At 33.8% G+C, this 177,644-nt stretch carries 152 protein-coding genes, 1 tRNA gene, 1 other RNA gene and 1 pseudogene (1 of these 155 cut by a window edge); 100 read left to right on the plus strand and 55 right to left on the minus strand.

Going from position 1 to position 177,644, the window contains the following annotated elements:
- The 17 genes from AC6CH4_RS10465 to AC6CH4_RS10545 form a co-directional block, all read left to right on the plus strand.
- Positions 1-232, plus strand: partial view of a SusC/RagA family TonB-linked outer membrane protein gene (locus tag AC6CH4_RS10465; protein ID WP_498102691.1) — the end only. It extends 2,900 nt beyond the left edge of the window; the window shows 232 of its 3,132 coding nt (coding positions 2,901-3,132); its start codon lies beyond the left edge, outside the window; its stop codon occupies positions 230-232.
- Between the two features lie 16 nt (positions 233-248).
- Entirely contained in the window at positions 249-1,721 is a 1,473-nt protein-coding gene (locus AC6CH4_RS10470; protein ID WP_498102693.1) for a RagB/SusD family nutrient uptake outer membrane protein, read from the plus strand.
- 27 nt (positions 1,722-1,748) lie between these two features.
- Positions 1,749-3,317: an arylsulfatase gene (locus AC6CH4_RS10475; protein ID WP_498102695.1), complete on the plus strand. Its 1,569-nt coding sequence runs from the start codon at positions 1,749-1,751 to the stop codon at positions 3,315-3,317.
- A 63-nt stretch (positions 3,318-3,380) separates the two neighbouring features.
- Positions 3,381-5,282 carry an arylsulfatase gene (locus AC6CH4_RS10480; protein ID WP_498102697.1) on the plus strand — a complete coding sequence of 634 codons (1,902 nt, stop codon included), beginning with the start codon at positions 3,381-3,383 and terminating at the stop codon, positions 5,280-5,282.
- 60 nt (positions 5,283-5,342) lie between these two features.
- On the plus strand, positions 5,343-7,268 hold the full coding sequence (locus AC6CH4_RS10485) for an arylsulfatase (protein WP_498102699.1): 1,926 nt from the start codon (positions 5,343-5,345) through the stop codon (positions 7,266-7,268).
- A gap of 371 nt (positions 7,269-7,639) precedes the next feature.
- Positions 7,640-8,698, plus strand: a complete 1,059-nt coding sequence (locus tag AC6CH4_RS10490) for a sterol desaturase family protein (protein ID WP_498102701.1) — start codon at positions 7,640-7,642, stop codon at positions 8,696-8,698.
- Between the two features lie 72 nt (positions 8,699-8,770).
- On the plus strand, positions 8,771-9,829 hold the full coding sequence (locus AC6CH4_RS10495) for a sterol desaturase family protein (RefSeq protein ID WP_498102703.1): 1,059 nt from the start codon (positions 8,771-8,773) through the stop codon (positions 9,827-9,829).
- 111 nt (positions 9,830-9,940) lie between these two features.
- Complete coding sequence (locus tag AC6CH4_RS10500) at positions 9,941-10,657, plus strand: thioredoxin domain-containing protein (RefSeq protein WP_498102705.1); 717 nt, start codon at positions 9,941-9,943, stop codon at positions 10,655-10,657.
- A 10-nt stretch (positions 10,658-10,667) separates the two neighbouring features.
- The gene (locus AC6CH4_RS10505) at positions 10,668-12,284 is read left to right on the plus strand and encodes a sulfatase-like hydrolase/transferase (RefSeq protein WP_498102707.1); all 1,617 of its coding nucleotides are present in this window, start codon (positions 10,668-10,670) and stop codon (positions 12,282-12,284) included.
- Between the two features lie 114 nt (positions 12,285-12,398).
- The gene (locus AC6CH4_RS10510) at positions 12,399-13,661 is read left to right on the plus strand and encodes a YeiH family protein (RefSeq protein ID WP_498102709.1); all 1,263 of its coding nucleotides are present in this window, start codon (positions 12,399-12,401) and stop codon (positions 13,659-13,661) included.
- A 660-nt stretch (positions 13,662-14,321) separates the two neighbouring features.
- Positions 14,322-15,980, plus strand: a complete 1,659-nt coding sequence (locus AC6CH4_RS10515) for an arylsulfatase (protein WP_498102711.1) — start codon at positions 14,322-14,324, stop codon at positions 15,978-15,980.
- Positions 15,981-16,010: 30 nt separating this feature from the next.
- On the plus strand, positions 16,011-16,835 hold the full coding sequence (gene epsC / locus AC6CH4_RS10520) for a serine O-acetyltransferase EpsC (protein ID WP_498102713.1): 825 nt from the start codon (positions 16,011-16,013) through the stop codon (positions 16,833-16,835).
- A 12-nt stretch (positions 16,836-16,847) separates the two neighbouring features.
- Complete coding sequence (gene cysK / locus AC6CH4_RS10525) at positions 16,848-17,759, plus strand: cysteine synthase A (RefSeq protein ID WP_498102715.1); 912 nt, start codon at positions 16,848-16,850, stop codon at positions 17,757-17,759.
- A 73-nt stretch (positions 17,760-17,832) separates the two neighbouring features.
- Positions 17,833-18,753, plus strand: a complete 921-nt coding sequence (locus AC6CH4_RS10530) for a family 2A encapsulin nanocompartment shell protein (RefSeq protein WP_498102717.1) — start codon at positions 17,833-17,835, stop codon at positions 18,751-18,753.
- Positions 18,737-20,668: a family 2A encapsulin nanocompartment cargo protein cysteine desulfurase gene (locus AC6CH4_RS10535; protein ID WP_498102719.1), complete on the plus strand. Its 1,932-nt coding sequence runs from the start codon at positions 18,737-18,739 to the stop codon at positions 20,666-20,668. The genes AC6CH4_RS10530 and AC6CH4_RS10535 overlap by 17 nt, the downstream gene beginning before the upstream one ends.
- Positions 20,669-21,033: 365 nt before the next feature.
- On the plus strand, positions 21,034-24,018 hold the full coding sequence (locus AC6CH4_RS10540; protein ID WP_498102721.1) for a SusC/RagA family TonB-linked outer membrane protein: 2,985 nt from the start codon (positions 21,034-21,036) through the stop codon (positions 24,016-24,018).
- Between the two features lie 10 nt (positions 24,019-24,028).
- Complete coding sequence (locus AC6CH4_RS10545; RefSeq protein ID WP_498102723.1) at positions 24,029-25,423, plus strand: RagB/SusD family nutrient uptake outer membrane protein; 1,395 nt, start codon at positions 24,029-24,031, stop codon at positions 25,421-25,423.
- 123 nt (positions 25,424-25,546) lie between these two features.
- Here the strand turns inward: AC6CH4_RS10545 and AC6CH4_RS10550 are convergent, their stop codons facing one another.
- On the minus strand, positions 25,547-25,999 hold the full coding sequence (locus tag AC6CH4_RS10550) for a DUF1810 domain-containing protein (RefSeq protein WP_498102725.1): 453 nt from the start codon (positions 25,997-25,999) through the stop codon (positions 25,547-25,549).
- Positions 26,000-26,234: 235 nt separating this feature from the next.
- The gene (gene rocD, locus AC6CH4_RS10555) at positions 26,235-27,488 is read right to left on the minus strand and encodes an ornithine--oxo-acid transaminase (RefSeq protein WP_498102727.1); all 1,254 of its coding nucleotides are present in this window, start codon (positions 27,486-27,488) and stop codon (positions 26,235-26,237) included.
- 219 nt (positions 27,489-27,707) lie between these two features.
- Here rocD and AC6CH4_RS10560 point away from each other — a divergent pair, with 219 nt between their 5' ends.
- The 6 genes from AC6CH4_RS10560 to AC6CH4_RS10585 all read left to right on the plus strand — a co-directional run bounded on the left by AC6CH4_RS10560 (position 27,708) and on the right by AC6CH4_RS10585 (position 34,294).
- A complete protein-coding gene (locus AC6CH4_RS10560; protein ID WP_498102729.1) occupies positions 27,708-28,160 on the plus strand; it encodes an Lrp/AsnC family transcriptional regulator in 453 nt (150 codons plus the stop codon).
- A 27-nt stretch (positions 28,161-28,187) separates the two neighbouring features.
- A complete protein-coding gene (locus AC6CH4_RS10565; protein ID WP_498102731.1) occupies positions 28,188-29,051 on the plus strand; it encodes a cyanophycinase in 864 nt (287 codons plus the stop codon).
- A 2-nt stretch (positions 29,052-29,053) separates the two neighbouring features.
- Entirely contained in the window at positions 29,054-31,252 is a 2,199-nt protein-coding gene (locus AC6CH4_RS10570) for a penicillin acylase family protein (RefSeq protein ID WP_498102733.1), read from the plus strand.
- 101 nt (positions 31,253-31,353) lie between these two features.
- Entirely contained in the window at positions 31,354-32,127 is a 774-nt protein-coding gene (locus AC6CH4_RS10575) for a dienelactone hydrolase family protein (protein WP_498102735.1), read from the plus strand.
- A 125-nt stretch (positions 32,128-32,252) separates the two neighbouring features.
- Positions 32,253-33,269, plus strand: a complete 1,017-nt coding sequence (locus AC6CH4_RS10580) for a DUF3667 domain-containing protein (protein ID WP_498102737.1) — start codon at positions 32,253-32,255, stop codon at positions 33,267-33,269.
- Between the two features lie 8 nt (positions 33,270-33,277).
- Positions 33,278-34,294, plus strand: a complete 1,017-nt coding sequence (locus AC6CH4_RS10585; protein WP_498102739.1) for a M28 family peptidase — start codon at positions 33,278-33,280, stop codon at positions 34,292-34,294.
- Positions 34,295-34,455: 161 nt separating this feature from the next.
- On the opposite strand, the gene rho is transcribed toward AC6CH4_RS10585, so the two are convergent.
- The gene (gene rho, locus AC6CH4_RS10590) at positions 34,456-36,273 is read right to left on the minus strand and encodes a transcription termination factor Rho (protein ID WP_498102741.1); all 1,818 of its coding nucleotides are present in this window, start codon (positions 36,271-36,273) and stop codon (positions 34,456-34,458) included.
- 183 nt (positions 36,274-36,456) lie between these two features.
- On the opposite strand from rho, the gene AC6CH4_RS10595 reads away from it, so the two are divergent.
- From AC6CH4_RS10595 to AC6CH4_RS10605, 3 genes are all read left to right on the plus strand, one after another.
- Positions 36,457-36,873 carry a DUF4293 domain-containing protein gene (locus AC6CH4_RS10595; protein WP_498102743.1) on the plus strand — a complete coding sequence of 139 codons (417 nt, stop codon included), beginning with the start codon at positions 36,457-36,459 and terminating at the stop codon, positions 36,871-36,873.
- A 148-nt stretch (positions 36,874-37,021) separates the two neighbouring features.
- Positions 37,022-37,684, plus strand: coding sequence for a response regulator (locus AC6CH4_RS10600; RefSeq protein ID WP_498102973.1), 663 nt, complete (start codon positions 37,022-37,024; stop codon positions 37,682-37,684).
- 42 nt (positions 37,685-37,726) lie between these two features.
- Positions 37,727-38,650, plus strand: coding sequence for a sensor histidine kinase (locus AC6CH4_RS10605; RefSeq protein ID WP_498102745.1), 924 nt, complete (start codon positions 37,727-37,729; stop codon positions 38,648-38,650).
- A gap of 7 nt (positions 38,651-38,657) precedes the next feature.
- On the opposite strand, the gene AC6CH4_RS10610 is transcribed toward AC6CH4_RS10605, so the two are convergent.
- Together AC6CH4_RS10610 and AC6CH4_RS10615 are read right to left on the minus strand one after the other, a co-directional pair.
- Positions 38,658-39,152, minus strand: coding sequence for a metallophosphoesterase family protein (locus tag AC6CH4_RS10610; protein WP_498102747.1), 495 nt, complete (start codon positions 39,150-39,152; stop codon positions 38,658-38,660).
- 233 nt (positions 39,153-39,385) lie between these two features.
- Positions 39,386-41,299, minus strand: a complete 1,914-nt coding sequence (locus AC6CH4_RS10615; protein ID WP_498102749.1) for an SPFH domain-containing protein — start codon at positions 41,297-41,299, stop codon at positions 39,386-39,388.
- 373 nt (positions 41,300-41,672) lie between these two features.
- Here AC6CH4_RS10615 and truA point away from each other — a divergent pair, with 373 nt between their 5' ends.
- The 11 genes from truA (at position 41,673) to AC6CH4_RS10670 (ending at position 51,354) form a co-directional block, all read left to right on the plus strand.
- Positions 41,673-42,407, plus strand: coding sequence for a tRNA pseudouridine(38-40) synthase TruA (gene truA, locus AC6CH4_RS10620; RefSeq protein WP_498102751.1), 735 nt, complete (start codon positions 41,673-41,675; stop codon positions 42,405-42,407).
- A gap of 88 nt (positions 42,408-42,495) precedes the next feature.
- Complete coding sequence (locus AC6CH4_RS10625) at positions 42,496-44,250, plus strand: ABC transporter ATP-binding protein (RefSeq protein WP_498102753.1); 1,755 nt, start codon at positions 42,496-42,498, stop codon at positions 44,248-44,250.
- A gap of 144 nt (positions 44,251-44,394) precedes the next feature.
- Entirely contained in the window at positions 44,395-44,979 is a 585-nt protein-coding gene (locus tag AC6CH4_RS10630; RefSeq protein ID WP_498102755.1) for an NUMOD4 domain-containing protein, read from the plus strand.
- A 351-nt stretch (positions 44,980-45,330) separates the two neighbouring features.
- Positions 45,331-46,719, plus strand: a complete 1,389-nt coding sequence (gene lpdA / locus AC6CH4_RS10635) for a dihydrolipoyl dehydrogenase (protein ID WP_056193919.1) — start codon at positions 45,331-45,333, stop codon at positions 46,717-46,719.
- A 142-nt stretch (positions 46,720-46,861) separates the two neighbouring features.
- The gene (locus AC6CH4_RS10640) at positions 46,862-47,761 is read left to right on the plus strand and encodes an arginase family protein (protein WP_498102757.1); all 900 of its coding nucleotides are present in this window, start codon (positions 46,862-46,864) and stop codon (positions 47,759-47,761) included.
- Positions 47,762-47,874: 113 nt separating this feature from the next.
- Entirely contained in the window at positions 47,875-48,537 is a 663-nt protein-coding gene (locus AC6CH4_RS10645; RefSeq protein ID WP_498102759.1) for a carbonic anhydrase, read from the plus strand.
- Between the two features lie 273 nt (positions 48,538-48,810).
- Positions 48,811-49,200 carry a DUF1801 domain-containing protein gene (locus tag AC6CH4_RS10650; RefSeq protein WP_498102761.1) on the plus strand — a complete coding sequence of 130 codons (390 nt, stop codon included), beginning with the start codon at positions 48,811-48,813 and terminating at the stop codon, positions 49,198-49,200.
- A 65-nt stretch (positions 49,201-49,265) separates the two neighbouring features.
- A complete protein-coding gene (locus AC6CH4_RS10655; protein WP_498102763.1) occupies positions 49,266-49,910 on the plus strand; it encodes a hypothetical protein in 645 nt (214 codons plus the stop codon).
- A gap of 114 nt (positions 49,911-50,024) precedes the next feature.
- On the plus strand, positions 50,025-50,486 hold the full coding sequence (locus AC6CH4_RS10660; RefSeq protein WP_498102765.1) for a hypothetical protein: 462 nt from the start codon (positions 50,025-50,027) through the stop codon (positions 50,484-50,486).
- A gap of 10 nt (positions 50,487-50,496) precedes the next feature.
- Positions 50,497-50,931: a hypothetical protein gene (locus tag AC6CH4_RS10665; protein ID WP_498102767.1), complete on the plus strand. Its 435-nt coding sequence runs from the start codon at positions 50,497-50,499 to the stop codon at positions 50,929-50,931.
- A gap of 6 nt (positions 50,932-50,937) precedes the next feature.
- Complete coding sequence (locus AC6CH4_RS10670) at positions 50,938-51,354, plus strand: hypothetical protein (protein ID WP_498102769.1); 417 nt, start codon at positions 50,938-50,940, stop codon at positions 51,352-51,354.
- 204 nt (positions 51,355-51,558) lie between these two features.
- Here AC6CH4_RS10670 and AC6CH4_RS10675 read toward each other — a convergent pair whose 3' ends face one another.
- Complete coding sequence (locus tag AC6CH4_RS10675; RefSeq protein WP_498102771.1) at positions 51,559-54,066, minus strand: M14 family zinc carboxypeptidase; 2,508 nt, start codon at positions 54,064-54,066, stop codon at positions 51,559-51,561.
- Between the two features lie 180 nt (positions 54,067-54,246).
- Here AC6CH4_RS10675 and AC6CH4_RS10680 point away from each other — a divergent pair, with 180 nt between their 5' ends.
- From AC6CH4_RS10680 to AC6CH4_RS10775, 20 genes are all read left to right on the plus strand, one after another.
- Entirely contained in the window at positions 54,247-54,741 is a 495-nt protein-coding gene (locus AC6CH4_RS10680; protein WP_498102773.1) for a DinB family protein, read from the plus strand.
- Positions 54,742-54,750: 9 nt separating this feature from the next.
- Positions 54,751-55,347, plus strand: a complete 597-nt coding sequence (locus AC6CH4_RS10685) for an NAD(P)H-dependent oxidoreductase (protein ID WP_498102775.1) — start codon at positions 54,751-54,753, stop codon at positions 55,345-55,347.
- 13 nt (positions 55,348-55,360) lie between these two features.
- Positions 55,361-55,720 carry a DUF4180 domain-containing protein gene (locus AC6CH4_RS10690; protein WP_498102777.1) on the plus strand — a complete coding sequence of 120 codons (360 nt, stop codon included), beginning with the start codon at positions 55,361-55,363 and terminating at the stop codon, positions 55,718-55,720.
- A 72-nt stretch (positions 55,721-55,792) separates the two neighbouring features.
- The gene (locus AC6CH4_RS10695) at positions 55,793-56,134 is read left to right on the plus strand and encodes a nuclear transport factor 2 family protein (RefSeq protein WP_498102779.1); all 342 of its coding nucleotides are present in this window, start codon (positions 55,793-55,795) and stop codon (positions 56,132-56,134) included.
- A gap of 348 nt (positions 56,135-56,482) precedes the next feature.
- Complete coding sequence (locus tag AC6CH4_RS10700; RefSeq protein WP_498102781.1) at positions 56,483-56,968, plus strand: SRPBCC family protein; 486 nt, start codon at positions 56,483-56,485, stop codon at positions 56,966-56,968.
- Positions 56,969-57,062: 94 nt separating this feature from the next.
- Positions 57,063-57,959: an NmrA family NAD(P)-binding protein gene (locus tag AC6CH4_RS10705; RefSeq protein WP_498102783.1), complete on the plus strand. Its 897-nt coding sequence runs from the start codon at positions 57,063-57,065 to the stop codon at positions 57,957-57,959.
- Positions 57,960-57,971: 12 nt separating this feature from the next.
- Positions 57,972-58,886, plus strand: a complete 915-nt coding sequence (locus AC6CH4_RS10710; RefSeq protein ID WP_498102785.1) for a helix-turn-helix domain-containing protein — start codon at positions 57,972-57,974, stop codon at positions 58,884-58,886.
- Positions 58,887-58,959: 73 nt separating this feature from the next.
- Entirely contained in the window at positions 58,960-59,373 is a 414-nt protein-coding gene (locus tag AC6CH4_RS10715; protein WP_498102787.1) for a hypothetical protein, read from the plus strand.
- Positions 59,374-59,400: 27 nt separating this feature from the next.
- The gene (locus AC6CH4_RS10720; RefSeq protein ID WP_498102789.1) at positions 59,401-59,616 is read left to right on the plus strand and encodes an ArsR family transcriptional regulator; all 216 of its coding nucleotides are present in this window, start codon (positions 59,401-59,403) and stop codon (positions 59,614-59,616) included.
- Between the two features lie 83 nt (positions 59,617-59,699).
- Positions 59,700-60,068 (plus strand): nuclear transport factor 2 family protein, encoded by a 369-nt coding sequence (locus AC6CH4_RS10725; RefSeq protein WP_498102791.1) that lies wholly within the window; start codon positions 59,700-59,702, stop codon positions 60,066-60,068.
- A 127-nt stretch (positions 60,069-60,195) separates the two neighbouring features.
- A complete protein-coding gene (locus tag AC6CH4_RS10730) occupies positions 60,196-61,263 on the plus strand; it encodes a serine hydrolase domain-containing protein (RefSeq protein WP_498102793.1) in 1,068 nt (355 codons plus the stop codon).
- Positions 61,250-61,675, plus strand: a complete 426-nt coding sequence (locus AC6CH4_RS10735) for a DUF1801 domain-containing protein (RefSeq protein WP_498102795.1) — start codon at positions 61,250-61,252, stop codon at positions 61,673-61,675. The genes AC6CH4_RS10730 and AC6CH4_RS10735 overlap by 14 nt, the downstream gene beginning before the upstream one ends.
- 288 nt (positions 61,676-61,963) lie before the next feature.
- Positions 61,964-63,061: an MBL fold metallo-hydrolase gene (locus tag AC6CH4_RS10740; RefSeq protein ID WP_498102797.1), complete on the plus strand. Its 1,098-nt coding sequence runs from the start codon at positions 61,964-61,966 to the stop codon at positions 63,059-63,061.
- Positions 63,062-63,103: 42 nt separating this feature from the next.
- Positions 63,104-63,634: a GNAT family N-acetyltransferase gene (locus AC6CH4_RS10745; protein ID WP_498102799.1), complete on the plus strand. Its 531-nt coding sequence runs from the start codon at positions 63,104-63,106 to the stop codon at positions 63,632-63,634.
- 24 nt (positions 63,635-63,658) lie between these two features.
- Positions 63,659-64,783, plus strand: coding sequence for a lactonase family protein (locus AC6CH4_RS10750; protein WP_498102801.1), 1,125 nt, complete (start codon positions 63,659-63,661; stop codon positions 64,781-64,783).
- 206 nt (positions 64,784-64,989) lie between these two features.
- Positions 64,990-65,526 carry a GNAT family N-acetyltransferase gene (locus AC6CH4_RS10755; RefSeq protein ID WP_498102803.1) on the plus strand — a complete coding sequence of 179 codons (537 nt, stop codon included), beginning with the start codon at positions 64,990-64,992 and terminating at the stop codon, positions 65,524-65,526.
- 146 nt (positions 65,527-65,672) lie between these two features.
- Positions 65,673-66,254 carry an LOG family protein gene (locus tag AC6CH4_RS10760; protein ID WP_498102805.1) on the plus strand — a complete coding sequence of 194 codons (582 nt, stop codon included), beginning with the start codon at positions 65,673-65,675 and terminating at the stop codon, positions 66,252-66,254.
- A 115-nt stretch (positions 66,255-66,369) separates the two neighbouring features.
- Positions 66,370-66,837, plus strand: coding sequence for an SRPBCC family protein (locus AC6CH4_RS10765; RefSeq protein ID WP_498102807.1), 468 nt, complete (start codon positions 66,370-66,372; stop codon positions 66,835-66,837).
- Positions 66,838-66,953: 116 nt separating this feature from the next.
- On the plus strand, positions 66,954-67,322 hold the full coding sequence (locus AC6CH4_RS10770) for an iron chaperone (protein ID WP_498102809.1): 369 nt from the start codon (positions 66,954-66,956) through the stop codon (positions 67,320-67,322).
- Positions 67,323-67,328: 6 nt separating this feature from the next.
- Positions 67,329-68,009, plus strand: coding sequence for a 2'-5' RNA ligase family protein (locus AC6CH4_RS10775; protein ID WP_498102811.1), 681 nt, complete (start codon positions 67,329-67,331; stop codon positions 68,007-68,009).
- 146 nt (positions 68,010-68,155) lie between these two features.
- On the opposite strand, the gene AC6CH4_RS10780 is transcribed toward AC6CH4_RS10775, so the two are convergent.
- From AC6CH4_RS10780 to AC6CH4_RS10790, 3 genes are read right to left on the minus strand one after another with little or no spacing between them, the layout of a single operon-like run.
- Positions 68,156-68,515 (minus strand): VOC family protein, encoded by a 360-nt coding sequence (locus AC6CH4_RS10780; protein WP_498102813.1) that lies wholly within the window; start codon positions 68,513-68,515, stop codon positions 68,156-68,158.
- Between the two features lie 38 nt (positions 68,516-68,553).
- The gene (locus tag AC6CH4_RS10785) at positions 68,554-68,982 is read right to left on the minus strand and encodes an SMI1/KNR4 family protein (protein WP_498102815.1); all 429 of its coding nucleotides are present in this window, start codon (positions 68,980-68,982) and stop codon (positions 68,554-68,556) included.
- 36 nt (positions 68,983-69,018) lie between these two features.
- Positions 69,019-71,166, minus strand: coding sequence for a cation:proton antiporter (locus tag AC6CH4_RS10790; protein ID WP_498102817.1), 2,148 nt, complete (start codon positions 71,164-71,166; stop codon positions 69,019-69,021).
- Positions 71,167-71,486: 320 nt separating this feature from the next.
- Between AC6CH4_RS10790 and AC6CH4_RS10795 the strand changes: the two genes are divergently transcribed.
- From AC6CH4_RS10795 to ypfJ, 8 genes are all read left to right on the plus strand, one after another.
- The gene (locus AC6CH4_RS10795; protein WP_498102819.1) at positions 71,487-72,914 is read left to right on the plus strand and encodes an L-serine ammonia-lyase; all 1,428 of its coding nucleotides are present in this window, start codon (positions 71,487-71,489) and stop codon (positions 72,912-72,914) included.
- Between the two features lie 94 nt (positions 72,915-73,008).
- Positions 73,009-73,827, plus strand: a complete 819-nt coding sequence (gene panB, locus AC6CH4_RS10800) for a 3-methyl-2-oxobutanoate hydroxymethyltransferase (protein WP_498102821.1) — start codon at positions 73,009-73,011, stop codon at positions 73,825-73,827.
- Positions 73,828-73,913: 86 nt separating this feature from the next.
- Positions 73,914-74,267 carry a four helix bundle protein gene (locus tag AC6CH4_RS10805; protein WP_498102823.1) on the plus strand — a complete coding sequence of 118 codons (354 nt, stop codon included), beginning with the start codon at positions 73,914-73,916 and terminating at the stop codon, positions 74,265-74,267.
- Positions 74,268-74,297: 30 nt separating this feature from the next.
- Positions 74,298-74,987, plus strand: a complete 690-nt coding sequence (locus AC6CH4_RS10810) for an RluA family pseudouridine synthase (protein WP_498102825.1) — start codon at positions 74,298-74,300, stop codon at positions 74,985-74,987.
- A 74-nt stretch (positions 74,988-75,061) separates the two neighbouring features.
- Positions 75,062-76,390: an aldehyde dehydrogenase gene (locus tag AC6CH4_RS10815; protein WP_498102827.1), complete on the plus strand. Its 1,329-nt coding sequence runs from the start codon at positions 75,062-75,064 to the stop codon at positions 76,388-76,390.
- Positions 76,391-76,513: 123 nt separating this feature from the next.
- Entirely contained in the window at positions 76,514-77,305 is a 792-nt protein-coding gene (locus AC6CH4_RS10820; protein WP_498102829.1) for a hypothetical protein, read from the plus strand.
- A 91-nt stretch (positions 77,306-77,396) separates the two neighbouring features.
- Positions 77,397-81,080, plus strand: a complete 3,684-nt coding sequence (locus AC6CH4_RS10825; protein WP_498102831.1) for a response regulator — start codon at positions 77,397-77,399, stop codon at positions 81,078-81,080.
- A gap of 93 nt (positions 81,081-81,173) precedes the next feature.
- On the plus strand, positions 81,174-82,022 hold the full coding sequence (gene ypfJ, locus AC6CH4_RS10830) for a KPN_02809 family neutral zinc metallopeptidase (RefSeq protein ID WP_498102833.1): 849 nt from the start codon (positions 81,174-81,176) through the stop codon (positions 82,020-82,022).
- A 429-nt stretch (positions 82,023-82,451) separates the two neighbouring features.
- On the opposite strand, the gene AC6CH4_RS10835 is transcribed toward ypfJ, so the two are convergent.
- From AC6CH4_RS10835 to AC6CH4_RS10850, 4 genes are all read right to left on the minus strand, one after another.
- Positions 82,452-82,525 (minus strand) — tRNA-His (locus AC6CH4_RS10835).
- 76 nt (positions 82,526-82,601) lie between these two features.
- On the minus strand, positions 82,602-83,318 hold the full coding sequence (bshB1, locus tag AC6CH4_RS10840) for a bacillithiol biosynthesis deacetylase BshB1 (protein WP_056194525.1): 717 nt from the start codon (positions 83,316-83,318) through the stop codon (positions 82,602-82,604).
- Positions 83,319-83,451: 133 nt separating this feature from the next.
- The gene (locus AC6CH4_RS10845; RefSeq protein WP_498102835.1) at positions 83,452-84,534 is read right to left on the minus strand and encodes a chorismate-binding protein; all 1,083 of its coding nucleotides are present in this window, start codon (positions 84,532-84,534) and stop codon (positions 83,452-83,454) included.
- 4 nt (positions 84,535-84,538) lie between these two features.
- Positions 84,539-84,970 carry a PaaI family thioesterase gene (locus AC6CH4_RS10850; RefSeq protein WP_192187696.1) on the minus strand — a complete coding sequence of 144 codons (432 nt, stop codon included), beginning with the start codon at positions 84,968-84,970 and terminating at the stop codon, positions 84,539-84,541.
- Positions 84,971-85,098: 128 nt separating this feature from the next.
- On the opposite strand from AC6CH4_RS10850, the gene AC6CH4_RS10855 reads away from it, so the two are divergent.
- From AC6CH4_RS10855 to purL, 3 genes are all read left to right on the plus strand, one after another.
- Positions 85,099-86,613 (plus strand): hypothetical protein, encoded by a 1,515-nt coding sequence (locus AC6CH4_RS10855; protein WP_498102837.1) that lies wholly within the window; start codon positions 85,099-85,101, stop codon positions 86,611-86,613.
- A 295-nt stretch (positions 86,614-86,908) separates the two neighbouring features.
- A complete protein-coding gene (locus AC6CH4_RS10860) occupies positions 86,909-88,759 on the plus strand; it encodes an endonuclease (protein WP_498102839.1) in 1,851 nt (616 codons plus the stop codon).
- Between the two features lie 450 nt (positions 88,760-89,209).
- Positions 89,210-92,881, plus strand: coding sequence for a phosphoribosylformylglycinamidine synthase (gene purL / locus AC6CH4_RS10865; protein ID WP_498102841.1), 3,672 nt, complete (start codon positions 89,210-89,212; stop codon positions 92,879-92,881).
- A gap of 215 nt (positions 92,882-93,096) precedes the next feature.
- Here purL and AC6CH4_RS10870 read toward each other — a convergent pair whose 3' ends face one another.
- The gene (locus AC6CH4_RS10870) at positions 93,097-93,381 is read right to left on the minus strand and encodes a hypothetical protein (RefSeq protein WP_498102843.1); all 285 of its coding nucleotides are present in this window, start codon (positions 93,379-93,381) and stop codon (positions 93,097-93,099) included.
- A gap of 241 nt (positions 93,382-93,622) precedes the next feature.
- On the opposite strand from AC6CH4_RS10870, the gene AC6CH4_RS10875 reads away from it, so the two are divergent.
- Both AC6CH4_RS10875 and AC6CH4_RS10880 read left to right on the plus strand, forming a co-directional pair.
- On the plus strand, positions 93,623-94,054 hold the full coding sequence (locus AC6CH4_RS10875) for a hypothetical protein (RefSeq protein ID WP_498102845.1): 432 nt from the start codon (positions 93,623-93,625) through the stop codon (positions 94,052-94,054).
- A gap of 179 nt (positions 94,055-94,233) precedes the next feature.
- Positions 94,234-96,012, plus strand: coding sequence for an AMP-dependent synthetase/ligase (locus AC6CH4_RS10880; protein ID WP_498102847.1), 1,779 nt, complete (start codon positions 94,234-94,236; stop codon positions 96,010-96,012).
- A 53-nt stretch (positions 96,013-96,065) separates the two neighbouring features.
- On the opposite strand, the gene AC6CH4_RS10885 is transcribed toward AC6CH4_RS10880, so the two are convergent.
- Both AC6CH4_RS10885 and AC6CH4_RS10890 read right to left on the minus strand, forming a co-directional pair.
- Positions 96,066-96,611 carry a 3'-5' exonuclease gene (locus AC6CH4_RS10885; RefSeq protein ID WP_498102849.1) on the minus strand — a complete coding sequence of 182 codons (546 nt, stop codon included), beginning with the start codon at positions 96,609-96,611 and terminating at the stop codon, positions 96,066-96,068.
- 34 nt (positions 96,612-96,645) lie between these two features.
- Positions 96,646-97,110 (minus strand): hypothetical protein, encoded by a 465-nt coding sequence (locus AC6CH4_RS10890; RefSeq protein ID WP_498102851.1) that lies wholly within the window; start codon positions 97,108-97,110, stop codon positions 96,646-96,648.
- Between the two features lie 1,026 nt (positions 97,111-98,136).
- Between AC6CH4_RS10890 and AC6CH4_RS10895 the strand changes: the two genes are divergently transcribed.
- Together AC6CH4_RS10895 and AC6CH4_RS10900 are read left to right on the plus strand one after the other, a co-directional pair.
- Positions 98,137-99,057, plus strand: coding sequence for a hypothetical protein (locus AC6CH4_RS10895; RefSeq protein WP_498102853.1), 921 nt, complete (start codon positions 98,137-98,139; stop codon positions 99,055-99,057).
- A 22-nt stretch (positions 99,058-99,079) separates the two neighbouring features.
- Positions 99,080-99,181 (plus strand): annotated as a pseudogene (locus AC6CH4_RS10900) (transcriptional regulator); the annotation flags it as partial.
- Positions 99,182-99,285: 104 nt separating this feature from the next.
- Here the strand turns inward: AC6CH4_RS10900 and AC6CH4_RS10905 are convergent.
- The 4 genes from AC6CH4_RS10905 to AC6CH4_RS10920 form a co-directional block, all read right to left on the minus strand.
- Complete coding sequence (locus tag AC6CH4_RS10905) at positions 99,286-103,131, minus strand: YobI family P-loop NTPase (RefSeq protein WP_498102855.1); 3,846 nt, start codon at positions 103,129-103,131, stop codon at positions 99,286-99,288.
- Between the two features lie 147 nt (positions 103,132-103,278).
- A complete protein-coding gene (locus AC6CH4_RS10910; protein ID WP_498102857.1) occupies positions 103,279-104,091 on the minus strand; it encodes a hypothetical protein in 813 nt (270 codons plus the stop codon).
- Positions 104,092-104,353: 262 nt separating this feature from the next.
- The gene (locus AC6CH4_RS10915; protein ID WP_498102859.1) at positions 104,354-105,775 is read right to left on the minus strand and encodes an RtcB family protein; all 1,422 of its coding nucleotides are present in this window, start codon (positions 105,773-105,775) and stop codon (positions 104,354-104,356) included.
- A gap of 629 nt (positions 105,776-106,404) precedes the next feature.
- Entirely contained in the window at positions 106,405-107,922 is a 1,518-nt protein-coding gene (locus AC6CH4_RS10920; protein WP_498102861.1) for a TROVE domain-containing protein, read from the minus strand.
- A 125-nt stretch (positions 107,923-108,047) separates the two neighbouring features.
- On the opposite strand from AC6CH4_RS10920, the gene AC6CH4_RS10925 reads away from it, so the two are divergent.
- The 7 genes from AC6CH4_RS10925 to AC6CH4_RS10955 all read left to right on the plus strand — a co-directional run bounded on the left by AC6CH4_RS10925 (position 108,048) and on the right by AC6CH4_RS10955 (position 117,763).
- The gene (locus tag AC6CH4_RS10925) at positions 108,048-108,671 is read left to right on the plus strand and encodes an HD domain-containing protein (RefSeq protein ID WP_498102863.1); all 624 of its coding nucleotides are present in this window, start codon (positions 108,048-108,050) and stop codon (positions 108,669-108,671) included.
- Positions 108,672-108,924: 253 nt separating this feature from the next.
- Complete coding sequence (locus tag AC6CH4_RS10930; protein ID WP_498102865.1) at positions 108,925-109,956, plus strand: helix-turn-helix transcriptional regulator; 1,032 nt, start codon at positions 108,925-108,927, stop codon at positions 109,954-109,956.
- A gap of 227 nt (positions 109,957-110,183) precedes the next feature.
- Complete coding sequence (locus AC6CH4_RS10935) at positions 110,184-110,642, plus strand: MarR family winged helix-turn-helix transcriptional regulator (protein ID WP_056193743.1); 459 nt, start codon at positions 110,184-110,186, stop codon at positions 110,640-110,642.
- A gap of 60 nt (positions 110,643-110,702) precedes the next feature.
- The gene (locus AC6CH4_RS10940) at positions 110,703-113,093 is read left to right on the plus strand and encodes a 3-hydroxyacyl-CoA dehydrogenase/enoyl-CoA hydratase family protein (protein ID WP_498102867.1); all 2,391 of its coding nucleotides are present in this window, start codon (positions 110,703-110,705) and stop codon (positions 113,091-113,093) included.
- Positions 113,094-113,195: 102 nt separating this feature from the next.
- A complete protein-coding gene (locus tag AC6CH4_RS10945) occupies positions 113,196-114,377 on the plus strand; it encodes a thiolase family protein (RefSeq protein ID WP_209564528.1) in 1,182 nt (393 codons plus the stop codon).
- Positions 114,378-114,534: 157 nt separating this feature from the next.
- Positions 114,535-116,340 carry an acyl-CoA dehydrogenase FadE gene (locus AC6CH4_RS10950; protein WP_498102869.1) on the plus strand — a complete coding sequence of 602 codons (1,806 nt, stop codon included), beginning with the start codon at positions 114,535-114,537 and terminating at the stop codon, positions 116,338-116,340.
- A 328-nt stretch (positions 116,341-116,668) separates the two neighbouring features.
- On the plus strand, positions 116,669-117,763 hold the full coding sequence (locus AC6CH4_RS10955; RefSeq protein ID WP_498102871.1) for a glycoside hydrolase family 18 protein: 1,095 nt from the start codon (positions 116,669-116,671) through the stop codon (positions 117,761-117,763).
- A 73-nt stretch (positions 117,764-117,836) separates the two neighbouring features.
- Here AC6CH4_RS10955 and AC6CH4_RS10960 read toward each other — a convergent pair whose 3' ends face one another.
- From AC6CH4_RS10960 to AC6CH4_RS10975, 4 genes are all read right to left on the minus strand, one after another.
- Entirely contained in the window at positions 117,837-118,325 is a 489-nt protein-coding gene (locus AC6CH4_RS10960; RefSeq protein ID WP_498102873.1) for a hypothetical protein, read from the minus strand.
- 82 nt (positions 118,326-118,407) lie between these two features.
- On the minus strand, positions 118,408-119,265 hold the full coding sequence (locus AC6CH4_RS10965) for a transporter (RefSeq protein ID WP_498102875.1): 858 nt from the start codon (positions 119,263-119,265) through the stop codon (positions 118,408-118,410).
- 103 nt (positions 119,266-119,368) lie between these two features.
- Positions 119,369-119,890 carry a DUF4251 domain-containing protein gene (locus tag AC6CH4_RS10970; RefSeq protein ID WP_498102877.1) on the minus strand — a complete coding sequence of 174 codons (522 nt, stop codon included), beginning with the start codon at positions 119,888-119,890 and terminating at the stop codon, positions 119,369-119,371.
- Positions 119,891-119,925: 35 nt separating this feature from the next.
- Positions 119,926-120,351 (minus strand): META domain-containing protein, encoded by a 426-nt coding sequence (locus AC6CH4_RS10975; protein WP_498102879.1) that lies wholly within the window; start codon positions 120,349-120,351, stop codon positions 119,926-119,928.
- Between the two features lie 213 nt (positions 120,352-120,564).
- Here AC6CH4_RS10975 and AC6CH4_RS10980 point away from each other — a divergent pair, with 213 nt between their 5' ends.
- Both AC6CH4_RS10980 and AC6CH4_RS10985 read left to right on the plus strand, forming a co-directional pair.
- Positions 120,565-121,092 carry a superoxide dismutase family protein gene (locus tag AC6CH4_RS10980; RefSeq protein ID WP_056193722.1) on the plus strand — a complete coding sequence of 176 codons (528 nt, stop codon included), beginning with the start codon at positions 120,565-120,567 and terminating at the stop codon, positions 121,090-121,092.
- A gap of 104 nt (positions 121,093-121,196) precedes the next feature.
- On the plus strand, positions 121,197-122,399 hold the full coding sequence (locus AC6CH4_RS10985; RefSeq protein ID WP_498102881.1) for an LETM1-related biofilm-associated protein: 1,203 nt from the start codon (positions 121,197-121,199) through the stop codon (positions 122,397-122,399).
- 34 nt (positions 122,400-122,433) lie between these two features.
- Here the strand turns inward: AC6CH4_RS10985 and can are convergent, their stop codons facing one another.
- The 4 genes from can to AC6CH4_RS11005 form a co-directional block, all read right to left on the minus strand.
- Complete coding sequence (gene can, locus AC6CH4_RS10990) at positions 122,434-123,072, minus strand: carbonate dehydratase (RefSeq protein ID WP_498102883.1); 639 nt, start codon at positions 123,070-123,072, stop codon at positions 122,434-122,436.
- A gap of 128 nt (positions 123,073-123,200) precedes the next feature.
- A complete protein-coding gene (locus tag AC6CH4_RS10995) occupies positions 123,201-124,844 on the minus strand; it encodes a SulP family inorganic anion transporter (RefSeq protein WP_498102885.1) in 1,644 nt (547 codons plus the stop codon).
- A gap of 79 nt (positions 124,845-124,923) precedes the next feature.
- Positions 124,924-125,208: a hypothetical protein gene (locus tag AC6CH4_RS11000; RefSeq protein WP_498102887.1), complete on the minus strand. Its 285-nt coding sequence runs from the start codon at positions 125,206-125,208 to the stop codon at positions 124,924-124,926.
- A gap of 134 nt (positions 125,209-125,342) precedes the next feature.
- Positions 125,343-125,822 carry a Dps family protein gene (locus AC6CH4_RS11005; protein WP_056193707.1) on the minus strand — a complete coding sequence of 160 codons (480 nt, stop codon included), beginning with the start codon at positions 125,820-125,822 and terminating at the stop codon, positions 125,343-125,345.
- A 108-nt stretch (positions 125,823-125,930) separates the two neighbouring features.
- On the opposite strand from AC6CH4_RS11005, the gene AC6CH4_RS11010 reads away from it, so the two are divergent.
- Positions 125,931-126,872, plus strand: coding sequence for a LysR substrate-binding domain-containing protein (locus AC6CH4_RS11010; RefSeq protein WP_498102889.1), 942 nt, complete (start codon positions 125,931-125,933; stop codon positions 126,870-126,872).
- Between the two features lie 33 nt (positions 126,873-126,905).
- On the opposite strand, the gene AC6CH4_RS11015 is transcribed toward AC6CH4_RS11010, so the two are convergent.
- Both AC6CH4_RS11015 and mnmC2 read right to left on the minus strand, forming a co-directional pair.
- Entirely contained in the window at positions 126,906-127,103 is a 198-nt protein-coding gene (locus AC6CH4_RS11015; protein ID WP_017496117.1) for a hypothetical protein, read from the minus strand.
- A gap of 166 nt (positions 127,104-127,269) precedes the next feature.
- Positions 127,270-127,935 (minus strand): tRNA (5-methylaminomethyl-2-thiouridine)(34)-methyltransferase MnmC2, encoded by a 666-nt coding sequence (gene mnmC2, locus AC6CH4_RS11020; RefSeq protein ID WP_498102891.1) that lies wholly within the window; start codon positions 127,933-127,935, stop codon positions 127,270-127,272.
- Positions 127,936-128,242: 307 nt separating this feature from the next.
- Between mnmC2 and AC6CH4_RS11025 the strand changes: the two genes are divergently transcribed.
- Complete coding sequence (locus AC6CH4_RS11025; RefSeq protein WP_498102893.1) at positions 128,243-129,313, plus strand: branched-chain amino acid aminotransferase; 1,071 nt, start codon at positions 128,243-128,245, stop codon at positions 129,311-129,313.
- 238 nt (positions 129,314-129,551) lie between these two features.
- Here the strand turns inward: AC6CH4_RS11025 and AC6CH4_RS11030 are convergent, their stop codons facing one another.
- Positions 129,552-129,932 (minus strand): pyrophosphohydrolase domain-containing protein, encoded by a 381-nt coding sequence (locus tag AC6CH4_RS11030; protein ID WP_498102895.1) that lies wholly within the window; start codon positions 129,930-129,932, stop codon positions 129,552-129,554.
- 92 nt (positions 129,933-130,024) lie between these two features.
- On the opposite strand from AC6CH4_RS11030, the gene AC6CH4_RS11035 reads away from it, so the two are divergent.
- The 5 genes from AC6CH4_RS11035 (at position 130,025) to AC6CH4_RS11055 (ending at position 133,117) form a co-directional block, all read left to right on the plus strand.
- Positions 130,025-130,213: a hypothetical protein gene (locus AC6CH4_RS11035; RefSeq protein ID WP_072972699.1), complete on the plus strand. Its 189-nt coding sequence runs from the start codon at positions 130,025-130,027 to the stop codon at positions 130,211-130,213.
- A gap of 195 nt (positions 130,214-130,408) precedes the next feature.
- Positions 130,409-131,548: an SRPBCC family protein gene (locus AC6CH4_RS11040; RefSeq protein WP_498102897.1), complete on the plus strand. Its 1,140-nt coding sequence runs from the start codon at positions 130,409-130,411 to the stop codon at positions 131,546-131,548.
- Between the two features lie 103 nt (positions 131,549-131,651).
- On the plus strand, positions 131,652-132,194 hold the full coding sequence (locus AC6CH4_RS11045) for an RNA polymerase sigma factor (protein ID WP_492966356.1): 543 nt from the start codon (positions 131,652-131,654) through the stop codon (positions 132,192-132,194).
- 33 nt (positions 132,195-132,227) lie between these two features.
- Entirely contained in the window at positions 132,228-132,641 is a 414-nt protein-coding gene (locus tag AC6CH4_RS11050; protein WP_498102899.1) for a hypothetical protein, read from the plus strand.
- Between the two features lie 17 nt (positions 132,642-132,658).
- A complete protein-coding gene (locus AC6CH4_RS11055) occupies positions 132,659-133,117 on the plus strand; it encodes a sensor of ECF-type sigma factor (protein WP_498102901.1) in 459 nt (152 codons plus the stop codon).
- A gap of 87 nt (positions 133,118-133,204) precedes the next feature.
- Here AC6CH4_RS11055 and AC6CH4_RS11060 read toward each other — a convergent pair whose 3' ends face one another.
- The gene (locus AC6CH4_RS11060) at positions 133,205-134,266 is read right to left on the minus strand and encodes a WD40/YVTN/BNR-like repeat-containing protein (RefSeq protein ID WP_498102903.1); all 1,062 of its coding nucleotides are present in this window, start codon (positions 134,264-134,266) and stop codon (positions 133,205-133,207) included.
- 121 nt (positions 134,267-134,387) lie between these two features.
- On the opposite strand from AC6CH4_RS11060, the gene AC6CH4_RS11065 reads away from it, so the two are divergent.
- From AC6CH4_RS11065 to AC6CH4_RS11075, 3 genes are all read left to right on the plus strand, one after another.
- Positions 134,388-135,611 carry a hypothetical protein gene (locus AC6CH4_RS11065; protein ID WP_498102905.1) on the plus strand — a complete coding sequence of 408 codons (1,224 nt, stop codon included), beginning with the start codon at positions 134,388-134,390 and terminating at the stop codon, positions 135,609-135,611.
- 130 nt (positions 135,612-135,741) lie between these two features.
- Positions 135,742-137,715, plus strand: coding sequence for a KUP/HAK/KT family potassium transporter (locus AC6CH4_RS11070; RefSeq protein ID WP_498102907.1), 1,974 nt, complete (start codon positions 135,742-135,744; stop codon positions 137,713-137,715).
- A gap of 145 nt (positions 137,716-137,860) precedes the next feature.
- Positions 137,861-139,075, plus strand: a complete 1,215-nt coding sequence (locus tag AC6CH4_RS11075) for an RsmB/NOP family class I SAM-dependent RNA methyltransferase (protein ID WP_498102909.1) — start codon at positions 137,861-137,863, stop codon at positions 139,073-139,075.
- 87 nt (positions 139,076-139,162) lie between these two features.
- Here the strand turns inward: AC6CH4_RS11075 and AC6CH4_RS11080 are convergent, their stop codons facing one another.
- Positions 139,163-140,206: an AMP-binding protein gene (locus AC6CH4_RS11080; RefSeq protein ID WP_498102911.1), complete on the minus strand. Its 1,044-nt coding sequence runs from the start codon at positions 140,204-140,206 to the stop codon at positions 139,163-139,165.
- Positions 140,207-140,212: 6 nt separating this feature from the next.
- Positions 140,213-141,145 (minus strand): CPBP family intramembrane glutamic endopeptidase, encoded by a 933-nt coding sequence (locus AC6CH4_RS11085; protein ID WP_498102913.1) that lies wholly within the window; start codon positions 141,143-141,145, stop codon positions 140,213-140,215.
- A 111-nt stretch (positions 141,146-141,256) separates the two neighbouring features.
- Between AC6CH4_RS11085 and AC6CH4_RS11090 the strand changes: the two genes are divergently transcribed.
- From AC6CH4_RS11090 to fumC, 3 genes are all read left to right on the plus strand, one after another.
- Positions 141,257-141,601, plus strand: coding sequence for an arsenate reductase family protein (locus tag AC6CH4_RS11090; protein ID WP_498102915.1), 345 nt, complete (start codon positions 141,257-141,259; stop codon positions 141,599-141,601).
- A 95-nt stretch (positions 141,602-141,696) separates the two neighbouring features.
- Positions 141,697-144,138 (plus strand): TonB-dependent receptor domain-containing protein, encoded by a 2,442-nt coding sequence (locus AC6CH4_RS11095; protein ID WP_498102917.1) that lies wholly within the window; start codon positions 141,697-141,699, stop codon positions 144,136-144,138.
- Between the two features lie 661 nt (positions 144,139-144,799).
- Positions 144,800-146,185, plus strand: coding sequence for a class II fumarate hydratase (fumC, locus tag AC6CH4_RS11100; RefSeq protein WP_498102919.1), 1,386 nt, complete (start codon positions 144,800-144,802; stop codon positions 146,183-146,185).
- 128 nt (positions 146,186-146,313) lie between these two features.
- Here fumC and AC6CH4_RS11105 read toward each other — a convergent pair whose 3' ends face one another.
- Positions 146,314-147,516: an NAD(P)-dependent oxidoreductase gene (locus AC6CH4_RS11105; RefSeq protein ID WP_498102921.1), complete on the minus strand. Its 1,203-nt coding sequence runs from the start codon at positions 147,514-147,516 to the stop codon at positions 146,314-146,316.
- A gap of 240 nt (positions 147,517-147,756) precedes the next feature.
- On the opposite strand from AC6CH4_RS11105, the gene AC6CH4_RS11110 reads away from it, so the two are divergent.
- Both AC6CH4_RS11110 and ssrA read left to right on the plus strand, forming a co-directional pair.
- Positions 147,757-148,959, plus strand: a complete 1,203-nt coding sequence (locus tag AC6CH4_RS11110; RefSeq protein ID WP_498102975.1) for a serine hydrolase domain-containing protein — start codon at positions 147,757-147,759, stop codon at positions 148,957-148,959.
- A gap of 66 nt (positions 148,960-149,025) precedes the next feature.
- Positions 149,026-149,421: a transfer-messenger RNA gene (gene ssrA / locus AC6CH4_RS11115) on the plus strand.
- A gap of 476 nt (positions 149,422-149,897) precedes the next feature.
- Here the strand turns inward: ssrA and AC6CH4_RS11120 are convergent.
- The 7 genes from AC6CH4_RS11120 to AC6CH4_RS11150 all read right to left on the minus strand — a co-directional run bounded on the left by AC6CH4_RS11120 (position 149,898) and on the right by AC6CH4_RS11150 (position 162,050).
- The gene (locus tag AC6CH4_RS11120) at positions 149,898-150,878 is read right to left on the minus strand and encodes a PorP/SprF family type IX secretion system membrane protein (RefSeq protein ID WP_498102923.1); all 981 of its coding nucleotides are present in this window, start codon (positions 150,876-150,878) and stop codon (positions 149,898-149,900) included.
- A gap of 35 nt (positions 150,879-150,913) precedes the next feature.
- Complete coding sequence (locus AC6CH4_RS11125) at positions 150,914-155,329, minus strand: T9SS type B sorting domain-containing protein (protein WP_498102925.1); 4,416 nt, start codon at positions 155,327-155,329, stop codon at positions 150,914-150,916.
- Between the two features lie 1,708 nt (positions 155,330-157,037).
- A complete protein-coding gene (locus AC6CH4_RS11130) occupies positions 157,038-157,268 on the minus strand; it encodes an ester cyclase (protein WP_498102977.1) in 231 nt (76 codons plus the stop codon).
- A gap of 20 nt (positions 157,269-157,288) precedes the next feature.
- Positions 157,289-159,739, minus strand: coding sequence for a TonB-dependent receptor (locus AC6CH4_RS11135; protein WP_498102927.1), 2,451 nt, complete (start codon positions 159,737-159,739; stop codon positions 157,289-157,291).
- A 9-nt stretch (positions 159,740-159,748) separates the two neighbouring features.
- A complete protein-coding gene (locus AC6CH4_RS11140) occupies positions 159,749-160,699 on the minus strand; it encodes a FecR family protein (RefSeq protein WP_498102929.1) in 951 nt (316 codons plus the stop codon).
- A 41-nt stretch (positions 160,700-160,740) separates the two neighbouring features.
- Positions 160,741-161,274, minus strand: a complete 534-nt coding sequence (locus AC6CH4_RS11145) for an RNA polymerase sigma-70 factor (RefSeq protein ID WP_498102931.1) — start codon at positions 161,272-161,274, stop codon at positions 160,741-160,743.
- 185 nt (positions 161,275-161,459) lie between these two features.
- Entirely contained in the window at positions 161,460-162,050 is a 591-nt protein-coding gene (locus tag AC6CH4_RS11150; protein WP_498102933.1) for a hypothetical protein, read from the minus strand.
- A 785-nt stretch (positions 162,051-162,835) separates the two neighbouring features.
- Between AC6CH4_RS11150 and AC6CH4_RS11155 the strand changes: the two genes are divergently transcribed.
- Complete coding sequence (locus tag AC6CH4_RS11155) at positions 162,836-163,066, plus strand: hypothetical protein (protein ID WP_498102935.1); 231 nt, start codon at positions 162,836-162,838, stop codon at positions 163,064-163,066.
- A 1,292-nt stretch (positions 163,067-164,358) separates the two neighbouring features.
- Here the strand turns inward: AC6CH4_RS11155 and AC6CH4_RS11160 are convergent.
- Both AC6CH4_RS11160 and AC6CH4_RS11165 read right to left on the minus strand, forming a co-directional pair.
- Positions 164,359-165,099 carry a glycosyltransferase family 2 protein gene (locus AC6CH4_RS11160; protein WP_498102937.1) on the minus strand — a complete coding sequence of 247 codons (741 nt, stop codon included), beginning with the start codon at positions 165,097-165,099 and terminating at the stop codon, positions 164,359-164,361.
- 6 nt (positions 165,100-165,105) lie between these two features.
- Positions 165,106-167,193 carry a glycosyltransferase family 39 protein gene (locus AC6CH4_RS11165; RefSeq protein ID WP_498102939.1) on the minus strand — a complete coding sequence of 696 codons (2,088 nt, stop codon included), beginning with the start codon at positions 167,191-167,193 and terminating at the stop codon, positions 165,106-165,108.
- A 711-nt stretch (positions 167,194-167,904) separates the two neighbouring features.
- On the opposite strand from AC6CH4_RS11165, the gene AC6CH4_RS11170 reads away from it, so the two are divergent.
- Together AC6CH4_RS11170 and AC6CH4_RS11175 are read left to right on the plus strand one after the other, a co-directional pair.
- The gene (locus tag AC6CH4_RS11170; protein WP_498102941.1) at positions 167,905-168,228 is read left to right on the plus strand and encodes a hypothetical protein; all 324 of its coding nucleotides are present in this window, start codon (positions 167,905-167,907) and stop codon (positions 168,226-168,228) included.
- Between the two features lie 1,374 nt (positions 168,229-169,602).
- Complete coding sequence (locus tag AC6CH4_RS11175) at positions 169,603-169,866, plus strand: hypothetical protein (RefSeq protein ID WP_498102943.1); 264 nt, start codon at positions 169,603-169,605, stop codon at positions 169,864-169,866.
- 517 nt (positions 169,867-170,383) lie between these two features.
- Here the strand turns inward: AC6CH4_RS11175 and AC6CH4_RS11180 are convergent.
- The 9 genes from AC6CH4_RS11180 to AC6CH4_RS11220 all read right to left on the minus strand — a co-directional run bounded on the left by AC6CH4_RS11180 (position 170,384) and on the right by AC6CH4_RS11220 (position 175,590).
- On the minus strand, positions 170,384-170,740 hold the full coding sequence (locus AC6CH4_RS11180; protein ID WP_498102945.1) for a hypothetical protein: 357 nt from the start codon (positions 170,738-170,740) through the stop codon (positions 170,384-170,386).
- 2 nt (positions 170,741-170,742) lie between these two features.
- Positions 170,743-171,132: a hypothetical protein gene (locus AC6CH4_RS11185; protein ID WP_498102947.1), complete on the minus strand. Its 390-nt coding sequence runs from the start codon at positions 171,130-171,132 to the stop codon at positions 170,743-170,745.
- Positions 171,107-171,577: a hypothetical protein gene (locus AC6CH4_RS11190; protein ID WP_498102949.1), complete on the minus strand. Its 471-nt coding sequence runs from the start codon at positions 171,575-171,577 to the stop codon at positions 171,107-171,109. Before AC6CH4_RS11190 ends, AC6CH4_RS11185 begins: the two co-directional genes overlap by 26 nt.
- A gap of 7 nt (positions 171,578-171,584) precedes the next feature.
- Positions 171,585-171,773: an RHS repeat-associated core domain-containing protein gene (locus AC6CH4_RS11195; protein WP_498102951.1), complete on the minus strand. Its 189-nt coding sequence runs from the start codon at positions 171,771-171,773 to the stop codon at positions 171,585-171,587.
- Positions 171,774-171,942: 169 nt separating this feature from the next.
- The gene (locus AC6CH4_RS11200) at positions 171,943-172,065 is read right to left on the minus strand and encodes a hypothetical protein (protein WP_498102953.1); all 123 of its coding nucleotides are present in this window, start codon (positions 172,063-172,065) and stop codon (positions 171,943-171,945) included.
- Between the two features lie 91 nt (positions 172,066-172,156).
- On the minus strand, positions 172,157-172,330 hold the full coding sequence (locus AC6CH4_RS11205; RefSeq protein ID WP_498102955.1) for a hypothetical protein: 174 nt from the start codon (positions 172,328-172,330) through the stop codon (positions 172,157-172,159).
- A gap of 1,386 nt (positions 172,331-173,716) precedes the next feature.
- Positions 173,717-174,298, minus strand: coding sequence for an outer membrane beta-barrel protein (locus AC6CH4_RS11210; RefSeq protein ID WP_498102957.1), 582 nt, complete (start codon positions 174,296-174,298; stop codon positions 173,717-173,719).
- A 221-nt stretch (positions 174,299-174,519) separates the two neighbouring features.
- The gene (locus tag AC6CH4_RS11215; RefSeq protein WP_498102959.1) at positions 174,520-174,714 is read right to left on the minus strand and encodes a hypothetical protein; all 195 of its coding nucleotides are present in this window, start codon (positions 174,712-174,714) and stop codon (positions 174,520-174,522) included.
- A gap of 525 nt (positions 174,715-175,239) precedes the next feature.
- The gene (locus AC6CH4_RS11220; protein WP_498102961.1) at positions 175,240-175,590 is read right to left on the minus strand and encodes a hypothetical protein; all 351 of its coding nucleotides are present in this window, start codon (positions 175,588-175,590) and stop codon (positions 175,240-175,242) included.
- Positions 175,591-175,919: 329 nt separating this feature from the next.
- On the opposite strand from AC6CH4_RS11220, the gene AC6CH4_RS11225 reads away from it, so the two are divergent.
- Positions 175,920-176,045 (plus strand): hypothetical protein, encoded by a 126-nt coding sequence (locus AC6CH4_RS11225; protein ID WP_498102963.1) that lies wholly within the window; start codon positions 175,920-175,922, stop codon positions 176,043-176,045.
- Between the two features lie 31 nt (positions 176,046-176,076).
- Here the strand turns inward: AC6CH4_RS11225 and AC6CH4_RS11230 are convergent, their stop codons facing one another.
- Together AC6CH4_RS11230 and AC6CH4_RS11235 are read right to left on the minus strand one after the other, a co-directional pair.
- Positions 176,077-176,667 (minus strand): hypothetical protein, encoded by a 591-nt coding sequence (locus tag AC6CH4_RS11230; protein WP_498102965.1) that lies wholly within the window; start codon positions 176,665-176,667, stop codon positions 176,077-176,079.
- A 10-nt stretch (positions 176,668-176,677) separates the two neighbouring features.
- The coding region (locus tag AC6CH4_RS11235) for a polymorphic toxin type 23 domain-containing protein (RefSeq protein ID WP_498102967.1) at positions 176,678-177,644 on the minus strand (967 nt) is incomplete at its 5' end.

Consider the following 177,644-nt stretch of genomic DNA (forward strand, 5'->3'; position numbering starts at 1 on the left):
ATTAAAGCTAATCACTTTAGGATATACATTACCTAAAAGCGTTTCTAAAAAATTGGGAACCAAGAGCGTAAAATTTTATGTATCTGCTGAAAATCTAATTACATGGACTAAATACACTGGCTATGATCCAGAAGTTAGTTCATACGAACAAAACAACTTATACCCGGGAATTGATTTTGGTTCTTATCCAAACTCTAAAACATTCATTTCCGGACTGAACGTAACTTTTTAAGTAAAAAAAATATAAAATGAAAAAGATTATTATAACATTCCTACTAAGTGCCGGACTATTTGTTTCGTGCGCAGATCTGGAGGTAACACCAACCTCTTTCGTAACCGAAGATAATTACTTTAAAACGCAAGATGATGCTATTGCAAGTGTAACTGCAGTTTACGCTTCTTTAAGTCTTGATCCGGGAGAACAAAGTTTATTCGGAAGAAACCTGTATTTCTTAACTGATATGGCTACAGACTATGCTGCAGCTGGAGTTTCGGCAACCAATCCACAGGTTAGAGCTTTGAGCAGTTTAACTCATGACGCGACTTCAGATCGTGTTCAGGTAGCGTGGCGCCAAATTTACGCGGGAATCAACAGAGCCAATGTTTCAATCGATAATATTCCAAAAGTTACCGGTACAGATGCTGTTAAAAACAGGTTGATTCTGGAAGCAAAATTCATCAGAGGGTTATTGTATTTTCAGGCAGTTCGTCTTTGGGGTGGGGTTCCAATTGTTTTACACGAACCAACTTCTATTCAGTTAGAAAGCTTAAAATCAAAAAGAGCTTCGGTTGAAGAAGTTTACACTCAAATTATTTCAGATTTAAAAGATGCTGAAGGTTTGCCATCAACTTATCCTGCAACTGACGCCGGACGTGCTACTTCTGGTGCTGCAAAAGCGATTTTAGCCAAAGTATATTTGACCAGAAAAGATTGGCCTAATGCGATTGCAAAATCCAGAGAAGTAATTAATGGCGGGTACGGATATGCGCTTTTTGAAAGTTTTGGAGATATTTTCGCGAAAGCAAAAAAGAATGGAAAAGAGCATATTTTCTCTGTTCAGTTCGAACCAAATCAGGCCGGAAACGGATCAAGCGGAAGCACTTTTCAAGCTACTTCATTCACAGGTTTTACAGCAACAGAACCTGCTGATATTATTTCGGATGTAGCTTTGTTTTACGATATTTTTGCTGCAGGAGATTTACGCAGAGATGTTACTTTTGCCAAACAATTGCCAAATCCTGCTACAGGAACATTATATACTTTTCCGAAACCAATTTTTAAAAAGTATCTTGATTTAACCAATTTAGCAACTCCTTCAAACGTGGCAATCAATTTCCCGCTTATTCGTTATGCCGATATTTTATTGTCTTTAGCGGAAGCTATTAACGAACAGGGAGCACCAACGCCGGAAGCTTATGAATTTATTAATCAGGTGAGAAGAAGAGCTTTTGGAAAACCAATTACTACACCTGATGCCACTGTAGATTTATCAGGATTAAATCAGGTAACTTTTAGAGCTGCTATTCAGGAAGAACGCAAAAAAGAATTTATGCAGGAAGGCCAAAGATGGTTCGACTTAGTACGTTGGGGAACTTTGGTAACTGAAATTAAAAAAGTAACGGCTAAAAACTCTGTTTCAGAAAGAAATAATTTATATCCGATTCCGCAAAGTGAGCGTAATATTGATCCTGTTGGATTACCACAAAACCCTGGTTATTAATAAAAGGTTTACATACGAGTAAATAAAATGATCAAAAAACTTCTCATACTTGTCCTATTGGTTGTGGTACAATTTCAGCTATTTGCACAGAAAAAGCAAACTAACATCATCGTCATTTTGGCGGATGATTTAGGTTTCTCAGATATTGGTGCTTTTGGTTCAGAAATTAAAACTCCAAACCTGGATAAACTCGCTAAAAACGGGCTTATTCTAAAGCAGTTTTACAATGCAGGCCGTTGCTGTCCTTCCCGGGCTTCGTTACTCACTGGTTTGTATTCACATCAGGCTGGTGTTGGGGACATGGTGCAGGATAAGGGATTTCCTGCCTATCAGGGATATTTAAACGAGCACTGCATTACGATTGGGCAAGCACTCAAACAGGCAGGATACCACACCATTGTTTCCGGAAAATGGCACGTTGGTTTAATACCATCAGCCTGGGCGGTTAATCGGGGGTTTGATGATTCTTTTACTTTACAAAACAATGGAAGCAGTTATTTCAACTCGGAACCTTTGTATAACGACGGTAGAAAGGTTACTTTTTTGAAAGGAAATAAAGAAATTATTCGCACGGATACTTCTACCTATCTAACTCAGGAGATTACCAATTTTGCTATTAATTCTTTGGAAAAACAGCGAAATCAGCAACAACCTTTTTTTCTGTATGTTGCTTATAATGCTCCGCACTGGCCCATTCAGGCATTGCCGGAAGATATTGCAAAATACAAAGGCAAATATCTGGAAGGCTGGGATAAATTGAGAGCAAAGCGTTTAAAAAAATTAAAAGAACAAGGAATCATTGATAAAAATTGGGACTTATCAAATCGTTTTGAAAAAGTACCGGATTGGGAAAAACTAAGTGCCGAAGAAAAAGATAAATGGGATACCCGGATGGCAATTTATGCAGCGATGATCTACCGGATGGATGCCGGAATTGGAGAAATCCTGCAGAAAGTAAAGTCTTTGGGAGAAGAAAATAATACCCTTGTTCTTTTTCTTTCTGATAATGGTGGAAGTGCCGATGATGTGAAAAATTGGAATTATGTTACACAAAAAAATGGAACAGCAGGTTCGGTTGCGTCGATTGATAGTTACGAAAGTCCATGGGGAAATGTGAGCAACACGCCTTTTCAATTATTCAAAAAGAACACCCACGAAGGCGGTATTGCTTCCCCTTTTATTGCTTATTATCCAAAGCATATTAAGGCAGGTATAGTAAGCAACAGGGTAAGTCATTTGATTGATATTTTTCCAACTTGTCTGGAGTATTCCGGTTCTCAATATCCCGATTTATTTCAGGGAAAAAAACTCATACCCTTAGAAGGTATTAGCTTAAAAAGGGAATTTGAAGGACAACAATCTTATGCACATGAAGCCTTGTTTTGGGAACATGAAGGTAGCAAAGCAATACGAAAAGAGCAGTGGAAAGCGGTAGCGGAAAACAATCAGCCCTGGGAATTATATAATCTAGCCACAGACAGAACAGAAACAAAAAATCTGGCAAAATCAGAACCAAAACTACTCCAAACCCTGATTGAATTACATCAGCAATGGTCAGTAAAAGTAGGTGTCGAAGATTGGAATAAAATAAAATAGCATAGTTAAAATACTGATTACAGAATTCTATTATTAATGGTAATAACGTAACAATAATGTAAAATGGAAAAGTTTAAAAATAACATTATAATCAAAAGTCCTCAAAAAGGGCTTTTGATTACTGCAATACTTCTTGCACAATTTGGTTTTGCACAAACTAAACCAGAAGAATTTAAAGGCGTAATTGGAAAAACCTTAGCCGACTCAAAAGAATACTGGCCGGAACCGGTTACGGCTCCTAAAGGTGCTCCAAATGTAGTTTGGATTGTTTTGGATGATGTTGGATATGGAGCTTCAAGCGCTTTTGGAGGTTTGATCGAAACTCCGGTTTTGGAGAGTTTGGCCAACAACGGATTGCGATATACCAATTTTCATACAACAGCAATTTGTGCTCCTACCCGATCGGCTTTATTAACTGGAAGCAACTCTCATAAAGTTCATGTTGGAGGGTTCTCGCATACGATAATGTCTGCAGGATTTCCAGGTTGGGACGGAAGATTACCTTCGAAAAATGGAACTGTTGCTGAGATTCTGCGTGATAAAGGATACAATACTTTTGGCGTGGGTAAATATGGAGTTACTCCTGATGAAGAAGCTACTGATGCCGGACCTTTCGATCATTGGCCAACAGGCAAAGGATTTGATCATTTTTTTGGTTTTTTAGGTTCAGCAACAGATCAGTATAAACCTGATTTAATTGAAGATCAAGTTCATATTACGCCTGACGGAAGACATCTTAGTGAGCAAATTACGGATAAAGCGATTAGCTACATTCAAAAACAGCAAAAAGCAGCTCCGGGAAAACCTTTCTTTTTGTACTATTCTCCGGCAGCCGTTCATGCACCTCATCAGGTTGCTGCAAAATGGAGCGATCCCTATAAAGGCAAATTTGATGATGGCTGGGATGCTTACCGAGAAAAAACAATTGCGAATCAAAAGAAATTAGGAGTTATTCCGGCTAATGCTGTTTTGCCAGAACGCAACCCACTTATTGCAGACTGGAAAAAATTAACTCCGGACCAAAAGAAAGTATATTCAAAATTCATGGAAGTATATGCGGGATACCTGACGTATACAGATTATGAAATTGGAAGAGTGGTCAATTATTTAAAAGAAAGTAATCAATTGGAAAATACGGTTGTGTTTGTTTTAATTGGCGATAACGGCGCAAGTAAAGAAGGAACATTGCAAGGCGCTGTCAACAGACAAACCTATGTAAATGGAGAAACAGACGAGACCGTATTTCAAAATAATTTAAAACGAATTGGCGAAATTGGAACACCTGAAACCTATGGAAATTATCCTTTAGGATGGGCGCAGGCAACCAATGTTCCTTTTAAAGACTGGAAACAAGATGCTAATTCTGAAGGTGGAACTCACAACCCGCTGATTGTTTATTATCCAAAGGGAATTAAAACCCCTGGAATCAGAACGCAATACAGTCATGTAATTGACATTTTGCCAACAACGCTTGATATTTTAGGAGTGAAAGCACCTGAATCTATCAGAGAAATTAAGCAAGATACTATTCAGGGATATTCGTTTTACAATTCTTTGAATGATGCGAAAGCAGTTTCGAATCACAAAATTCAGCATTACTACATTTTTGGAGCAAGAGCGATTTACAATGATGGATGGAAAGCCGCTGCAGCACATCATCCTAATTCAATTGAAGCTAAAGAAGCATTGAATGATCCAAAAAAAGCAGGTCTTTTAAATGCTGATTTTGGCAAGGATGTTTGGGAATTGTACAACATCAATGAAGATTTCAATGAAAGAAAAGATTTGGCCAAAAAATATCCAGAGAAACTAGCCGAACTTAAGAAACTATTTGACGAACAGGCTAAGAAAAACAACCTGTATCCCTTAATTGACTGGCAAGACGTTTACCAAAGAAAAATACACAAAACGCCTGCTACGGAGGGAAAATCTGCTCAGGAATTATTGACCAAAGCAAACAAGTAAAATTTTAGTTCAAAATCATACTAAATCCATAGAATAAACAAAATATTAAAAAAAGAAATAATGAAAAAATTTAAAATTAACTCAAAAATCAAAAGCTCACAAAGGGGACTTTTGATTACTGCAATTCTTATTGCGCAATTTGGTTTTGCACAAGAAAAACCAGAAGAATTTAAAGGAGTGATCGGAAAAACTTTAGCCGATTCTAAAGAATATTGGCTAGAACCGGTAAAAGCGCCAAAAGGTGCACCGAATGTGATTTGGATTCTATTAGATGATGTTGGATTTGGAGCTTCAACTGCTTTTGGAGGCTTAATTCAGACACCAACTTTCGATCAGTTAGCCAATAATGGTTTGCGTTACACCAACTTTCATACGACTGCTATTTGTGCTCCTACCCGTGCTGCGCTTTTGACTGGAAGAAATTCAGGAAGAGTTCACGTTAGTGGATTTTCTCATACTATTTTATCTGCAGGTTTCCCAGGTTGGGACGGAAGAATTCCTTCTGATAAAGGAACAATTGCTGAGATTTTGCGTGCGAATGGATACAACACTTTTGCCGTTGGTAAATACGGAGTTACTCCAGACGAAGAAGCTTCTGACGCAGGTCCGTTTGACAGATGGCCAACCGGAAAAGGTTTCGATCATTTTTACGGATTCTTAGGTTCTCAAACCGATCAGTACAATCCTGATTTAGTTGAAGACCAGGTTCACGTTACGCCTGACGGACGCCATTTGAATGAATTAATTACAGATAAAGCAATCAGTTATATTAAAACACAGCAAAAAGCCGCACCCGGAAAACCTTTCTTTTTATACTATGCGCCTGGAGCTGCCCACGCACCGCATCAGGTGGCTACAAAATGGAGCGATCCATACAAAGGAAAATTTGATAAAGGCTGGGATGCTTACCGCGAAGAAGTTATTGCGAACCAAAAGAAATTGGGTGTAATTCCCGCAAATGCAGTATTGCCAGAACGTAATCCATTAATTGCTGATTGGAAAAAACTAACTCCGGATCAAAAGAAAGTTTATGCTCGTTTCATGGAAGTTTACGCTGGATTCTTAACGTATACTGATTATGAAATAGGAAGAGTTGTCAATTATTTAAAAGAAACAAATCAATTGGACAATACTGTAATTTTCCTGGCAATTGGAGATAATGGAGCTAGTAAAGAAGGAACTACAGAAGGAACCATCAATCAAAGTTTATTTTCTCAGGGAACATCTGACGAAGAAAATTTGAAGAAAAACTTAGCTAATATTGATGAGATTGGAACTGCTAAAGGTCTAAATACAAACTTTCCTCTAGGATGGGCTCAGGCAACCAATGTACCTTTCAAAAACTGGAAACAAGATGCACAATCTGAAGGAGGAACTCATAATCCACTGATTGTTTATTATCCAAACGGAATTAAACAAAAAGGCGGCATCAGAAATCAATACAGCCACGTAACCGATTTGCTTCCAACAACTTTGGATATTGCCGGAATAAAAGCCCCGGAATATATCAAAAATGTAAAACAGGATATTATTCAGGGGTCTTCTTTTTATGCTTCTTTAGATAATGCTAAAGCAGAATCACTACACAAAGTTCAATACTACTACATTTTTGGAAACAGAGCAATTTACAAAGATGGATGGAAAGCCGGAGCAGCACATTTACCAGATTCATTTGCTGTGAAAAAAACTTTAGGAAAAAGTGACAAACCAGCAGAAAGTAATTTTGACGCAGATGTTTGGGAATTATACAACCTTAACGAGGATTTTAACGAGCGTAATAATTTGGCACAAAAATATCCTGAAAAATTGGCTGAGCTTAAAAAATTATTTGATGAACAAGCCAAAGAAAATAACGTTTATCCATTAATTGACTGGCAAGATGTGTACAACAGAAGAATACATAATTCTGGAGCAGATAAAGGTAAAACGCTTCAGGATTTAATTAAACAAGCGACTAAACCGGGAAGTGCCGGAAGTTCTAACTAATAATATCTTATCCTGCAAGATTCAAAAACTTGCAGGATAAAATTCGATTTGCAAAAATAAAAAGAAAGCAAAAATAAAATTTGGCCGACTTATATAACAAAATCTTACAAAATAATTAAATTAAATTCTACTAAATATATAGAATTAATAGTTTTATTTTTAAATTTACAACTTATTGATATACAACAGAAGTTTGAAAATTTCAAACAAGAAAAAGAGAATATAAGTAATAAAAAAAGGAAATCATGAGAAAAGCAGATTACGAAGTAATAGGGAAAAAAATCATCGTCGGGGCGATTGTTTTTTTGGTTCCGCTTGTCATTTTGGCGGGAGGTTTAGCATTAATTAATCAATTTTTAAAATAAGAAATTATGGCACTAGATCAAACAAAATTAAAAAGAGACTTAGGGATTAGTCTTTTTATTTATAGTTTGCCGGTATTGGCAATATTACTTTATTTTAAACTAAATAATGGACATGTATCAGAATCACATCTTACCTTACCAACTTATTTAGAATTTTTGCAGCCTGCATTTAAAAACATCAGAAGTTGGGGATTAATTGCCTTTTCGATTGTTTTGGGAATTGTTGAATTTGCTGCCGGTCTATATGATGATCACTGGACAGGACGTGAACGCAAAGTAGACATTATCTGTTTTTTGGCTCCAAAATTACTTTTACCTCCCGTAATTACATTTTTTAGCTTAACCGCTTTACCTTATTTACTTCCAAATTTGGCGAATACATTATCATGGGTTCCATTTTGGGGTGGTTTTTTCTTAATTGCAATTGCTGATGATTTAACGCAATATTGGTATCACAGACTTCATCATCAGGTTCCGTTTTTATGGCGTTTTCACAGAACCCATCACTCCGCTCCATATATGGGAATGGCCATGGCTTCGAGACAAAACTTTCTTTACACCGTATTTTTCTCTCAAATTTATTTGACTGCAACACTTACTTATTTAGGATTAGGAATTCCGGCTTTATTTGTTTTGGTTATTAAAAGTATCATCACTTTGGGTGCACACTCAAGTCTTGCCTGGGATAAGCCTTTTTACAAATACAGAGTACTTCATCCGATTGCCTGGGTTTTAGAACGTTTGATTTCGACTCCTGCAACGCATCACGCACACCATGCAGATACTAGCGGTGACGGTGTTGGACATTTTAAAGGCAACTTCGGAAACATGTTTTTCATTTGGGATGTGATCTTCGGAACGGGTTTAATCACACGTAAATTTCCTCAATCCTATGGAACCAAAACCTACAAAAGCGAAGAATGGTACGCTCAGTTTTTATGGCCAATATTCAAATCCAAAATTGAAGGAAGCCCTTTAGCAGATGGAGTTCTTGCACTGCCAACTTCACAAAAAGAGAATACAGTCCAAACAAATCAAAACGTTTACGAGCCAGTTCAGTCGTAAAAAAACAAATAAAATCCAGGCAGAGCTATTAAATCTCCAATTTGATAGCTCTGTTTTTAAAATTAAAAAATCATGGCAATAGTTCAGAAAGAAAAACTAACAAGAGATCTAAGTATAAGTCTTCTACTATACAGTTTGCCAGTATTGGCAATTTACCTTTATTTTAAATTAAGCAACGGCGTTGTAAGCGAATCGCATATTACATTGCCTTCTTTTTTAGAATTTGCAAAACCCGCATTCGAAAACATCAGAACCTGGGGATTTATAGTTTTTATGCTTATTCTGGGCGTTATCGAATTTGCAGCAGGTTTATACGATGATGAATGGACCGGCGAAGAACGTAAAATTGACATTATAAGTTTCCTTGCCCCAAAACTAATTTTACCACCAATCATTGCTTTTTTCAGCTTAACAATTTTACCCAATATAATTCCGAATCTGGAAAACTCACTTTCATGGGTGCCGTTTTGGGGAGGCTTTTTTTTAATTGCCGTAGCCGATGATTTGACACAATATTGGTACCATCGTTTGCACCATCAGGTTCCGTTTTTATGGCGTTTTCACAGAACACATCATTCTGCTCCTTATATGGGAGTAGCGATGTTAAACAGACAAAACTTAATTTATACCATTTTCTTTTCTCAAATTTATTTGACTGCTACTTTAACGTATTTAGGTTTAGGATTACCTGCCCTATTTGTTTTGGTTATCAAAAGCATCATCGTTTTGGGAGCGCACTCGAGTGTTGCCTGGGATAAACCTTTTTACAAATACAAAGTATTACATCCGATTGCCTGGGTTTTAGAACGATTGATTTCGACTCCGGCAACACATCACGCACATCACGCCGATACCAGCGGAGACGGCGTTGGGCATTTTAAAGGCAACTTCGGAAACATGTTTTTCATTTGGGATATCATTTTCGGAACCGGTTTAATTACCAGAAAATTCCCGAAATCTTACGGAATGAAATCCTATAAACAAGAAGAATGGTATGCACAGTTTTTATGGCCCATATTCAAATCTAAAAAAGAAGGAAGTGCTTTGGCCGATGGCGTTTTATCTGTACCATTGAGACCTAAACCAGAAAATGTTACTTCGAGTCCGGTTTACGAACAGGCTCAATCTTAAAAAAATACAACTGAGTTTTATATCAATTTAAATGAAGCAATGCAGTCAAAATTAAATATTGAAGGCATTGCTAATTTATTTCCTTTTAAAGAAATTCAAAATCTAAAAATTATGAAAATTAAAATATTTAAAAATAGCATAACAACCATAATCTTGTTTTTCACAATTATCGGTTTTTCACAAAATAAAAGTGCAAATACAGTTTCATTAGAAGTGTATTACAACAAAATCCAATCTGAAAAAAATCCACAAATAATCGATGCCAGGGGTCCTGAAGAATTTGCTTTAAACCATATCAATGGTGCTGTAAATTTTAATTTGGAATCAAAGGATTATGCCCAACAAATCGCAAAACTGGACAAAACAAGACCCGTTTTCACCTACTCTATTGGCGCTGGAAGAAGTGTTTGGCTGGCAGACGATTTATTAAAAAAAGGTTTCAAAGAAGCTTATAGTTTAGAAGGTGGAATCGCCAACTGGATCGGAAACGGAAAACCTTTTTATGCAAATTCAAAAAGCCAATTAACCTTAGCAGAATACAATAAATTGATTGCTGATAATAAAACGGTTTTAGTCGATATAGGGTCTAAATATTGTGGTGCCTGCAAAAAAGTAAAACCTGTTTTAGAAACTATTAAAGCGCAATATGGCGAGAATTTAAAAATCGTCGAAATTGAGTTAGAAACGAGCCCTCAGGTAATTGCTGATTTAAGAACAGTAAAGGTTTTTCCAACGTTGATCTTATACCAAAATGGAAAAATTGTTTTCAAAAAAGAGGGCTTAGGTGATTTGAAAAACGATGTTGATGTGGCTTTAGCTTCAAAATAAAAATAAAACTATGGCATTAACCAAAACCAAAAAAATCGTTTTCTCGATTATAACCGTATTATTAATCACCGCTGTGTTTTTATTATGGCCCATCAATACAGATGGAACATTGATAAAACCAAATGAAAAATTAGTTGAAGGAAAGGCAGCGTTTTTGGCTCAAAAAGATACTTCAAAAACAGCTGAAAAAAAACCGAATATCATTATATTATTGGCTGATGATCTAGGAAAATATGATATTTCGCTCTACGGCGGAAAATCGACACCAACACCTCAAATTGATTCGCTGGCTGCTTCCGGAGTAACTTTTACAGATGGATATGTTTCATCTTCTATTTGTTCACCTTCACGCGCCGGATTGCTTACAGGTCGCTATCAGGAACGGTTTGGGCACGAATTTCAGCCTGGAGATCGTTATCCAAAAAATAACTTAGAATATTACGCTTTTAAATATTTGATCAACACTAATAATTGGAGATTAAATGATAAAATCGAATATCCAAATGAAGCCTCTATAGCTACACAAGGTTTACCACAATCTGAAATTACGTTTGCCGATTTGGCAAAGAAAGAAGGGTACAGCACTGCTATTATAGGAAAATGGCATTTGGGACACAACAAAGGATTTTTTCCTTTAGACAGAGGTTTCGATTATCATTACGGTTTTTACCAGGCCTTTTCACTGTATACGCCAGAAGATGATAATCCCGATATTATAAACCATCATCATAAAGATTTTACCGATAAAACGATTTGGGGAAATGGCCGTGTAGGCATTGGGCAAATTCGCCGTGACACTACTATTATTCACGATAAGGCATACTTAACTGAAACTTTTGCTGATGAAGCCGAAGCTTTTATAGATAAAAATAAAGCGAAACCGTTTTTGCTGTATGTTCCTTTCAACGCACCGCATACGCCGTTTCAGGTTCGTAAAAAATACTACGACCGTTTTCCGAATGTAAAAGACGAAAACAAACGCGTTTATTTTGCGATGATTAGTGCTTTAGATGATGCCATTGGACGAATTGTGGCCAAAGTAAAAAAAGAAGGTTTGGAGGAAAACACCTTAATTATATTTGCTAGTGACAATGGCGGTGCCGATTATACTTTCGCGACTACAAATGCGCCATTAAAAGGTGGCAAATTTTCTCATTTTGAAGGCGGTGTCAACGTGCCGTTTGCATTGTCATGGAAGGGGAAAATTAAACCACATACTGTATATAAATCTCCGGTAAGTACGTTGGATATTTTCAGTACAATTGCAGCTGTTACACATTCAGGATTGCCAAAAGACAGAGTGTATGATGGTGTAGATTTAATTAGCATTGTAAATGAAAATAAAGTCGCGCACAAAACTTTATATTGGCGTTCAGGCGATGCAAAAGCCATTAGAAGCGGCGATTGGAAATTGATTATCAGTGGAAAAACGCATCAGGAATGGCTTTATAATTTGGCTTCAGATAAATCTGAAACAACGGATCTCGCTCAAAAAAATCCTGCAAAAGTTAAAGAACTCCATATTGCTTTGCAGAATTGGGAGAAAGGTTTGGTTAAGCCTTTATGGCCTAATTTGACGCATTATGAATTTGATTTTGGAGCGCAAAAATACTTTGTTGATTTGTAACCCCCCTACTCCTGCAAGGTTTCCAAAACCTTGTAGGTTTATTATTTAACACTTTTAAAATCTATCCATTAATACCTACAAGGTTTTGGAAACCTTGCAGGAAATAAACATACAATGTCAACTCAACCAAAACAATTTACTATTCACGAAGATTGGACCGTCGTAATTTTAGGCTTTATAATCATCGGAATTTCTCTTTTTATTTTTCTTCCTGAAGTTCCTGTTTTCAAATGGACAAACGGAACCGATTTGATTTCAGATGTTTTTAATTTCGGAAACCTGAAAATCCTCGGAATACAATTTTTGTATCTGATTTCTATTGGTGCTTTCGGTGCTTTTTTAATTGGAAAATCGGTTAAATATTTTTTACTGGTTTTTCCGGCAATTTATATTTTAACGGTTATTGCGCTGATTATTTCAGGAAATACAGAGGTAAAAGCACTCAATTTAGAAGCTGTAATTTTCAGTTTGATTATCGGTTTGGCTATTGGCAATTTTTTTAAACTTCCGGAGTGGTTTCGCTCTGCCCTTTCAACTGAGATCTTCGTGAAAATCGGATTGGTCTTATTGGGAACCAGTGTTATCTTTTCAGATATTTTAAAGGCAGGTTCATTAGGATTAATTCAGGCTTTGGTTGTTGTTTTGTCCGTTTGGTATTTTGCTTTTTGGCTTTGCCGAAAATTAAAAGTAGACGACGAATTGACCATGATGATTTCGAGTGCCGTTTCTATCTGTGGCGTTTCTGCGGCAATTGCAACTTCTGGCGCGATCAAAGGCGATTCAAAAAAACTGTCTTATGTTATTTCGATCGTTTTGGTAACGGCAATCCCGATGATGATTTTCATGCCGATAATTGCAAAATACTTCAATTTCCCGGAAGAAGTAACCGGAGCCTGGCTTGGAGGAAGTATTGATACTTCGGGAGCAGTAGTGGCTTCTGGAACTTTGGTTGGCGAAACGGCTTTAAAAATCAGTACAATTGTTAAGTTTTCTCAAAATGTATTGTTAGGATTAGCGGCTTTTGCAATCTCCGTTTATTGGACATACACGCATAATAATTCGGCGGAAGCCAAAGAATCAAAACCTACTTTAAGTGTTATCTGGGAGCGTTTTCCAAAATTCGTTATTGGATTTATTCTGGCTTCAATCGTATTTTCCTTTTTTCTTACTTCTGAAGTTCGAGACGGAGTAAAAGACAGTTTAAAAAATTTGCAGGGAATCTGGTTTGCATTAGCTTTTACTAGTATTGGTTTAGAAACTAATTTTAAAGATCTACTTCAAAATAATAGCAGAAAACCTTTGTACGCTTTTTTAATTGCACAATTTTTTAATGTAATTGTTACATTGATTATTGCTTATTTATTGTTTAGCAAATAATCAAAGTTTTTTAATACCAACACGTAATGCTCACGCAAAGTCGCAAAGTTTTCTTATCAATTGTATCAAATTTTTTTTCAACTAATAAGTTAAAACCATAAAAGTCTGCAAAAAATGTATTAAAACTACATTTTTTGCAGGCTTTTTAAATTTTATGCAAAACTATCTAAAATTAACATAAACATTTAACTGTCAATTAATTAAATTAGTAAATTAGAATACAAAAATTACCTGTTCTTCAATCTTATTTAAAAAAAGTTAAAGATTAATTTGGATATTATTATATTAAATTTAACTTTGTCTATAGAATTAGTAGAGTTTAAAACATAAAGAGCTACATTTTGAAAACAACAGCGAACAGAGCAAATTATTTTCTTCCTAAAAATTACACATATAACAGCTTTTGTTATATGTGCAGCTGTTGCTAATTCTCCATCAATTTTCGTTTATAATGTTTCTTCCGAATCAAATAGTAAAAAACGAAAACTTATCAGATTACATAAAATTCTTATTGAAATTTCATTATTTATTTGATGTTTTACATCAAATAGATGACTGATGGTATAATAAAAAGCTCCTTTCTGCGGCAACAAAAATGGCAAAGCTTAAAGAATATTTATCGCTTAAAACAAAAAACAACTCACAAAAAATAGTATTAAAATGAATCACAAAGTTAAAAGCATTCTATTTTCATTTCTTCTTTCAGGATTTTTAGGTTCTACTGAATTGAATGCTCAAAATGCAACATCAAAACCAAATATCATTTTGATTATGGTTGATGATATGGGCTATTCTGATTTAGGAAATTATGGTTCCGAAATTAAAACACCAAATCTGGATAAATTAGCCAGCGAAGGTTTACGCTTGCGCGAATTTTACAATAACTCGATTTGTGCGCCAACTCGCGCTTCCCTCTTAACAGGACAATACCAACACAAAGCCGGAGTAGGATTTTTTGATGTCAATTTAGGATTGCCTGCCTATCAGGGATATTTAAACAAAGAATCTCTGACTTTAGGTGAAGTTTTTCGATCAGGTGGTTACAGTACCATTTTATCCGGAAAATGGCATGTAGGTTCCGAAGATCAGGCGCAATGGCCCAATCAAAGAGGTTTTGACAAATTTTATGGCATCTTAAAAGGCGCATCAAATTATTTTGATACCAAAGGTTTGCCTTTCGGGAAAACTCCATATCCGGTAAAATTGATTCGTAATAACGAAGAACTGCACCCGAAAGATGACTCTTATTATTTTACAGATGAAATCGGAAGTAACGCAGTCACTTTCCTGGACGAACAAAACAAAGAAAACAAACCTTTCTTTTTGTATTTAGCTTTTACCGCACCGCACTGGCCGCTACAGGCTAAACCAGTAGACATTGCCAAATACAAAGGAAAATTTGATGAAGGCTGGGATATTTTAAGAGAAAAAAGAATAGAAAAACTAAAAGCAAACGGCATTTTACCGGCTGATCAAACGGTATCACCAAGAGATCCTGAAGTTCCCGAATGGAGCAAATTGACGTATGACGAAAAGCAATTCTGGAAAGCCAAAATGGAAGTTTACGCCGCAATGGTTGACAATATGGATCAGAATGTGGGGAAAGTCTTGGAGAAACTAAAAGCACTTAAAAAAGATAAAAACACGCTGATAATCTTTATTTCAGACAATGGTGCTCAGGGCGGATTCAATACTTACAATCCACTTGGAAGAAGTTTAGTTAGAAATGACGGACCTGTAGGAACTTCAGGATCGTTTGATTATCAGGAACAAAACTGGGCTTATTTATCGAACACTCCACTTCAGCAATATAAAAATAATATGCACGAAGGCGGTTTTAGTTCACCTTTTATTGCCTGGTTTCCATCAAAAATAAAAGCAGGCCGAATCGATAAAGGAACCGGACATATTATTGACCTCGCTCCTACTTTTTATGAATTGGCCGGAATTGAATATCCCAAAACATATAATGGTGTGACGACAAACCCTTTGGTTGGAAGCAGTTTGTTGCCTGTTTTATTTAATAATGTTTCGCAGGTAGATAGAGGCGCACCATTATTTTGGGAAAGAGCCGGAAACAGAGCCGTTCGTGATGGCAAATGGAAATTAGTTTCGACTTATCCTGCTTACGAATGGGAGCTTTACAACATTGAAACTGATCGTGGCGAAACAACCAATATCGCACAACAAAATCCGGGAATTGTAAACAAACTTTCTGCTTCTTATTTTGAATGGGCAGACCGAACAGGAGTTGTAGAATACAGCAAATTCAAATTAAAACCAGAAGTAATGCCAGGTGGCGCTTCTCTCAAAAAATAAAAGAAATTTTCAACAATAAAATAACCAATAATGAGTGCATTTTATCAAGAAATAGCGAAACAGCATCAGGAGCTTTTAATTCTTCCTGAAAAGAAATTAATCCATCAGTTTATTGATGAATTGTTTTCGATATTATTTTCAAATACATCAAAATCATTTGGTTCATTAATGACAATTGAAAACAAGTTTGTAGCATTAGAAAAACAATTTGATGATTTGGTTTTAGATTTTGCACCTAAAAACAAACAGAATAAAGAACAGACAAAAACCTTTTTTGAGGCGATTCCGAATTTACATAAAAAAGCACTGAACGACGCGCAGACAATTTTCGCCAAAGATCCGGCAGCAAAATCATTAGAAGAAGTTTTGTATTCGTATCCTGGATTTTTTGCCATTTCAATCTATCGTTTTTCGCATCAATTGTGGAAACAGGAATTAAAATTGCTGGCCAGAACAATTTCAGAATATGCACATATTAAAACAAGCATTGAAATTCATCCCGGAGCACAAATAGGGACCGATTTTGCCATCGATCACGGAACTGGAATTGTAATTGGTGAAACAGCAGTTATCGGAAATAATGTACAAATTTACCAAGGCGTTACGCTTGGTGCTTTGAGTGTAAAAAAAGAAGAAACTTTTTTAAAAAGACATCCAACCATTGAAGATAACGTAATTATATATGCCAACAGCACCATTCTTGGCGGCCAGACAACTGTAGGAAGAGATTCTATTATTGGAGGAAATGTTTGGCTAACGTATACGGTTCCGTCTAATTCCGTTGTCTATCATAAAAATGAGATCAAGATTAGGGACAACAATCCTTTTCCGGCACCCATTTTTTATTCTATTTAAAATATCAAAACAATGAAATATCAAAACATTCTAGGAACGATTGGAAACACGCCTCACATTAGATTAAACAAGCTTTTTAAATCGCATGAGGTTTGGATTAAGCTTGAAAAATCAAATCCCGGATCCAGTATCAAGGACCGAATTGCACTTGCCATGATTGAAGATGCTGAGCAAAAAGGGCTTATAAATGAAGAAACCATTATTATAGAACCCACTTCAGGAAATACCGGAATTGGACTTTCATTAGTTGCAGCTGTCAAAGGTTACAAAGTTATTGTGGTTATGCCAGAATCTATGAGTGTCGAACGCAGAAGAATTTTGAATGCCTACGGTGCCGAATTCGTTTTGACCCCAAGAGAAAAAGGAACTTCGGGAGCGGTTGAAAGAGCCAAAGAATTAGCAGCAACAATTAAAAATTCATTCTTGCCATCGCAGTTTACCAATAAAGCTAATGTAGAAATTCATGAAAAAACAACTGCTTTAGAAATTCTGGCCGATTTTCCGGATGGAATCGATTATCTGATAACGGGAGTAGGAACTGGTGGACATATTACAGGCGTCTCCAAAATTTTAAAACAGCATTTTCCAAATCTAAAAACCTTTGCCGTTGAACCAGCATTATCACCGGTTTTAAGCGGTGGATTACCGGCACCTCATCCTTTTCAGGGAATTGGTGCAGGATTCATTCCGGAAGTTTTTAATCGCGAATATGTCGATCAAATCATAACGGTTGATAAAAATGAGTCATACAACTTCACAAAAAGAATTGCAAAAGAAGAAGGCATATTCGCCGGAATTTCAACCGGAGCAGCACTTTCTGCAATTGCCAAAAAATTAAAAGATATTCCGGAAAATGCCGTGATTCTGACTTTTAATTATGATACCGGCGAAAGATATCTATCTGTAGATGAGCTATTTGATTAAAAAATTAAATTTTATCGATAACTTTAAGCTACCAAAAAGAATAAATTATTAATTAATAAAAAACAAAAACAAAATGGCAGAATCAAAACAACAACAGACCGCATTAGGCGATGTTGCAGCAAGACAATTAGCAATTGCAACACGTACAGTCCCACAAATCGGAACTATTTCACCACGTTGGTTAACGCATCTATTGCATTGGACACCTGTAGAATCTGGTGTGTTTCGCTTGAATAAAGTAAAAGACGGAAGTCATATTGAAGTCGATTGTTCTGCACGCGACGAAAGAGTTTTACCAAATACTTTTGTTGATTATATCGAAAATCCCAGAGAATATAATTTAGCTGCAGTACAAACTATTGTCGAAGTTCATACCCGTGTTTCAGACTTGTACAGTAAGCCCTATAATCAAATTTCAGAACAGCTTAGATTGGCTATCGAAACAATCAAAGAACGCCAGGAAAGCGAATTAATCAATAATAAAGATTACGGATTATTAAGCAATGTTGTTCCTTCGCAAATTATAAAAACCCGCACTGGCGCACCGACTCCGGACGATTTAGATGAATTATTGACAAAAGTCTGGAAAGAACCAGGATTCTTTTTATTGCATCCACTAGCAATTGCCGCTTTTGGGCGTGAATGCACACGTCGTGGTGTACCGCCTCCTACTACATCTTTATTCGGATCTCAATTTTTGACATGGAGAGGAATTCCACTTATTCCATCAGATAAATTACCAATCAAAAACGGGAAATCAAAAATCATTTTGTTGAGAACAGGAGAAAGCCGTCAAGGTGTTATTGGGTTAATTCAGCCTGGTTTGCAAGGAGAACAATCTCCTGGATTATCAGTTCGTTTTATGGGAATTAATGAAAAAGCAATTGCTTCATATCTAGTTTCACTTTATTGCTCTTTAGCTATTTTGGTTGATGATGCAATCGCCGTTTTAGAAGATGTAGAAATAGAAAAGTATCATGAGTATAAATACTAACGAAAACGGACTGCCAAACATTGACGATCTGCAAAATTTAGCCAATGAGCTGTTCCAAACTTTACCCAATGAATTTCCTAAAGAAATTTCGTTGAGTCCTGATAAAGCAGAACATCCTCGTGCGACGAAGATTGCAGAAACACTTTTGCATGCTGGTGGAGCAAATATTATTGCACCGTTCTCAACGCAAAATCCGTCAAATGTGCAGCCTTTTCCAACTTCATTTAGTGGCTTTGGAGCTTCTCCTTCAATTGCTACTCAAAGTTCGAGCGCCTCGGCATTGTATCCGAATGCAGGTGCAGGTTTTGATCCTCAGTACGGTATTCCTTCATCGGGAGTTCCTGAAAATAATGCATTAAACATCAATAATCCACAAACAGGATTTAATGATATTAATTTGAAAAATGGAGGTTCATCACAAATTAATGAGGAATCTTTTTTTTCTTCATTGCTGTTGAACAATCAGTATCTGCCCTTTCAAACACAAAATTCCTCTTTTGAAGCAGAATTAAAATTAGCATTAGAAACGGTTGATACACAATTCAGAAAACGTGTTGATTTCCCGTCAAGCGGAAGTGAAAGTGCAAACTCATATTATTTTTTAAATCAGAATCCTTTTGCTTTCGATAAAAAAAACACAAATGCAATTGTTGGAAACACTTTTGGACTTAAAGAAATCGGTGGCGTAACAGGTACCAATTTTGATGCCTCCTTAATCAAAAAAGATTTTCCGATTCTAAGTGAAACTGTAAATGGTAAACCTTTAATTTGGTTTGATAATGCAGCTACGACTCAAAAACCACAAACTGTTATTGACCGTATCGCTTATTTTTATGAACACGAAAATTCAAATATTCATCGTGCTGCACATGAATTAGCAGCACGGGCTTCTGACGCTTATGAAGCAGCACGTGAAAAAGTAAAGACTTTTTTAAATGCGAGTTCAGTAAACGAAATTGTATTTGTTAGAGGCGCTACAGAAGGAATCAATCTTGTGGCTCAAAGCTGGGGCGATCATAATTTAGTTGCAGGAGATGAAATCATTGTGAGTAATCTGGAACATCATGCGAATATTGTTCCGTGGAAAAGATTAGCCGACAAAAAAGGTTTGAAATTAAGAGTAATTCCCGTTGACGATGACGGTCAGATTTTGCTTGATGAATATGCAAAACTGCTGAATTCAAAAACCCGTTTGGTTGCTTTTACACAGGTTTCAAACGCATTAGGAACTGTAACTCCGGCCAAAAAAATTGTCGAGATGGCACATTCAGCCGGAGCCAAAGTTTTAATCGATGGCGCGCAATCGGTTTCTCACATGAAAGTTGATGTCCAGGATTTGAATCCGGACTGGCTTGTTTTTTCTGGACACAAATTATTTGGCCCAACCGGAATTGGAGCTTTATACGGCAAAGAAGAATTACTGAACGAAATGCAGCCCTACCAATCTGGCGGCAATATGATTCAGGATGTGACTTTTGAGGAAATAAAATACCACAAAGCACCCAATCGTTTTGAAGCCGGAACAGGAAATATAGCCGATGCAATTGGTCTTGGAGCAGCAATTGATTATGTAACCAAAATTGGGATCGATACCATTGGTCAGTACGAACATTATTTATTGGAATATGCGACTCGATTGTTAAAGGAAATTCCGGGTGTACGATTAATAGGAACGGCTAAAGATAAAGCAAGCGTATTATCTTTCAATTTGCAAGGATATACTAATGATCAGGTTGGGCAAGCTTTAAACAAAGAAGGTGTTGCAGTAAGAACCGGACATCATTGTGCACAGCCTATTTTACGGCGAATGGGAGTCGAAACCACTGTTCGTCCTTCTTTGGCTTTTTACAATACAACTCAGGATATTGATACTTTTATAAAAACGCTATGGGAACTTAAAAAAGTTAGATTTTAGATAAAAAAATAATTACTTTTTTTGATATTTTAGTAATTATGACCAAAAGCGACTGTTTCTGAAAACAGTCGCTTTTTTATATTTAACCCGGAAAAAGAATTGATTTTATCGTTCAGTATTAATACAAAATATAAATATTACTTGTGTAAAATGTTAATTCATAAACACTTAAATCATATTAATCATTTATTGATTTAATATTAAATAATTTATTGGCAATATTTTTAAAAATATACCTTAATATACATTCTATTGTTACAAATAATACAAAAACAAGCAAAAATGTTATATTTAATGTTAATAATCGCATGTTGTTTAACATATATTTAAGACATTTGGGAAAACTAATCCAAAACATTTGAAAAATGAAAATTAAGGCAAAGCATTTTTTATGGCTCATATTGATACTATTCGTACAAATAGTGAGCGCACAGGAAGGATACATTTCTGGTAAGGTTACCGATAAAAAAGGAGTTCCGATTCCTGGAGTCAATATTATTCTAAAAGGTACAAGTGCAAGTACTCAAACTGATTTTGACGGAAACTTTAAAATAGCAGCCAAAAAAGGCGATATTCTAACGGTAAGTTACGTGAGTTTTGCTACTACAAATGTACCCGCCTCAAATGGTATGACAATTGAATTAGTCGAAACGCAAAATGAATTAGAGGCCGTACTTGTTGTGGGTTACGGTACACAATCAAAAAAGAATTTAACGGATAATATTGCCCGCGTTACTGCGAAAGATATTCAACAAATTCCTGTTTCAAATGTGCAAAATGCATTAGTTGGAAAATTGGCAGGGGTTCAAATTACACAAACAAACGGTAAAGTTGAAGGAGGAATGAACATTAGAGTTCGTGGTGCAGCCAGTATAAGTGCCGGAACACAGCCATTATATGTTTTAGACGGAATTCCGCTTATCAATGATAACGAATCCAGTAATGGAGCACCAACCAACCCTTTATTAACTTTAAGTCCAAACGAAATAGAATCTATTGATGTTTTAAAAGATGCGTCTTCCGCAGCTATTTACGGAGCGCGTGGAGCAAATGGGGTTGTCATAATTACAACCAAAAAAGGAAAAGAAGGAAAGGGAAATTTCTCAATCAACTTCTCACAAGGTGTTAGTGAGGCTACACATAAAAAGAAATGGCTTAACGCAAAACAGTACGTCGAATTGTTGCAGGAAGCAGGAAGAAATGTCGACGATTTAGAATCTGTTGAAGACGAATTGGAATATCTGTCTCAGGGAACAGACTGGAGAAACGGGGAAGTTAATACAGACTGGCAAGATATTGCGCTGCGAACTGGTTATACAACCGATGCGGATTTTTCTGTTTCTGGCGGAGATGATAAAACAAAGTACTTCTTTTCAGGAGCCTATAATAACACAACAGGAATTGTTGACAGTAATGATTTAGAAAGAATTACTGCGAGATCAAACGTATCTCACAAAGTTTCTGATCGATTTACTGCTGGAATGAATATTGGTTTTTCAAGATCTGTTATTAACAGGGTTCAGGATGATAACTCCTTCTCCACTCCATTGCAATCTGTAGCTCAGGCGCCAATTTCGCAAGCCAGATTAGAGGACGGAACTCCAAATCCAAATACAGAATATGTCAACTATTTATTAGCCAAAGACAATACTTCATGGAAAACGATCATGCGAAGAGTTACCGGAAAAGTTTTTGGAGAGTTAAAAATAGTAAATGGTTTGAAATTCAATTCTGATTTCTCTTACGATCTTTTAACACAAACAGAAGATTACTGGCAAGGTAAAGATGCACCGTTTATGGCTACTGACGGAGCTGTATACGCTAGTTCTGTAAATACCGAAAGTTATGTTTTTAGTAATTACTTTACTTATGATAAAACATTTGCCGAAAAGCATAATTTAAATGTTGTTGCAGGTATGGAATTCAACAAATACAACAGAAGATATCAGGATGTAAACAGTATTTATTTCCCAAATGATGATTTTCATACTATTGATGGTGGAGCCGAAGTAAATGAAGGACACGGTAGTGAAACTGATTATGCTTTTGTATCTCAATTTGGAAGATTAAATTACTCGTTCGCAGGTAAATATCTTTTCAAGGCAAGTGTCCGTCGTGATGGTTCATCTCGTTTTGGGAAAAATGAAAGATTTGGAGTTTTCCCTGCATTCTCTGCCGGCTGGGTAATGTCTCAGGAAAGTTTCCTAAAAGATAATACAGTTTTAACTTACTTAAAATTAAAAGGAAGCTGGGGTAAATTAGGAAATGCCGAAATTGGAAACTTTGCTTCCCGTCAATTATACAGGCCCAATCCTTATAACTTAAAATCAGGGCTTACTTTTGATCAGGCTGGAAATAATGATTTGACTTGGGAGAAATCAGCTCAGACTGATTTTGGTGTAGAAGTTGGTTTCTTAAACAAAATCACTTTTGAGGCTGATTACTATCAGAAAGATACAGACGGTTTACTTTTTGAAGTGCCTTTGCCTCTAAGTTCTGGCGCCGCTTTTGTGAATAAAAACATCGGAAAAATAAGAAGCAGTGGTTTTGAATTTACCTTAAATACAAAAAATATTGAAACACAAGATTTCAGATGGAATACCAGTTTCAATCTTACTACTAATGAGTCAAAAGTAAAATCACTTCCGAATAATAATACAGATATCATTTCTAATTATACTATTAACAGGACCGGAGAAAACATTTCTTCTTTTTATTTAGTTGAATATGCCGGAGTTGATCCTACTAGCGGAGATGCACTTTTTGTAAAAAACACAACAAATGCGGATGGAAGTATTGATAAAAGTACCACTAACGATTACAGTGAAGCGAAAAGAATTATTGCCGGAAATCCCTTTCCAACTTTAATGTCTGGTCTGACGAATACAATGACATATAAAGGCTTTGATTTTACATTTACCCTCCAGGGAGAATGGGGTGCGAGCATTTATAACTCAGCCGGTATATACCAATCAAGTGCTGCTGATGTTTTTGATAACCAAACACTGGATCAATTAAACCGCTGGCAAAAACCTGGTGATATTACAGATGTACCACAGGCAAGATATGGTGCAGGAAATGGATCACAGGAATCTACACGTTATCTTGATAAATCAGATTTTGTACGTTTAAGAAACCTGACTTTTGGGTATTCATTACCTAAAGAAACTATCAATAAAGCAGGAATGAGTAGCTTGAGAGTGTATGTTACAGCTGTTAACCTGCTTACTTTTACAGGTTATGAAGGTATGGATCCAGAAGCAAGAAGAGATGACTCAGGAATTGGAGAAGACTTTTACTCTGCACCGCCCGCAAAAACAATTGCAATGGGTGTAAATATTAATTTTTAAAAAGAACAAGATGAAAGCACATAAATTAATCTTATTTGTAATTTTCGCAGTCATTTTTGCAAGTTGTGAAAACGAATTAAACATAGAACCTAAACAAAGAGAAGATGCATCAGTTACTTTAAGTACTGAAAGTGGTGTTACAAATGTACTTACCGGTGCTTATGCCCTGGCTGCAAATGGTAATGCCTATGGAGGAAGAATTTTACTTTATGCTGACTTATTAGGTGTAACAGGCACATTAAGTACAACTGATTTAAGATGGAGAGGTTCCTTTGCCGAACTAAGACAAATGTATCTTAAATCGATGTTATCAAACAATGTTATTATTGAAGGATCGTATTCAAGATGTTATGCAATAATTAATGCAGCAAATACGGTTATCGAAAACATTGACAAAGTTAAAGATCCTGATAAAAAAGCCAGAATGATTGGTGAAGCCAACTTTTTAAAATCGCTGGCATATTTTGATTTGGTTCGGTTTTTTGCAAAACCATATGTAAACGGACAGGCAAACAGTCAATTGGGTGTTGTTATTAGACCAAATGCTATTTATGATTTTAATGCTGATCTTTCTAAAGAAAGAAGTACCGTTGACGAGGTTTACAAAGTAATTATTGACGGATTAAATCTGGCTTACACTAATCTTCCTGAAGAAAATAGCTTTTATGCTGATAAGTATGCCGCCAGAGCATTGTTAGCGCGAGTATACCTGCAACAAGGAAATTATGCGTTGGCAAGAGATGCTGCAAACGATGTGATCGAAAATAGCGGACATGAATTATCGCCAACCTATGCCGGAGCTTTTAACCATGAAACGGATAAAGAGGAAGATGTTTTTGCTATTCAAATTACAAAACAAACTGGTGTAAACGATGCCGTGACTTTTTATGCCTCTGAAGATAATGGAGGTCGCGGTGGTGATTTTACCATCAGAGATGCTTATTTAGCAAAATTCAGTGATCCTGATGACAGAGCAACATTCAATTATGTAAATGACGCCAACGGAAGACTTTTAACTTCAAAATTTACAGATCAGTTTGCCAATGTTGGAATTATTCGATTGGCCGAAATGTATTTGATAAGAGCAGAAGCCAATCTAAGAGCCGGAACAACATTAGGAAATACACCTCTTGACGATATTAATATTATTAGATCAAGAGCACATGCTGATGATTTAACGTCGGTAACTATTGATAATGTTTTATTGGAACGTGAATTAGAATTAGGAATGGAAGGATTTTTAATCCACGATATCCGCAGAACAAAACGTTCAATCGATATTAGTACTGATGGAGATGGTTCTGATGTATTACCTTTTGATGCTGATGAATTGGTTTTCCCAATTCCGTTAAGTGAAACAGATGCTAACAAAAAAATCACGCAAAATCCAGGGTACAGTAGTTAAGCTGAAACCTTTGCAAACTTAAAAAACCATCCCGACTAAAGCGGGATGGTTTTTTTATATGATTTTATAAATAAGTTTGAAAATTAATATAAAATCTATTTTATTTCTAGAGAAAGTAAAGTTTTACGATGCCATAGCAATTTCTGCAGGAACTGCAATTATTGATAAAGTTAACGGATCTGCATAGCCGGAGAAAAAAGTATCTAATATCTCCTGAAATACCGGATTAGCATTTTCGACCTGAGAAAAAAGAGTCATTGAAGAACATAGCTTTCGCGAATCCAATTCTCCCAAAATTACTTCAATTGATTTTCTTTTAAATGTCAGCAAAAGTTGTGAAATTTCAACTAAATGTTTTGCCAAAACCGGGTGATTAAGAAATGCTTCTGCCTCGTTAAGATCTGCAAGAGCATAATATTTAGAAATAGTACTTTTTCCTAATCCTTTTATTTGAGGAAAAATAAACCACATCCAGTGTGTTTCTTTTTTTCCTTTTTTAATTTCAGAAAAAGCAGTCAGATAAAGTTTATTCTGTGCATCTAAAAAACGTGTTAAATCAGTATTTGAATAAGCCATTTGTGAAATTGATTTAAGTTTATAATTCAGCTTTTGGTTGTCTCTTTATCTTTCGAAATGAAATAAAAACGATTATGATTAATTCCTTTTCTTTTAAAGATATCCAAAACTACTTATCATACTGATTTAAAAATTATATAATTATTCTATGTTGTTACATAATTTCATACTGTTATAAAAACGAAAAAGCTGCAAGAAGATCTTACAGCTTTTGTTTCTTATAATGCAAATAAATTTAGTCTCTAAAATCGTTCAATGATTTCTCAATAATTTCAAGACATTCCTGAATTTGAGTTTCTGTCATTACCAATGGCGGAGCTAATCTAATTTTATTTCCGTGTGTTGGTTTTGCCAATAATCCGTTGTCTCTGAATCTTAGACAAATTTCCCAAGCTAAATCAGAATCTTCGCCGCAATTAATTACGATGGCATTCAATAAGCCTTTTCCACGAACAAGTGTAATCAGATTATTTCTTTCAGCAATTTCGTTTAATCCTTTTCTTAAAATGATTCCCAAACGTTCTGCATTTTCAGCTAATTTCTCCTCTTTTATAACTTCTAAAGCTGCAATCGCAACAGCTGCTGCAACAGGATTTCCTCCAAAAGTAGATCCGTGTTGTCCCGGTTTAATCACATTCATGATTTCGTCGTTACACAAAACTGCCGAAACCGGATAAACACCACCAGAAATTGCTTTTCCTAAAATTAAAATATCAGGCTGTACATTTTCATGATGAACGGCTAACAATTTTCCGGTACGGGCGATTCCAGTCTGAACTTCATCAGCAATAAACAAAACATTATGTTTCTCACACAAAGCTTTTGCTTTCGCCAAATAACCTTCTGACGGAACATAAACTCCTGCTTCTCCCTGAATTGGTTCAACCAGGAATCCAGCAATATTTTTTGATGATGCTAAAACTTTTTCAAGAGCTTCGAGATTATCGTATTCAATTTTTATAAATCCATCTGTAAACGGACCGAAGTTTTTACGTGCCGTTTCATCGTTAGAAAATGAAATAATAGTCGTAGTTCTTCCGTGGAAATTATTTTCACACACAATAACCTGCGCCTGATTTTCCGGAATTCCTTTTACTTCATAAGCCCATTTTCTACAAACTTTCAATGCCGTTTCAACAGCTTCGGCACCTGTATTCATTGGTAGCACTTTATCAAAACCAAAATACTTCGTTACATATTCTTCGTAATTTCCTAATTTATCATTATAAAAAGCACGTGATGTTAAAGTCAGTTTTTGAGCCTGATCAACCATCGCCTGTACAATTTTCGGGTGACAATGCCCTTGATTTACCGCAGAGTACGCCGATAAAAAATCATAGTATTTTTTTCCGTCAACATCCCAAACGTATACACCTTCACCTCTTTCCAGCACAACCGGAAGCGGATGATAATTATGAGCGCCGTATTTATTTTCTTTTTCAATCAAAATTTCCGATTTTGACGAAAGGGTATTTTCAGTATGAATCATAATGTCTTATTTTTGAAAGACAAAAGTATCAAAAAATATGAAATTGAATGACAAAAATTAAATATTTGACTTTAATTTTTACTAAATAAGTCAAATTACACTTTTTTAAACTTTAAAAGTAAAATATGATTTCGCAGCATCACGATTTATTCCTTTTAATTAAAAAAAATAATTTACTTTTATGGATGTAAAATGCAGTTTTAAACTCAACACAAAAGAATGGAAACATTAGACGAATTTGATATCAATATAATTAAGGAATTGGAAAAAGATGGAAGAATGGCTTTTTCCGCAATTGCTGCTAATTTGAAAATATCAAACACGATGGTGCATCAACGTATCAACAGAATGATAGAACAAGGCGTAATTGGTGGCATAAAACCAATTATACAAGAAAAAAAGATTGGATACGACTGGGCTTCCTTTACCGGAATAACATTGAATAAAGATTCTGATTCTGACCGAATTATTCAAGCCTTAAAAGATATTCCTGAAATCACAGAATGTTATTATGTAACAGGTTCCTTCACACTTTATATCAAAATTATCGCAAAGAATCACGAACATATGCGAAGAATTCTTTACGAAAAAATCGATAGTATTCCCGGCATCGCCAAAACCGATTCGATCATTGAATTGGGTTGTGCTTTTAAACGAAACATCACTTTATAAGAAATGGTATTTAACCCCGGTCAATCCATGAAAAACAAGTTTCTTTTCAGATTTTCTTCGAATCAATTTGTCGCATTTCTGTTTCTTTTCGTTTTTAATTTTCTGCAGGCACAAACTCCAAAAGGAAAATTATTTATTATTGGCGGCGGAGATCGTTCTGATGCTTTAATGAAACAGGTTTTGGCTGTAGCCGAATTGTCTAAAAAAGATTATATCGTGGTTTTACCCATGTCGAGTGAAGAACCGGATAGTTCATTTATTTTTTTTAAAACCCAAATGGTGAAACTCACATCAAATCCAATTGTGATGTTGAATTTTAATGCAGCCACAGCTCAAAATAAAGTTCTTACCGATTCGGTTCAAAAAGCGAAACTGATTTTTATAAGTGGTGGCGATCAGAGCCGTTTTATGAATGTGGTACAAAATACACCAGTCAAAACGGCAATACAAAAGGCATATGAAAACGGAAGCACAATTTCGGGAACAAGCGCCGGAGCGGCTGTAATGTCTGAAAAAATGATTACCGGAAACCAGAAATTACAAAAAGAATATTCTGGTACTTTTGATAATATTCGCTATGATAATTTAGAAACAGCTGAAGGGTTGGGATTATTGAAAACGGCTATTATCGATCAGCATTTTTTAAAGAGAAACCGATACAATCGTCTGCTTTCTGCTTTGGTTGAATTCCCTGCTTTAACCGGAATCGGAATTGACGAAGCAACTGCAATTATTGTTCGAAACAATCAGATTGAAGTCGCTGGAGAAAGCGAAGTTATTGTAATTAAAAACCCAAAGGGAATTTTAAAATCTAAAAATAACAACCTGATTTCAATTGAAAAATTAGAAATGAGTATTTATACCGCCGGACAAAAATTTAATATCAAATAAGCATGTTTACCTCAAAAATAATAAAGTTAACTTTTCTATTCTGCTGCATCAGTTTTCAGATTTCGGCCCAAAAAATTAATTCAAAAGAAGTCAGCCGATTAGAAAAATTAGCACAGCAAACTACTATAATTCGAGACAATTGGGGCATTCCGCATATTTATGGAAAAACGGATGCTGATGCTGTTTTTGGTTTGCTTTATGCGCAATGCGAAGACGATTTCAAAAGAATCGAAATGAACTATATTGAAAAATTGGGACGTCTTTCAGAAATCAAAGGGCAAGCTGTTCTATATAATGATTTAGAAATCAAACTCTTAATCGATGTTAATGAAGCTAAAGCCGATTATAAAAAAGCACCATCATGGCTTAAAAAATTGTTGAATAGTTACGCAGATGCGATCAACTTTTATCTTTACAAACATCCTGAAGTCAAACCAGCACTTTTAACGCATTTTGAACCCTGGTTTCCATTGCTTTGGACAGATGGAAGTATTGGGGCTATTAGCACCGCAGATCTTTCTACAGCAGAATTAAAAGCTTTTTATTCCGGAAATAATGATAAAGTCGCTTACGTAGAAAGAGAAAAATACGTTCAGACCGGCTCCAACGGATTTGCTTTTGCGCCATCAAAAACAGCCGACGGAAATGCAATTTTATACATTAATCCTCACACAACATTTTACTTCAGACCCGAAGTTCAGGTTACAAGCGATGAAGGTTTGAACGTTTATGGGGCAGTAACATGGGGACAATTTTTTATTTATCAGGGATTCAATGAAAATTGCGGTTGGATGCATACCTCATCAAATGTTGATGTTGCGGATATGTATGCCGAGAAAATCACCAATAAAAATGGCAAATTATTTTATGAATTCGACAAAAAGCTTTTACCGGTTATCGGAAAAGAAATCACGATTAATTATATAGAAAACGGAAAATTAATTCCGAAAAAATTCAAAACCTATTCCACTAAGAATGGTCCAATTATGGCCAAACGTGACGGGAAATGGATAAGCTTAAAATCAAATAACAGATCGATGACCAGTTTGATTCAGAGTTGGGTTCGAACAAAATCTAAAAACTTTGACGATTACAAAAAAGCAATGGATTTAAAAGCCAACACTTCCAACAATACTGTTTATGCTGATAGTAAAGGAAATATTGCATATTGGCACGGCAATTTTATTCCAATCAGAGATAAAAACCTGAACTGGTCAAAAGTAATTGACGGTTCTGTTTCATCAACACAATGGAAAGGTTTACATGAAGTAGACGAAACCGTGCATTTATACAATCCCGTAAATGGCTGGCTTCAGAATTGTAATTCAACTCCTTATAGTGTTGCAGGAGAAAACAGTCCGAAAAAAGAAAATTATCTGTCGTACATGGCTCCGGACGGAGAAAATTTCAGAGGAATAAATGCCGTTCGAATTTTCAGCAAAGGCGATAAATATACTTTAGACAAAGTCATTGCGGACGGATATGATTCTAAATTATCGATTTTCGAAATTTTAATTCCGAGTCTGGTGAATGTCTTCGAAAAAGATATTAAGTCTACCTACCCTGATTATAGCGAATTATCAGAAGCAATCTCCATTTTGAAAAACTGGGATTATTATGCTAAAGAAAATTCGGTAGCAACCACATTAGCGGTTGAATGGGGATATAAATTAGACCCAATTATTCTAAAAGCTTATATTGATGAAGGTGAATTGGATCAGGTTGAAAACACTAAAAAATTCGCAAAAAATGCAGGAGCCGATCAATTAATTCCACAATTGCAAACGGTGCTAAAAGAATTAAAATCGAAATGGGGAACCTGGCAGGTTGCCTGGGGAGAAATTAATCGTTTTCAACGTTCAGGCAGCGCTATCGATTTAAAATACGACGATGCTAAACCGAGTTTACCAATAGGTTTTGGCCCGGGTTCCTGGGGAAGTTTGCCTTCTTTTAAAAGCAGCTATCAAAACGGTTCTAAAAAACGTTACGGTTATAACGGAAACAGTTTTATCTGTGCTGTTGAATTTGGTCCAAAAGTAAAAGCAAAATCATTATTGGCCGGAGGAAACAGCGGTGATGAAAACTCAAAACATTTTACCGATCAGGCCGAAATGTATCGTAAAGGAAAATTTAAAGACGTCTTGTTTTATAAAGAAGATGTTCAAAAAAATGCTGAAAAAACGTATCATCCGGGCGAATAATTTCAATCTTAAATCGTACATACTATAAACCTCGTAAGAAATAGCTTTCGAGGTTTTTTTGTAACATAATATTTCTGATATTTGTTTAAAATTGTAAAACGATGAAAAATTCAGCCCTAATTATTTTTGCTACTATACTGTTTTCTAACACTATAAACGCACAATTAAAACCAGTAAAATACGCTGACGGTGATCAGAAATTAAATGGTTTATCTATTAAACCTGCTAAAAAAAGCGGTAATAATCCAGGAATTTTACTTTTGCCGGCATGGCTCGGAATTGATAATGCCTCAAAAGGAATTGCAGAGAATTTATCAAAGCTAGGCTATACTGTTTTTATCGCTGATGTTTATGGAGAAGGAAACTATCCAAAAAATACTTCAGAAGCAGGAAAACAAGCCGGTTTCTATAAAACGAATTATGAGGCTTACCAAAAACGAATCAATCTTGCTTTACAGGAATTAATCAAATCCGGAGCAAATGCCGATAATATTGTCGTTATCGGATATTGTTTTGGAGGAACAGGCGTTCTGGAAGCTGCGCGCGGTCATTTGAACGTAAAAGGAGTTGCTTCGTTTCACGGAGGTTTAGGAAAAGATGCTGCACGACCTGCTACACCAATTACAGCAAAAGTTTTAATTTGTCACGGAGCAGATGATCCCTTTGTTTCTAAAGAAGAAGTTACTGCTTTTCAGCAGGAAATGCGCGATTCAAAAGCAGACTGGCAAATGATTTATTACGCAGATTCTGTTCACTCTTTCACCAATCCGGAAGCAGGAAGTGATAATTCTAAAGGAGCGGCTTATAATCCTGTTGCTGCCAAAAGATCATTTGAGCATTTAAAGCTTTTTCTTGATGAAGTACTGAAAAAATAATTGCCAGCGGATTAAACGGATTTGAACGGGTTATCACGGATTTTATAAAATTAAAATTTGTGTTAATCGGTTCATCCAATCCAAACCTATAACCAACAACCAAATCACAATCAATAAATTAACCAATGTCACACAGTCCTATTAGAAAAGACAAAACCTGTTTGAATTGCAGACACGTCGTTGAACAAAAATTTTGTCCAAATTGCGGACAGGAAAACACAGACAGCCGAAAGACCTTCCATCATTTATTTATTCATTTCTTTGAAGATTTAACGCATTATGAAAATGCATTTTGGAAAACGATCAAAAATCTCCTTTTTAAACCTGCCACTTTAACTAAAGAATATTTATCCGGGAAAAGATTATCCTATCTGGCACCCGTTCGTCTTTATATCTTTATCAGTTTTATTACTTTCTTATTGATTGCCATGTTTCCGAATAAGGTAAGCGAAAACTTAAGCAAAAGTGAAAAAGAAATCACTTCAAGCCTGGTAAAACAAGAGAAAGATGGTAAAGTCAACGATTTAAACGGGGATAAAAACTACGCTGAATCAAAAACGATGAAACAAGTCAATAAAAATTACTTTCACTTTAAAACAATGAAAGAAATTGACTCTATTCAAAAGTATGGAAAAGAGAGCGAAAAACTTTCTGACTTTTCATATTGGATTTACGAAAAAGCGGTGCATGTTACCGAACATAATACCAAAAAGCAAATTATCGAAAAATTTATCGAGTCTTTTATTCATAACATCCCAAAAATTCTGTTCATTATAATGCCTTTCTTTGCCTTCTTTTTATGGATTTTCCATAACAAAAAGAAATGGTACTATTTTGATCACGGTATTTTCACCTTACATTATTTCTCCTTTTTACTTTTAATATTTCTCCTTTTATTTATTACCACCAGAATAATTGGCTTATTTGGAGAAAACGGTCCACTTACTCTCATAGGTAATCTTATTAATTTCGTTGGGATTGTCTGGATGTGTTATTATTTTTATCCGGCACATCACCGTTTTTACGGCGAAAGCAGAATAGTTTCATTTGTTAAAAGTTTTATCTTATTTTTTATAAACTTCTTTTTTATCCTATTTTTACTTACTTTTTATGTGTTATATATATTTATCAACTTACACTAAACTTATCAATGAAAAAAATTGTAATTCTATTACTAATTGCTTCAGCATTTTCATGTAAAAATGCACAGTCTGTTGCTTCGAAAGACAACTCAGATCCAACCAAATACATGAATACCATTACAGCAAAAGACTTAAAAAAAATGCTTTATGTTGTTGCTTCTGACGAAATGGAAGGCCGAGAAACGGGTTCGAAAGGACAGAAAAAAGCAGGGCTTTATATGATTGAGCAATACAAAAAAAATAAAATTTCGTTCCCAAAAGGAGCAACAGATTATTACCAACACATTCCGGCAGCATTTTTGAATGCAAAACGTAATGAAAATTTACCCGATTCAGAAAATATATGGGCCTATATTGAAGGTTCTGAAAAACCTGATGAAGTTTTAGTAATTTCCGCGCATTACGATCACGTTGGAATTAAAAACGGAGAAATCTATAACGGAGCTGATGATGATGGTTCGGGAACTGTTGCCGTTATGGAAATTGCAAAAGCATTCGCAAAAGCAAAAAAAGACGGACACGGACCAAAACGTTCTATCTTATTTTTACATGTAACCGGTGAAGAACATGGCCTGCATGGATCGCGTTATTATTCTGAAAACCCATTGTTTCCAATTGCAAACACTATTAGTGACATCAACATCGATATGATCGGACGTCGTGATGTTGAACATGCTAAAACCAACAATTATGTTTATGTAATCGGTGCTGACAGACTCTCATCAGACCTACACAATGCTGTCGTAGCTCAAAACAACAAATACACAAAATTAGATTTAGATTTTAAATTTAACGATCCTAAAGATCCAAATCATTTCTACGAGCGTTCTGACCATTATAACTTTGCGAAATTTGGTATTCCTGCCGTTTTCTTCTTCAATGGAGTTCACGAAGATTATCATGAAAAAGGCGACGAACCAGAAAAAATCGAATACGATGCTTTAGCAAAAAGAGCACAATTAGCATTTGTCGTAGCCTGGGATTTGGCTAATAGAGAGAATAGACCGGTAGTGGATAAGAAATAAGTTACTGAGATCCTAAGTTGCTAAGGTTCTGAGAAACTTAGCTTCTACTTAAGAAAAACAAAAAAGGGATGAGTTTTAAAACTCATCCCTTTTTTTATATCATTTAGTTTAATCTCAAAAAAAACTTAGAAGCTTAGCAACTTAGTACTTTAGCATCTTTTTTAGTCATTCATAGAAATCAAAAACTCTTCATTATTTCTGGTTTTCTTGAAACGTTCGTTTACAAAATCCATAGATTCTACCGGGTTCATATCCGATAGATATTTACGCATAATCCACATTCTTTGTAGTGTTTTCTCGTCTAATAATAAATCATCACGACGTGTACTTGAAGATGTAAGATCGATTGCAGGGAAAATACGTTTGTTCGCAATTTTACGATCCAATTGAAGTTCCATGTTACCGGTTCCTTTAAATTCTTCGAAGATAACCTCATCCATTTTAGAACCAGTCTCAGTCAATGCTGTTGCGATGATACTTAATGATCCACCGTTTTCAACATTTCTGGCTGCTCCAAAGAAACGTTTTGGTTTTTGTAATGCATTAGCATCAACACCTCCACTTAATACTTTACCGGAAGCTGGTTGTACAGTATTGTAAGCTCTTGCCAAACGTGTAATTGAGTCTAGTAAGATTACGACATCATGTCCGCATTCTACTAAACGTTTTGCTTTTTCTAAAACAATATTTGCAATTTTCACGTGTTCTTGTGGTTCTCTGTCGAAAGTTGAAGCGATAACTTCTCCACGAACACTTCTTTGCATATCTGTAACTTCTTCAGGACGTTCATCAATTAAAAGAACGATTAAATAAACTTCAGGATGATTGGCTGCAATCGCGTTGGCAATGTCTTTTAGCAACATTGTTTTACCGGTTTTCGGTTGTGCGACTATCATACCACGTTGTCCTTTTCCTATTGGAGAAAATAAATCGATAATACGGGTTGAAACAGAACTTCCTTTCTCTGCTAATTTGAATTTTTCAGAAGGAAAAACCGGAGTCAGGTGTTCGAAAGAAACTCTGTCGCGAACTACCTGCGGATCGTGACCATTAATTTTTAGTACACGAACTAAAGGGAAAAATTTCTCGCCTTCTTTCGGAGGACGAACCACTCCTTTTACAGTATCTCCGGTTTTAAGACCGAATAACCTGATTTGTGACGTTGATAAATAAATATCATCCGGAGAGGCTAAGTAATTATAATCTGATGAACGTAAGAAACCGTATCCGTCAGGCATCATTTCAAGAACACCTTCACTTTCAATAATTCCATCAAATTCAAAGTCTGAATCTCTGAAATTATTCTTTTTATTTTTATGATTTGGATTTTGGTTTCCGTTATTCCCGTTTCCATTTTGATTTGGATTCTGGTTTGGGTTTTGGTTCGGATTTGGATTTTTAATCTGATTTGGATTAATCTTTTTTACCGGAGCAGTTCCTTCAATTTTTTCAGCTACCGGAGCCGGAGCTACAGTTTCAGCTTCAGTCTCAGTTATTTCTTCAGACGGAACTTCTTTTTCCTTTTGTAAAGCTACCTTTTTCTCGTAAGCTGATTTATTAAACTTTACGATTTTCGGACCCTTTTTCTCTACCGGTGCAGATTCTGCAACTTCCTGAACTTGTGGAACCGGTTGAATTTTCGTGTTGGGTTTTGAAATTTTAGGTGTAACCACTTTTTCAGGTGTTTCCTCTATTTTCTCTGCTGTATCCTCTACTTTATCAAATTCTAAAACAGGAGCATTTTTACTAATTGCTGCTTTTTTAACCGGAAGAATCCTTGCTCTTTTAGGTTTATCATCCACTATTTCTGCTTGGGGCGCAACATTGACAGGCGGCTTTTCAGTCGCTTCCTGATGTGCTAAAATCTGACTGATTAAAGTCTCTTTTTTAACGCCATTAAACTTTATAGTTTTAGCTAACTTAGCTATTTCTTGAAGCTCAGAAAGCTTCATTTCTTTTAATGCAGAAATATCAAACATGAATATTCTATGAATTTAATTATTTTAAAGGAAATACTGTAAAAAGAATAGGTAGATAATTGTTTTCAATTGACCGCAGTATGAAGTGCTTACGGTATTATGATGCAATAATACGAATAAAATTTAATCATACAATAGTATTTATAAAAAAGAAAATATATTTTTGTAAAACAATTTTAGACCATGATACAAAGAATTCAAACCGTATATTTACTTCTTACCTTTGTTATTACAGGGGTTTTAATGTTTTTTATTCCGCTTTGGACATTAAATACAGGAAAAGCATTCTATTTTATGCAAGACCAGGTTTATACTATACTTTTAGGTCTAAGTACAATGCTTACTGTTATCAGCATTATTTCATACAAAAAAAGACAAAATCAGTTTGTAATGGGCAGACTGAACATAATATTAAATTTAATTTTATTAGGATTATTTGTATATCGATCACTAAACTTATCTGGAGAGACAAGTAATATTGTTTCAGAGAAAGGTATTGGGATGTTTCTACCGATTGTTACTATCGTGTTATTAGTGTTAGCTAATAAAGCCATCAAGAAGGATGAAGATCTCGTAAAATCTGTTGACCGTTTGAGATAAACCTATAAACTTAATTTTTTTGTGCGAAGAGAACCCGAATTTATATTCGGGTTTTTTTGTGGCTTAAAATGATATACTGTGACTTTATTGAGGCAGTTTAACAAGATATCTTCTTTCTAATTTTGCTTTTTCATTTCCAAAAACAATGATAACAAACAAAATAAGAATACATCTTGCAGATGACCATCAGGTACTCATTGATGGTCTTACCAATTTATTACAGACAGTTCCCAATTTTGAAGTCGTTGGAAATTCTTTGAATGGCACTACAGTACACAACGATGTCATTGAAAATAATGCTGATATATTAGTTTTGGATATCAGCATGCCTCAAAAAGACGGAATCGAAGTTTTACAGGAGTTTAATAAAAATAAAAGTCCATGCAAAGTCATTATTTTATCCAGCTATGATGAATTAAAAATCATTAAAGAAGTAATGAAATTTGGCGCAAAAGGTTATCTAACCAAAAAATGTGCAGGCAAAAATATTATTGAAGCCATCGAGATTGTTTATCAGGGACAAGAATATTTTTCTGATGCCGTAAGAGAAAAAATTTTCAACACTTTCACACATAATAATCCCAAATTAAATAAAAATATTTACATCGAAAACCCCATTTTGAGTCCAAGGGAAATTGAGATTGTCACTTTAATTTCATTAGAATATACTGGAAAAGAAATAAGTGAAAAACTTTTTATCAGCACTAATACGGTCGAAACACATCGAAAAAACATCATGAGAAAATTGCAAACTAAAAACACCATTGGTCTGGTCAAATATGCGTTAAAAAACCATTTGATTAATCCATGAATCAGCCAGAAAAAATAAAATTAGTTTTAACAACTACTGATTATGCCTTTCATTAGAATTTTAGTTCTTTTTATTTTCTTCATTTCATCTAGTGAAAGTACTGTTTATAGTCCGCAAAAAGAACCTTCAAAAGAAGAAAGCAATATATCCATTAAAAAAACAAAAGAACTCAATGCCTCTCAACTTCATAAATACGAACAATTAAGAAATAAAAAAGTAGTCAGTTTATCTATTGTTCTTATTATAATCCTCTTTTTTTTATTCTATTTCTTTTATCAGAATACTAAATTAAAACAGAAAATTAAACGAAAAGACATCAAGCAAAAAATACTATTAGATGTTATAAATTCCGGAATCGACACGCAGGAATTAGAACGTAAAAAAATCGCTTCATTTTTACATGACAACATTAATTCCTTGTTGTCATCTGCGGGATTGCACTTAAATGTTTTCACCAATCAAAACAATATAGAATCTGGTGAAATTCAGAAAACCAAAGTTATTTTGGCCGATGTTCATGATCTTTTGCGTGATATGTCACACGAACTGGTTCCTAGTCTTTTGGTGCGTTTTGGTTTGATTTATGCCTTGGAAGATTTATGCGAAAGAAATTCAAATTCAAGTATCACTTTTGAATTTGCAACTACAATTCCAACAGAAAAAAGATACATTGAAAAATTCGAAATGAAACTTTATTTTATCACATCAGAGCTTTGTAATAATATCATAAAACATAGCGGGGCAAAAAAAGCCGAAATAGGACTAAAAGAAAAAAACAATCATTTTATTCTAAGGATTCACGATGACGGAAAAGGGTTCAAAACAAAAAAAATAAAAGATGAAGGTTTTGGGCTTAACCGGATAAGAGCCCGAATTAAAAAATTTAAAGGAAGCTTTGATATTACTTCTAATCCTAATGAAGGAACCACAATAAAAATAAAGATCCCTTTACCTCATCAGCATTAAAAAAAGCTTATTTTTTCCCTATTTCAATAATTTCCAGGTCTTTTATTTTATCATCGTCAATTACAAATCGCAACATCGTACGCATTTGATGGAAACCACTTTTCCCGCACGCCCCGGGATTCATATGCAGTAAATTATTCTTTTTATCGAACATTACTTTTAAAATATGTGAATGTCCGCAGATAAATAACTTAGGAGGATTTAAAGTCATTTCTTCCCTAATCGCCGGATTGTATTTTCCCGGATAACCTCCAATATGTGTAATCCAAACCGAAACATTTTCACATAAAAATCGATTGTGTAACGGAAATTCCATTCGTGCTTCTCCCCCGTCAATATTACCGTACACACAACGCAAAGGTTTTAGCTTTTTTATGGTATCGGTAACATGCAAATCTCCAATATCTCCTGCATGCCAAACTTCATCGGCCAAAGCCACATATTTTAAAATAGTATCATCAATATGACTATGAGTATCAGAAAGGAGAAGGATTTTTGTCATTGTAAGAGGCTAAGATTCTAAGGTGCTAAGGTACTGAGATTTTTTTTAAAGTTACTAAGATTCTAAAGTGCTATCCCGAGGCTTCGGGACTAAGCTTTTTTATAAAAAAATCCGATTTGCATTGGCAAATCGGATTTTTTTATTCGATGTTAGTCCTTACAGGTTTTTAAAACCTGTAAGGACTGCTGTATGTTTTACATTTTACATCTAATATTCTAGATTATAAACAGCTATTAATTCTTAGAATTTTTACCATCCTTAGAATCTTTTGTATCCATCATTTCCATTAGCTTTAATCCTAACAGACCGCTAATTGAACCATCAGAACCACCGTTTCCAGAAATTAATACATCCGGAATTACTTTGATATTTCCTTTACCAATTTCCTCGGTAACTTTGTATCTGGTAAAGTTGTCACCTCCCATTGCGCTAACCTGCAATTGATACGATTCGGCTGTTGATTTACCAATTGCCATAATTTTCTCTGCTTCAGCCAAACCTGTTTTTGAGATTCTTTCTGCTTCGGCACTTGCGTTCAGTTTAGTTGCTTCTGCCTGTGCTCCGGCTCTTGCTTTGGTTGCTTCGGCTTCGGCATTAGCACGCATTTTTGTAGCCTCCGCTTCAGCGTTTACATTCAATTTTAAACTGGTTGCATCCCCTTCTGCTTTTTTAACCGTTGCATCTGCAGTTCTTTGTGCAATTTCAACACTTTGCGATGCACGAACTATTTCTTTTTGCATATCGGCAATCGCAGTTTCTTTCTCCATTCCCTGACGCTGTTCCTGCGCCATTCTTTGGGTTTGATACGTTTTCTGCTCTTCTTCAGCCAATTTTCTATCCGTTAAAGTTTTCATCAATGAATCTGGCGGAACGATATCTCCAATCAAAGTATCAACAGCATTTACGTTATATTCGTCAAGCACTAATTTAATATGATTTTTAGCTGATTCCTGACGTTCTTTTCTGGTACTTAAAAAAGAAATCACATCGCTGTCCTGAGCTGAGTTTCTGAAATAGTTACCAATTGTCGGTTCTAAAACCTGAGAAACCAGGTTATTCATGCTTCCAAAACGGGCAATTACTTTTGGCGCTTCAGCTGCGGGCACGTGAATAATCTGAGCAACATCTAAATTAAAAGGGAAACCATCTTTTGAACGAACCGTAATTGTAGACAAATTTTTATCCAAATCATGCGATTCACTTCTGGCATTAGCCCAGTTCAAAACTAAATTAGTTGTTGGAACCGGCTCTAGTTTCGTTGTGTATTTATTCAATGCATATTTTCCTGGCCCAAGTGGTTCCATCCAAACACCGCGTTGCCCTTTTGAAACAATATTTCCGTGTTTAAAAGTATCGCCTGTAACATCTTGTCCATCTTCTCCAATATAAGAAATCACAACTCCAACGTAGCCAATTGGTACATCCGTCATTGGATTTTGTTCAATTAAAATTCCCCATGTATTTATGTAATACGATCCGGCCAACATTACCTGAGGCTGCAATCCACGATTACCGCCAGAATCTAAAAACTTGTCAAAATCCTGAAAGTTATTATGGCCTTCAACAAACTTACCGGCAATTTGTCCTTGTGGAATTGGTTCTCCATCTAAAGCTGTTACAATACCAATCATGTTCTCATAAATCTTGATTTGGTCTGCAATAACAATTTCAAATAAAAATGTATTAATACGATACGAACCTGTCGTAATAAAAGCGGTCTGACGTCCTTTTTGTCCGCCATTGTTTAAGAAAAAAGTAGCATCCTGAAAGTTATCACTGTCTACTTTTCGGGCTAAGATTCGTCCGGTTGGAATTTCCTGTCCGTCTTTACTTAAAACCAATCCAATCTTTCCTTCCGGAATAACTGTAAACCCAGACATGTCGATTGAATATTGCCAGATCCACATTCCCCAGTACAAACCCGGGGCAAGCGTTTTTGCCTGATAACCGGCTTCTCCTTTTGTCGCAATAATACGACCATCCGGAAGCGACCTGTCGGCTCCAAACAAAACGAATTTTTTGGTCACAAGACCAATTTTATCCTCTGGAACCATTACCATTCCGAAGAAAACGCGTAAAATAAATTTGTAAAAAATAATGGAGAATAAGATTAAAATTATCCACCAGTAAGAAGTAATTTCATTCATAGTTTTTGATATTTAGATTACAAACATAGGAGAAATACTTTCTGTTAAAATGAAATATTTTGAAAATTAACGTTTGATAATTTTTAGCAAAAAAAGTTAAAATTTAATTGATTTTCTATCGTTGGAATTGTCAATTTCTGACACGATTTTTTGCTGTGTAAACTATGATTGGTATTTTGGGTTTTAACAGTTCTGTCGAGTTTCCGAGTTGCTAAGATTCTAAGCTGCTAAGTATTTTTGAATTCGTTAAATACGAAAATTAAAAAGTTTAGAAGTTTTAAAAAAGAAAATCTCAGAACCTTAGCATCTCAGAACCTTACAACTTCAAAAAAACCTTTGTACCTTTGCCTCTCTGAACCTTTGAACCTATACTTTGAGATATTTTATTCAATTTGCTTATAACGGAACACATTACCATGGCTGGCAATTTCAGCCGAATGCGGCTTCTGTTCAGGAAACTTTAAACAAAGCGCTTTCGGTATTATTAAATGCTCCTATAAATGTTATGGGCGCCGGAAGAACTGATACTGGAGTTCATGCACAGGAAATGTACGGGCATTTTGATTTTGAAACTGAAATTGATGTTCCGAATTTAGTACACAAACTAAACTCCTATCTCCCAAAAGATATCGCAATTTTTGATTTGATATTAGTTCATGATGATGCCCATTGCCGCTTTGATGCTACAAAACGAACATATGAATACCATATCAATACTGTTAAAAATCCGTTTTTGGAGGAATTGAGCTGGTATTTTAATCAAAAATTAGATGTAGCTTTGATGAATGAAGCTGCGAAAATTTTACTGAATCATACCGATTTTCAATGTTTTTCGAAAGTAAATACAGATGTCAATACATTTGATTGCACGATTTTTGAGGCTCATTGGAAACAAGAAAATAATAAACTGATTTTTACGATTTCAGCGAATCGTTTTTTACGAAATATGGTTCGTTCTATTGTTGGGACTTTGGTAAATATTGGATTGCACAAAATTTCATTAGACGATTTTGAAAACATTATTGCCAGTAAAAGCAGAGAAAAAGCGGGTTTTTCGGTTCCGGCACATGGTTTATATTTAACCGAAATTGATTACGATTATTTATAGCTTTAGGCTTTAAGCTATAGGCTATAGGCATTAAGCCTTTATTAAAAAGCCTAAAGCTTAATGCCTATAGCTTAAAGCAAAAAAACAAATGAAAGCAAAAGCATTCGATACTGGATTATTCAAACGAATTTTAACATATACAAAGCCTTATAAATGGCGCTATTACGGCGTTATTATTTTCGCAGTCTCACTGTCGATTTTTGCGGCCCTTCGTCCCTATTTATTAAAACAAACGGTCGACGGCTATATCAAAACACATGATAAACATGGTTTATTGATGTACATTATTTTGATGGGAGTGGTGCTTTTGATGGAGGTTTTCTCTCAATTCTATTTTGTCTATTGGGCCAACTGGCTAGGTCAGGATATTGTAAAAGACATTCGTACCAAACTTTTCAAACATATTTTAAGTTTCAGAATGAAATATTTTGATTTGGTTCCGGTTGGACAATTGGTTACAAGATCCGTTTCAGATATTGAATCAATTGCTCGTATTTTCAGTCAGGGATTATTTATGATTATAAGTGATTTGATGAAAATGCTGGTTGTTTTGATTTTTATGTTTTATATGAACTGGAAACTGACCTGGATCGTAATTGTCGCGATGCCAATCCTGGTTTATATTACCCGAATTTTTCAACGCAAAATGCAGGTTGCTTTTGAAGAAGTTCGTACACAGATTGCCAATATGAACTCTTTTGTGCAGGAACGCGTTACGGGAATGAAAATCGTACAGCTTTTTAACCGTGAAAAAATCGAAGCTGAAAATTTTAAAGACATCAATAATAAACACCGCGTTGCATGGATCAAAACGATTTTATACAACTCGATATTTTTCCCAATTGCCGATATTATTTCGTCCATCACTTTAGGATTAGTTGTAGTTTATGGCGGATTTAAAATCCTGAACGGCGATCATTTTACAACTTTTGGAGATTTGTTTTCTTATACGATGTTCATCGGGATGTTATTCAATCCACTTCGTCAGATTGCGGATAAATTCAACGAGATGCAATTAGGAATGATTGCTGCTAATCGTGTTTTTGATATTATTGATACGCAAGATCACATTCAGGATACCGGAACGCTTGAAGCGCCAATTTTTGACGGAAGTATCGAATTTAAGGACGTGCGTTTTAGTTATATTCCGGAAGAAGAAGTAATTAAAGGTATTGATTTATCTGTTTCTTCAGGGCAAACCATTGCCATAGTAGGTTCGACCGGAGCCGGAAAATCGACAATAATTAATTTGTTGAATCGCTTTTATGAAATCAATAGCGGCACTATTTTTATTGACGGACATAATATCGAAAACTATACTTTGGCTTCCTTAAGAAAACAAATTGCCGTGGTTTTGCAGGATGTGTTTTTATTTGCTGATACCATTTACAACAATATCACTTTACAAAATCCGGAAATTACCCACGAACAGGTTTTGAATGCTGCGAAAAAAATCGGCGTGCACGATTTCATTATGAGTTTGCCTGATAATTACGATTTTGATGTAAAAGAACGTGGTGTAATGCTGTCCTCAGGACAGCGTCAATTAATCGCCTTTTTACGTTCGTATGTGAGTAACCCAAGTATTTTGATTCTGGATGAAGCGACCTCATCTATTGATACCTATTCAGAAGAATTGATTCAGCGTGCTACAGAAACAATTACCAAAGGAAGAACTTCTATTATTATTGCGCATCGATTGGCAACAATTGTAAATGCAGATAAAATTGTTGTTATGGACAAAGGATTAATTGTAGAACAGGGTACACATCAGGAATTGTTAAATAAGGCAGAAGGTTATTACAAAAATTTATACGACTCACAGTTTTCGGTTGCGAACTAGATTTTGAAATGCTAAAAAAGTTCTTAAAAAAGTTAAATTAGCGTTATAGGAATCATAAATGTAATATTCTGTGGAAATTATGTAACTTTTTTAACTTTTGGTTTTTTTATCTTTGAGATAATAGAAATCAAATGTAAAAGAAAAATGCCACAAAACAGATTTTACCCAAACGAACAATTCAAAGAAATAGAAATAAATGCTTCATTACAATTACGTTACGCCATTTCAAACAGAGGCCGTTTAATAAGCTTTACTGACGAAATTGAAAACGGCCGCATCCTAAAAGGCGGTTTGAGTGATGGTTATCCTACCTTTAGATTCAAAGTCAAAAAAGACGACAAAATAGTCAACAAATACCTGTTTTTATACAAATTAGTTGCCCAATATTTTCTTCCGAAAGATTCTGAAGAACAGACTTATGTTTTGCATTTAGACTACAATAGAAGCAATGACGATGTAAGCAATTTACGCTGGGCAACAAAAGCCGAAATGATGGCGCACAGCCGCAAAAGCCCACGTGTGATTCAGGCAAAGAAAAATCTTATCGAACATAACCTAAAAGCAGACGGACGAAAATTAACTACGACTAAAGTCATGCTAATCAAGAAAATTCTGGCACGACCAGAACAAAAAACACGTTTGAAAATGATTGCCAAACAATTCGGCGTAAGCGAAATGCAAATCAGACGAATTGCCAGCGGAGAAAATTGGGGGCATGTGAAAGTATAATTATGAATTATAAGTTATGAATTGCTAAATGTGATATGCAACTGAAAAGTTAAGTATTACATTTAGCAATTTTTAATTTATCTAATTTCCTCATTCTCTAATTTTCTCATTCTAACCTTCCTGCATTTTTGTTAAAAAAAGCTACAAAACAAACTTCATTTTACTTTTTTCTATAACTTTTATCAGAATCTCTGTGAAAAGGTCAAAATCAGTATGGGTAAAAATAAATTTTAAAGTGTTTTTTAAAATAAATCCTTAAATTCGCAAACACAAATAACAAAAGAAAAATCGAAGAGTGAGTTTCGGAAATATAAACCTCATTTTCGGTTATAAATACTAAAAACCAAAAAAATGAAATACGACGTTATTGTTTTAGGAAGTGGTCCTGGCGGATATGTAACAGCGATTAGAGCTTCACAATTAGGCTTTAAAGTAGCTGTAGTTGAAAAAGAAAACCTTGGTGGTGTATGTTTAAACTGGGGATGTATCCCAACTAAAGCGTTACTAAAATCAGCTCAGGTTTTTGATTATTTAAAACACGCTTCAGATTACGGATTAAAAGTTTCTGAATTCGATAAAGATTTCCCTGCAGTTGTACAACGTAGCCGTGGTGTTGCTGAAGGAATGAGCAAAGGAGTTCAGTTCTTGATGAAAAAAAACAAAATTGACGTTATTGAAGGTTTTGGAAAATTAAAACCAGGTAAAAAACTTGACGTTACAGATAAAGATAATAAGGTAACTGAATATAGCGCTGATCACATTATCATCGCAACCGGAGCTCGCTCTCGTGAGTTACCAAACTTGCCACAAGACGGAGTAAAAGTTATTGGATACCGTCAGGCAATGACATTACCAACGCAGCCAAAATCTATGATTATTGTAGGTTCCGGAGCAATTGGAGTGGAATTCGCTCACTTTTACAACTCAATGGGAACAGACGTTACTATTGTAGAATTTATGCCAAACGTAGTTCCTGTAGAAGACGAAGATATCTCAAAACAGTTTGAGCGTTCTTTGAAAAAAGCCGGAATTAAGATTATGACTAACTCATCTGTTGAACGTATTGATACAACTGGTGCAGGAGTTAAAGCATTTGTTAAAACTGCAAAAGGAGAAGAAGTTCTTGAAGCTGACATTTTACTTTCTGCAGTTGGAATCAAAACTAATATTGAAAACATTGGTTTAGAAGAAGTTGGAATCGCTGTAGACAGAGATAAAATCTTAGTAAACGCTTACAACGCAACTAACATTCCTGGTTACTACGCAATTGGAGATGTTACTCCAGGACAGGCTCTAGCTCACGTAGCTTCTGCTGAAGGAATTAACTGTGTGGAGAAAATTAAAGGTTTGCACGTAGACCCAATCGATTACGGAAACGTTCCTGGTTGTACGTACGCAACTCCTGAAATTGCTTCTGTTGGTTTAACTGAAAAACAAGCTAAAGAAAAAGGATACGAATTAAAAATTGGTAAATTCCCATTCTCAGCTTCAGGAAAAGCGAAAGCTGCCGGAACTCCTGACGGATTCGTAAAAGTAATTTTCGATGCAAAATACGGAGAATGGTTAGGATGTCATATGATTGGTGCTGGTGTTACAGATATGATTGCTGAGGCAGTTGTAGCCCGTAAACTAGAAACTACAGGTCATGAAATCTTAAAATCTATTCACCCTCACCCAACAATGAGCGAGGCTGTTATGGAAGCTGTTGCTGATGCTTACGGCGAAGTAATTCACTTGTAATACAAAACCGTTTTACGGTTACATATAATTTTCAATTTAAAAATCCGATTTGTGAAAGCAAGTCGGATTTTTTGCAATTGATTTTTCAAAGACAAAAAAACAAACCTTTTTATTTTCATAACTTTACAATAAATAAAAGGTTATGAAAGAAGTATACATTGTTGAATTTCCATCAAATTTAGGTTTAAAAGAACCTCAGCCAGGAAAAGAGCCCGGGGTAAAAAAGTTACCGGACTGGTTATGGAAACACAATTTGCATAAATTCATTCCGCATAAAGATATTATTAGGATTGATCCTCCTAAATATTCCAATCTTAGAGATCATAAAACGCAAATTCTTAATGCAAATTCCTTAGTTGAATATGCCAGAGAGCAAGCTTATTTAATAAATAATTTATTGACTCAAAATAAATTCCCTTTTATACTTGGCGGCGATTGCAGCATACTTTTAGGGTCAGCAATTGCTTTAAAACAGAAAGGAAATTATGGGTTATTTTATCTCGATGGGCATACCGATTTTATGAATATTTCCTTGTCTGAAACCGGTGGCGTTGGCGGAATGGCAGCTTCTATTGTTACAGGAAACGGGCATGAAAAATTAAGCGATATTCTCAATTTATCTCCTTATATCAAAGAAGAAAATCTGTGGTGCGTAGGCAATCGCGAATATGATGAGGAATATGAAAATGAGATTCGGAATTCTAATGCCACTTATTTAAGTCTGGATATGTTGAGAAAAAAAGGAATTGAAAATTGTGTCAATTCTTTTCTTTCAGAAATTGCAGCAAAGAATCTGGATGGATTTTGGATTCATATCGATGTAGACGTCTTAAACGATTCAATTATGCCGTGTGTAGACAGTCGAACACCTGATGGCTTAACTTACACTGAATTTAATGAACTTACCTCCTATTTGTTTCAAAGTGAAAAACTAAGCGGTCTGGAGATAACCATTTTAGATCCCGATTTAGACCCAACCGGACAATACACAAAAGAATTCGTAGCCAATATTTCAGCCACTTTCAACTCATTTAAAAAATAAATTAAATTGATACTATAAAAACTTCTGATGGCTAATTTGTGTGTAAAAGCAAAATAATTTTGCGCGGTTCTATAATAGAGCATTGAATAACTTATAATTTAAAAAAATAACGAATGAAAACAAAAATTGCAATATTTGCTTTTATAATTTTTTCTGTAATTAGCTGCAAGAAACACACTCAGGTTAAAGAAGAGAAAGAATTAACTTCTCTGGAACAATTAACAATGGGTAATGAAAGATTTCTAAACGGAAGATCAGCTCATCCACGCCAAAGCAAGAAAACAGTTTTAGCCAATCAGGACGGACAAAAACCTTTTGCAGTTGTGATTACGTGCTCAGACAGCCGTGTTTCTCCTGAAATTGTATTTGATCAGGGAATTGGGGACCTGTTCGTAATTCGAAATGCCGGAAATTTAATTTCTGATATCGACATGGGAAGTATCGAATATGCTGTCGAGCATTTAGATACCAAGTTGATTATTGTTTTAGGGCACACAGAATGTGGTGCTATAAAAGCATATATTAATGATAAAGATGGTTCTTATAAAAAACATTTCAATCATATAGATAATATCGTTGAAACGATTTCACAAGAAAAAGAAGAAATTGATGCGGATAAAACAACTCCAAAAGCAACTAACTATTTGGGAGCCATTAACGCCAATATCGAACATTCAATAAAATTAATTCAGGACAATCCTATCGTAAAAGAGCATCAGGTAAAAATTATTGCTATGCGATATGACGTACATACCGGAAAAGTAGTTCAGTTGTAATTTAAGTTTAATAAAATATCAGAATCCGATTTGTGAAAGCAGGTCGGATTTTTTATTTGGGCGTGCCACCACCCCGATAAGAGGGCAAATTTTCTTTGCACATATACGCCCTCTTATCGGGGTGGTGTCGGGCTTTCGCTGCTACTGCGGTAGCTTACCTCTATCCCTCACGCAGTCCGGTTTTTATAAGAACATTTCTTTCTTAATTTTTGTAATAAAAAAAGAGTATTTTAGATTTAGAATTCTACTATCAATCAACAAACTATATTGATTATGAATGCAGCCGTACAAGATTATAACAATTTGCAAAGCGATTCAGATAAAGAAATCTGTAATCAGCTTGCCGCAATAATAAATGAAAATTTACCCGATGCAGAAAATAAAATCTGGCACGCACATCCGGTTTGGTTTTTAGATGGAAATCCGATTGTTGGTTATAGTAAACTAAAAAACAATGTTCGATTACTCTTTTGGAGCGGACAATCATTTGAGGAAGAAAAACTGTCCAATGAAGGTTCTTTTAAAGCAGCTGAATTTCGTTATACTTCATCTGAACAAATCAATAAAGAAGATGTAGAACGTTGGCTCAAAAAAGCAAGAGCAATACAATGGGATTATAAAAACATTGTCAAACGCAAAGGCGTTTTAGAGCGATTGAAATAATGAAATAACCTCAATTTAATAATAGTCAAAAATTTAACCTCAACCAAAAACAAAACCGCAAAAAAATGATTTTAACTGAATTACCAGTCGATCTTAAAAAACTAATTGAAAATGAAAAAATCGAATTTTCTATAAAAGCAAAACGAAATCTTCCCCTTGGTAAATCAGTGGGGCGTTTGATTTTCAGTATAGCTTATTGTGCTTTTGTCAGCATTTTTGTTGTCGCTTTCTTCAGACCTTTATTTAAAGATGAAGAAGTACATTTTACTTCTAATGATGTTCCGGTAACAGCGAGTTGGGATGATTTAGGCGAATTGTTAGTACCCGGCATGATTATAGGCCTATTTGTAATCGTTGGTGTGGGACTTATCATTTCCTCTGTCTATTCCTTATTTCAAAAAGGAGGCTATTTTATTGGAACAGAAACCAGAATGATTCAATATCGCAATGGAAAATCAACCATCACAGATTGGGAACAGTTTTCCGGGAATGTAAAAATAAATGCTAAAAATAATTTTGGCGATTTAGAATATGAATTAAGAATGGGAAAAATGCAAAGTCGAAAAAACGAATCAGATAAATTTGTACCGGATATTCTTTACATTTCAGCAATTGAAAATGTATACGAGATTGAAAAATATGCAAGGCCAGAATCAAGGAAAACGACCCGACTCCAGCGGTTTTATCAGTTTAAAAGCTTATCAAAGTGACTTAAAAAAAAACTATCTAAAATAAAATATTTAATTTTAAGAAATTATCACACTTTTACGCAACCATTTAACAAAATTTACATCTATTAACTAAACTGATATAAATTTTAACCCATGAAAAAATATTTCTTATTGTTTGTTTTAATAATTTTAAGTTCCTGCAATAGCAATGATGATGAGAATAGCACTAAAAAAGCCGATGCTCAGGCTGAAAAAGATCTTCAGGGACGATGGAATTGGGTTAGTACTACCAGCGGAGTTGACGGTACAATTAAAACTGCTGCATCAACAAACATAACGATTGTAATTGAATTTTCAGGTTCTAATTTTAAAAAGTATACCAATGGAGTTTTAACTATGGATACCACCTTTAAAGTTGTTACACAGCAATTAAATGGAGACGGACCTTTACAAACGATTGTGACAGGTGGCTACATGCCAATAAATAATGTATCCGGAATTGTGAGCGACACGAGTCACGAGGGCTTTAAAATTGTCAATAACAAACTATTTATGAATCATTTTTGTAATAAATGTAGTAATTCAGAATATGTTAGGGCTCAAGAAGTATTTTAAATCAATCAACATGAAAAAATTTACTTTTTTATTTTTTACCGTTTTACTATTATTTTCCTGTAATAGTGCAGAAGACAGCATTAAAAATGCTGATGCCAATGCTTCAAAGGAAAAAAACCTGGAAGGAAGATGGTTATGGGTTTCTTCAACTGGAGGTTTTGCAGGAATTACTCAGACAGCTTCAGATCAAAAAAAAGAGATCGAATTTTCAGGTTCTACACTTAAAACTTATATTGACGGAAAATTATCCCGCGAACAGCAATTTTTTATAAAAACTAAAAAATCAATTTTTGGGGGTGATAAGGAAATGATTGTAATAGACAAAGGCCTTTCAATTACTCAGGAGTTTTTCGTTGATCGATCTTTTGAAATTAAAGGTAAAAACCTGATTTTAAGCGAGGAATGTTACGACTGTTTTATATCAAAATACGAACGGGTAAAATAAATTATTATGAAAAAAATTATTACCTATATTTTTATTCTTTTTGCTTTCACAAACTGTACAGACGATGATGACAAAGCAAACCCGGTTGTAGGAACATGGAAATTAGTAAAAACAGGAAATTATGGACTTAGTTATGACGATGGTCAAATTAAAGAATTTTTCACTGATTATTCAGATAAAAACATCACTTACACATTTTATCCTAACTCTAATTTAATCATAAACACAGATGGAAAAACAGAAACCCACAAATATGAGTATAAACTAGATTATTTGTCCGAAGGCCCTAGTCCTGAAGAAAGAAAAGAATTTCTCGTTTTTATAGACGGTTCAAAATGGACCTATTTTAGTGCTAACCATGAAGAAATGGTTTTAGGAAAATCTTATGTTGATGCTGGTGATTTGTATTTTGTAAGACAATAAATTTCTGTTCTCATTTTCCTGGGTTCTTATGAAAATAAAACGTAATCGCTAGCCCCGATGGGAAGCGGTATCCTTTTTTTTGGCTGCCATCAGCCAAAAAAAAGATATAGCGGACAGCGGGACTGAAGTTTCTTTTGAAAATGAAACCTTCTGCTCCTGAATAAAAAAATGCTCTTCAAATTTCATATCTGAAGAGCATTTTTATTAATTGACTAAAAATAGTGAATTGCTGAATAACAGGATTCCGTTTTCCCAAAAACCTCGAAACAGCGGATTATCCATCATATAAATTACAGAGCCGTCGCCTCTTTTATCTACCGCAAAACTTACCGTTTCGTTAAGTTTTTTGCTGATCGTATTTCCGACAAAACCATAGCTGATATATCCTTTTGGAATATACGCAACATTAATGGCGCTTTTTAAAAGCGAGTATGATCTTTCGTTGGTTTTAAGGCTGAAATAGGTGTTTCCTAAACCGAAAGCCATTGGGTAGGTTTTGTCTAATTTATTCTCGATAATGGCGCCCGGAATTGTGCCCGAAATCTCTCGTCGCTCTGATCCTTCGAAGTCTAAAAAGCGCTTTTTAAGTTCGATTTCTTTTTCTTCTTTCTCTGATTTCTCTTTGTCTTCTTTACTTGCAAACATACTCAAAGCATATCCTTCCCGATCCTGAAATAAGGAAATCGCACTGCTCATAGCTATTACTTTTCCACCATTTTTAATCCATTGATCGATTTGTTTTTTCTGATCGTCTGAAAAATCATAAGAACCATCACAAAGAATTAAAGTATTGTAATTGTACAATTTAACCCGGTTAAAATTTGCCGTTTCGACGATACTTACCGGATAACTGATGGTTTCGTCCAGATAATGCCAGGTTGCGCCAAACTCGGTTGAAACGATTCCTTTTCCGGATAACATTAGAATTTTTGGAGCTTTTAACAAGATGAAATTCTCTCCTCCAATATCTTTAGAATTCGTTGAAAATCCGGTTGTGATAAAACTATAATCGGTTTTGATTTTAATGATATCTGAAACTGTTTTTTCAAAATCGGCTATTTTTGGATTATCGGCACGGCTGATAATTAAGCCGCCCGGTTCGATTGTAATGGTTCCAAAAACGGCTTTTTTCATAGCCGAACGCACTTTAATTCCGCCTTGATGCAAGAGTGAAACTACCTGTGCTGAAGTTCTGTTATTCCACGGCACGTAAAACGCATACACGCTGGCTGGAACTGTTTTCGCGACTGTTTCAATTTTAGCTTTTGTTTTAACCGAAAGATTATTCTTAACCGCATAACCTTCAATCCCATACGCCAAAGGCAAAGCCCAGGCTGTTATATCATACGACAAACTATCGTTTAATTTTTGATTTGGCTCAAACAAAACCTGCGCCAGAACTGATCTCGGCTGATCTGCTTTTATTATTAAATCGTTCGGTTCGATTTTAAAACTTTCGGTTTTCTTATTTTGATAATGAAACCCTGATGCGTTGCCAGCAGCATCGGCATAACTGAATTCGATGTCGTTTTTCTTCAGTAATTCTGCCAATTGGTCCAGTTTTGGGTTATTTTTTAAAACATAGGTATTGTAAACGCCTTTCGCTTTTATGCGGGCATTGCTATGAAAATCTCTGAAGCCTTTTAAGAGAATATCTTTTTGCGAAGCGGCACTTTCGACAACCGTCAACACTGCAGTTGCGTGATGCGTTAATCGGTCTTTGATGGTAACATTTGCTCCGTTTTCCATCGTTACTTCACGCCCCGCTCCTATTCCGCCCTGCTCTAATGTTAGACCAACTGCTCCATTGTACGTTGGATAAGTATCTCCATAACTCGGATAAAACAAATCGAAACGCTCTCTGGTATTGTACATCCAGTTTTGCTTGTCGAATTTTTGCGAAATATTTTTACCTAAAACATTATAAAAATCCTTTTGATATTGTTCAATAAATTCATGCAAGGGTTCTGCTGCCGGCGGAAAAAAGTATGGCGAGTTATAACTCATTTCATGTACATCTGTATGCACTTGCGGCATCCATTGATTGTACAATTTAATGCGTTGTTGTGATTCGATTTGTGTTTGCCATGCCCAATCCCTATTCAAATCGAAGAGATAGTGATTGTAACGTCCGCCCGGCCATTCTTCCATATGCTCTCTGTCATATAAACCCGGATGATTTTTTTTGCCTGTAATTTCTCTAAGCCAGTTTCCGTAACGCGAGTAACCGTCAGGATTAATGCATGGATCTAAAATTACAATTGTATTTTTCAGCCATTGTTTGGTCGCTTCGTTTGATGGATTCAAAAGTTCGTAGGCAACTGTCAAGGCACTTTCGGTTCCGGCAAATTCATTTCCGTGAACATTGAAACTAAGCCAGACAATAATTTTATCATCGCCTGTCGTGGTTTTATTTGTTGATAAGCCAATTGAAGCTAAATTATTGTTTCTGATTTGCTCCAGATTCGCGAGATTTTCAGGAGTCGAAATAAAATAGACATTCAGATCGCGCTGTTCGTTTGTTGCACCGTATTTCTGTTTTTTGATAAACTGAGATTGTTCTGTCAGATATTTAAAATAATCTTCTACCTGATTATAGTAGCTGATTTGTTTTCCGTAATTCGGAATAAATTCTGATGGTGTTTTTAATTGTGCAAAAACAGAAAAAGAAGTGATTAACAGCAATACTGCAACGCTAAATATTTTCCTCATAAGTGAATAGAATTTGTAGATGGCTAAAAATAAGAATTAACTTTATACCAATTTAAAAATCGCAATAAATATTATTGTTTTAGATAAAACATTGCATTATTTATTCAGAATTTGAATTTTGCCATTGTAATCTTTAATCTGGTTTTAATTTGTATTTTCGTTTAGCAAAAAAAATCTATTATGGACCATTCTTTAAAAGAAATACTTTGGAGGCAATTTGGCGGAAGCATTGATATGTTGAAAAATGCGATTGAATTTTGTCCCGAATCACTTTGGGATACGGAACAGCAATTTGGATATAATGCTTTTCATTGTACTTTTTTTCTGGATTATTATTTGACGCTTGATCCCAGAGGTTTTGTACCTCCGCAGCCTTTTTCACTTTCTGAATTTGAAGACAGAATGCCTGAGAGAGTTTATACAAAAAACGAAGTATTGACTTATTTAGAATTTTGCAGAGAAAAATGCCGTAGTCTGATTGCTACAATGACTGAAGATATTTATAGAAGTAATTGGAAAAATGAATCGGGAACAATGCTCTATAATGTCGTTGAAATTTTACTTTATAACATGAGACATGTACAACATCACGTGGCCCAATTGAATTTATTATTGCGCCAAAATATTGATGATGCTCCAAAATGGGTTCGTGAAGTAAAAGACAATCTTTATTAAATATCGATTATGAATATCTTAATTGTTTACAGTCATCCGAGTGAAAAGTCTTATACTTTTCAGGTTCTTGAACATTTGAAATCTGAAATTTCAAAACAAAACTGGAATCTTGAAATTTCGGATTTATATGTGATGAACTTTCAGAGCGATATGTCTGAGGAAGAATATGAAAGAGAAGGATTTGCCAAAACAGAACTTCCAATTTCTCAGGACGTTTTAGCGGAACATGCCAAAATTGAAAAAGCCGATTGTATTATTTTTTTATATCCGGTTTGGTGGAGCGATTGTCCGGCAAAATTAAAAGGCTGGTTTGACAGGGTTTATTCCGTTGGATATGCTTACGGACAAAATGAAACTTCTCAAAAGATGAAAACCATTCCATTCGGACTTGTAATTTGTACGGCCGGGCATCCTAATACGTTCTTGGAAGAAATAAATATGGCACAAAGTATGGAAACCATTATGCTCGAAGACCGCTTAGGAAAAAGATTCACTCATAAAAAAATGCTGATTCTGGGTGGAACTTTACAATTGGAAAAAGTGATGGAATATCATATGAAACAAATTGAAGAGACTGTTCAAAAAATAAAAGGTTATTTTGTCTAACTCAAAAACAAAAATGAAATTAGAGACCCATATTAAAAACAATACCAAAATTGCCGAAATAGTTGCCGAAGAGATTCTAATTAATTCCATTGAAGATGGTGCGCAGTTATTGGTTGATGTGTATTATCAGGATTTTGACCGAATTATTCTTTATGAGAAAAACATAACGCCTCTTTTCTTTGATTTAAAAAACGGAATTGCCGGCGAGATACTTCAGAAATTTTCCAATTTCAGGGTACGTGTGGCTATAGTTGGCGATTTTGAAAAATATGAACGTAAAAGCGTTAAGGATTTTATTTTTGAAAGTAATAAAAACCGACAGATTAATTTTGTGAGTAATTTAGAGGAAGGTTTGGGAAAGCTTTCTAATTAAAATTTAACCGCAAAGAGTGTGCGAAGAATTACGCAAAGTTCGCAAAGATTGATTTAATTAAACTTAAAGTAAATGACAATAGCAGAAATTATCGATATTCAAATGTTAGCTTTTAATAATAAAAATATTAATAGCATGATGACTTTATATACAGATGACACCAAAATCTATAATTTTTCAGATCATTCATTAGTAATTAACGGTAAAAAAGAGTGCCAGGAAATGTTTGTTAGGCTATTTGCGCAATCTCCTGATTTAAATGCTGAATTCATCAAAACTATTTTTTTTGAAAACAAAGCCATCGTACATGAATATGTTTATGGTAGAAATGGAATTAATGAGAAAAAAGAACAGGTGGTTATTTTTGAAATACAAGACGAGAAAATAAGCAGAATGGATATTATGAGGGAGTAAAATCAGGTCTAAAAACAAAACGTCTAATCTAGCCCCGATGGGAACGGCATCTCCTGATTTAGAAAAACAAGGCTTTTTAGCCGTAGTTTTTGTTAATCGGGAATATAGTGGACAGCGGGACTGAACGTTCTTTTGAAAATGATTTTTCTGCTCCTGAATAAATAAATTCCAAAATTTAAATTCCAAATTCCAATTGTTATAAGCAATTCCTAAAATCTAAAATCTGAATTCTAAAATCTAAAATTCCAACTTGTCTGATTCGCCCCTTACAATTGTCTCACAAACACCCTAACATATTGATTTTTAGAATGTAAATTTGTATATCTAACTTTCAAAAAACGATATAAAATGAGTGCGCAAGATTTTACCACGACCCTTATAGTTGATCAATCTCCCGAAGAAGTTTTTAATGCCGCTACCAACGTTCGCGGATGGTGGTCTGAACAAATTGATGGCAATACAGCCAAATTAGATGATGAATTTGACTATCACTATGAAGATGTACATCGCTGCAAAGTCAAATTGATTGAAGTGATTCCCAATGAGAAAATTGTTTGGCTGGTGGAGAAAAACTATTTTAAATTCACCGAAGATGAAACGGAATGGACGGGTACAAAACCAACTTTTGAAATTTCAGAAAAAGACGGAAAAACAGCACTTCGCTTTACACATGTTGGCTTGGTTCCGAATTATGAATGTTTTGATATTTGTCGCGATTCGTGGACCAATTACATCCAGAATAGCTTAAAAAAATTAATTACAACCGGTAAAGGTCAGCCCAACGGCAAAGACAAACCGCAAACGGAAAACGAAAGAAAACTGAGCGCGAAGTAATTCGGGGAAAATAATTTCGGCTAAGAGAATCGGAGATTTGGCTACAGTTACTGCTTTGATGTTACGCAACTTTGTAACATCAAAAAGTAACATTATGAAAATTATAATTACAGGTTCTTTAGGGAACATTAGCAAGCCACTAGCGCAGGAGTTAGTGCAAAAAGGACATGACATTACGGTTATCACCAGCGATGCGGGAAAACAAACTGCGATCGAATCTTTGGGAGCAAAGGCAGCCATTGGATCTGTTGAAGATCTTGCTTTTTTAACGCAAACTTTTACTGGTGCAGATGCCGTTTATTGTATGATTCCGCGTGCGAATTATTTCGATCCGAATCTTGATTTGGATGCTTTTACACGTAAAATTGGAGATTGTTATGCCCAAGCGATCGAAAAATCGGGCGTGAAACGTGTGGTTTTTTTAAGCAGCGTTGGCGCACATTTAGAACAAAATTCAGGAATTATTCAGCGTTATAATGAAATTGAAGCGGTTTTGAATAAACTTCAAAATGTGGCAATTACTTTTATGCGCCCAACTTCTTTCTTTTACAATTTACTGGCTTACATTCCGATGATAAAAAATGCGGGCGTTATTGCAACTAATTATGGTGCGGACAAAATGATTCCGTGGGTTTCTCCACTTGATATTGCAGCCGCTATTGCGGAAGAACTTACAACTCCGCTTGACGGAAGAAAAATTCGTTACGTGGGCAGTGAAGAACTTACCGGCAATGAAACGGCTCGTATTTTGGGAGAAGCTATTGGAAAACCTGATTTGAAATGGGTTTTAGTTAGCGATGATGAAACGCTGAACGGTTTAGTAAATGTCGGAATGCAACCAAAAATTGCGGAAGGTCTGGTCGAAATGTATGCAGGACTTTATAATGGTTTGTTGGCTGAAGATTATTACCGTAACAGACCAGAAGTAATGGGCAAAACAAAACTTGCAGCGTATGCTAAAGAATTTGCTACAATATATAATCAAAATTAAGTAACTTGTACTATGGCAAATCAGCAACCGCATCGAATAAAAAGTATAAGCGAATTTCTTGAGTTTAGGGGTTTGCCCAAACCGGAGCATCCGCTTGTAACGGTTTACAATTTTGAAGATCTTAAATATCTAAATGAAGAAGAACCGAAAAGTCTGATGCTTGATTTTTATTCGATTGCGCTTAAAAGAAATGCTAATGCCAAAATGCGTTACGGCCAGCAGGAATATGATTTTAAAGAAGGTGTTTTATTGTTTATATCACCTGGACAGGTTTTTTCTATTGAAGGCAATGCCGAATTACAACATACAGGATGGTCATTATTGATCCATCCTGATTTTTTATGGAATACACCGCTTGCGCAGAAAATCAAACAATACGAATATTTTGGCTATGCAGTTCATGAAGCCTTACATCTTTCTGATAAAGAAGAAAAGATGATTATTACTATCATGAAAAATATTCAGCAGGAATATCAATCGAATATTGACAAATTCAGTCAGGATGTAATTATTGCCCAAATTGAATTGCTTCTTACCTATGCGGAACGCTTTTATAACCGCCAGTTTATTACCCGAAAAATTAGCAATCATCAGATTTTGGCTCGTTTAGAAAATTTGCTTGAAGGCTTTTTCAACGAAGATTCGTTGTCCAAAAAAGGATTGCCAACCGTTCTTACTATTGCCGAACACCTCAACGTTTCGCCCAATTATTTAAGTGGATTATTAAAACTTCACACCGGTCAGACTACACAACAACACATTCACAATAAATTAATTGAAAAAGCGAAGGAGAAACTTTCGACAACCAATTTATCGATTAGCGAAATTGCTTTTGAACTGGGTTTTGAACATCAGCAATCGTTCAGTAAGTTATTCAAAACCAAGACCAATGTTTCGCCATTGGAATTTAGGCAGTCTTTTAATTGAAAATAGAATAATACGTTGGGTTCATTTTACTATTGATAAATTTCATAAATTAGTGCAACTAAAAACCAAAGTTATGAACCCTGTTTTAAGAAATACTTTGGCCGTAATTGCCGGCCTTTTTGTTGGAAGCATTGTAAATATGAGTATAATTTTAATGAGTGGTTCTATTATTCCACCCCCGGACGGAGCCGATAATACAACGATGGAGGGTTTGCAAAAAACGATGCATTTGTTCGAACCAAAGCATTTTCTTTTTCCGTTTTTGGCACATGCAATCGGGACATTCACTGGAGCGATCACAACTGCTTTACTGGCATTCAATCACAAAACAAAACTAGGTTTAGTAATTGGAGCTTTCTTTTTGTTAGGCGGTATTGTAAGTGTTTGCTCTCTGCCTTCGCCTATGTGGTTTACGGTAGTAGATTTAGCTTTTGCTTATATTCCAATGGCCTATTTGGCAATTAAGTTAGTCAAAAGAAGAACTTAGAAAATGTAATTCAAAAAAAGCATCGAAATGAGCGAGAAATCAACTTCCGTAAAACCTGTAAAAATGTGTTACGAACATATTGGCGGAAAACTCGGCCAATTGCTTGTAGAAAATTTTGCTGACAAGGGTTGGATTGCTAAAAATAAAACAGCCGATAAACATTTTTATATTACTGATTTAGGAGAAAAAGAGTTCGGAAAATTAGGCGTTGATCTTTTTCAGATCAAATCAGAAGAGCTCTAAAAAAACTTCCAACTTCAGGCTTTATTTACTTGAAAACCTACTTCTAAATTTCATAACTTAGTTTGTTTTTTAATTTTAGAATCATGACTAAGAAATATATAGCCCAGGAATTTTTAAAACTCGCTGCAAATGGGCATTCACACGAAGCTTTCCGGCTTTATATAGGCGAGAATTTCAAACACCATAATGCTTATTTTAAAGGCGACGCCAATACTTTGATGATAGCCATGGAAGAATCTTCCAGAAAAAATCCGAATAAGACTTTCAAAATTCACCATGCTTTAAGAGACGGCGATTTGGTTGCGGTACACTCCTGTGTTAAACAAAATTCGACCGACTTAGGCGCGGCTGTCGTGCATATTTTTAGATTTGAAGCTGATAAAATAGTAGAACTTTGGGATTTGGGGCAACCGATTCCAAAAGAAACGATTAATGAAAACGGAGTTTTTTAAAAAAGTATTCAGTCGCAGTTTTCAGCATTGCAAACTGTCAACGAGAGTGAGACTGAAAACTGCGACTGTGACTGCGACTGTGACCGAAAAACCTGAAACTAAATAAACTAAAAACAAAACTTTCTTAATGAACACTATTTTCCGATTCTCTTCTCTGCTTTCTATCGTTTTTCTATTTTCTAATTGTAATTCTTTTGCTCAAAAAAAAGACAATTATGCTACACAAATTGACAGCTTAGTAAAAGTTGCCGACCCTAAATTTAACGGTGTAATTCTGATTACTCAGAACGGAAAAACTTTATACAATAAAGCTTATGGCTTTGAAAATTTTGAAACTAAAAAGCCTTTAAAATTAGACAGCGAGTTTGAAATTATGTCGAACAGCAAACAAATTGCTGCCGTTTTAATTTTATTGGAGGCAGAAAAAGGAAAAATTAATTTGAATGCTCCTATTAAAAAATATCTTCCTGAACTTACCCGCACGTGGGCAGATTCAGTTACGGTTCATCAACTTTTAAATCACACACACGGAATTGTAGACACCGATAAACCTCTGGAATTTAAGCCTGGGACTAATTTTCATTACGGAAATATGAGCTACAGTCTTCTTGGTCAAATTGTTGAGCATACTACAAATAAAAGTTACAGCGAAGTAGTTAATGCACTTTTCAAAAAACTTAAGATGAAGAATACTTTTGCTTACAACCAGGACAAAATTCAAAATTTAACCACTGGATACATAAATAGTAAAAATACCTTCGAATCTGTCAAAAAATCACTAATAACACCTCAAAATTTGGGTGCTGACGGGATTATTTCTACCGTACACGATTTAGCAATCTGGAACAATAATCTTCATAAAGGCAAAATTCTAAAACCGGAATCCTATCAAGCACTCATTAAACCATCTGCATCTTCACAGCATAATTTCTTCGGAAAAGAAAAAGAAGGTTACGGTTACAGCATTCGAATTATTGAAAAAGATACAGTAAAATATCTCGGTCATACGGGTTTAGGTGATGGATTTTCTTCTGTAAATTTGTATTTTCCCGAAAGTGACATGAGTTTGATTGTCATTGAAAATCAAATGAATGAAGATTCAAATTTGTTTTATGCTTCTGAATTTAAAATCAAAAACATTTTACTTAAAAGCGATTTACTTCATCCAAAAAAAATAAATCATGGCAAAAAATAAAACTACCGAAACAGAAACCAGTGTTATAGATTTTATAAACACTTTTGTAGATGACGAAGCAAAAAGAAATGAAGCTTTTGAACTGATCAAAATAATGCAGGAAGAAACTGGTTTTGAACCTAAAATGTGGGGACCGAGCATTATTGGTTTTGGAAGCTATCATTATAAATATGCCAGCGGTCATGAAGGTGATGCGCCTCTTGCAGGATTCTCACCACGAAAAGCGGCTATTTCACTTTATGTGTATCTGTCTGAAGAAAATAGAGAAGAATTGCTTTCGAAATTCGGAAAACATAGAACGGCTAAAAGCTGTATTTATGTCAAAAAACTTAGCGATATTGATGTAGAAATCCTCAAAGAGATGGTTTCAGCTTCAGTTGAATATTTACTAAAATTATATCCTCAGAAATAATCTTTACAAAACTTAATGAATAAAATATTTTTAGAGAATAGTTCTCAGCAAGAAAATGATGCTTTTATATTAGAATTTATATTCTTTTTAATTTTCATAACACTTATTTTGTTTTGCATTTATAATCATAAAAACGTTCGTAAATATTTCTTGGAAAACTTCCCTATAAATGAATTTCAAAGTCTTCGCTTATATTTGGGTTTGACAATCTTAACTATAATTGGCTTAATCTTATCTTTCAATTTTATATTAAAAATATTTTCATTCTTATAATCTCACAAATTAATCATGATTCTTACCCTACTAATCCTTTTACTAGTCGTTATCTTTTATTTTTTATTCCATCCAAGATTTGGAAAGCAACCTTCTGGAGAAAGACTGGCTTTAATACAAAAGTCTCCTCAATATAAAAATGGAAAATTCGAAAATGAAAATTTCACTCCGGAACTTGCCGAAGGTTATGGTTATTATGATGTTTTAAATCAATTTTTATTTAAGAAAGTGGATCGGAAAATTCCAACTGACCTTATTCCTTCCGTAAAAACCAATTTAAAAGAACTTCCTTTAAATCAGGATGTTTTGGTTTGGTTTGGCCATTCATCTTATTTTATTCAATTGGAAGGCAAACGGTTTTTAATTGATCCGGTTTTCAGCGGGAACGCCTCTCCTATTTACGGAACTACAAAAGCCTTTAAAGGAACTGATATATATACCTATGATGATATTCCTAATATTGATTATTTGCTCATAACGCATGATCATTATGATCATTTAGATTATAAAACCATTATGGAACTGAAACCAAAAATTAAAAAAGTAATCACGGCACTTGGCGTTGGTTCGCATTTTGAATTTTGGGGCTTTTCAGCAGAAAATATTATCGAAAAAGACTGGCATGAAAAAATAGAATTAGATCAGAATTTAACGCTTTATACTGCTCCGTCAAGACATTTTTCAGGCAGAAGTATCAAGCGCTGCAACACACTCTGGACTTCTTTTATTTTAGAAACCAAAGATTTCAAAATATATTTGGGCGGAGATAGCGGCTATGATTCTCACTATGCAGCAATTGGCGATAAATTTGGCCCTTTTGATATCGCGTTGATCGATAATGGCCAATATAATCCGGCATGGAAATACATACATAACTTGCCTGAAGATGTAATAAAAGCGATGAAAGATTTAAAAGCAAAAAGAGTATTTCCGGTTCATAATTCAAAATTTCCTTTGTCTCTTCATTCGTGGGATGAACCTTTGATTAAAATAACCGAATTGAATACTTTATCTGAAAATCCGATTCCGCTAATTACACCGAAAATTGGAGAATTGGTAGAATTAAAAAATAAAAAACAAGAATTCCAACAATGGTGGAAAGGAGTTAAATAAATTTTAGATTGCAGATTTCAACCTGAAACTTGAAACAAAAACATGAATAGTTCCAATTATATTATTAGAAATGCCTTTCCTTCAGAATTTACAGCAATTGGAAAATTGCTCATCAGCGTTTATTCCCAATTAGATGGTTTTCCTAAAGAAGATGAACAACCCAATTATTACAAAATGCTGGCAAATATTGGCGATTTTACCAATCATCCGGAAACGGAACTTTTGGTAGCGATTGACAACAATAATACTATCCTTGGCGCAGTCGTTTATTTTAATGATATGCAATATTATGGTTCGGGCGGAATTGCAACTCAGGAAAAAAATGCAGCCGGATTTCGATTATTAGGCGTAGACCACAACGAATGTGGAAAAGGAATTGGTAAACTTTTGACGCAGGAATGTATTCGAAAAGCAACCAAAAACAACCTCAATCAAGTTATCATTCACTCGACATTAGCAATGCAAACGGCCTGGAAAATGTATGAAAATCTCGGTTTTCAACGATCCGAAGATTTAGATTTTATGCAGGGAGAATTAGCCGTCTTTGGCTTCAGATTAAAGATTACTAGCTAAAATTAATTTCCAAAAAACAATACTTTGAAACTAAAAACCACTTTTTTAACGCTTGCCTTTCTTGTAACTTCAGCTATTTTTTCCCAAAATACTTATGTCATCCTGGGAAGTTATAATAAAGACAAAGAAGCAGAATCCATTCAGGTGTATCAATTAGATACTTTAAACGGGAAACTGACCAAAGTTACTTCTGCAAAAAATGTCATAAATCCGTCCTATCTGACCGTTTCGCCAAATGGAAAATATGTGTATGCGTGTACAGAAACCAAAACACCAAATGACGGAAATGTCAGCAGTTTTGAATTTAATCCTCAAAACAAAACCTTAACTTTTCTGAACAAACAAAGAAGCGGTGGCGAAAATCCCGTGTATGTTTCCGTTCATAAAAGCGGAAAATGGCTTGTAAATGCAAATTATACTGAAGGAAGTGTTTCAGTTCATCCTTTATTAGAAAATGGAAAAATTGATTCACTTGCGCAAAATTTCCAATATACTGACGGAAGTGTTCATAAAGAACGACAAACAAGATCGCACGTTCATTCGGCTATCTTTTCTCCTCAAAATGATTATATTTTTTTACCTGATTTAGGGGCAGATAAAATACGTTGTTACCGTTTTGATGAAACGATGAAACAACCTTTGGTAGAAACGAAAAATCCGTTTACCAAAACAGATTTACAAGCCGGACCAAGGCATTTCACTTTTCATCCGAATCAAAAATTTGGTTATTGTATTGAAGAAATGGCCGGTGCCATTAGTGTTTATCAATACGACAATGGAACATTAAAAAAGATTCAGCGTATCAATACCCATTCTGATAAAATTACAGAAGGTTTTGAAAGCTCAGACATTCATATTTCGCCTGACGGAAAGTTTTTATACGCCACAAATCGAGGCAAAGAAAATAATATTGCCATTTTTTCGATTGATGAAAACGGACTCTTGAAAAACATTGGATATCAATCGACGTTAGGAAAGCATCCGAGAATTTTCGCTCTTGATGAAAGCGGGAAATTTCTTGTTGCCAGCAATGTTATATCCGGAAATGTAGTTGTTTTTAAAAGAAACGAAAAAACGGGAATGCTTAAAAAAGTGGGGAAAGAAATTAAAATGGCGAATGTTTCTTGTGTGCAGATTAAAAGGATATAAAATAGTTGCCTACGGATTGTACGGGTTTAAACAGATTTAAGCGGATTTCTATTTCTCATTTTATGTCATCCTGACGAAGGAAGGACCACACTAGTGGCTCGACAAAGATTGGCGATTTAGATTGCGGAGCTTCATGTGTGATCCTTCCTTCGTCAGGATGACAAACTACGACATTAATCCATGGCAAAAAATAAAAACAGTAAAAAATGAAAAATACAGAATTCAATTTACAACCAGAAATTTTAGAAGATGATATTACCAAATTAGTTCCGCTAAAGGAAACCGATTTTGATGCTCTTTTTCAAATAGCATCAGATCCTTTACTTTGGGAGCAGCATCCTATAAAAGACCGTTATAAAAAAGAAGTTTTTCAGCCTTTTTTTGATGCTGCTCTGAATTCTAAAAGCGGTTTTGTAATTGTAGATGCAGCAACCAATGAAATTATTGGCACTACCCGTTATTACGATTACAAACCTGAAAATTCAAGTATTGCTATTGGATATACCTTTTTAGACCGAAAATATTGGGGCGGACTTCATAATAAATCAAACAAAAAGCTATTGATTGATTACGCTTTTCAGCATGTGAATTCTATATTTTTTCATATTGGAGCTGAAAATTTCCGTTCTCAAAAAGCAGTTTTAAAATTGGGTGCGACAAAAGTAAACGAGATGAATTTTCCGCCTACTGCGGATGGTATTCTGCACTTTGAATATGAATTGGTAAAGAGTTATGAATTATGAATTATGAATTATTAGTTATTGAAATATCATTAGCTTAAAAATTACTAAACAAAACCACTATCTGTAATTAACTAACTATCAATACTTTTACTCTACATTCTCTATTCACTCATAACTCATAATTCATAATTCATAACTTATAACTCATGAAAAGAATAACCGTTTTTTGCGGATCAAGTTTTGGAACTGAAGCAATTTACAAAGAGCAAGCAACCTTACTTGGCCAAACATTTGCTAAAGAAAATATAGAACTCGTTTATGGCGGCGCAAACGTAGGTTTAATGGGCGCTCTGGCTGACGGCGTTTTAAACAACGGCGGAAAAGTAATTGGTGTCTTACCAAATTTTCTACGGTCAAAAGAAATTGCTCATTTAGGTTTAACCGAATTAATTTTGGTTGAAAGTATGCACGAAAGAAAAACCAAAATGAACGATTTATGTGATGGGGTTATCGCGCTTCCAGGTGGTTTTGGAACACTCGAAGAACTTTTTGAGATGTTAACCTGGGCACAATTGGGACTTCATAAAAAACCTATTGCCATTTTAAATATCAATGGTTTTTATGATTCTTTAATTGAATTAACCAAAACCATGGTTGAAAAAGGTTTATTGAAAGAAGCAAATCAGAAAATGCTACTGGTTAGTGATAATATTGATGATTTATTGAATCAAATGAAAAATTATACACCGCCTACGGTTGGGAAATGGATTGATAAGGAGAAGATTTAAATTATGAATTGTGAATTATGAATTATGAGTTAAGTGTAATGCGTAATGCTTTCAAAATTAAATAATTAGGATTATATTTACATATTCGCTTATAAACAATTCACAATTAAAAAATATGAAAACAGAAAATAACAAATTCGCAAAAGCCGAAATGCTTATTAGAAAACCTGTTTCAGAAGTTTTTCAGGCATTTATTGATCCGGAAATCACAAGCAAATTTTGGTTCACAAAAGGCTCAGGCAAATTAGAACAAGATAAAAAAACAGAATGGACCTGGGAAATGTACGGCTTCTCACTCTCTGTAACTACGCATGTTTTACACGAAAATAAAAAAATTGTAGTTGAATGGGGAAATCCCGAAGAAAGCACTTTAGTGGAGTGGGTTTTTACACCATTAGACGAAAATGAAACATTTGTAAGCATAACGAATTCCGGTTTTAAAGGAGATTCAGATAAAATAATCGATCAGGTTCGTAATTCGACTGAAGGTTTTACTTTGGTTCTAGCAGGAGCAAAAGCGTATTTAGAGCATAAACTTCAATTGAATTTGGTTCTGGATCGTTTTCCGAAAGGCCTCGCGTAAGAAAGTTTCAAGTTTTTTTGTTTCAAGTTTTTTGCTACAACTCCAAAACTTGAAACTTGAAACCTGACCCGAGGCTGAAAGCCGAATTAGCGAAGCAAACAAAAAAACTAATCACCATGGAAACAAAAAAACCAGCAAATATTGACGAATACATTGGCGCTTTTCCAAATGATGTTCAGGAAATTCTGGAGAAAGTTAGGATGACGATTCAGAAAGCAGCTCCTGATGCTATAGAGAAGATCAGTTATTCGATGCCGGCTTTTGAGCAAAACGGAATTGTAGTATACTTTGCTGCTTTTAAAAATCATATTGGTTTATATGCCTTGCCAAGTGGCCATGAAGCTTTTCAGGAAGAACTTTCACAATATAAATCCGGAAAAGGTTCGGTTCAATTTCCTTTTAATAAACCGATGCCTTATGATTTGATCACCAAAATCGTAAAATTCAGAGTCAAAGAAAATCTGGAAAAAGCGAAAAAGAAATAAGTTTAAATGAATTTACAAGAACATTACAATCAACTTTATCAAAAATCCTCTAAAGCTATTTCAGAAGGAAATTATACCATTGAGAGCCAAATCAATGATGTATCAGATTCAAGATTCGGAATAACTTTGTTGATCCGCCCAAGCAATGAAATAAAAGCTAAAATTCAGTTGTTTTTAGAAGAATTAAAAGAAGTTGATTCTACACAATATTATTATCCTGACTCAGACATTCATATTACGGTACTCTCTGTTATTTCATGTTATGAAGGTTTTACTTTAGATAAAATCAGAATTGAAGAATATATCGAAATCGTTCAAAAAAGTTTAATCGATGTAGATAAAATTAATATCGATCTTAAAGGCGTTACAGCTTCGACTTCTGCTATCATGATTCAGGGTTTTCCAACTGATGAATCTTTAAGGTATTTAAGAGATAAATTACGTGAGAATTTCAAAAAATCAGATTTAGAACAAAGTATCGACAGCCGTTATGCCATTGCAACTGCACATTCAACGGTTATGAGATTTCAGGGAAAACTAGAAAATCCAAAGGAATTACTAGAAGTTGCTGAAAAATTTCGGGATTTTGATTTTGGAGAATTTAAAGTTGATAAACTACAATTAGTTTATAACGATTGGTATCAACGGAAAAGCAATACAATTAATTTGGCAGATTTGTATTTATAAAAAGTTTTTTGCCATGAATTTCACGAATTCTCACGAATGAAAACAGCAAAATTTTAAGCTAAACTTAATTTAAACTCAATATAATTCGTGAAATTTAGTGAAATTACTTCGTCTGTTCCCTTCGGTCGGGTCGTGGCAAATATTTTTTACTTAAACTTTCCAAAATGCCATAAAACACCGGAAGGATCGTGCAGAAAACATTCACTTCCCCAATCTAAATGGCGCGTTGGTGTTAACTTCACTCCATATTTTTCTGTTAGATTTAAAGCTAAAAGTTCGTTGTAATAACGATCAACATCATCAACTTCTAAGAAAATCATGGTGTTTTCGATCCATTCTTTGGCATAATAATCCTGAAGGTAAAAAGCAATTTCTCCTGTTTTGAAAACAGAAAACTTTAGATCTAAAACTGTCTCTTCAAATCCTAAATCACGGTAGAAACTTCTGGAGATTTCGAAATCTTTGGCTCCAATAAATGGTCGAATGGATTTGGCATTGTGTTGCATTTTATTTCGAATTTAAAATTAAGAAGTCTTTTCTAAATTTAAGAAAACCAATCAATTCCGTTATCTAAACGAACAAGAAAATCAGTAAAAGAAGTCCCGATTTCGATATTATATTTAGTATTCATACCAATAAAAGGGGAAAGAATTATTTTTACATTCTCATTTTGGTCAAATTTAATTCCAATAAATTCTCCGCTTCCATTTGATCCAATTCCAATTGTCTGATTTAATTCTTCTATTATATTATAACTTTTGTTCGTTTTAATAATTTCTTCTAAACTCCAAAGGTTTATAAATTCAACACCTATAAATTGATCAATTCCATGATAGTTTTCAAGGTAAAAAACATAGTCTTTGGGAAGTTTTAACTTTGAATATGATTCAATTTCTGCTATTTCATCAGAAGTATTTATATCTCTTTTTGGAAAACTATATTTTGTAATTATTCTTTCTAAATGTTCAGTCATATTTGCCTTTTATAGAACTATTTTAAAAATATTTATCTACCCTTTATTAAAAATATTACCTAAACCACGACCAATCTGTTCAATTGCTTCAAGACCTTTTGTTAATGGCGTTGCGGTAAAATCTTCATAAGCATCCATAGAAGTTACTTTATTATCATCTTGTGGATATACCAAAATCAGGTTGTTATCGCTGAATGATTTTTCGAATTTTTGAGGTAATTTATCAAAGATCGATTGGTAGGATACAGAGCCTTTTCTGGATAAATTAAATACAATCAAATCGGTTGGTTTTATTTCGTCTGAAATCGCTTCAAAATCATCCCAGTCCAAAATACTTTTAAAACCTAATTTGGCGTTCAGCTTTAAATTATTAGTAATTTGTTGAATGGTTTGATGCGTTTTATATTCGGCGTAAATTACAATCGGCACACTTAATTCTTGCGACAGTCGGCAAATTTTTTGAAGCAATAGCTGAAATCCGGCTCCTCTTTCAGAAAAAGGCGGACAAATAAAAACTAGTCTTTTTTCTTCTATAAATGTCTTTTCGAAACGACAGATAAACAAACTTTTATCTACGTTATTAATAATTGAATCTACATTTTCACCAAAAATTTTATCCAGAAAACCTGTTTTTCTTGGCCATCCCACAATCACAATATCCGACATGATTTCTTTTGAAGTTCTGGCAATTCCACTGGCAGGATTATGGTCAATTCTGGCAATAGTATTGATTTTTACTTCTGAGGCTGAGCCCTGAATTACAAATTTATCAACTGCTTTTCGGTATCTTAAAATATTTTTTTCGGCCTGATCGTTATTCGGAACAATCGTCAATAAAGTAATCGGGTTTGACGATTTTTTATCTTTAATCAAAAGTGCAAAATCTAATAAACTTGATGTCGCAGAAGTTTTTGCTAACGGAATCAAAATATGCTCGTCTAAAATCTGATCTTTGTGTGCATCTTCATGAGAAATCTCTTCTTCGCAAATTGCAATTTTTTTTGCTGCTTTTTCGGTAGCAAAAGAAGCTACAATACAGGTAATTAATATTAAAATAATAGTCCCGTTTAAGATATTTTCATCCAGGATTTCGGCTTTATATCCCACTAAAATTACGGCCAAAGTCGCTGCGGCATGCGCACTGCTTAATCCAAAAATTAGTTGTCTTTCGGTCTTAGTATATTTAAAAACGATTTGCGTAAAAAACGCTGCAATCCATTTTCCAAAAATAGCCACTACACTCAATGTCCCGGCGACAATTAAAGCTGTCGGACCGCTTAAAATTACGCTGATATCAACCAGCATTCCCACAGAAATAAGGAAAAACGGAATGAATAATGAATTTCCAATAAACTCAATTCGGTTCATTAATGCCGATGATTGCGGAATCAGGGGATTTAATGCCAAACCAGCAACGAAAGCGCCAATAATAGGCTCTACTCCTGCTACCTCAGCTAAAAATGCCGCAAAGAAAACGACAGAAAGAACAAAAATATAATGGGCGTGTTTCTCACTTTCCAGTTTCTTAAAAAACCATTTTGCAACTCTTGGAATTACTAAAAACATGATCGCAGAGAAAATTGCTAATGAAATGGTTAATTTTATCCAGAAAGCCTGATTCAGATTTCCCTGGCTACTTCCCATAATTACCGCCAAAATGATTAACACTGCAGTATCTGTCAAAATAGTTCCACCAACTGTAATAGCAACAGCCTGATTTTTTGCGATTCCCAGTTTACTAACAATCGGATAGGCTACTAAAGTGTGTGTCGCAAACATACTAGCCGTTAAAAAACTGGCATTAAAATCATAATTCAAAAGATAAAAACAAACCGGGAAACCAATCGTTAATGGAAAAATGAATGTAAAAAACCCGAATAATAAGCTCTTATTTCTGTTGGCCTTAAACTCATTCATGTCGAGTTCCAAACCGGCAATAAACATGATGTAAAGAAGCCCGATTGTAGAAAACAAATCTACCGCTGAATTCTTGGCCAAAATATTAAGTCCGTGAGGTCCAATAATTACTCCTGAAATAATCAAACCAATGATTCCTGGAATATTAATTTTTTTCAGTAAAATTGGCGATAATAAAATGATGAAAAGTATTAATGAAAAAATCAATACCGGATTGTTAAGTGGCAGTTCGAACTCTTGTAATAAATTCCTGAAAAATTCTATCATAATGTGGTTTTAGCTCCTGTGTGGTATATCAATTGTTCTAAAAAGACATTTTTAGCATTCAGACAAAATACCCAAAGTTTGCAGTTTATTTCGATTATTAAAAAACTAAAAAGATCAGTTTCTTTTAGTAATAGCTATTTACAAAAATACCTAAAAAAATCCCGAACTTTTTATGAAAGCCCTATATTAACTAATTAAATTTACTTCTTTGCCAAATTATTAATATTTAATATATATTTTAACAAAACCGCAAGATTTCTGATTGAAATTAAAACATCATTGCATTATTCAATTATCTTTGTCTTAATAAAAATTGAACAATGGAAGAATGTATCTCTGTTTTTGATATGCTTAAAATTGGCGTTGGTCCTTCAAGCTCACATACTTTGGGGCCTTGGCGCGCTGCTGAACGTTTTTTAGAAGAGTTAAAAAACGAATCTATTTTAGAACAAGTTACCAGAGTTAAAGTTGATTTATATGGTTCACTTTCACTTACAGGAAAAGGTCACGCTACTGATTTGGCCGTAATGTTAGGTTTGAGCGGACAAGATCCTGAATATATTCCGGTAGACAATATTGCGGGAATTATCAAAACAATCGAAACCAAAAATGAAATCATTTTAGGTAATCAGCTTGCGATTCCGTTTTACTTTCTTCAGGATATTGTTTTCAATAAAGAATTTCTTCCTTTCCATGCCAATGGCCTAAAATTCACTGCATACAAAGCAGATAATTCAGAATATGAATCTACTTTTTATTCTATTGGAGGTGGTTTTGTAGTTAAGGAAGAACGTACCAATGCCAAAATAAAAGAAGAGATTAAGTGTGCTTTTCCGTTTCCCATTCAAAATGCGGTTGAGCTTTTAAATTATACCATTTCAGAAAACAAATTGATTTCAGAGATTGTTTATGAAAACGAAAAATCGATGCGTCCTGAAGAACAAATTCATTCGGAGCTAATGCGTATCTGGAACACGATGTTAGAGTGTATGTATATTGGCTGCCATACTGGAGGAATTCTTCCCGGAGGATTAAATGTTCGCAGAAGAGCTTTTGACATGCATCAGAATTTGATTGGTTTATCAAATTATTCTGATCCTCAATCATGGTTGGAAGAAATCAGAAAAACGGAGGTTAAATTCCGCCAAATCTTAAAATGGGTTAGCTGTTTTGCACTTGCCGTGAATGAAGTAAATGCATCTTTAGGCCGTGTTGTTACTGCGCCAACTAATGGAAGCGCTGGTGTAATTCCTGCAGTATTGATGTATTATTTGGTTATTGAAAACCATAATGCCGGCGAAAAAGAAATCAAACAATTTTTGATGGTTGCAGGAGAAATTGGAAGTATCTTCAAAAAAGGATCTACGATTTCAGCAGCAATGGGTGGTTGTCAGGCCGAAATAGGCGTTTCGTCATCAATGGCTGCAGCGGCACTTTGCGAATTAATGGGCGGAACTCCTGCCCAGGTTTTAATGGCGGCAGAAATTGCCATGGAACATCACCTTGGTTTGACTTGCGATCCAATTGGTGGTCTGGTTCAGATTCCGTGTATCGAAAGAAATACTATGGGTGCCATAAAGGCAATAAATGCAGCCGAATTGGCATTAGAAACTGATTCTAAAAATGCAAAAGTTCCTTTAGACAAAGTGATTAATACCATGTGGCAAACCGCAAAAGATATGAATTCCAAATACAAAGAAACTTCTGAAGGCGGATTGGCAATTGCGGTTAATATGGCCGATTGTTAGAATATATTACTTAATTTTGCAGTCAAAAAATTTTCGTTTTAAAAGTACATTCTGCTTTTAAAACTATTCAAAAAAACTAAAACTTACTTATATAATGTCAGTTGCTAAAAAAGATTATAAAAGAATCACTACCAAATCATTAATCGAAATGAAAAGCAATGGAGAAAAAATCTCCATGTTAACAGCTTACGATTTCACAATGGCAAAAATTGTTGACACAGCTGGAATCGATGTGATTTTAGTGGGAGATTCCGCATCAAACGTTATGGCCGGGCACGAAACGACATTACCAATTACATTAGATCAAATGATTTACCATGCTTCATCTGTAGTTCGTGCAATTGAAAGAGCTTTGGTTGTAGTTGATTTACCTTTTGGAAGTTACCAGTCTGATCCAAAAGAAGCTTTACGTTCTGCAATCAGAATCATGAAAGAAAGCGGCGGACATGCTGTGAAATTAGAAGGCGGAAAAGAAATTAAAGAATCAATCAAAAAAATATTAAACGCAGGAATTCCGGTAATGGGGCACTTGGGTTTAACACCACAATCCATTTATAAATTCGGAACTTACAGCGTTCGCGCCAAAGAGGAAGAAGAAGCTGAAAAATTGATTGAAGATGCAAAAATGCTTGAAAAAGTAGGTTGTTTTGCTGTAGTTTTAGAAAAAATCCCTGCTGATTTAGCTGAAAAAGTAGCTAAAAGCATTTCGATTCCGGTTATCGGAATTGGTGCAGGAGGTGGCGTTGACGGACAGGTTTTAGTAATTCATGACATGTTAGGAATGAACAATGAATTCAGCCCGCGTTTCTTACGTCGTTACTTAAACCTATATCAGGAAATGACATCTGCAATTGGTAAATATGTTGCTGATGTGAAATCGAGTGATTTTCCGAATTCTAGTGAACAGTACTAAAGTGGATTGTTAGATGTTGGATTTTTAGATTTTTCGAAAAGATTTTGAATTCAATATGATGAAAATGAAATTATAAATTATTTAGAGTGCATAGATTTAAAGACTTAGAAATTTGGAAATCAAGTAGGAAATTTTGTTTCGAAATTTATAATATTACTTCAAATTTTCCAGAATCTGAAAAATTTGGATTAACAAATCAACTTCGTCGCGCTTCTGTTTCAGTTCCTTCCAACATAGCTGAAGGTTGTTCAAGAAGTAGTTACAAAGATTTTTCAAGATTTCTTGAAATTGCAATAGGCTCTATTTTCGAAATTGAAACTCAATTATTAATCTCTTTTGATTTAGGTTATATTAATCAAATAAAGCTAGATGACTTATGTTTTAATCTCGATAGAATTGTAAAAATGACATCAAAATTCAAATCAACTTTAGTCAAATAATCTAAAAATCCAATAATCTAAAAATCGATTTTGAAAGTAATCTCCGATAAAAATAATCTCCAAATTCTACACGAAGACAATCATATTATTGTCATCAACAAACGTGTAGGTGATATTGTACAAGGCGATAAAACGGGTGACAAACCTTTATCTGATGTTGTAAAAGAATACATTAAAGACAAATACAATAAACCTGGCGATGTATTTCTGGGAGTGATTCATCGTTTAGATCGACCTACAACCGGAATTGTTGTTTTTGCCAGAACAAGTAAAGCTTTAACACGAATGAACGAAATGTTCAGTAATCGTGAAACGCAAAAAACCTATTGGGCAGTTGTGAAGAATAAGCCTCAGGAAACAACTGCCAAATTGGTTCATTTTTTAAAAAGAAATGAAAAAAATAATACGTCGAAAGCACATTTAAAAGAAGTTCCGGATAGTAAAATTGCTAGTTTAGATTATACTGTTTTTAAAGAACTTCAGAATTATGTGGCGTTAGAAATTAATCTTCATACGGGTCGTCATCATCAAATTCGTGCACAATTGTCTGCCATTGGTTCTCCGATTAAAGGAGATTTAAAATATGGCTTTGACCGAAGCAATCCTGACGGAGGCATTCATCTTCACGCGAGAAAATTGGTTTTTGTTCATCCGGTTTCTAAAGAAAATATTACGATAATCGCACCAACTCCTGATGAAACCATTTGGAATGCTATTTGATTTTATGATTTAATTGTTAATTTTTTAAATTTTATCAATTAACTTGCATAGAGAAAAAACAAGTTGATTAGAAAATGGACTATAAAAACGACATCGGATACAGAAAAGAAACGCTTAAAAAGTTATTGTATAACATACAAAAAAGTGAAGATTTAATTGTAAAAGCTTTATACGATGATTTTAAAAAGCCAGAATTCGAAGCTGTTTTAACAGAAACAAATTATGTTATTTCTGATCTGAAGGATACTATCAAAAACATTCATAAATGGGCCAGACGCAAACGTGTTTTTCCCTCTATTCTTAACTTCCCTTCTACCGATTATATTTATAAAGAACCTTACGGAAATGTTTTGGTAATTGCCCCCTGGAATTATCCTTTTCAATTAGCTTTATGTCCACTTATTGCAGCAGTTGCAGCAGGAAACAGAGTGGTTTTAAAACCATCTGAACTTACACCAAATACATCAGCAATTATTTCAAAAATTATTGAAAAGACTTTTCACATCAATCACGTTGAAGTCTTTGAAGGCGGTGTAGAAATCTCTAATAAATTACTGGCTCAGCGTTGGGATTATATTTTCTTTACCGGAAGCGTTGCTGTCGGTAAAATTGTGGCCAAGGCAGCAGCCGAGAATCTAACTCCGGTAACATTAGAATTAGGCGGAAAAAACCCATGTGTTATTGACGAAACAGCTAATTTAAAATTGGCAGCAAAACGAATTGTCTGGGGGAAATTCATCAATGCCGGACAAACTTGTATCGCCCCTGATTATATTCTTATCCAAAAAAACATGAAAGTCAATTTTATTAGTTTTTTGATCGAAGAAATAATAAAGGCCTACGGTAAAAAATTGGAGAAATCTCCTGATTTTGCCCGTATCATCAATACTAAAAACTTTCTTCGACTGGACAGCATGATCGAACGCGAAAAAGTGATTTTTGGAGGAGAAACAGATGCCAACAAACTATTCATTTCACCAACATTAATCGAAGAACCGGCTCTTGATAGTCCTGTAATGAAAGAAGAAATTTTTGGCCCGATTTTACCAATTCTTACTTATGAAACCGAAACAGACATTCAGAACGTTATAAGCAAATACGAAAAACCTCTTGCTTTTTATATTTTTAGCGAAAATCAATCTTTTGCTAAAAAACTGATTAAAAACTACTCTTTTGGAGGCGGTTGCATTAACGATACTGTTGTTCATTTTTCAAATAAAAGATTACCTTTTGGAGGTGTCGGCCATAGCGGAATTGGTGCTTATCACGGTCAATTAAGTTTTGATATTTTTTCTCATCATAAAGCGATCGTAAAAAAAGGAAACTGGTTAGACCTGCCTATGCGATATGCTCCCTATAAAGATAAACTAGCGTCTATCAAACGATTATTAGACTGGATGTAAACGAGCAGAAATCAACTTATGTATATTTTGTAGATTTTCATACGCAATTGATTAAATATATTATATTTACGTTTTAGTATTTAACCTAAAATATACAAAGTATTAAGCAATTCTACCAGTAAAATGAAATCTACATCTGATCAAATCGAAGACATTAAAAATCATGGCTATTCCTTAGATTTTTCAACTGTTTTTAACCATGCATTCGAAAACTATAAAAAAATAGCACTTTATTCAGGGCTTATCATTTTAGTATTTTCATTCATATTTTTATTCGCGTTTTTTAGTGTACTTGTTGCCTATTATGGTGTGGAAAGTATGAGTAAAGATTTTTTTGAAAATCTTGAAAATCAAAAATTATCTTATATAGAACAATTAATTTCTACACTGGGAATTTCACTTTTAAGCGGCGTTTTGGCTCCTTTTGGTGCCGGATTTCTAAAAATGGCAGATTGTGCTGATAAAGATCAGGAATTCAATGTTTCTACTATTTTTACTTATTATAAAGCGCCTTATTTTGCTCAGATATTCACAGCCACTTTCGTTATTGCAGTCATAGGAACTGCCATTTCAAATGTCCTGGAAAGTATTGGATTAGGACTTCTGGGAGGTGTCATTTCAATATCTATCAACTTTTTTACTTATTTAGTTATTCCGTTAATTGTTTTCGGAGATTTAAAAGCCTTAGATGCAATTAAATCAAGTATCATTGTTGTAAGCAAAAATCCATTATTAATTTTTGCTTTTTTCATTGTTGGCCTTATTGGAGCAATAGTAGGTGTATTTGCATGCTGTGTACCGATCTTGTTCACACTTGCTTTTAATACATCGATGAATTACGCCACTTATTATGGAATTTTTAATATGGATGAAGAAGATCCAATTGACACAATAGGTCAATCGGATTTAGAATAAAAAACGAAAATTCTAAATATATAAAGAGCCTAACCTTCTCTTTCTGGAAAATTCAAAACGCTATTTACTAAACCAAACATACACAAATACTATGGTAGCAAACTATAGTTTTTATAATTCACTGCTTTCAGGAATTACCCATTTTGGTAGTACCCTGAAAGCAGTTATTACAAATTGGTATGTCTTTAGTCCGGATATTATTTTTTATAACAATCCTAAACTTATCGTTTTAGGTTTATCTCTTTTTGGATTTTTAAGTATTTTGGTTTATCAGTTTTTCAAAATCAAGGCTAAAATTGGTAATTTCATTGAGAAAAAAAGAGACAATGATACTGTCAATAAGGAATATGAACTTTATCTTTTGTTTTTTGGAATTGCTATAATTTTAATTGAAATTATCAATGAAATTTTTAGAATCAGACCTGTCAGTCTATTAATTTCACATGTCTCCATTGGTTGCATAGTTTTGCTAATCTATTTTTTTACAGGCAAAGTTAAGTTTCTAAGAGACCGGATTCAGCAAAATTTCATTATAGCTTTTTTTATTTACATGATTTATATTGGGAGAAATATTATTCTTCTGCCCAGTGATGTTGTACCTATTATCACTTTTTTAATCTCATTTTTCTTTTCGTATAACATATTAAAACCCATAAAAGTATATTGGTTTTTTATTGTATTACTCTTTACTTTTTTAACAATAACTATAGTTTTTCAATTAATTCCAATCAAATCATCCATTTTACTAGTTAATTTTTCTATTCTAATTTTTATTATCAATCAGGTCAAATATGCCGTTTTATTAAATAACCGCGATAATTTCAGGTTCACTAATGAAATTGTGCATAAAGGAAATTCCCTGACAATTGCTACAAATGAAAAAGGGGAATTACTTTTTTGCAGTGAAACCATCACTTCAATTTTAGGCTATCAGCCTGAAGATGTTAAGGGAATGGCGTTTTGGAGACTTACTGAAGATCCGGAATTCAACAAAGAAAATTATCAGAAAAACTACATTGATAATAAGCTATACATCAGGAAATTAAAAAATAAAAGCGGAGAGTTTAAGTATATTCAATGGAAGGATAAAAAATTCTCAGAAGATTTAATTATCAGTATTGGCCAGGATGTTACGGAACAAATACTTGTTCAGGATCAATATAAAAATCTTATTCAGACCGCTACAGATATTATTTTTGAAATAAGTGCCGATGGCTATTTTACGTTTATAAATGAATTCGGATTTTCGATTTTAGGTTATGCTGAAAACGAGGTGATTCTACAGCATTATTCTAATTTCATTCACGAAGATTATATTAGAAATGCGGTAGATTTTTATGAAAATCTGGATAAAAACGGAAACAGTTACCCCACAATTGAAATCCCGGTTATAAAGAAAGACGGAAGCGAAATATGGATCTCACAAAAAGTAATCGTACGTAAAAATGATCTGAACGAAATTATTGGTTTTGCCGGTATCGCCAGAGATATTACGGAGATGAAAAATATTGAAAACGAGAAAAAAAGACGTCTCGAAAAAATTGAAGCTTATAATAATTCGACCAAAAAATTATCAACAACAGATTTTCGTGAATACCATAATCTGCAAACTGTAATTGATTCTATTATAAAAGAAGCTGCAACAGTTTCAAAAGCAAACAGGGTAAGTTTCTGGAAGTTTACAGACGATGTAATTATTTGTAAAAATTTATTCAGTAGTGATGATCAGAATTTAAATGATAAAAATATTCTGGATAAGGAATCGTATCCTATTTATTTTGAAACCTTAAAAAACAAGGCGATCATAAATGCGCCTGATGTTTTTGATAAATTAGAAACTTCTGAATTTCAGGAAATTTACTTCACAAAAAACAAAATAAAATCAATGCTCGATGTGCCTATTTTTTCAAATGGACAATTAGCCGGTGTTGTTTGTTTTGAAAGTACCGGAGAAAAAAGAGATTGGGACAACGAAGACATCAACTATGCGAGAACTATTTCTGATGTAATTTCGTTAGCAATTTCTTCTCAGATGCGACTTAAAGCAGAAAAAAAACTGGAACATAAAAGTGAACTGCTTTCTGCATTGGCACTTTGTACAGAAAAGTTTCTATTAAGTAAAAGTTTGCAAAAAATGTTTCAGGAAACCTATGACATTATAGGAAAAGCTTCAAAAGTAGATCATATTTTTTATTATGAAAAAGATCTGGAAACCAATACTATTAGTCAACAATACAAATGGTCAAGAGAAGGAATTGAGCATCAGATAACCACACTACAAGTTTTTTCTGAAGAAAATTTAAAGGAAATTATTTCTCATTCTCAAAATAGAAAAGTTTTAAACACACGAACCAGCGATCTCGAAGATACGTTTTTCAAAAAACTGTTAGTAAACAATAATATTAAATCGATATTAATTTTACCACTGTTTACAAACAATACTTTCTCAGGTTTTATTGGATTTGATGATTGTACCAAAGAAAGAAAATGGACAGACGATGAGATTTATATTTTTCAGACACTGGCCAACAACATTTCCTCGGCTTTAGACCGAAACAGAAATATAGCTAAAATTAAGGAAAGTGAAGATGCCATAAAAGCCAAAGAACTGGCAGAAGCAGCTAATAAATCTAAATCTGATTTTCTGGCCAATATGTCGCACGAAATAAGGACGCCTTTAAATGGTATTATCGGATTTACGCATTTATTGATGAAAACTAATCTTGAAGAAATTCAGGAAAAGTACATGACAACCATCAATCAATCGGCTCATTCCTTACTTGAAATTATCAATGATATTCTTGATTTTTCTAAGATTGAAGCTGGAAAACTGGAACTTTTTATTGATTTATATGATGTTCAAAAAATTCTGGGACAAATATTTGATTTAATTATTTACGAATCCAATCAAAAAAATCTTGAACTTGAATTAAACTTAGATCCATCGGTACCAAAATACATCTGGACAGATATTGTTCGTCTCAAACAAATTTTGATCAACCTTTTATCCAATGCAATTAAGTTTACAAATGAAGGTTCAATCAAACTTAATGTGACCGTTCTGGACAAAAAATCAGATGAGAATTATATCATCCGATTTTCTGTAACTGATACCGGAATTGGAATATTAGAGAAAAATCAGAAAAAAATATTCAAGGCTTTCTCACAGGAAGACAGTTCAACAACAAGAAAGTTTGGAGGAACAGGTTTAGGATTGACTATTTCGAATCAATTATTGGCTTTAATGGAAAGTCGTTTACAGCTTAAGAGTAAAATAAACGAAGGCAGCAATTTTTATTTTGACCTGAATTTGAAAACAAGCCATAAAAGCATCAATGAAAAATTCAAGCAAATTTCAAACAACAGAAATCCGGAATATGCTTTAAGTTACAATTCAAATCAGAAAAAAATAAGCATTTTGATTGTTGAAGATAACAAAGTAAATATGCTTCTTTTAAAAACAATTGTAAAGAACTTAAACATGAATTCTATTATTTTCGAATGCGAAAACGGATATGAAGCCGTCAAACAAATTGAAAATATAAATCCGGATCTCGTTTTTATGGACATTCAGATGCCAATCATGAATGGTTATGAAGCGACAAAAGCAATCAGAATTACTGAAATTGGCCAGCACATACCAATAATCGCTGTCACTGCCGGAGCTGAAAAAGAAGAAAGAAATAAATGTTTATCAGCCGGAATGAATGATTATATCTCAAAACCTATCATAAGAGGTACTGTTGAAGAAGCCATGCGAAAATGGTTGAAATAATTTAAAAACTAAATTGTTTCTGTTAACGTGTAATTCCTAAAAAATATATAAATTCGTATGAAAGAAAACTTAAAAAAGCTTAAATAGAAAGATATGAAATGGTTAGGCAGAAGACAAAGTGATAATGTTGAAGACCGAAGAGGTGTTTCTGGAGGAAAAGTAGCCCTTGGAGGCGGAGTTATTGGTATAATCATTTTGCTTTTAAATGTTTTTGGTGGTGAAACTGGCCAGACCGTAGGATCTGCATTAGAACAATTGCAAGGTGGCCAGCAACAAACTGAAGCCGCTGCCCCATTAAGCAAGGAAGATAAAGAAATGGGAGACTTTGTTAGAGTAATCCTGGCCGATAATGAAGACATCTGGAGCAAAATATTTGAAGAACATGGCATGACCTATAAAAATCCGAAATTGGTACTTTTTAGAGGTTCTGTACAAACGGCTTGTGGTGGTGCATCCTCAGCATCAGGGCCATTCTATTGTCCGGGTGATCAAAAGGTATATATGGATTTAGGCTTCTTTGAAGAGCTAAAAACTAAGTTTGGAGCCAAGGGTGGCGACTTTGCCATTGCGTACGTTATAGCGCATGAAATTGGCCATCACGTACAGACATTACTTGGAACCTCAGCAAAAATGAGAGAAGCTCAGGAAGGAAAAAGTGAAGCAGAAGCGAATAAGCTTTCTGTTGCGTTAGAATTGCAAGCTGACTTTTATGCCGGAGTATGGACGCATTACAATAAAGAAAATTTAGATACCGATGATATTGACGAAGCCTTAAGCGCTGCAAATGCTGTTGGTGATGATGCAATTCAAAGTAAAATGAGTAATCAGGTCGTTCCTGATTCTTTTACACACGGAACATCAGAACAGCGAATGTACTGGTTTAAAAAAGGTTTCAACACTGGTGATATCAAGCAAGGAACTACATTTGAAGAAATTCGATAATTCACAAACCAAATATAATAACCAAATGTAAGCATGACTTAACCGTCATGCTTTTTTTGTTTTTTTCACTATATAAGCGATATAAGTTCATTTAAAAACTACCTTGAACTTATAAAAAGACTTTTAAGTTTTCATATGTGTTGTTTGAGTTTCTCCTTCGAAATGAAATAACAAGTTCAAAACCATCGAAGCGGAATATATTTCACAATATGTGTCCTAAGGTTGAAACCGTGGGCTATAATTGAATATAACAGAATTTGATTGTAATGAATGTAGAATATTTACTTTTCAGACTAAATATTATATGTACTTAAATTTTAGCGCTCCACAAGTTTTCTCATTGATCCCAAAAAACTTATATGATTTATATGGTGAAAAAATTATGCCCACAAAAAAAGCCTTGAATTTCTTCAAGGCTTTAAATTTCTGGGTGGCTGACCGGGTTCGAACCGGCGACCCGCGGCACCACAAACCGCTACTCTAACCAGCTGAGCTACAACCACCATTTTGCTTAGCGGTTGCAAATATACAACTAATGTTTACTTCCGCAAATAAAAAATTGAAAAAATATTGATCTTTTTAAATCAAATCATCTAAGCTATTGACAGCCAAACATCTTTCAACAGTAAAACCTTCAGCAAAATCCTTCCCAACAAGCCTCCCTAAGTCCTTGGCACGGTAATTTAAGCTTTCAAAAAAGTTTTTACTTGTAATTGGTGTGGCAGGTTCTTTCGAATTTGGATCATAAAATTGTGTTTTATAAGCTGCAATCGATTCTACCTTTTTGTCCTCAAAGCCCGTAATGTCTACAACAAAATCAGGTTCAATGTTTTTCCACTGAATATAATGATAAACCACTTTCGGTCTCCAGGCTTCTTGTTTTTCACCATCAATTGAAGTTTCAATTTTCATCAATCCGGACAAAAAGCAAGCATCAGAAACCAGTTTACTTCCTTTACCGTGGTCAATATGACGGTCATCAATGGCGTTACACAATACAATCTCCGGTTTATATTTTCGGATCATTTTAATAACCTCTAACTGATGTTTTTCATCGTTTACAAAAAATCCGTCGCGTAAACCTAAATTTTCACGAACCAAAACGCCTAATATTTTCGCCGCAGCTTTCGCTTCCTCATCTCTGGTTTCAGCTGTTCCGCGTGTACCTAATTCTCCTCGGGTTAAATCTACGATCCCTACTTTTTTACCCAGAGATACTTCTTTTAAAATTGTTCCGGCACAACCCAATTCTACATCGTCAGGGTGTGCACCAAATGCTAATATATCTAATTTCATTATTCTTTAATTTGTTTTTTTTTGCTTCGCCAATTCGGCTTTCAGCCTCGGGTCAGGTTTCAAGTTCAGTCACAGTCACAGTTTTCAGTCACAGTACAAACTGAAAACTGTGACTGTGACTGAAAACCTTTTCCTAACAACTACTATTCTTTTTTATATTCAAAACTCTTTTCATTGTCATCGATTTATTGACGCTTTCCTCCCATTCTTTTTCCGGAATACTTTCTTTGGTAATGCCGCAACCCATGTACAAAATAGCCTTATTGTCCTTGATTTGCATGCTACGTAAATTTACGAATAAATCAGAGCTATGGGCATTGCGTGCAAAACTGCTATTCAATTCACCTAAAAAGCCAGTGTAAAAATCTCTGTCGTAGTTTTCATTTTCGATTATGAATGCTTTTGCTTTTTTCTTTGGTAAACCGCAAACAGCTGGCGTCGGATGAAGTGTATCAATTACTTCTTTCAAGGTTGAATTATCATTTAAAATTCCCGAAATATCTGTTTTAATATGCCAGATTGATCCTGCCTTTATGCTGTAAGGTTCCGTAACCACAACTGAAGAAGCTACTTCACGCAATCTTTTTACAATAAAATCGGTTACGTATTGCTGTTCGTCTTTTTCTTTTTGTTGCCAGGAAATCTCTGTTTCTAAAGTTGCTTTCTGCGTTCCTGCCAAAGCTGTTGTTTCAAAAATATTTCCATTTGCTTTCAATAATTGTTCTGGTGTTGCTCCCATCCAAAGTCCAATTTCCGGATGAAAGAAACAGTATGAAAAAGTCGACGGATAAAGATGAATCAAACGCTTAAAAGTAATAACAAAATCGAAATCTGTCAAATCAACTTTCTCACTTCTGGATAAAACCACTTTTTTAAACTCCTCTTTTTTAATGGCTTCAATTCCTTTGAAAACCAAATCCTCATATTGACTTTTAGCTTCCGGGTCAACGCCTAAATCATCAACTTCGTTGAAACTAAAACCAACAAATGTCTGTTCGGCACTAATAATTCTGGATTCTTCTTCCGGAATTATATACAGCTGTTTTTCATCAAAAGAAGCAAAAACAAAACCTTTCTCACTGTAATCTGAAACAGTATATAAAGTGTCATTTTGCTGCAAAAGGGCAAAAATACTTGAAGAATTGGGTTTGGAATAGATTACAAAAGGCAATTTTTGCTCTTGGTGTTTTCTTATAGTGGAGAAAAAGTCATTCATATTTTTATTCGGTTTTCTTTTTATCTAAAACCATATTAGTCAGTTTACAAAGCGAAATCAGGTTTCCGGCCTCATCCGTAATTTTAATTTCCCACAAATGAATACTTCTCCCTTTATGAATGATGCGCGCCGTTCCGAAAACCCAGCCTTCGCGAATACTTTTCAAATGATTGGCAGAAATTTCGATTCCGCGTACTTCCTGTTCTTTCGTATCGATAAAAAAGAATGATGCCGCACTTCCTACACTTTCGGCCAAAGCCACTGAAGCGCCGCCGTGCAGTAATCCCATTGGTTGATGAACACTTGGATTTACAGGCATTTTTGCAGTTAAAAAATCTTCTCCTGCATCTATATATTCAATTTTCAGCGTTTCCATCAAAGTGTTTTTAGAAAACTGATTGCAACGCTCTAATATTTGCTCTTTGGTATAATTCATTTAGAATAGGCTTTAAAATCGTAAAATTAAAGAAAAGATGAGATACAAATTAGAAAATCCAATTCTAATATTAAAAATCATTTATGAACCTGTCAGTTTTTTGTTATTTTTACAAAAAAAGAATTCAAATGCGTCACTATTTTGCACTCTTCATTCTCGGTCTAATTCTGGCTTTCAGTTCATGCCGAACTGATTTCGACACTGTTGCAAGCACAGGAGATTTAAAGTTCTCAAAAGATACCGTTTATTTGGATACTGTTTTTAAAAATATTGGCTCGAGCACTTATCAACTGAAAGTATACAATAAAAGTAAAAATGATATTTCGATTCCAGTTATTCAACTCAAAAAAGGATTGAATTCTAAATATCGTATGACCGTTGACGGAATGGCCGGTAACAACGGAAAAATTTTCAATAATGTTACCCTTTTAGCCAAAGACAGTTTGTACATTTTTGTAGAAACGACTGCAGATATTACAGATGCTAATCCAGCAGATTTTTTATATACCGATGAAATTCAGTTTGACAGCGGCGCAAATTTGCAGCAAGTCGCTTTGGTGACGTTGATTCAGGATGCTGTTTTTTTATATCCAAAGCAAAATCCGGATGGAACCAAGGAAAAAATCAAAATAGACGGTAAAGATGTTGATGGTTTTTATTTGGATGAGAATGATGCTGTAAACGGAAATGAATTACTTTTTACCAATCAAAAACCTTATGTAATCTACGGATATGCAGGAGTTCCTGAAAACAAAACGGTAACTTTTCAAGCCGGAACACGTGTCTACTTTCACGCAAACTCGGGGCTTTTCGTAGACAAAAAAGCTTCATTAAAAATAAACGGAGCTACATCAACAACCGAAAAACTGGAAAAAGAAGTCATTTTTGAAGGAGATCGATTAGAATCACTTTATGATGCAATTCCGGGACAATGGAATTCGGTTATTCTGGCTGATGGAAGTTCAAATCATTCAATAAATCATTTGACACTTAAAAATGCTGTAATTGGTTTGTCTTTCAAAAATCAGGATGCCACGACTGTTTCTATTAAAAACACACAGATTTACAATTGCGTCGAATATGGAATTCTCGCTCAAAACGCCCGAATTGCAGGAGATAATATTGTAATTAATTATGCAGGTCTGGCAAGTTTGTCCTGTGTTTATGGCGGAAATTACAGCTTCACACATTGTACTTTTAACAACAACTGGCAAAACAGTTCGCATTTTGCAGTAAACATAAGCAATACTTTGGCCGGTGCAACTCCCGAAACAAATCCGTTGACACAGGCAACTTTTAATAACTGTATCATTTATGGTTCCAATACCAACGAATTCAATTTGAATAAAAATGCCAATGCCGCTTTTGTCTATCAATTGAATAATTGTTTATTGAAATACAACAGTTCAACCACAAACCCGGATTATCAATTTAAAACGGATGCTGTGCATTACAATCAGATCATTCTGAATGAAAATCCGAAGTTTTATAACGTTTCTCAGAATAAATTCAACATTGATAATACTTCTGCCGCTTTCGCGAAAGGAAATCAGGCGTATTTAATTCCGTTGGATATTTTAGGAATTACAAGAACAACTCCGCCAGATTTGGGCGCTTATCAGACTGCTATTTTCCCGAAATAAGGAGAATTTGCCACGAAGGCGCTAAGACACGAAATTTTTTGTTTCACGCAGATTTGCACAGATTTAGGCAGAATTACACAGATTTTTTTTATAATCACTTTAATTTTCTAATCTGTGGCTATAAAAAACTTCGTGTCTTTGCGTCTTTGCGGCAAGAAATTCACCCGTAAGAAAATATATCTAAAAATAAACATTCCTTAACTCAGCGTATTCTTAAAAATAGTAAATTTGATCCAATCAACAATTAAGATTCTTAAAATCAATTTGTTATCAAACCAAATCAAAACTATTTTTTATGAAAAAAATCTACTCTTTTTTCTTATTACTCGTTATTACAGCAAGTTTTGCCCAAATCCCGAGTGGGTATTACAATACTGCAACCGGAACAGGTTATACCTTAAAAACACAATTGTACAACATTATTAAAGGGCATACTGATAATGGATATGCCGGTTTGTACACAACTTATCAAACTTCTGACGTTGATAATTTTTACGAAAATGACGGAACTGTTTTAGACATGTATTCTGAAAACCCTTCCGGAACAGATCCTTACAATTACAGCACAGGAACTACACAACGATGCGGAAATTATTCTGTAGAAGGCGATTGTTATAACAGAGAACATATTATTCCGCAATCTGTTTTTAATGAGCAATCTCCAATGGTTGCCGATGCTCATTTTATTACACCAACAGATGGAAAAGTAAACGGAATTCGTTCCAACTATCCTCATGGTACTGTTAGTTCAGTAACTTATACTTCTCAAAACGGAAGCAAATTAGGATCAAGTGCTGTATCCGGATATTCAGGAACCGTTTTTGAACCTGTAAACGCTTTTAAAGGAGACATTGCCAGAATGTATTTTTATTTTGCCACCCGTTATGAAAATACGGTTTCCGGCTATTCATATGCCATGTTTGATGGTTCAGGCAACAAAGTATTTACAACAGCTTTTTTAAATGTTCTTTTAGCATGGAATGCGCAAGATCCTGTAAGTGCAAGAGAAATTGCCAGAAACAATGCCATTTATGCACGTCAAAATAACAGAAATCCATATATCGATCATCCGGAATATGTGAATCAAATTTGGGGCGGAACTCCTCCTTCCGGAGATACTCAGGCACCAACTACTCCAACGAGTTTAGCTTCTACATCAAAAACGGCGACTTCAATTACTGTTGCCTGGACAGGTTCAACGGATAATATTGGTGTTACAGGCTATGATGTTTATGCAAACAGTGTTTTAAAAACAACTGTTTCAGGAGTAACAGCAACGATCACTGGTTTAACGGCTTCAACAAGTTATTCAATCTATGTAAAAGCAAAAGATGCTGCCGGAAATGCTTCTGCTTCAAGCAACACAATTGCAGTTACAACCAACAGCAGCGGAACCGGAACAGCAACCGATTTGCTTTTCTCTGAATACATTGAAGGTTCAGGAAACAACAAGGCGTTGGAAATTGCCAATAACACAGGTAGTTCAGTAAGTTTATCTGCTTACACGATTAAAAAACAAACGAATGGTGCAGGTTCCTGGAGTACTGGTTTAGCTTTAAGCGGAACGCTAACAACAGGAAGTAAATTTGTAATTGTAAACAGTTCTATCTCTTCAGCTTGTTTTTCTACAAGTGTAGCCAATATTTCGACAACAGCAACCGAATTGACTTTCAACGGAAATGATGCTGTAGGTTTATTCAAAAATGGCGTTTTGATTGATATTATCGGTACATTCTCTGGTGGAACAGCCAACTTTGCGATTGATGTTACTTTACGAAGAAAATCAACTGTGACTTCTCCATCAACAACATTTAATTTAAGTTCGCAATGGGATTCTTATACGACAGATACTTGTAATAATCTGGCAAGCAAAATGGCGCAGCCTGTTGAAGAAGAAATTACTGCTCTGGATTCAGATGAAATCGTACTTTATCCAAATCCTTCAGACGGGAATTTCTATGTTGGTTTTTCGACTTTAGATCAACCTTATTCTATTGAAATTATCTCCTTTGCCGGACAAAAAGTTTTCGAAAAAGAAAACATCACAGATCCTGCCATTTCAGTAAGTCATCTTGCTAAAGGAATTTATCTGGTAAAAATTATAAAAGACTCAAAAACGACTATTAAAAACATAATAATCAAATAAGGTTTCACCATATAAGTGATATAAGAAATTGAAGTATATTTTGCTCGCGAAGCCATTGTGACCTCGCGAGCATTTTTTTTGCCACAGATTAAAGGATTAAAATGATTCTTTCTCATTTTATATTATTTCTAAGGAAATTCCATCGACGATACAATAATAACAGTGCAAATCTTTGTCGAGCTTCTCGCGGGGATTTCTCCTTCGTCGAAATGACAAACAGTGTGATTAATCATTACTTTAATTAAAACTTTGCGCCTCTGCGACTTTGCGAGATTAAAAAAATCAAGTTTAGTGGGTATTTACTTTTACATACTTCTAAAATGAACTTATATCACTTATATGGTTTAAAAAGCGTCTGACTTTTTTTTCAAAAGAGTTTGTTTTCAAATTTGCGCTTACTATTTATTTACACTAAATTTGCATCTTCAATACAACAAACTACACATCACAATGATCCATTTCTTTGAAAACCAAAGCAAAACTGTTTTCGCGGTACAAACGCAAAACGAAATTTCGGCTCAAGACATTTCAAAATTAAACTGGCTTTTTGCCAACTCTAATAAGATCGAAAAATCCGCCTTGTCGGATTTTTTTGTTGGTCCCCGCGCCACTATGATCACACCCTGGAGTACAAATGCTGTAGAAATTACCCAGAATATGGGTATTCCGGGCATCATCAGAATTGAAGAATTTCATCCTGCAACGGCTGACTTTACTGATTTTGATCCGATGCTTTTTCAAAAATTCAATCAATTAGATCAGGAAATTTTCACTATCAACGTTCAGCCGGAACCAATTCTGGAAATCGATGATATTGCAACTTACAATAAAGTAGAAGGTTTGGCTTTAAGCCAGGAAGAAGTAGATTACTTAGATAATCTTGCTGTAAAATTAGGAAGAAAGTTAACAGATTCTGAGATTTTTGCTTTCTCACAAGCGAATTCAGAGCACTGTCGTCACAAAATCTTCAACGGAACTTTTGTTATTGACGGTGAAGAAAAAGAAACTTCTCTTTTCAAATTAATCAAAAAAACATCACAGGAAAATCCTAACGATATAGTATCTGCTTACAAAGACAACGTTGCTTTTGTAAAAGGACCAAAAGTGCAGCAGTTTGCACCAAAAACAGCTGACAAACCTGATTATTACGAGATAAAAGAATTTGATTCGGTTTTATCTTTAAAAGCAGAAACACACAATTTCCCAACAACAGTTGAGCCTTTCAACGGAGCTGCAACAGGTTCTGGAGGAGAAATTCGTGACCGTTTAGCAGGTGGACAAGGTTCTTTGCCATTAGCAGGAACTGCTGTTTACATGACATCTTATTCTCGTTTGAAATCCTTCGACTCCGCTCAGGATGACAGGACTTGGGAAAACGCAATGGAAGAAAGAAAATGGCTGTACCAAACGCCAATGGATATTTTAATCAAAGCTTCAAACGGAGCTTCTGATTTCGGAAATAAATTTGGGCAACCGCTTATTACAGGTTCCGTTTTAACTTTCGAACATTCAGAAAACGACCGCAAAATTGGTTACGATAAAGTAATTATGCAAGCGGGTGGAATTGGTTACGGAAAATTAGATCAGGCAATAAAAAAGAAACCACAAGAAGGCGATAAAATCGTAATCTTAGGTGGAGAAAATTATAGAATCGGAATGGGTGGTGCTGCGGTTTCATCTGCAGATACCGGAGCTTTCGGTTCAGGAATCGAATTAAATGCGATTCAGCGTTCAAACCCTGAAATGCAAAAACGTGCTGCTAATGCGATTCGTGGTTTAGTAGAAAGCGATCATAATCCAATTGTTTCTATTCACGATCACGGAGCTGGAGGGCACTTAAACTGTCTTTCTGAATTGGTGGAAGAAACGGGAGGTTTAATCGATTTGGATAAATTACCGGTTGGAGATCCAACACTTTCTGCAAAAGAAATTATTGGTAACGAATCTCAGGAAAGAATGGGATTGGTTATTGGTCAAAAAGATATTGATACTTTACAGAGAATTGCCGACAGAGAGCGTTCACCAATGTATCAGGTTGGAGATGTAACGGGAGATCACCGTTTTACTTTCGAATCAAAATCAAATGGTTCAAAACCGATGGATTATGCTTTAGAAGATTTCTTCGGAAGCTCTCCAAAAACGGTTATGACCGATAAAACTATCGATAGAAAATATGCTGCTGTTTCATATGACAAAGCAAATTTCGAAAGTTATTTAAAAGACGTTTTACGTTTAGAAGCTGTTGCCTCAAAAGACTGGTTAACAAACAAGGTTGACCGTTGCGTTGGTGGAAAAGTAGCAAAACAACAATGTGCAGGACCTTTGCAATTGCCTTTGAATAATGTTGGCGTTATGGCTCTGGATTATTTAGGAAAAGAAGGAATCGCAACTTCTATTGGCCACGCTCCCATTGCTGCTTTGATTGATCCGGTTGCAGGAAGCAGAAATGCTATCGCCGAATCGTTATCAAACATTGTTTGGGCGCCAATTAAAGATGGTTTAAAAGGAATTTCATTATCTGCCAACTGGATGTGGGCTTGTAAAAACGAAGGTGAAGACGCTCGTTTGTACGCTGCTGTTGAAGGTTGTTCAGAATTTGCAATTGAATTGGGAATCAATATTCCGACAGGAAAAGATTCACTTTCGATGAAACAAAAATATCCAAACGACGAAGTAATTGCACCGGGAACGGTTATTATTTCTGCCGGAGGAAATTGTACAGATATTAGAAAAGTAGTGGAGCCTGTTTTACAGAAAAACGGAGATTCTATTTACTATATCAATTTGTCTCAGGATGATTTCAAACTAGGAGGTTCCTCTTTTGCGCAAATCAGAAATACAATTGGAAACGAAACTTCTACAATTAAAGATGCTTCTTTCTTCAAAAATGCTTTTAATACGGTTCAGGAACTAATCGGCGAAAATCTAATTTTAGCCGGACATGATATTGGAAGCGGTGGTTTAATCACAACTTTATTAGAGTTGTGTTTTGCTGATGTGAATTTGGGAGCTAAAATTGATTTTAGTGCTTTCGCAGAAAAAGATCTATTGAAAATTCTTTTTGCAGAAAACATCGGAATCGTTTTCCAGGCTAGATTTGATGAAGGAGTTGAAGATATATTGAATAAAAACAATATTGAGTTCTTCAAAATTGGTTCGGTTCAGGAAAATGCAACTTTAGAATTTGGAGAATATAAATTGGATATTCCTACTTACAGAGACGTTTGGTTTGAAACTTCTTATTTATTAGACCAAAAACAATCTAAAAACGGAACTGCAAAAGCACGTTTTGAAAATTATAAAAATCAGGCTTTAAACTATACTTTCCCAGCGCATTTCACTGGTAAAGCACCTGTAATTGATGCTTCAAAACCAAGACCAAAAGCGGCTATTATTCGTGAAAAAGGAAGTAATTCTGAGCGTGAAATGGCAAATGCAATGTATTTGGCAGGTTTCGATGTAAAAGACGTTCACATGACGGATTTAATTTCTGGTCGTGAAACGCTTGAAGATATTCAGTTTATTGGAGCAGTTGGAGGGTTCTCTAATTCTGATGTTTTAGGTTCTGCTAAAGGTTGGGCCGGAGCCTTCCTATACAACGAAAAAGCAAAAACGGCATTGGATAATTTCTTTAAAAGAGAAGATACTTTATCTGTCGGAATCTGTAACGGTTGTCAATTGTTTATGGAATTGGAAGTAATTAATCCGGAACATGAAGTACACGGAAAAATGCTTCATAACGATAGTAACAAACACGAAAGTATTTTTACTTCGGTAAAAGTTCAGGAAAATAATTCGGTTATGTTATCGACTTTGGCTGGTACTACTTTGGGAGTTTGGGTTTCTCACGGAGAAGGTAAATTCAATTTACCAATGGGTGAAGAAAACTACAACATTGTTTCTAAATACGCTTACGAAGGATATCCTGCAAACCCAAATGGTTCTCATTACGATGTAGCGATGATGTGTGATAAAACAGGAAGACATTTGGTTACAATGCCTCATATTGAGCGTTCAACTTTCCAATGGAACTGGGCACATTATCCAAAAGACAGAAATGACGAGTTTACACCTTGGCATGAAGCTTTTATCAACGCCAGAAAATGGATTGAGAAAAACTAAAAATTATATTTTTATAAAAAACGCTCGAATTTCGGGCGTTTTTTATACCACAAATTTCACAAATTTCACAAATTTCCACAAATCAATTCGTGATAGTTCTTGAATTGCTTCGCCTGTTCGCTTTCGCTCAGATCGTGACGAAAAAATTACGTGTGTTTCTAATAAATCAAAAAAAATGCCTCAGCACTATCCCTATTAGCTGAGGCATTTTTTTTTTAGCGTTTTACTGAAGTGGCAATTCCAGTTACAAAATTAGAAGCACCAAAGGCAAACAATCCGGAAGCGATGGCATTCTGACCTGCAAAAAACTGATTTTCTGCAATTGCATTACTAAAGTAATGTCCACCTGCTACTCCTGCAACTAGTCCTAAACCGATAATACCTATATGCCACCAAGGTTCCGGATCTGGCGGTGGTGGTATTTTTTTCAATAAGTATCTTAACCATCCGGGATACCCTGTACCACACCATCCCATGATCAAAAAGAAAGCTGTTTCCATAATTTCAATTTTAAAATAATGCCTACTCTTTTGCTTTTCGGCTCACGCATTTAATTTGAAATAAAATTATGGCAAGCTGAAGTTAAATTAACAAGGTAAATGACTGTTTTTCAAAGGGGAAAAACACGGTATTTTTTAGTTAAAATAATACATATTTTTAATTAAAATTTGAACTATATTCGTAAAAAATATTTGCCACTAAATCTTTTTTAACACCAAAAACACTTTAAACCTACATAGAATGAAATCGCTACATTTAGTACTAATCACATTATTTTTTACTGTTTCACAATCTTATTCCCAAGTCGAGGTAAATAAAATTTCTCACAATGGCCGTGATCGCTATATCACTACTACCATTGGCTATCCAGTTCCCGGAGTTTATATCCCAATGAATCAAAAAGAACCAAGCACTGTATTAAATCCAGACGGAACCGGAGTTATTCAGGCTGAGGATTTATCCAAAAGTAAAATGAACTGGGGAATTGAATGTACGGAAGAAGGAGTTCCAATTTTTAGAGAAGGCTTCAATAGTGCTTCGTACACCTTTTGGTACAGACCAAATGACAGCGATATTTGGGTTAACTCTCAATTTTCTATTCATTTTGCCAAGAAAAAAATGTTTTTGATGGGAGAAAGAGTGAAAGAATATGTAGATTATAATGTGCAATAATCTGAAAAACCGCAGACCTTAAATTAAATAATTTTTAGTTTTTTAGAAAATTAGCTACTAAAAAGAAAACGTTTTCGTTGATTTTCAATAGTCCCTATAAATTTTCCCATAAAATTTCACAAAATTAAAAATTATACCTATTTTTTATTTAATTTGCAGTAAAATTCAATATATTAAACATGGTTTCAATCACACGCCTTTTTGATTTTCCCTATTATCAACAAGAAACTTATAACCTTCCGGTTGCTTTGGCAACGAAAAAAAACGGAGTTTGGGAAAAAACATCTAGCCAGGAATATATTGCAAAAGCCAATGCTGTTTCGAGAGCATTGTTGCGCATGGGCATTCAGAAAGATGACAAAATTGCCTTAATTACCTCAAATAACCGTACCGAATGGAATATTATGGATATTGGTATTCTGCAGACTGGTGCTCAGAACGTTCCAATTTATCCAACTATTTCTGAAGAAGATTACGAATATATATTGAACCACAGTGGTAGTATGTACTGTTTTGTATCTGATGATGAAGTACTTCAAAAAGTAAGACTAATTCAGGCGAATGTACCGACTTTAAAAGAAGTATATTCTTTTAATGAAATTCCGGGCTGTAAACACTGGAGCGAATTATTGACTCTTGGTGCAGACGAAAGCAACCAAAGTGAAGTTGAAGCCAGAAAAGACAGCATTCAAACTGACGATTTAGCGACTATTATTTATACTTCAGGGACTACAGGAAGACCTAAAGGTGTTATGCTTTCGCACAAAAACATTGTTTCGAATGTTTTGGACAGCGCGCCAAGAATTCCGTTTGATCCGGGAAAAAGCACTGCCTTGAGCTTCTTGCCTATCTGCCATATTTTTGAAAGAATGATTTTGTACATCTATCAATATTATGGTGTTTCGGTTTATTTTGGAGAATCAATTGATAAAATCAGTGATAACTTAAAAGAAGTTCGTCCGACTGTAATTACAGCGGTACCAAGACTTTTAGAGAAAGTTTACGATAAAATTTACGCAAAAGGATCTGAATTAACGGGTATCAAGAAAAAACTATTTTTCTGGGCTATTGATTTAGGTTTAAAATATGAACCATACGGAGCCAATGGTTTCTGGTATGAATTCCAGTTAAAAATTGCCCGAAAATTGATTTTCAGCAAATGGAAAGAAGGTTTGGGAGGAAATTTAGATTTGATGGTTTCCGGAAGTGCCGCTTTACAACCCCGTTTAACAAGAGTTTTTGCTGCTGCAGAAATTCCGGTTATGGAAGGTTACGGTTTATCTGAAACATCGCCGGTAATTGCCGTAAACGATGAGAGAAACAAAGGATTTAAAATTGGAACGGTTGGAAAAGTAATTCGCAATGTTGAAGTGAAAATTGCTGCTGACGGAGAAATTCTTTGCAAAGGACCTAACGTAATGTTAGGCTACTTTAAAGATCCTGAAAAAACGGCTGAAGCGTTACAAGACGGTTATTTCCATACTGGAGATATTGGTGAAATTGACAGCGAAGGTTTCTTAAAAATTACAGATCGTAAGAAAGAAATGTTCAAAACCTCAGGGGGAAAATATATTGCACCTCAGCTGATCGAAAATGCTATGAAACAATCTCGTTTTATCGAGCAGATTATGGTAATTGGAGATGGTGAAAAAATGCCGGCTGCTTTTATCCAACCTAACTTTGATTTTGTAAAGGAATGGGCAAAGCTGCATAAAATAACTTTAGGAAGCACAAATGCGGAAATAAGTGCTAATCCGGACGTAATTAAACGTATTGACGAAGAAGTGGAAGGAATAAATGAGAAATTTGGACACTGGGAAAAAATCAAACGTTTTGAGTTAACTCCTGATGTTTGGTCTATCGACGGCGGACAGCTTACTCCTACGCTGAAATTAAAACGTAAGATCATTAAAGAAATTTACAAAGATCTTTACGCTAAAATCTATGGTCACGAATAACATTCCAAAATAATTAACCAAGTGAAAAGGCTGTCTCCCAAGGACAGCCTTTTTTAATTGTGCAAACACCAATATAGAATTTTGGCAATATTCTTTGCATCGTCAATTCCGCGGTGATGTGTTCCTTCAAGTGGAATATCCAATAAATGCAAAGCGCCATTCATTCCGGTTGGTTTTACTAAACCAAATTTTTCTCCAAACCAGACTTTTACATTAATATGTTCGTCGGCCATTGGATACTGAATTCCGAATGATTTACACTGTTTTCTAAGCATATTGAGATCGTACTGACCGTAACTTGCCCAGGTATATAAATCCGGATTATATTGGTCAACTAATTTTTCAATTGCTTCCTCAAAACGCAATCCGTTTTTATCCAGTAAATCCTGCGTAATAGTGGTCAGTTCCGTACAAAACGGACTTACACCCGATCGTTGTGGTTTAATCAAAATACCCTGATTTTGGGTTATCTTACCCGTTTCTGCATCCAGAACCGCCAATCCGATTTCGATGATTTCATTTTCCTGCCCCTGTGGGACCGCACCTTGCCAACATGTGGCTTCTAAATCGATAATAATAATTTTATCTGTTGTTTTCATTTTTTTACTTTTTTAATAATTTATAATTCTGTCTCTAAAAAAGAGCCATTACTTCCCGAAAGTTTTTCTTGATTGATGAATAGCGCTTCTTCCATTTAGAATTATCGTTATCGCTTTTAATTTCTTTAGCTCCTTCAAGTTTGTACATTTCGTGAAACTTTTTAAAAGGACGCGGTTCAAAATCAACCAAAATTGCAGCCATATTGATCGCATCAATATTTGCCGGATCTGTTTCGCCTTTAAAGAAGGTTTCGATAGGTCTGAACTTATCTTTTTTCTCCTTAAACTTATTCTTCTTGGTATGATCAAAATCCATAGAAAATAAATTTCTAAAGACGTTCAAGTCATCCTGAGTTGGATTTTTCTCGAAAATTAGCCAGCACAAATCACGTAGTTTTCCACGAGAAGGATTGCACAAGTAATCGAAGTACATTCCATTTTTTTTGGTTTCGTATTGAATTTTAATCGCTTTTTTGTATTCTTTTAATATTGTACTCATTGTATATTTTTTTATTTATTATTTATTTTTTTGTACTACGACCCAGAAATCAACTTTGCGGCTTTGCGACTTTGCGCGAAAATTGCTCACCAGCATCATTATACTTTATTAATCTCACGCAAAGGCGCTAAGTCGCAAAGTTTATATTGTTTGTACCTTAGTGCCTTCGTGGCAAATGACACAAAACTTATGGGCATAAAAAAAGCACCCGATAAAAGGTGCTTCATAACAAATACGATAATACAAATTATCCTATATCTATGGTGATGCACCGATATGTTAATCCACTCCAGACCCGAATTGGCATCTAAAGATTTGGCTTTACTGATGTTAGTTTTAAAATTCATATTGTATGTATTATATATTAAAATCATTGTGTTGTGTAAATCGTTTGTTCTGATTTGTTAGGCAAATATAAAGTCGAAAAATTCAATTATCCAAATATATTTTAAGATTATTTTTCTGAATATCAATTAGTTACACTAAAAATTAAAGCAGAGAAATTCCTGTCCGCATGTTGGTGCAGAACTCGTTTTTATCAATTCACTGTTTCTCAATCAGATTACTTTCCAAGTTATAATTCGCTATTTTGTTTACTCATAAAACATTTGGTCAATTTATTTTTTTTACTCGTTTTAGTTATATGTTATTTTTCTTATCTTTTTGTCATACTGAGCGGAGTCGAAGTACTTTCTTACTGATGAAACCGATTCCGAAGTTCCAAACACAAACCTGCCTTAAAACAAAAAAAGCGTCCCAATGAGGACGCTTTTATCTATTTATTTTTGAGTTTGAAACTACAATACATTTCTAATTCATTAAATACATATGACATCCTGAGTCGTTAACCGAAGAAAATCCGGCTAAACGATCGCTAACTTTTATGGCTGACAGGTTCATATGAATGTTTTTTACTTTTAATTCTAAGACAAATATAAATCATTTTTCGATTTAATATAACTTTTCTTCCTGTAAATGTTAAAAATAACACAAAAAAATCATTGTCCATTTCAACAAATTTTTATTTTGAAAGCTACTTTTGATTATTTTTATCTCGCCTTAAATGAAATTATGAAAGAATATATCGACAGTATTGTTTGGTCTGAAGTGTGGGAATTTTCGAAACAATTTATTTTACCCAATATGGGTTGGTTTCTATTCTGGACGGTTTTATTTATTATTCTCGGCCTTGTTTTAGGAATCGTTTTCAATGTCTTTTTGTACAGAAAAAACATTTTTACCCGTGACCGTAAATACTACAATTGGATTGCCAAACTCTGGATTCCGTACTTTATGGTTGTTTTCGTTTATTTCTTTGCTATGATTGGTCTTTTGTATGGAGGAAAATCTGTTTTGCGATCAGAAAACAAAAACATAACCGCCAATATTTATTCTAAAACAATCGGGACAACATTTTCATCTGAAAAAGAGAAAAAAGATTTTCTGCATTCGCTTCAGCTGCTGTCCAATTCTTCAGAAGATGTGAGTAAATCTTTGACCCAGGCATTGGCGCTTTATATCAAACAAAACAACAGTGGTTTACAAACTGTAGATAACTTCAAGAATTCGTCGACATCCTATTTGCTTCAAAAATACGAGTCGGAAGTGTATAGCGCCTGCGTGTATGGCTTTATGAAAGTCGTTGACGACAAAGCCGACATGAAAAACGTTAAAGATATTGATTACGCTAAATTCAAAACGCTTTTACAAAAACTGGATCAAATTGAACCTCAACGAATCGAACGCTCCATACAATCTGAAATGGGACGTAAATTACAAGCCGGATTGGATCTTATTTTTAAGGAAATCCTGAAACATGAATTGCTTTTTTTCTTTTTGTTTCTGATTATTCCTTTTGTGGAGTATTTTATTTATTTGAGGTTTGTGAAGAGGAAGGATGATGATTTTGGTGGGTTGAGGCCTGTTGAGAATGTGATTGCTTCTTAATATCGATCAAAGCTGCCAATTAACTTGTAATCCTCTTGATAAAGTTGTGGAGCTTTATGAACGTTTGGTTTTGGCTGAAAGAGAAAAGGTTGAGTATTTAGAGAAATTGTTAAAAGGGAAATGATATTCTTGAAAAGAGAATTTCTTATATATAAAATGCGCAATGAGAATTGCGCATTTTTTTTTGTTTTCATTTATTTCAAGAGAGAATACTAAAAATATACATGATTATATTCTCCTAATCTTTGTTATTTTTTCTTTATTTAAAGTGAAGCTTTTTATATATTTAGCTTTCTTAAGGTTTTCTATTAATTTTAAATTATCCTCATTATACTTGATCGGAGGTTTATTTTTTCCGACTGTTATAATATTTACAAAAGGTTGATCAAGTATACTTAATACTTCTTCGATAAAAGTAGTTTCTTTGGAAAATAAATCAAAATATAAATTACAAAGCTTGACCCTTGTTTCTATAGAGCTAATGTTTTTTAATAAATTTTTCAAGTAAGAATATGATGATATTGTAACTAGCACTTTATCTTTTAAAATTTCACCGACTAGATTTCCAAGATTATTTTTTTCATTGATAAAATCTTCTTTTATTTTTATAATTAATTGAATCTTATCTTTTAGACTTAAATCGGAATTTAGTAATAATTCATATTCACTTTCTTTTAATTCATAATCAATTTTATCTTTATCTCTTTGTTTAATATATTCTTCAAAATTTTTTTTAATAAGTAGAACTTGTTGCCTTGAAGAATCCGTTCTAAGTAATTCGAAATTTTCCTTTGTAAGAGCAATAATTCCCTTTTCAATTAGCATCTTTATTTTTTCCTCTTCAATTTTTCCAATTTCCAAATTATCATAGCTGTCTTCAATATTTTCTATTAAAAATGAATATGCATTATTAGAAATTTCATTTGTTAAAATTAAATCCGTAATAAATTTATGTTTTGCTTCTTTTGCAAATTCTAAACTTTTAATATCTTCTTTCGATAATTCGATATATGCATTTTCATTATTTAAAAATAGAATTAAAGATTCATCAAAATTATGTATTTCATAATATTTAAACACATTAATCCACGAAGGTTTTATTTTATTGAAAGCAAATAAGATGCTCCAACTTTTCGTATCTCTGATTTCATCTAATTTATTAAAGATTATATCTTGATTTAAAATAATATCATAAGGATCTATTTTATCTAATTTTGGATTATTTAATAAACTAATTAGGCTTCTTTCACTTTCATATTTATTAGTTTCAAGTTTTAAAAATACGTTTTTAATATAATTAACTATTTCTATGTCTACATATTTAATTAAATCATCACATTCAGAATCCTGAATCGTGGTATAATTTGCATTTCGTAGATTTCCAATAGAATTATTTTTTGACAAAGTGTTTTCAATGACAACTTGTTCAATCATCTCTTTATTTAATTGATATAAATTATTCTTGTAAATAAAATCAAATAACAATTTATTATTTTGAGCATCCAACGGAATATGAAATTTAACACCTAGCTTTAAAATAACATTCTCAACATTTTTATTTTCAAAATTAATTAAGTTTAAAAAATCTCCTTTTTGTGAAATATAATTAGAAAGCTTATTATTATGATTTTGCTTTTCTAATATATCAGAACTGACATTTACAAGCATATTTTTAAGAACAAAATCTTTATCACTAATTGTTAAATTACTTTCTTCAACGTAACTCCAAAAGTCCCCATATTTTTCACATATAACTTTTAGAAATTTTTCAATATGTTTTCCTGTTTTTATATAACATTCAATAAATTCTATTGTTCTTTCATTTTCATCCTTAAATTGCGTAAATATTTCTTTATAACTCCTAATTTCATTTTCCAATAAGTAATCAATTAATTCAATATTTAAGATTTCATTTTTATGAAAATCATTTCCTAAATGTCTGATCAAATTTTCAATTTTGTCAAGTTTGAAGTCTACTTGTAGGGAACTGTTATTTCTTATACTCAAAATGAAATTTTTATCATTTCTAGTAATATCACCTTCTTTGAAAATTGAAATATAATCAAAGTAATCCTCCGCAATAAAGCCATTACTTATGAAATAAATTAAAACTTTTGATTCTTTTATTTCAACATTGAGCTCTTGGTCAGAATTTTTATTTGTAGTTAAAATTTCTTGAAGAGTATAATCTTTAATTTTGTTTATTTCATCCTTTGATATCTGAATTAAGTCTTTTAATCTTTCAATTTCTTGATTTTCCTTTTCAAATATTAATTCAACTCTTTGATGATAATTATAGTTTTTGTCTACTTTATCTTCAATTTTATCGAAACTTATACTCAAGTCAGTTAATTTATTTTCCAAAGCCCATCGCGATGTATTAAGAGTTTTTTCCGAAGTTGTAATTGATTCTATATTTATTAAATCATTAAAAGTATTTTGTTCTAGTAAAGATTCTATTTGATTTAAAAAATATACATTATCATTTATAGTAAAACTTATTGTTTCTTTTGGCAATTGTTTTAAAAGTTCAAAAACATATAGTCTACGCAGATCTTTAATATTATCAATTTTTGTTTTGTGATTTACTAATTCTTTTAGTCTTGTTATTTCATTATTACTTTCAATATTTTTTAGTTCTTCAATTTCAGTATATTTTTGTTTAATTAATTTTAAATCTTTATTGAAAACTTCATAAATCATTCCTTCATTTTTATGGAGGATTGCAAAATCTTTTGGAAACAAATTTTTGTAAATGATAAAGGATAACAACTTTTTTGGTACTAATTGAATCTCAGTTTCGTTCGTTAGTTTATCAAAATAAATCTTATATTCATTTACCATATTTTTTAACAATCGCATATCATCTATATAAAGCGATATATCATAAAGCAAATTCTTATCTATTTTTTGATCTTTCAATTTTTCTACTAAATAGTCAAAAGAATTAGAAGAATTTATTATTGGTATAATTGGTAAAATAAAATCAAAGAACTTTGTTCTATCTCCATTCTTAAACATTTCATCTTTTAAAGCATAAATAAAAACGATATGCCGATTAACTTGTTTTGAAATGTTTAATAATAAGTTTATCTCACGAAGTTTAGTAAATATTTCTGGTTCATTAAATCGATCTAAATCCTCAATTATTACTACGTTATAATTAGTTCTTTCAAAGAAATATATTATTTCATCTAAATTTTTATTTAAAATAGAATTATCAGAAATTTCCCTATTTAATTCTACTTCACCTTTGAAATTTATTTTATTGAATTTAAAATCACTGATAGTTTTAACGAAACTTTTAATAATATAGAAAGCTCCAGAAAGTAAAAACAGAATTGAAAGAATCTCGCAAATTTTAAAATTAAGTTCACAATTAGCACTTTCAAAAAAGTAAAACTTCACACACTTTAATCCTGTAATTAAATCATTATGAAATAGAAAAATATAGCTTAATACTGTGGTCAAAGAAAATATAGAGTTAATAAATATAGAGTGCTTTTTTACATTTTTTATTTTTTGAAACCTTGAATTTGGTATAGTTCTACTTTTTTCAACATAAAGCATTTGTTGTAGAATACTTAATTCAATTTTTTTATTCATTTCATCAAATTTTCCACTTTCTTGTTTTGCTACTGGTGGCACTAGATTTAATGGTGGCTTGTCAGTATCTTCAAATAAATCATCAAAAGTTGCTAATGAAATATTTAAATATTCAAACTCTGGATGCTTTTCTTTAAAAGTTTTTAGAATGCTACTTTTTCCCGAACCATACGAACCAGTTAAAGCAATGTTTTTGACATTTTTATTTTTCAGGGCCCAAAATAATGAGTCTATATAAATATTTCCATCTTTTACGATAACTGGGGATAAATCTTCAAATGAATGGGGATTATTATTAAAAGGATAATCTAGTTTACATAAAAAATTATTTTTAGCCTGTAAAACTTTATTAAACAAATTTTTAAAAACAACAAAATAAATAACTTTTTTATATACTTCTAATTTATTTTTAGGTTTGGTAATTCCATTTTTAGAATTTCCTTCTTTATTTTTTATTTTATCTTTCATATAAATTTCTTCTTAATACTTATTAACAAGTATTTTTTCTTTCATGTTGGTTTTCAAATATAATTAAACAAAAAGCCTTTAAACCCCGTAAAAGTACCTGATTTAAAGGCTACAAATAAAGTCTGTTACAGACTTTATTTCTTACTATCAAACCAAAAAATCCGAACACAATCGTTGTTTAAATCGATCAATAGGTTTCAAATCGACATTGGTATCTCCGTTGAGAATATCAAAAGGATCGTCTAAACCGCTAATTAATAAATACAAATAGCAAAACAAAAACGTAATGGCAGACGTTACCAGATAATCGGCTGAGGGGCTTTTGAATTTGGTAATCAGTAATAGCGACATGACGATGAACAATATACTTTGCAGCAAGGTATAAGCCGGCTTGATAAAGTTGTTTCTCGAAATTGAATAGGCACGGGTAAGCTGTTTTCGCATTGCATTCGTATTTTCCTGTATGCCTTTTATAGCTTCTTTGTCGACACCTCTTTCGGCAAAATAATAGGCAATCTCATTTGATTTTCGAATTAAGGGAAAAATAACCGTTGAATCTTTTCCGTGGGAATAAATCCATGCAATAATACCATCGGTAATGGCGATCATTTGCTCGCGTAAAAAAGTGCTGTCTAATTCCTCCTTGCACAAATCAGACGTCCCTGTTCTTGGCGCCTTGAAAGCCAGATAAATCCAGTCTTTGATTGCTTCCAGATTCGAAGCCACTTCACCCGGGATTTTTTCACTTTCTTTAAAATCGGTCATGGTTGCGGCCAATAATAATCCGAATACAAAAAAAGCTCCGGTAAAAATAATCGTGATATCGGACAGTTCTATCAAATCGTGAAAATCCTGTCCGTAAAGGGAAAGTTTTTTGAACACAAAATTTTTAATTAACAATATGGCCAGTGCGGCAATAAGTGATTTTAAGATTATGGTTCGCTGCTGTATAAATTTCATTCAGTTTTTTTTCGGCAAATTAAAGTAATTTAATCTCGCAAAGGCGCAGAGTCGCAAAGTTTTCTTTTTTGCTATGTGTTTTAAGTTTTTTAAACACTGTGTTAGACGCACTGCTGTGCGTCTCTACACTGAAAACTGAGACTGAGACTGAGAACTAAATACCCCGTCATCTTCTTAATTTAATGCTTGTCATAAAATGAGGATAACCTTTGTCCTTTTGAACCTCTACACTGAAAACTGCGACTGCGACTGAATACTAAATTCAATCCTCCCTACTCCCGTCATCCGCCATTCTGACCATTTTTGGGGTAAACTTTGCTACGACATCCACTAAATCCTGTTGTGCTTCCATGACTTGATTGATATCTTTATAGGCCATTGGTGCTTCGTCTAAACCTGCACCAATAAGTGTTACGCCGTGATCTTTTAAGATGGATTGCATTTCGGTTTTAGTAATATTTTTAATTGCCTGAGTTCTGCTCATTTGTCTTCCTGCTCCATGTGAAGCAGAATTGATCGCGTTCTCCTCTCCTTTTCCGCGCACCAAAAATCCCGGCGCGGTCATACTTCCCGGAATGATTCCCATTACGCCTTTTCCGGCCGGAGTTGCTCCTTTTCTATGTACGATTACTTCTTCTCCATTCCAGGTTTCTTTCCAGGCAAAATTATGGTGGTTTTCGACTTTGGCTAAAATCGTTGCTCCCAAAGCTTTCTCCATTTTGTTATGGATAATTTCATGACAAGCCGAAGCGTAATCTCCCGCCAAATTCATGGCCATCCAGTATTCCTGACCCAATTGTGAATTCATATCCAGATACGCTAAGTTTCTTGCCACTTCCGGAAGTTTACAAACCTCTTTGGCGATTTTAGTATAATGTCCGGCAATGGTTGCGCCCATTCCACGGGAACCGGAATGCGTTAACAAAGCAACGTATTTCCCTTTTGGAATATTTAAAACGGCATCATCTTTGGCAAATTCCATGATTCCGAATTCCACAAAGTGATTTCCTCCACCAGAGGATCCCAATTGCGACCAGGCTTTATCTTTTAAGTTCTTCACAAACGGATTCATGTTGAAAGTGTCATTTTCTAAAATCGAGTGATCTGCTTTGTATTGTCCCTGAAAACCATGACCAGCGCCAAACTTAGAATGTGCCACTAATTCTTTTTTGAATTTAGCTTCGTTTTCAAAGTAAAAAGCTTCCGGAATATCGTAAACCGACAAAGCCATTCTGCAACCAATATCAACTCCAACACCATACGGAATAATGGCATTTTTAGTGGCTAAAACTCCGCCAATAGGCAATCCGTATCCCTGATGCGCGTCTGGCATTAAAGCGCCGGCAACCGTAACCGGCAATTTCATGGCCACTTCCATTTGTTTTCTGGCGCCGTCTTCGATATGTTGTAATCCGTAAGCCGAATAGGCGTTTGGATTTTGATTTAAAGTGATAAAATCCTCCGGTTTTTCATTTGCTTTTTCGATTAAGGCCGTAGCGAGTTTGCTAAAAATAGCATCGTCGATATAATTTTCTGGTGTTTCCAAAACGCTTTTGAAATTGGTTATCATTTCATCACGTTTTAATCCATGTCTTTTGCTGTTTATTTTTAATGCGATTCCGATTATCTTTCCTTCCGGGAATCCTAATTCCATTAATTCAAATCCGTTGATTTGTGTTTTCATTGTTTCTATTTTTTGATAGTTTTTTATTTAATAATTAAAAGAGGTAATGTTTAGGAATGGTTTAATTTTCTTTGGAACGAAGGAACCATTTCCTGACGACACTCTTTTTTAAGAGCAATATTCTATAAGCGACTTTTAGGATTCGAACCTAATATTATCATGCCGCGAAGTAGCGCTTTATAGACGGCATCTTATAAATTTGAAAAAGTGATAATTGGCCAGAGTATTTTGAATCCTTTACGAAGTAGCTCTGACACACGACATTTTTCAGTTTTAAAAAGAAGTAAAAAGCAATAAGAGAAACGGGGCTTGTCTTGCCAGAGTCGAACTGGATAGCCTTGCTGATTCTACAACTTCGCTATTCCTCCCCAAATTTGAGACGAAGTAACTCTTATTTACGACATTCTTTTTTTATTTTAAAACAAGACAATATTCAAAAAGATATTTTCTGCTCTACCAGCTGAGCTACAATTCTAATTGTGATAATAGAATTGATGGGAATCGAACCCACGACACGAAGGAGCTCTTTTTTACGGTACTTGTTTTTTACTTTTAATTTTCAATGAACTTTTCTATTGCAAAGATTAAAATACTACTGCGCAATTATTTTGCGCAGTAAATATTCTTTTTTACAATTCTATTCTGTGAATGTAATTCAAAGCGCTGTTTTTATCGTCTAAAGCATTCAATACATCAAACACTTTATCAGACCAGCCTGCTATCAAATAAACATCGTTTTTCTCGATATTTATTGGTGTTTGACCGTAACCAGCCAAATCAAACAAATACAATTTTGCATCTGGAGCGATCTTTTTGTATCGGTTCCAGGAATTGGCAAAACTATCTTTGGTTTGGTTACTATTCCACATTTGAACATCGGTAAACAACATTACTTTATCAACGATTTCATTTCGTTTTATCAAATCTTCCAAAACCAAATAACCATTTGTTGCGTAACCTACTTCACCTTCTCGCTTGTAGTATTCGTTTACGTTAGACAATATGGCTCGCTTTGGCATATTGATTATTTTCCATCGATCACCAAACATACCGCTTACTACATTCTTGCAACGGCTTTGCATCAACATACCCAACATCAAACCAATATCATAAAGCATGACTTTACTTTTTGGAGAGATATTTTTTTGCATCGAACCCGAAACGTCGCAAGCAATTACAACTGATGTATTGACATCAAAACCTTTAATGTTTTGCGCACTTACCATAACGGCATCTTCCAAAGCATCCAAAAGCATTGTAGTATATTTATAATTCAAGGCTTTCAACTCGCGATAAGCAGCCAAAAATCGGAATGGCAATTGTTTTGAATTCAAAACGGCTTTTTCATTTGAAAGATAGTCACTCACTTTTGCGATATGAAAACCCGAAACATTCGCTTCTAATATGTTTCGCAAATTACGCAACAAAGCCATATAGCCTATTTTGTTACTATCGATCAATTCTTCCCATTTTTGGGTGAATGCTTTTTGCTTTTCCGCTTCGTTAAAAAACTTCACCTGACCCAATTGCGACAATTCGGTTTCCCATGTATAAGGTGTTTCTAAAGTGTTATTCGCTATCTTATTGAACAATATTTGCTGCGCTTCGTCTTTTGCTTTTGGATGAACCAAAAACAAAGCATCTTTCAACTTTACAACACCATCACGGTTGTATTTTGCAAATTGATATTCATCAAATTGATTGAAAGAATTTGCCAAACCTTTTTGGACTTGCTTAGATAAACGATTCAATTTTTTGATATCATTTCGGTCATTCGCCATTTGGTAATAGGCCAATAATTCTGTTATTTCATCAGCACGTTGTATAACCTTCGTAATCATTTTACTGATTAAGGAATCGCCTGAATATATTTTGGCCAATTCTACAATTAAAACCAAAGGCACTGAACGCATGTGCATTTCATTTCGTGCATACACCGCCAACTTCGCTACAAAAACCGGATCGCATTTTTTGATAAGATTTTTAATTCTTTCTAAACGAGTCGTGTCTTTTTCATAAAATGAAGCATTTAAACTTGTTGTTACAACTGCTGCATACAATTCGTAATCTGATGTTAATGAAAAAGCCGGTGCATTTTCGTAATTAACTATATTGTTTTTCTCTTTTGCTAAAAAATTGAATTTCATAATTTCTGGTTTTTAAAATTGAACAATCAATGTTGTTTCGTTTTGACATTACAAAGATTTCAATAGTACTACGCAGTTATTTTGCGTAGTAATAAAAGAATTCTATATTTGAGTAAAAAAAGAATATGAATCTAAAGGAAAAATACATCCAATTGCTTGCAAATATTGGTTTTGGAGAAAATGAGATTCAGCAAAACTGGCTTGATTTAGAAAAGGCCTATTCCAAAAAATCAAGGCATTATCATAATCTGACGCATATTCAAGATATGATTGTCTGTTATGAAACCTATTTTGATCAGCTTCAATTTCCGAATGAAGTTTTGTATTCGATCTTTTATCACGATTACGTTTATGTAAGCAGCAAAAAAGACAACGAATTAAAAAGTGCGGAATATGCGGTTAAGATTCTTCCGAAGGAAACTAATTTGAATTCGGATTTGGTTTTTGATATGATTTGCGCGACGCAATTACATCAGCATAATGAAATTGAAGATATTAACTGGCTGATCGATTTTGATTTGAAAATCCTCGCCAGAGATTGGGACGATTATAAAATCTATTTTGAACAGATTAGAAAAGAATACCGCATTTACCCTGATTTTCTTTATAAGCCTGGAAGAGCGAAAGCGTTGAAGCATTTTCTGGAAAACGAATTTATTTTTCAAACCAATGAATTCAGGAGATTGTATGAAGAGAAGGCACGGGTTAATATTGAAAAAGAGATAAGCATTTTAGAAAACAAAAAATAATCTCGCAAAGTCGCGAAGTCGCAAAGTTTTTATTTAAGTATTAATTAAACGCACTGTTTGTCATCCTGAGGAACGAAGGATCACATCCAATATTCCTCAAAGAGAATTTCCAATCTTTGTAGAGTTTCTTGTGTGATCCTTCGTTCCTCAGGATGACAAAAATGAGTAAAAATCTTTTTAATCCTTATAATCTGTGGCTTAAAAAATAAAAACTTTGCGACTTTGCGACTTTGCGAGCAAAAACACACACAGTATGTCACAAAACAAAAATGCCTTAATACGCTACAAAACAATCGACAAATGTCTGCAGAATAAATACCGGCAATGGACTCTGGAAGATTTGATCGAATGCTGTTCTGAAGCTTTGTTTGAATATGAAGGCCGGGAAAACCCTATTAGCAAACGAACGATTCAGATGGATATTCAGCTGATGCGGAGTGAAAAGCTAGGTTATAACGCGCCGATTGTCGTTTATGATAAAAAGTATTATAAATACGAAGACGACGAATTTTCGATCACCGATATTCCGCTGACGGAAACGGATATGAATGTCTTAACCGAAACAGTTTCGATGTTGAAACAATTTAAGGATTTCTCACTGTTTAGCGATGTATCGGATATTTTACAGCGTTTGGAAGATAAAATCTATGCAGAGAAGTCGCATACGAAACCCGTTATTTATCTGGACAAAAACGAGAATTTGAAAGGACTTCATTTTCTGGACGAGATCTATCAGGCGATTATTAAGAAGGTTGCTATTGTGATTACGTATAAATCTTTTAAATCAAAGGAAGAAACCAAATTCCATTTCCATCCTTTTATATTGAAGGAATTTAATAACCGTTGGTTTTTGGTGGGAAAGAAAAAAAGCGCACAACCGATTACTAATTTGGCTTTGGACCGAATTATCGCAATCGACTACGATTTTAACCTTCCTTATATAGAAGAAGATTTTGATGCCGATTTGTTTTACAAAAATGTAATTGGCGTTACGGTTAATCATGGTTTACAGCCACGAAGAATTGAGCTTTGGATTGATGCCGTAAATGCGCCTTATGTTTTAACCAAACCTTTGCACTCTTCACAGCGTTTAATCAAAGAAAATGAAGACGGAAGTATCATTGTGCATTTATTTATTCTGCCCAATTATGAGATGGAACGTATTTTATTGGGTTTTGGCGACGGAATCGAAATTCTTCGTCCAAAAAACCTACGAAACCGAATGCAAAAAATACTGCAAAAGGCACTTTCCCGATACGAATTGGATAATAATTCTGCATTATAAACATCAATTTTTACATTATATGGAATTTAACCTCGTTTTAAAGTCATAAAACAATTTTTACCGCAATAAATTTGTTAAAATCTAAAAAAAGAATAGTATATTTCAAATTAAAAATAACCATAAAACACTGAAAACCAGAACAAAAAATTTATTAACCAAAAATTTATCTTAAAATAATATGCATGCATAGTATTTTTTGATTATATTTGAAATCGATATAGTTACCTATGAAAGACAAAACAATAGATTATATTTTGAGAGCGACATGGCAGGCTGTTTCAAGAATGTATAACGAAGAAGCTGCAAAGTACGATGCCACAATGGCCACCGGGTTTGCTCTTTTGAGTATCGACAAGGAAGAAGGAACGCCTTCGACTGCCTTAGGGCCAAGAATGGGAATGGAAGCCACGAGCCTGACCAGAACATTAAAATCAATGGAAGACAAAGGTTTGATTGTTCGCAAAAAAAACCCATCTGACGGACGCGGAGTTTTGATCTACCTGACCGAATTTGGAAAAGAAAAAAGAGATTTATCTAAGAATACAGTTCTGAAATTTAATGAAACGGTTAGAAAACATGTCTCAGACGAAAAACTGAAACATTTTATCGAAGTTTCTGAAATTATCAACGAATTGATTCAGGACAAAAACATATTTACCCAAACAGAAAACAAAGAAAAGGAATAGGCAGCATTCGTAAATGGAGACGGCTTATTTTAATTCAAAATAAAAAACAAAATATTAACTATGAAACGCACAATTAAAAAAGTTGCTGTAATTGGATCCGGAATTATGGGTTCAGGAATAGCTTGTCATTTTGCCAACATTGGTGTTGAAGTTTTACTGCTTGACATCGTACCACGCGAGTTGACAGAAGCTGAAGCTAAAAAAGGATTAACGCTTGAAAGTAAAGTTGTTCGCAACCGTGTGGTAAACGAGCACCTGGCGAATTCATTAAAATCGAAACCGTCTCCTATTTACAGTCAAAAATTTGCTAGCAGAATCACAACTGGAAATACGACTGATGATATGGCAAAAATTGCCAATGTTGACTGGATTATTGAAGTTGTTGTAGAGCGTTTGGATATCAAAAAATTGGTTTTTGAACAAATCGAGAAATTCCGTACACCGGGAACTTTGGTTACATCAAACACTTCCGGCATTCCGATTCATTTTATGAGCGAAGGAAGAAGCGAAGATTTTCAAAAACACTTCTGCGGAACCCACTTTTTTAACCCTGCGCGTTACTTAAAATTATTTGAAATTATTCCTGGTCCAAAAACTTCTACTGAAGTATTGGATTTCTTAAACGAATACGGATCTAAATTCTTAGGAAAAACTTCGGTTGTGGCTAAAGATACTCCGGCGTTTATTGGAAACAGAATTGGTATTTACGGTATTCAGAGTTTGTTCCATTTGGTTAAAGAAATGGGATTAACAATTGAAGAAGTGGATAAATTGACTGGTCCGGTAATTGGTCGTCCAAAATCGGCTACTTTCCGTACGGTTGACGTTGTTGGTTTGGATACTTTGGTACACGTTGCCAACGGTATTTATGAAAACTGCCCGAACGACGAGCAACACGAATTGTTTAAACTTCCTGATTTCGTTAACAAAATGATGGAAAATAAATGGTTAGGAAGCAAAACCGGACAAGGTTTTTATAAAAAAGTAGATAAAGATATTCTTTCTTTAGACTTAGATACATTAGAATACCGCGCTGCTAAAAAAGCAAATTTTGCTACGCTTGAACTGACAAAAACTATTGATAAACCAATCAACCGTTTTAAAGTTTTGGTAAAAGGAAAAGACAAAGCAGGTGAATTCTACCGTAAGAGTTTCTCTGGAATGTTTGCTTATGTGTCAAACAGAATTCCTGAAATCTCAGACGAATTATACAAAATTGATGATGCGATGAAAGCTGGTTTTGGATGGGAAAATGGTCCATTCGAAATTTGGGATGCGATTGGTGTTGCCAACGGAATCGAAATCATGAAAGCAGAAGGTTTAGAGCCAGCTGCCTGGGTTACTGAAATGTTAGCTTCCGGAAGCGACAGTTTTTATACTGTAAAAGAAGGTGCTTCTTATTTCTACAATATCCCAACAAAATCTCAAGTAAAAGTTCCTGGACAAGACTCCTTTATTATTCTGAACAACATCCGCGAAAGCAAAAAAGTTTGGAGCAACAGTGGTGCAATCATTCAGGATTTAGGAGACGGAATTTTGAACTTAGAATTCCAATCTAAAATGAATACTATTGGTGGCGATGTACTTCAGGCTATCAATAAAGCAATCGACTTATCTGAAAAAGAATATCAAGGTTTGGTTATTGGTAACCAGGCAGCGAATTTCTCTGTTGGAGCTAATATCGGAATGATTTTCATGATGGCTGTTGAGCAGGAATATGACGAATTGAACATGGCAATCAAAATGTTCCAGGACACAATGATGCGCGTTCGTTACTCTTCTATTCCAGTTGTAGTTGCCCCTCACGGAATGACTTTTGGTGGTGGATGCGAAATGAGCTTACACGCTGATAAAGTGGTTGCTGCTGCAGAAACGTATATGGGATTAGTTGAATTTGGTGTTGGTGTACTTCCTGGTGGTGGTGGATCTAAAGAAATGGCTTTGAGAGCTTCAGATTTATTCCGCAAAAATGATGTAGAATTGAACGTTCTTCAAGAGTATTTCTTAACGATCGCTATGGCAAAAGTTTCAACTTCTGGTTACGAAGCTTTTGATACCGGACTTCTTCAACATGGTAAAGATGTTATCGTAGTAAACAAAGATCGTCAGATTGCTGAAGCTAAGAAACATGCATTGTTAATGGCAGAAGCTGGTTATACACAACCTATCAGAAGAACTGATGTTAAGGTTTTAGGAAAACAAGCATTGGGAATGTTCTTAGTAGGAACAGATCAAATGGAAGCTGGAAAATACATTTCTGAGCACGATAAAAAAATCGCAAACAAACTGGCTTATGTAATGGCTGGTGGTGATTTATCTGAAGCTACTTTAGTATCTGAACAATATTTATTAGATATCGAACGTGAAGCTTTCCTGAGTTTATGTACAGAAAGAAAGACTTTAGAGAGAATTCAGTATATGTTAACTAAAGGAAAACCACTTCGTAATTAGAAAATAGAGCAAAGATGCAAGAAGCAAGACTTCAAAACTAGTTTTGTCTTTTCTCTTGCCTCTTGCCTCTTTCTTCTAATAAATCTTAAAAAACAAAAACAAATGAAAACAGCATATATAGTTAAAGCATATAGAACCGCAGTTGGAAAAGCACCAAAAGGGGTTTTTAGATTTAAAAGACCTGACGAATTAGCAGCAGAAACTATTCAGTTTATGATGGATGAACTGCCTGATTTCGACAAAAAACGTATCGATGACGTTATGGTAGGAAATGCCATGCCGGAAGCAGAACAAGGACTTAACGTTGGACGTTTGATCTCTTTAATGGGATTAAAAGTTGAAGATGTTCCTGGTGTGACGGTTAACCGTTATTGCGCATCCGGATTAGAAACTATCGGAATGGCAACTGCAAAAATCCAATCAGGAATGGCAGATTGTATCATTGCTGGTGGAGCTGAAAGTATGAGTTTTATTCCGATGGGAGGTTACAAACCAACTCCGGATTATAAAGTTGCCGCTGCAGGTCACGAAGATTACTACTGGGGAATGGGTTTAACTGCTGAAGCGGTTGCGAACCAATACAAAATCTCAAGAGAAGACCAGGATGAGTTTGCTTACAACTCTCATATGAAAGCTTTGAAAGCGCAAGCTGAAGGGAAATTCGACAAACAAATCGTTCCGATTACTGTTGAACAGACTTTCATCAATGAAAATGGAAAAAAAGAAACTAAATCATACGTTGTAAAACAAGACGAAGGTCCAAGAGCCGGAACGTCTGTTGCAGCATTAGCAGGTTTAAAACCCGTTTTTGCTGCCGACGGAAGCGTTACAGCAGGTAACTCATCACAAATGAGTGACGGTGCTGCTTTTGTTTTAATCATGAGTGAGGACATGGTTAAAGAATTAAACCTTGAGCCAATTGCCAGATTAGTAAATTTTGCTTCATCTGGCGTTGAGCCAAGAATTATGGGTATCGGTCCTGTAAAAGCTATTCCGAAAGCATTAAAACAAGCTGGTTTAGAATTAAAAGATATTGACCTGGTTGAATTAAACGAGGCTTTTGCTTCTCAGTCTCTGGCTGTAATTCGCGAGCTAGGTTTAAACCCTGATATCGTAAACGTAAACGGTGGAGCTATCGCTTTAGGTCACCCTCTGGGATGTACTGGTGCTAAGCTTTCTGTTCAGTTATTCGACGAGATGAAACGCAGAGGTAGTAAGTACGGAATTGTTTCTATGTGTGTGGGGACTGGACAGGGGTCTGCGGGGATTTACGAGGTACTATAGATAAAGTTATTCGTTCAGTTTGTCATTGCGAGGAACGAAGCAACCTCACTAACAATTACGCAAAGTTTTATTTTGCAAATGTGGTTGCTTCGTTCCTCGCAATGACAAGATTGAGGAATAAAATCATAAATAAAAATACATACAAAAAACAAAAGCAATGGCAGATACAATCGAAAAAAACGTAACCCGTGGTGGTCAGTTTTTAGTTAAAGAAACAAAGTGCGAAGATATCTTTACACCAGAAGATTTCTCAGAAGAGCAGTTAATGATGCGTGACTCTGTAAAAGAGTTTGTAGACAAAGAAATTTGGCCTAACAAAAATCGTTTTGAGAAAAAAGATTACGCTTTTACGGAAGAAAGCATGCGTAAAGCTGGTGAACTAGGACTTCTTGGAGTTGCGGTTCCTGAGGAATATGGTGGATTAGGAATGGGATTCGTATCTACAATGTTGGTTTGCGATTACATTTCTGGTGCTACAGGATCTTTCTCAACTGCTTTTGGTGCGCATACCGGAATTGGAACTATGCCAATCACCCTTTATGGAACTGAAGAGCAAAAGAAAAAATACGTACCTAAATTGGCTACCGGAGAATGGTTTGGAGCTTATTGCTTAACGGAGCCAGGCGCAGGATCTGATGCTAACTCAGGAAAAACAAAAGCTGTTTTATCTGAAGATGGAACGCATTATAAAATTACAGGACAAAAAATGTGGATTTCGAATGCAGGTTTCTGCAGCGTTTTCATCGTTTTTGCCCGTATTGGAGACGATAAAAATATTACAGGTTTCATCGTAGAAAATACTGCTGATAACGGAATTTCTATGAATGAAGAAGAGCATAAATTAGGAATCCGTGCTTCTTCTACTCGTCAGGTTTTCTTCAACGAAACGAAAGTTCCGGTTGAAAACATGTTGTCTGAAAGAGGAAACGGTTTCAAAATTGCCATGAACGCTTTGAATGTTGGCCGTATTAAATTGGCTGCTGCTTGTTTAGATGCACAACGTAGAGTTACTTCAGGCGCTGTAAAATATGCTAACGAAAGAATTCAGTTTAACACTGCAATTTCATCTTTTGGAGCTATCCGTTCTAAACTGGCTGAAATGGCAACTAATGCATACGCTGGAGAAAGTGCTTCTTACCGTGCTGCAAAAGATATCGAAGACAGAATTGCTGCTCGTGAAGCGGAAGGAACTTCGCACCAGGAAGCTGAATTAAAAGGTGTAGAAGAATATGCTATCGAATGTTCTATTTTGAAAGTAGCGGTTTCTGAAGATGTTCAGAATTGCGCTGATGAAGGAATTCAGATTTTTGGTGGAATGGGATTCTCTGAAGACACTCCAATGGAAAGTGCATGGAGAGATGCCCGTATCGCTCGTATATATGAAGGAACAAACGAAATCAACAGAATGCTTTCTGTAGGTATGTTGATCAAAAAAGCAATGAAAGGTCACGTTGATTTATTAGGACCTGCTATGAAAGTTTCTGAAGAATTAATGGGAATTCCGTCTTTTGATACTCCAGATTTCTCTGAATTATTTGCTGAAGAAAAAGGAATCATCGCTAACCTGAAAAAAGTATTCTTAATGGTTGCTGGTAGCGCTGTTCAAAAATACGGACCGGATTTAGATGCTCACCAACAATTATTGATGGCTGCTTCTGATATCTTAATTGAGATTTACATGGCTGAAAGTACTATTTTAAGAACGGAGAAATTAGCCAAAAATCAAGGTGAAGCGAAAGTACAAGAGCAAATTGCTATGGCAAAATTATACTTGTATAAAGCAGTTGATATCGTGAACTCAAGAGGAAAAGAAGGAATTATTTCTTTTGCTGAAGGTGACGAACAACGTATGATGTTAATGGGATTAAAACGTTTTACAAAATACACAAACAATCCAAATGTTGTGGCATTAAGAGAAACGATTACTTCTAAATTAGTTGCAGAAAACGAATACTGCTTCTAATACAAAAATAGTTTTTAGCTTTTAATTTGTTTAAACCCGCACAAGTCCGAAACTGTGCGGGTTTATTTTTTTCTTTTTTTCACCATATAAGTGATATAAGTTCATTTAAAAGTAGAGACGGACGATAGCACATATAATACAGTGCATGTAAAAATAGTTTTTGTCAATTACAGATTAAAAATCTTTGAAAACCATATTAATAAGACGCAATATTTTTGCAGAAATTTGCAAATTTTTGTTAAAATTAACTTTGTAACTGAGACAAAATAGTTAGATATCAAATACATTGCCTTATATTTAACGTTCAAAAAACTCAAAAAACATAATAATGAAACAAATTAACCTGATTGCCTTCTTTTTATTGTGCTTATTTACTACAAATATCTTCGCGCAAAAAAGCAAAAAAATGGACATCATCGCTTACTACACCGGCGATGACAAATTGATTAACGAATACGAAGTCAACAAACTGGATCAAATTATTTTTAGTTTTTGCCACTTAAAAAACGGTAAATTAAGCGTTGATTCTCCTAAAGATTCTATAACAATTAAACACCTGGTTTCTTTGAAAGCTAAGAATCCACAACTTAAAATTGTTTTATCTCTTGGTGGCTGGGGTGGTTGTGAGCCTTGCTCTGCTGCATTCTCAACTCCGGAAGGAAGGTTAACTTTTGCTAAATCAGTAAAGGAAGTAAGTGCTTATTTTAAAGTAGATGGTTTAGATTTAGATTGGGAATATCCGGCTATTGAAGGACTTCCGGGACATTTGTATCAGGCTGCTGATAAGCCAAATTTTACCGAGCTAATCAAAATTTTACGATCTACTTTAGGAAAAAAATATGAATTGAGTTTTGCTGCTGGTGGTTTTCAAAAATATCTGGACGAATCTATCGATTGGAAAGCCGTTGCGCCACTTGTAAATCGCATTAATATTATGAGTTATGATTTGGTTAACGGATATTCTAAAGTTACTGGACACCACACCCCATTGTACGGCACAAAACCAAATGAAGAATCAACAGACAGAGCCGTAACCTACTTACTAAACCAAGGAGTTCCTGCTGAAAAATTAGTTATTGGTGGTGCTTTTTATACCAGAACATGGAAAAATGTTGAAAATGTAAACAATGGTTTATATCAGGCTGGTGAACATATTGAAGGTGTAAATTTCAAAAATTTTGCTTCTACTTACACTGAGGCAAACGGGTGGAAATATTTTTATGATGAAAAAGCTCAAGCACCTTATTGGTACAACGCAGGAACAAAAACATTTGCAACATCTGATGATATTAGATCTGTCAAAGCAAAAACAGAATATGTGAAATCTAAAAAATTAGGTGGCATTATGTTTTGGGAACTTACTCTGGATAGTCCGAAAAATGGAATGGTAAATGCTATTTATGAAGTTAAAATGGCAAAATAAATAGTCTTAAAAATAAGAAAAGCGGCAGTTATAGATTTCTACAACTGCCGCTTTTTTTATACTAAAAAGTAAATTACATCTGAACTTTTGTTTTATCCAATTCTCCAATAAAAGGAATTGCATCCTGAATTTCGTTACGAATAACAGTCTGTAAATAAACCTCTAACTGAATAAATTTTGCTGCATTTATTGCTCCGATTGCCTTTTTGGCCTGACCATACGTTTTAGAATATAACTTCTCATAATCCTGATTATTTTTCAAAGTTCCTTTGGCTAGTTCGTCTGCTTTTTCTTCTGTAAGAGTCGCATAATTCTCTGCATAATTATTAATTAGCTGCAACTTTGTTTGACCTAGCGCTTTGCGTTCGCTTTCGTAATTGTCATACACTTTTGTAAAAGCAGCATTCTGCGTATCAGACAAATTCATATACTGTTTTACAAGGTCACTTTTAGATTTTCCATAAATACTCTGCACTAATTCTACATCTTCTTTATACGAAGATTGCGCATACGATGAAAACGAGGCGATTGCCATAACAAGAATAAGACTTAATTTTTTCATAGTTTTTTGGTTTTAGATTAATTTCAAACATTTATTTACTATCAAATATACTGATTTTAAACACATTACATTATTTTCATTTCTAAAAGAAAGAGTATTGATAAGCAACTGTTATTGCATAATAATTCAATCCGTTATTCGTATAGGCTCCAACATGATATTGAAATCTAATCGATTGTCCTTTTGCAATTGGTGTTGAAAATGTTGCTCCTACCCTCCAGTTATCTATTCCACTGGCATCTGAAACTCCGTCTGTTATTGTTTTTCCTCCAAAAAACCAATTTGTATTGAAACCAAGCCACATACTATTTTTGAAATAATAACTCGCGTGTGCCTGCAAACTATAAGTTGGTTTTTGCTCTAATTTTTTTCCTAAAAAATCATTGTTATCGGTATAGAACCAAATACCGCCATAGACTTCGGCATAAAAATGAGAAAATCGTTGTGAAACACCAATTTCAGGTTTAAATCCCCAACGGTTTGTACCTATATTCACTTGTTTATCCTCATAATATTTTCCTGTGGGAATAGATGTTACCAAACTCACCCCTAAAATGGTCTTTTGCTCGTACTTTCTAAACTCAGCTTTATCAAGAGCCGGAGAACCTAATAAATTAACGCCAAATCGGACTTTCATGTCAGCAAAACCTGTTCTCGAGCCTGTAATATTTTCACCGTTTACATTCGCCGATCCATCCATAAAAGTAAATGGCAATGCGACCTGCACACGCGCCAGTTTATCTGCCAGGCCAAAGGTTCTTACATAAGTTGCAGCCAGATTATGACTTTGAATGGTAAAATCAGAAATTGGCAAGGATGGTTCTGTCAGGACATTTCCATCCATGTACGCGTATCCAATAGCAGCTACATTTAAATTTTCCGGAACATTAGCATAAACCCTGGGTTCTAGATCCTGGCTAAAAGCTGAAAATTTTAACATGAAAAACAACATTATAAAATGATGCTTATTAATCAAAACATAAAAAGTATTTTTTGGCATAAAGTAGAATTCGGGATATAATTATTAAAATCAAAACGCTCTTCTATTTTTTATCTGCATCCGCTTTTGGAGCTTCAATTTCTCCATCATATGAAATCGATGCTCTGTTATTACTATTAACAGAAAGCGTTGCTCCTCCATCAAAGAAAATATTGAAATAAAGCGTATAAACATCATCCTTACCTTTGACAGTTGTTTTGACATTAACCGATTTTTTCTTTTTTTCAATTTGTATGTTTTCAGGAACACCTTCAAATTTAATTCCGCCATCTCCTCCGTAGGCCACATTAAAAGCGCGGCCAAAAAAAGGCAAATCGCAAGTTGTCTTCTCTGCATTAAATTTTAAAAAATAAGTATTGTAATCTAAATTCAACATTCGGCCGCCTTGTGGACTAGCTTTCTGTGCTTCAAAAACAAAATTTTTAGAATCAATTAAGGCTTCAATTTCTTTTTGTTTTTGTAATTCTCTGTCTGCTTTTAATTCTTTCTTCGTTTTTTCCTGAGCTAAAACCGGAAAACTTAAAAAGCACAATAACACTAGTAAAAACAATAGTTTACGTTTCATAAAATAAATATTTAATAGAGTTAATAAAGTAGAATTTACTTTTTTGTAAATCGCATCATAGCAATGTCACCAGAAATAAGATTCAGGGTTTTGCCATCATCAGTTACATCATAGGATGTCACTTTTTGTAAAGTGCTCATAAATACCTGCTCTCCCTGTCCGTCCTGACACATCATTTTGGTCATCGCCATAGGTTGGGTAAAATCAATTTTATTACCGTCGAGAACCAATTTTCCGTTAAAAGAATTACAGCTACTGTTCCCTGAAATATGATTTTCTTTCAGGTCAAAATTTATAGTTGGTTTTTTATTCGGATACAAACCATCAAAAGCTATTCTTGGTCCCGAAATATAATTTAATTCCCAATTTCCTTCTAGTTTAGAAACTGAATCTGTTTTTTTGCATTTACACGAAATTAAGATAGTGCTTAAAAAAACAAGGATAAAAATATTCTTCATCATAATGTTAAGTATTAAATATTAATGAATTAGAAAATAAGATTTGGGAATTTTTTGGTTAAAAACCTTTACGAATTTAAGCAATATTTTTGGCTTCAACCACAAACTGCTATTAAAATACGACGAATAGTTTTAGATTTTTTTAACTTAAGACGTTAAGTTATATCGTATTTTTTATGTTAAATTTACTTAATCTTTAATTTAAAAGCCTCACATATGAAAAAAATAATTGTTTCTTTCGCTATAATTACTGCCTTAATAATTGGTTGTAAGACAAATACAAAATCGAATGATGCCAAAACTTTAACTGTAAATTTAGAACCTAAAAGCAATAGTACCGTAAGCGGAACAGCTACTTTTACTGAGAAAAATGGAAAAGTAACTTTTGTTGCAAAAGTGGCCGGATTACAACCAGGAGTGCACGCGATTCACATTCATGAAAAATCAGATTGTACTGCTGCCGACGGAAGCTCAGCTGGCGGGCACTGGAATCCTACCTTTAAAAAACACGGAAAATGGGGGGTTGGGGAATACCACAAAGGTGATATTGGTAACTTTACTGCTGATGCAAAAGGTAACGGAACCATTACATTAACGACAGACGAATGGTGTGTAGGTTGTGGTGATGAAACCAAAGATGTTTTAGGAAAAGGTTTAATCGTACATCAGGGAACAGATGATTTTACGACACAACCAACCGGAAATGCCGGTGGCAGGGTTGCCTGTGCAGGAATCATCAAATAAAATACAATAACCACTATTTTTCACAAAATCTAGTGGTTATTTCATTTTAAAAGTAATTCTAAAACAAGAAAAAGATATAGCTTTGTAGCCTCAAACAAAAGTTAATGATTAACCCATCAGCACCAGGTTGGATAGATAAGTTTTTTAGCGAACAAAAGTTTTCAGAAGCTATTCCTTTTGAAACTAATGAATCGTTTTACGATAAAGTCAGAGAAACCGGATTCATTTATGGGCATATCATTTCTATTGATTCTCGAATTCCAATTCCGATAAAAGGCTGGTTTAAAACCGAAATTTCAAAAATTGCTTTATTAAACACTTTATATGGTGTCTTTTGTTTAGAGAAAAGAAATTCTGAACCTAATAATTTTACTACCGAAGTTTTAAAATTTTATAAAGAAATGAATCCGGAAGGATTTAGTTTGTTTAAAATTTTACTTCCAAAAGATACACCTTCCCTTTCGTTAGAAAGTATAATCGATCAGAGAGTACAAACTAACGACAGTATTATCAGTAAAAACTTTTCGCATCTTGTGACCAACGCTTTGTTGTTTATTGATGTACTAGCTTTTAGACAATATTTAGAACACGGTGCAATTCCGGAGAAATATTTAAAGCGAATTGAAGAAACGGTTCTTGGTATTGTTGGTTTGGCCTTAAAAACCAAAACGGTAAAATCACAGCATGATGATTTATTGATTAAGCTTTTTGAAGCTTCAATTCGATATTCAAAATTTTCAAAAGTTACGGTTGATACTTTGGAAACTTTACAACTTGAATATTTCACCAATAAACTGGAGCATTATTACCTCATCGATATGGCCGGAATGGCTTTATGGAGTGATGGTGTTGTAGAAAATGAAGAAGCTTACTTTTTATATTCGTTAGGATCAATGATGAGGGTTTCGGATGATTTTGTGACGCATAGTATCGACACTACCAATTTGTTTATAACGACACATAAAAAGAAAATCCCGTATTTCAATTATTCAAATCCGGTAAAACACTTTTACGACCAAATGACACACACCGTCGTAAAATTGATTATTAGAAACAAAAACAGACTGGTTAAGGAAATAGTTCAGAGTAAGGAATTAATGGTTCTTTTGGCTTATTCTACTACCAGAGATCTGGATGCCAAGGAAAAGAAAAAAGTAAAAAAACAGCTTTTGGACATCTGTAAAACGATTCCGTCGCTTACTATCTTTTTACTTCCCGGCGGAAGTTTATTGTTGCCGATTTTAATAAAGTTTATTCCAACAATGTTACCCTCTGCTTTTAACGAAAATCTAGATGAAAACGAATAAAAAAAATCGCCTCTAAAAGAGGCGATTTTTGTTTTTATAGATTGCTTAGCTGGTAAACGTCATCCAATTCTTCATTTGAACTGATATTTACATTCAAATCGGTTATAAAACCAGAATTTAAACCGTAAACCCATCCGTGAAGCATTAAGTCCTGACCATTTTTCCAGGCTCCCTGCACGATAGATGTTTTTGCTAAGTTGTAAACTTGCTCTTTAGCATTGATTTCAACAAAAGCATTAAAACGTTCTGTTTCATCTTCAATTGAATTTAAATATTTGTCATGTAAACGGTATTCATCTTTGATATGACGAATCCAGTTGTCGATAATTCCAACAGACATATTTCCCATTGCAGCTTTTACACCACCACAACCATAATGTCCGCAAACAATAACGTGTTTCACTTTTAAAACATTTACTGCATAATCCAGTACACTTAACATATTCATGTCTGAGTGAACGACCATATTGGCAATATTACGGTGTACAAAAACTTCACCCGGCTTAGCACCAATAATTTCATTTGCAGGAACACGGCTGTCAGAACATCCAATCCATAATAATGGCGGTGTTTGTCCTTTTGCTAAATCTGCGAAATAATTCGGGTCTAATGCTAATGATTTTTCAACCCACTGTTTGTTGTTTTCTATTAATTGCTTATAAAACTCTTTCATTATTTTTTTAATTTTTGAATGGCATTTCTATGCGATTAAACGTATCAAAAGAACTTATGTAAAGTTACCTAAATTTTGATACTTCAAACAATTTAGAAATACCTTAATTTATTTAATTTGTTTTAAATTTATTTTTTTACTGTTTCTTTTTTAACCAATGCTCTCTTTGCAACATCATAATAATGTTCGATCGAAACGTGATTGTCTTTATCAGGAGTATTTTCTAACTGGTAAGCTTTTTTAAAGCCTTTTAGTTTTACTTTGATATTTTCATCAATGGCACGCGTTTCTTTAAACTCACGAATTAAATCCAAAACATCGTGCGCTATATATTCCGTATCGTGTGCGTTGATAATCACTTTTGAGTTTTCAGGGATTTCATTCAAAGTCAATTTGATAGCTGCTTTGTTTAAGAATGAAACTTCCTGCGCTAAATCGATATGAATAACATCTCCATCTTCGTATTCTTCTTTTTTAAAGCTGTAAGCTCTTTTCAGGTTTCCTCTCAATACAAAAATAATACTGATAATAATTCCTAATGCTACACCTTTCAATAAATCTGTTGCTACAACAAATACTAAAGTGGCAATAAAAGGTACGAACTGATATTTTCCTTTTTCCCAGAAATGGAAGAAAGTTGCCGGTTTTGCTAATTTATATCCAACTAATATCAAAACAGTAGCTAAAGTAGCCAACGGAATTTTATTTAATAACGCCGGGATACTCAAAACACTTACCAATAAAAGTACACCGTGAATAATAGCAGACATTTTAGATTTCGCTCCTGCATTATTATTCGCAGATGATCTAACCACAACAGATGTCATTGGTAATCCACCTAAAAGTGAACTTACAATGTTACCAATTCCCTGAGCTCTTAGCTCCACATTTGTATTGGTATAACGTTTTTGAACATCCATTCTGTCCGCAGCTTCAATACACAATAAAGTTTCAATAGATGCTACAATCGCAATGGTAACTCCAACTACCCAAACCTGCGGATTTGTTACAGCAGTAAAATTTGGCAAAATAAGAATTGATTTAAATTCGTCAAAAGATTTTGGAACTGGCAAAGAAACCAAGTGCTCTTTTGCAATTGCCAATGAGCTTCCACTTGAAATAAAGATTTCATTTAAGGCGATACCTGCAATAACGGCTATAAGCGCTCCAGGAACTAATTTTAATTTCTTTAAAAAAGAAACCTTGTCCCAGGCGATTAGAATTACTAATGAAACTAACGAAATAACGACAGCTCCTAAATGGATATGATTAATTACATCGAATAAAAAAGAGAACGAATTGCTTCCATCATTCTGAATAAAAGCCTGATCACCTTCAAAATCAGCATCATAACCAAAAGCGTGTGGCAATTGTTTCAGAATGATAATAATTCCGATACCCGCTAACATTCCTTCAATTACATTGGTTGGAAAATAATTTGAAATACTTCCGGCTTTTAAAAATCCTAATCCTAATTGAATTAATCCAGCAATAAAAACAGACATTAAAAACACATCGAAGGCACCAAAATCAGTGATAGCGGTTAACACAATAGCTGTTAAACCAGCTGCCGGACCAGATACACTAATATGCGACTGGCTCAAACAACCCACCACAATACCACCAATAACACCTGCGATAATTCCAGAAAATAAAGGCGCTCCAGAAGCCATTGCAATACCTAAACACAACGGAAGAGCCACCAAAAAAACCACTAAACCTGAAGCAAAATCAGATTTAAGGTTGGCAAAAAGATTAATTTTTTTTGACATAATACAATACTAAAAATTGATACATTAAAGATCTACTGCATTTACTATAAATACAGGTAGTTTAAAATAATCGGAAGTATTATACCAAGTTGGGGGGTGGGGCAAATATGCTCGGCGAAATATTGTCTAGTTTTACAATATTTTCAGACACGATGGTCTTTTTTTCAATATACACAGGCATAATAACTTCATGTTGAAGTATTGCCGGATAAACAGCAGCCTTAAGTTCTTTGTGTGAGTGCTCCTCTTCAGAGAAACTGAAGAACATAGACGTATCATTACTTTTCTTCATCAACGTCACAATAGTTGGAGTTGCTAAGAAGGCAATAAATATGAATAATAATATGCGAGCGACTAATTTCATTGTCGCAAAAATAGTGTTAAAGAAATAAAATCAAAGCCTGAAGCAAAAAATTTTATAGAAATTTAACATTCATGAAAAAAGCAGCACCGTCCATAGAGACAATGCTGCTTTTTAATCTATTTACAAACAATGAATTACAGCTCTTCTTCAAGCCATGCATTCATCATCCAGATCGTTTTTTCCTGTTCTGCAATGAAGTCACTCATCATCGAATTTGTACCTTCATCATTGATTTCAGCTGATTGTTTTAAGATTTCTCTTTCAATTTTAAGCAAATCAGACAAAGAAGTAACTATCAGGTGAACTGCTTTTTCATCGTTTGAGATATTTTTTCCAACTGTTAATTTGTTGTTTTTAATGTAATCTTCGAAAGTATGTAAAGGAGTTCCTCCAATTGTTAAAACTCTTTCAGCTATCATATCAATTTTTAACTGAGAATCAGTGTATAATTCTTCAAATTTTACATGTAAATCAAAGAAACGTTTCCCTCTAATATTCCAATGTATTCCTCTTAAATTTTGGTAGTAAACCTGAAAATTGGATAATAAGACATTCAATTCTTTTACTAATAATTCTGACTCTTTTACAGGTAATCCTAAAATATTCGTTTTCATGTTTTTATTATTTTACAGTAAGTTACTACAAATTTAAAGGAACTTCTTAAAAAATGTTATAAAAAAAAATTATATTTTCTTATTTTTGCATCACAAAATACTATCAAAATGACTATTACTCAATTACAATATGTGTTAGCTGTTGCCGAACACAAAAACTTTACTCTTGCCGCTGAAAAATGCTTTGTGACGCAACCCACTTTAAGCATGCAGATTCAGAAAATTGAAGAGGAACTTAATATCTTAATTTTCGACAGGAGCAAAAAGCCCATTCAACTTACAGATATTGGCCAGAAAATTGTAAATCAGGCTAAAAACATTGTAAACGAAGCAGATCGAATCAAAGACATCGTAGAGCAACAAAAGGGTTTTATTGGCGGAGAATTTCGTTTGGGAATTATCCCGACGATTATGCCTACGCTTTTACCTATGTTCCTCAATAATTTTATTAAAAAATATCCGAAAGTAAAACTCTTAATCGAAGAGCTGAATACAGATGAAATTATCGTAAAACTTAAAAATGGTCATTTGGATGCTGCAATTGCTGCTACTCCACTTGAAGATGAAAAAATAAAAGAGATCGTTTTGTATTTTGAGCCTTTTGTGGCTTATATACCAGAACATCATGCCAATTTTCAGAAAGAAGAAATTGAGGTTTCTGATTTAAACATTAATGAAATTTTGTTGTTGCAGGACGGCCATTGTTTTAGAGATGGTATTCTGAATTTATGCAAAAACGGAACTGATATCGAACAAAACAATTTTCAGATTCAAAGTGGAAGCTTTGAAACGCTGATAAAATTGGCCGACGAAGGCTTGGGTACAACGTTACTACCGTACTTGCACACCATGGATTTAAAAGATTCCGATAAGCTGAAACTTCGTAATTTTAAGGAACCAAAACCTGCTCGTGAGGTAAGTTTAATTTACCCGAAGAGCGAATTAAAAATGCAAATCATTGACGCACTTCGATCAACAATTGCCGGAGTTGTAAAAGGAGCAATCGTTTTTCAGAATGTTCAAATCATCAGTCCGCTACAAAAGAAATAAAAATAAAAAAGGAGCCAAATTGGCTCCTTTTTTTTATACTTTAATCAGTAGTAGACTTTGTTTTAATTCTGGTTTTTCAATAATAAAATTCAACAACCATTCTTGCAATTGTTCCATCTCATACGGTAACAGTGTTTTGATAGCTTTTTCCAGCTCTTTGCAGAAAAGTATCGGATCGAAACTAACTCTCTCAAGTATTGATTTCGTGTAATCAAACATCATTTTTGACATAATAAAATAAGATTTTGGGGGGTTATCTATATTTTTAAACTCGCAACAAATGTAAACAAATATCATTCATACACACTCATTTTAACTATTTTTTTTAAAAACTTTAGCAACGAAACCGTTTTCTTAATACATATAACCCAATATAGAACTATTATAAATAACTAATTTAAACCTTTTTAAAGGCTCTAAACATCTCACGTTTTCCCGGAGGACCAGCCAATTTTTCGACCGTAAACCCTACTTCAATCATGCTTCTTTTAACAACTCCTCGGGCGGCATAAGTTACTAAAACGCCGTTTGGTTTTAAACTATTGTACATTTTCTGAAAAATCTCGGTGCTCCACAACTCAGGTTGCACCCGATATCCGAAGGCATCAAAGTAAATCAAATCAAAAGTTTCAAGATCGTTTATTTCATCAAAAAATTGTTTCCTTTTGGTTAACGAGAACTGATCGCAAATTTCTACTTTATTATCCCATTCACATTTATGCATTTTTTCAAAAATGTTATGAAATTTCAATGCTCCTAGTTCTTCAACATAATTCATAGCTAAAACTTCTTCAGCATTTACAGGATATGCTTCTACTCCAACATAATCAATCTGCTGCTTTTTTTCTATTGATTCTAAAAAAGTGATAAAAGCATTTAAACCGGTTCCAAAACCAATTTCAAGAATACTAACCGGATTATTTTCAAATAAGGAAAGTCCGTTTTTTATAAATACGTGTTTTGCTTCCTGAATAGCACCATGTTTAGAATGATAACATTCATCCCACTCTTTCAAATGAATTGTTGTTGAACCATCTAGCGTTTTAATTATTTCTCTTTCCACTTTTTCGATATTATCAATGCAATTATATTGTTTTTCAGTGCATTTTGTTAGTCAAATTTAGTCAAAACAAATGCGTAAAGCCTTAAAAATCGATACTTTTTTCATAAATTCTTTATAAAAGTCAGTGATTTTTTTAGGTTTATTATAAGATAAATAAATCTCAGTTAAACGCCGTAATTAATGCGGTTTTAGTAAGTAATTTATATATTTTTACTTAATTTTGCATTCAATAAAACCTATTTTACACCAAATCATTACTTTAGAATTCTTTCTGTTGCAATGAAAATTAGATAAAACATATATTATTATGAGTACAACTCAAACAAACAAAATTGAAATCAGAAAAGCTACTTCGTCAAAAATAAGCGCGGTAGACTTTGAAAACTTAAGCTTTGGTGCTGTTTTCACAGACCATTTATTCGAATGTGATTTTAAAAATGGGGAATGGCAAACTCCTGTCATTAAGCCTTATGCTCCTATTTTGATGGACCCTTCTTCAAAAGTCTTTCATTATGGGCAAGCTATTTTTGAAGGAATGAAAGCTTATAAAGATGTCAATAATGATGTTTGGTTGTTTAGACCTGATGAAAATCACAAGCGTTTCAATAATTCTGCAATTCGTATGGCAATGCCGGAAGTTCCGGAATCTATTTTTATGGATGGTTTGAATGGATTATTAAAAATAGACCAGGAATGGATTCAAAGAGGAAACGGAAGCAGTATGTATATCCGTCCGTTTATGATTGCAACTGGTGCCGGAGTTGTTGCAAATCCTTCTGACGAATATAAATTCATGATTTTACTTTCTCCTGCAAAATCATATTATGCTGGTGAAGTAAAAGTAATCATTGCTGAACATTACAGTAGGGCGGCAAATGGTGGAATCGGTGCTGCAAAAGCGGCAGGAAATTACGCTGCACAGTTTTACCCAACAAACCTGGCAAACAAAGATGGCTTTCAACAAGTAATCTGGACAGATGATGCAACGCATACTAAACTGGAAGAAGCCGGAACAATGAACGTATTCTTTAGAATTAACGATACGTTATTGACTGCCCCAACAAGTGAAAGAATTTTAGATGGTATTACCAGAAAAAGTTTGATTGCAATGGCAGAAAAAGAAGGACTTAATGTAGACGTTCGTCCTGTTATTGTTTCAGAATTAGTTGAAGCAGCTAAAAACGGATCATTAAAAGAAATTTTCGGAGCCGGAACTGCAGCTGTTGTAAGTGTAATTAAAGGATTCTCTTATCAGGATATTTATTATGAAATGGCTCCTATTGAAAACTCTTATGCTTCTCTTTTAAAAGAAAAACTAACAAGTCTTCAAAACAAACTTTCTGAAGATACTTTTGGATGGACAGTTAAAGTTCAATAATCAAAAGACATTTATAAAAATAAACCCGATAAATTTTAAGTTTATCGGGTTTTGCGTTTTTTATATACTACATATAAAATTTAACACATAGAAACATAGATTCAGTGTGCTAATTTAGGATGTAAAAAGAAACATGTTTCTCACACATAGCTATGTGTTTTGATAAAAGTGAAACGTCTTTTTACCGTATTTAAAACTATGTTTCTATGTGTTTAAATATTTACAAAGAATTTAATTTTTATAAAAGTTTAGAAAAATCCGGTTTAAAATAATTTGGGCCTTTCATAACCTTTCCGTCTTCACGATAAATAGGTTGCCCGTCTTGACCTAATTTGCTCATATTGCTACGCTGAATTTCATCAAAAACGGCTTCAATTTTGTCCTGCAAACCATGTTCGATAATGGTTCCGCATAAAATATACATCATATCTCCAAGAGCATCAGCAATTTCGACCAAATCATTATTCTGAACTGCATCAAGATATTCTTCGTTTTCTTCTTTCATTAAATTATAACGAAGAAATTTTTTGGTTTCGCCCACATCGGCAATTGGTGTTTCGCTATGTCCTATTTTAAAAGCAGTATGAAATTCCTTAACTGCATCTATTTGTTTTTTCATATGTAGATAAATTTGTTTTTTAATGAAATGAAAAGCCAAATTAGCAACTATTCATATACAATTCTCTAAATTTGTCAAAAATAATTTCAACTATGTTTAGTCAGGGACAATTAATATTCGCAGTTTGTTTTTTCATCGCCTTTGTAATCGTAATGATATTTGCTTATCGAAAAGATCTGGCACTGCACAAAATTTTTTATAAGGGAAATTACAAAGTCTTAATCGTTTTTCTGCTTTTTATTGCCATCTTATTTGTCATCAAATTCTTTTTTAAAAGGTAATTCCGTAATTTATTTCTATATTTAAAAATATAAAATAAATGCCGAAGTTTTACAATTAAACTTCATCAGAATCGTTTTGCCTGAAGTTGATTTTAACCTGAAGAATAATTTAAAAAGTATACTTTTATTTTTTTTCTGCTATAGTGCGACTAGTAATAAAATTTATAACTTTACGACACCAAACAACCTACACCAATGAAGATTTTAAAATATTTATTTCTTTTATCGTTATTAAGCTTAGTTGCGCTAACCGTTTTTGTTGCCACACAAAAAGGGATTTTTTCTGTAGAAAGAAGCAAAGTCATAAACTCACCGCGAATTACTGTTTATAACTACGTAAACGATTTTAGAAATTATGAAGATTTTGAATCCTGGTCGGTAGAAGATCCTACTATGAGAATGACTTTTCCGAACAAAACAGTAGGAAATGGCGCTTCATTTTATTGGGAAGGTAGCGATGGAAAAGGAAATGCCATAACTCTTAAAACAAAAGAAGGAGAAAGCATTCAGCAAAAAATCAATTTTGATGGTACTCAGGCTGATGTCAACTGGACATTTAAAGATACTTTGGCAGGTAAAACCAAAGTAACATGGAAAGCTAAAGGAACAATGAGTTTTTTGTTTAAAATTTATACCGCTTTAAATGGAGGTTCAGATAATATCATTGGAACCATTTCTGAAAAAAGTCTCGCTAACATTGATAAAAATCTGGATTACGAAACCAAAACTTATGCGATAAAAGTAAATGGTGTTGTTAAGAAAATCGAGACTCCTTACATTAAACAAACTTTTACAAGCGAAATTCAGAAAGTAAATAAAAATGCCCGAATTGTAATTCCAAAACTAATAGAATTCAGCGAGACAAATGGTTTATCTACCAATGGAAAACCGTTTATTATTTACCATACTTATGATACTGTTAGTGGATTGGCTAAAATCTCTATCTGTTTACCAATCAATAAAGAAATCTCAACAAGCGCAGGAAGCGATATTACAGCAGGAAAACTAAATGGGTTTGAAGCTGTAAAAACAACGTTAAAAGGAGATTACACGCATACAAACGAAGCAATTGCTAAAACAACAGCTTTTATTAACAATGAAAAAATTACACCGGATTTAAGCTGGTCGCATCTTGAAATATGGACCATTAGCAAATTGGACGTAAAAAGTCCGTCAAAACTAATGACGGAAATTTATTTTCCAACGAAACCTAAAGTAATTCCGGTTCTAAAAGTTCCTGTTTATCAGCCTCAGACAGAAACACAAACTGCAAAACCTGCAACTCCTGCTCCAGCTACACCAAAAACAGCTGAAGAAGAAGATTCGGAATTCTAAAAAAAACTAAAAGACGATTAAACCTTTTGTTTAAAATTCATTCTAACTGATATAAGGTTAAAATTCCTAACTTTATATGTGGTAACAAGATAAAGTTTAAAGCTTGACAAACGAGAAGGAATTTATAGCACAATTATTAGATCCTAAAACGCAAAATATTGCGTTTCAAAAACTCTTGTCTGATTATCAAAAACCGTTGTATAATCATATTCGAAACATTGTTTTGAATCATGATGATACAGACGATGTTTTGCAGAATACTTTTGTGAAAGTTTTTCAGTATTTAAAAAGCTTTAAAGGAGAAAGTAAACTCTTTTCCTGGATGTACCGCATTGCTACCAATGAAGCATTAACATTCCTGAACCAAAAAGCAAAGCTAAACGGAATAACATCTGAAGCATTGCAAAACAAAACCATAGACAATTTAAAAGCTGATGTTTATTTTGATGGAGACGAAATTCAGATTAAACTCCAGAAAGCGATTGTCACATTGCCGGAAAAACAACAATTAGTCTTTAAAATGAAATATTTTGAAGAATTAAAGTACGAAGAAATTGCAGAAATTTTAGGAACCTCAGTCGGTGCATTGAAAGCTTCTTATCATCATGCAGTTAAAAAAATTGAATTATATGTTACGTCAAATTAAACCTTTTGTAACTAAACCTATCTTATAGACATTATGAAAGCATTTAAATTAGAAAACGAACCGAAAATAAAAACCGGGTTTAAAGCTCCGGATCATTATTTTGATGATTTATCGGCAAAAGTTTTACACCAAATAAACGAAAAAGAAGTAAAAGTAATTCCGCTTTATAAGCGTAAAAAAGTACTTTCACTGGTGGCTGCTGCTGCAATTGTAATAGCTCTTATGATCCCTGTAGTAAACAATTACAATGCAACATCAAAAAATCTTGATGAAGCTACTTTAGAAAATTATTTGTCCTATCAATCCAATTTAAATCAATATGATTTAATAAAGGAGCTTGATACAAAAGATATTGACAAACTTGGAAAAAGCGTAGTTCTTGAACAGGAAACACTAGAAGATATTTTGTCTTCGAACCCTAATATTGAAAATTTAATTTCAGAATAAAATAAAAATTTAAAAAGATGAAATTCAAAAATATACTACCGTTATTTATGTTCTTAGTCACTTTTTCATTTTATGCCCAAAATGATAAAAAAGTAGATGAAAAACGTGAAAAAATCAAGGCCTACAAAGTATCCTTTTTAACTACAGAACTTGAGCTTACTTCTACCGAAGCAGAGAAATTCTGGCCTATTTATAACGCTTTTGATGACAAACAATATGAGTTGCGTCATGATAAAATGAAGACTTATATGAATAAGCTGGATGATGACAAGATCAATTCAATTTCAGAAAAAGAAGCAGCTACCCTTTTATGTCAAATAGAAAGTACAGATAAGGAACTTTATCTTTTACGAGAAAAATACATGTCAAATCTTAAGAAGATACTTTCGCATAAAAAGATATTAAAGCTTAAAAAATCTGAAGACGATTTTAACCGAAAATTGCTAAAACAATATAAAGAAAAAACCGGCAAATAAAGAAACAACAGCGATAAGCCCCCTATATAATAAATGCTTACTTTATTATTTAGGGGGCTTATTATTTTTAAACTATTTTATTTTAAACTATTTAAAGCGAAGTCTGACAACTTTATTATGACCTGCAGCAATTGCAGTATTTCTATTGATAAAACGAATTGTAAACAACTTTGAATCAGTAGATAATTGTGTCCAGTTTTCACCACCGTTTTGAGAATATTGTATTCCTTCAGAGCCTACACAAATAATTTCTTTACCATTTCCTCCCGGAACGTATTGCACACATGATGCGTAACCGAATCCCATATCCTGACCTATTAACAACCAACTTTTCCCTCCATCTGTAGTAAAGGCTTTATTTCCTGATTTTTTGTTTGGAAGCTCATAATCACCGCCAGCAATAAATCCGTGCTTAGAATCGTAAAAATCAGCTGTAAAAATACCTGTCATTGGTTTTCCCTGAACAATAGGAGTATCAATTACTTTCCATGTTTTAGCTTTATCCGGAGAATAAAAAACACGGGCTTTTTTCCCTCCTGAAACCAACCAGGTTTCATCTCCATTTATTACAATATTTGTATTACTGGCTGCAAAAGCTGCTTCACCCTGAGAATTCGTTGGTAATTTATCTGATAATAATTTTGTCCAGGTCTCTCCTCCATCACGTGTTACGATCACTGAAAAAGTATCTTCAGTTGGATCTCCAATGGCGATTCCTTCCTTATCGTTCCAAAACTGCATACTGTCGTAAAAAACTTTTGGATGAACTTCTTTATAAACCAACTTCATTTTGTGGTCTTTTTTAGAAACCGAATAAAGTAATGCGGGATTTCCTACACTTAATAAGAAGATATCTTTTGAAGTTTGAGCAATACTTCTGAACTCTAATTTTAAAGTATCACGATAAATATGTTCTTCAAATTTTTCTTTTTTATCTAAATCATAATACCCAAAGCGAGAATTATCTCCTCCATACCAAACCTTATTTTTATCAATAACAATGGCTCTAATACTAATCTTATCCTGAAATAATGTATCTATTTGCATAGATGTGAAACCACCATAAACTATCCTTTTATTGCTATCACTCAATGTTTTAAAGGACATAAATAAAATAAAAGCGCAACAAAATAATAATACTTTTTTCATATAGGTTAAGATTTAGTAATTGCTAAAATACAATTATTTATAACATCTGAAATAAGTTTTGTTTTTTTTTCTGGCACAGTAATTGGATATCTCAGAATATTAATCTTTAATATGATTTGCCATGAAAGCCAAAGTACTTTTTTTAGTGTTCTTAGCAATAGGTTTTAGCTCTTGTTCTGCACAAAGCCAAACCACAGTATATGCAAAAAATTCAGATATCAGCGATAATTTAGATTTAAGAGCTGTTGCTTCCATTTTTGGAGAATCAGCTAATCTGCAGGATTTCGAAAGACGTTTAAATGATCCAAAATATCAAATATCAAATCTTGATTTAAATGGGGATGATCAGGTTGATTATCTTCGTGTAATCGAATCTGTAGAAGCCAGAACTCACGTTGTAATTATTCAGGCGGTTCTTGATCGTGACGTTTATCAGGATATTGCTACGATCGATGTAGAGCGCGATAATTCTAATCAGGTAAGCGTTCAGGTTGTTGGAAATAGTTATTTATATGGTGCAAACTATATTTATGAGCCTGTTTACAGCGTAGCTCCGGTAATTTATACCTCATTCTGGATAACAAACTACAGACCTTATATTTCTACCTGGAACTGGGGTTATTATCCAACCTATTATTATGCATGGAGACCTTATCCTATTTACAGATACAGAAATAACATCAACGTATGTATCAATGTAAACAATCGTTACAATTATGTAAATACCAGAAGAAGCTACAGAGCTCCTGTTTTATACGAATCAAGACGTACTTACGGATATGAAAAAATGCGTCCAAATAACAGTTTTGCGCAAAGACATTCAAACGTTAACAATAGATACGAATTAGATCAAAGACGTGTTGCAAGCAGAGAAACAAACAGAAATTCAAACGTTAATAACAGCAATAGATCTAATACAAATAGAGTTTCTGATAACAATACCAGAAATATAAGCAGAGATAATAATCAAAACAGAACAACGTCTGATAGAAATTACAACTCAAATCCTGTTTCGTCAAACAGAGACAATCAGAACAGAGTAAGCACACCTTCAAGAGTTGAAAATACTCCAAGGACTGCTGAACCAAGACGTGATTATTCTGAAAACAATAACTCAAGAGGAAACTCAGAAAACAGAATGAATACTAACAGAGCGGCTTCATCTCCAAGAGCAGAAGCTCCGAGAAGCTACTCTGAAAATAGAGCCACTACTGCAAGACCACAAACTACTCAAAGTCCTCAAAGATCTGAAGCGCCAAGAGTAAGCCAGGAGTCAAGAGGAGGAGGTCAACCACAAAGAGAGAACAACTCCGGAGGTTCAAGAGGCGGTGGTAGAAGAATGTAATTAAAAACAGTTTTCTATAATAAAACTAAAAGCACAATTGTTTAATTGTGCTTTTTTTTATTTTTACTATTAATTGACGCTAATTTATTTTAAAACAGTAAATTTGCAACCGTCTTTTATAAAAATATACATGAGCGCAGCGCATAAAAACTTACACAGTAAGTTGTCTATTGGGGGTTTATTGATCACATTAGGAATTATTTATGGAGATATTGGTACATCTCCATTGTATGTAATGAAAGCTATACTTGGTGAATATGCCATTAATGCGGATATTGTTTTAGGTGGAATCTCATGTGTCTTTTGGACCCTGACTTTACAAACTACTATAAAATATGTTCTTATTACATTAAGTGCTGATAATCATGGTGAAGGAGGTATTTTTGCTTTGTATGCCTTAGTTAAAAAAACCAAAATCCAGTGGCTCATTGTGCCTGCCATTATTGGAGGGAGCGCGCTACTTGCTGATGGAATTATAACTCCTCCCATTTCGATTTCCTCTGCAGTAGAAGGGATCAGGGCATTCTATCCTACTATGGAAACGGAAACAATAGTGTATATTGTTATCGGAATCTTATTTATCTTATTTACCATTCAACAATTTGGAACAAAGCTGGTTGGGAAGTTTTTTGCCCCGATGATGTTAATCTGGTTTGCAATGTTAGGAACATTGGGAACTATTCAAATACTAAATCATCCAGAGGTTATAAAAGCTGTTAATCCTTATTACGCTTATCACCTATTATCTATACATCCTGATGGTTTCTTCGTTTTAGGTTTTGTATTTTTATGTACTACCGGAGCTGAAGCACTTTATTCAGACATGGGCCACTGTGGAAGAAAAAACATTAGAATTAGCTGGATTTTCGTAAAAACAACTTTGGTTTTAAATTACTTTGGTCAGGCCGCATATTTAATTCACCATGAAGGAAGTACATTACAACAATTAGGTGGAGAAAATGGAAATCCGTTTTATCTTATTATGCCGCATTGGTTTTTGCCTTTCGGAATTGTAGTAGCAACTTTAGCAGCTGTAATTGCATCTCAGGCCCTTATTAGTGGTTCTTTTACTTTGATAAATGAGGCTATGCGTCTGAATTTCTGGCCGAAAGTAAAAATTAAATATCCTACTGAAGTAAAAGGACAATTGTATATTCCATCAATTAACTGGTTGTTGTTTTTTGGTTGTGTGGGTATCGTATTACACTTTCAAAAATCAGGAAATATGGAGCATGCTTATGGTCTTGCCATTATTTTATGTATGATCATGACGACTATTCTATTGAATTATTATTTAATCATGAAACGTGTGAAACTATACTTTATGGTTCCGCTGATCACGATTTATTTAATAATTGAATTCAGTTTCCTTTTTGCCAATATTACCAAATTTGCCGAAGGTGGTTATGTTACTTTAATCATTGCGATCATGCTGATTTCGATCATGACGATTTGGTATTTGGCTAAGAAAATTAATAAAAGTTACACTAAAATCATCAAGATCGATGATTATAAGAAAGTTTTAATGGAGTTGAGCGAAGATCTTTCAATCCCTAAATACGCAACGCATTTAGTATACATGACAAATGCAAATCGTGTTGATGAATTGGAGGAAAAAGTAATTTATTCGATTCTACAAAAACGTCCAAAAAGAGCTGATATTTACTGGTTTGTTCACGTAAACATTTTGACAGAACCTTATAAAACACAATATAAAGTTACCGAAATCGCAAAAGACGATATTTACAGAATCGATTTTAATTTAGGATTTAGAGAACCTACCAAAATCAATTTAATGTTCAGAGAAGTAATTCGCGATATGGTAAAACGTGGCGAAGTGGATATTACCAGCCGTTACGAATCATTGAACAAAAACAATATTATTGGTGACTTTAAATTTGTATTGTCTGAGAAGTTTTTATCAAATGACAATGATTTAAGATGGCATGAAAACATTATCATGAACTCTTATTTCTTCATCAAAAAATTAAGTTTATCTGAAGAAAGAGCTTTTGGTTTAGATAGTAGTTCTGTCAAAATTGAGAAATTCCCAATGGTGCTTCACGCTCCGGAAAACATCGGATTGACCCGAATTATAAAATAAATCATTATAAAATAACTTAGAAAAACACTCTTTTAAACTTTATCAGAGTGTTTTTTTTCTTTAGTGAAAGTCGAAAAATAACAATCAAAATTAAAAATTTAACTTTCAATCAATTAATAGTACCTTTGCAACTCAAATAATTAAAATGAGATTACACAGAAATTTAGTTTATACTACCATCGATTCTTTAAATGCGATCTTCAATGAAGGAGAATATGCAGACAAAGTGGTAGCAAGAGCATTAAAAAAAGACAAACGTTGGGGAAGTTCTGACAGGAAGTTTGTTGCTGAAACAATATACGAAATTGTTCGTTGGAAAAGATTATACGCTGAAATTGCCGAAGTTAAAGAACCTTTTGACAGAGACAATTTATGGAGAATGTTTGCTGTTTGGGCAGTTTTAAGAGGATATCCTATTCCGGATTGGAGACAATTGGAAGGAACTCCTGAAAGAAAAATAAAAGGTCGTTTTGACGAACTTTCAAAAATTAGAGCTTTAAAAGAATCTATTCCGGACTGGATGGATGAATTAGGCGTAAAAGAATTGGGAGAAAAAGTTTGGTCTACCGAAATTGCAGCTCAAAATCAACCTGCAAAAGTTATTTTAAGAACCAACACACTTAAAGGAACTAAAGAAAGTTTAAGAAACACTTTGATGGATTTAAATATTGAAACAGAATATTTAAAAGATCAGCCGGAAGCTTTGGTTCTAAAAGAAAGAGCAAACGTATTTTTAACGGATGCTTTTAAACAAGGACTTTTTGAAGTTCAGGACGCTAATTCACAATTGGTCGCTGGTTTTCTTGATGTAAAACCAGGAATGCGTGTGGTGGATACTTGTGCCGGAGCCGGAGGAAAAACATTACATATCGCCTCTTTAATGGAAAACAAAGGGCAATTGATTGCAATGGACTTGTACGAAAGCAAATTGAAACAATTGAAATTAAGAGCTAAAAGAAATGGAGCTTTTAATATCGAATATCGTATTATTGACACTACAAAAGTGATCAAAAAATTACACGAAAAAGCAGACAGAGTTTTAATTGATGCACCATGTAGCGGTTTAGGAGTTTTGAAAAGAAACCCTGATGCGAAATGGAAATTACAACCTGAGTTTATCGATAATATCCGTAAAGTGCAGTCTGAGGTTTTAGAGAGTTATTCTAAAATAGTAAAACCAGGCGGGAAGTTAGTTTACGCAACTTGTTCTGTATTACCATCAGAGAATCAGCAACAAGTGGAGAAATTCTTAAAAACTGAAATCGGAAAACAATTTACATTCATAAAAGATCGTAAAATTTTGGCTTCTGAGTCTGGTTTTGACGGATTTTATATGGCATTGTTAGAACGTAAAGCTTAAAAATAAATTCCAAAATTTAAAAAATCCCAAATCCCAACTTATAAAAATTGGAATTTGGGATTTTTTAATTGTAATTTATATTATTTTTTAAGATTGCAGACTTGGCTTTCTTAACAACTTACCGTTTTCATTTTCCTTGAATTTTAGCACAAAAACTATTTCTTTTGGTTTTTCGAATTTATCTAAGACATCAAAAAAATCAGAAGCGAAATCTTGTTTCTCCCCTTCAATAACCAAGACCAGCTTTTCTCCTAAAACAGGATCTGGTAATCCTGTTACAAAAAATCTGGAATCTAATTTTTCAATCAGCTTTGCTTCTATCTGCTCGGGAATCAGCTTTACTCCTCCACTATTAATCACATTGTCAATTCTTCCTAAAAAAATAAACTGATTTTCTCTTATTACCTCAACTAAATCGTTTGTAACAATTGGTTCTTCAGAAATAGCCGGAACTGTAATAACCAGACACCCCCGATCATCCTGAGTGATTTTTACATTTGGTAAAACGGTAAAGACATTTTCGCCCAGTTTCTTTGCTGCAATATGGGTAATGGTTTCCGTCATGCCATAGGTTTCGTAGATCTCCGTTTTCAAAGGCAAAAGTTTCGCTTCAAGCGTTGTATCCATTTTTGCTCCGCCAATAATTAACTTTTTTACATTTCCTAAAGCTTCAATCGAATTTTGAACCTGTAGCGGTACCATAGCAACAAAATCATATTGAGTTTCATTTAAGGCAAGCGGATCTGTACTTGGCGTTACAATATCTAAATCTAATCCTAAAATTAAGCTTCGAACCAACATCATTTTACCTGCTATAAATTTTACAGGTAAACAAAGTAAAGCTTTATTGTGAGGCTCTAACCCAAAGAAATCTCCTGTAGCTAATGCCGATTGAATCATGGCTTGTTTTTCTAATTTCACCACTTTAGGAAGTCCTGTTGTTCCTGAAGTTCTCATTTCGATATACTCTTTATTATCAAACCAATCCAACAAAAATTCACCTATCGCCTGTTCATTAGCATCTCCTTCTTTTATATAATCATAAGCCACACGACACAGATCAATTGCGTTTAAATGGAATCCATTTATTCTAAAATGGTTGTGGACGTTTTTGTGTGTTAATTCTAACATAAATATTTAATTTGGTGACTCTAAGGTAACTATTTTCCCTGTTAATTTCTCTTTCCAATTGCTCCAATTGTATTTTTTACTAAAAATGAAGAGTAAAATCGGATACACCACAAAAATAGGAAGGATAACATCCAGCCCGGCGGAAGGCTCTGACATATCTTTAAAAATAGAATAAGTCTGAAAAACGGACCAATCTGAAGTTACCAATATTGCACCAACTAAATTGTTGGCGGCATGAAATCCTAAGGCTAGTTCTATCCCTTCATCCATTAGCGTGATAACCCCCAAAAACAAGCCGGTTCCTATATAATAAATCATAATGACGTAGCCCATCTTTGCCACTTCAGGATTAAAAACATGCATCGATCCAAAAATTAGAGAAGTCATGAGAAGCGGAAACCATTTGTTTTTTGCTAAATTGGCAAATCCCTGCATCAAATATCCTCTAAAAACATATTCTTCAGTACTAGTTTGAATGGGAATCATTATTACTCCAACTAACACTAAAATTAGAAAGGGAATTAATTTAAAATTCCACACGAAATTTTCCGGAGACCTCAGATAAACAGCCCAAAAACTTAACACTGAAAAAATAGACCATGCTACAAATGAAAATAAAATACGGCTCCAATCAACTTTTCCTCTTGATGTTGTTACTGATAAAAGTGTTTGATTATGCAAATATTTTACAACATAGTATACTCCGGCAAAAGCAAAGACAAAAGAAATCATAACCAGAAATAATGTCAGGTTTTGATCAAAAATTCTCATAACCTCTGCATTGTCTGTTGGAAGACCTTTTTTGTTTTTAAAACTAGAATACAAAACAGCAACAGAAAAAGGAATTTGCCCGATAAATGATGCGATAATAATTAAAACTGACCCAATAAGATATAGCCAGAATTTATTCTGAGGTTTAATTCCTTGTTCTAAAAACATACTTTAAATTTTAAAAATGAGAATTCGATTTAATAAGTAAACCTTATTTTTGGTGTCGCTAAAATACCCAATTTTGCATTAACTATCTTACAACATCCTAAATATAACAAAATGATACAAATTTATCACAATCCACGTTGTGGAAAATCAAGAACTTGCCTCGCTTTTTTAGATCAGGCCAATCAGGAATATGAAATTATTCCCTATTTAACAGACACTCCAACATTTGAAGACTTAAAAGTTTTACTTGAAAAATTAAACCTGGAACCAATTCAATTGATTAGAATTAAAGAGAAAATCTGGCTTGAAAACTATAAAGGAAAAACAATGACCAATGATGAGATCATTCAGGCAATGGTTGACAATCCAATTTTGATTGAACGCCCGATTGTCATAAAAGATGGAAAGGCTATTATTGGCAGAGATTTAGACGCCGTTGCTTCCTTTTTAGATTGAATACAAAGTGTCGAATTAACATTTTTTTGTGATTTTACTCTTTAAACCAAAAGCTACATTTGCCGTCTAAGAGTAAATGAAACCAAAAATAACAAATGAAAAAAATCAAATTTGCTGTATTACTTGTTCTTTTTTTTACAAGTTTTTACAACTATGCACAGCAGGCGCCTCCTGGCAAAAACAAGGTAAAAGTTACCGGAAAAGTATTTGAAAAAGTTAGCAAACAACCACTTGAGTATGCTACAATTTCGATCATGGCTCCTAATGACACCAAAGTTATTGCAGGCGGAATCACCAACCCAAAAGGTGAATTTGAAGTAGCTGTTGCTCCAGGAACTTATGATATTAAAGTTGAATTTATTTCATTTAAAGCAACTGAAATCAAAGGAAAAACCATTTCCGGAGACACTAGTTTAGGAGTTGTAAATTTATCAGAAGATGCAGCACAATTGAATGAAGTTGTGGTTCGTGCCGAAAAATCTACAGTGGAAATAAAACTGGATAAAAAAGTATACAATGTTGGTCAGGATATGATGGTAAAAGGTGGAACTGTTAGTGACGTTTTAGACAACGTTCCTTCTGTTTCTGTTGATACTGAAGGAAATGTAAGTTTAAGAGGAAGTGATAATATCAGAATTTTAATTGACGGAAGACCTTCAAACGCCATAAATGTTGCTGAGGCTTTACGTCAGCTTCCGGCAGATGCCATTGATAAAGTTGAAGTTATTACCAATCCATCAGCAAGATACGATGCTGAAGGTGGTTCAGGATTAATCAATATTATTCTTAAAAAAGGTAAAAATCAAGGTTTCAACGGAACTTTTATTGCCTCGACAGGAATTCCTGAAACTTATGGTTTAAGTGCGAATTTGAACTATAAAACCGAGAAATTAAATTATTTTACGACTGCAGGTTACAACTACAGAACAAATGAAGGTGGTGGAAAAACAAATTCTACTTATTTAAATCCAGACGGTACGATCAAAAACTATTTAGATGAAGATCGTGATACAAAAAGAACCAGGGATGGATTTAATGGCAGAGCCGGTATAGAATGGGCAATCAATAAAACTACTTTTTGGACAAATGCCATCAACTATCAAAAAAATTCAGGTGAAGATACAGATATCATTAATTATCAGAATTTTGATGCTGATCGTAATTTCACAGGTACAACTTATCGTTTAAATAATGGTGATACAAGAAGCGAAAATGTAGAGTTTACTTCAAATTTAATTAAAAACTTTAATAATAAAGGACACAAACTGACTGCTGATTTCTCTATTTCAAGAAACACAGATGACAGTAACAGCCTTATCACTGGATCTGACAACTTTAATAATACATTAAACGATCAGGTTCAGAAACAAGTTCAGTTACAAGCTGATTATGTTTTGCCTTTAGGTAAAGGAAGTCAATTTGAAGCTGGATATAAAGGAAGTTTTGGAGATTTAAATAATGAATATTACGTTCTTGATGAAAATGGCGCAACAATTCCAAATTTATCAAACAACCTGGAATACAAAGAAAACATTAATGCACTTTATACTTCATATGGATTTAAAGTAAACAAATTCTCTTATTTATTTGGTTTACGTTGGGAGGACACCAATATTCAGGTTAACTTGTTAGATACTAACGATTTCAATACAAAAAAATACAACAACCTATTTCCAAGTGCTTTTGTTAGCTATGAAATCTCAGATCAAAGTAATTTCACTGCCAGTTATAGCAAACGTTTATCAAGACCAAGAGGACGTTTCATGAACCCAGCAGTAAATTACTCAAGTAACATTAATATCTTTCAGGGAAATCCGGATTTAGATCCTTCATTAACTGACAAATATGATATCGGGTATATTAAACGTTGGGATAAAGTAACTTTCAATACATCGGCATATTTTGAAGATACTAAAGATGTTTTCAGCTTTGTTAGATCTCCTACAGGTGACGATGTAAATGGAATTCCGGTTATCTTAAGCCGACCAATTAACTTAGGAAAAGAACAAAAATTTGGTTTCGAATTTACTTTGAATTATACTCCTTTCAAATGGTGGAGATTAAACAGTAACTTCAATCTATATAATGTAAAAACAACCGGAGAAAACAGTTATACCGATACAAATGGTGATCTTATAGTACAAAATCTTGATAACCAAGCCAATTCATGGTTTGCAAGAATTAGTTCTAAAATTACATTACCATACAAAATCGACTGGCAATTAACCGGAATGTATAACGGCGAGCAAAAAACAGCACAAGGTAAAAACCTGGGCATGTTTGGCATGAATACTGCTTTAAGTAAAGATGTTTTAAAAGACAAAGGAACAATTGCTTTTAACATCAGTGATGTTTTCAACTCAAGAATAATGAGATCATACACTTATCTTGACTATCAAACATCCTATAGCGAAATGCAATTCCGTAAACGTCAATTCAATTTATCGTTTACGTATCGTTTCAATAAACCTAAAAGTGAAAGAGATAAGAATGCTCAGCCTAAAAATGAAGACGGTGGCGGAGAATTCCCTGGATAATATAGGTTAAATTCCAAAAATAAATTCCAAATTCCAATTTTAAAAACTTTTATAAGTCTTACTATTGAAATTTGGAATTTTTTTATTGGATTTTTTTTACAAAAAAAAAGGACTCGTAAAAACGGGTCCTTTCTTTATGAAGTCAATTTAAAATTAAATTGATTGTTCTTCTTGTCTCTTTTTTGCTCTTTTCTCTTTGAACATTTCCCAGCTTGCTCCCGTAACCCAATAAGATACGAAACCAACTAAGAAAAACATCAACCAAAACCCTATAGTTAGTATGGTCAAGAAAAGTAAAAAGCCTAAGTACTGTGAAAATTCAAACATGTTTTCCGGAATTTTTGAATGTAAGGACAAATGTAAGTTTTATATTTTTCCTTAGCAATAAAATCCAAATCAATTTTTATAAAAACACAATTATCCGTATATTTAAACTCATTTTAAATAAGAGATTTTTGACATGGGAAACCTGATTTTTATTGAACAATCTCAAATAGAAGAAGATGAGTATTTTTAGGAGCTGTTTCCTGCTGTCCTTCCAATCTTTTGCGCCGAACCCCGGCACAAAAGGATTTTCCCTCCCATCAGGGCTAGAGCACTCGTTTTCAAAAGAATTTCACTTTTAGTCAAAATAACAATAAACAACAAATATATACATATAATGAAATACAGAATAGAAAAAGATACCATGGGCGAAGTACAAGTCCCGGCTGATAAATATTGGGGCGCACAAACCGAACGTTCCCGAAATAATTTCAAAATTGGACCGTCTGGTTCCATGCCACCAGAAATCATCGAAGGTTTTGCTTACTTAAAAAAAGCAGCTGCTTATGCCAATTATGATCTCGGCGTTTTACCTATAGAAAAAAGAGATGCTATTGCAGCAGTCTGCGATGAAATTTTAGAAGGAAAATTAGACGATCAATTTCCACTTGTTATCTGGCAGACCGGTTCAGGCACGCAAAGTAACATGAACGTAAATGAAGTAATTGCAAATCGCGCTCAGGTCCTTAAGGGTTTTGAAATTGGCGAAGGCGAACAATTTATAAAAGCCAATGATGATGTCAATAAATCACAATCATCAAACGATACTTTCCCAACCGGAATGCATATTGCGGCATACAAAATGATCGTTGAAACCACAATTCCCGGGGTCGAAAAATTGCAAGCTACTCTATCCGCGAAAGCGAAAGAATTCAAAGATGTTGTGAAAATTGGCCGTACGCATCTTATGGATGCCACACCATTGACTCTTGGTCAGGAAATTTCAGGTTACGCCGCTCAATTGTCTTTTGGTTTAAAAGCATTAAAAAATACTTTGTCCCATTTATCAGAAATCGCCTTGGGCGGAACCGCTGTTGGAACGGGGTTAAATACCCCAAAAGGTTACGATGTAAAAGTTGCCGAATATATTGCCGAATTCACCAATCATCCTTTTATAACGGCAGAAAATAAATTTGAAGCTTTGGCAGCACATGATGCTATAGTTGAAACACACGGTGCTCTCAAACAATTAGCAGTGTCTTTAAACAAAATTGCAAATGACATTAGAATGCTGGCTTCAGGCCCGCGATCCGGAATTGGTGAAATTCATATTCCCGAAAATGAGCCGGGATCTTCTATCATGCCAGGAAAAGTAAATCCAACACAATGTGAAGCCTTAACAATGGTTTGCGCTCAGGTTATCGGAAATGATATGGCAATTGCCATTGGCGGAATGCAGGGACATTATGAATTAAATGTTTTTAAACCAGTTATGGCGGCAAATTTCCTTCAATCAGCAAGATTATTAGGTGATGCCTGTGTTTCATTCGACGAACATTGCGCTCAGGGAATTGAACCAAATTATAAACGAATTAAAGAATTAGTAGATAATTCTCTGATGTTAGTTACCGCTTTAAATACAAAAATTGGATATTATAAAGCTGCAGAAATCGCCCAAACTGCACATAAAAACGGAACAACCTTAAAAGACGAAGCTGTTCGTTTGGGGTATGTAACTCCAGAAGATTTTGATGACTGGGTGAAGCCGGAGGAAATGGTCTGAAAAAGTTATGAGTTATGAATTATAAGTTATGAGTTAAAAGCAAAATGGTAGAAGATTATAAAATCTTCTACCATTTTTTATTATTTATAAAACTATAGATTATTAATGTCAAAACTCATAATTCATAATTATTTCCCGTCTACATAATCTTGTAAATAAGCAAATCTCGGAGTTAATTTTCCCTTTTCTGTAATTTTGGCTCTTTGCAGGATTCCGTCTTTATCTCCATTAAAAAATGCCGGAATCACATGTTCCATAAATTGTTCTCCAAAACCCTCACTTGCATCTTTCGGGATTTCGCATGGTAAATTATCAACTGCCATTACTACAATCGCTGCCGGATGAAAAACGTCGACTTCTTTATTTTCTAACGGGAAATAACCGTAAATAGGTTCTTCAATTGTCGAAGAACGTAATGTGCAGGCAATTGGACCGTTAACATCACACGAAATATCAGCAACGACTCTTAATTTGCAGTCACTTGCATTCAACATTTCCTGTGTTAAAATCATTGGCGCTGCATTGTCATAAAAGTGACCTGCATAATAAATATCAGAAACTTTAGTGAATTTTTCAAAATCAGAAACATAAGCTTCAGGATGCGAGGTAAAATCATTAAAATCTAAAACCTGTCCGTCAATTCGTTTATTATATTCCAAAACATCCAGTTGCACATAAACCGACTGCGTATAATTTTTAGTCAAATAATTATCGACTGTAACTTCTTTTACTTTAATGGCGTCTAAAATTTCTTTTGCACCACTACCTACTTTTCCGGTTCCTGTAACAACAAATTTCAATGGTGGTAAAGTAATTCGTTTTAAGTGCGCGATTAAGGCTTCTTTCCCTGCTAACGTTTCAGCTTTTGGTAATTTAAACAATTCGAATTTTATTCCGAAGGCACGAATTCCATTATAAACACCAACCATTCCAGCATATTTTCCGAAGCCAATTAAACGACGGTTTTCGGCATCAACAATAGTTTCATGATCGTATAAATCGATATTTTTTTCTAAAATTGCCTTTAATAGTTTTCTATTGTAAGGCTGTTTTTTTATAGTATGCGAAAAAAAGAAATAGGCCTTGTCTGGAATCAAATTTTCAACAGGAACTTCTTTTACACCAAATAAAACGTCGCAATCCGAAACATCTTCTGTAACGTTTATACCCATACTCTTATATTGCACATCTGAAAAAATCCGAATATCAGAACTTTCAACTTCAACAGTGGCTTCATGATAAAGCTGTTTTAATTTAGCAAGTTCACTTGGTGAGAATACTACACGTCTGTCTGGTGGGGATTTTCTTTCTTTTATAATTCCAAATTTCATTTATGCGAGATTAAGATAGATATTAATATAACTTTTTTAATTCAATTTGTTTCAAATATAACAAAATTAGTTAAAATTTTGTTGTTATTTTCTTATTTCAAACATTTTTATAACGCTACTAGCTGATGCACAATTGACTAACAAAAAAAGAAGTTAAAACAATGTTAAAATAAGTTTTTTTAAGGAGTCAAAAAACAAAAACATAAATATTGAATTCTATATATTTGTTTTTAAAGAATGATGAAAATGAGTCTCCTAAAAAAAACAAATATACCACAAATACTTTTTCTAATCTTAGTTTTAAGCTCATGCGGAAAAGATAAAAAAACAATTGTTGACACCACTCCAACAGTTGAAGATACAATGCCAAAGATGAAGCCATTAGGTCCAGAGAAGAGACTTAGCCAGGCTTATATCAATTCAGTAAAAGGAAGAATAAATCATTTTTACGTTAAAAACTGGCCAAACAATAGCATGAACGGAAGCTTTCTGGTTGCCAGAAATGGTCAGATTATCTTTGAAAGATATAATGGATATGCCAATAAAAACGAAGGCACAAAAATAACAGCTGATACTCCGGTACAAATTGCGTCTGTCAGCAAAGTTTTAACTGCTACAGCCGTTCTAAAATTAGCCAATGCAGGTAAAATTGATCTTGATCAAAAAGTAAATACAATCTTAAAAACATTTCCATACGAAGATTGTACCATTCGTATGCTCTTAAGTCATCGTAGCGGTATGCGTAACTATGCTTATTTTACAGATCATGACAAATCTGTATGGGATAGACATAATCAGCTTACCAATGCAGCTATTTTAGACATTTTGGCAACGAAAGATGTTGGATTGGAATCAAAAACCGGAACACGTTTTGGTTATTGCAATACCAATTATGCAATGCTGGCGCTTATCATCGAAAAAGTTACCGGATTGACTTATAAGGAAGCAATGTCTCAAATTATTTTTAAGCCTTTAGGCATGAGACATACTTATGTTTTTGACGATGACAAGGACAGAAAAAAGATTGTCCCGTCATACAAAGGGAATGGCGCAGAAATTGGTTTTGATTATCTCGATAATGTTTACGGAGATAAAAATATCTTTTCGACTGTTAGAGATCTTTTAAAATTTGACAGAGCAAGAAATTCACCTGACTTTTTGAAACCTGCTTTATTAAAAGAAGTCTTCACAGGTTACAGTAATGAAAGAAAGGGAACAAAAAATTATGGTTTAGGAATTCGAATGATCAATTGGGAAACCGGACAAAATTTCTATTTCCATAACGGCTGGTGGCATGGTAATACCTCATCTTACATTACTTTAAAGAAAGAAAATGTTACCATTCTTGCCTTATCCAATAAAATGACCCGAAACACTTATGCGGTTCGCAAACTGGCACCCATTTTTGGAGATTATCCTTTTAATTTCAAGGACGAAGAATAATATAATTTTAAGTCAAATTTATTATTTATCTAACAACAAATAGTATAAATTTGCAAACTCAATTTTGGGGTCGACTGGTTTTGACAGCAAGTCGAATTGGAAAGTAAGCACGTCGAGCATTGAGACCTTGCTCGTAAATATAAGATCTTACAATTTTACACGGCGAAAATAACTACGCTTTAGCTGCATAATCTGAATTATAGTAAGATTAGCCACGTCCCTATCAGATAGGGAAGCTGGATTCTCCTTGAAAGCCTTGGTTTGTGGCGTTCAGTATAGGGGAACCGTAAAAATAAACCTAGATTTCCATGAGCTTCGGGTGGATTTCGAAATTAAGAAGATAAGTGTTGAGTGGTTGTTCCTGACCTAGCTTAACATCGAAAATCCAATCAGGAAATAAACGCGTAGAAAGCTCTTTAGTTGCTTGTTTGGACCCGGGTTCGATTCCCGGCGACTCCACAAAAAAGCCTGTAAACTTGTTGTTTACAGGCTTTTTATTTTTTAGTTGACAATTTAGTTGATGTTTTTAATTGTTAATAAATATCTATTATAAAGCAGAAGCTACCCTATTACAACTCAAAATTACCGCTTTTAATCTCCAAAATTATTTTTTTATACTTTACTGACTTCTAACCATTCCAATATCGTATTTTCTACTCTTTAATCAAACCACAACATGTATATACTAAGATCAACAAAAGCATTTTAAGGCTTTTTAAAGTATTAAAAACAGAAGAGATGATCAGTAGATCGTCTCATTTACTATTCGAAAATTATAAATTCATATTCTCTTCCAGTTAGTTACATTACTTTTTGTAAAAACACCTAATCTGAAACAGTACCTAAATTATTGTTAGCTAAAAAAATATGGCTGATTTTTGAACCTATTCTTAAAAAGAGAAGATAATTAAACCAATTTGATTTCCCGAGACGAGTTACTAATGAACTGGACTCTGTGTACAAGGACAATTACTGATACCTCTAAGGAAGTCAAATCCGATTGTGACTAAATGAGTCCCTGAATTATAAGCTCCTATTTGACTTAATGATATTAAATATGAATAACCAAAATAAAAGTTAGACTTTTTGAATCCGACCATCGGCCCTATCATTGAGGGACGAAACATTTGATCGTTTAGAAAACGGTACGAAATTCCCATCCAATAATAATCATCATAATTATTATACTGACGGTATTTAAAATTTAAATCTGTACTGGCACGCCTATCATACGCAAATCTCTGATAATAGAGCGAAGGTTCATATTCAATCCGGTTTCTTTGGTTTCCTTTAAAAACATATCCCACAAGCACTTGATAATTACGCAGTACCAAAGGTTCTTGTCCATATAAATCATCCACATTCTTATTTAGAATATTATCTAGATTTAAACTTAGATAAAACTCTTTATTTCGATATAAAACACCAACACCAAAATTGTTATTAGTAATAGATCTATTATTGGTTACAGCCGGATCTAATTCTATAGGAATTTCTGCTCCAGTTCCGGAATTAAAATCGTTAATATTAATTTTAAAGTTATTTAAATTATAAGAAACACCAAATGATAAGTACTCTTTAGAATAATAATCCAGGATCAAATGATGAGCAAACGATAATTTAGCTCCGGTTTGTCTGGTATTTCCATTACTATCATTAAAAAATGAAATACCAACCCCTGAACGATCTAAAATTCTAAAATCAGCATATAAAGACTGATTATCTGGTGCATCTTTTATTCCTACCCATTGTGTTAATCCATTTGCTCTAATTCGCAAGTTATCACCAATTCCGGCAAAAGTTGGAGATATAACAAATGGATTATCTGCTAAATATTGGGTAAAGACCGGCAAGTTCAATTCCTGACTATAACAACCAGTAATAACCAATAACAGAAACGATAATATAATTGTTTTCATTGTAGTGTATATAGACCCAATATCTTTTTTCTAGATTATCTGTAAAGTGTAAAATGCCCTATAAAATCTCTGTCGTCTTGAAGGTCATTTAGTTTTAAAATGTACCAATAATCTCCTGATACCAATTCTTTTCCTTGATATTTTCCATCCCATTTTTGTCCCAGTCTGTATCCTGCAATCATTCGACCGTATCGATCAAAAATGGTATAGGTTAAATCTTTATAAATATTGGTATTATCAGGTCCCCATTCATCATTAATACCGTCTCCGTTTGGAGTAAAATAGTTAGAGATACTGATATCTACATATGTAAAATATTTAGAAGCAGTGGCGGTGCATCCATACTTATCGATAACGGTAATAGTATATGTCCCTGATTTATAAATATTGAATTTATTAGTTGTATTATAAGATGTATCATTGATTTTATATTGATATTCACCTTCACCACCGATAGCCATACATACAATTTCATTTAACTCCCCATCGGATAAAGCTAAGGTTAGAGGCTGTATGTCTTTTATCATAAAAGGAGTGGTAGACTGAATACACCCATTTGTATGTCTGACTTTTACCGTATGAACACCTGCGCTAATGTTTCTAAAAATATTCTTAGCTTGATAGGAACTACCGTCTAAAGAATAATCAAAATCATAGTAATCCGTATTACTTGAATCAATTTTAATTGTAACAGTGTTTGTTACTCCATTATTTCCACATTCATAACTTAGCTCAGCAATTGGATTAATGATAACTGCATTTGGTAAAGTAACTTCAATCTCGGCACTACAACCTTGAGCGTCTATAATGTAAATCATATGTAATCCAGCTGAAAGATTTTCAAACACACTCACTGATCCCATAATTTCTTCGTACTTAGCGTCCTCATTATCAATACTTACATTATATGGTGTAGTACCTCCTGTAATTTCGATCGCGAATGAACCATCTTTATTTCCCATACAAGTCTCGGAAAGTACACTTCCTGCAACAAGAGAAAGATTTAGTTTTGGAGTAACAAATAAGTTTAATATTTGATTTGCTGAACACCCATCATTAACTTTTGTAATTTTATGAGAAACAGAATATTCAATGCCATTTGCAGGCCAAATATACTTTTCTCCAGAACAAATTGTCATATTCGTTATAACATCTGATGGTTTAGGAACCATGGTTAAGTTCAATATCTGGTCTGCTGTACAGCCGTTATTAACGATTTTTAGCCCCGCTTGAGAACTATTATATTCTATACCATTTGCCGACCATCTATATTTTTCTCCAGAGCAGATTGTCATATTCGTTATAACATCTGAAGGTTTAGGAGTTACGGTAAGGTTCAGTATCTGGTCTGCTGTACAGCCGTTATTAACGATTTTTAGCCCCGCTTGGGAAGTATTATATTCTATACCATTTGCCGACCATCTATATTTCTCTCCAGAACAGATTGTCACATTGGTTATAACATCTGAAGGCTTAGGAGTTACGGTAAGGCTTAATATCTGGTCTGCTGTACAGCCATTATTAACGATTTTTAGCCCCGCTTGAGAACTATTATATTCTATACCATTTGCCGACCATCTATATTTCTCTCCAGAGCAGATTGTCATATTGGTTATAACATCTGAAGGTTTAGGAGTTACGGTAAGGTTCAGTATCTGGTCTGCTGTACAGCCGTCATTAACGATTTTTAGCCCCGCTTGGGAAGTATTATATTCTATACTATTTGCCGACCATCTATATTTCTCCCCAGAGCAGATTGTCATATTGGTTATAACATCTGATGGTTTAGGAGTTACGGTAAGGTTCAATATCTGGTCTGCTGTACAACCGTCATTAACGATTTTTAGCCCCGCTTGAGAAGCATTATATTCTATACCATTTGCAGGCCAAATATACTTTTCTCCAGAACAAATTGTCATATTGGTTATAACATCTGAAGGTTTAGGAGTTACGGTAAGGTCCAGTATCTGGTCTGCTGTACAGCCGTCATTAACGATTTTTAGCCCCGCTTGGGAAGTATTAAATTCTATACCATTTGCCGACCATCTATATTTCTCCCCAGAGCAGATTGTCATATTGGTTATAACATCTGATGGTTTAGGAGTTACGGTAAGGTTCAATATCTGGTCTGCTGTACAACCGTCGTTACTAAATCTCAAACCAGTCTGAGAAACAGAATATTCTATACCGTTTTCTGACCACCTGTATTTCTCTCCAGAACATATTGTCACATTGGTTATAACATCCGTAGGTTTAGGGATTACCGTCAGGTTCAATATCTGGTCTGCTGTACAGCCGTCATTAAAGATTTTTATCCCCGTCTGAGAAGTAGAATATTCTGTATTGTTTGCAAGCCACATATATTTCTCCCCAGAGCAGATTGTAGTAGTAGTTATGACATCTGAAGGTTTAGAAGTTACGGTAAGGTTCAATATCTGGTCTGCTGTACAACCGTCATTAACGATTTTTAGCCCCGCTTGAGAAGCATTATATTCTATACCATTTGCAGGCCAAATATACTTTTCTCCAGAACAAATTGTCATATTGGTTATAACATCTGAAGGTTTAGGAGTTACGGTAAGGTTCAGTATCTGGTCTGCTGTACAGCCGTCATTAATGATTTTTAGCCCCGCTTGGGAAGTATTATATTCTATACCATTTGCCGACCATCTATATTTCTCCCCAGAGCAGATTGTCATATTGGTTATAACATCTGATGGTTTAGGAGTTACGGTAAGGTTCAATATCTGGTCTGCTGTACAACCGTCGTTACTAAATCTCAAACCAGTCTGAGAAACAGAATATTCTATACCGTTTTCTGACCACCTGTATTTCTCTCCAGAACATATTGTCACATTGGTTATAACATCCGTAGGTTTAGGGATTACCGTCAGGTTCAATATCTGGTCTGCCGTACAGCCGTCATTAAAGATTTTTATCCCCGCCTGAGAAGTAGAATATTCTGTATTGTTTGCGAGCCACATATATTTCTCCCCAGAGCAGATTGTAGTAGCAGTCATGACATCGGCGGGTTTACGCCTTACTATCAGGTTCAATATCTCATTTGCTGTACATCCGTCATTAACAAATTCTAGTCCAGTCTGAGAAGCAGAATATTCTATGCCATTTGCAGGCCATATATATTTCTCCCCATAACAGATTGTTTCATTGGTAACATGAGCAATAGGCCTCATGACAATAGGTGTATATGTTATTCTAGAAACATTAGATGTCTTACCATATGTATCATTAAAAGTATATTCTATGAAAAATGAGTCTTCTACAGAGTTATTCAGTGGAACAAATGCAACCTTACCATTAATGGAATCATAAGTAAATATTCCTTTATTTTCTACACTTTTGGATGTTTGAATTCCTGGTAGAGATGGATCTAAATCAATAGATAATCTATTGATTGTACCATACATATTTACATCTCCAACATCGTTAGCGGTGATATCAACGCTTACAGTTCGACCTGCACATCCTGTTAAGGAATCAGGATTAGATATAGGGTTATTAAGTGTTGATGAATCGACAGAAATGGCTAAATTTCTTATTTCATGAAAAGTAGCAGAGCTACCTGTCGCCGAAGTTATTGCAAATTTCAAGTTTGGAGGAGCAGGGGTTGTATATTCAAAATTGCTGATTACTTGAGTTTTAACATTTCCATGAGTAATAAATACATCAATAAAAAAACCTCCATTTGAGCGTGGTCTTAATACAATTTCAACTTTTCTAAATCTAATATTAGTTTCGTCTGTTGCATTTCGAGCATTAATAGCAAGTGGAAAAGGAGGTGATAAATCAGTAGTTTTAATGCTCGTTAAATAAGGATAGCCTATATTTCCATCCCCTGCTCCTCTTAATGCTATACTTGGTTCGGGTTCAGAATCGATCTCAGTTACCCCCCCCTCTCTTCCTTCGTCATTGGTCGAAAAATTAGGACTAAGTCCTATTCCTAAATATCCTTTTGAAAAACCTTTTAAACCACTCCCCTGTGCATATCCTAAACTACCTCCATATGCCCCGACAGTTATCGGAGAGGCTGTTGCGTCAAACAAAACAAAAGCGATACCATGGCCCGCAGTTCCGGAATAATATTCAAAAGATACTTTCATACCATATGCTGCTGGAAAGCTATAGTTATCGGACCACACAACCCCTTTTTGATATTGTTCAGCTGCTGTCAATCGTAAATAGCCTGAGCCATCAACATCGGTAAAACCATCTTTCAACCCTGCACCACCAGTTAAAAAAGCCGATGGTTCACCGCCGAATCTTATCGCAGGAGCAGTAGAATTTTTAAAACTTTCGAAAAAAGGAAATTGTGCCCTAATTTGAAAGGTAACAAAAAATAAAAAAGTAAAAAAAAATAATTTTATGCAATTAACTTTTTTAGAAATGATATTTGGCACTTTTTTAATATATAATTTTAATAATAACTTCATAGTGCATGTAAATGGCATAATACCTTTAAAAAGTATTGGTTCAGTTTTATGTCTTTAATTACCTCTAATAACTAAATAAAATAAATCTTAAAATTTATTTAGACGCAAATAAACGCCTTAAAATGACAGGTTGTAAAAATCAGACCCACACACATATACATGTGTAATACATTTTTTTTTAATTCATTAGCAACTAACTACTTAAACATCAACCATCAAGATTGTGAGTGGAAATTTATCTTTCATTTTTATGAAGTGAAGAAGGTTTTTCTCCCTGTCTTTATGTTAAAGAAAAACTTTCTTTAAGAAATCTTGTCAAATTTTCTTAAAGTTTTATAATTTGAGGTATTTATCCAAGAGCTCTCAGCTATTTTAAGTGTTTTTTCCTATGTCTTTTATGTTGTTTTCGGCTTGTTGAAAGAAATACTATTGAACATCTTATAGATTCTGAGTTTACCTGCCCTTAGAAAATGGCACAATATGGTATAAAACGTTACATTAAAATCAGTAAAAAAATCAAGTTTATTTTACATCCATCCCTATTTTAACATGTGTGGATACTTGTGTAGACCTTTTTAGTAAGTCCCGTGGTTTATTGTTTAATTTTATTACATCAATATTTAGAGTAAGTGAATTTTGAAGTGGAAATATTCAAATTCTTTACGTTTTTTTGAACTTAAGATACCCGAAAGGGCATCTTTTTAGTAATATAAATTAAACTTCACAATAGCACGTTGAACATAATAACCCGCTATAACTAAAACTTTCATTTTTATTAATAGGCATATTAGCAATTTATTCAAACTAAGCATTCTAAACCCAATTTATGATGGACTAATTGACATTTGTTTTGATTCGATATAAGATTTTAACAGCTTTTTCTCCAGTACAAATTACCTTGAAAAAGCAAATGCAGATAAAGGTAATTTCATCACATTAAATACTGTTGTCGCACTAGTAAGTCATGAAACGGGAGTTATAGACTAATTTAAAACTGGTATATTAATTAAAAGCTTTTTAAAAGTTGCAAAGTCCAAAGGAAAACAGACCTTTGGACTTTTAGTTTTAGAAAATATCGTATAAATTTTAAATTCCACAGGTTTTGGTAGATCCATTAAAAGATAGCTAATTTGTCATATAGATGTAAAAAAACGCCCAAAATGGGCGTCTTAACCAAAATAATAAAAATTTGAAATCTCTCGTAATGAATAAATCCAAGACGGTGTGCAAACGTATATTTCAAAAGCCAGAGCAAAAATAGGCCAAGAATAATTAGTTTAAAAATAGAACACTACGCAAATCTACACGTGTAAGTGGGTTGTTTTTAACTTGCGCTGTGTGAAAAGCTTATGCTGATATTTGAATATAATATGTGATTAAAAAGAGGATTTTATTTTTAAGCTAATTTTAAAGGTATATGTCCTAATTAAGCCCTATTTTCGGATTTACAAAATCGTCCCAAATACAAAACCAACTTCCATTAATCTAATTAACCAAATCCGTTGTACTAGCTGTTTGGCGCAGATTATTATACTAGGAAAAGACAAATGCGACAAATTCAAAATGATAGGATAAGAAAAGCTTGGGAGTATATGTATGTTAATAATGATAAAGAAACTAAAAAAACTTATGAAAAAGGCATATGTAAACTCAGTTGAAAGTAAATGACGGATGAAAACGTGTAACTTACACACTTTTTAGGATAGTGTCAAATATCATATAGGTCTATTTGAACCCTATACTTATTATCTGTCATTTTATCAGAATTTATTTTTTTTAAATCTGTAGGTACTGCTCCAATTTGTTGAAATAATGCTAATAAATCAAGTTGTCCATATTCTTCTGTAATCTGATTATTAACAAGACGATAAAAATTAGTAGCTTGTACTTTAATGCAATCTCCAGTTGGAGGAACTCCAAAAAAAGTTCCATGTACCAGTCATAAAAAGATATTCTTACTTAGAATGTATAAGTATATCCAACATAAGGGAAATTTTTAAACATCTTTGCTTGGTCTAGATAAAAGACGCCATTACTCAAAGAGGTGTTAATGAGAAACGGCGCTGATCTTCCTATCAAATTAGTAACACCGAAATGTAATTTAGCACAGTTACCAGAGCGAAATATTTTGCTTTTTACAAAGCCAATATCCATATTATAATTATCGGGCAACCGGTAATTATAAGGTATTTGAAGATCATTACTTTCATTTGTGGCTAGTGGATAGCTATCTTTTTTATCATTATAAATAAAAGAATCCGGTGCGGAGATCAGCATACCTGAACTATAATTAAAAATCCCCGAAATTTCCCATTTCGAACTAATATTCCAGGTAATTGCGCCACTTATTTTATTTGTTATATCGTTTGGAGAGCGAAATGGATTACCATTATTTACTGCCCTGAATTGCATCATTGATCGACCAAGAGTATAGGAAATCTGTATATCCACTTTTTTAAGACGTTTGGAAAATTCGAGTTCAAAACCTTTAGAATTGCTATTTCCAATTAAAACAGGTTCCATTTCACTATCATTTAAGCTATTATAGCTGGGTTCGTACATCAAAACATTGTAAAGATTTTTTTTGAATAATTGTAGTTTGACATTTCCCAAGTTACCTAAAGTTGTTTCGTATCCTAATTCATAAATAATTGCTTTTTCTGGCGGCATCTGATCCGTGCTTGGCATGCGAAAATCCGAGGGAAGAGCGTATACATTTGAAACAATCTGATGATAAAACTGCTCCATTGCAGAATACGATAAAAAAAAACTATTGAAAATATTTGGTTGATAAACAAGACTGGTTCGGGGCTGAAAAGAATGGTAGGTTTTATTTTGAGTTATAAATACTCCATAGTGCAAACCTGCTTTGATACTAAATTTATTCGAAAGTTTTATATCGTTATCAACATAAGCTTTCAGATGTGCAACCTTTGTTAATTTGTCATTATCTATATTTTTATCAGAAAAACGCGTCAAATTACCTCCTAAACCTGCCGTGGTACTTAGCAATTGTGACCAATAATAACTCAAATTATTTTCAACACCAAGATCTGTAATACTAAAACTTCTTGTTCCTTCATTATATTCATTCGCAAACTGGTTATTATAGTTACTTAACAAAAGAAAGGAATTATGGAAGAGCTTAGGGCTGTGTACTTTATTCCAACGCAGAGAAAGGGTTCTGTTATTCCATGTTAATTGTGGTGATGTGTCAAAGATCTTCACATTTATTAGATCACCGCCTGTATATGCGCCAAGGTAGATCCTACTTGACGAATCAACAATATAATTAACCTTAAAATATGCGTCATAGAGCCGATATTTTAAATCTACATTTGGATCAGCCAATCTAAACAAACCATCAATCCAGCTTCGTCTTGCGCTGACCATAAAGGATACTTTGTCTTTTATGATAGGGCCTTCAATCATGGCAGTACCGGTTAATGTGCCAATATTCATCACTCCATGGTATTCTCGCATGTCTCCGTCTTTTGTTTTGATATCAATAACTGAAGATAGTCTGCCTTCGTAACGAGCAGGAAAGCCGCCCTTAAAAAAATTTATCTGCGTAATGGCCGCCGTGTCGAAAATTGATAATAATCCAGTAAAATGATTATAGTTATAAATGGGTACCTGATCTAATAAAACCAGATTCTGGTCACTTGTTCCTCCTCTTACATTTAAACGGGAGCCATTCACGCCTGCTTTGAGTGTTAGGAGTTTAAGCGGATCTGATTGCCCCATTAAAAATGGAAGAGAGTTAATCGATCGTGTGCTTAATACATTATAATTCTTATTGAAAGTATTTTTAGAGACTTTAACTTCTACTGGAGCAAGTAATAATCCCATTTTAAGGTTAAAATTTTTTTTAATTGTATTGTTTACCAATAACGTATCTATTTGAGAAGCATAGCCTGTATAACTTACCTGTATAATGTGTGCTTTTTTAGGCAATTCAACGGTATAGTACCCGTAATCATTGCAATAAACAGCAATATCTGAATTTAAAACCCGTATCATTGCACTCGGAAGAGCCTCTTTACTTTCACCTGCATATACAAAACCGCTCAAGGTAAATTGATGAGTAGCTTTTGGAACATTATAAATAATAATCTTGTTATTTGTTTCAAGAAACGTTACCGGTTCTTGGATAAAAAGCAAATCTAAAAGTGTTCTTAACTTATAGACCCCTTTTTTGATTATTATCATTTTTTCAAGATTTAGTTTGTTATTACTTAATGATAAATTTACACCTTGGGATATAATAGTAGATAGGAAGGCGCCAATACTATCATGTTCTATTTCAACCTTGATGTTTTTTTCCATCAGATCTATTTTTTGTGCCCGCGCAGATCCATTGTAAAAAACAAGTATAATAAAAGACATAATTGCTACCCAGTTTTTCATAACATTTTATCAATAACAAGATATTTCTTTTACATAAATGACATTATTTTTTTGAATATAATTTAATCCAAATAATAAATGGAATTCTTCCAGTACTTCTCTCATTGATTCTTTCTTAAAATTGGTAGTTATTCTGCATGATTTGGGTATATTGCCAATCACATGTATTTTAATATGATAGCATTTTTCAAGGTCTTCAAATACTTTTTGAAGTGGTGTGTTCTTAAAAGAAAGTTGCTTTGTTTTCCACGAAAGTAAATTTTTATCATCATATTTTTTTTTAATTAATTTGTTGTCACTGAAGTAAACGGCTTGTTTTTTTTCCAAAAAAACAACAGATTTTTTGGTAGAGGATCTAACGGATACTTTTCCTTTAAGTACGGCCACCAATTTTTCCTTTCCGGTAGTTCGGACAACAAAAGACGTTCCTAAAACATTTACCGACAAGCTACCTGTATTGACAGTAAAGGGTCGGCCTGCATCATGTTTTACTTCAAAGAGTGCTTCCCCATTTAACCTGACGATACGTCTTCCCCAAAAAAAATTTTTATACACAATACTTGAGTGTTCGTTGAGTGTAACTAAAGAACCATCACTTAGTTTGATATTTTTTACCTGTGCATTAGCCGTTTTAATAATTATTTCTGTATTATCATAAAAAAAGACCAAAGTTGCTGCTAATATCAATATTGCAACTGAAGATACGTATGCATATCTTTTGTATAACTGAAATATAGTGGGCTTTACAGGCAATAAATTTGGTACGATGTTTCTCCAGGCCATATCAACAGCAAATAATTGAGGTCGGTCTAATTGTTGGCTTTCTGCAAAAAAAACTTTCAGAGAAATATACTCCTCCTTATTATTTTTTACCCAGGTCAGCACAATAGACTCTTCATCAGGTGTCGTTTCGCCAGAAAAATGTCTAGCCAATAATGCATTGATATTTTGATTATCCATTTTTATCACTTTTAAATAAAAAACAAATTCCTTCAGATCTCTTATAATATTGTAATTAAATCACCAACTAAAACAATTAAAACAGGATGATGTTTAATAAATTTACGTATATGTTTTATAGCCTTACCCATCTGATTTTCAACTGTTTTTATCGATATCTCTAACTTTTTGGCAATTTGCTTATAACTTAAGTTTTCAATCCGGCTGAGTTTAAAAATTTCAAGACACTTTGGCGGAATTCCCTTAAATGCATTTTCAATAAGCCCATCAATATCATTTGATGGCTCGATCTCATAAATTTCATCAGTAATATCAATACTTATTTTGTCAATATCAAGCATATAGATTCTTTTTCTGAAAAAAGATATGCACTTATTCTTAACGGCAACGTAAATATAGTATTTCAGACCATTATCTGTAAGAAGATCTTTTTTGGTTTCCCATATTTTTATCATGATTTCCTGCACTATATCTTCACTCTGGTCCCTATCATGAAGATACTTAAATGCATAATTGCAAAGGGGCTCGTAAAGCTCATAAAATAACTGTTTAAAGTGTTTTTGATCTTCATCCATTATAACACGTTATAAAATAAATATTGAAATACAAACTAAAAAAAATAATCAAAAAAAGCTGGACCAATTCATATTTGAATATAAGAACAAATGACTGAATAATATTACTTAAATGAATTATTCAGCCATTTAAAAAAGATTCTAAGACCTCCTGAGAGTCTTTAGTTTTATCAATTGCTTTGGCTCTAAAACATATAGTTTAGTCCAATACTGCCCAATCCCATAGATCCGTATCCTACTTCTGCAAATGCACCAAATTTGTTACCTACTCGTATGCCTATAGGATTGACCTGGAAAGCAAAACCTACATTGATATCTTGATAGTGAGCCTTATTTTCTAATGTTTGTGAATAGCTATGCATAATAACACCTGCGGAAGCTCTACCATAAAAATCTAGCCAAGGCGTTTTTACATAGGAAAACGTTACCGTTGGCATTGCAATAAAATAGTGGCTAGTCTTTTTTCCGATAATTTTTTTATTCTTGTCCATAAAATCAGTTTGTTCTTGTTGATATCCAATATCACCACCTAGCCTTATTCGTTCAGCTATTTGATATTTATAACCCAATCCAATATTTCCAAAAGATTTTGATTCTGAACTGTTTTTTTGCCCTAGAATAGCAGACGATAATGCAGATGAAAAACCATCTACAATGGATATTGGTATGCCATCACTATAGTTTACATGTATTTCGTGCTTATAGGTTTCTTGTGCTTTTACAGTAATTTTACTGAATGTTATTAGAATTGCACATAAAATGATTGTTTTTTTCATCTTTGTAATTAATTTTTAGTTATTAAATATTTAAAGTTTGCTGTGTCTTCTGCACTGCCATATACTTAAATACGCTAAAAATTGAAATACCCCTATAAACTTTTTTTAAATCTTATATTTTCTTTCAACTAATCTAGCTAATACAATTATTTTAATTCAGCCAACTTCTAAATAAAAAACTTTCTTAGAATTAATTTTCAATCAAAATAATTTCAAAATAAAAAGTAGCATAATTAAAATTTAGTGATGCTACTTTTTACTTATGCAATATTACCAGTATTTCTTTGGTATCAACAAGAATGGAATATGATTTTCAGGTAGATGTCCTGACGATATGCTACCAGGAATACTATTTAGATGTCCGTGTGGGTAAAACATGTTATGAGCTTTGTAATTTATTTCAAATTCAACATTTCCACTGGAATTATAAAAATGTTCTGATATTGGTTTGCCGTTTGGAGCTTTATTCATATACTGAATTTGGTGTCACTGTTCCAGTATTTGGCTTAATAGTTCCATAATCTTTTTTATTAAACCCTTCAATTTTACGAATATCTACATACCCATTATCAACATTAATATTATTCGATAAATTACCTTCGGTTGTCGGGGCTGTTGTCGTTTGGCAGAGTTCGCAATTTTAAGATCTGTTTTGGCCTCAATTTTCGCCCTCCTTTGGATTCTACCAGCCCAGCAGTGCTGTTTAATATTACAGCCTGTACAGAGATTCTGGGAGTGTTTCCTGACCTGAAAGTCTTACCGTTTATATTTTGCTGAGATTCCGTTTGTTATTCCTCTTTGTTAATGATGCAATAGCAATTCCAGCAATAAACTCTTTTCCCGATATTATAGGATCGACAAAGGCAGCATTATTTGCCATATTTAAAAACATGGAAGAATATATCGTACCCACGCCGGTCCCGAATGCTCCGGCAGCAAAACCTCCTGCTCCTGCGGCCAGTCCAAAAACAGCTTCACATGTAACTGTTGCATTTGATCAAAAACAGGCATGCTAAAAATTTGAGACTTTATGTTCTGGTCGGCTTTCGAATCAAAACGTTTAGTTAAAACGCAATTTCAATTGAAAACTTCTAATAAATTTTGCACTTCGCTCCGAGAACCCAAAAACTTTATTAGCAATGCTGTTTTATTTAAACGACTTATAGATTTCCCAATTTTCATCGTTTTTGTTATATCTTGTTAATTCGTATTTCGGATATTTAGCTTTTAATTTTTCTAGTCTTAAATTAATTCTTCCACATTTTGTGAGTATAAAACAAATTCTCTAAATCATTTAATTCTGGTTCGTTTTCAATATTTGGTAATCCATTTTGATCAGGAAATAGTAGTTTAAATGCGATTCCACAGCTCAGAGAATAGTTTTTATTTCCTGATATTTTTTCTTATCCTTTATTTTTTCTTATTAACATTGGATTCCCATCATTTTTTCCACTTAAGACACTCCAATTTTCAGGAATTATTGTAATTATTTCGTGAGAATTATTTCCCGTTTTTTTTACGAAATATGCTATTAAATATTTCCATTACTGTATTTTTTTATTGTCCTCTTTTAGATCTTGTTTGATATACTTATTTTCCATATATACCAGCTATTTGAAATTTTTATAGGTTCTCATCGGGACTAGTATATTGGTGAACCGATTTGGAGCACTCATGTTTTTCGGTTTATCTGTATATCCTACAGGATATTTACACTAAATTAAAGTTTTCAAAAAAATTTAAAACTTGTGGATTTTTTGTGGAACTTGTGGATATTTTTTTTAGAGTTCCACAAAAAAGAAATAGTTCCACTAATTTCTATATCAGAATTAATTGCAACTAATTAATTTAAAGTAGCATATATATAAATCTTTTCTGTTTTATGCTTTTGTAACGTAACACTGTTTAATTTTTGAAAATTATGATTATTATTTTAATTCTGGCAAAAACAAGTCAAATGAGTTTGATCAAAATGTCGTAACGTTTATATACCATTTCAATTTTTTAATTAGCAGCTAACTCTAGCAAAAATGACACGCATTGTTTTATAATTTCATATTTCCTTATTTAAAAATGGAAAGTGTGAAATTTTATAGACACAGGTGTGCTTTTTTCTAAAAAAATAGAATACTAGACCAGTTCCTAAATATTTTTGAAAAAACGGGCCAGCTTAATTAAAAAGCCAAAATTTTATACCTTTTTAACTTACCCATTTTTTGAATAGTGTCGTTGCTTTACACATCGCAGTCATACGAGTAACATACTGTTCAGAAGCAAAAGAACCACTTAATATCTTTTGACATGATATTTATTGGAATAATTTAAACTTCCATAACTTCCATTTATGTATTCGATATGAACAAGAAACTTTAAGAACGCCTAAACCATAGGTAACACTTCTTTTGAAATTAATACTGCTTGCCTCGGGAAAATATTTGGTAGGACAAGTCACCTCACCAATTCTAAAATTAGCATATGTTATCTGTCCTAAAAGTTCATTGTCAAAAACAAAATCATTAGAATTAGTCTGAAAAGAAATTTTTTCTAAAACTTCTCTACTATAAGCCCGATATCCTGAATGGTATTCACTCAACTTTTGATTCATCAAGATATTTTGAAATAAAGTAAGAAAACGATTCGCGATATATTTATACAATGGCATTCCACCAGCCAGAGCCCCTTTTCCTAAAATTCGAGAGCCCATCATTACATCAAATAGTCCATTAGCAATTGGAAAAACCATCGCTTCAATTAATAACGGAGTGTATTGATAATCAGGATGAAGCATTACAATAATATCTGACCTTTGCTCTAAAGCAATGGTATAGCAGGTTTTTTGGTTACCACCATAACCTTTATTAGTATCATGTTTAATGACAATTTCTATACCTATCTTTTTGGCAATTGCAGCCGTATCATCAGACGAAAAGTCATCTACTAAAATTATCTGATCAACTATAGCGTGTGGTATCTCTCTATAAGTTCGCTCCAATGTTTGCGAGGCATTATAAGCAGGCATTACAATTATAATTTTTTTACCATTAATCATAGTTATTTATTTTAGATGCAAATATTCTAATGAAACACCACAACTTCTATAGGCAATATTCAGTTCTTCTTTTGCCAAAGCGTCATTCGGACTTAAAGCTACTCTTTGCTCTAAATTATAAATATCTTCAGCTGCTTTTTTACCATTTTTAGCTTCTTCTAATGCCGGATTTATACTTAAAGCTCTCCCGAAAGCATCAGCAGCTAATCTAAATTGTCCAGTCATATAATATGACCCTCCAAGATTTTGAAAAATAGTCGCTCCATTAGGATTCATTTTAGATGCGATCTCTAAAGATTCAACGGCTTTTTTAAATTGTTTTTTAGATCCGAAGAGAATTCCATCTTGCAAAAAGATATATGAATTTTGTTTTAAGAAATTATTTGGCCCATTAAAAAGATCAGCAGCTTTTGACCAATCCTTACCAGCATTTCTTTTATCATTTAAATAATAATAACATACACCTCTATTGAGATAAGCCACAAAATTATTTTTGTCAATACTAATTGTTTTATCAAAATAACTGATAGCAATTTTTAATTGATTTTCAAATTCTCTTATTTCCGAATCAGTATGATTTTTCTTTTCTGAATATTTTTTAAAAATGGTAGTATAAATATTTGCCCCAGCGTTACAGTTTGCAAGCGCACTGTTTGGCACTGTTTTTACATCAACTAAAAATAAAGTTGCATCTGATTTCCAGTCTTTATTTCTGTCAATTGTTTTGAATGAAAATAGAATTAAAATAGATAAAAGTAATACCGTACTGACAATTTGTTTTCCAATATTAGAAATTTTAATTTTTTGATAAATCCAATCTCCATAAAACACCAGTAGTAAACACAATCCAAATGAAGAATGATATACTAATCGTTCTCCCATTGTTGCTCCAATATTAAATAACAAGTTGTTAACTAAAAAGAAAAAGCCTATAAAAATAGTTATTGGAAAGGCAATTTTTAATCTCTTTTTCAAGGCATATAGAAAACCTAGTCCCATTGAGATGTAAATTAGTAATGAGATAATAAATTTCCAATTTCCAAATTTAATATAGACAAAATGTGAATACGAATAATCAGACGATAAGATTTTTGGAAAAAACAAAACACGTAAATATTCTAAAACGATTGCTACCTTTGAGGCTAATTTTTCAATCGGTGATGCGTATAAATAAGGATCATTTAATACGTCTTTTATTTCATTTACAGTGTTGGCATTGCTAAAATAACTGAAACGAATATACATGAAAAGAACTGCTATTGAAACAAAACAAAAAAGTCCAGCATTTACAATCTCCTTCTTTTCTTTTTTAGCAATGGTATACCAACCAATAACAATTATAATTGGTAAAATCATAGCATATTCTTTGGATAAAAGTGCTAAAATAAAACTAATAACCAATATCAATAAATTACGTTGTGTTTTATTTTGTATGTAATTAAAGCTGAAATGTAATGTTAGAATAATGAATAAAAAGGATAGAATTTCATCTCTACTTTTAATATTAGCAATAACTTCGGTATGAACAGGATGTGTAACAAAAAGTAAAACAGTAACTAACGCCAATATCGAATCTTCACTAAAAATGTGTTTTCTTAAGAAGTACAACAAAACAATCATTGAAAATATAAAATAAAGCAATTGCAGAAAATGTCGGATAGGAGCAATCGACAACGTACTCTTATCCATTTTATTTTTTATATCTTGAAGTATATTTATTTCGGTTTTAATCATTATTTCAGAACCACCAAAGCTTTCCAAATCGGATAGTTTTTTTTGATGTTCACGATATTCTAATCCATAAGTCTCTCCAAAAAAAGATTGTTCTAAAGCAAAGGAAATAATTGATAATGGTCGATAACGTCCGCCACTTAATGGTGATTCCGAATTAACCATATCTAAATAACCTTGAAAAGCATCGGTAGTGAGAATTTTTCCAATACCTTTTATTCCTGCTTGTACATTTAAATTTTGATGAATGATTATTCCGTCATCTAAAGCATATTCATTACTTAACGTATTAACATTAATTACAAAACACAAAACAACAACTAATGCAATTTGTATTTTTATTGGTTTTAAGTATTCGAACATAATTATTTTTTTGCAGGTCTCTGAGCCTTTTGAAAGTTTTTATGATAATTTTTTATTTCTTACTTGTTTATTGCAGCTAGTGCACTTTATAGTGCTTAGACCACTTTGCAGTGTCGCTAATTTGTGTATCGTATGTGGAGCTCATGCTCACAGTTTAATAAAATTAGAGCAAAACAGGCTAAAACTGATTTACGATACGTTTTGATTTGTATTTTACAATCCGTAACATAATGGTTTTTCATTTAAAAAACAGAAAAGCTTTCTCAGCTTTTCTTCCCAGAAGCAATTTAAAATAAAAAAATGCCTGTTTTCCTTATCTTCTAATAAAAACAAATTCTACTGTTAAGTAAATAAACTTCATTGCTGGTTTATAAACTGCACATATCATAGTGTATCAAAAATAATAACTTAGTAATGATTAATAAAAAATGGTCATACGTATATATACACGTGTAGAAAAATAATTTCTCAATTTTCCGTAATTCAACAATTTAACAATCTATTTTTAACTAAAAACGAGTATTTAAAAAGATTAAATAAGGCTGATTTCTTCCTTGTTGGTATTTCTTCTATTGTGAACTCTAGTGTAATAGTATCTTTAAGTAAGTTAACTTATGGGTATAGTGAAGCGCAACCGAAACAAGCAAGAAAAGTATCAGTAACAAGCAAAAAACCGCGGGTCTAACTTCTAATTACACAATTTAAAATAATATGCTAGATTATTTTAAAACTATAACAGAGTTTATAAAATCAAATTTTACTCCTGGCAATCCAGAAGGTGCCAATGTAAAATTCACTACAGCTGATTTTCTTTGCTTTCTCTTTAAGACCTTTCCAGAAAACTATATTTCCAATTACGAGCTGAACGAAATTTTAACTTCGGAAGGTTTTAAGCGGCTTCCTTTTGCAGTAGAACATTATTCTGAAGTAAAAAAGAATAAAAAGAAATTTTATCAAATCACTAAAAGCCTTGAAATTGGGTGGTGTTTAGTATCTGGACTTGATCTTAAAACAGAAGAAATGGAAAAAACCTAAGACATTCAAACATTTGTGTAATAAAAAAACTTAAAGAATCATTTACTCAGTTGAACATATGAAACAATAAAAACCAATAACATTCATTTATTAAAATTACTCGCGTGTATAGTTGCGTAATCTGTTTCTGCAGGTCTTAATTGTTTCTTATGTAATTTTATATTTTTTTTTAAGATTAGTATTGGGAGGATCTTCGTTTACTCCGGGAAAGGATGCTCAGCAATGGGCATCTTCTTTTTTTAAAGAATTCTAATTGTATTAAACTACTATACATTATAAGGAACTACCTTATGAAAACATTAGAATTTATTTATCCGGAAATAGAAATTCAATTTCTTATTGGAAATAACAATAGTGTAAAAATTATTGCTAGTGGAATGGCTAAAATTTTTATAAAAATGTAGACGATTTTTTAATTTTAAAAACAACAAATGATTTTATTGATGCGTATCTTGAAAGTGAAAAAGCAGACATAAATACCGAGAATTCTCGATATTTAAATAAAGAAGATATTTTATTTTCAAAACCGAACCAGGACATCTGTATGAGTGGTTTACTTGCTTTGAAATTTGCAGGGTGGCTCGATCCAAAATTTGAACTAAGAATCTATAAAATGTTAGAGAACTTAACACTCTCTCATTACGATGCTCCTCTAATATCATTAAACTCACAACAGAAAGAGTGAATTTATTTTGATGAATTATATAAAAGGCTATTTCCAGTAAAAACGAGTTGGCTTCACAAGAATAGAAAAGTTATAGACGTTTGGAAAAATTTAAAAGTGATAGTAGAAATATCAAACATTTATTAAAATAACACGTGTGTATAGATGTGTAGTGCTTTTAGCAAATTGCACTTATTTATTTAAGTAAATTTGAAATAGTTTTTTAAGAATAGTAGGATATATTTCAAAACTCCGGAAAAGATGTTCAGCAATGAGCATCTTTCTTAATTATAAACAATTCTACTATAATTTGAGTATTTCAACAATTAATATAAAATTAAAAACTATGGAAAATAGAATTAAAGTTTTTGCTGTTGTCATGGTGGTATTGATAAGTACTTTTATTATTCTATTGATCGCACGGATCTTATTTATTGCCTGGTAAAAGATGCACTATTAAATAGATTTATTAGAATTTATAATCCGGATATTATAAAAGAACACTCATATGTTTAAACGCGAGGATTTGCCCTTCGCCTTAATCATTTCTCCACAATGCAGATCGTCAATAAATGGATTAAAGACAAAGAACTTTCACAGGCTCAGGCATACCAGGATATCCGTAATTCAGAAAAACTTTTCGGGAGCGTCTAAAATCAGATACTGAAGGTTCCCGCGCCATTTGGCTGGAATATATCCGGGATTTTCTTATGATTTGCAAACAAAAGCGCGATCGGAACAACCACGCCAAAACGCTGCTTTTACTAGCTAAATATGGAGGACTGGCACACGCGGAGAATCCGGAATTTAATTCCGAGAAATTCGAGAACATGGAAATTCATGTGAATGTCAATAAAGAAGTCGAAAAACGATTACTCGAGATGCTTGCCACTGGCTCTGCGGATTTTAATAATTTAAATGTAACGAATATTGATTTTGAAGAATTAAAAAGCCCTGAATTCGATGATCAGTAAGAAAAATGTCGAGCTTACCATCCCCCACAGGCCGCCTGTGTATTAACTCCCCAAAAGCACAAGTATCTGGAGATTGAAAGGGGTGGCCGTAAAACTACCATTTTTGGCTATCAGATGCGAGAGCTTGTGCGCCAGATGCCACGCGCTTCCTTTGCCCTTACCGGCTATACCTATTCCCAGATTCTAGCCCGTACCCTTCTCTCGGCCATTGAGGGCCTAACTATGTTTAATTGCTTGTCCCTTATAAATAACTCCCCCAGACATTATTCCTGATCTTGGCATAAATTCATTTTTGTGTATTCCACGACCATTTAAATTACTAGGAATTTACAATAGCATCTCACTAATGCATCTCCTTCCATTATACTACCACCAAAAATAAGAATCAAATTATTATTAAATTTAAAGGCGAATTCATCATCAATCCAGAGAAAGGGGCACATTTTTGATAGTATTGCAGTTACTACAAAATAACCGTATAAACAAAATTATAATTAAACTTCTCATGTTAATTTTATTAATAGAATAGATAATTAGAATTATAACTTCCCGAATAGCTATATGGTTTTGATGAAAAACCTCTATCAGAAAAATATTCAGTTGTAACAACATTTCTATGAATCCAATTTTGGATGCTATGAAACCTTTTCTCACTATTATGCCCATAAAAACTTGACTGACCCTTATAAATGACTCCTCCAAACATTGATCCAGATGATTCTCCTAAACTACTGGTTCCAGAATTGTATCCAAGTCCAATACTTGCGCCAAAAGCAACATCACCAACTTTACCATCAACATTTAAATCACTATTGAACTGAGTTCCTATTGATGGAACAAAATAACTCACTCTACTCTTACTGCAAACAATCATTATTACCAATTCGGCTTATAATGCTCAATTCCTTCAACTTTTAATTTGGTCCAAAATGACCTACCATTATAATCTTCTGTTTTTGAAAAAATTAATTTCCCTGTTGGTTGTTCATAAAAAATTAGATTACCATTTATACTAACCTCTCCAAAATAATCAACAATTATCCCCCCATTTATGTTTTTAAACATACTTTTTTTTATTTTTTTATCTTCGATATAATAATACCCCGGGATCCCAATATTCTTATTATTAATCATTTCCAAATTGGGTACTCCATTCTTATAGATAAATAAAACTTGACCTCCTGAAAAAAATCTTATAAACCTGTAGCTTTCTTTTTTAATTTTAATATCATCCCATTTGTTATAAGTAGAATAAAGTAAAATCACCAGCCAATATAGTAATTGCTGCTACACCTTGTGCTGTTTTTCCACCAAATGAATTATATGAATATCCTAATCCATAATTAGCATGTCCGTCATTATATGCCAGAGAACCACCATAATTATAAAATCCACTGCTCCCAGATGATTCCCCTAAACTACTGGTTCCTGAATTGTATCCAAATCCAATACTTGCACCAAAAGCAACATCACCAACTTTACCATCAACATTTAAACTGGCTCCAGCATTAAATCCACTAGTTCCGTATCCAATCATTGGAGAAATACCTATATTAAAATTACCAGATTGATAAATTGAAATACTCGGCATAAACTTATTTAGCTGCCCTACTCTAGCGCCTATAAATGCTCCTCCGACAATTGTCGCACCACTAGTAAAACCGCTCAGTGCACCCATGCCTGTTGATAATGTAATTCCTCTAAAATTCATTTTACTCTTATTTTGAATCAAATCTACACCTACATTTATCGCAGCATATTAATGGAGCAAACAAAATAAATTCTCCGCTTGGATCTGTATATTTAAATGGGTTATTAAGCACATAACCATAACAATTATAGTTTTGGGTATTAAAGGGTTTCTGTACAAAATTATCAGGTTGTAAAAAACGATGCAGTGGGATCATATAAACGACCACTCATGTTGGTAAGTTCTATGTCCGGTGCATCCCAAAGCTAAGAGCAATAAGCTATCAAAATTATTCCTCATCTATCGAAACATCTTGAATTTTAAAATAAAAAAACTAAAAGACAATAATAAACTTTCTAAATCGTTGTTAATTTCCTTGTTTTCTTCTACTTCAATAACAATTGCAACATGTTGTTTGGACAAGAAGTTTCTTCAACAACTTCTCCTAATCCTCTTTCCTCGATTGTACCTACGCTAATTTGACGAAACTCTAAATCAGATTTCTCCATGAGATTATTTAAATAGATTTCTATTAAAACTGTTTTCATACTTCCTTGAAAATATTCTGTAAATCTGATTTCAACAATTCTATATAGGTAGCTAATTTTTTACTACCTCTGCAAGCAAATCTAGCTTTTGCGAAATAGAGTCTCCTATAAAACCATAACGCTTTGATTCTATTTTGCTAAAGAAATTCTCATCGTTAACAATTACTGGAATACCAATGGATTTTTTATTTTTTCTGTAGGATTCAATATCTCTTAGATGTTCCAATAAATAAGATATTGGATCTACATAAATTGAAATATAATTAAAGTTAAATCTGTACCATAATTTAAATATTGCAATTTTTTTATAGTTTCAACGAGCTCATTTTTCCCTTAATTATACCATATGAATAACACTCCTTTTGTTAATGCTACATCTTTTATTTCTTGACTATCTTTCGAATTTGCTGATCCACTTGAAAATTGATTTGTTTGTTATTTTTAAATCAAGATATTTCACATCCCATTTATTAATTTTTTGCCTGATGGTTTTCCAATAACAGACATAACATCAATATCTTCTTGCCGATTTAGATATTTTTTTATTTATATCATCTAATTCTTTTCTTCCAATTTTTTTGTAGGCGTACCAACTCTTATAAATCCATCTCCATATTTAAACTCTGTTTTTGTATCAATTGGATTCTTACAATCTTTCTTAGATAAATATGGTCGATTATTGTTTTTGGAAAGTTAAAAAAAACAAAAAGTTTTAATTTTTATAATAAAATAATTGTACTCAAAATTTATTTGTGGTTCAATGTTCTCATTAATAAACTGTCGATATTTGGCTTCATCAGTGGGATTTATCAATTCCAAAAGTTTCTTTTGATTTCTCTTCCTTTTCTTTTATACCAATTACTATGAATTTATCATCTTCAGATAAGTGATTAACAAAAGCATAAAAATCCTTAAGGACTTCATTCTTTTTGGTGTCCTTTCCTAACGGATATTCAATTTTTTAAAGTCTACTCTGTGACTTTCATTTTCATATTCAATAATTTCGATTATTTTTTGTACCATGTAGTTCTTTAAAATATAAGACAACGTCCTGTGGCTTTGCGGCAGCTGCGGAAATTGGAATTGAATTCGCTCGGCCTGACTGAAAAGTGCGTTCCCGCAACCACGAATATAGCAGTTGCGCAAAACTTCTGTTAGCTAATAGTACTACTTCGGTTCATTATCAGTAAACTCTTTATTCTAATAATACCTTAATTGTACAGATTATAGCAACTATCAAGGCTTTTAAAAGCATTGTAAACAATGTTCAGCCTATGGTAGAAAAGGAAGAAGCAGGAACCGGAGGGTCTAAAGGCAATTGTGATACAACTGAATCTCGGTTGCTGTAATATTCCAATGCCTGGGGAGAAAGCAAGATCAAATTGTTTTGATACGGCTTGTCCTGGTTGCTATACTACTATTTAAGTTTCTATTTTCAGGTTGCTGAAAATTATTCGATAAACTACTATAAGATAAGTTCTAGTTGGATTTTATTTTCAAAATAGCTGTATTCGCAATTTTGTTTTAATAGCATTTTCACCATATTTTTTGAATATTCAATTTAACAAAACCATAAACCCCCAAACATATATCTATGATTTAAATAAAAGAATTAAAAAGATGCACCAACTCCAATATTAAATAAATTATCGCTGAAGGAGTATGAACCATAATCCCAAACATCTTTAGTTTTATATTTTAGAAGTGTATAATTTATATCTAAAAATATATTTGAATGTAAAAAATACTTAATACCTGGAATAACGGTAAATCCAGTAGACTTTACAGCATACTTCTTGGATGGTGAGACAAGATAAAGCTCACTTATTGTTAATTCATACTCATCAAAATAATACCCAAATGCTGCATAAGTTTTGAATTTATTATTTAAAAAGGAATAAGAAGAACTAATATTTGGATTAAAACCCCAACGAGTGGAAAAGTTTTTGCTATATTCAGATTCAGGGCTAAACATGTAAACCTGAATACCGATGCCTAAACCAATGGCTCTCCATTGTTTTAATTGATAATTTAATGATGCATTGAAAGGATTTTTGTAAGCTATCTCATCTGAAGTAAGTGCATAACTTACACCGAACTGAAATTTGTTAATTTTAATATTTGAACTGTTATTTTGAGCATTTACGAAATAGCAAGATAAAGCAACAAATAATATTGTTATTTTCTTTTTCATTTTAATGTATTTTGAGTTTAAGTTATATAATTGTTTTTTTAGCGCTTCCAAGCAGCATTTTTTACTTTTGAGTTATGTCATTTGTTGTTTCTCCAAGAAAATAGGAGGCATCCTAAAACAGAAACTTTTGTAGTAATATTATAATCGCAAGGTATACAAGTAAAGAACTTATAATTATTCCGATAACTTTGAGATACTTATTAATCAAAGTTCCTTCTTGTCTAAATAATTTCTAGTATAGGAATTAGATCCGGAAAAGACTGTTTGGGAAAAGCTTTTGAAAATTCATTATTGCCTTTCGGAATAAGGAAAGGTTTTCCTTTTTCTTTTGCCCGCTTCAATTGTTGATTATTCATAAACAATTTTGAACGACCTGTCCAAATCGATACTTCAAGCGCAAAATTTGAATCAGGCAAGTCTGGTAATTTAAAATGATGTTTAGTTATCTTATTTTTTGCGGAATCTCTAACAGTTGCATTGACATTATTTTTTTATATTGCTTACATAATAGGTAATTCATAACCGCAAACATGACAATATTTAGTATTTCTATTAATTGTTTCACAATTATTACATTCAATTTGTTTCATTTTTTTTATAGTTTAGATTTTATTCGTTGTTTAAACGAGTAATCTTATAATTCTCTTTTAATACTTTTTTTTCAATAAATTAGAAATGGAAAATGTTTATCACTAACCTTTAAAAATACTACCCTTATTTTCTACTGGTACATTTCTGGTTTTACCATATTTTTAGTAACACACGTTCTATTTTTCACACTCCCGCACTAATACTTTTGTCGCGTACCGTGCTTAAACATCTAGCACCTAAAAACAGTTAGTGCTATTTTTCTTTCGCTTTCGTTTTCTTATATATCTTTCCTTTTTAAGTCAATTTAACCAACCTCTGCATACCACACGATATCGGGTGCTGTTCTTTTATCATTCGCTAGCAAACTCTTTTAATTCGTTTAGTTCGTTTAGGATCAGTAATTCCCATTCTGTCTGCTTTTTTTGAGATTGTCCAAAATCTGATTCTCTGGTATATAAAACTCTACGGTTAGCAAAATCAGTCATTAATTTTTGATTTAATGCTTCAACAAATTGGGTTCCAGAAATAATTTTCTTTCTGTTCTCTTTTAATGTTTTTCTAAATTGCCGGGTATAGATTTCGCAAATATCAAAAAGTGTTTGTTCGTAACGAAGAGAATTTGAAACATTTGATGTTGTATCAATCCAGGAAGCAGATTTAATGAAATAGTTACGAACTTTTTTATTAAAATTTTTCGTCATACAATCAAATCCATTAACTTTATAGTCTACCCCAAATTGAGCAAAGGAAAAATTCACTTCTCCATTCTTTGTCTTAATTTCAAAATCATCAGTTGTTAGTTTCTTTGTCGACCTCCAAAAAATAAGATTATCATCATTGATGGTTTGTCCGAAAAGACTGTTAAATGATTGAAAGAATAAGAATTCCTATTCTGATAATGAAACTTGCTTTACTTAATATTGTTATTTTTTTCTTTATTAAACTTGATTATTATTGGTAATGCTTTCAACTAAAATCAGCTCTTTAAACATTTTTTAGTTAATTTAAGCTATTAGAGTTATTTAACTGGATGGTATCAGTTACTATTCAAAATCAGGGTAATAAACCGGATATTTGCGCATTCTCATTAGCTTTAGCTAATCCTGATGGGTTAATAGTAATGGGTACTTTTGACGGAACATCAATACCTTTTTAATGTATTTCCGTTTCTTAAGGATTAGTCATTCTCAATCCATATCTAAACATTTTACTGCATCTGTTTTTACAAAGTATAATATTTGGGGCTCAAATAAATGGGAATTTGAATGGAATCTCTTTTCAAGTTTGCCAATTTTTATTGGGTAAGGCGGTATCACTTTCCAATCTGTAATAGTATCTCTATTCTTAATAAATCCTCTATAGTTTGCATTACACAGTTTTAAAGCCATCCCAGGCATCCTAAAATAAACCGGTAGAGAAGCATAAATAGAATCATTTTTGATAGTAAACCTTCCCATAATATTTACATTCTGATTCCTGTAAAAATCATTAATCCTTTTATAGGAATCGCAATCAAAAGGAGTAGTCCCTTTTGCAACTCCATAACTCAAATAAATTTTTTGATTTATTTTAAATATTACCTCATGATTTGAAGTATATTCTTCGGATGCTTTAACACCATTAAAAACAGTGGTATCCAATGTGTTATAGAATCCATTAAACCTAATTTTTGTACTGTCAATTGGTTTACTAAGAAAAGAGAAAGGGGGCACATTTTTGATAGTATTGCAGTTACTACAAAATAACAGTATAAACAAAATTATAATTAAACTTCTCATGTTAATTTTATTAATAGAATAGATAATTAGAATTATAACTTCCCGAATAGCTATATGGTTTTGATGAAAAACCTCTATCAGGAAAATATTCAGTTGTAACAACATTTCTATGAATCCAATTTTGGATGCTATGAAGCCTTTTCTCACTATTATGCCCATAAAAACTTGACTGACCCTTATAAATGACTCCTCCAAACATTGATCCTGCTCGTAATTGAGGCATGATTTCTTGTGCATGCAACCCTTTGGTCATTTTAGGATTTCCATAAGGACTAGCAATTGCCTTTTTAGAATCTGCATCACCGGTCATCATACTCCCACCAAAAGCGAGAGTTAGATGATTATTAACTTTATAAGTAGCGAATAAGCCTCCGGTCCTGTATCGATCTCTGGTATCACCTAAATAATCTTCATCGACTCTTAAAGTAAAATCACCTGCCAATATAGTAATTGCTGCTACACCTTGTGCTGTTTTTCCACCAAATGAATTATATGAATATCCTAATCCATAATTAGCATGTCCGTCATTATATGCCAGAGAACCACCATAATTATAAAATCCACTGCTCCCAGATGATTCCCCTAAACTACTGGTTCCAGAATTGTATCCAAATCCAATACTTGCACCAAAAGCAACATCACCAACTTTACCATCAACATTTAAACTGGCTCCAGCATTAAATCCACTAGTTCCGTACCCAATCATTGGAGAAATACCTATATTAAAATTACCAGATTGATAAATTGAAATACTCGGCATAAACTTATTTAACTGCCCTACTCCAGCACCTATAAATGCTCCGCCGACACTTGTCGCACCACTAGTAAAACCGCTTAGTGCACCCATACCTGCTGATAATGAAATTTCTCCAAAATTCATTTTACCGTTATTTTGAATCAAATCTACACCTACATTTACCGCAGCATATATTAATGGAACAAACCAAACAAACTCTCCGCTAGGATCAGTATAAACC

This window comes from Flavobacterium sp. GQ95, from assembly GCF_059758655.1.

Coding starts and splice junctions, on each gene's coding strand:
- AC6CH4_RS11225 (WP_498102963.1), top strand. CDS start 175,920: ATGGTATCAGTTACTATTCAAAATCAGGGTAATAAACCGGATATTTGC.
- AC6CH4_RS10960 (WP_498102873.1), bottom strand. CDS start 118,325: ATGAAAAAATTAAGTCTTATTCTTGTTATGGCAATCGCCTCGTTTTCA.
- AC6CH4_RS11000 (WP_498102887.1), bottom strand. CDS start 125,208: ATGAAATTAGTCGCTCGCATATTATTATTCATATTTATTGCCTTCTTA.
- AC6CH4_RS11125 (WP_498102925.1), bottom strand. CDS start 155,329: ATGAAGTTATTATTAAAATTATATATTAAAAAAGTGCCAAATATCATT.
- ypfJ (WP_498102833.1), top strand. CDS start 81,174: ATGAAATGGTTAGGCAGAAGACAAAGTGATAATGTTGAAGACCGAAGA.
- AC6CH4_RS11180 (WP_498102945.1), bottom strand. CDS start 170,740: ATGATTGTTTGCAGTAAGAGTAGAGTGAGTTATTTTGTTCCATCAATA.
- AC6CH4_RS10500 (WP_498102705.1), top strand. CDS start 9,941: ATGAAAATTAAAATATTTAAAAATAGCATAACAACCATAATCTTGTTT.
- AC6CH4_RS10495 (WP_498102703.1), top strand. CDS start 8,771: ATGGCAATAGTTCAGAAAGAAAAACTAACAAGAGATCTAAGTATAAGT.
- AC6CH4_RS10795 (WP_498102819.1), top strand. CDS start 71,487: ATGGAAGAATGTATCTCTGTTTTTGATATGCTTAAAATTGGCGTTGGT.
- AC6CH4_RS11120 (WP_498102923.1), bottom strand. CDS start 150,878: ATGAAAACAATTATATTATCGTTTCTGTTATTGGTTATTACTGGTTGT.
- AC6CH4_RS10870 (WP_498102843.1), bottom strand. CDS start 93,381: ATGGAAACAGCTTTCTTTTTGATCATGGGATGGTGTGGTACAGGGTAT.
- rho (WP_498102741.1), bottom strand. CDS start 36,273: ATGTTTGATATTTCTGCATTAAAAGAAATGAAGCTTTCTGAGCTTCAA.
- AC6CH4_RS11175 (WP_498102943.1), top strand. CDS start 169,603: ATGATTTGCAAACAAAAGCGCGATCGGAACAACCACGCCAAAACGCTG.
- AC6CH4_RS10515 (WP_498102711.1), top strand. CDS start 14,322: ATGAATCACAAAGTTAAAAGCATTCTATTTTCATTTCTTCTTTCAGGA.
- AC6CH4_RS11150 (WP_498102933.1), bottom strand. CDS start 162,050: ATGAAAAAAACAATCATTTTATGTGCAATTCTAATAACATTCAGTAAA.
- AC6CH4_RS10470 (WP_498102693.1), top strand. CDS start 249: ATGAAAAAGATTATTATAACATTCCTACTAAGTGCCGGACTATTTGTT.
- AC6CH4_RS10925 (WP_498102863.1), top strand. CDS start 108,048: ATGAATCTAAAGGAAAAATACATCCAATTGCTTGCAAATATTGGTTTT.
- AC6CH4_RS10505 (WP_498102707.1), top strand. CDS start 10,668: ATGGCATTAACCAAAACCAAAAAAATCGTTTTCTCGATTATAACCGTA.
- AC6CH4_RS10955 (WP_498102871.1), top strand. CDS start 116,669: ATGAAACAAATTAACCTGATTGCCTTCTTTTTATTGTGCTTATTTACT.
- AC6CH4_RS10935 (WP_056193743.1), top strand. CDS start 110,184: ATGAAAGACAAAACAATAGATTATATTTTGAGAGCGACATGGCAGGCT.
- AC6CH4_RS10580 (WP_498102737.1), top strand. CDS start 32,253: ATGTCACACAGTCCTATTAGAAAAGACAAAACCTGTTTGAATTGCAGA.
- AC6CH4_RS10720 (WP_498102789.1), top strand. CDS start 59,401: ATGAGCGAGAAATCAACTTCCGTAAAACCTGTAAAAATGTGTTACGAA.
- AC6CH4_RS11015 (WP_017496117.1), bottom strand. CDS start 127,103: ATGTCAAAAATGATGTTTGATTACACGAAATCAATACTTGAGAGAGTT.
- AC6CH4_RS10825 (WP_498102831.1), top strand. CDS start 77,397: ATGGTAGCAAACTATAGTTTTTATAATTCACTGCTTTCAGGAATTACC.
- AC6CH4_RS10680 (WP_498102773.1), top strand. CDS start 54,247: ATGGACCATTCTTTAAAAGAAATACTTTGGAGGCAATTTGGCGGAAGC.
- AC6CH4_RS10710 (WP_498102785.1), top strand. CDS start 57,972: ATGGCAAATCAGCAACCGCATCGAATAAAAAGTATAAGCGAATTTCTT.
- AC6CH4_RS10880 (WP_498102847.1), top strand. CDS start 94,234: ATGGTTTCAATCACACGCCTTTTTGATTTTCCCTATTATCAACAAGAA.
- AC6CH4_RS11195 (WP_498102951.1), bottom strand. CDS start 171,773: ATGATCCCACTGCATCGTTTTTTACAACCTGATAATTTTGTACAGAAA.
- AC6CH4_RS10565 (WP_498102731.1), top strand. CDS start 28,188: ATGAAAAACAAGTTTCTTTTCAGATTTTCTTCGAATCAATTTGTCGCA.
- AC6CH4_RS10860 (WP_498102839.1), top strand. CDS start 86,909: ATGAAAAAAATCTACTCTTTTTTCTTATTACTCGTTATTACAGCAAGT.
- AC6CH4_RS11035 (WP_072972699.1), top strand. CDS start 130,025: ATGTTTAGTCAGGGACAATTAATATTCGCAGTTTGTTTTTTCATCGCC.
- AC6CH4_RS10765 (WP_498102807.1), top strand. CDS start 66,370: ATGAAAACAGAAAATAACAAATTCGCAAAAGCCGAAATGCTTATTAGA.
- AC6CH4_RS10850 (WP_192187696.1), bottom strand. CDS start 84,970: ATGAATTATACCAAAGAGCAAATATTAGAGCGTTGCAATCAGTTTTCT.
- AC6CH4_RS10970 (WP_498102877.1), bottom strand. CDS start 119,890: ATGAAACGTAAACTATTGTTTTTACTAGTGTTATTGTGCTTTTTAAGT.
- AC6CH4_RS11230 (WP_498102965.1), bottom strand. CDS start 176,667: ATGAGAAGTTTAATTATAATTTTGTTTATACTGTTATTTTGTAGTAAC.
- AC6CH4_RS10980 (WP_056193722.1), top strand. CDS start 120,565: ATGAAAAAAATAATTGTTTCTTTCGCTATAATTACTGCCTTAATAATT.
- AC6CH4_RS10550 (WP_498102725.1), bottom strand. CDS start 25,999: ATGGCTTATTCAAATACTGATTTAACACGTTTTTTAGATGCACAGAAT.
- AC6CH4_RS11050 (WP_498102899.1), top strand. CDS start 132,228: ATGAAAGCATTTAAATTAGAAAACGAACCGAAAATAAAAACCGGGTTT.
- AC6CH4_RS10650 (WP_498102761.1), top strand. CDS start 48,811: ATGAATGCAGCCGTACAAGATTATAACAATTTGCAAAGCGATTCAGAT.
- AC6CH4_RS11110 (WP_498102975.1), top strand. CDS start 147,757: ATGAAAATGAGTCTCCTAAAAAAAACAAATATACCACAAATACTTTTT.
- AC6CH4_RS10885 (WP_498102849.1), bottom strand. CDS start 96,611: ATGAAAACAACAGATAAAATTATTATTATCGATTTAGAAGCCACATGT.
- AC6CH4_RS10485 (WP_498102699.1), top strand. CDS start 5,343: ATGAAAAAATTTAAAATTAACTCAAAAATCAAAAGCTCACAAAGGGGA.
- AC6CH4_RS11075 (WP_498102909.1), top strand. CDS start 137,861: ATGAGATTACACAGAAATTTAGTTTATACTACCATCGATTCTTTAAAT.
- AC6CH4_RS10615 (WP_498102749.1), bottom strand. CDS start 41,299: ATGAATGAAATTACTTCTTACTGGTGGATAATTTTAATCTTATTCTCC.
- can (WP_498102883.1), bottom strand. CDS start 123,072: ATGAAAGAGTTTTATAAGCAATTAATAGAAAACAACAAACAGTGGGTT.
- bshB1 (WP_056194525.1), bottom strand. CDS start 83,318: ATGAAATTAGATATATTAGCATTTGGTGCACACCCTGACGATGTAGAA.
- AC6CH4_RS11105 (WP_498102921.1), bottom strand. CDS start 147,516: ATGAAATTTGGAATTATAAAAGAAAGAAAATCCCCACCAGACAGACGT.
- AC6CH4_RS10930 (WP_498102865.1), top strand. CDS start 108,925: ATGTCACAAAACAAAAATGCCTTAATACGCTACAAAACAATCGACAAA.
- AC6CH4_RS10975 (WP_498102879.1), bottom strand. CDS start 120,351: ATGATGAAGAATATTTTTATCCTTGTTTTTTTAAGCACTATCTTAATT.
- AC6CH4_RS10560 (WP_498102729.1), top strand. CDS start 27,708: ATGGAAACATTAGACGAATTTGATATCAATATAATTAAGGAATTGGAA.
- AC6CH4_RS10965 (WP_498102875.1), bottom strand. CDS start 119,265: ATGTTAAAATTTTCAGCTTTTAGCCAGGATCTAGAACCCAGGGTTTAT.
- AC6CH4_RS10995 (WP_498102885.1), bottom strand. CDS start 124,844: ATGTCAAAAAAAATTAATCTTTTTGCCAACCTTAAATCTGATTTTGCT.
- AC6CH4_RS10630 (WP_498102755.1), top strand. CDS start 44,395: ATGCCACAAAACAGATTTTACCCAAACGAACAATTCAAAGAAATAGAA.
- AC6CH4_RS11080 (WP_498102911.1), bottom strand. CDS start 140,206: ATGTTAGAATTAACACACAAAAACGTCCACAACCATTTTAGAATAAAT.
- AC6CH4_RS10585 (WP_498102739.1), top strand. CDS start 33,278: ATGAAAAAAATTGTAATTCTATTACTAATTGCTTCAGCATTTTCATGT.
- AC6CH4_RS11200 (WP_498102953.1), bottom strand. CDS start 172,065: ATGGAGAAATCTGATTTAGAGTTTCGTCAAATTAGCGTAGGTACAATC.
- AC6CH4_RS10595 (WP_498102743.1), top strand. CDS start 36,457: ATGATACAAAGAATTCAAACCGTATATTTACTTCTTACCTTTGTTATT.
- AC6CH4_RS10875 (WP_498102845.1), top strand. CDS start 93,623: ATGAAATCGCTACATTTAGTACTAATCACATTATTTTTTACTGTTTCA.
- AC6CH4_RS10530 (WP_498102717.1), top strand. CDS start 17,833: ATGGCAGAATCAAAACAACAACAGACCGCATTAGGCGATGTTGCAGCA.
- AC6CH4_RS10905 (WP_498102855.1), bottom strand. CDS start 103,131: ATGAAAGATAAAATAAAAAATAAAGAAGGAAATTCTAAAAATGGAATT.
- panB (WP_498102821.1), top strand. CDS start 73,009: ATGTCAGTTGCTAAAAAAGATTATAAAAGAATCACTACCAAATCATTA.
- AC6CH4_RS10730 (WP_498102793.1), top strand. CDS start 60,196: ATGAACACTATTTTCCGATTCTCTTCTCTGCTTTCTATCGTTTTTCTA.
- AC6CH4_RS11055 (WP_498102901.1), top strand. CDS start 132,659: ATGAAATTCAAAAATATACTACCGTTATTTATGTTCTTAGTCACTTTT.
- AC6CH4_RS10745 (WP_498102799.1), top strand. CDS start 63,104: ATGAATAGTTCCAATTATATTATTAGAAATGCCTTTCCTTCAGAATTT.
- AC6CH4_RS10715 (WP_498102787.1), top strand. CDS start 58,960: ATGAACCCTGTTTTAAGAAATACTTTGGCCGTAATTGCCGGCCTTTTT.
- AC6CH4_RS10670 (WP_498102769.1), top strand. CDS start 50,938: ATGAAAAAAATTATTACCTATATTTTTATTCTTTTTGCTTTCACAAAC.
- AC6CH4_RS10695 (WP_498102779.1), top strand. CDS start 55,793: ATGACAATAGCAGAAATTATCGATATTCAAATGTTAGCTTTTAATAAT.
- AC6CH4_RS10660 (WP_498102765.1), top strand. CDS start 50,025: ATGAAAAAATATTTCTTATTGTTTGTTTTAATAATTTTAAGTTCCTGC.
- AC6CH4_RS10540 (WP_498102721.1), top strand. CDS start 21,034: ATGAAAATTAAGGCAAAGCATTTTTTATGGCTCATATTGATACTATTC.
- AC6CH4_RS10890 (WP_498102851.1), bottom strand. CDS start 97,110: ATGAGTACAATATTAAAAGAATACAAAAAAGCGATTAAAATTCAATAC.
- AC6CH4_RS11070 (WP_498102907.1), top strand. CDS start 135,742: ATGAGCGCAGCGCATAAAAACTTACACAGTAAGTTGTCTATTGGGGGT.
- AC6CH4_RS10605 (WP_498102745.1), top strand. CDS start 37,727: ATGCCTTTCATTAGAATTTTAGTTCTTTTTATTTTCTTCATTTCATCT.
- AC6CH4_RS10740 (WP_498102797.1), top strand. CDS start 61,964: ATGATTCTTACCCTACTAATCCTTTTACTAGTCGTTATCTTTTATTTT.
- AC6CH4_RS10940 (WP_498102867.1), top strand. CDS start 110,703: ATGAAACGCACAATTAAAAAAGTTGCTGTAATTGGATCCGGAATTATG.
- AC6CH4_RS11040 (WP_498102897.1), top strand. CDS start 130,409: ATGAAGATTTTAAAATATTTATTTCTTTTATCGTTATTAAGCTTAGTT.
- AC6CH4_RS11060 (WP_498102903.1), bottom strand. CDS start 134,266: ATGAAAAAAGTATTATTATTTTGTTGCGCTTTTATTTTATTTATGTCC.
- AC6CH4_RS11190 (WP_498102949.1), bottom strand. CDS start 171,577: ATGAATTTTAGAGGAATTACATTATCAACAGGCATGGGTGCACTGAGC.
- AC6CH4_RS10785 (WP_498102815.1), bottom strand. CDS start 68,982: ATGACTGAACATTTAGAAAGAATAATTACAAAATATAGTTTTCCAAAA.
- AC6CH4_RS10510 (WP_498102709.1), top strand. CDS start 12,399: ATGTCAACTCAACCAAAACAATTTACTATTCACGAAGATTGGACCGTC.
- AC6CH4_RS10490 (WP_498102701.1), top strand. CDS start 7,640: ATGGCACTAGATCAAACAAAATTAAAAAGAGACTTAGGGATTAGTCTT.
- AC6CH4_RS10625 (WP_498102753.1), top strand. CDS start 42,496: ATGAAAGCAAAAGCATTCGATACTGGATTATTCAAACGAATTTTAACA.
- AC6CH4_RS11025 (WP_498102893.1), top strand. CDS start 128,243: ATGAGTACAACTCAAACAAACAAAATTGAAATCAGAAAAGCTACTTCG.
- cysK (WP_498102715.1), top strand. CDS start 16,848: ATGAAATATCAAAACATTCTAGGAACGATTGGAAACACGCCTCACATT.
- AC6CH4_RS10645 (WP_498102759.1), top strand. CDS start 47,875: ATGAAAACAAAAATTGCAATATTTGCTTTTATAATTTTTTCTGTAATT.
- AC6CH4_RS10845 (WP_498102835.1), bottom strand. CDS start 84,534: ATGAATGACTTTTTCTCCACTATAAGAAAACACCAAGAGCAAAAATTG.
- AC6CH4_RS11005 (WP_056193707.1), bottom strand. CDS start 125,822: ATGAAAACGAATATTTTAGGATTACCTGTAAAAGAGTCAGAATTATTA.
- AC6CH4_RS10790 (WP_498102817.1), bottom strand. CDS start 71,166: ATGATAGAATTTTTCAGGAATTTATTACAAGAGTTCGAACTGCCACTT.
- AC6CH4_RS10820 (WP_498102829.1), top strand. CDS start 76,514: ATGAAATCTACATCTGATCAAATCGAAGACATTAAAAATCATGGCTAT.
- AC6CH4_RS10675 (WP_498102771.1), bottom strand. CDS start 54,066: ATGAGGAAAATATTTAGCGTTGCAGTATTGCTGTTAATCACTTCTTTT.
- AC6CH4_RS10760 (WP_498102805.1), top strand. CDS start 65,673: ATGAAAAGAATAACCGTTTTTTGCGGATCAAGTTTTGGAACTGAAGCA.
- AC6CH4_RS10655 (WP_498102763.1), top strand. CDS start 49,266: ATGATTTTAACTGAATTACCAGTCGATCTTAAAAAACTAATTGAAAAT.
- AC6CH4_RS11095 (WP_498102917.1), top strand. CDS start 141,697: ATGAAAAAAATCAAATTTGCTGTATTACTTGTTCTTTTTTTTACAAGT.
- AC6CH4_RS10575 (WP_498102735.1), top strand. CDS start 31,354: ATGAAAAATTCAGCCCTAATTATTTTTGCTACTATACTGTTTTCTAAC.
- AC6CH4_RS11165 (WP_498102939.1), bottom strand. CDS start 167,193: ATGTTCGAATACTTAAAACCAATAAAAATACAAATTGCATTAGTTGTT.
- AC6CH4_RS11030 (WP_498102895.1), bottom strand. CDS start 129,932: ATGAAAAAACAAATAGATGCAGTTAAGGAATTTCATACTGCTTTTAAA.
- AC6CH4_RS11090 (WP_498102915.1), top strand. CDS start 141,257: ATGATACAAATTTATCACAATCCACGTTGTGGAAAATCAAGAACTTGC.
- AC6CH4_RS10610 (WP_498102747.1), bottom strand. CDS start 39,152: ATGACAAAAATCCTTCTCCTTTCTGATACTCATAGTCATATTGATGAT.
- AC6CH4_RS10755 (WP_498102803.1), top strand. CDS start 64,990: ATGAAAAATACAGAATTCAATTTACAACCAGAAATTTTAGAAGATGAT.
- AC6CH4_RS10535 (WP_498102719.1), top strand. CDS start 18,737: ATGAGTATAAATACTAACGAAAACGGACTGCCAAACATTGACGATCTG.
- AC6CH4_RS10915 (WP_498102859.1), bottom strand. CDS start 105,775: ATGAAAACACAAATCAACGGATTTGAATTAATGGAATTAGGATTCCCG.
- AC6CH4_RS11220 (WP_498102961.1), bottom strand. CDS start 175,590: ATGACGAAAAATTTTAATAAAAAAGTTCGTAACTATTTCATTAAATCT.
- AC6CH4_RS10700 (WP_498102781.1), top strand. CDS start 56,483: ATGAGTGCGCAAGATTTTACCACGACCCTTATAGTTGATCAATCTCCC.
- AC6CH4_RS10570 (WP_498102733.1), top strand. CDS start 29,054: ATGTTTACCTCAAAAATAATAAAGTTAACTTTTCTATTCTGCTGCATC.
- AC6CH4_RS10475 (WP_498102695.1), top strand. CDS start 1,749: ATGATCAAAAAACTTCTCATACTTGTCCTATTGGTTGTGGTACAATTT.
- AC6CH4_RS10920 (WP_498102861.1), bottom strand. CDS start 107,922: ATGAAATTCAATTTTTTAGCAAAAGAGAAAAACAATATAGTTAATTAC.
- AC6CH4_RS10780 (WP_498102813.1), bottom strand. CDS start 68,515: ATGCAACACAATGCCAAATCCATTCGACCATTTATTGGAGCCAAAGAT.
- AC6CH4_RS10640 (WP_498102757.1), top strand. CDS start 46,862: ATGAAAGAAGTATACATTGTTGAATTTCCATCAAATTTAGGTTTAAAA.
- AC6CH4_RS11135 (WP_498102927.1), bottom strand. CDS start 159,739: ATGAAAAACTGGGTAGCAATTATGTCTTTTATTATACTTGTTTTTTAC.
- AC6CH4_RS10950 (WP_498102869.1), top strand. CDS start 114,535: ATGGCAGATACAATCGAAAAAAACGTAACCCGTGGTGGTCAGTTTTTA.
- AC6CH4_RS10775 (WP_498102811.1), top strand. CDS start 67,329: ATGAATTTACAAGAACATTACAATCAACTTTATCAAAAATCCTCTAAA.
- AC6CH4_RS10685 (WP_498102775.1), top strand. CDS start 54,751: ATGAATATCTTAATTGTTTACAGTCATCCGAGTGAAAAGTCTTATACT.
- fumC (WP_498102919.1), top strand. CDS start 144,800: ATGAAATACAGAATAGAAAAAGATACCATGGGCGAAGTACAAGTCCCG.
- AC6CH4_RS11210 (WP_498102957.1), bottom strand. CDS start 174,298: ATGAAAAAGAAAATAACAATATTATTTGTTGCTTTATCTTGCTATTTC.
- AC6CH4_RS10735 (WP_498102795.1), top strand. CDS start 61,250: ATGGCAAAAAATAAAACTACCGAAACAGAAACCAGTGTTATAGATTTT.
- AC6CH4_RS10945 (WP_209564528.1), top strand. CDS start 113,196: ATGAAAACAGCATATATAGTTAAAGCATATAGAACCGCAGTTGGAAAA.
- AC6CH4_RS10815 (WP_498102827.1), top strand. CDS start 75,062: ATGGACTATAAAAACGACATCGGATACAGAAAAGAAACGCTTAAAAAG.
- AC6CH4_RS10910 (WP_498102857.1), bottom strand. CDS start 104,091: ATGAAATTTATACAGCAGCGAACCATAATCTTAAAATCACTTATTGCC.
- AC6CH4_RS10985 (WP_498102881.1), top strand. CDS start 121,197: ATGATTAACCCATCAGCACCAGGTTGGATAGATAAGTTTTTTAGCGAA.
- AC6CH4_RS10725 (WP_498102791.1), top strand. CDS start 59,700: ATGACTAAGAAATATATAGCCCAGGAATTTTTAAAACTCGCTGCAAAT.
- AC6CH4_RS10480 (WP_498102697.1), top strand. CDS start 3,381: ATGGAAAAGTTTAAAAATAACATTATAATCAAAAGTCCTCAAAAAGGG.
- rocD (WP_498102727.1), bottom strand. CDS start 27,488: ATGATTCATACTGAAAATACCCTTTCGTCAAAATCGGAAATTTTGATT.
- lpdA (WP_056193919.1), top strand. CDS start 45,331: ATGAAATACGACGTTATTGTTTTAGGAAGTGGTCCTGGCGGATATGTA.
- AC6CH4_RS10770 (WP_498102809.1), top strand. CDS start 66,954: ATGGAAACAAAAAAACCAGCAAATATTGACGAATACATTGGCGCTTTT.
- AC6CH4_RS10665 (WP_498102767.1), top strand. CDS start 50,497: ATGAAAAAATTTACTTTTTTATTTTTTACCGTTTTACTATTATTTTCC.
- AC6CH4_RS11145 (WP_498102931.1), bottom strand. CDS start 161,274: ATGGATGAAGATCAAAAACACTTTAAACAGTTATTTTATGAGCTTTAC.
- AC6CH4_RS10690 (WP_498102777.1), top strand. CDS start 55,361: ATGAAATTAGAGACCCATATTAAAAACAATACCAAAATTGCCGAAATA.
- AC6CH4_RS10705 (WP_498102783.1), top strand. CDS start 57,063: ATGAAAATTATAATTACAGGTTCTTTAGGGAACATTAGCAAGCCACTA.
- AC6CH4_RS11160 (WP_498102937.1), bottom strand. CDS start 165,099: ATGATTAATGGTAAAAAAATTATAATTGTAATGCCTGCTTATAATGCC.
- AC6CH4_RS11140 (WP_498102929.1), bottom strand. CDS start 160,699: ATGGATAATCAAAATATCAATGCATTATTGGCTAGACATTTTTCTGGC.
- AC6CH4_RS10545 (WP_498102723.1), top strand. CDS start 24,029: ATGAAAGCACATAAATTAATCTTATTTGTAATTTTCGCAGTCATTTTT.
- AC6CH4_RS11170 (WP_498102941.1), top strand. CDS start 167,905: ATGCTAGATTATTTTAAAACTATAACAGAGTTTATAAAATCAAATTTT.
- AC6CH4_RS11085 (WP_498102913.1), bottom strand. CDS start 141,145: ATGTTTTTAGAACAAGGAATTAAACCTCAGAATAAATTCTGGCTATAT.
- purL (WP_498102841.1), top strand. CDS start 89,210: ATGATCCATTTCTTTGAAAACCAAAGCAAAACTGTTTTCGCGGTACAA.
- AC6CH4_RS11065 (WP_498102905.1), top strand. CDS start 134,388: ATGAAAGCCAAAGTACTTTTTTTAGTGTTCTTAGCAATAGGTTTTAGC.
- AC6CH4_RS11010 (WP_498102889.1), top strand. CDS start 125,931: ATGACTATTACTCAATTACAATATGTGTTAGCTGTTGCCGAACACAAA.
- AC6CH4_RS10855 (WP_498102837.1), top strand. CDS start 85,099: ATGCGTCACTATTTTGCACTCTTCATTCTCGGTCTAATTCTGGCTTTC.
- epsC (WP_498102713.1), top strand. CDS start 16,011: ATGAGTGCATTTTATCAAGAAATAGCGAAACAGCATCAGGAGCTTTTA.